Origin of the sequence: Kaistia terrae (assembly GCF_026344005.1) — a bacterium.
In the GTDB taxonomy this organism is placed as follows: Bacteria; Pseudomonadota; Alphaproteobacteria; order Rhizobiales; family Kaistiaceae; genus Kaistia; species Kaistia terrae.
The window spans coordinates 1-230,686 of the sequence record NZ_JAPKNH010000005.1 but is presented as its reverse complement, the minus strand read 5'-3'; the positions used below and the strand labels follow the sequence as shown (position 1 = coordinate 230,686).

Below are 230,686 nucleotides of genomic sequence, written 5' to 3'. Positions count from 1 at the left end.
CGGCAGCGGCGCATGCATCGCCTTGCGCGGACCGTCGAGCTTGATCGGCTTGCCATCGATGGCGACGGTGCCAGTGACGCCCTTGAGTACGCCGAACAAGGCGAGCAGCAATTCGCGCTGGCCCTGGCCGTCGAGACCGCCGAGACCGACGATTTCGCCCTTCTTCAAATTGAACGACACGTCCTGGATCTCGCGACCCCAGGCGAGATTGGCCGCCGCCAGCGCCACCGGCCTGTCAGCCGAGGGCTCCGGCTTGGGCGGATACTGGTGCGTCACCTCGCGGCCGATCATCATCTCGATGATGGCGTCGACGGAGCGCTCGCCCTTGGTAAAGGTCTCGATTTTGCGGCCGTTGCGGAAAACGGTCGCCGTATCGGCCAGCGCCTCGATTTCGCGCATGCGGTGCGACACGTAGAGAATGCCGACGCCGGACTTCTTCAGATCGCGAATGATGCCGTAGACGCGTTCGACATCGTCGGCGGTCAAGGCCGAGGTGGCCTCGTCGAGGATCAGGATGCGCGGATTGCGGCCGAGCGCCTTGGCGATCTCAACCATCTGGCGGCGCGACAGCGGCAGGTCGCGCACCAGTTCAAGCGGATGAACGTCCTCGCAGCCGACGCGCTTCAGCAGTGCTCTCGCGCGCTCGCGCTGGCCCTGGGCGTTGATCATGCCAAGCCACTTCGGCGGGTCGACGATGGACAGATTGTCGGCGACCGTCATCTCCGGCAGCAGCGACAATTCCTGGAATACGCAGACCACGCCGGCGCGCATCGCCTCGGTCGGGTTGCGAAAGCGGACCGGCCGCCCTTCGATGAGGACCTCGCCTTCGGTCGGGTCGGTAACGCCGGAGGCAATCTTGATCAGCGTCGACTTGCCCGCACCGTTCTCGCCCAAGACGGCCTGGATTTCGCCGGGATAGACGGAGAAATCGACCCCGGTCAGTGCGGCAACGCCGCCATAGCGCTTCGAGATCTGCTTGAGTTCGAGATAGGGCTTCCGGTCAAGCAAGGCAGACATCCACGCCAGAGAGAACACGCCGAGAGAAAACAAGACTGGCGGGCCCTGAGGCCCGCCAGTCGAGAGGGAAAGAGACCTACTTGTTGTCTTGGGTCTGACCCATGATTTCCTGGGCGGTGAAGTTGATGCCGCAATCCGGGAAGGCGTTGCCGACGAAGAAGTTGTCGGATTCCTTGGAGTAGAAGTTCACGCCATCCTTGAAGTCCGGATCGTGATCGATGGCGAGCGGCAGGGCGATCGACTGCGGCACGACATTGCCTTCGAGCGCCGCGATAGCGGTCTTGATGGCGACGGCGACCTGTGCCGGTCCGCTGCCGGCCGAAGTGCACTTCAGGCCATCGGCCGAATGCTCGGAGCAGAGCTTGCGGAAGCCGTTCTCCGTCTCGCCGCCGACCGGCACGAAGGCATGGCCCGCATCCATCAGCGCACGAACCGTACCGGTCGAGCCACCCTGGACGGTGACGCCGTCGAACTTCTTGTGCACGGCGACCGCGTCGGCGGTCACCTTCTGCGCCGTGCCATCGTCCCAGCGGCCGATGACTTCGACGGTCTCGAACTTCTTGCCGGACTTGCCGAGAACTTCCTGGACGCCGTCATGACGATCGCGATCAACCGAGGTGCCGGTCACGCCGCGCACTTCGAGGACCTTGCCGCCTTCGGGCAGGTGATCGACCAGCCACTGGCCCCAGAGTTCGCCGAGACCCTTCTGGTCGACGTTGACGTTGATCGCCTCGTCGGTGTCGAGCGTGTTGTCGAAGGCGACGAGCACGACGCCGGCAGCCTTGGCGCGCTTGATCACCGGCTTGAAGGAAGTCGGGTTCTGGGCGTTGACGACGATGGCGTCATAGCCGGAATTGATGAAGTTATCGACGGCGGCGATCTGCGCGGCGACGTCGTCACCGGTCGAGACGACCTTGAATTCCTTCAGCTTCGCCTTGACGTCGGGCTGCTCGGCATAGGCCTTGGCAGTCTGGATCATCTGGATGCGCCAGGTGTTGCCGATGAAGCCGTTGGCGAGCGCGATCCGGTACGGACCTTCCTTCTTCGGGAACTGGAAGAACTTGGTATCGGCCGTCCAGGGCTTGAAGCACTTGGCGTCCGCGCTCGGTCCCGCGACGATCTCGGGTCCAGCGGCGTGGGCCGCCGTTGCGAGGGCGCCCACGGCGATCGTCGTCGCCAAAATCTGCCGGATCATTTTCAGCATGTCGTATCCTCCCATTGATGTTCTTTTTGTCCGGATGATCGCCGACCGCGCAGAAGCGGCTCTTCCCGTCTTTCATCCGTCTTGACTGACCTGAATTCGAGTGGGGCTTGCCACCCCACATCTCAGATATGATTGGCACTTCTAGCGAGCCATCGTGCCCGATGCACGCAAAAATGGCGTTGCTGCAGTCTTATCATCCAGAACTTACTGGCACTCCCCCGAACCCAGCGCCTCCCGCTACGGCACCTTACAAGTTCCCCTTCGGGAGGTCTACCAAGGCGATGGGTCGTCGAGCCGGCGATTGTCCAATCTCCGAAGACAACCTTATTCCAACTTGTCGGTTGAGTTTCCGGCCAGGAAAGCCATTTTCCATGCCGAAGCACTCGTTTGGAGAAACCATCATGGATCTGAAGCTCAGCGGCTTCCACCATCTGACCGCGATCACGGCGGACGCTCCCGGCAACCTTGCCTTCTACACGAAGGTACTCGGCCTCCGGCTGGTGAAGAAGACTGTCAATCAGGACGATACCAGCGCCTATCACCTCTTCTATGGCGACGGCGCGGCGAGCCCCGGCTCCGACATCACCTTCTTCGACTGGCCGGTCGGCCCCGCCCGCCACGGGACGCATTCGATCGTCCGCACCGGCTTCCGGGTCAATGGCGACAGCCTCGGCTGGTGGCGCGATCATCTGCGCGCCCAGGGCGTCAAGGCCGGCGACGTGACGGATGTCGGCGGACGCCAGGGCCTGATCTTCGAGGATCCGGAAGGGCAGCGGCTGTCGCTGGTCGACAATGGCGCCTCGGCTGCTGGTCATCCCTGGGAGCGCAGTTCGGTTCCGGCCGAGCACCAGATCCTCGGCCTCGGCCCGATCTCGATCAGCGTTCGCGACCTCGCCCCGACCGAGCAGGTTTTGACCCGCGTCATGCACATGAAGAAGGTGCGCGATTATCCGCAGAGCGCCATCTCGTCCAACCAGGTGCATGTCTACCAGATGAGCGAAGGCGGCCCCGAGACCGAGCTTCACGTTCTGGTTGAGCCCGATGCTCCGACCGCGCGCGAGGGCGCGGGTGGCGTCCACCATGTCGCGTTCCGCACGCCGGACACCGACAGCTTGCGGCTCTGGGCCGAGCGGGTGCGCGATTTCCGCATCGGCTCGAGCGGCGAGGTCGAGCGCTACTACTTCCGCTCGCTGTATTTCCGCGAGCCGAACGGCATCCTGTTCGAGATCGCCACCGACGTTCCCGGCTTCACCGCCGACGAACCGCTGGAGACGCTCGGCGAACATCTGTCGCTGCCGCCGTTCCTGGAAGGACGTCGCCAGTCGATCGAAGACAATCTGAAGCCGCTCTAGAGCGTTTTCGAGTGTAGTGTGGTGCGGTTCGCGTGACGAAAACGCACCAAGCATGGAGCTGGAGCCTTGTGCCGTTTCGCAGATGGCAAAGGCTCTGGCGGCTGGAAGGGTACATCACGACCATGACCATCGACAGGACAAGGGGCTCCGGCCCCCATTCCGGCCAGCGCATCCTGAGCGCTGGCGCGCCGATCGAGGACGCACGCGCGGCCGTCATCACGTTGCACGGTCGCGGCGCGAGCGCGGACGACATCATCGGCCTGTCCGAACATCTCGGACAGGATGACGTCGCCTATTTCGCGCCGCAGGCAGCGGGCTCGGTCTGGTATCCGCAACGCTTCATGGAGCCGACGGCGCTGAACCAGCCCTATCTCGCCTCCGCGCTCAGCGTTGTGCACGATCTGGTGGACGACATCATCGCAGCGGGAATTCCGCGCGAGCAGATCGTGCTGCTCGGCTTCTCGCAGGGCGCCTGCCTGGCGCTGGAGGCGGTCGCCCGCAAGCCCGGCCGCTATGGCGGCGCGGTCGGCCTCAGCGGCGGGCTGATCGGCACCGACGACGAACTGTGGAATGGCGGGGACGATCTGGCCGGCACGCCGGTTCTGCTCGGCTGCGCCGAACTGGACGGGCACATCCCGCTGGCACGGGTCGAGGAAACCGCCGTCCTGTTCGAGACGGCCGGGGCGGCTGTCACGAAACGCATCTATCGCGGCTCGGCCCATGGCGTGAATGCCGATGAAATCGAGCTGACCACCGCGATGCTGGCCGCCCTATGACGCCACCAAACCAAGCCCTCTCCCGCGCGCTTGCTTGCGGGAGGGGGCTCTCTAAAAAGTCAGGCGATCTCCCTACGTGGGAGACAACCGAAAATCCTTGCTCTCCGGCAAGGTCTGGCCGCCATCGACGACAATCGTCGTGCCGGTGATGTAGGCGGATTCCTCCGACGCCAGGAACAGCGCCGCATTGGCGATATCCTCCGGCGTGCCGAGACGGCCGAGCGGGATCGAATCTTCCATACCCTTGATGAAGGCGGCGCTGCGGCCGGCCTTCATGCCTTCGGTCAAGATGTTGCCCGGCTCGATGCCATTGACGGTGATGCCGTAGCCGGCGAATTCCAGCGCCGCGGCCTTGATGAAGCCGTTGATGCCGGCCTTCGAGGCGGAGTAGTGGCCGTGGCCGGGGCTGGTCACGCGCGGCCCGGTGATCGACGAGGTGAAGATCATCCGGCCATAACCCTTGGCCTTCATCGCAGGCAGGGCGGCGCGCGCCACCAGATAGGTGCCGCGCAGATTGACGCCCATGACCGCGTCCCATTCATCCGGCTCGATATTCTCAATCAGCGTCCAGGGATAGATGCCGGCATTCTGCACGACGATGTCGATGCCGCCGAAATGCGTCACGACTTCCGCGACCGCGCGCTCCGCATCGGCCTTCTGCGAAATATCGGTGGCGATGAACCGAGCCTTGTCTGGTCCGCCGAGCGAGGCGGCGAAGGCGACGCCGGCCTCAACTTCGGTGTCGGCGATGACGACCCGCGCGCCCTCGGCCGCAAAGCGCTTCGCGATGCCGCCGCCAATGCCGCGGGCGCCGCCGACCACGAGCGCGGTGCGGCCGGCGAGACGTTGAGAGAGGGCGTTCATCAGGCGAGTCTCTTTCGGATGCTGAGCTTGAAGGTATCGAGCAGGACGGCCACGAGCACCATGCCACCCTGGATCAACTGGGTGAAATGCGCGGGCATCCCCATCAAATTGATGGCGGTCTGGATAGAGGCGAGCAAAAGCACGCCGGCATAGACGCCAGGCAGGCTGCCGACGCCGCCCTTCAGGCTGACGCCGCCGATCACGACCGCCGCGAAGGTCTGGAACAGCATGCCGACACCGAGATTGGCGGTGGCGCCCGAGGTGCGGATGGCGAGCAGCCAACCGGCGAGGCCGGCGATGGCGCCTGCCAGGACAAAGGTGGTCGCCGTCAGCCGGTCAACCTTGATGCCGGCGCGATAGGCGGCGGTCGGATTGCCGCCGATCATCAGCAGATGACGGCCAAACGGCGTGCGATTCAGGATGAAGGCGAAAACGAGCGTCGCGATGATCGCGACCCAGGCCATGAGGGGGATCTGCAGGAAACGCTGGATCGCAAGGAAGCGTAGTTCGGCTGGCAGCTCCTGCGCCGAGCGGCCGCCCGAAAGCGCGACGACCAGGCCACGCCCCCAGATGAAGGCGGCGAGGGTGACGATGAACGAGTTCATCTTCAGCTTGACGACGAAGAAGGCATTGCTGGCGCCGACCAGCGCGCCGACGCCGAGCGCGATCATCAGCGAGATCGGCACGACGAGCCACGCAGGCGTGAAGCCGAAGCCGAAACCGACGCCCGATTTGGCAAACAGGATGCCGACTACCATCGCCGCCAGCGCCATGACCGATTCGATCGACAGGTCCATGTAGCCGGCGATGATCAGCAGCGACAGGCCGATCGCCAGCGTGCCGACGAAGGTCGATTGCTCGACGATATTGGCGAAGATGCCGATCTGGAAATAGTTCGGGATCGTCAGCGAGAACAGCACCAGGACGGCGACGAGAATGAACCAGACGAGATGATCGAGGACAAACTCGATCGCAACTCGGCGATTGGACGAGAGCATGGGGCGGCTCCGGGTGTTGCGAGGGCAAGGGTCAACCGCGGCGCAGGCATCTGGCGCTGGCAGGACCGTCTTGGATGGCTCTCTCGCGCCGGCCGGCCAAGCTTTGGCGCGCGCGACGATTGAGAAATTGCCCCGGTCGACATGACCGGGGCAACCATTGGGTTCGAAGCCTACTCGACCGACTTAACCGGCGCTTCCGGGGTCTTCATGTTGCCCCAGAACTTCGGATCGTCGATGTTGGCCTTGGTGATGGCGGCACCCGGGATCTTGATATTCGGACCCCAGCTTTCGATCGTCACGACACCTTCGAGACCGAGCACGCCATAGGTGCCGGGCTTGATCTCCTGCTTGTTGACGACCTTGTCGGCGAACATCGCCAAGGCGGCTGCCTGAGCGAACAGCGGCTGCTCGACTTCAACCTGCTGCCAGCCCTTGCGGATCAGGTCGAGACCGACCGGAGCGCCATTCGACGAGACAAGCAGGACGTCGCCCGGCTTCTTGCCGGCCGCTTCGAGCGAAGCGACGGCGGCGACCGAGAGGTGCGCTGCATGGACAAAGATCAGGTCGATATCGGGATTGGCGAGAAGCTGATCGGCGACCACCGAACCGGCGTTCGAGGCTTCCCACTGCATGGCGGGCTTGGAAATGATGGTGACGTCCGGAAACGCCTTCATCTTCTCCTCAAAGCCCTTCTGGATGTCGAGCGTGTAGGGATCGCCCGGATCACCCATGACCTGCAGAACCTTGCCCTTCACGGCGCCGTTCTTTTCCTTGAGCAGGCGCTCGATTTCGGCCGCCGCGACATGACCGATCTCGACCGTGCCGGCGACCGAGGTCAGGTCGCTCTTGGTCGAGGTGATCTGGCGGTCGAACTGCATGACCGGGATGCCGGCGGCGCGCGCCGCTTCGATCTGCGGCTTCAGGGCGTTGAAATCGACGGCGGCGAGCACGATCGCCGACGGCTTCAGCGCGATGACGTCGTTCATCTGGCCCTGCTGGACGTCGGTCTTGTTGTCGGCATTGAGCGCGACGGTTTCGTAGCCGACATCCTTCATGAACTTGGTGATCGCCGTCACCGAACCGGTCTGGAATTCGTCCAGCAGGGTCGGCACGAGGTAATAGATCTTGCCCTTGTCCGCGGCCCAGGCGGCCGGGGTCAGGAAGGTTGCGGCACCGAGCACGACGGCCCCCGCCAAAACACCCATCAGTCGTTTCATGTTGCTGTTCCCTTCGCTCTTATCGTTCAGTCTGGAAGTGCGGCCGGGCCTTTTGGACGGCCCTATCCCGCTGGCTGGGCTTGACCTTTGCTCTGGTCGACGTTCCGCGCGCGGCCGCCCAATGCCTCGCCCGTAATCAGTTGCACGATCTCGTCCGGCGAGGTTTCCGCCGTGCGGACATCACCGGCCACCGTGCCTTGCCGGATCACGACCATGCGGTCGGCGACCTGGAAGGCTTGGCTCATGATGTGAGTGATGAAGACGACGCCGATGCCCTGGTCGGCAATGCGGCGGATCAGGTCGAGGCCACGTCGCGTCTGTTCGACGCCGAGCGCCGCGAACGGTTCGTCGAGCAACACCAGCTTGCCGCCCCAATGGACGAAGCGGTTCAGCTCGATCGCCTGGCGCTGGCCGCCGGAGAGATGCTCGACATTGGTGCGTAGCGACGGGATCTTGGTGCCGGCGGCGGCCATCGCCTTGGCGACGACTTCTTCCATCGCCTTTTCCTGCAACACCGGCACGCCAAAGTATTTCTTCACGATCTCCCGGCCCATGAAGAAATTCGCCACGACGTCGACATTCGTGCAGAGCGACAGGTCCTGGTAGACCGTCTCGATGCCGGCCGCCTTGCCGTCGGCGGGCGAGGTGAAGTGGCGCTCTTCGCCGTCATAGATCACCTTGCCGGAACTTGGCTCAAGACCGCCCGAAATGATCTTCACCAGCGTCGACTTGCCGGCGCCATTGTCGCCGAGCAGCGCCACGACTTCGCCGCGCGCCATTTCGAAGCTGATATCGCGAAGCGCCTGAATGGCGCCAAAGCTCCGCGTAATATGTTCGAGCCGCAGCAGCGGGGCTTCGGTGGTCATGCAGCTACCTCTTTCCTGGACGGGCCGGTCATGATCGGATCGCGCTCGGCCCGCTCCTCCTCGCCGGCGAAGAGGAGACCGAAACGGGGCGACAGGGCCCCTGAAATCGCCAGCGCCGCCGCGCCGCGCAGAACCGCATCCTGGCCGTCGCTGGAGAGGGTCAGGCGCGGCGTCGTGCGGCCGCTGCGCTCGGCCACCGAATGCATCAGTGGCTCGGTCGCGGCGAGCAGCCGTTCGAGCAACGCATCGGAGGCCAGGCCGCCAATCACGATCGTCTCGGGATCATAGAGATTTTCGATTGTGGCGATCGCCGAACGCAGCACGGGCGCCGCCTCATCGATCCACGCATCGACAACGCCGGCATGGTCGGTAAGCGCCGTCTCTATGGTGGCGTTCGGATCGACTGCCTTGAGCCGACGATCGAGCGCATCGCGCGAGACATAGCGCTCCAGGCAACCACGATTGCCGCACGGGCACGGATCGCCGCCGGGGACCAGCGGCAGATGGCCGATCTCGCCCGCATTGCCATGCGCGCCGCGCTGCACCGTTCCGTCCTGCACCGCCGCGCCGCCAAGGCCGACGCCGAAATAGATGTAATAGAAGCTCCGGAACTCGCGCCCGACGCCATAGAGCCGCTCGCCCAGCGCCACGGCGCCCAGTTCGGCGCCGGCGAAGACGGGCAGGACATGAGCCTCGGCCAGACGGTCGCGAACAGGAACACCCTTCCAGCCCTCAAGCGTGGTCGGCCCGACGAAACTCATTGAATCGACGTCGCTCGGACCGGGCATGGCGACGCCGATGCCCAGCATCCGCCCCTTCGGGCGCAGCGCCTGCATTTCGGCGATCAGGGCCTGGAAGACGGGAAAGGTAGCCTCGGGCGACACGCGCGCCATCGGATGATGCCGGGTGCCGACGATCTTGCCGGCCAGATTGACCAGCGCCGCCGAGACGCCGATCGGCGTCACATGCAGGCCGATGGCAAAGCCACCTTCGGGGTTGAGGGTCAGATTGGTGCGCGGCAGGCCCCTGCCCTTCGGCGCCTCGCGGACGCCCATGACGAAGCCCTGCAGTTCCAGTTCGCGGATGATCGTGGAGACGGTCTGGACGGTCAGTCCGACCTGCCGTGCGATGTCGCCGCGAGCAATGGGCGCTTCCAGCCGGATCGTCTCGAGGACAATCCGCCGGTTGTAGGGTCGACCAAACTCTTGGTTCGTGCCGCGCAGCGCCATCGTCGCTCCAGTCCTCGGTACCCCTACGTTAGGCCGCGCATTTATTAAGTCAAATGGATTTATGGAATAGCGCGACACGGACGAAGCGACGCGGCAAGGCCTGTGCACAAGCGGCCGAAAACAGCCGGAAAACCCTGTGCGCGAGCTGTGGAAAGCCGGTGCAAAAGCCCGGGATGTTCCTGTGGAGAGGCGGAGGAAAAGCCTGGGGATAGGCTTGGGAAAAGCCGAGGGGAACATTTGGGAAAAGCTTGGGACAGGCTGTGCGCAACCTGTGAACTGCGAGTGTCGCGACGGCAAAAAAATGCCCCGGCGCGCATCGTGTGCGGCGCCGGGGCGGACGTCTCGGTCGCGTTCTGAACGGATCAGTCGGCGAGTTCGATGAGGATGTCCTGCGCACCCTTCCAGAGGGTGAGCTTGCCGAGCGCGACGAGGTTTTCGCGGCCTTCGGTGATGGTCAGGAAATGGTTGCCCGAGAGCTGGCCGACCTTCGACGAGAAATCGACGCCGCCATAGGCGAGCAGGATTTCCGTCTCGCTGATGCCGCCGGGATAGAGAATGAACTCGCCGGGAGCCGGGTGGCTGGTGTTGTTCTCGTAGCCGAGGCCGAGATCGAGGTCGCCAAGCGGGATCCAGCAGCCTTCACCGCTCCAGCGAACGTGAATGAGCTTCTCGCGATACGGCAGCAGCGTCTTGAAGACAGCGCAGGTCTTCGGCGCCAGTTCTTCCTCGAACTTGCCGTAGAAGGTGAACGGGCCGGCGGTGATTTTCACTTTGGTCATTCGATCTCGTCTTTCTCGTTTCTCACTTTTCCAGTCGTCGACGGACGCCGCATCACCACCCTGCCGGGATGGATCGCTGCCTTCGCCGTGGATCCTGCCGGAACCAACAGCCATCCGCCGATTTCCGTGACCTCACACCTAGCACGAGGTCCGCCCTGAGCGCCTGCTCCAAGATTGGCTTCGGCAAGATGGCTTTCGCGACTTCGATTGGCGACGTTCTGTGCAACTAATTTCGACCTCCAGCCGAAAGGGGCTGGATCTCTCCACCAGCATCGGCTCCATTGCGCTGAAGCGTGTTGGACGCTAGGACGCCTGCTCGTAAGGATACCCATATTCCTTCTCGCGAAAATGGAACATTTAGAGTATCTCAACGAGATGTGCCGTAGCGTAATATCGATTGCCGCCATGGGAAAACCAACGAGTGCCCCTTGTTGGCTGCAACCCCATAAACCGACCGGATATGCGAATGCTGGGTGAGCCGAACACGGACGGCAAGATGTTTGACATCGCGCCCGTCTCGTTGTGGGAAGAAGACTATAGCGCACTGAAGAGCCTGTTCGATGAGTGGCGAGCGGCCGGTGTCTCCGACCTCGGCGCCTATCTGCGCGAAGATCTTTCGCGGGTAAAAATCTGCTCAAGCCGCCTGCGCGTGCTGAAGGTCAACCAGAAGACACTCTCCTTGCTGGAGGCCGCGAGTTTGGAAGAACTCGAGGCCAATCTCGGACGTGTATTCCGCGATGACATGCTGCATGCCCATGTCGACGAACTGGTGCAGCTCTGGAATGGCCATACGCAGTTTACCAGCCACACCGTCAACTACACGCTGAGCGGCAAGCGCCTCGACATCCAGCTCAAGGGCACGATCGTGCCCGGCTATGAGGCCAACTGGGAACGCGTCCTGGTGGCGATCGAGGATGTGACGGAACGCGAGACCGCGCGTCGCAGCCTCGCGACCAGCGAGGAATATGCGCGCGGACTATTTCACCATTCCCCCGTCTCGCTCTGGGTCGAGGATTTTTCCAGCGTCAAACGCCTGATCGACGAGATCCGCCAAAAGGGTATCCTCGATTTCCGCGTCTTCACCGATGTGCATCCGGAATTCGTCACGCGCTGCATGAGCGAAATCCGGGTGATCGACGTCAACCGTCATACGCTGCAGCTATTCAGCGCCCCGGATCTCCCCACGCTCCTGTTGAATCTCGGCGATGTTTTCCGGGACGGCATGAACCGACCGTTCCGGGAGCAGTTGATTGATCTGTGGGACGGCAAGCTGTTTCAGCAGCGCGAAGTGCTCAACTACACGCTCGACGGCCGGGAGTTGCATCTGCACCTGCAATTCTCCGTCCTGCCCGGCCATGAACACGACTGGTCACTCGTGCAGGTGGCGCTGACCGATATCACCGCCCGCAAGGCGGCCGAGGCCTATCTGGAGTTCCTCGGCAAGCATGATGTCCTGACCAAGCTCTACAACCGCTCCTTCTTCGTCGATGAACTGAACCGCCTGCGCCGCAACGGCCCGGCCCCGCTCTCGGTCATCGTCATCGACCTGAACGGCCTGAAGGCGGCCAACGATCAATGGGGCCACGCCGCAGGCGACGAGTTGCTGCGCCGAGCCGGCGAGGTGCTGGGCAAGCTGACGACGGTGCCGGCGCATGCGGCGAGAATCGGCGGCGATGAGTTCGCCATCCTCTTGCCCGGCGCCGACGAGATTGGCGCAGAAAAGACGATCGAAGACGTTCGTCGCCTCGTCGAGCTCAACAACCAGTTCTATTCCAGCACCAGCCTGAGCCTGTCGATCGGCGCTGCGACGGGCGCGCCGGGCGAACCCCTGGAAGAAGTCGTCAAGCGCGCCGACGCACGCATGTACGAGGAAAAGCATCGGCACTACGGGCTGACACCCTTGGAAAGACGCCGTGAAGTGGCCCTTCAGGAAGCTGGCCAGTAGTCGGCCCCGACGCGAGGGGACCGAGTCCGTTGTGGAAAGAAGACCGCATCGAGCTTTCCGACACAGCGTTGCAAAGATCTGTCCCTGTAGGATAGTGCAGGATGCGACGCTGCAACCGATGGATGGCGTGACGAGCGCCAGCAGGATCAGGAAAGCAAGATGACCCAATCTGGCCAGGACGTTCGAGACGGCAAAGTCGGCTACCAGGAGCGTGAAGCAGTCGCTGTCTTCGACAGCGAAGCAGCCCTCAACGCCGCCGTCGATGCGCTGATGCAATATGGCCTCCGCCAAGAAGACCTCAGCGTTCTGGCGCCTTCCGAAAAGCTGTCCTCGTCCAACCCGACGACAGCGCTGGAAGACAAGGACGATGCCGCCCGCGCCGCCTATGTCACGCAGGATTCGCGCACGGAAGGCCTGGCAGCGCTCACCGGCGGCCCGGCGCTGGTCACCGGCCTCGGCGCGGCGCTCGTCGCCGGCACGGTCGGACTGGCTCTGATCCCGACGCTGGCGGTCACCGTTGGCGGCGCCTTCGCGACCGGCTCGGTCGGTTTCGTGCTTTCGCGCATCTTCGGCCGCAAGCATGCCGAAGCCATCCGCCAGCAACTGGCCAATGGCGGCCTGCTGCTCTGGGTGCATGCGCCCGACAGCAAGGACGACGCAAAGATCCTCGAGATCCTGACCCAGAATGGCGGCCGCGACGCGCATGTCCACGTCGTCCACCGCAACTGGGGCGTCGACGAAGTTCCGTTCAGCACGGACCAGCCCGACCCGCTGTTGAAGCTCTGATTCCAGACAGAATGTCATGAACCGGCGGCGCGGCGTGCCGCCGGTTCATCACAGGGACCTGTCGGCAAGGGAAGCCGGCAGCCAGGCTGCCGGCCCTCTTCTTGCGATCGTTCAGGCGGCCAGCGCCGCGGCATTGTCGGCGGCATAGGTCGCGACCGAACGCGGCGCGGTGCCGGTCAGCGTCTCGACATCGCCGGTCGGCGCGGCCGTCCAGCCCTGACGGACCGGATAGAAGATCGAGGTCAGCATGCCGGCATAATCGGCCGGCACGCCGGCGCCTGTCAGGATGGCGATGAATGCGTCATCCTCGACCGGCTGGTAGGCGACCGGCTTGCCGACCACGCCGGCAAGAATCGTCGCCGCATCGGCGTAGCCGAGCGCCTCGGGGCCGGTGAGGTTGAAGGCGCGGCCGTCGAAACGGTCGGTCGTCAGCGCCGCAGCCGCGCTCGCCGCGATGTCGCGCACGTCGATGAAGCTCGACTTGCCGTCCGCCGCCGGCACCGCGATCACACCATGGTCGAGACCGGCCTTCCAGTAGGTGTGGAAATTGTCGGAGAACCAGTTCGGCCGCAGGATAACATAGGGAACGCCTGATTTCTCGATGGCGATCTCGACCTGGCGATAGGGAATGGAATCGTCGGCATCGACGCCGAACACGCTCTGGAACACGATCTTGACGCCACGCGAGACGGCGGCCTCGACCACCGGCAGCAGCAGTTCCGTTACCTGCACATGGCCGGCCGGCAGCATCAGATAGACGCGATTGACGCCGTCAAAGGCGGCGGCAAAGGTCGAGGGGTCGGCAATGTCGAACACGACGCCCTCGGCGCCTTCCACCGGCTTGCCGGAACGCGACGCGGCCTTGACCGCCTCGCCCTTCGCCACCAGCGCCTTGACCAGAGGCGCACCGACATTGCCGGTCGCGCCGAGCACGAGGATCTTGTTCGTCATCTCTTTATCCTAGTTTCGTTTGGAAACCTTGTTTCGATTTGCTACATACTGCCGATCGAGACGGGACAAAAGAGAGCACCTTTTGCTCACATGGTTTCCTTCGGGATACCGGAGGCCGGAGAGACACATGGAAACGACGACGCTGCAGCGCGCCTATGACGTCTATGAAGACCGCTGTCCGACCCGGCTGGTGCTGGACCGGATCGCCGACAAATGGGCGCTGCTGATCCTCGACCGGCTGCGCGGCGAACCGGTGCGCTTCAACCACATCCGGCGCGACATCAAGGGCATCTCTCAGAAGGTGCTATCGCAGACGCTGAAGAAGCTGGAGCGCGACGGGCTTGTCTCGCGCACCGTCTATCCGACGGTGCCGGTGACCGTCGAATACGCGCTGACGCCGCTGGGCCAGACCCTGACCGAAACCGTGGCGACACTGGCCCATTGGGCCGAGCGCAACATGGACGCCGTGCTGACGGCGCAGAAGACGTATGACGCGGCGGCGGAGTTGCGCTGACCGCCTTCTTGCCTTGAACCTCCCCCTTGAAGGAGGTCAAAAACGCCCTTCCCTCACCTCTCCCTGAGGGAGAGGTCGACGGCCCGAGGCCGGCGGGTGAGGGTTTAGGGACCCATCCGGAGAGGGCGTAAACCCTCACCCGGAGCTTCGCTCCGACCTCTCCCTCAGGGAGAGGTAAGAGAGCAACGCACCGCGAACCGGCTCAATCCCAGGCGAGCGCGCCGCCGTTCTGGTATTCGATGACGCGCGTCTCGAAGAAGTTCTTCTCCTTCTTCAGATCCATCGCCTCCGACATCCACGGGAACGGATTCTCCGTCTCCGGGAACACCGGCGCTAAACCAAGCTGGGCGCAACGGCGGTTGGCGATGAAGTGCATGTAGCTTGCGCAAAGCGCTGCATTCAGGCCGAGGAAGCCGCGCGGCATCGTGTCGAGGCTGTAGGCGGCCTCCAGTTCGGCCGCTTCGCGGATCATCGAGCGCAGCTCATCCTGGAACGAAGCCGTCCAGAGATGCGGGTTTTCCACCTTGATCTGGTTGATGACGTCGATGCCGAAGTTCAGGTGGATGCTCTCGTCGCGAAGAATGTACTGATACTGCTCGGCGATGCCGACCATCTTGTTGCGACGACCGAGCGACAGGATCTGCGCAAAGCCGGTGTAGAACCACATGCCCTCGAAGATGACGTAGAAGGCGACGAGATCGCGCAAAAACGACTGGTCGGTTTCGGGCGTACCGGTCTTGAAGTCGGGATCGTCGAGATGCTGGGTGTGCTTCAGCGCCCAGGCCGCCTTGTCGGTGATCGACGGCACTTCCCGGTACATGTTGAACAGCTCGCCCTCGTCGAGGCCGAGGCTTTCGACGATGTACTGGAAGGTGTGCGTGTGTACCGCCTCCTCGAACGCCTGGCGCAGCAGATACTGCCGGCATTCCGGATTGGTCAGGTGGCGATAGATCGCCAGCACGATGTTGTTGGCAACCAGAGACTCTGAGGCGGCAAAGAAGCCGAGATTGCGCTTGATGGCGCGGCGCTCGTCCTCGGTCAGCCCGTCCTTCGACTTCCAGAGCGCGATATCGGCCTGCATCGAGACCTCGGTCGGCATCCAGTGGTTGTTGCAGCCGGCGAGATACTTCTCCCAGGCCCAGCGATATTTGAGCGGCAACAGCTGGTTCACGTCGGCGCGGCAATTGATCATCGCCTTGTCGTCGACGGAGACGCGGCCGCCGGCCCGGTCGATCGAGCCGAGGCCGGTGGCGTCGGCGACCGGTAGATCATTGCCGACAGGGGCGAGCGGCGCGCCGGAAACGGCAGCGGACTTGGGTTCGGACCAATCGAGCATGGTCAACTCCTTTGAATTTTTGCTGCCCGGCACAAAGGCGCGCGGCGGGAGAATTCCTCACCTCTCCCTGAGGGAGAGCTCGACGCACGAAGTGCGGCGGGTGAGGGTTTAGGGAACCATACGGAGAGGCGGAAAAGCCCCTCACCCCAGCCCTCTCCCGCAAGCGGTAGAGGGGGCGGCCGAGCCTCTCCTCGGCGCCGGCCGAAAAGCCCTCGCCCGCTTGCGGGAGAGGGTTGGGTGAGGGTTGGGTGAGGGTCTTGTTTGCGTACCGCCCCTACTGGCAGGCTTCGCATTCCGGATCGTCGATGGAACAAGCCTGGCCCCAGGCTTCGCCGATCGGGATGTTGATCGGTTCCGGCGCCAGCTTCGCGGCCGGGATGACGATCGGCGCGGCGGCTGCCGGCGCGGTGGCCATCACGGCCGAGACCGCGTTCAACTTGCCGTCCGTTCCCTTCAGCGTCGACTTCTCGACATGGGTGGCCGAGCGCGAACGCAGGTAATAGGTCGTCTTCAGGCCGCGCTGCCAGGCCAGTCGATACAGCGTGTCCAGCTTCTTGCCCGAGGGATTGGCGATGTAGAGGTTGAGCGACTGCGCCTGGTCGATCCACTTCTGCCGCCGCGCCGCCGCCTCGATCAGCCAGGACGAGTCGATCTCGAAGGCGGTCGCATAGAGCGCCTTCAGGTCGTCCGGGATGCGGTCGATCGGGCCGATGCTGCCATCAAAGTACTTCAGGTCCGACACCATCACCTCGTCCCAGAGGCCACGCGCCTTCAGGTCGTGCACCAGCGCCGCGTTCACGACGGTGAAGTCGCCCGACATGTTCGATTTGACGAACAGGTTCTGGTAGGCCGGCTCGATCGACTGCGCGACGCCGCAGATGTTGGAGATCGTCGCCGTTGGCGCGATCGCCATGGTGTTGGAATTGCGCATCCCGACGGTCTTGACCCGCTCGCGCAGCGCTTCCCAGTCGAGCACCGTCGAGCGGTCGAGATCGAGGCCGCCACGGGCTTCGGCGAGGAGTTCGACCGAGTCGATCGGCAGAATGCCCTGCGACCAGAGCGAACCGTCAAAGCTCGGATAGCGGCCGCGCTCGGCGGCGAGATCGGTCGAGGCCGAGATGGTGTGGAAGGAGATCGCTTCCATGCTCTCGTCGGCGAAGCGCACGGCCGCGTCCGACGCATAGGGAATGCGCAAAGCCTGCAGCGCGTCCTGGAAGCCCATCAGGCCGAGGCCGACCGGACGGTGGCGCAAATTGGAGCGGCGCGCCTCGGGGATGGTGTAGAAATTGATGTCGATGACGTTGTCGAGCATCCGCATCGCCGTGCGGATGGTGCGGGCAAGCCGGTCGAGATCGAGGCCATCGGCGACGACGTGATGGGCCAGGTTGATCGAGCCGAGATTGCAGACGGCAACCTCGTCATTCGACGTATTCAGCGTGATCTCGGTGCAGAGATTCGACGAATGCACGACGCCGGCATGACGCTGCGGCGAGCGGATGTTGCAGGGATCCTTGAAGGTGATCCACGGATGTCCGGTCTCGAACAGCATGGTCAGCATGCGGCGCCAGAGATCGGTCGCCTTGACCTCCTTGTGAACGCGCAGTTCGCCGCGCTTGGCCTTCGCCTCATAGCCCTCATAGGCGATCTTGAAGGCGGGGCCGTAGAGATCGTGCAGATCCGGCGCCTCGTCGGGCGAGAACAGCGTCCACACACCATCCTCGGCGACGCGCTGCATGAACAGGTCCGGCACCCAGTTGGCCGTGTTCATGTCATGCGTGCGGCGGCGGTCGTCGCCGGTGTTCTTGCGCAGATCGAGGAATTCCTCGATATCGACATGCCAGGTCTCGAGATAGGCGCAGACGGCGCCCTTGCGCTTGCCGCCCTGGTTGACGGCGATCGCCGTATCGTTGGCGACCTTCAGGAATGGCACCACGCCCTGGCTCTCGCCATTCGTGCCCTTGATATGGGCGCCGAGGCCACGCACGCGCGACCAGTCATTGCCAAGTCCGCCGGAATACTTTGCCAGCAGCGCATTGTCCTTCACCGACTTGAAGATGCCTTCGAGATCGTCGGGAACGGTGGTCAGGAAGCAGGAGGAAAGCTGCGGCCGCAGCGTGCCGGAATTGAACAGCGTCGGCGTCGAGGCCATGAAGTCGAAGGACGAAAGTAGATTGTAGAACTCGATCGCCCGAGCCTCGCGATCGATCTCTCGCGTGGCGAGGCCCATGGCGACGCGCATGAAAAAGGCCTGCGGCAGCTCGATGCGGGTGCCGCGCGTCTGCAGGAAATAGCGGTCGTAGAGGGTCTGCAGGCCGAGGAACTGGAAGTTCAAATCCCGCTCCGGCTTCAACGCAGCGGCGAGCCGGGCGAGATCGTAGCGGCCCATTTCCGGGTCGATCAGCTCATGCTCGATGCCAACGCGGATGAAGGCCGGGAAATAGTCGGCATAGCGCTCGGCCATCTCGCTCTGGGTCGGCTGGACGGCGATGCCCTGCACGAAGGAGACAGCCTCGGCGCGCAGCATGTCGAGCAGCAGGCGGGCGCTGACAAAGGCGTAGTTCGGCTCGCTCTCGACCAGTGTGCGAGCGGCCATCACCGGCGCCAGCGCCAGTTCGGCCAGCGAGATGCCGTCATAGAGGTTGCGGCGCGTCTCGGAGAGGATGGCGGCCGCGTCGACATCCGCGAGGCCCGCACAGGCCTCGTCAACGACGAGTTGCAGCCGGCGCTCGTCGAGCGGACGCAGAACGCCGTCGACGCCGCGCACCTGCAGCGCCGGGGCGCTGACCGGGGCAACTGCTTCGGCCGTACGGCGCGCGCGCGAACGCTCCTCGCGATAAAGCACATAGGCGCGGGCAATCTTGTGGTGCTCGCCGCGCATCAGCGCCAGTTCGACCTGGTCCTGCACGTCCTCGATGTGGAGCGCGCGATCGGAGCCGACGCGGCGCGTCAGGGCGCTGACGATCTGGCCGGTCAGGTCGTCGACGATCTCGTGCACGCGGCGCGAGGCGGCGGCGCTGTTGCCCTCGACGGCGAGAAACGCCTTGGTCAGCGCGACGGCGATCTTGCCGGCGTCGAAGCCGGAGACCGTGCCATTGCGGCGGATGACGTGAAAGGCGGGCGTCGCGGCGGCGGCAGACGCCTTGGACGCTACAGGAGCCGGCGAAAGCGAAGGATGGGAGGCGACCGGCGCGCTACGGTCTTGATCAATCGTCTGTGTCATCGGCTTCAGCCCAAAATGTGTTGGGAGGCCGAGCGAAGCGAACAGAATCGGCGGCCCTCGAAAAAAGGCCGCACGAAACCAGCGCTCCACCGGGACACCCCGCCCGAGGATTCATTCATTCTGTCGAAGCAGGTTTCCTGGCTCACGGGTCGTCGCTCTGCCCACCTTCCCAGGACCTTGCGGTCCCAGTGGTCTCTCCGGACAGAAACTCGCCGTTCACAGTTGCGGGGGCAGCTCCGGCTTCGCCTTTTTGGGGCGTCCCGGCATTCCCTCTTAGCCCTGAGCCTTGCGACTCAGAAGAACCTCGACACGCAGATGTAGACGCCTATGCGCCGCTTCCGTCAACATCTTGACACAAAGACTCACAGCTCGTGGCTTCGACACAACAGCTTGTGTGTCCCTCACGACGCACTGGCGTACATGCCGGTCGTGCGGAACTCGGTCGGGCTGGTGCCGAAAAAGCGGCGAAACACCTTGGCGAAATAGTTCGAATCGTCGAAGCCGGACAGCACCGCCACCTCCTTGACCGACAGCACCTGCTGTCCCGCGAGCAGGCGCGCGGCGCGACGCATCCGCTCCTGCAGCACGAATTCGGCCGGCGGCATGCCCTCGCTGGCCGCGAACATCCGGGAAAAATGCGCCCGGCTGAAACCGGAGAATTCGGCGAGTTCAGCCACGGAGAGCGACTTGTCGAGATTGGCCAGGATGTGTTCGACGACGCGCTGGATGACGCCATTATCGGCGAGCGACGCGCCGTGCGAGCCGAACACGTCATCATAGAGCGCCATCGCCGCCTCATAGGCGACGGCCGAGGCGGCCCCCGGCGTCTCGCCGCCGCCGTCTATCAAGCGCAGGCTGCAATCGGCGAGATGATCGATCGTGTCGGGCCGCAGCCGCAAAATCGGTCCTGTCGCCTCCAGGATCTGACGATGGATGCGCAAGGCTTCCTGCCCGTTCATCGAGATCCAGAAAAACTCCCATGGGGTGCCCGGCTCGACCGAATAGCGGTGATTGTGGGGGACGATCACCAGCATCGTCTCGCCCGGTCCAACGCGATAGTCGCGCCGGTCATAGCGCAGGCTGCCGGAGCCGGAAACCGTATGCTGGAGCACGGTAAACGGCGTCTGGCCGCGCTTTCGTCCGTCCCAGCTGTAGCTCGCATCGGCACGCACCTCATAGCCGGTGCTGGTCGGCATGGTGTGCAGCCGGTGGCGGCCGCGAGGCAGCGATACGGTCTTCATGATGGGGGCACGCAGGGCCAGTTTATCGAGCATAAAATCACCCACGAAAGCACAAATTCTCTCTGGTTCGCGCCCGAACCTTACGCATACTAGCGTCGAGCCGAGTGAACGGGCGACTGAAAAAGAGCAGCTGGATGAGCCAATACCACCCAAGACTGCCAAAGCCCTGCCGAAATCGGGACAATTCCGTAGCTTTGCCAAGTGCCGAATCGAGCCGCGTTGCCAGGAAACGCGCCGCTGGCGCGACGACCGCCTCCGAGGAAAACCAGAAACGCCATGTCTAGTTTCAAGATTGCCATCATCGGCGCCGGCAGCGTCGGCTTCACCAAGAAGCTGGTCTCCGACATCCTGTCCGTGCCGGAACTGCGCGAGGTCGAATTCGCGCTGACCGACATCAGCGAGCACAACCTCACCATGGTCCGGCAGATCCTCGACCGCATGGTCGCGGAGAACAAGCTGCCGACGAAGATCACCGCGACGACCAACCGGCGCGAAGCGCTGACCGGTGCGCGCTATGTCATCAGCTGCGTCCGCGTCGGCGGCCTCGAGGCTTATGCCGACGACATTCGCATTCCTCTGAAATATGGCGTCGATCAGTGCGTCGGCGACACGATCTGCGCCGGCGGCATCCTGTATGGCCAGCGCAACATCCCGGTCATCCTCGACTTCTGCAAGGATATCCGCGAAGTCGCCGAGCCCGGCGCCCGCTTCCTGAACTATGCCAACCCGATGGCGATGAACACTTGGGCCGCGATCGAATATGGCGGGGTCGACACGATCGGCCTTTGCCACGGCGTGCAGCATGGCGGCGAGCAGATCGCCGAAGTGCTGGGCGCGACGGATGAGAGCGAGCTCGAATTCATCTGCTCCGGCATCAACCACCAGACCTGGTATGTCGACATCCGCTTCCGCGGCCGCAAGATCGGCAAGGACGAACTGGTCGCCGCCTTCGAGGCGCACCCTGTCTTCTCGCAGCAGGAAAAGGTCCGCATCGACGTCCTGAAGCGCTTCGGCTTCTATTCGACCGAGAGCAACGGCCATCTGTCGGAATACCTGCCCTGGTATCGGAAGCGGCCGGAAGAGATCAACCGCTGGATCGACATGTCGAACTGGATCCATGGCGAGACCGGCGGCTACCTCCGCCACTCGACCGAGACCCGCAACTGGTTCGAGACCGACTTCCCGAAATTCCTGGAAGACGCCGGCAAGCCGCTCGATCCGGCCAAGCGCTCGAACGAGCATGCCAGCCACATCATCGAGGCGCTGGAGACCGGACGCGTCTATCGCGGCCACTTCAACGTCAAGAATAATGGCCTGATCACCAATCTGCCGGAAGACGCCATCGTCGAGACGCCGGGCTTCATCGACCGCTTCGGCCTCAACATGGTCGCCGGCGTGACGCTGCCCGACGCCTGCGCCGCCACCTGCATGGCGTCGATCAATGTCCAGCGCATGGCGGTCAAGGCCGCCATTACCGGCGATCTCGACCTCTTGAAGCTCGCCGTGCTGCATGACCCGCTGGTCGGCGCGATCTGCTCGCCGGACGAGGTCTGGCAGATGGTCGACGAGATGGTCGTCGCCCAGGCGCGCTGGCTGCCGCAATACGCCCACGCCATCGACGGCGCGAAGGAGCGCCTTGCCAACAAGACCGTCGCCACGCGCGACTGGCAGGGCGCGGCGCGGCGCGAGGTTCGCGGCATCGAGACTGTCCGCGCCGAGCGGGCCAAGGAAAAGGCGGAAGCGGCAGAGTAGCCGCAGCCTGACAGCTGGATCCGGCGCGGCGGGAGGAGCCGCCGCGCCGGATCGGCAGACATCGACACGCTCTTGGGAAGGCGTCTCGGCGGATGCGGCTGTGGAATGCAAAGGGATGACAGGGTGCCGGCGCGTCGCGCCAGCGCCGTTCAAAGGGAGGAACTATGAACAAGTACGCATTGGCTCTGGGTGGAGCCAGCCTGCTCCTGAGTGTTTCCGTTCTGGCCGCGCAGGCCCAGACGAAGCCGCCAATCACGCCGCCTGAGCCGCCGAAATTCGACGCCCAGGGCAAGATCGACTATGTCGGCGTGGCCGACATTCTCGAATTCAAGGCACTGCCCGACTATCACGAGCCCGATTGGGTCACGAAGAACTTCGTCGCCAGCGGCAAGCTGCCCGCCGTCAAGGACCGTCTCCCCAAGGAGCCGATGGTCTACAAGCAGGGCAACATGGTCGACGGCCTCGGCGTCTATGGCGACACGATGCGCCACGTCATTGGCGGCCGGCCAGAGGGCTGGAACTATTCCGCCGGCCAGACGCAGGGCTGGGGCGGCATCGATATCGGCCTTTCCGAGTGCCTGACGCGTTCGGGCCCGCTGTTCCAGATCAAGGCGGATGAGCTGCAGCCGCTGCCGAACCTGGCCAAGAGCTGGGAATGGTCGGAAGACGGCCACACCCTGACCATGCACCTGATCGAAGGCGCAAAATGGTCGGACGGCCAGCCGTTCACCACCGCCGATGCGATGTTCTACTGGGACGACAACGTCAACGACCCGAACGTGACGCCGCTGAACGGCGCGGCGCCCGGTTCATTCGGTGAAGGCACCACCCTGAAGGCGGATGGCGACTACACGCTGATCTGGACCTTCAAGGACGCGTTCCCGAAGCAGTATCTCTACCAGATGGCCTATGGCACGTTCTGTCCGGGCCCGGCGCATATCCTGAAGCCGCAGCACCCGAAATACTCGAAGAACACCTATGAGCAGTACAAGAACGCCTTCCCGCCGGAATATCTGAACATTCCGGTGATGGGCGCCTGGGCGCCGGTCGAGTATCGCCCCGACGACATCATCGTCATGCGTCGCAATCCCTACTACTGGAAGGTCGACGAGGCCGGCAACCAACTGCCCTACCTGAACGAGCTGCACTACAAGCTCTCGACATGGGCCGACCGCGACGTCCAGGCCGTGGCCGGATCGGGCGATTTCGCCAACCTGGAACAGCCGGAAAGCTTCGTCGAGGCGCTGAAGCGCTCGGCCAGCGCCGATGCTCCGGCCCGACTGGAATTCGGCCCGCGCATCATCGGCTATTCGCTCTATCCGAACCTCTCGGCCAATGGCTGGGGCGAGCCGGACGAGCGCGGCCAGGCCGTGCGCGAACTGAACCGCAACGAGCATTTCCGCAAGGCGATCACCTCGGCGGTGGATCGCAAGCGGCTCGGCGAGTCGCTGGTCAAGGGTCCGTTCACGACCATCTATCCGGGCGGCATCTATTCCGGCACGACCTATTACGACAAGGATTCGACCGCCTACTATCCCTTCGACCTCGAAGGCGCCAAGGCTGAACTGGCGCTGGCCGGCCTGAAGGACACGGACGGCGACGGCATCGTCAACTTCCCGGCCGGAACGGCAGGCGGCAAGAATGTCGAGGTAACCCTCCTCGTCAATGCCGACTACCAGACCGACAAGAGCCTCGCCGACGGCGTCGTCTCGATGATGGAGCCGCTCGGCATCCGCGTCCTGCTCAACCAGGTCGAGGGCAAGCAGCGCGACGCACTGCAGCAGGGCGGCCAGTTCGACTGGATGATCTTCCGCAACCAGGAAGATCTGACCTCGGTCGTGCAGAAGACCGTCAACCTCGCGCCGATCGGCCCGAAGACCAGCTGGTTCCACCGTGCCGGCGAAGATGGACAGGTCGACCTGCTGCCGTTCGAGAAAGAACTTGTCGATGTCGTCAACAAGTTCATCGCATCTCCGGACGCTGCCGAGCAGAAGGAACTGATGAAGCAATTCCAGAAGCTCTACACCGATAATGTCTACGGCATCGGCCTGACCCAGTACCCCGGTGCGCTGATCATCAACAAGCGCTTCGCCAACATCCCGAAGGGCGTTCCGATCAACCTGTTCAACTGGGCTGAAGACAGCATCATCCGCGAGCGTGTGTTCGTGCCGGCCGACAAGCAGGGCAAGTACGAACTGTTCCCGGAAACGCTGCCCGGCGCGCCAGGCGACAAGGGTGGACCAGCCAAGGGCTGACCGGTCAGGGGCTGACGCCCCGATCCGTTCCATCGATCCGGACAAGGGGGCGGGCTGCCCGCCCCCTTGTTCCCCTCGGACCCAAACAGGGAGCTGTTGCCCCGATGTTGCGCTTCCTGATAATGCGGATTCTCTCGGCGATCCCGGTGCTGTTCATTCTCAGCGTCGTCACCTTCGCCATCATCCAGGCGCCGCCGGGCGACTATGGTGATTTCATCCGCGCCCAGCTCATGAACCAGGGCGGCGCGTCCGCCGTCGTCGCGGAGGCGCAGGCCGAGGCCTACCGCCAGGCGCATGGCCTAAACGACCCCGTGATCATCCAGTATCTGAACTGGATCTGGGGCATCATTTCCCGCTTCGATTTCGGCCACAGCTTCTTCTACAACAAGCCCGTCTCGACGGTGGTGGCCGAGCGCCTGCCGCGCACGCTGATGCTGGCGCTGGTCTGCCATATCCTGGCATCGGTCATCGGCATTACGTTCGGCATCATCGCCGCCACGCGCCAGTACAGCTGGATCGACTCGGTGCTTTCCTTCGTGTCGTTCCTCGGCATGACGGTGCCGCGCTTCTTGATCGCGATCATCATCGTCTACCTGCTGGCGTTCAAACTGAACGTGCAGGAAATCGGCAGCTTCTTCTCGCCGCAATATGGCGGCGCGCCCTGGTCGTGGGCCAAGTTCGTCGACCTGGTGAAGCATATCTGGCCGGTGGTCGCGATCGCGACTTTCGGCGGCCTCGCCTACAACATGCGCGTCATGCGCGGAAACCTGCTCGACACGCTCAACGCCCAGTATGTCGAGACGGCGCGGGCCAAGGGGCTGCCGGAATCCCAGGTGATCCTGCGCCATGCCGTGCCGAATGCCCTGCATCCGCTCATCATGTATCAGGGCGTCGTGCTGCCCTACATGCTGACCGGCGAGATCGAGGTGGCGATCGTCTTCGCGCTTGCCACCGTCGGCCCGGCCATTGTCGGCTCGATGGCGGTCGGCGACGTCTATGTCACCGCGACCTTCATGCTGGTGCTCGCGACAACCCTGATCATCGGCAACATCATCGCCGACATGCTGCTGGCGCTGCTCGATCCGCGCGTCCGGTTGGGCGGAGGCAATTCATGACCGACACCACAGAGACGACCATCTCCGTGCCGCCCGCCGCCTCGCCGGCCGTGCCCAACGCCCGCTTTGCCCAAGGCAATGAAGGCTATTTCGCCCTCGTCTGGCGCCGCTTCCGTCGCTCGGTCATGGGCATGATTGGCCTGATCATGGTTATCGGCCTGCTGCTGATGGCGCTGTTCGCGGATTTTGTCGCCCCCGTCGATCCGCGCGCCAACGGCATCGGCTTCGCGCCGCCCGACCACATCAGCTTCTTCGCGCCGGACGGCTCGTTCAGCCTGATTCCGCGCATCTATCCGATCGTCGAGACGGACGAGCTCGACCCGGTGACGTTCCAGCCGATGAACGGCCCGGACCTTCAAAATCCGCACATACTCAGCCTGTTCGTGCGCGGCTTCGACTACAAGATCCTCTGGTTGATCCCGTCCAACATCCATTTGTTCGGCTCGCGCGACGGCGCGCCGATCCACCTGCTCGGCACCGACAAGTTCGGCCGTGACATTCTTTCGCGCGGGATCGTCGGATCCAGGATCTCGCTCACCATCGCGCTGATCGTCGTGTTCATCACGACGACGGTCGGCACCACCATCGGCATCACGTCGGGCTATATGGGCGGCAAGATCGACGCCTGGGTGCAGCGCTTCGTCGAGCTCGTGCTGGCCTTCCCGCAATTACCGCTCTACCTGGCGCTGACTTCGCTGATCCCGATCACCGCGCCCTCCAATGTCTTCATCGCCTTCGTCATCGGCGTGATGGCAGCCCTTGGCTGGGCGCAGCTTTCGCGAGAGGTGCGCGGCAAGACCCTGGCGCTGGCGAGAATTGAGTATGTCCGCGCCGCCATGGCGATCGGCGCCGGCGACGGGCGGATCATCTTCCGCCACATCCTGCCCAACGTCATGAGCCACGTCATCGTCGGCGTGACGCTGGCGATCCCGACCATCGTGCTGCTGGAATCCTTCCTCGGTTTCCTCGGCTTCGCCGTCAAGCCGCCGCTGATTTCCTGGGGCCTGATGCTGCAGGATACCGGCGCCTTCTCGGTCATCGGCTCCTATCCGTGGATCCTCTCCCCCGTCGCCTTCGTGCTGATCACCGTCTTCGCGTTCAACGCGCTCGGCGACGGTCTGCGCGACGCGATCGACCCCTACTAGGCGGAATCAACATGGCAGAGCCCAGACACGAATTCGCCCCGCACGAGCGCTACGACCTGAACGCGCATGGTCGCGAACTGATCCTCGACGCCCGCAATGTCGCCGTCACCTTCAAGGTCGAGGGCGGCTCTGTCGAGGCGGTGCGCGACGTCTCCTTCCAGCTGCACAAGGGCGAGACCATCGCCATTGTCGGTGAATCCGGCTCCGGCAAGTCCGTGACCGCACGCACGATCATGGGGCTCCTGTCGAAGCGCGCCACCGTGGCCAAGGATTCGCGCATCACCTTCGAGGGCAAGAACGTGCTTGCCTTCAACCCCGTGCAAAGACGAAAGCTGCGCGGCAACCGCTTCTCCATGATCTTCCAGGAGCCGATGAGCTCGCTGAACCCGGTCTATACGATCGGCCAGCAGATCGCCGAGATGCTGCACATCCACAACCGCAAGATCTCCCGAGCCGACGCGCGCGCGAGGGTGCTCGAACTCTTGAAGGAAGTGCAGATCCCGGACCCGGAAGCGCGGATCAAGCAATATCCGCATCAGCTTTCCGGCGGCCAGCGCCAGCGCGTCATGATCGCCATGGCGCTCGCCAACCGTCCCGACATCCTGATCGCCGACGAGCCGACCACAGCGCTCGACGTCACCGTGCAGGCGCAGATCCTCAACCTGATCAAGGATCTGCAGAAGCGCTACGGCATGGCGGTGATCCTGATCACCCACGACCTGACCATCGTCCGGCAGTTCTCCGACTATGTCTATGTGATGCAGCATGGTGAGGTGAAGGAACACAACGTCACGGAGACGCTGTTCCAGAACCCGCGTCATAGCTATACGCGCCACCTGCTCGCCTCGGAGCCGAAGGGCGCCGCCAACCCGCTGCCGGAGGGCACACCCGTCATCCTGGAAGGCCGAAATGTTCGCGTCGCCTACACGCTGAAGCGCGGCGGCATGTTCAAGCCCGACTATTTCCAGCTGCTTGCCTGCGACAATCTCAGCCTCGAATTGCGCCGCCACGAAACCCTTGGCATCGTTGGTGAATCCGGTTCAGGCAAGACGACGTTCGGCCAGGCGCTGATCCGGCTGATCCAGCACTCGACCGGCGAGATCGTCTTTGACGGCGAGCCGATCCACGACAAGGACCGCAAGGCGATGCGGCCGCTGCGCTCGCGCATGCAGATCGTCTTCCAGGATCCGTTCTCGTCGCTCAATCCGCGCATGTCGATCGGCCAGATCATCGAGGAAGGCCTGATCGTCAACGACATCGGTTCCTCGCGCCAGGATCGGCTGGAGCGCGTCCGCCAGGCCCTGCGCGATTCCGGCATGCCCGACACCATCCTGTCGCGCTTCCCGCATGAATTCTCCGGCGGTCAGCGCCAGCGCATCGCGATCGCCCGCGCCATCGCGCTGGAGCCGGAATTCATCCTGCTCGACGAGCCGACCTCGGCGCTCGACCTCTCCGTGCAGGCGCAGATCATCGACCTGCTGCGCAAGCTGCAGGACGAGCGTGGCCTGTCCTACCTGTTCATCTCGCATGACTTGAAAGTGGTGCGGGCGCTCTGCCATCGCGTCATCGTCATGCAGCACGGCAAGATTGTCGAACAGGGCCCGGTCAGCGAGGTGCTGACCCGTCCGCAAAGCGAATACACCGCCCGCCTCGTCCGCGCGGCGTTCGAAATAGCCGCCTGAATATTCTGTTACCCCCGGAGCTTCTTCCATGACTGCCAATCCCAGGATCACTTTCATCGGCGCCGGCTCGACCGTGTTCATGAAGAACATTGTCGGCGACGTGCTGCAGCGCCCGGCGCTTTCGGGCGCCACCATCGCGCTGATGGACATCAACCCGCAGCGCCTCGAAGAAAGCGCCATCGTCGTCCGCAAGATCGCCTCGACCCTCGATGCGAAGGCGAAGGTCGAGACCTATACCGACCAGAAGAAGGCGCTCCAGGGTGCCGATTTCGTCGTCGTCGCTTTCCAGATCGGCGGCTACGACCCCTGCACGATCACCGATTTCGAGGTGCCGAAGCGCTACGGCCTGCGCCAGACCATCGCCGACACGCTCGGCGTCGGCGGAATTATGCGCGGGCTTCGGACCGTTCCGCATCTCTGGAAGATCTGCGACGACATTCTCGCCGTCTGCCCCAACGCGATCATGCTGCAATACGTCAACCCGATGGCGATCAACACCTGGGCGATCACGGCGAAATATCCGACGATCCGCCAGGTCGGCCTCTGCCATTCGGTGCAGGGTACGGCGATGGAACTGGCGCATGACCTCGACATTCCCTACGAGGAAATCCGCTATCGCGCCGCCGGCATCAACCACATGGCGTTCTATCTGAAATTCGAGCATCGCCAGAAGGACGGCTCCTATCGCGACCTCTACCCGGACCTCGTCCGCGGCTACCGCGAAGGCCGTGCGCCAAAACCCGGCTGGAACCCGCGCTGCCCCAACAAGGTGCGCTACGAGATGCTGACCCGGCTCGGCTATTTCGTCACCGAAAGCTCCGAGCACTTCGCCGAATACACGCCCTACTTCATCAAGGAAGGCCGTGAGGATCTGATCGAGAAGTTCGGCATTCCGCTCGACGAATATCCCAAGCGCTGCATCGAGCAGATCGCCCGCTGGAAGAGCCAGGCGGACGAGTATCGCAGCGCGGACCGGATCGAAGTCTCGCAGAGCAAGGAATACGCCTCCGAGATCATCAACTCGGTCTGGACCGGCGAACCCTCGGTGATCTACGGCAACGTCCGCAACAATGGCTGCATCACCTCGCTGCCGGCCGATTGCGCGGCAGAAGTGCCCTGCCTGGTCGATGCCTCCGGCATCCAGCCGACCTATATCGGCGAATTGCCGCCGCAGCTGACGGCGCTGATGCGCACCAACATCAACGTGCAGGAACTGACGGTGAAGGCGCTGCTGACCCAGAACCGCGAGCACATCTACCACGCCGCGATGATGGACCCGCACACCGCCGCCGAGTTGGATCTCGACCAGATCTGGCACCTCGTCGACGATTTGCTGGCCGCCCATGGCGAATGGCTGCCCGAATGGGCGCGCGGCGAAGCCAAGCAGCGCGTCGCCTGATCCGGCGGCATTGAACAAGGCGTGTCGTCTGCTCCCTCCCCGGCATACGGCACGAAGGCCCCGGCGTTTCCCCGCCGGGGCCCTTTTTTGTTTAGACTTCCGAACAGACCAACCCGCTCCGCCATCATCCTGAGGTGCTTCGCGTGAGCGAAGCCTCGAAGGAGGCTCCAGCGGAGCAAGGAGCGTTCGCTGGACCCTCCTTCGAGGCCCGGCTTTGCCGGGCACCTCAGGATGCTGGTCGAGTTTACGGATACGCAGTGAGGGTGCCCCCTACCGCCCCATGAACACGCGGCGGGAAATCTGGTCTTCCAGGCTCAGCCAGCGGCGCGAGACTTCGTCGTCGGCATGGCGCGATGCCTCGCGGGCCTCGCCCTTCAGCGCCTTGAGCCTCTCGACCGGCAGCTCGATATTCGCGTCCAGTTCCTCAGCGACGGCGACGAAGCGCTCGGCTGCTGCCACGCTACCGAACAGCGGCGCGGCGTCCTCGGCGATGAAGCGATCCCACTCGAGCGTCGGCTCGTAGCCGAAGCGGGCGAAGGCGAGATAGGAAAGCTCGACCGTCGCATGATAGGGCGAAGGCTCGCCCCAGACGGTCAGGCCCTGCATACCGACATCGGCGCAGAACTTGTTCATGTCAGCAAAGGTGCGGCCGTTGAAGGCATAGCGCTCGGTGCGACGGTCGCCGTTCCACTGGCAGGCGAACTGGCAGCGCAGCACGTTCGGCTGCGTCGGCAGTTTTTCCACATCGGCGCGCGTGAGTTCCTTCTGCAACCGGCCCCAGAAGGTGCGGTTGGTGGTGTGCTGGTAGATCGCGCCCTGCGGCATGTTGCGCTGCGCATCATGCGCGACCGGATCGAACAGATTGTCCCACTGCAGCTCGCTGTAGATCCAGGCGTCCGGCTTCTTCGCCTTCGCCGCGCGGTAGAGGCGCGGAAAGTTCTCGGCCATGTCGGTATGCGACCAGCTATCGCCATGATCATCGACGCGGCGGGCGGCCTCGGCCTCGTTGTTGCGACGGGCGACGCAGCGCGCGCAGCCGCAGACGCCATAGTCGCCGCTTTCGATGTTGACGCCGCCGATTTCAAACGTGTCGGCGAGCCAGGAGACCGCCTCCTCCATCCAGTCCATCGTCTCCGGCGCACTCGGGCAGGCGCTCATGGTGTAGTCGGAGCGGGGGAAATTGAGCGGGAAGTCGAGATCGGCGATCTGGAAGCCGACGCCCTTTTCCATGCTGGCGGCATGCTGCGGGTTTTTCTTCAGCCAGGTCGCGAGGTTATAGGGGTGATCGCCCTCCCAGTAGACGCCGCCATAGGAGCCGATGGCGATGCCCGGCACGATGCGCACGCCGCGCTCGGTCGCATAGCGGCAGAGCTCCTTCGCCGCCTCGATGCCACCATGCGAATTGCGCAGGAAGCCGTAGATGACGACGGAGGGGATGCGGTTGCGGCTGGCGAAATCGACGAGGCGCGTATAGTCGCCGAGGAAGCCCGCAGGCGGCTTGCCATAGGGATTGAAGACGCCGATTTCCTGATGGCCGACCTGCGACAATTCCCAGTTGGTCGAATGGTCCCAGGTCCAGAAGGTGCGATACGCCAGACCCGGCGCGACACGGCGTTCGCCGGTCGGGACAAGGATGCCGCCCCCCTCGACTTTGGCGCGAGAAATCAGCTCTTCCGCGCCATAGATGACGCCGGAGAACGGGCCGCCGGCGATCGTGATCTCGGCGTTCGAGCCATCCTTCGGCTTGACCGTCAGCGTGAAAGCGCCCTCGGCCTGCGACTTGTCCTCGACCAGACGGATGACCGGAAGTCCCGAAGTTGCCGCGGCGAGCGGCACGAATTCGAGCATCGGAAACGCCGCGCGAAGCCGCCGCGCCGCATGCACATGCCGTTCGCCATGCTCGAGCCCGACCCGTCCCGCGATCCGAACGTCACCCGTACCAACCATCCCGTCATCCTCCTCAAGGCGTGTTCGCGGCGCCGCCGCGTTGTTGACAGGATTACCCATCTAATATCAAATATCAACGTAGACTATCGTCAGTGATATTTTTTGGAATGCAGCTTCCGAAGTCTTTCGGCGGCAGTTGGGGGATGGAATGGCTGGCTTGAATGCAACGGGTTTGGAACTCGAACAGACCTGGCCGATGCCGAGCCATCCGCGACCGATCACCCTGATCGGCGCCGGCGACATCGTCACCAGCGCCCATTTGCCCGCCTATCGCAAGATCGGCCTGCCGGTCGCCGGCATCTTCGATCTCGACCAGGAAAAGGCCCGCGCCGTCGCCGCGCAGTTCGATATTCCGGTCGTGCATGAAAGCATGGCCGCCGCCATCGCCGCCCGCCCTGACGATACGGTGTTCGACCTCGCCTTGCCGCCGGTGGCTATCCTCGGCGCCGTCCAGCAATTGCCGGTCGGCAGCGTCGCCCTGATCCAGAAGCCGCTCGGCGCCAACCTCGCCGCCGCGCGCCAGATCCTCTCCGTGATCGACGCCAGAAAAATCACCGCGGCCACCAATTTCCAGCTCCGCTACACGCCCTCCATGCTGGCGATCCGCGACGCCGTCCGTCGCGGACTGCTCGGCGACATCGTCGAGCTGGAAGTGCGGCTTGCCATCTACATGCCGTGGGAGATGTGGTCGTTCATCCCGCATCTCGAAGCCGTCGAGATCCCGCTGCATTCGATCCATTATCTCGACTGGATCCGTTCGATCCTCGGCGAACCGGACAGCGTCTATGCCAAGGCGGTGCCGCATCCGCGCTATCCCGACCTCAAGGACGCCCGTTCGAGCATCATCCTCGACTACGGTCCGAAGGCGCGCTGCAACCTGTCGCTCAACCACACCTATAATTACGGCCCGAAGCACATCGACGCGACCATCCGGGTCGAGGGCACCAAGGGCTGCGCCCATCTCGACCTCGGCTATCTGCACGATTATCTGAAGCCCGTGCCGGAGAAGCTCGAAATCATCGTCGAGGGCGGCGAATGGACGGAAGTCCCGCTGGTTGGCGAGCGCGTTCCCGACGCCTTCGGCGCAGTGATGTCGAACCTGCAGCGCTTCGCCGCCGGCGAAGACAGCGTGCTCGACACCGACGTGCACGACTCGATCCGCACCATGGCGCTCGTCGACGCCTGCCTCGCTTCGAGCCGCCTCGGCGGCATTGTTCCCCAGGCGGTGTAGAGGCTCTGCCGCGGTTCTTCACCTCTCCCTGAGGAGCGGGCCACAATTCGAAGAACTCAACCATCATCCTGAGTGGCCTGCCCTAAGTCGAAGCACTCAACCATCATCCTGAGGTGCCCGGCAAAGCCGGGCCTCGAAGGAGGGTCCAGAGAACGCTTCGATCGTCGGACTTCCAATTTCGTTTGCAAGCCGGAATGCCCGGCTGGAGCCTCCTTCGGCTTCGCTGACGCGAAGCACCTCAGGATGAGGGCGGAGCGGGTTGATCCGCATGGAGGATCAGAAGCTGCGCTCTGACCTCTCCTTGTGAGGAAGTCGGCAAGCGGCCGGCGGCGGATATCTCTCAATCTTTTAAATGACTTGCCTCGCCGCCACCCGCGCGGCGTGGCGCTTCTGCGTGGCAGATCGCGCCATCGCACATCTGCGCTTTCTTATAGGAAATTACTATTTCAATAGAAAAACTGGTGTGCTAGCGTTGCCGCATGGCCGCACAAAAATCCCGCTTCAAGGGAGGCGGCCGTGGCGGGGTGACAGGGATGCTGACCGCTTCTATCGCGCCTTCTATCGACTGCCTCGCGGGAGCGATGGCGGCAGTGGAAGCGTGCCGCTCGGCGACCCGACTGACAGGCCAGATCGACCCCGATGGCGCAAAGCCGTCGGCACGATCGAGGTTCGATTCCAGAACAGCGCGCGACCAAACCAGACAGAGGGACCGACAATGAAGCCAACACCATTTGCGACCGGCAAGCGAAGCCGATCCGTCCGCACCATGCTCGCCGGCCTTGCCTTCGCCTCGATGACGGCCTTCGCCGGTCAGGCCGCGCAGGCGCAGGACGTCACGACGATCCGCGTGCTGAACTGGGAGCCGGGCGGCGCCGATTACTGGAAGGCGCTCGTCGCCGAGTTCGAGAAGCTCAACCCGACCATCAAGGTCGAGCTGGAGACCGTGCCGTTCGACCGCTATCCGGAAGTCCAGGGCCCCTACATCACGACCAAGAGCGGCCCCGACGTGATGGAAAACAACGCCGGCCTGGAGTTGTTTGACCGCCGCCGCGCCTATGAAGAGCTGCCGCCCGAAGTTCTGGAAGCCGGCAAGGACCTGATCACCTATAGCGGCGGCTGCCTGAACTTCGACACCACAAAGCCCTGCTACGGCCTGCCCTTCGGCTATCAGGGCAACGTCATGTACTACAACAAGAAGGTCCTGGCGGAAGCCGGCCTCGACGCCGCCAACCCGCCAAAGACCTGGGACGAGATGGGCGCGGCTTGCGAGAAGGTGAAGGCTGTCGGCAAGACCTGCCTCGCCATCGGCCTCTCCGGCGTCTTCCCGGCCTACTGGAACTTCCCCGAGATTGCGCGAAACTACCTGACCGAAGACGACATGCGCGCCATGCTCGCCGGCAAGATGCCCTGGACCGACCCGAAGATGGTCAACATCCTCAAGGGCCTCGCCTCGATCACGCAGGCGGGCTGGACCAATTCCAGCGCGCCCTCGATCACCATGCTGCCGGACGGCGCCGACATCTTCCAGAGCGGCAATGCCGCCTTTGCCGGCACGATCATCTCGGACGCGGCGAACTGGGCCGCCTTCGGCAAGATCCTCGGCGATGAAAACCTCGGCGCCATGCGCTGGCCGACCATCGTCGCCGACGCGCCGCTGGCCGGCAGCTTCTCCGGCATTGAGAGCTCGGTGTTCGGCGTGTCGTCCTGGAGCGAGAAGAAGGAAGCCGGCTTCGCTTTCGTCAAGTTCATCGCCGGCAAGGAAAACGCCGCCCTGCTGAGTTCGATTGCCGGTGGCATCTCGCTCAACAAGAATGTCGACCCGTCGATCCTGCCGAAGTCCGAGGCGCTCACCCAGATCCTCGAGATCATCAAGAAGCCGACGCTGCATGCCGGCGTTCTGCTCTCCGGCCAGGAAGCCGATGCGCTCGCGCGCGGCTGGCAGGAAGTCAGCCTCGGCCGCCTGTCGATCGAAGACTGGACCGGCCGCATGCAGAAGGCGCTCGAGCAGAGCCCGAGCAAGCGCCAGTAACAGATCGTTAACGGACCGCTAACACGAAAAGGGAGGACGGCGCGCTCCGCCGCCCTCCCCGTCTCTCCCTACAACAGGCAGGAATTTCGATGGCTGAACTGGCCAATCTGGCGTCGCGACCGAACCGGGCGGAGGTCGCAAGGCGACCCTTCATCCGCAGGGAGACGCTGATCGCGCTGCTGTTCGTGCTGCCCGGACTGGCGCTGGCGATCCTGTTCAAGCTGGTGCCGCTACTGCGCGGCATCTGGTTGAGCTTCCTGGAGACACGGGGCTTCGAGGATCCGACCTTCGCGGGCCTCGCCAACTACCGCACCATGCTGAGCGATCCCTCGGTGCATGACTCGTTCCGCAACGCGCTGATCGCCTTCGCGACGCTGCCGGTCTGGATCATCCTGCCGCTGGTGCTTGCCTTCCTGCTGTTCCAGAAGACGCCGGGCTGGAAGTTCTTTCGCGCCGCGTTCTTCCTGCCCTACATTATCGCGCCGATCGTCGTCGGCATCATGTTCCGCCAGATCCTGGCGCCGGACGGCCCGTTGAATGCGGTGCTGCGCGCCATCGGTCTGGCCCCGCTCGCCATCGAATGGCTGAACGGCCCGACCAGCGCCCTGCTGGCGCTGACCGCCGTAGCCCTGTGGAGCTTCTTCGGCCTCGGCGTGCTGACTTATCTCTCCGGCCTTTCGACCGTATCGGAAGAAGTGGTCGAGGCGGCCAAGTTGGACGGCGCCCGCTTCTGGCAATTGCTCGTCTACATCATCATGCCGCTGCTCAAATCGGTGATCGGTTATTGGGCTGTGCTGTGCACTTCCGGCATCCTGATCTGGATGTTCCCGCTGATCTACGCGCTCACCAAGGGCGGGCCGGGAACAGCGACGGTACTGCCTGAATTCCTTGTGTTTACAACGACGTTCCAGTTTCTCGATCGCGGCCTGGGCGCGGCCATCGGCATGGCGCTGTTCGTCTTCGTCGCCCTCGTTTCGGCCTTCGTTGTCCGCCGCATGTATATCGAAGGGAGCCAGCGCAAATGACCCGTCCGGCCTCCTCCCAGAAAGCGATTGTCTCCTCGATGCGCATCATGCTGACGCGATGGATCGTCACCGGCATCCTCGTCATACTCGCCGTGGTGACGCTCTATCCGCTGATCTTCACGGTGATCAACTCGATGAAGACGCGCGCCGCCTATTCGGCCGATCCGCTCGGCTTCTTCACCGATCTGACCTTCGACAACTACATCGAGACATTCCAGCGCATGCAGGTGCCGCGCCTGCTGCTGAACAGCCTGATCACGACGGCGGGCGGACTTGTCCTCTCCACCGTCGCGGCGTTGTTCATCGCCTACGCCGTCACCAAGCTGAAGATGCGCGGCGGCAACTATATCTTCCTGTTCATCATTGCGATGCTGGTGATCCCGAGCCAGGTGATCATCTATCCGCTTTACGAGACCATCCTCGATCTCGGCTTTGGCGGCACCTATCAGGGTTTGATCCTCGCCTATGCCGCCTTCGGCCTGCCGCTCGGCACCTATCTGCTGTCGGCCTATTTCCGCGCCATTCCCGACGAACTGATCGAGGCGGCACGGCTCGACGGCGCCGGCGACATCCGCATCCTGTTCTCGATCCTGCTGCCGATCTCGACGCCGGCCATCGCCGCCCTGTCGATCCTCAACTTCGTCTGGATGTGGAACGATTTGCTGCTGCCGCTGGTGATCATGGGCGGCTCCGACAAGAAGACGCTGATGGTCGGCGTCGCACTGCTTTCGGGCCAATACGACGTCTCGATCCCGTTGATCAGCGCCGGACTCATCATCGCCCTGGCGCCGGTCATCGTCGTCTACATGCTGTTCCAGCGCCAGATCCTGTCCGGCGCCATCGCGGGAGCCGTCCGATGAAACGCGATCCGAAACCGGGAGAGCCGGTGATGTTCCTCTACCGGCTGAAACCCGGCGCCGGCCCCGAATATGACCGCTGGCACGCGGAAGTCTGGCCGGAACTGCTGGCAGAAATCGAGGCGGCCGGCTTCGAGGACTATCAGATCTGGCGGCATGAGGAGATCGTCATTTCGCGCCTGCGCGGTCGCAACGGCTACCGCGCGGCGGAAGCGATCATGCAGGCGAGCGCGATCCAGAAGCGCTGGACCGCGACGCTGTCGCATCTGTTCGAAAGCTACGAGACATCAGATGGCGAGCCGCTCTGGCTCGAAGAAGTGTTTCGCCTTGCCGTGCGGCCCGATCGTGACGCGTGACAGTCTAGCCGCCGACAGGACCGCCGGTATTGGCGAGCGGAAAGCGCGGCTCGGCCAGATGGCCGCCGAACAGGGTGGTGATGTTGGCGGCTGCTTCGTACAGCACTCGCGCCGCGTCCTCCATCGGCACCTTCTCGGTCGCCGAGGCGAGGAACGGCATGGTCAGGACAGCCGGGGCATGGCCCTCTGCATCCAGGATCGGGAAGCTGATATCGGTGATGCCCTTCAGCGCCTCGCCGACGATCATCTCGTAACCGACCGAGCGCACGACCTCGACACGCTTCTTGAGCCAGTCGACCTCGCTTTTCGGCGCGGTCTGGCCGATTGCCTCGAACAGCCATTCCTGCATCGACGGCGACTGATAGGCGATCAGAAGACGGCCGGACGCCGTGCGGATCGCTGGGTTCTGGGTACCGACGCGCAGACGAAATCCGAGCGGCGCGGGACTGTCGACCTGGGCGACGACGCGGATCGATACGCCGTCAAGCACCGCCAGATGGAACGCCTGATAGGCTTCGATCGCCGCGCGATTGATGATCGGTCGCGCCACGTCAATCAGCCGGCGCATCGGCGGAAAGCGATACGAAAGATCATGCAGCTTGGTCGACAGAACCAGGCTTTCCTCGCCCGGCGGGCGCTGGATGTAGCCGCGCCGTTCCAGCGCGACGACAACGCGGTAGACCTCCTGCAGGGAACGGCCAAGCTGCTGCGCGATCTGGCTCGGCGTCACACCTTCGGAAAGGCTGGCGAGCAGTTCGAGCACGTCGAGGCCCTTTTCCAGGGCCGGGACGCTGTAGGTCGGCTTCGCCACCGCCCCGGCGGTTGCCTTGGAAGTCGCCGCTGCCTTGACCCCGCTCAATTTGGCAGGTTTCGCACCCTTGGCCGGCTTCACCACCTCGTCTGCGAGCAAAGCCGCCGAACCGACCAATTTCGTCGCGTCGGAAGTCTTCCCGCCGGATGGCCGCTTGGCAGTTGTCATGGCGCTTCTCCTTTGGTGCAGGTCATCGCCGGGCTTGCACCGACACGCAAGATGGATTCTGCGTCCAGCATGCCAGTCAACCGTATCACATATCAACTCTTGATATCATCAGTGATAGAAACTAGGCTTGCCGCTATCCGCCGAGCCAACCGTCTCCCCTCGCTCGCAATCCCTTCGTCGTCCCCGCACAGAGCAGAAAATGGGCCTGAAAGCTAAACAACTGGCACAATGCACCGTCGACTTCGACAAGGACGGCAAGCAGAGCGGCTATTTCAATCTGCCGCTCTCTGTCCATGACGACGCCTGGGGTGTGATCCGCGTACCGCTCGCCGTCATCAAGAACGGCGTCGGACCGACCGTCATTCTCGAGGGCGGCAATCACGGTGACGAATATGAAGGGCCGATCGCGCTCGGCGAACTGATCCGCGATCTCGACCCCGGTCAGGTCGCTGGCCGGCTGATCTTCATCCCGGCGATCAACCTGCCGGCAGTCCTGCAAGCGCGCCGCACCTCGCCGATCGACGACCTCAACATGAACCGGACCTTTCCGGGCGACGCCAACGGCACCGCGACCCAGCAGATCTCGGCCTTCGTCAACGACGCGCTGTTCCCGATGGGTGACGCTTTTCTCGACCTGCATTCCGGCGGTTCGTCGCTCGATTTGATGCCGAGTTCGGTGATCGAGCCCGTCGCAGATCCCGTCCAGCACGCCAAGAACGTCGCCGCCGTCACCGCCTTCGACGCACCGCTGATCGTCGTCATCGACAATCGCGGCGACCACCGCACGGCGACCGCCTCGGCCGCCCGCGCCGGGCTGACCGTGGTCGGCACGGAAATGGCGGGCGCTGGAACGGTCTCGATCGACGCGCTCAATATCTGCCGCCGCGGCGTCCGCAACGTGCTGTCGCATCTGGGCGTCCTGCCGCCGGAAATGGCAACGGCGCCGCGCCATGAACAGCGCCTGTTCGAACTGCCGGGCTCGGACGCCTTCGTGCTGGCCGATGATGACGGCGTGTTCGAGCCCTTCCACAAGAACGGCACGATGGTATCGCGCGGCCAGCCGGCCGGGCGCATTCACTTCCTGTCGCATCCCGACCGCAAGCCGGCGGAGCTCACTTACGCTGCCGACGGCATCCTCTATGGTCGTCGCCAGCCCGGCCGGGTCCGTCCCGGCAATTGCTGCCTCGTCGTCGCCTCGCCCTATGGTGGTTCACTGAAATGATCCAACTCGAAGACATCCAGGCCGCTGCCAAGCGGATCGCGCCCCATATTCGCCGGACGCCGAATATCCGTGCCGAGGCGCTTGCCGAGCCCGTGACCGAGGCGGACCTCTGGCTGAAGCTCGAATGCCTGCAGCCGACCGGCTCGTTCAAGGCGCGCGGCGCCACCAACAAGCTGCTGACCACGCGCAAGGAAGAACTGGCCGGCGGCGTCGTCACGGCTTCCGGCGGCAATCACGGCCTCGCCACGGCGCGCGCGGCGAAACTCGCCGGCGTCCCGGCGACGATCTTCGTGCCAAAGAGCATCACGCCGGCCAAGGTCGACAAGCTGAAGCGCTGGGGCGCGACGGTCGAGATCATCGGCGATATCTGGAACGAGACGAACCTGCACGCCCTCGCCTTCGCAAAGGAAAACGGCGCCGCCTATTTCCATCCCTTCGCCGACCCCGCCGTCATCGCCGGCCAGGGCACGACGGCGCTGGAACTGCTGGAAGAGATCCCGGACGTCGACACCGTGCTGGTGGCGATCGGCGGCGGCGGCCTGATCTCCGGCATGGGCGTCGCCATCAAGGCGCTGAAGCCGTCGGTCCGCATCATCGGTATCGAGCCGGAGGGTTCGCCGACACTGAAGGCATCGCTCGACGCCGGCCGCGTCGTCCGCCTGCCCTCGGTGACAAGCCGCGTCGCCACCATGTCCTGCGCCGAAACGGACCCGGGCGTGTTCGAACTGGTGCGCGATCATGTCGACGACATCGTGCTGGTCTCCGACGAAGCCATGCTCGATGCCAGCCGCTGGCTCTGGTTCGAGATGGGGATCGCCGCCGACCTCAGTGGCGCTGCGGCCATCGCGGCGCTGCGCGAGAAGGTGCTGACCTTCCCTGCCGGCCACAAGGTCGGCGCGCTGGTCTGCGGCGCCGGTCCCGACGCGCTGGTCTGACTACAGGCCCTTGAAACAGACGCTATCGCGCCCTCGCGCGGTAGCGCTTTGGCGCGTCGATTTATTTCGAGTCGAAGAATATCTGCGATCCGGTACCATGCCCTTGAGGAACAGGGACCAACCGGATCCGACGTGGCAACAACGTCGACGGTAGTCCCCCAAGAAGGAGGGGCTGCCATGGGTTTCGAGCGCAGGTTCGCGCCCGATTTCGAGGTGATCGTCTGTGCGCCGTCGGAATCGTTTCGATGGAATGTCCACGATTATCCGCATCATCTGGCCAAGTGGCACCATCATCCCGAATATGAGTTGCACCTGATCCAGTCGAGCAACGGCAAGATGATGATCGGCGACCATGTCGGCGACTTCCAGGCCGGATGTCTCGTCCTGACCGGACCGGATCTGCCGCATAACTGGGTCAGCGCCAGCCAGCCCGGCGAACAAATTCCCGATCGCGACATGCTGCTTCAGTTCAGCCCCGCCTTCGCCGAGAAGATCTCCCACCTCTGCCCGGAATTTGACGATATCGCGACCCTGTTTGCCGATGCCGCGCGCGGCGTCGAGTTCGGCGGCGAGACGGCGGAAGAAGGCCGCCGGCTTTTGCGCGAAATCGGCGGCGTGCATGGACCGCGCCGTCTGGTGCTGTTCCTCGACCTGATGACCCTGCTGGCGCAGACCCCGCGCGAACGAAAAATCCTGTCGCGGGCGGCCCCCAGCTTCGTCGCCCAGACGCGCTCCTCGGAAAAGCTCGAGATCGCGATCAGCCACATCCTGGAAAACTTTGCCGGCGAGATCCGACTGTCGAAGGTCGCCAGCCTCTGCGGCATGGAAACGAGCGCCTTCTCGCGCTTTTTCAAGAAGCAGAGCGGCCATACCTTCGCCCGCTACGTCAACTGCTCCCGCGTCCACGCCGCCTGCAACCTGCTGCGCCAGACGGAGAAGCCGATTACCGACATCTGCTTCGAAGTCGGCTTCAACAATGTTGCCAATTTCAACCGTCAGTTCGTGAAGATCTGCGGGCAATCGCCGTCGACCTATCGCCGCGATTCCCGCCGTATCGGCACCATAACGCGCTTCGAACAGATCATCGCGGCGACCGCCTGAAGCCGCCGGAAAGGAATACATCCCGCATCGGCCGGCCAACAAAATTGTACAGATGCGGCGGCAAACACGCGTAGTGACGCGGTCCGCGCTCTTCTACAGTTTGATCTGAAGTACGCGGTGGAACGGCCCGACTGTCGGTGCGTCCGAGGCTCGGAGCAGCCCCGCCAACTTCGAGAGGCTAAACATACGGCGCGCGCCATCGAGGAGTTGGCGCGTCTGAGGTTCGGTTCACGAGATGGGCGCGATGCCCATGCCTGCTTCGGAGGAGGCAGTTGAGTCCGGATCGCCGTCGACAATCCGAGGGAGGACGAGGAATGTCTGGTTTGAAGCGTATGATGCTCGGCGCGATTGCGGCGGGCCTGATGGCCGGCGTAGCGCCGGCAAAGGCGGACTTCTGGTCCGATGCCGGCAAGGATCTGGCCGGAGTGACGATCCGCGGCGTCTCCGAGAGCACGCCGCCGTCCAACTACGTCAAGGACGTGCTGGCGCCCGCCTTCACCAAGGCGACGGGCATCAATGTCGAGTTCGAGGCGACGTCCTGGGACCAGATGTACGACAAGGCGATCAAGGACATGGAGGCCAATACGGGCATCTATGACTTCGTCTATATCGAACAGGACGCCGTTTACGGTTATCTCGGCCGCGACTTTCTGGTCGACCTGACCAAATTCATCGCCGAGAACCCGAAGCTGAAGGCGCCCGATTACGATCCGGCCAACTTCACCACCTTCGCCAACTACTTCAAGGGCAAGGATGGCGACCTGTTCGGCGTACCGATGGAAGCCTTCATCAAGGTTTACCTGTACCGCAAGGACCTGTTCTCGGATCCGGAAGTCCTGGCCGCCTTCAAGGCCAAGTACAATCGCGACCTGGCGCCGGCCAAGACACACGCCGAATACACCGAGATCGCCGACTTCTTTACCCAGTGGGGCAAGGACAAGGGCATCGAGCTCTGGGGTTCGACGGTGCAGGCCAATACCGGACATCCGTCGTCCTGGTATGAATATGTCGAGAGCGTCGCGCCGACCTTCGGCGTCTACAACTGGGGCATCGACGCTTCCAACAACTACGCGGCCACCGTCGAGCATGGTGGCAAGATGAACAGCCCGGAAGCCAAGGCTGCGCTCCAGTTCTGGCTCGACCTTCTGAAGAACGCACCGCCGGAATCGACTGCATCGACCTGGGATGAGGTCGCCGCGACCTTCGGCGCCGGCCGCGCCGCACAGGGCCTGGTCTATGGCGAGAACGCCGCCTGGATCGCTACCGACGAAACCAAGTCGAAGGTTGTCGGCAAGGTTGGCGTTGCCCTGCCGCCGGTTGAAGCCGGTGTCATGGAAGCCGCCGAAGCCGGTACCGGCTATATCGGCTACTACGATGGCGGCGCCTTCGGCATCCCGCACTCGTCGAAGAACAAGGCAGCGGCAGCGCTGTTCCTGCAGTACATCGCCCAGCCTTCTGTCCAGGCCGATTGGGCCGTCGCCGGTTCCCGCATCACGCTCCAGGGAACCTATGACGATCCGAAGGTCGTGGCGCAGGATGCCAAGACGGACGGCTACTACACGCTGATGCGCGACCAGGGCAAGCTGTTCGCCGGCGCACCGCCCTATCCGTTCCACAACCAGCTTCGCGAGACGGTTGCCCCGATCTTCTATCAGGCGATCACGGGTGAACTCTCCGCCTCCGACGCGCTCGACCAGATGGCAACGGCCTCCGAAGCCGAACTGACCAAGCTCGGCTACCGCAAGTAAGACGGAACGACGGCGGACGGGATTCACGTGAAACCCGTCCGCCTCATCCGTTTTGCCGCTGCCATGCTGTTTCGACGCCGCCACCGCGCCGGCCGGAACGGCCCCGCCTCGCCGGGCCTACGCCACACCTAGATCCCGTGGCCACTGGAGAACCAGCTTCATGCGCTCCCAAACCGTCGGCTGGCTGTTTCTCGCCCCGACCCTCCTGATCCTGTTCGTCTTCGGCGTCTGGCCCTTCGTCTATGTGACGGTGATCAGCTTCTTCCATTGGAACAGCTTCGCCGCCGACCCGACGATGCGTTTTGCCGGCCTCGACAATTATCGCGAGCTGATGTTCGACAAGGGCTTCCTGATGGCCCTCTGGAACACGCTGAAATTCGGCGTCTTCGCCGTCGTGAGCCAGGTCATTCTGGGCTATCTGCTGGCGCAGCTGTTCATGAAGAACTTCCCGTTCAAGGGCTTCTTCCGGACGGTCCATACGCTGCCGCTGATGATCGCCCCCGTCGCCGTCGGCGCCACCTGGCGGCTGATGACGGTGCCCGGCCTGGGGCCCATCCCCTATTATCTCGACAAATGGTTCGGCTATGAATTCCTGATCAGCCGCTATGTCGGCCAGGCTTTCATGACCACCGTGATCATGGACATCTGGCATTGGACCCCGCTCGTCACGCTGACGCTGCTGGCGGCGCTGTCCTCGATGCCGAAGGAGCCGTTCGAGCAGGCGCAGATCGACGGCGCCAACCGCGTCCAGACCTTCTGGTACGTGACGCTGCCGATGCTGAAGCCGGCGATCCTGTCGGCCGTTTTCATCCGCCTGATGGACGCCATGCGCACCGTCGACGAGGTCTGGATGCTGACCGGCGGCGGCCCCGGCTCGGCCACCCGCTATATCGGCCTCTATATCTGGCGCGTCGTCTTTCCCAAGACGGATTACGGCTATGGCTCGGCCATGTCGCTGATCACGCTCTACCTCACCATCGTGATGTGCTGGCTGCTCTATGCCGGTCTCGTCGCGCGCCGCGATCTGAAGAGGCCAGAATGACCCGTCAACGCCCGCTTCTGTCGATCCTGTTCTGGACCGTCTCCAGCCTGGTGACGCTGTTCCCGATCTACTGGATGTTCATCGTCTCGGCGAAGAGCCGCGTCGAGCTGTTCGGCAAGCCGAACTTCATCATCACGACGTTCTTCTCCGAGAATTACATCAAGACGCTGACGGACCCGACCTTCCAGAAATACATGTTCAATTCGATCGTGGTCGCCACGTCGAACGCCTTCCTCGTGACGGTGCTGGCGCTGTTCGCCACCTATGCGCTGACGCGCTACAAGCTGCACGGCAAGGAGAACATCTTCTTCTGGACGATCACCAACCGCATGGCGCCGCCGGCGGCCTTCCTGCTGCCGCTGTTCCTGCTCTACACGCAGGTCTTCGTCGTCGGAGACTGGAAGCTGTTCGACACGCGCACCGGGCTGATCCTGCTCTATTGCGTGTTCAACCTGCCCTTCGCGATCTGGACGCTCCGGGGCGTTATCGACGCGATTCCGCACGAACTGGACGAGGCGGCCTATGTCGATGGCGCCAAGACCTGGCAGGTGATCTGGTACGTCATCCTGCCACTGGCGAAACCCGGCCTTGCCGTCACCGGCATTTTGACCTGGGTGTTCGCGTGGAACGAGTATCTGTTCGCCGCGACGCTGACGAGCGTGCATGCCCGCACCATCACCACGGGCCTCGCCGAATTCGTCACCGTTACCGGCACCAACTGGGGCCAGATGGCGGCGACCGCGATGCTGACCCTGATCCCGGCGATCGCCTTCCTGGCGCTGGTGCAGAAGCACATCGTCGCCGGCCTGACCTTCGGCGCCGTGAAGGGGTGAACGAGATGGCAAGCAACCTCACCGGCTCCCCTGGCAAGTCTGCAAACACCAACGGCGCGCTAAAGCGCGCCGTTCGCCCCGACGGCTTCCTGCCGATCGAAACCAACCTGTTCGACCGCATCTTCATCGCGGTCGTGCTGTTCGTCGCCATCCATTTGTTCTGGATGCGCTTCGTCGAACAGTCGTTGTCGATCTATGTCGCAACGGCGATCTCGATCGTGGTGGGCGTCATAATAATCAGGCGCGGCTAGCCATTCGACGGTACAAGCCAAACAAAAGGGGCCGCCCTCCGGCAGGAGAGCGGCCCCTTTTCGTTATCAAGACTGGTCCGATCACATGCCCATGACGTGCGGCAACCAGAGCACGGTCTGCGGCACGAAGGTGATGACCAGCAGCACGCAGAGCACGATGCCGACAATCGGCAAGCTGGCCCACAGCACTTCGCGCATCGGAACCTTGGCGATCGACTGGGTGATCAGCAGGTTGAGGCCGAGCGGCGGATGGATCAATCCGACCATCAGGTTCAGCACGATAACCAAGCCGAAATGGGTGGGATCAATGCCAAAGCTCGTCGCGGCCGGCAGGAAGATCGGCACCAGGATGATCGTCGCCGGCGTCGAATCGAGGAACATGCCTGCGACCAGGAAGATCACGTTGACGATCAGCAGAAATTCCCAAGGCGCGAGATCCGCGCCGTGCAGCAGCGCCTGGATATCGCGCGGGATACCGTGCACGACGACCAGATAGGCGATGAAGGACGAGACGGCGACGACCAGCATGATGTTCGCGGTCTGCAGCCCCGCCTCAGTGAGCATGCCGGGGAACAGGCGCCACTTGAATTCGCGGTGGATCACCCAGCCGACGAAGATCGCATAAAGCACCAGCACCGCGCCGAGTTCGGTCACGGTGAAGAGCCCGCCCTTGGCCCCGACGATCAGGAGGAGCGGCATGGAAAGCGCCCACGCGCTGCCTTTGAACTGCTTGCCGATCACGCCCCAGGGACGGCGGCCGCGCGCCGGAAGATTGTGCTTCTTGGCGTAGAAGATGACATAGGCGATCAACGCCGAGGCGATCATCAGGCCCGGAATATAGGCGCCGACGAACAACTTGGTGATCGAGACCTGGGCGATAACACCGTAGATGACAAGCGGAATGCTCGGCGGGATGATCGGGCCGATGACAGCGGCACCGGCGGTGAGCGCCGCCGCGAAACCGCCGGAATAGCCTTCTTTCCGCATCTCCGGGATGAGCAGCGCGCCGGAGGCAGATGCGTCCGCCACGGCCGAACCGGAGATACCGGCGAGGAAGACGTTGGTGCCGACATTGACGACGCCGGACGAGCCACGAATGCGGCCCAGCGCCGACGAGAACAGGTCGACGACGCGGGTGGTGATGCCGCCGCTGTTCATGACGGAAGCGGCGAGGATGAAGAACGGCACCGCCAGCAACGGGAAGGAATCGATGCCGTTGACCATCTTCTGCGCCAGGATGAAGCCCGGCATGCCCCAGATCGCGACGATGATCAGGGCCGAGACGCCGAGCGCGATGGCAATCGGCACCGCCAGCAGGGCGAGCGCCAAGAAGGTGACGGAGAGGACGCCGAGCATGATCATGATGCGGTGCTTTCGGTCGAGACGGCGTGGCCGGCAGTGGCGGCATCGGCCTGTGCCCGGAACGCGGCCTCGCGTTCTGCCGAGGCGCGCGGCGTCAGGATGCGCTCGATGATGAAGAACAGGCCGAGCCCGGCAAAGGCGACGATTGAGCCATAGAACCAAGCAAAGGGCAGCCCGGTCGCCGGCGCGATCTTCTGGCCGACGACGATCATCAGATGGCGCGCATAGATGATCAGCATGACGAGGAAGACGGCGGTGGCGAGGTCGATGACGATTCCGAGCCGCTTGAACAGATCGGCATTCAGCCGGTCATGCAGGAAGTCGATGACGATCAACTCGCGCCGGCTGATCAACAGGGCCGAGCCGAGGAAGGTCAGCCAGATGAATAGCAGCCGGCAGATTTCCGCCATGCCCGGCGTTGCTGCGCCGATGAAATAGCGTGAGAAGACCTGCACACAGACGAGAAGGACGATCGCGAGCAGCATCGCCCCGACCAGAAAAGTGAGCAACCGGCGCAACAGATTGCCGGTCTGGACGAGGATGCGCGTCATCGATACCCCCAGAGGAAAGAAGAGCCCGCCACGCGAGCGCGGCGGGCCGGGTGTTACTGGACTGCGCGGATCTTGGCGATGATCGGCTGCAGGGCCGGGTCATAGGTCGCCGTGGCGGCCTTGGCCATGAACGGCGCCAGGTCGGGCTTGTGGACAATGACGCCATCGGCGACCAGCGAAGCCAGCACGTCGGCCTGCGACTTGTTGGTGTAGTCGCGATACCAGTCGGCGCTGGCCTCGGCGGCCTTCGTGAAGGCCGTGCGCGTGCGCTCGTCCTGCGCCTGGTACCATTCCTCGCCGCACATGAAGCCCATCGTCTCGGCCATGTGGTTGGTCATGACGAGATGCTTGGCGACTTCGTAGAAGCGCTTGTCCTTGATCGCGACCAGCGGCTGCTCGACACCGTCGACGACGCCCTGCTGGATGGCCGTATAGACTTCCTCGAACGGAACGGTGGCCGGATTGGCGCCGAGCGCGCGGATCGACTCGATATAGGCCGGGATGCCGGGGGCGCGGATCTTGCGGCCCTGCAAATCGTCGAGGCTGTCGGCCGGCTTGGTCACCAGAAACTGGCGGAAGCCATGATAGGCCGGTCCGATGACGCGGAACCCGGCGTCCTTGGCGATCGACTCGATGATCTCCTGGCCGACAGGACCGCGCCAGATGCGGAAGAAGTGGTCTTCGTCGCGGTAGAGATAGGCGACGCCTTCGGCATTCGCCGCCGGATGGAACGAGCCAAGATCGCCGACGCTCTCATACATGCATTCGAGCACGCCGCCCTTCACCTGCTCGACCATCTCGTCGACGGTGCCGAGATGCGAACCCGGGAACAGCTCGATCGCAACGTCGCTGCCGAGATCGGCCTCGATCTTCTCCTTGAAGACCTGCATGGCCTTCGTGTCCGGGCTGTCGTCGGAGCCCGCGCCGCCGATGCGGATGGTGACGCCGGCCTGGGCCGAGACGGTGGTGATCGCTGCGACACAGACGGCAGCCAGAAGTCTCTTCAACATGCTGTATTCCCCTCAGTGGTTTTTCTTTTTCCGCCACGCCGCATTCGCGCACGCACCGGCCTGCTCGTCCGATCCAGCGCCGGTTCCTGTCGTCAGGCCAGGAAAACGATACTCGATTATTGATAGTCTGCAAGTCCGTCTCCTCGGCAGTCCCTTGCCCATTAACCGGGCAATCCCATCTGCCATCGAGAACGACGCTTCCGGCTCCGCGCGATCGGAAACCGCCCGCTCCGGTCAGGCAATCTCGCCGATCGTGTCGTCCAGCGCGTCGACCAGGATGTCGATCTCGGCCTCGCTGACGATGAAGGGCGGCGTGATCTGGATGTGGTCGCCGCCTTGGCCGAAATTGGCGCCCGGCACGCCACCGCCGATGATGACACCGCGATCCTTCATGCCGGAAACCAGTCGCGAGGTGAAACTCTTCTCGGCCGGGAACGGCGCCCGCGTCGCCCGGTCGGCAACGAATTCGACGCCGCCATAAAGGCCGCGACCGCGCACCTCGCCAATGCAGGGATGACGCTGCTGCAAGGCGTCGAGGCGGGCATGCAGGTATTTGCCGATCTCGCCGGCACGGGTGAACAGCCCCTCCTTCGACATGATCTCGAACACCTGCTGGCCGATGAAGCAGGAGGTCGGGTGGCCGCTATAGGTGAAGCCGTGCACGAAGCGCTTGCGGCTATCGCGGAAGAAGTTCGTGATCTTGTCGTTGATCAGGACGGCGCCGAGTGGCGCGTAACCGCTGCCGATCGCCTTGCCGCAGGTGATCATGTCGGGAACGACGTCCCAGTCCTGGATCGCGAACGGCCGACCGGTGCGGCCATAGCCTGCCAGCACTTCGTCGGCAACGAACAGGATGCCGTAGCGGTCGCAGATCTCGCGAATGCGCTTGTAGTAATCGGGACGCGGAACCAGGCCAGAAGCGGTGGTGCCGACGATGGTCTCGGCGAAGAAGGCGGAGACGGTTTCCGGGCCTTCGAGGTTGATCGCGCGCTCCAGTTCGTCGGCGCAATCCAGCGTGCAGCCGCCCTTGTCCTTGCAATAGGCGCAGCGATATTCGTAGGGCGGCGCGATGTGGATCACCGGCAGCATGTAGGGCGTGTAGGGCGCGCGCCAGCTGGTCCGGCCCGACAGCGACAGCGTCGCGATGGTGACGCCGTGATAGCTTTGCCAGCGCGAGATGATCTTCTGGCGCTGCGTGTCGCCGCGCTCGAGATGATACTGCCGCGCCAGCTTCAGCGCCGTCTCGTTGGCCTCGGAGCCGCCGGAGACGAAATAGACGGACTCGATCCCCTTCGGCGCGACCGAGAGGATCGATTTGCCGAATTCTTCCTGCCAGGGCGTGGTGAACTGGGCCGAATAGGCGAAGGTGACCTTGTCGCCCGCCGCGGCCAGCGCCTGGTAGATCTCGGTGCGGCCATGGCCGATGCCGACCACGCCGGCGCTGCCCATGCCGTCGAGATAGGCCTTGCCGTCCGCATCGTAGAGATAGACGCCTTCGCCACGAATGGCGGTCGGGAGCTCGGATGCATAATCCCGGGAAAATATCGACGACACCTGGCTCTCCTGCTGGGGCGTGCGCCGATCTTGCGGCGGCGTCTTGGACGGCTTGGTCTGTTGTCCCAAGTCGGCGCTCCGGACGGCGCGAAAGATCCAGCGAGTTTGGACCCGTGTCAATATCGATTATTGATAAAATGCCAGGCCCGAAAGACAGGAAGTTGCCCGTTCGGTGGGCAGGCCCGGATTGAGCAACCTATCGCGCTTAAGATGCGGGACGAAGGAACGCCCGGCCTAGTCGTGGTCAAAATATCGTTTATTGTTATTTTTCAACGCCTGATAGGCAGACCGATCCACGGGGAACTGGCTGGAGCGCATGAAGGCAAGGTACGGATCGAGGCCTGCGCGACGGGGCATGAACCCTGCAGCGGGGCGCGTGACGGGACGACCGATGGACGGACGCCGCCTTTGCGACTTCCCTTACCAGCGCCGTGCAGGAACAATCCGATGATGGGCCGCCAGACCAAGAAGCCCGTATCCGGCGATACGCATGCAAGCCTTGAGTCAGAAATTGGCGACGCGCTTCGGACCTCGATCCTGGATGGCGAACTGGCTCCAGGCGCACGCCTGATCGAACTGGAGCTGGCAACCCACTTCAATGTCAGCCAGGGAACCATTCGCGCAGCGCTGAAATTCTTGCAGGCCGAGGGACTGGTCGAGTATCGCCCACGTCGAGGCAATTTCGTCATCACGGTCGAAAAGGCCGATATCTACGAGATCTCGATGCTGCGAGACGCGCTGGAATCGCTCGGCGCGAGGCTGGCGGCCAAGCGGATCGACGACAAGGGCCGCAAGGCGCTGGAGTCGTTGCTGCAGGCGATGCGCACGGCGGCGCAGAACGGCAACCGGGCGCGGCTGACCGAGCTCGATTTTGACTTCCACCGCACGGTGATCGAGATCTCCGGCCATCGCCGGCTGATGGAGGTCTACAACCGGCTGGAAGGGCAGACGCGGATGTTCCTGCGGCTGACCGACAAGTTTTATCAGAACCCGCTCGACATCATCGAGTTGCACGAGCCGCTGGTGAACGCGATCTGCAATGGCGACGCGGAAGCCGCCTTCCAGCTTGCCAACCGCCACGCCGACGCCGACGCCGAGGACCTGATCGAAAGCATGCGCTGATCGCCGACAGGCGCGTCGCTTTCGGTAGCCGAAGACCGTTGCCAACTTCTTGAAATGAAAAGGACTTCGCACGGAGCGTACCTGGGCCGGCCAATGCGCTTGACCGGCCATTCCGCCTATGGGAGCGCTGGCCTGCGAGTCGCAAGTGACGCGCTAAAGCGGCAGGCTCCAGGAGGAATGCGCCATGACGAAAACACGCGTACCAGGTGGGCTCCCCTTGAAGCTTTCGGCGGGCGCGGCCCATGCCGACACATCTAGCAATCATTGTCGGCGTCATCACGGCGACAGGTGGACAAAACGCGCCGCGCTAAGCCAGCGCATCTCATTCGGCCGTAATCATGAAATCCGCATCAATGTTGACTTATGCGCCGGGGGCTGGTTTCACCTTTTGACCGAACAAACAAATTACAAAAAGCCACCAAGGGGGGCCACTTGATGAAATTCCTGACTGCCGCCGCGATCGCATCCCTCGCCTTCGTCCAGCCTGCCCTCGCGCGCGACGTGACCGTCGATGTCACGGCCATCGTCGAGCACCCGGCGCTTGACGCCGTCCGCGACGGCGTCAAGGACGCGCTCGGCGAAGCCGGCTTCAAGGTCGGCGAGAACCTGACGTTCAACTATGAATCCGCTCAGGGCAATCCCGGCACCGCCGCGCAGATCGCCCGCCAGTTCATCGGCAACGGCCCGGACATCATCGTTCCGATCTCGACGCCGTCGGCGCAGGCCGTGGTCTCCGCCACGCGCGACATCCCGATCGTATTCTCGGCTGTCACCGACCCGGTCGGCGCGCAGCTGGTCAAGCAGTTGCAGGCCCCGGGCGGCAACGTCACCGGCCTCTCCGACCTGTCGCCGGTTGCCGATCACGTCGCGCTGATCAAGGAAATCATCCCGTCGGTGAAGACCATCGGCGTGCTGTTCAACCCGGGCGAGACCAATTCGGTCACGCTGGTCGAACTGCTGAAGAAGTATGGCGCCGAGCAGGGCATCGCCGTCGTCGAGTCTGCCGCGACCCGCTCGTCGGAAGTCCAGAACGCCGCCCGCGCGCTCGCCGGCCGCGTCGACGCCATCTACGTGCCGACCGACAACACCATCGTTTCGGCGCTGGAATCGGCTGTCACGGTGGCGATCGAGAGCAAGCTGCCGCTCTTCACCGCCGATACCGACTCGGTCTCGCGCGGCGCCGTCGCGGCTCTCGGCTTCAACTATTATGACGTCGGCAAGCAGACCGGCGCCATCGTCGTCCGCATCCTGAACGGCGAGAAGCCGGGCGACATCGACATCAAGGTCGCCGCCGGCACCGATCTGGTGATCAACCCGGCCGCCGCCGAGAAGATCGGCCTGACGCTGCCGAAGTCGGTCGTCGATCGCGCCACCAAGGTGATCAAGTAATCGAAGGACGGCCCGGCCCAGAGCCGGGCCTTTCTTCACGGCGAGACGAACGATCGGCAAAAGCCAGCCGTCCGGACGTCTGCCGGAAACGACAAACAAGAGCCCGGCCCCGCGAAGAACAGGGCGGGCTTCATCGGAGAGGCCGCTTTCGTGAGCCAAATTGCCTTCCTCGGCGCGGTTGAACTCGGCCTCGTCTTCTCCTTCGTTGCGCTTGGCGTCTATCTCGCCTTCCGCATCCTCGACTTCCCGGATCTGACCGTCGACGGCTCGTTCCCGCTCGGCGCCGCGGTTGCCGCCGTGCTGATCATCGCCGGCTGGAACCCGTGGCTCGCTACCGCCGTCGCCATGGCGGCGGGTGCCGCCGCCGGCCTCGTCACCGCGACACTGAACGTCAAGTTCCGCATCCTGAACCTGCTCGCCTCGATCCTGACGATGATCGCGCTGTTCTCGGTCAATCTGCGCGTCATGGGCAAACCGAACGTAGCCCTGATCAACCAGGACACGATGCTGTCGCCGTTCTTCGGCCACGGCCTTTCCGAATTCTACGTCCGGCCGCTCTTCGTCGGCGTGCTGGTCGTCATCGCGGTATTCCTGGTCTGGCGCTTCCTCGCCAGCGATCTCGGCCTCGCCATGCGGGCGACCGGCGCCAATCCGCGCATGGCGCGGGCCCAGGGCGTCAAGACCAGCCTGCACATCTATCTCGGCATGGCGCTTTCCAACGCGCTCGTCGCGCTTGGCGGCTCGCTTTTCGCCCAGACCAACGGCTTCGCCGACGTGACCTCGGGCGTCGGCACCATCGTCGTCGGCCTCGCCGCCGTCATCATCGGCGAGACGCTGTTCCATTCGCGCCTGATCATCTGGGCGCTGATCGGCTGCGTCATCGGCTCGGTGCTCTACCGCATCGCCATCCAGCTGGCGCTTTCGAGTGACATCCTCGGCCTCAAGGCCTCGGACCTGAACCTCGTCACCGCCGTCCTCGTCGCAGGTGCGCTCATCCTGCCCCGCCTACGTCGCGGGAGGGCATCGGCATGATCGAGCTTTCCAATCTCTCCGTCGTCTTCGGACGCGGCACGCCGCTCGAAAAGCAGGCGCTCTCCGGCCTCGACCTCGCGATCGAGACGGGGTCTTTCGTCACCGTCATCGGCTCGAACGGTGCCGGCAAGTCGACCATGCTCGGCGTGCTGGCCGGCGACGTCATCCCGACCTCCGGCCGTGTCTCCATTGGTGGCCGCGATGTCACGCGCATCACTACCGCCGAGCGGGCGAAATACGTGGCACGCGTCTTCCAGGACCCGCTGACCGGCAGCTGCGGCGCGCTGACGATCCAGGAAAACCTGGCGCTCGCCGCCGCGCGCGGCAGCCGTCGCGGCTTCGGCCTCGCCATAGGCGGCAATCGTCGCGACGAATTCCGCTCGCGCGTCGCCGAACTGAAGCTCGGCCTCGAGAACCGGATGGACGATCGGATGGACCTGCTCTCCGGCGGCCAGCGTCAGGCGCTGTCGCTGGTGATGGCGACGCTGGCCGGCAGCGAGGTGCTGCTGCTCGACGAGCATACGGCGGCGCTCGATCCCGGCATGGCCGAGTTCGTGATGGAACTGACCCAGTCGCTAGTCGAGAAGCACAAGCTGACGACGCTGATGGTCACGCATTCAATGCGCCAGGCGCTCGATTACGGCACGCGCACGGTCATGCTGCATGGCGGCAAGGTCATCCTCGACGTGGTCGGCGACAACCGCAAGAACCTGACGATCGAGGATCTGATCGAGATGTTCCGCAAGGCCCGCGGCGGCCAGACCCTCGACGACGACGCGCTGCTGGTGAGCTGAGTCTGGCGAAACCGCAGCCACCCGCGCGGCGTCATCCTCGCGCAGGCGAGGACCCATTCAGCCGATTCCTGAGGAATTGCGAAGGACCATCCAACACCGCCCGAAAACTCCGCTGCATGGATAATCGGCTGCGCGAGGATGACGGCGGAGGTGGGGCGGCGGCCTCAGCGGGCCGCCCTGCTTTTGCCGGCTTCGCCGACGCAGCGCAGGCCGGTGGCGGCACCGATGCCCCAGAACAGCGAGCTGCAGTTCCGGCAGGTGCCGCAACCGCTCGGCGGGAGGGATACCGCGCTGTTCGTGGTGTGGGCCATGCCGAAAAAGTCTCCGTTCCGTTCAACGCGATTATCATCACGGGAACGGACAGGACTTCCAAGAAATGGAATTCCGGGCGTCGCACGATTCCGTAGAACAAGCGACGCCCGCAAGGCCCGAAACTGTTAAGCTGCCACCGCTTCGAACGTTTCGGGCGTGACCGGGCCGCCCGTCTCGATCGACTTATAGGCCGCCTCGACCAGCGCGAAGGTGTTGAGGTTGTCATGGCCGGACGTTGCCGGCGCGCTGTTGGCGTCGAGGCTGTCGAGCCAGTGGCGCTGGGTCGATACGACGCTATCCTGGATCAGCAGCCAAGGTTCGCCACCCCACGACAGCGGTTTTGGCGCGGCGATTTCGGTGAAGTTGCCATCCGGCGAGGTGACGACCAGCCGGCAATCTGCCTCGACCCGGATCGAGCCCTTGGTGCCTTCGAAATGGATCAGCGTCTGCGGGAACAGGTCGGGCGACTGGCGGCTGGCATAGCTGCATTCCGATACGCTGACGGCGCCATTGGCGTGGCGCATCATCACCGTCGCCTGGTCCTCGCCCTTGATGCCCTGCTTGATCGCCTGGTCGAGGCAATAGACCGTCGTGGCCTCGCCCATGAAGACGCGGGCCACATCCAGTACATGCACGCCGATATCGAGCAGCACGAAGCGCTCGACCTCGGCCAGATAGGGCTGGCCCTTATAGATGTCGTAGCCGGTGCGGAAGGCAAAGCGGCCCCAGGTCGGTTCGCCCAGCACGCCCGAACGGGCGATCTCGGCGGCGCGCAGCAGCGGCGCCTGGAAGCGGAAATTCTCATGCACCATCAGCGGCCGGCCGGCCCGGTCCATGGCCGAGACCAGCGCGCGGCAATCCTCCCAGTCGGGCGCCAGCGGCTTCTGCACGATCGCCGCCACGCCATGCCGGGCGCAGGCCTCGACCAGCGCCCGATGCGACGGCGCCGTCGTGACGATGTCGACGAAATCGGGCTTTTCCGTCGCCAGCATCTTTTCGAAATCGGTATAAAAGGCCGGCACGCCGAAATCGGCTGCCGCAGCCGCCGCCTTCTCGCCGTCGACATCGCAGACCGCCACGATTTTCGCGCGGTCGGCGAGTTCGCCCCAGGCATTCAGGTGATTGCGCGCGAAGAACCCGCACCCGACAAGGGCGCCCCTCCGAAGTGTCATCGTCTCTCTCCCTCGACTTGATCGGTCTGCGTCGGCGCGATCCGAAGATGCGCCGCGACCGGTCCCGTTGGCGCGTCGGACCGGCCCGCAGCTTCGCCTCAAGTCGAGCAGCCGGCCGCCCCAACGTCAAGCGGACGCGACCGAATTCCGGTAGAGAGATCCGGCCTCAGTCGCGAAAAAGATCGACCGAGAAGCGCTTCGAGATGCCGAGGCCGACGGTGTACTGGTTCTCGCTGCCGGCCGTCGCGACAATCGGTGAATCCTTGGCGTCGCCGACGAAACGATCGTAGCCGGCATCGGCGTTCAGGAACCAGTCCGGCTTGAACTCGTAGCGCGCTGATGCCTTGAGGCCGACCGAATAGATGCCGCCACCAGCATCATAGGCGGCGAGGTTGCCGCCGCTGGCGATGCTCTCGGCTTCAGAGACGTTGAAATAGGTGCTGGTGAAGCCGCTGGAGCCGAAATTGGCGCGCGGGCCCAGCTTCAGCTCGATCTGCTTGGTTGGCCGAACGATCCCATCGACGCCGAAGCTGCCGACGACGCCGCTGGCCTCGCCGAAGGCGCCGCGAACCTCGCCCAGCACTTCCGCGCCATAGACCTCGTCGAAGTTGAATTCGTAACCGGCCTTGACGCCCAGTTCATAAGTCGCGTCGAGTCCGCGCGTGCCGGCCAGGCCCGGCTCGTCGTTGGGGTCCCGCTCGCCGATGATGCGGAAGGACGGACCGAAGTTCAGCGCCGTCTTCGGGCCGCCGCCGAGTTCGAACACGCCCGGCAACCGGAAATACGACATCGAGACGATAGGATAGGGCGTGAACAGCAGGTCCTTCGAGCCGAGGAAGCTCGGTACAAACTTGCCGCCAGCGCCTAGCTCGATCACCAGGTCGACGTCGCCATAGGGCCGCTTCTCTGCGGCCTGAACGGAAAGGGTCGCGGCAAGGGTAAGGAACGAGGCAGCCAGCGTGCTGGCGGTCTGACGTCGCATCAAGGCAGGGTACTCCGGATCACTTACTCGGCGAAAAAAGGCCTGCTGGCCAGCGATCGCCGCCCGATGGGCTTGGTTAAGCACATATCACGAAAACTGCTGAACATTGCGTTACGAAGTGTCCGTCTCTGCACGATGCAACCGAAGGTCGGACGCCTTGCCGGAATGCGGACTTCCGTATCCAATGAGGTTCCCGCCGCAGATCGATTGGCCCAGCCATGCCTTCGACATCTCCGCCCTCCCCGCTTCATCGCATCGAGCAGGATTCGCTCGGCCCCGTCTCCGTCCCGGCCCACGCCTATTATGGCGCACAGACCGCCCGGGCGATGGAGAATTTCCGTATCTCCGGCACGCCGATCCGCCACTACCCGGAATTGATCCGCGCCCTGGCGACAGTCAAGCTGGCAGCCGCTCGCGCCAACCGGCATTTGGGCGATCTCCCGGATGAGAAATACGCGGCAATCGAGCAGGCCTGCCTGGAGATTCTGGACGGCAAGTTTGACGACCAGTTTCAACTCGACGTCTTTCAGGGCGGCGCCGGCACCTCGACCAACATGAACGCCAACGAGGTCATCGCCAATCGGGGCCTCGAGATCCTGGGCCACCCGCGCGGACATTACGGAGCGCTGCATCCCAACAACGACGTCAACCTCTCCCAGTCCACCAACGACGTCTATCCAACCGCGATCCGGCTGGCGTTGCTGATGAGCTATGGCAGCCTTTCCGCTGCGTTGGAGCAATTGGCGGCCGCCTTCGATGCGAAGGGGGCGGAATTCGCCCATATCCTCAAGCTCGGCCGCACGCAGATGCAGGACGCCGTGCCGATGACGCTGGGCCAGGAATTCCAGGCCTTCGCCGTCACGCTGCGCGAGGATGTACTGCGGCTGGAGGAAGCGTCGCGGCTGCTGCTGGAGGTCAATCTCGGCGGTACCGCTGTCGGCACCGGCATCACGGCCGACCCAGCCTATGCGGCGATCGTCGTGCAGGAGCTCGGCCGTCTGACCAACCGCCCCTTCGTCATGTCGCAGAACCTCATCGAGGCCTGCTGGGACACCGGCGCCTTTGTCTCTTTCTCCGCCACGCTGAAGCGCACGGCGGTAAAGCTTTCGAAGATTTCCAACGATCTGCGCCTGTTGTCGAGCGGTCCGCGCGGCGGCTTCGGCGAGATCAACCTGCCGCCACAGCAGCCGGGCTCCTCGATCATGCCCGGCAAGGTCAACCCGGTCATTCCCGAGGTGGTCAACCAGGTGGCGTTTCACGTGATCGGCGCCGACCTGACCGTGACGCTGGCGTCGGAAGCCGGCCAATTGCAGCTGAACGCCATGGAACCGGTGATCGTGTTCAGCCTGCTGCAGTCGCTGTCGCTGATGACCAACGCCATCCACACACTGACGGAAAAATGCGTCACCGGCATCACCGCCAACCCGGACACGTGCCGCAAGAACCTCGAGGCCAGCACAGCGCTCGCCACGGGGCTGGTGTCGCTGATCGGCTATGAGCGGGCCGCCCAGCTCGCCAAGGAGATTTTGGCGAGCGGCAAGACGTTGCGCGAGCTTCTGGTCGAAGATCCGCTCCTGTCCGAGGAGATGATCGACCAGGTGTTCGACCTCGACGCGCTGACGCGACCTTCGCGGCTTCGGCGGCGTCCACCTGTCACCAAGCCGTAGCCGAGCATTCCGTCAAGCCGGACGGACGATGCCCTTCTTGAGGATCAAATTGCCATATTGGCGGGTCTCGCCGGTCTGGACGATGGCATAACCGGCATTGGCGCGCTCATAGAAAGCGAAGCGCTCCAGCGAGTGAACCTTGTGCTCGGGCTCGTGCCTTTGAACGATCGCCTCGAACTCGTCGACGATCGGCTCGCGCTTGTCCGGATCGCCCACCACCTGCATCGAGATCGCGGCGACATCGTCATATTGATCCAGCGGCAGCAGCGACAGGATGGCGTCAAGTACCTGCGGCGCGGTGGCGGCATCGATGCGGATCAATTCCGGCCCAGCGCTAGTGCCCGGATAGTTGGCGTCGACGATGGTGATCTCGTCGCCATGGCCCATGGCGCGCAGCGTCCAGAGCAGATCCGGCGAGAGGATCGGCGAAAGTCCCTTGAGCATGTCTTGTCCTTCGATGAGATCAGTCTTGGCAATGGCTGCCGGTCTGAGGTGAGTGACCCGGCCCGCTCCAGACGATTGCGGCGTAGAAGCGGACCGGGCCTCGTCGCGATGTCCTAGAACGTCGCGCCGATCTGCCAGGGCACGAACTCGTTGTCGCCATAGCCGAGCAGTTCCGACTTGCTCTTGTCGCCGGAGGCAACTTCGAGGATCCGGTCAAAGATCTCCTGCCCCTTGGTCTCCAGAGACTTGCCGTCGAGCACGTCGCCGCCATTGATGTCCATGTCGTCGATCATCTTGGCGTAGATCTCGGAATTGGTGGCGATTTTGATCGAGGGCGTCGGCTTGCAGCCATAGGCCGAGCCGCGGCCGGTGGTGAAGCAGAGGATGTTGGCGCCGCCCGCCACCTGCCCCGTCGCCGAGACCGGGTCGTAGCCCGGCGTATCCATGAAGACAAAACCCTTCTCGGTCACCGGCTCGGCATAGCCATAGACGGCGGTGAGCGGCGAGGTGCCGCCCTTGGCAGCAGCACCCAGCGACTTCTCGAGAATGGTCGTCAAACCGCCCTGCTTGTTGCCGGGCGACGGATTGTTGTTCATCTCCATGAGGTTACGCTCGGCGTAATCCTCCCACCAATGGATGATGTTGACGAGCTTCTCGCCGACCTCGCGCGACACGGCGCGGCGGGTGAGCAGATGCTCGGCGCCATAGATCTCCGGCGTTTCCGAGAGGATCGCGGTGCCGCCATTGCGCACGAGAATATCGGCCGCGACGCCTAGCGCCGGGTTGGCGGTGATGCCGGAATAGCCGTCGGAGCCGCCACATTGCAGCGCCAGCATCAGTTCGCTCGCCGGCACCGTCTCGCGCTTCACGGCATTGACGATCGGCAGCATCGCCTTGACCGCCTCTACGCCGGCATCGACCGTCTTCCGCGTGCCGCCGACCTCCTGGATGGTCATGGTGCGGAACGTCTCGCTTTCCTCGACCTTGTAGGCATCCTTGAAGCGCGGGATCTGGAAGCCCTCGCAGCCGAGGCCGACCATCACCACACCGCCCATGTTCGGGTTTGTGGCATAGCCCCAGGTGGTGCGCTTCAGCGTGTCGAAGATGACGCCGCGATAGTCGATGACGCAGCCATTCGCCTGCTTGAGAGCGACGATGCCGTCAATGTTCGGATAGTCGTTGAGAATGCCGGAGCGCTCGATCTCGGTCGCGATGAAGCCGGCCACGGTCGTCGAGCAGTTCACCGAGGTGAGGATTCCGACATAGTTGCGCGTGCCGACCTTGCCATTGGCGCGCCGGAAGCCCTGGAATGTCGCCTGGAATTCCTTCGGCACGAACTGCGTCGGCACCACGCCCTCGCTGAAGGCGTAGTCACGCTCGAAGGCGCCATGTTCTTCACCGATGCCGCAATTATGCTCATGCACCCAGTCGCCGACCGGGATGTCGCTTTTGGCGAAGCCGATGATCTGGCCGAACTTGCGGATCGGTTCGCCCGAGGCAATCGGCCGGATTGCGAATTTGTGGCCGCGCGGCACGCGCCGGACGATGGTGACGCCCTGCGCCGTCGTTATGCCGACATCGAGATTGCCGAGCGCGACGGCGATGTTGTCTTCGCCATTGAGGAGAAGCGTGCGCGGCTGGGCCGGAATGGGGGCTGCCTCGTTCATGGTATCGATCCTATCGCGGCCACGTGGGCAGCCGCCGTTGCGCGGGTCTCAGGCTGAACGCCAGCCATCGCGGATGAGCGTGAAGCCGTCGCTGTAGACTTCGGTGGCGGCGGGGAAGAGGTCACGCCAGATTCGCGTCGCCGCCGCCAGCAGCGGCATCGACCGTCCGAACGCCTCGATGGTGATCCAGCCGTCATAGTCGGCCTGCTTCAACGCCTTGAAGGTACTGGCGAAATCGATATGCCCCTTGCCGGGCGTACCGCGATCGTTCTCCGAGACATGCACATGCGCCAGATGCGGCGCAATGGCGGCCACGGCGGCAATCGGATCCTTCTCTTCGATATTGGCGTGGAAGGTATCGTACATGCCAGCAACATTCGGGTGAGCGACCTCGGCGAGATAGCTCGCCAGATCGTGCATCGTGTTGACGAAATAGCATTCGAAGCGGTTGACCGCCTCCAGCACCAGCGTAATGCCCCTGGCGCGGGCCATGTCGCCGGCGTCGCGGTGAAAGGCGATGCCGCGTTGACGCTCTTCAGCGGTCGGCGCATCGCCGGAAAAGTGGCCAAGCGTCGAATGCAGGGGGCCGCCAACGACCTTGGCGCCAAGCGCTGCCGAGCAATCGAGGATCCACGCCATGTGGCGGCGCGCGGCTTCCTGCTGAGCTTCCTCGGCGCCGAGCGGATTCATCTCGGTCGCTGGGAACAGCGAAATCACGGTACGGTCGAGACCGAGCCGGTCAAGTTCGCGACCAAGCTCGGCGTAGTGATCCGGCGTACCTTCGAAGATCGGGATCTCGACGCCGTCATAGCCGCAACGTTTCAAATCCTCGAGGATCGGCCAGTGTCGCGGTTCGACATGCGCGGTCCAGAGCAGGAGATTGAAGCCGATCTTCATCGAGGTCTTCCTGGTTCTTGTCATGCAGGCCAACAGCGCGACGGTTCGCATCCGCGCCGTCGGAAGAGGCCGGTGGGCCAAGTCTGGTCCACCGGCCGCGACGATCAGTTGGTCGGCGGGACCGGCGGAGCCGCACCCTGCGGCAGCGGCTCTTCCAGCCACTTGCTGACCATCTCGGGCTTTGCGTCCCAGGGGGCGGCATCAGCCAGATTGTCCTTGGTGATCACCTGGCTCGGCGCGTAGTAGAACTGGCCCGGCTTGACCGAACCATCGATGACGCCGAGCAGCAGGCGCAGCGCATTGACCGAGGCAATCGAGGGCGGGTTGCTGCCGGTCAGGGTCATCTGGCCCTTCTCGATCAGTTCGACGCCATAGGGCGCGCCGTTATTGCCGCCGATCAGGATCTGGCCGGTCTTGCCGGCACGCTCGATGGCGATCGCGACACCCACGGCCATGTCGTCATTGGCGGCATAGATCGCCTTGACGTTCGGATGCGCCACGAGGATCTGCGAGGCCGCATCCATGGCCTTCTGGCGGTCCCAGTCGGCGGCGAGGTCGGCGACGCTGACGGCCTTGGAGCCGGACTTGGCGATGCCGTTCTTGAACGACTGCACGAAGGCTTCCGCGTCGCCGCGGCCGAGCTTGCCGGTGATGGTGGCGTATTCGCCCTCCGGCAGCAGCTTGCCGATCGCCTCGCCGACGGGCTCGCCGAACCGGTAGAGATCGACCTGCATGATGCCGGCCGAATCCGCCAGGATCGACTCGTCATAGCCATACTGGAAGAAGATCGGCACGCCGGCCTTCTTGGCCTGGGCGATGGCGGCCTTTTCCGACGACAGCGACACGGCGTAGATCAGGATGCCGTCGACGCCCTTGGTGATCGCGTCCTGGACGTTGGCAAGTTCCTGGGTCGGATCGTTATTGGCCGAATAGGTGATCAGCTTGACGCCGAGCTTGTCGGCGGCGGCCTGGGCCGCGTTCATGCCGAACTGGTAGTAAGGGTCCGGACCGCCGCGCATGAAGGCGATGGTCTTTTCCGCCGCCTGCGACAGGCTCGGCGCGATGACCGCCGCTCCCAGCGCCAGTACGGCGAGGGCTCTCCTCGTGATATTCATTGCTCGTCTCCTCCGTTGCAATGTCCCTGAAGCGGCGTGCCGGTTAGGCTTTTTTCTGCAGCAGGACCGCCGCCGTTATGATCAATCCCAGGACGGCGCTCTGGAAATTCGCACCGACGCCGAGAAGGTTCATGCTGTTGCTCACCAGCCCGAGCAGCAGGACGCCGCCCAGCGTGCCGATGACCGTTCCGCGTCCGCCGATCAGCGGCGTGCCGCCGATGACCACCGCCGCGATCGCGCGGAGCTCGTAGCCCGTGCCCATGCTGGGCAGGCCGGAATCGAGGACGCCGGTGAGGATGACGCCGGCGACGCCGACGAAAAGTCCGCTGAGCGCGTAGAGCGCGATCTTGATACGCCGGACCGGGATGCCGGAAAGCCGCGCCGCTTCTTCATTGCCGCCGATGGCGAAGGCATAGCGGCCGAGCGTCGTGAAGCGCAGGACCACGAACATGACGAGGATCGATGCGAACATGGCGTAGACCGGCCATGGCACGCCGAGGAAATCGCCAAGTCCGAACACGTCGAACAGCGCGCCGGTGCCGTTGATCGGGCTGCCGCCGGACATCAGGATGGCGACGCCTTGCAGGAAGGTCATCGTGCCGAGCGTGATGATGAAGGGCGTGGCGCGGTTGGTCGCGACCAGCATGCCGTTGATAGCGCCGATCACGCAACCGGCGACCACGCCGGCGAGAATGCCAAGCGCCACCGAACCGGTATGCATGATGGTGAGGGCCGTCGCGAGGCCGGCCACCGAAAGCGCCGCGCCGACCGACAGGTCCAGACCGCCGGCGATCAACAGAATGGTCTGGCCTGAGGCGACGATGCCAAGCGCCGAAACCTGGAACAGGATGTTCATCAGGTTGTTGACGGAAAGGAATCGCGGGTTGCCAATGGCCGTGACCACGACGATCAGCAGCAGTACGATCAGGAGCGTGTAACGGCCAAGATCCCGTCCTTGAAGACCGCCAAGCTTTCGGTTCGCCGGCTTGCCTGCCGTTGCGGTGGGAGAAGACATCAATTCACGCTCCGGGTGCTTTGGGTCTGGATGGCGGAGAGCAGTTGCTGCGGATCGAGCCGATCCGGCGACAACTCCTGCTCGATGCGGCCATCCCGAAGGACGAGGATTCGATCGGCCAGCGCGATCAGCTCTTCGAGGTCGGTCGACACGAAAACGATGGTCGCGCCCTTCGCGGCAAGGCCACGCAGATGGTCATGGATCTGGCGCTGGGATTCGACGTCGACGCCCTGCGTCGGCTCCTCGAGCACGAAGAGTTGGCCATCGGCGAAGATGGCGCGGCCGAGCAGTGCCTTGCGCTGGTTGCCACCGCTCAGGAACCGCACTTCGCGGCCTGGCGCGCGCGGATTGAGATCCAGCCGCTCCGACATCTCGGTCGCGACGTCGGTCTCCTTGGCGAGCTTCAGCCAGCCCAGATTCGAGAGCGATTTCAAGGCCGCGAGGGAGATGTTCTTGGCGATGGAAAGACTCATCACCAGGCCGCGACCACGCATGTCCTCGGGAATGAACAGCACGCCGCGAGCAATCGCCTCGCGGACGGCGCGCGGCGCATAGGGCTGGCCGCCCAGCGACATGCTGCCTGCCACGTGACGATGGTCGAGCCCACCAATGACGGCGGCGAGCGCGTTGGCGCCGCCACCGATCAACCCGGTGACGCCGACAATTTCGCCTTTGGTGACCGTGAGCGAAACATCGTCGAGACCGCCCGGGCTGGACACTGCGTCCATCACCAGGAAGGGTTCCGATTTGGGGCGCTCGCTTCGATGCGTCTCGACCGCGTCGAGCGTGCGGCCGACGATCATCGAGATTAGCCCGTCCTTGTCAGCGCTCCTGCCTTCGACCACGGCGACCTTGCGGCCGTTGCGGAGGATGGTGATACGGTCGGAGATCGCCAGCACCTCGTCGAGGTGATGCGAGACATAGACAACCGCCATGCCCTGCCTGGCGAGATCGCGGATCAGCCGAAACAGGAATTCGGCCTGCGCCTTGTTGAGCGCCGCCGTCGGCTCGTCAAGCAGCAGCACATGCGCCTTCTCGCGCACAGCCTTGGCGATGGCGACCTGCTGACGGTCGGCAATGTCGAGATCGCCGAGCCGCTGGTTGACCGGCAGATTGAGGCCGAGCCGGGCCAGAAGCTCGCTCGCCCGCGCCGCCATTGCCTTGTCGTCGAGAATGCCAAAACCTTTGCGGGGTTCGGCGCCGAGGAAGATATTGGCCGCGACCGAGAGATCCAGATGCAGTTCCGGATTCTGGTAGACGATGGCGATGCCAGCGGCGCGCCCTTCGGCCGGATTGAGCGCCTTGAACGCGGTGCCGCCGACAATGATCTGGCCGCTGTCGGGCGGTTGCGCGCCCGACAGGATCTTCATGAAGGTCGACTTGCCGGCGCCGTTCTTGCCGACCAGCCCATGGACCTCGCCCCGCGCAACCTCGAAGTCGACGTCATCAAGGGCGCGCTGACCAAGAAAGCTCTTGGTCACGCCCTGTACCTGGATTGCGAGCGGGGTATCGAGGGTCATTGCAGATCCGCCACTCAGCCCTGAACCGCTTCCCAGCGGCCCGACTTCGCCGAGGCCAGCACAGCGTCGGTGACGTAGTCGGTACGGAGCGCCTCGCGGAAAGTCGGCGCGGCCGGCGTGCCGGAAGCGAGACCGGCAAGAAAATCGGCGGCCTGATGGATGAAGGAATGCTCGTAGCCGATCTGCAGCCCGGGCACCCACCACTGGCTCATATAGGGGTGGTCACCATCGGTGATGTGGATCGAGCGCCAGCCGCGCAGATGCCCCTCGTCGCTGTAGTCGAAGTAGGACAGCCGGTGCAGGTCGTGCAGGTCCCAGGCGATGGAGCCCTTCTCGCCATTGATCTCCAGCGTATAGAGTGCCTTGTGGCCACGGGCGTAGCGGGTCGCCTCGAAGGTCGCGAGCGAGCCATTCTGGAAACGGGCAAGGAAGGCGCTGGCGTCGTCGATCTTGACCTCTTCGACCTTGCCGCTGACCGCATGCGCGCGCTGCTTGACGAAGGTTTCCGTCGCCGCCGTGACGCTGTCGATGCCGCCATTCAGCCAGAGCGCGGTATCGATGCAATGCGCCAGCAGATCGCCGGTGACGCCGCTGCCGGCGACGCTGGCATCGAGACGCCAGGTGCCCATGCCGCCCTGCGGCACGTCGGCCGAGATCGTCCAGTCCTGCAGGAACTTGGCGCGATAGTGGAAGATGCGGCCGAGCCGGCCCTCCTCGATCATCTGCTTGGCGAGCGTCACCGCCGGCACGCGGCGATAATTATACCAGACCATGTTGGCGACGCCGGCCGCCTCGACGGCCGCGACCATTTTCTCGGCCTCGGCGGCGTTGCGGCCGAGCGGCTTCTCGCACATCACCATCTTGCCGGCCTGGGCCGCCGCGATGGCGATCTCGGCATGGGTGTCGTTCGGGCTGGCGATATCGATCAGGTCGATATCTTTGCGCTCGATCAGCTTGCGCCAGTCGCTCTCGGAGCTTTCATAGCCCCAGTTCTCGGCGAAATCGGCGGCGCCCTTGGCGTTGCGCGTGGCGATCGCCTTCAGAACGGGCTCATACTCGCTGTTGAAGAACTGGCCAACCTGACGGAAGGCGTTGGAATGGGTGCGGCCCATGAAGCCGGCGCCGACCAGACCGATGTTCAGCTTTTTCTTGGTCATTTGGATGGATCCCTGAAACCGTTATTCGCGCCAGCCATGGGCGTCGCGCACCTTGATCATCGCGCCCAGAACGTCGTTCCAGGTCTGCTGCGCCGTCATCACGGAATTGGGGAACATGCAGCCGTCCCAGGCGATGTGGCGCATCTTCTTGGTGAGGTTGCCCGCGTCGTCGCGCAGCCAGTAGCCGGCATGCTTGGTGACATCGAGCTTGCCGTTCGGATCGGTGACCTGAACGTGGCGGCCAGTCTTCTCGTGGTCGCCGGAGCCGAAGACGGTGCCGTCGTTCTGGGCGACGTGGAAATCGTAGGTCCACGGACGCAGCGCGTCGGCGACCTTTTTGTAGGCCGCGTCGAGGACCGCGCGATCCTGCCAGTCATAGCCCTCGGGAAGCAGGCGGTCCTGCTCGGCGTTGTAGCCGAGCGTGAACAGCATCGAATGCGCCATGTCGGCCTGGTAGCCGACGATGCCGGGCATGCCGACCTCTTCGAGCAGGCGGACATTCTCGCGCCAGGACTGCATGCCGCCCCAGCAAATCTCGCCCTCGGCGACGAGGAACTCGCCGTGATCCTGCGCCGCCTTGCCGGCCTCGCGGAACGTTTCGGCGATGATCTTGGTGTTGCCGACGGGATCCTTGTCCCAATCGGCAACGCCCGTCGAGGAATCGATGCGGATGCCGCCGGTCGGGCGAATGCCGAATTCGCGCATCTGCTCACCAATCGCGGCAGCCTTGCGGACCTGCGAGACGAAACGCTTGCGATCGTCGGCCGAGCCCATGGCGGAACCGCCCCCGGCGCCACCCCAGATCGGCGCCACGAACGAGCCGACCTTGAGGCCGTAGCTAGCAATGTGGTCGACCATGCGCTTGACCTGATCGCGGTCGCTATCGATCGACAGATGCGGATCGGCAAGCCAGAGATCGATGCCGTCGAACTTCTGTCCGTCGACTTCCGCCTTGGAGGTCAGCTCCAACAGGGTATCCAGCGGGACGATCGGATCGCCGCCCTCCCCGCCCTTGCCGACGACGCCGGGCCACGCGGCGTTGTGCAGCTTCGGATAGTTGTTCGGATCCGCCATGGTGCTCTTCCTCCCTATCGGACTCGCCTTCTGTACGGCGACGGCCCTTCCTGCATGCCGGGGAAGCAACACACTCGCTGTACAGGCGCACTCCACCGCCGGCAGTCCCACCGGACTCCGTTCAGATTGCACCACATTGCGAGGGTCTCCTCCCCTGCGCGCCCCGGCCGCTACCTCTATTGACCGGAACGCAACGGCACTCTCTGTTATATTAGTGTAACGTGTCAAGCAGGCTTCAACGCCCGGTTGGGCACGCAGTCGAAGATTTAATTCTTGAATATTGTAGTATGGTTTTATCTGCCATATCGTTGATAACGATCAACTTCTTGCACGCTCAACCGGAAAGGCTCGGGGCTGCCGGCACGCACCACCCAAGGCGGCTCCGCTTGCGACGATGCACCAGACTAATATAACAGTAACGCAAGCTGGGTCGTTCGGCCGCGCAAGCGGCGCGGTCCGGCCTGATGCGCGGACCCGGCTCAGTCGAGCTGGCGCCGGCGATTTTGGTGGGAGGGTCTGAGCGGGTGGCCGAAGCGGCATTACTGCAATTGCAGCTGGTCAACCTCGACCGTAAGTCGCCCCTGCGCGACCAGATCTATCAGATCGTCCGCACGCTGATCATCATCGGTCAGTTACGGCCAGGCCAGTCCGTCAACGAGGTCGAGATTGCCGAGCAACTCGGTGTCTCGCGCACGCCGGTTCGCGAGGCGGTCAAGCGACTGAGCGATGAGGGGCTGATCAACGTCTATGCGCAGACGGGCACCTTCGTCGCGGCGATCTCGCGCGCCGCGCTGGAAGAGGCCTACATCATCCGCAACGCGCTCGAAGTCGAAAGTGTCCGCCGCGCCGCGACGCAGATCAGTGCGTTCCATCTCGAGCAGTTGGAAGACATTGTCGGCCAGCACCAGACGGCGATAGGCCGGAAGCGCTACACCGACGCCATCCGCCTCGACGACCAGTTCCATCGCTACATCGCCGAGATCAACAACCTCTCCATGCTCTGGCGCGCCGTGGATATCTCCAAGGCACAGATGGATCGCGGTCGCTACATGGCGCTGCCAAAGCCCGGATCTGGCGAGACAACCATCGCCCAGCATCAGGCTATCCTGGCGGCGCTTGCGGCGAAGGACGAGCAGCAGGCGATGGAAGCGATGCGGGTGCATCTCGACACCTCGCTGCGCAACACCCTCAGCCTGCTGGGCGACCTTCTCGATCCACCCGCCGCCTAGGTCGACGAAATCGAGTTTGCATCGAATGCGTCGCAAAGCGCTTCTGCGTCGCTGGGCCTATCCAGATCCCGCATGCCTTTCGGAACTGGATGTCCTAGGCTTGGCTAACCCAACCTCGCCTTGCCACCCCGAAAAGGAATTTCCATGACAGCGACCGTCTGGCGCGCCGATCCCCTCGTATGGGGAAGCGGGGCGCGCATGTTTGAAGTCTTCCTCGAGCCGACCTGCCCCTATTCCGTCAGGGCCTTCAACAAGCTCGACGAACTCCTGACGCTGGCTGGCGAGAACAACATCACCATCGCCATTCGCCTGCAATCGCAGCCCTGGCATTTATATTCGGGCGTGGTCGTTCGCTGCATCCTCGCGGCCTCGACACTTGAAGGCGGCAAGGAGACGGCCAAGAAGGTCATGGCCGCTGTCGCCGCGCATCGGGAGGCATTCGAGTTCACCCGTCATGCCGGCGGTCCGAACATGGATGTCACGCCCAACCAGCTCATCGAGCGCCTGGAAGGTTTCAGCGGCGTCCCGCTCAAGGAGGCTTTTGCCATTCCGGATCTCGACCGGGAGATCAAGTGGCATTGCAAATATGCGCGCCAGAACGGCATCCACGTCTCGCCGACATTCATGATCGACGGGCTTGTTCAGCCTGACCTGAGCAGCGGCGACGCGGTCGAGGCCTGGGCATCGCGCCTCTCGCCGGCCTGACGGCGGTTCTATTGATAGTCGGCCGATAGCCCTGCTTCGTCGCCACAGCCTCGCCGAAGAGGCGGACAACGAAGCCGCTCCGCTACCGGCCGGCGTTCAAGCTCGGAAAGCAACCGGTCAACGTACAGCTCGGCGCCTGGTACAGCGCCATTGCGCGAGAGCGCCCTACTCGCTTGCGAGCATGCCGCTGCTGGCTGTCAGTCTGGCGCGAACTGCAACTGAGACGCCCACACGTTGCGCTTGAGCGGGTTGTCATCGTCACCGACAGTGACCTTTCCGAAATGCATGTAATCCGGCGCAACTTCCCAGCCGCCCCATTGCCAACCGTGGTTCATGAAGATCCGGATGGCGCCTGAACTCTCGTTCAGCAGCCCGGATGCCGAGCGTGCGCGCTCGCCGTTCGAACCCTTGGGCCACCATCCTTTGGGATCGTGGTATGGGTTGGTCATCGGATTGACGTCGATGGCCAAGCCGTATGCATGCCAGCTGAATTCGTTCGGGTTGTCCTGTGCCGGCCGGCAATAGAAGCCGACCGTGTCGTTGCTGAGCGCATATTCCGCGACCGCGAAATCCTCGTAGGGTTGCATTCTCTCGATTGGAAATCGCGCCGCAAAGAGTTCCTGGAACGCCGCGGCGATCTCCTTGGCTACCCGGCGGTGAACGACGAGCAAGCCGTCATGGACGGCATTGTCATAGCCAAAGTGCTTGAGATGTATGGAGACGAGATCATCCAGCGGTACGGGGCAACCCTCATGCCAGGAGAGCCCGCTCATCTTCGCGCGCTGAGCGTCTGTGAGGACCTCAATGCGGGCTGTGAACGCAACCGACGGATCTGCCTCCGCCGCAGCGGGCAATGCCAGGCAAATCGCAACGAGCGAAAGCACACGCACGCTCATGGTCCGCAACCTCGGCGACGGATGATAAATCCACTCAAGCGCGCCAGACTTCGGGCATTTATTCTGCCTTCCGTGCGCGACATGCAAGGCTAACACTGGCCAACATGGATGGAAATACAAGCGCCCCCTGCGCCTGTCGCGGCGCGCCTGGGGGCATGGTGTTCAAAGATCGAGCAAAGAGCGCACTTAGCAAGAGGCCCCTGACCAAGCTCCTTTGCACCCAAAAAATTGCTAGCGACACGGCGTCTGACGGTAGTTCCGAGCGATCCGAGCTCGTTGGTGGCCAAGGCGGCCGAAGCGCCAGGCGCATCGCTACACTGGATTCACGCGATGGCGTGGCGCTGTTGTGCGCAAGCGCATCAGATTCTGCGATTCATTGAGGCGGTTCGAAGCCCATTACTTTCTCGCTCTTGTCGTGTTTCCTTGCGCCTAATGTGTTGGCGGTTGTCCTCGCGGCATCCTCCCGCATGACGGGCCCACCGTCCATTCCACAGATGGAGAAACAAGATGACTTCAGTTCGTATGAATAATGATCCCGTTGCAATCAACAGCCTGAACCCCGGCCCTAGCAGCCTTGCAATGGCCGCTGCGGCCAGGGCGATCAACGATATCGGCTATGATAACCTTCATCTCGATATCGATACGCTCAACGCAACCTGCTGGTGCTACATGGATCCAGTCGGCAAGCCCTCCTATACGCACGAGCTGATGCAGGACATCAGCCGGATGCAGACGGCCATCACCCAGACCTTCGCGAACCTGCCCGATCCGACCGCCAAGCCCTTCTCCTGGTTCGTCATGGCTTCCGCCGTACCCGGCATCTACAATCTGGGCGGCGATCTCGGCCATTTCGCGCAGCGCATTCGCAGTCGTGATCTGAAGGCCATGCGCCACTACGGCCATGTCGCCGTCGAGGCCATTCACCGCAATGCGGTGGCATTCGACGCGCCGGTCGTGACCATGGCGCTGGTGCAGGGCGATGCTCTGGGCGGTGGCTTCGAGCACGCTCTGTCGTTCGACCTGATCGTCGCCGAACGCAGCGCGAAGATGGGCCTGCCCGAAATCCTGTTCAACATGTTCCCCGGAATGGGCGCCTACAGCTTCTTGTCGCGGCGTATGTCGCGCGACAAGGCCGAAGCGCTGATCCTGTCGGGCCGTGTCCATACCGCCGAAGAACTGTATGAGATGGGTGTGGTGGATGTGCTGGCCGAGGACGGCCAGGGCCAGGCGGCCGTGCTCGACTACATTGCGCGTCACAACCGCAAGCACAACGCGCATCAGGCCCTCTACAAGGCTCGCCGGCGCGTCAACCCGGTTACCCTCGACGAACTCATCGACGTCGTCGACATCTGGGCGGAAGCGGCGCTGAACCTGACGGAAGCCGACCTTCGGAAGATGGACAGGCTCTGCTCGGCTCAGAACCGCCGCCTCGCAAACCTGCACACCAGCATGCCCGCGCTCGTGGCTGCCGAGTAGGTCCGATTGGCGATGCGCCCCCGGGCGCATCGCCAGCCGTCTTCGGTTACCCCAGACCAGCCTCGCGCGCCGAATAGACGCGCATGGCTTTCTGCGTCCGCCTCAGCTCCGCCCTGGCCAGCCGCGTGAATTCTTCGGCGCCAGCTTGCAGTTCTTCGCCGCGCAGCCCTCTCCAGGGCGCGCAAATGCTGCCGAGAGCGAGAGCGCCGATGTTTGCCGAGCTGCTCTGCAACGCATGGTCTTCACTGCGGAAGGACTCCAGGTCGCCGCGGGCAACACTTTTGACCAAGCTGTCGAGAATGATCTCGGCGTCGGCGAGATAATCCTCCATCAGTTCGCGCACGAATTCCGCGCTGCCGAGCCTCTGCAGTCTCTCCGTCGCCTTTTCGTCCAAGCTGGGAAGAGCTGTCGTACGAACCAGGGTGAGCCGCGGCGCTTCGCCAGGAACGAATTTGTCGGGCCCGTCACCAGCGATCCTGTCGATGGCAGCGAGCAGCGCGGCGGGTTCTACCGGCTTGATCAGGCAGTCATCCATGCCGGCCTCGCGCCAGCGATTGTCGTTCATGGCGGTGGCGTCGGCCGTCAGACCGACAATCGGAAGCCGGCGGTCGCCCGTGGCCATCATGCGGTAGAGCTTGGTGGCTTCGAGCCCGTCCGTGTCGGGCATGTTGAAGTCCATCAGCACGATGTCGAGCCGATCCGCCCTTTCCTCCAGCAGGTCGAGCGCCTGATCTCCCGTCTCCGCCAGCACGACGGAGTGACCCGCCGCCTCCAGGATACGGGAGAAGACGCGCTGGTTGATGCGATTGTCGTCCGCCAGCAGGATCCGGCGGGGCCGGCTCGGCCGAACCGGACGCGGTGTCGCGGGTTGGGCGAGCGATAGCGCAGGCGCGGCCAGCCGGCAGGCGATGGTCAAGGCGCCGCGCAGTTCCGCCTCCGTCGGGTGTTCCGAAAGCAGGCTGACGCAACGCTGCCGGATCGCGATACCAGGCAGCGTTGGGTCAGCCTGCGGCTGGATCACAACGACTTTCGACGAGGACCCGCTTGCGCCGGTGGACGCCAGCGGCAGGTTCTGGCTATCGGGATCGAACAGCAGGCGAACGGCGCTGGCGGCCTGCGAGGGGAACATGCGCGCCGGCCCAAGGCGCGGATCGGCGATCAGGGGCGTCACGCCGAGCGAGGAAAGTGTGCTCACCAGTCCCGCCAGCGGTGCGGGATCCCGGCAGACCAGCACGACACCGCGCTCGCGCCATGACTCGTCCGCCAATGGCTGTTCATCCAGCAGCGGCAAGGCGGCGATGTCGAAGCGGAAGGTACTGCCTTCACCCAGCACGCTTTCCACCGAGATCGAACCGCCCAGCAGTTCCACCAGTCGCCGCGCGATGGCCAGCCCAAGGCCGGTGCCGCCAAAGCGGTTCATGATGCTGGAATTGGCCTGGGTGAAGTCCTCGAAGATGCGCTCCTGGTCCTTCGGCGCGATGCCGATGCCGGTATCGGTGACCTCCATGATCAGACGAAGGCTGCCGTCCTCCTCCAGGTGGCCGTCGACCGCGATGCTCACGCCGCCCTCGCGCGTGAACTTCACGGCGTTGCCGACCAGATTGACCAGGATCTCGTGCAGGTGCTGCCGGCTGCCGAAGAGGTGCAGCGGCGTGCGCGGCGTGACGTAGATGCCGAAAGTCAGCCCCCGTTCGCGCACCTGGCTTTCGACCAGTCGGCGCGCATCGACGAGCAGCGCAAGCAGGTCGACCGCTCCGTTCGACACCGGCATGCGCCCCGCCTCGATACGGGAGAGGTCGAGAAGACTGTTGATCAGCGACTGGAGCGAGCGGGTCGCGACATCCACCGTCTCGACCATATCGCGCTGCTCGGCGCCGAGCGGCGTGCCGCGAAGCAGCCCCGTCATGCCGACGATAGCGGTAAGCGGCGTGCGCAGTTCGTGGCTGACACTCGCGAGGAACAGGCTCTTGGCCTGGCTGGCCTCCTCGGCGGCCTGGGTCGCCAGCGAGAGCTTGCGGATCAGCGTGCCGGCATAGGCGGGCAGGATGACGAGCCCTCCGAGCAATCCGACAGAGAGATGCCAGCGCTCGAACCAGAACGGCGTCGTCAGGACCACGACGCCGAAACAGACGGTCGCGACAGGGATGGCGATGGCGAGCGAGGTCAGGCCGAACCGGAAGCCGTTACCGAAGATGACCCAGAGGTAGATTGGGAAGAAAAGCGCGGCGACGCCACCGCCCAGATGCAATTGCCAGGAGAGAAAGCCGCAATCCATCAACAGCGCGAAGATGCGCCTGCCGCGCGAACTGCCCGGATACAGCAGGATATGTCCAAGCACGCCCAACGCCAGGAAGAAGTAAAGCGCCATCACGTCCAGGGAATAATCCATGGCATCGCTGCTGCGGTTTACGAGCAGCACGATGACGATGATGATGGCGAAGACGAGCCGGTTAAAGCTCATCTCGTGCTCGCTGTCAGGTCGGCCCCGCAATCGTGCAGCCATCCAGCGGAACGGTGCGGCCAACGCCTGGAGCACCCTAGCCGGCGCTCGCATGCTCATTCTCCGTCGAGCCCGGCGCGGGCCCGGAGTTTACGCTGACATACTGCATCATCCAGACGGCGAATGCATCGGCCGGGATCGGCCGGCTGAAATAGTACCCCTGCACCTCGTCACACCCCTCGAGGCGCAGAAGCGAAAGCTGGTGCTCTGCCTCGACACCTTCGGCGAGGACCTGGAGATGCAGGATATGGCCGAGGTCGATAATGGTCCGCACGATCGCCAGCGCGCTGGGATCGCTTCCCAAATCCTGCACGAAGGAACGATCGATCTTCAGCCGGTGCAGTGGGAAGCTGCGCAGATAGCTGAGCGAGGAATAGCCGGTACCGAAATCGTCCACCGACAGGGTGACGCCGAGCGACCGCAGCACATTCATCTGCTTGACGATCTGCTCGTCATGGCCGAGCAGAATGCCTTCCGTCAGTTCCAGCTCCAGCGAGGTTGGCCGCATGCCGCTGGCCCGCAGGGCATCCTTGACCAGGCTTTCCACGCCCTGACGCTTGAACTGGATGGGCGACATGTTGACCGCGACGCGCAGGTCGCCAAGGCCGGAGGCCTCCCAGGCCGCGCCCTGGCGGCAGGCCTCGTTCAGGACCCATTCGTTGATGGGCAGGATCAGGCCCGTCTCCTCTGCTAGTCCCAGGAAGGAGCCGGGGGCCAGCAGACCGCGCTGCGGGTGCTGCCAGCGCAATAGCGCCTCGACGCCGACGACCTTCTGGGTGCGCAGATCGATCTGCGGCTGGTAGTGGAGCACGAATTCCCGACGCGAAAGCGCGCCGCGCAGCTCGGTTTCGAGGTGCGCCGTCTGGGATGCGCGCGGGCGCATATCAGCCGCGAAGAAGCGCCATGTGCCGCCGCCCAGGGATTTGGCGAGATACATCGCCTGATCCGAATTCTTCAGCAGTTCGTCCGGGTCCGTCCCGTCGAGGGGGGCCAGGGTGACGCCGATGCTGGCGCCGATGTTGAGGGAAAGCGGACTGTTTTCTTCGCTATTGAGCAAATCGAGAATCGACTGGGCCAGACGACCGGCATCATCCGGCCCGTCGATGTCGGGCTGAAGAATGGCGAATTCGTCACCGCCAAGTCGCGCCACGGTGTGGTTGTCACCGACCAGTTCCGTCAGCGCTTCGGCGACACGCTGCAGCAGTTCGTCACCCCGGTGATGGCCGTGCGCATCATTGACGGCCTTGAAGCGGTCGAGATCGATGAAATGCAGGGCAAAATTCTGGTCGCCGCGCCGGCCGCGCGCCAGTTCGCGCCGCAAATGGTCGCGCAGCATCAGGCGGTTCGGCAGGCCGGTGAGCGGATCATGGTTGACGATATGAAGCAGGCGTCGCTCGGCGTGGCGCTGCTCGGTGATGTCGATCGATGTCGAGAGAACGCTCGCGATCTCTCCCATCCCATCATAGAGCGGAGCCTTGCTCGTCAGGTAGATCCGATGCTCGCCATTGGGTGCCCAGACATCCTCCTGGCGGGAAGAGATCGAGCGACCCGTCTTGAGCACCAGTTGGTCGAGCCGACGGCTGATATGAGCCCGCTCCTCGCCCAGAAGCGCCTCGATGGGCTGGCCGACCAGGTCCCCAGGTACCTTGCCGAAAAAGGCGGCCTGATGGGCGTTGACGAAGACGCAACGTCCATCGCGGTCGGTAGCATTGATCATGGCCGGGACCGTGTCGATGACCTGGGCCAGCGCCTCGCGGCTTTCCCGCAGCAGTTGCTCCTTGATGTTCAGGTTCGACTCCAGCTGGTCTGCCCGCTTGGCGATGAGCAGTTGCTGGGCCCGGAGCTTCAGGAGATTCTTGGCTCGCGCCAGGAATTCGACATGGTCCACCGGGCTGAGCAGGAAATCCGTCGCGCCAGCCTCGAGCGCGGTGACCCTAAACTCCTGATCACTATAAGCCGTGATGACGATGACCGGGACGTCCCAGTTGCGGGCATCCTCCCGGATGGCCGCAGCGAGAGCCGCGCCTGACATCGCGGGCATCTTGTAGTCGGTGATGATCAGATCAACCGTGTTCTCGGCCAGCCACTCAAGCGCCTTCCGAGGATTTCCGAACGTACGGATGTCCGGATCCGACTCCAGCTGCCTCGCCAGCTTCGAATAGATGCGCTGATTGGTCGAGCTGTCGTCGACAATGACTATCTTGGGCATCGGTGCTGGCGCCTTAGAAACACAGAAGGCCTCTTACGGTAGCATTGGCACGTGAACGTCAACAACCGCGCTGCACCAGAGTTGTTGGAAACGGCGGACGAGTGTGATCGATATCGACTTTATGTGTGTACGCCGACGTTTCGACAAGCGGTAGCCTGCCTTCTCGATCTAGTCGCTATTTATGCGCTGATAAATTGAACGAGACGCCCGACACCGGGCTATATCGAGGATTCTGGCACGATTCCGCGGCCAGGCCTTTCCACAGCTCGTATCTAAAGTTTCAGTTCGGCGAGCGCGCGAATGAAGGGTTCTGACGAGGCCTGGATGGGACCATCGAACGGCTTGGCCATGTCGAGGATCAGGAGGATCGCTCCGGCTAGCAACATGGATGCAACGACGAAGCTGGTCATCACGACCGCGTTCTTCGGGGCGCGATAGCCGAAGCTTGCCATCGTCATGCTGAGCCAAAGAACCAGCGACACGACCAATGGAAAGGGGACGGAGCCTTCCGTTCGATCGACGAGTCCCCAACGGGAGCGCAACAGCGTGTTGACCTGCGCCTTCGCCTGCTCGCGCCCCGATATCATCTCCGGGTCGCTCGGCCGGAGCGCCGCCAGCTTAACGCCGATGTCGCGAAGTGTCGCCTCCGCAGACTTGTTTTCGGCGGGCAATGCGGGCCTCTCGACACCGCGTGAACCCACGATAACCGTGACATAGCTTAGGAGTTCGGCCCGGGCCGGATCGCCGTCGGGACCAAGGCCGCGCAAGGCTCTGTCGAGCAGGATGATTTCGGTCGCGTAGGCATGGACCGCCTTGTCGACCTCCGCGAAATTGCTGCTTGCTGAACTGACCATGAGGCCAAGCACCAGCGAACTCAGCATGACGAAGATGTTGGCGACGAGCCGGACCGTGTCGAGGGTCTTGTCATCGCGATGGTGCGCCGGCAGGCGGTCATAAACCAAGAGGGTGCCCAGCGATGCGGCGCTGAGGCAAAGAAAGGTCAGGAGCGCCACCGTTGTCTCATAGGACAGCCCGAACGCAGCCTGCACGTGTGCCTCCCCGGCAGTCGTTTTCCGCGTGAGCCTAGCAGTCGCGCAACCGCGGCGGAAGCGCTCCTTCACCTAGGGGCAACATGGATATGAACGGCCGGCCGCGACGCTTTCCTCGCACTCCGGGCGGCGCCCTCGCGGCACCGCCCATTGGCTCGACGTCGATCAAAGCGGCTTATGCGTGGGCTTTCCGCATGAGTTCGCGTAGCAAGACCGGATTGTCGGAGACCAGCCAACGCGGCGCGCGCGCGATCCAGTGGCGCATCAGGTCCGGATCATTGATGGTCCAGACCGAAACCCTGTCCAGCCCACGCACGCGGACGATTGTGTCGAATTCGGCTTCGAACAACTCATGGTGGATCCCGATCACGTCGACCAGGTCATCGACCTCGGTCATGAAGGCCTCAAGCCCGCCCTGGCGCTCGGCCCAGACCCGATCGACCGAGATAAGTCGCATGAATTCCGGCGCCAGATCACGAACGTCGCGCACCACCTGGATGTCGAAGCTGTGCAGACAGGAGCGATCCACCAAGCCGTAGGCGCGCAGCATTTCCGCCGCCTTGGCGACGATCCCCGGATAGGGACGGCCTTCGCCATCCGATTTCAACTCGACATAGAGCTGGGTGTTCGGGTGATCCCTGAAAATCTCAAGCACGTCCTCGAAAATCGGCACGCCTTCATCGATCAAAGCGCCATCCGGACCCTTCAGCCGTATCGCCTTGCGGCTCTCGGATGTGAGGGAACGGACCGGCCCTGTTCCCGTGGTCGTGCGATCGAGCGTGGCATCGTGGATGACCACCAGTTCACCCGCGTCGGTCAGATGAAGGTCGAACTCGATCGCCTCAAAATCGTGCTTGAGGGTCTCGCGAAAGCCCAGGCAGGAGTTTTCCGCCCAGAGATTGCGCGCGCCGCGATGGGCCATGATTTCAGACATATCGTTCGACTTTCAGTTCGGATCGGGTTGGGAATTAACGGATGGTCGGATCGAGCCGGTCACGCAGCCAATCGCCCAGAAGCGAGATGGACAGCGTCGTCATCACGATCACGAGCGAGGGGGCGAGCATGATCCAGGGCGCCCGGGTCAAGTATTCCCGGCCAAACCCCACCATGTTGCCAAGCGAGGATTCGGGCGGTTGCACGCCAAGGCCCAGGAAGCTGAGGCCGGATTCCATCAGGATAACTTCCGGGAAAGTCAGCGTCATGGAGACGATCAGGGTCGAGGCGACGTTGGGCAGGATATGACGGAGGTAAACGCGGGACGGCTTGGCGCCTAGCTGGACCACGGCACTCGCATAGCCCTGGGCGGAGGCCGAAATCGCCAGCCCCCGGGCAATGCGGGCGTAGCGCTCCCAGCCGTAAAAGCCCATCAGGCAGACCAGCAGCACCATCGAGGACCCGAAGAAGGCCAAGACCGCCAGCGACATGATCATGAATGGCAGGGCGGCCTGAAAGTCCGCCATGGCCACCACGACATGCTCGACCCAGCCGCGAAACTGCGCCGCCAGAAATCCAAGTGCGGTGCCGAAGACCGCGGAGAGTATCGTCGCCCCGAACGCGATGACCAGCGAGACGCGGATCGACTGGATCAATCGCGACAGCACATCGCGGCCAAGTTCGTCCGTACCGAGCCAATAGCCCGGCGTGCCCATCGGGGCCAAGCGATGCGCCAAGTTCATCTGGCTGATCGGATAGGGGCGGATGACGTCAGCAAAGACCGCCACGAACACGATGATCAACAGCCAGACGATGGCGACAGCGATCAGGAACGGGACCTTCAGTCGCAAGCGGGTGAAGATCCCAGGTTTGGGCGCGGCGATTGCGAGGGACATGGAAAGCTTCTCTCAGTGAGCAGCGCGCTTGGAGCGCAGGCGCGGGTCCAGCAGGCCATAGGCGACATCGACCAGAAGATTGGCGATGACCATCGACGCGGCGATGACCAGCAGCAGCGCCTGCACCACAGCCAGATCCCGGTTGGCGACGGAAATCACGATCAGGCGCCCCACTCCGGGCCAGGCGAAGATGCTTTCGACCACCACCGCGCCGGCGATCAGAGCGCCGACCATGAAGCCCACCAAGGTGACGATCGGCACGGCGGCATTGGGCAAAGCATGTTTCCAGACGACGTCGCGCCATGGCAGGCCCTTCGACATCGCCGTGCGGATATAAGGCTGGCCCAGCACCTCGATCATGGCCGAACGGGAAAACCGCGCCAGAATGCCGATCCCCCCAATAGACAGGGTGATGATGGGCAGGACCGCATGCCAATAGGTGTCTTGCCCTCCCGATGGCAGCCAGGTCAGGCTGACCGCGAAGATCAGCACCAGGACCAGTCCCAGCACAAACGAGGGAATGGTGAAGCCGAAGATCGACAGCATGATCACACCCCGGTCCGCCAGGCTGCCCCGGTGGAGCGCCGCATAGACGCCGGCAGGGATACCGATGCCGAGCTTCAGGATCAGCGCCGGAATCGTCAGGGCAAGGGTTGCCGGCACGCGTTCGAGCACGAGGTTGATGGCAGGCGTCTGACTGCGCATCGAGACGCCGAAGTCGAGCCGCATGATCTGGGTCAGATAGGCAAGGTACTGCTTCCAGATCGGATCATTGAGCCCCCAGCGTTCACGAAAGGCTATGACCGCGTCGAGGGGCGCGTCGGGGCCCAGCAGAACCTGGGCCGGATCGCCTGAAAGCCGCAGAACGATAAAAGCGAAGGTCATCACCATCATGATGGTGAGAAAGGCCCGCGCCAGCTTGGCAAGAATGAACTTCGGCATGTTGCGGACCTCAGGCGGCCTGAGCGCCGGTGGCGCGCAGTTTCAGGCACGCAGTCAAACGACCGCGATTGAGTTCAAGGACGGGCACTTCGAGCGCGCAGGCGCGATCGGCTGCGCCGCAGCGCGGATGGAAAGCACAGCCCGTCGGCCGGGCGGCGGGGTTCGGTGGCTCTCCCTGCAGGATGACGCGATGGGAAAGACCCGTTCCGGCCTTTGGAATCGAAGACACCAACGCCTGGGTATAGGGATGGCGCGGATCGGAGAAGATCACGTCCGAGGGACCCTCCTCGACGATACGACCGAGGTACATCACGGCGACCCGATCGCAGATATTGCGCACGACCTTGAGATCATGGCTGATGAAAACCATGGTCAGGTCCGATTGCTCCTGCAGATCGCGCAGCAGGTTCACCACCTGCGCCTGGATCGAAACATCCAGGGCCGAGACCGGCTCGTCACAGACGATAAAGCGCGGGCTGCTGGCAAGCGCGCGAGCGATCACGACGCGTTGCCGCTGACCGCCCGACAATTCGTGTGGATAGCGCCCGGCCTGATCGGGACGCAGGCCGACGCGAGCCATGAGTCCAGCCACCTTGGCCATCGCTTCCGCGCCCTTGGCAAGGCCATGGATGATGAACGGTTCGCCGATCTGATCGGCGATGGTCATGCGCCGATCCAGGGCGGCCAGCGGGTCCTGGAAGATCAACTGCATCTGCGCCCGCAGCGAACGCCATGCCGCGGAATAGGGGGCAGGAAGCGGCTGACCCTGCCAAAGCACCTGGCCGTCATGCGGACGCTCAAGGCCCAGGAGCATTCGACCCAGCGTGGACTTGCCGGAGCCGGATTCACCGACGATGCCGAGGATTTCGCCCCGGTTCACCTGAAGGTCCACGCCATCGACCGCCCGTACCGAGGTGGCTCGGCCGAACAGGCCACGGCTCGTGTCATATTGTTGAACAAGGCCCCGAGCCTCCAGCAGCAAGGCGGTCATGCCGGGATCCCTTGCGGGCTGGTCATGAGTGGGACCGCCCATGCAACGGGATGAAAGCAGGCGAGCAGGCCGCCTTCGCGTCCTGCCTGCGGCTCTGGCGATCGGGTGTGGCACCGCGTGTCGGCCGAGCCACAGCGCGGCGCGAAAGCGCAGCCCTGAGGCAGGGCCCTGGGGTCGGGCACCGTGCCATGAATGGGCTTGAGCCGCCCCCGGTCGCCATCGATCTCCGGAATCGCATCGAAGAGTCCGCGCGTATAGGGATGGCGGGGCGCCGAAAACAACGCGGCCGTATCGTTCATTTCCACGATCCTGCCGGCATACATCACGGCTGCCCGGTCGCAGACCGCCGACACGGCCCCCAGATCGTGGCTGATCAGAACCATCGCCATGCCGGTCTCGGCACGTATTTGCGACAGCAGGTCGAGAATCTGCGCCTGAATCGTCGCATCAAGCGCCGTAGTGGGTTCATCCGCGATCAACAGATCGGGCTCCCCCGCCAAGGCCATCGCAATCATGACCCGCTGACACTGACCGCCTGAAAACTCATGCGGATAGAGGTCGATCCGCGTCGCGGCCGAGGGAATGCCCACGAGATCCATCAATCGGATCGCCTCGGCCTTTGCCGCCTGCCCCTTCAAGCCACGGTGCAGGGTCAGGCTTTCCATGATCTGCCGGCCGACGCGATGGACCGGGTTCAACGAGGACGATGGATCCTGAAAGATCATCGCGATCCGTTTGCCGCGCACGCGCTCCACCTGCGTGCGACTGGCGCCGATAAGTTCCTCGCCATCAATCTTGACCGAGCCGCCGACGCGCGCCTTGCCCGGCAAAAGCCCGAGGGCGGCAAGCCACGTAACCGACTTGCCACATCCGCTTTCGCCCACAAGGCCCAGCGCCTCGCCTCGGCCGATCTCGAGATCGATGCCATGCAGCACCTGGGTGCCGTCGAAGGCCACAGTCAGCCCTTGGATGGAGATAAAGGACATCTGGCCCACCTGACGCTCAACACAGGAAAGAAGCAGGGAGGGCAATTGCCCACCCTGCCAAAGGAGGCTCGATCAGAGCTTCCAGTTCGAAGGCCGGAAATCCATGGCGAACGCCGGAGCGGCCTTCCACTTCAGTTCCGACTTCACGCCGGTGAAGACTGCGTTCTGGTGCAGAACCGTGTAGGCGGGATCTTCGCGCTCGCAGATTTCCAGCATGCGGGCGAATGCCTTCTTGCGGACGGCGCGGTCGGTCGAGGTCTCCATCACGGCGGCCAACTGGTTGACCTCCGCATTGGACCAGTCGCGCTTCTGCTGGGCTTCGCCGTTCGGCCCGAACTGTACCACCAGCGGCGTGATCGGGTCGTTGATGGTATTGGAGGCCGACCAGTCCCGGACGCCCTTGGTGCCTTCGGGATCGTGGATCTGACCCCAGTTTTCCTTCATCTGGATTTCGACGTTCAACCCGGTCTGCTTCCACATCTCGACCAGGATCTGCGCCGAAGGCGTCTGGTTGGTGTAGTAGTTATTCAGCAGGCGATAGGGGATCACGTCGCCCTTGTAGCCGGCCTGCTTCAGCAGATCGCGGGCCAGTTCGGGATTGTATTCAGGCACCGACCAGCCTTCGACGAACATATCGGCCGTTCGAAAGCTCTCGAACTGCAGGCCGGCCGGAACGACCGTCTGGCCGCCCCAAAGCGCATCAACGATCGCCTGGCGGTCAATCGAATGGGTCATAGCGCGGCGCACCAGCGGATCGCGCAGGACTTCATTCTGGGTGTTGAAGGTCGTGATCCGGTGGTTCCAGATCGTCGAGGACTGGACTTCCAGGCCCGGGGCCGCCTGCACGGCAGCGATCTGGTCCGGCGGCAAGTCGCAGGCGAAGTCGTATTCGCCCGAGAGCAGACCGTTCACCCGGCCAGCGACTTCCGGAACCTCGACAAAGCGGATGCGCTCCAGCGGGGGCCGACCGCCCCAGTATTCGTCAAAGGCAACGAGGGTGAGCGAGACGTCCGGACGGAATTCCTCGACCCGATAGGCGCCGGTGGTGACTGGCTTCGCGGCCCAGATGGCGTAGGTGGCAGCCTCGTCCCAGGCGCGCTTGGAGGTGATCTGCGATCCGAAGGCATAGAGGCGGCCCTCCAACGTCACGTCCGGCGTCGCGTTGTGGAAACGGACGGTATATTTGTCGACAGCTTCCACGCCGCGCAGCGCAGGCCAAAGGCGGCGCGCGACGCCGGGAACGACAGCCGGCAGTTCCTTGGCAGTCTGGGGCTTGAAGTTTTCCTCGTAGAGGGTCGTGCCATTCGACGGCTTCGTGCCGGCGAAGACACGCTCGTCCGAGAAGGAGAAAACCACATCCTCGGCGGTCATCTCGTCGCCATTGTGGAATTTCACGCCCGGACGCAGCTTGAGCTCAATCGTCTTGTCGTCGATACGCTTCCATTCCGTAGCGAGGCCGGGCACCGGGCCCTGATTGCCCATCCAGTCGCGTTCGATCAGACCTTCCCACAGATTCGGGAAGAACACGCGTTCACCGACGTTCGACTGCTCGTTCCAGATATCGAGCGTACCGTTATTGGTTATCTTCTGAACCGCGATGGTAATCGAGCGACGTGCGCCCTGGGCCATCAGGCTTCGGGGCAATACAAGGGCTCCGGCGGCAGCGCCGAAAAGGCCTAGAGATTGGCGGCGAGTGATGAGCATAGGTATCTCTCGATTGGACAATTTAGCGACGTCCAGCGGACATCTGCCGCTCCTATGCTCAAATTATGTATCAGTCTTACGAACCTCTCGTGAAGGACTTGTGACTATAGGATCCCAGAAGAAAGCATTCCGTCGGGTGACCGTGCCGCCTCTTGCTGGCTGAGTTGCCGATCGACGTTGCCGATGCCGAATGGCCGCATGCTGCCTTTTATGGCTTGGAGCGAAAATCTCGCGGTGGGCCGCCACTCGCTTTTCGAAAGGCACGCGCGAAGTTGGCGGGAGAAGAATATCCCATCTCCGCCGAGACACGGGTGATCGATCCATTGGTGTGACGTAGCAGTTCAATCGCGCGCTGATACCGCATTGCGTTCGCCAGGCTGCGAAAATCGGCGCCAAGCCGATTCAGCTCGCGTTGCAGGGTTCGCACGCTCGTGTCCATCGATTGGGCCGCGCTATCGATGGAGACGCTGCCGGCGAGGACCTGAGCACGAATCTGCTCCAGGACCACGTCGAGCAAATCTCGCGGCGCCCCACCCTGCCGATCTCGCTCCACATCCTCGATGGTGACAATCGGCGAAGGCACGTGTCTCAATCCAACGGACAAGTATCGGCGTTCCGCGACAATGGCCACCGCCGAAGCGTTGAAATGGACCGGGCAGTCGAAGACATCTTCCAGAAGGGCAGCCTGGCGCGGCTTGCCGATATCGAGTTCGATCCGCAGCGGCCTCCAGTCAACGGGCAGGTAGGCCCTGAAGATGCTCAACAGTACACCGGCCGCGGCGGTGGCGATCATCTCGTAGCCCTCGCGCCCCGCCAAGGCGAAGCGGTAGCTGTAGCGCGCTTCGTCGCCCACGATATCCACCCCCATCCTGTCAGCCGTGCTGTGAAAACGCAGGGCCGCGATGGCGCGCCCGATCGATTCGCCGAGCGTGTCGGCGCCGACCACATAGCGCCCAAAACTGCCGTAATTGGCGGCGTTCATCTGGGGTGCCATCAGGACCCCGAGATTTCGTTCGCCCGCAGCCCGTGCCGCTGCATTGACGAAGCCGAGAACGGCCGCGTGGGGGATGAAACAATTCCGGCCTTCGACCAGTTCGAGATCGAAGCCGGCGGCGCGATTGGCATGCAATAGCGCCTTCGCCCCGACTTCCCGACGCACGAAGTCCGGCATGCCGTGCAGGATGTGACTGGAGATAACCGGGATCTCGGCCATGCCCGCTATTTCCCTAAAAAGCGCGACGGTGGCGCAAAATGAGTGGTCTCGAAGTCGGCATGCCGCTTTTTAGTAGACGTGCGCCAAGCCAAGGAGATGCTCCTTGGCTGCCGGCACAACTTCGAATATTGCCGGGGGGCGTTTCGACCGTGACTGTGATGACGATGTTCATGCTAGTCAATCGCCGCCTTGGACGGATTCAAGCAAAATCCACCCTGTCCTCTACGGATGCCGCTGAGTTCCCAGGGGGCGATACAATATTTGGATTCGTCGGGAAATGCAGATCGATGCAAATCGATCAGTTTTTATTCGCGTTGGCGTTGATCGCGGCTTTGTCGCGGCCCGGCATAGCCTTCGCCGAAGACAAATCGACCAGCACTGAGGAACTTGCTAAGGCGGCTCAAAATCCAGTTGCCGACATGATAAGCTTACCGTTCCAGTTCAACACGAACTTCGGCTACGGTCCCTACAAGGAGACACAGGAAGTCATCAATATACAGCCGGTTGTGCCGATTAGTCTCTCGCCGGACTGGAATTTGATAACCAGGACGATCGTCCCCGTACTTTCCCAGCCGCAACTCTATCCGGATAGCAACCGAACCTTCGGCCTCGGCGACACGACAATCAGCGCATTTCTTTCGCCCGCTCACTCCGGCAAGTTTATCTGGGGCGTTGGCCCGGCCGTCCTGCTGCCGACCGCGACCGACGACGACCTTGGATCGGGAAAGTGGGGCGCAGGCCCGTCAGCCGTCGGTCTCATCATGGATGGGCCGTGGGTCTACGGCGCCCTGGTGAATAATATCTGGTCGTTTGCCGGCGATACGAGCCGGAAGGATGTCAACCAGATGACGCTGCAGCCGTTCCTCAACTACAACTTCAAGGAAGGTTGGTATGCTTCGTCGTCCCCGCTCGTCACGGCGAACTGGATGGCAGAGGATGACAATCGCTGGACTTTGCCGGTCGGCGGGTCTTTTGGCCGTGTCTTTCGAGTCGGCAAGCAACCCATCAATGCGCAGCTCGGCGCTTACTACAATGTCATCGCGCCAGACGATGTTGGGCCGCAATGGCAGATCCGCGCGCAGCTGCAGTTCCTGTTTCCCAAAAAGTGAGTGCGCATCAGGCTGCGATCGCTGAACTGGCTCTCGCGGCGCTTTTCACTCAGCAAGTTGAATTCGAGCGTTTCAACTCGACATAGATAGTAGAAGGCAATTTCCGTGCTAAAGATGCTTAAGTTATCGCTCGTTTCGGCGGGGGTTGCAGCTGTGCTGGCCATGCCATTGCTCTTGAGCACACCGGCTCAGGCCTACCGGTCTGGCGGTGCAGCCTGTGGACCCCGAGGCTGCGCGGCAGCCGGCTGCGGCCCGCGCGGATGCGCAGCCGGTGCGGTCAGGCCGGGCTATGGCGTCCCGGGATACCGCCCGCGCGGTGTCGTCGTGGTGAACCCGCATCGCTATTGGCGGCCCGGAGGCGCGGTTGCCGCAGGGGCGGCCATGGGATTCATCGCGGGCGCCACAGCCGTTGCGATCGCCGGCACCCCGCCCAAGCCTGGATACTGCTGGTACTACACGACGCCCAACCGGACGAGCGGTTTTTGGGACGTCTGCCCGCGATAGCTTCCATCGGACCTACGAAAGACGGCGATAAAGGATCAAGCCCATGCAACGCTATCTGAGATTGGCCGGCGCCACGTTGGTCGCTGCTCTTGCTTTGCCCACCACCGCTGTTCTGGCGCAGGTGGCGCCCGAGACCGTCCGGAGTCTCGGCGCTCCCGAAACGGCGCAGACGCGGGCCGGCACTCTGGAGTTCAAGGACGGCGCCCCGACCGCCGAAACGGCCAGCAAGATCTACGACACGCTCGATTTCACCCGGGCGCTCAATGTCTACAACAACAGTTTTCGCGGCGCCTCGGCCCTGGCGATCGTCAAAGGTTTCGAGGGCATCGGAGCCAAGCCCGGCGATGTCGTCATTTTTTCCGAGCTGATGGACTCGAACTCGCTGTTCCTGACGGCCAATGCCGATACGGTTTACTATCTCACCGGTCTCGATTTGAGTAAGGGCCCGGTGGTAATCGAGCAGCCGTCGAACGCCGTCGGCACGATCAACGACATGTGGTTCTCGTGGATCGTCGACATCGGTGGCCCCGGTCCCGATCGCGGGCTTGGCGGCAAGTATCTGATCGTCGGGCCCGATTATGACGGCCCGCTGCCAGAGGGCGGCTATTTCGTCGCCCATTCGAAGACGAACTTCGCTCTCTATGCGGCACGCGCCTATCTCGTCGACAATGATCCCAAGCCGGCGGTTGAGAACGTCAAGAAGAACCTGAAGGTCTACCCCTATCAGCCGGGCTCGTTCGGGACGAGCCTTGCCCAGGCTCTCGAAGGCAAGGTACGCCTCGCCGGGGAGCCCAAGATCCCCGAAATGAAGTTCATTGAGGGTAGCGGGAAGTCCTTCAATACAATCCCGCCAAGCGACTACGGCTTCTTCGAGTTGCTCAACGAGAACGTCCAGAGCGAACCCGCCACCAGCTATGATGTTGAACTGGCGGGCCAGTTCGCCGCTATCGGCATCGTGCACGGCAAGAAGTTCGCGCCCGACGAACGGATGAAGAAGATCCTGTCGGAGGCGGCGCTGGTCGGCCAGGCGACCGGCCGTGCGCTCAACTGGCGCTACGCCATGCAGCACCCGGATTGGGCCTATTACGAAGGCTCGCAATGGGGCAGCATGCTGTGGGAAGGCGGCGCGTATTTCGAAACCCCGCCGCCGATCTTCAAGGACGGCAAGTTTGAGCCGCTGCCCCCGACCGGCGCGCGGACGCTCGATTCCCGCATAGCCTTCTACTACGGCTACACGCTCGACTCGCCGGGCATGATCATGCGCATTCCCGGCGTCGGCTCGCAGTACCTGATGAGCTTCCTCGATCCCGAGGGCACTCCCTTCGATGGCGCCAAGACCTACAAGGTGACGCTGCCCAAGGGCATTCCTGCCGAGGCATTCTGGTCCCTCACACTCTATGACAACCAGACGCGCTCGATGCTGCAGACGCCGCAAAAATATCCGCGCGCCGGTAGCCAGAGCTATCCTTCGCCCGCCGCGGAGGCCGCCGACGATGGATCGACCACCGTCTATTTCGGCCCCACCCAACCGGAAGGCGTGGCGCGCGGCAACTGGATCCAGACCAATCCCGACAAGGGCTGGTTCACACTCCTGCGCCTCTACAGCCCGTTGCCGTCGTTCTTCGACAAGAGCTGGCGGCTTAGCGAAATAGTCGAAGTGAAATAACCTTCATGTCGGCCTTCGTAACAGAACGAAGGCCGACATTGTCGGAGCATCAATCGCTATAGACGGAGGCAATATGAAGATCATTTGGGTTATTATCGCCTGCGCTTCGATTTTGTCGGCCTGCCAGAGTAGCCAGTCCTCCTCGGGTGGGCTGTCGAGTTGCAAGTCGATTGGCGCAGGTGGGACAACGGATGTGATCTGTCCCTGAGCCGTCTGGCTCCAACGACGCCCTGACTTCAGCGGACACTGCAAGAGCTGCATGGACCGATTGCTTCAGCTTGCCTGAACAATCGCTGGCCGAGCTTTGTCAGCGCTTCAGGGATGGCCCCATGACACGGGAAGAATGCATGGCGGGTTGGAGTTCGGTCCCGCGGGCAGGCACGACGCAAGTTGCGGTATAGGCCGCCTTGCGACGCCAGACGGGCAAGCGAGCTTCCCGGAACATTTCAGACCAGCTTGCCACGGCCGAGACGGTGATGTCCGCGCTAGACCGGGGCCGGACAGGACTTGCGCGGAACGACGGCAGGATTGGCTCGGCCTCGTTGGCCGTACCTGAAAGCACGGCGTTCGCACAGACGAGCAGACTAGACGGGTGAGGCGGCCGCTATCGCTTCGATTCAAGACCCAAGGAGAACGAGGATGCTACGAAACCTCTTGTCGACAGCGGCGATCCTATGCGCCATCGCCACCGCGCCGGCAGCGCTGGCCCAGGACGCCATTCAGAGCCCGGCCCAGAAGACGATCGGCGGCAGTTCCAAGACCCAGATCGAACCCGCCCTCATCGTCATGAACGCCGCGGGTGCAAAACTTGACGGCAACAAGCTGAGCCTCACGGGCGCCGCGGCCAACTCGATCATCTTCGCCGACCGCCCGGTGCGCGCCGCCGGCCATGCGCTGACCGCGCACCTTCTCGAAGAATGGGCGGAGGGATCCGGCAGCTTCGCCAAGGACCCGCCAAACGCCACGGTTTCAGTGTTCGACAAGGACGGCTCAAGCGTCAAGGACGCCGTGGTTACCCTGATGTCGCCCAAGGCAGACGGCGCCAACATCGTCTTCGACGTCGCCGTGCTCGAGGGTGACCTTGGCAATGCGGACGGCCCGGCATCGGTATTCATCGACATCATCGGCATGCCGCTGTCACCGCTCTCCTTCGCCGGTGCAGCGCGGCGAACGGCCTATCGCGGCGCCTTCTACGCAGGGGCCGCGGCGGGTGCTGCGTATCGCTATCCGCCGGCCTACGCGCCCTACCCGGCTTACCCGGTCTATCCGCCCTACTACCCGCCCTATCGGCCTTACTAGGCGGGCCGGCGGGTGCCTGCACGACGAAACCAAGTCAACCTCGGAGCCCCTGCAATGATCCGAACCGTCCTGCTTGCCGGCGCCATCCTGGTGTCCGGCGGTTCTGCCGCCTTCGCCCAGAGCGCGACGCCACTTGCCGCCTATGCCGACGAAAATGGCTTCCTGGACGTCCAGGCCCTGACCTGCGCCCAGCTTGCCGGAACATATCAGCAGGACGCAGACGCGCTCACCGCCTGGTATAGCGGCTGGTACAACGGGCTTGCCCGGAAGCACTACTATGACATCAAGAAGGGCAAGCAGGTGGAACACGAGGTCATCGTCTACTGCAAAGCCAATCTCGACAAAAAGATCATCGATGCGATCGCCGTCGTCTTCAAGGACGAACGCGCCAAGCTCGGCATCGAGCTGAAATAGCCCTTGCGGAGGGGGCCGTCGACCAAGTCGGCACCCTCCGGTTCAGGAAAAGTCTTTTCCGGGTCAAACGAATGATGATGGTAGACGTGCCGACATTGTCGCAACTGTCTCAGGTTATGCTGCATGCCACCGCCCCGGCTTTTTTGCTCGGTGCGACGGGTTCCTTCGTCGGCCTGCTAGTCGCCCGCCTCAACGTGATCATCGAGCGCAGCCGCTCCATTCACGGCATCCGCGATCCCGACGATGACCGCTCGCCGCTCAAGACCGACATTCCGCGATTGAAGGTCCGCGCCAAGCTGCTGCAACGCTCGATATCGCTCGCCATCGCAAGCGCCATCAGCACCACGCTGCTGATCGTGTGGAGTTTTATCGCGGCCTTTTTCAACCGCGATCATGAGGTTGGCGCCGCATTGCTGTTCGTGGCGGCCCTGGTTTTCTTCGTCGCCGCGCTGGTCGGGCTGGCGCGCGAGGTTTCGATCGGCCTGGTCGAACTCGACCATCTACCCTAGCTCGACACGCCTCGCCGCATGGCCCTGCGCCTTCGGCAGCAGCGGCTCCAGTGCCAGCGTATCGAAAGCGACGGAGACGTCGACGCGGACTGAGCCGCCGGTCTCCCGCCCTCGGCCAGTCCAGCCGCGAGATCAACTTTGATACCGTCGACGGTGTCACCGGAAGGGGACATATCGCTGCGATGGCGCTATAAAATTGGTCCTACCAAATTGGATTGACAATTCCGGTCGACCACATCAATCTCCAGCCCAATGCGATCGACCAATCGATTGCGAGTGGGAGGAGGAACCTGTGACAAGTCGAGCCAAGCTTTGCGCATTCGCTGCCATGTCCGCATTCTTGACGGTGGCGCCTGCCGCCGCGCAGGAACTGTCGGTGGAGGTAATGCATCCATGGACATCCGGCGGTGAATCGGCCGCGGCCGGCGTCTTCGCCTCGCAGTTCCAGAAGGCGGGCGGCGTCTGGGTCGACCGCGCTATTGCCGGCAACGACGCGCTGATGGCCGCTGCCATGAACCGTATCGTCGGCGGCAACCCGCCCTCCGCCTCGCATTTCAATACCGGCAAACCATTCGAGGAGCTCGTCGACGCCGGCCTGCTTCGTGATGTCGATGTCGTGGCAAGCAAGGAAGGTTGGGCCGCCGTCATTCCGCCGACCTTCCTCGACGCAGTGACCCGCGACGGCAAGATCATGGCGGTGCCGATCAACCTGCAGACCGAGAACTGGATCTGGTATTCGACCGAAGTCTTCGACAAGTCCGGCATCGGCAAGCCTCCCGAGAGCTGGGGCGACTTCCTCGCCGCCGCGGACAAGATCAAGGCAGCCGGTTACATTCCGCTCGCTCTGGGCGGCGGTTCCTGGGCTGAGCGCTTCGTGTTTCAGAAGGTGCTGGTCAGCGTCGCCGGTCCTGAGCTTTACCTGAAGATCCTCAGGGATCGCGATGTCGCGGCATTGCAGGATCCAAAGGTCCAGGAAGCGTTCGAAGTGTTCGGCAAGCTGCGCGGCTATGTCGATCCCGGCAGCTCCAGCCGCAAATGGAATGACGCCACCAATCTCGTCATCACCAACAAGGCCGGCTTCCAGATCATGGGCGACTGGGCCAAGGGCGAATTTGCCGCCGCGGGTCTGACGCCGGGCAAGGAATATGGCTGCACCCTGTTCCCGGGCCAGGAAGTCTCGATCATGAGCGGCGACGTCTTCGTCATGCCGAAGCTCAAGGACGAGAAGGCGACGGAGGCGCAGACCCTGCTCGCCAGCGTGCTTTTCGCCCCGGACACCCAGCTTCAGTTCAACATGAAGAAGGGCTCCAACCCGATCCGTCAGGACATCGATGTCTCGGCGACGGATGTGTGCGCCCAGCATGCGGCCGAAGTGCTGAAGGTCACGGCCAACCAGGTTCCCAATCCGCAGTTCCTGATGTCGAACGACGCGCTCGGCGCCGTCCGCGACGTCATCACTGCCTATTGGAACAACCCGGCGATGACGGCTGCGGAAATGACGACGGCGCTCGCGAAGGTCCTCGAGACAGTCGAGTAGTCGGCGCCTACCGCATCTTGCAGAGCCGACGCACGCCGGCTCTGCCCCATCCGTCGACATCAAGGAATTGCCCATCGTGAAGCCGCAACGGCTCTCGAGCCATGCACCGTCCTTCGTCGCCATGTTGCCGACGACGGTGTTCGTGCTCGTCATCTATCTCGGCTGCATCGCCTGGACGATCTTCATCTCGTTCACCTCGTCCAAGGTGCTGCCCAACACCCGGTTCGTGGGGCTCGCGCAATACCGTCGCCTGCTCGGGACGGAACGCTGGGCCGTCTCCGTCGAAAACGTCCTGATCTACGGCGCGAGCTATATCCTTGGCTGCCTCGTCCTCGGCTTCCTGCTGGCCGTCTTCATCGACCAGAGGGTGCGCTTCGAGAACACGCTCCGGACGATCTACCTGTTTCCCTATGCGCTTTCCTTCATCGTCACCGGCGCGGTCTGGCAGTGGCTGTTCAACCCGCAGCTCGGCATCGAGCAGGCCGTGCGGGATCTCGGCTGGGACAGCTTCGCCTTCGGCATGCTGGCGCGGCCCGAGACAGCCATCTTCGCGCTGGTCATCGCCGCGATCTGGCAGGGCGCCGGCCTCGTCATGGTCATGCTGCTGGCCGGGCTTCGCAGCGTCGATTCCGAAATCCTGAAGGCTGCCCGCGTCGACGGCGTCCCGATCTGGCGCGCCTATGTCAGCATCGTGCTGCCGGAGCTGAAACCGATGATCGTCACCTCCGTCGTCCTGCTGGCGATCGCCGTGGGAGGCGCTGACCTTGGCCGATCGGGTCGCGGTGATGAAGGACGGGATCATCCAGCAACTGGATGCGCCGGACCGGGTCTATTCGACTCCCGCCAATCGCTTCGTTGCCGGCTTCCTCGGTTCGCCCGGCATGAATTTCGTCGAGGGTCGCATTGCGCACCGGGCCGGCCGGACGACGTTCCAAAGCGACACGATCGAGATCGACATCGACGGTTATGCCTTCGCGGCGGCGCCCGAGAATGACCGGCCGGCGACGCTCGGCGTCCGGCCCGAGCATGTCCGGCTCGGTGACGAGGCGGCCGGCGAGCCGTTCCAGGCCGAGGCCCGCATCGAGCTGGTCGAGCCGATGGGCGCCGACACGCTGGTCTGGACCTCGCTCGACGGCAAACCGCTCTCCATCCGCATCAGCTCCGAGCGCCCGATGGCGCGGACGGGCTTCCTTCCCATCGGCCTCTCGCCGGCACGCCTGTCCCTGTTCGACGGCGCGACCGGTCAGCGGCTCTAGAATAACCCCCGGGGGACATCATGAAGATCGTCGACGTCAAGGCTCAGGCACTCTCGGTTCCCGTCGAAGACGGCATCGTCTTCGGCATCGGCAAGGTGCTGCGCCGCGACACGGTTCTGGTTCGCATCGAGACAGAGGATGGCATTGTCGGTTATGGCGAGTCGCATCATGGTCGCGCCGCCGGCTCGATCGCCCATGTCGTCAACAGCCTGCTGCGTTACTTCCTGATCGGCGAGGATGCGACCGACGTCGTCGGCATCTGGCAGCGCATCTACACGATGCAGTTGCGCAGCCACGGCCTCGGCGCCGCGACCTCGATCGCCATGAGCGGTATCGACCAGGCGCTCTGGGATATCCGCGGCAAGGCGGTCGGCTGGCCGCTCTACAAGCTGCTCGGCGGGTCCGCCCGCAAGATCAAGGCCTATGCCGGCGGCGTCTCGCTCGGCTGGAGCGAGCCGGCCTCGCTCTGCGAGGAAGTCGCCCAGGCGCTTGAAGGCAACTACAAGGCGGTCAAGCTGCGGGGCGGCGATACGCCCGCCCGCGACATCGCGCGCGTCGCCGCTGTGCGGAAAGCCTTTGGCGACGATCTCACCATCATGGTCGACGCCAACACCAATTACACGGTCGCCGACGTGCTGAAGGTATTGCCGGCCTTCGAGGAACTCGGCGTAGAATGGCTGGAAGAGCCTTTCGCCCCGCATGATCACCGCAGCTACGCCACCGCTGATCGCAGCAACGTGCCGCTCGCGGCAGGCGAAAACCACTATACCCGCTTCGAGTTCCATCGCCTGATCGAGGATGGCCATGTGGGCATCCTGCAGCCCGACCTCTCCAAGGCGGGCGGCATCACCGAGGTGCTGCGGATCGCGGCACTCGGCTCCGCCTGGAAGTTGCCGATCTGTCCGCACACGGCGACGACTGGCCTTAACATGGCAGTAACCATCCACGTCCTCGCCTCGATCGACAATGCCGGCTATTTCGAGGGCGACATCTCGGAAGCCAACCTGTTCCGAGACGAGCTCGTCTCGACGCCCTACACGGTCGCCACCGACGGGACCGTCTCCCCGCTGGAGCGGCCAGGCATCGGCGTCGACGTTGACGAAGACTTCGCACGCGCTCATCCGTTCATTGACGGACTCGCCTATGCCGAGACGCCGGCACAGGGCGCACGCTAGGGCCTTTCACCGTTTCATCGAAACGGCGCAACGCTCTACCTCTTGGATGGATCGCGTTTTCTTCACGCGTACCGCACACACTTCGCTCGAAAACGCTCTAATCATGCGGGCTGGATCGACGAACAGGAGAATGGGACAAAAGTGTTGGATGGCGAAAACCAGGTTCTGAAAACGGTGAGCGACCTCGTGTCGTTCATCCGCCAGCGCGGCTATGAACCGGGCGAGCGGTTGCCATCGGAGCGCGATCTCACCAATCGCTTCTCCGTCGGCCGCGGCGTCATCCGCGAGGCCCTGACCTTTCTCGAGGCAAGCCGCTACATCGAACGGCGGCGCAATTCCGGCATCTATCTTTCCGGCGTCGCCGACCAGGTCAGCCTCGAGGCGCTCGTCCTCTACTCCAAGCTCAATATACCGCTCGACCGGCGCACGATTGTCGAATGCATGGAGGTTCGCAAGATCCTCGAGGTGCAAGCGATGCAGCTAGCCTGCGAACGACGGACGGACGCCGATCTCGCCGCGCTGAAGCTCATCCTCGCCAATTCGCAGGCGGCGATCGACGCTGGAATTTCCATCGCCGATCTGGACCTCGAATTCCACATGGCAATCTTCCGCGCCGGCCAGAACGACGTTTTCGTCCGCGTGGTGACGCCGTTCTACCTGATGTCGCGCCAGCGCCGGGACGCGTTCTTCGCCGATCCCCGGCATGGCGTCGATTCCCAAAGCCACCACGCGATCATGGTGCAGGCGATCGAGGATCGCGATGTCACCAAGGCGATCGCGCTCATGAACTCGCATATCGGCCGCGTCGAGGACCACTACCTGACGACACTGCCGGATGACGAGAGGTCCATTCAATAACAACAGCCGTCGAGGCAAGCGAAGACTTGCCCGGCTCAGCCATGAGGGACGCCGTGACGAACGATCATCTGCCGAAAGCCGAATACGCCAAGAACATGCGGCTGATCGGCTATTCCGATCAGGGCGGCCGCCCGGATGGCGTCCAGATCATGGTCAACAAGGGCCATGCCTTCATCGGCCACATGTTCTCGCAGGGCTTTTCCGTCATCGACGTGCGCGATCCGCGCAACCCGAAGCCGGTTGCCTATGTGCCGAGCCCGCCCAATACTTGGACCCTGCACCTGCAGGCGCATGACGACCTGCTGCTCGTCGTCAACGCCAAGGACCTCTATCGCGACGCGGTCCTGATGGACGAGCGCAAGTATTATGTCGGCTCCATGAGTGACAAGCTCGGCCTTCAGGCGGAACAAAGCTACAGCGCCGGCTTCCGGGTCTACGACATCAAGAACCCTGCCGCGCCGCGCGAGATCGGCTTCATGCCGGTGGAAGGCGTCGGCGTGCATCGGATCTGGTATGTCGGCGGCCGCTGGGCCTACATGTCAGCGATGTTGGACGGTTTCTCCGACTTCATCTTCCTGATCGTCGACATGGCCGACCCGACCCAGCCGAAGATCGCCGGCAAGTATTGGCTGCCGGGCATGAACATCGCCGCCGGCGAAAAGCCGGACTGGGACGACAAGGCGCTGCGCTATTCCTGCCATCACGGTCTCGTCTCCGGCGACACGGCCTATGTCACCTGGCGCGATGGCGGTGTGACACTGCTCGACATCCAGGACAAAACGGCGCCCAAGCTGATCGCCCACCGCAACTGGTGCCCGCCCTATGGCGGCGGCACCCATAATGCTCTGCCGCTGGTCGATCGCGACCTGCTGGTCGTGCTGGACGAGGCCGTGCTGACGGATTGCGCCGACGGCATCAAGCACATCTGGCTGTTCGATATCCGCGAGCCGTCAAACCCGATCTCGATCTCAACAATGCCGACGCCGTCCGAGATCGACTACGTCAAGAAGGGCGGCCATTTCGGGCCGCATAATCTGCACGAGAACCGCCCCGGCGGCTTCGTTTCGTCGGAGCTGATCTTCGCCACCTACAACAATGCCGGCGTCCGCGCCTTCGACATCCGCGATCCATACCGCCCCGTCGAGGTCGGCGCTTTCGTGCCGGCGGCGCCGACACGAATTCTCGACCATCGCCCCGGCATCCCGCCGATCCTCCATGCCAATGACGTCTATGTCGATGCCAACGGCATCCTCTACCTGACCGACATGAATGCGGGTCTGTCGATCATCGAGATGACAGGCTGAGGGACTGAGATTTTGGCGCGGCACGCGCTCCCGGCGGGATCGTCTTTGCCTCGGCGAAGACCATCAGCGCCTGTCAAAGAAAATGGCCCCGACCGGCAGGCGGTCGGGGCCATCTCAATTGTGTGTCAGCTCGGTCTTACTTGCCGCCCCACTGCTCGGGATAGCCGGGCAGTTCCTGACAGCCGCAGAGGCTGTAGTGCAGGGCCGGCATCCGCTCGTCGATGTAGCTCGCCAGCGTCTCCTGGGTGATCGCCGGCTGCGGCAGGTTCCATTCCGGGCCGGGAACCGGCTTGCCGTCGAGGATGTCGAGCGCGGCGATGATCGGCGTGCGCCACTGGTAGGTCGGATAGGACGGCGCGATGGCGACCAGGTTCTCCTTCTGCCACTTGCGCAGGAAGTCCTGCTGGTCCTCGCCGCTGATCACCGGATAGGGCAGACCGGCGTCCTCGAAGGCTTCGAGTGCCGCCGTCGCCGTGTCGCCGGCATCCATCCAGACCGCGTCGATCTTCACGCCGCGGTTGATGTAATCCTCGACAACCGACTTGGTCTTGGCGCGATCGCTGCTGGTGAACTCCGAGCCGATCACGTTGATGCCGGCTTCGTCGAAGATCGACTTGGCGGCCGAATAACGGGTCTCGAGAACGTCGACGCCGGGAACGATGCGGATCGCCAGGACATTGGCGCCCTTCGGCAGCTTGCTGGCGATGAATTCCGCCGAGGTAATGCCGAAGCCATAACCGCCGACCGGATGGATATAGGTGACGGGGCACTTGGTATTGACGCCACGGTCGAAGACGATGACCGGCAGCTTCTCGCAGGCGGCCTCGACCGCCGGCGTCAGCGCCGCCGTCGTCGTCGGCGAAACGATCAGCACGTCGCACTTGCCGCCATCGAGCAGCGACTGGATGTCGGAGATCTGCTTGTCGTCCTTGCCCTCGGCGTCGAGGATGACCAGTTCCTGGATCCGATCCTTCTGCAGGGCGGCCTCGCCCTTCATGTTGTTGAGGCCGACCACGCGCCAGGGATTGAAGACGCCGGCGTTCGAGAAGCAGATCGTGTGCGGTCCGTCCTTCTTGAACTTCGCGGTGTCGATCATCGCGCCGCCGAGATGCTGCTCCCAGGGCTTGCCCTCAGGGCCCTCGGCCTTGGTCGACAGCAGCTCCCGCTGCTTCTTGAACTCAGCCGGGTCGTTGAATTCCTGGGCATAGGCAGCGGTCGAAAACGCGACCGCCAGCGTTGCCGCCAAAATCGATCTGAATTGCATCCCTGGTCTCCTCTCCATTGACGAAATTATTGTTGAATTGCCGCCTTGGCGGACAATCAGGTTGAGCGGCGATGGCGCAGGACACTCGCCCCCACGGCCGCAATCAGGATGACGCCTTGCAGGCTGTCCCGCAGGGCCTGCGGCAGCCCGAGCAGGTTGAGCAGCGTGAAAAGCGCGAACAGGCTGAGCGCACCGAACAGCGCGCCGACGACGGTGCCGCGACCACCGAGCAACAGCGCGCCGCCGATCACGCAGGCAGCGATTGCCTGCAATTCGAGGCCGCGCCCTGCATTGACGGAAACACCGGAAAACCCACCGATCAGGATGCCGGCGGTGACGGCCGAAAGCGCCGAGATGACGAAGGCCGAAATGCGGGTCGGCTTGACCGGAACGCCCGCCAACTCGGCGGCGCGCGGATTGTCGCCGACCGCGAGCAGCCGCTTGCCATAGGCCGTGGCGTGCAGCCCCCACCAGGCCAGCAGGGTGACGACCACCAGGATAAGGACGGCGATCGGCAGGCTGCCGACCAGCGGGACATCCTTCAGCACCAGCCGCCCCAGATTGCGGAAATTGTCCGGCAGATCGCCACGCGGCGCGCCGCCCGACCAGGCCAGCGCCAAGCCATTGACGAGCAGCATCGTGCCGAGCGTCGCGATGATCGACGGCACCTTCAGGAACGAGACGATGAAGCCGTTGGCCAGCCCGACAGCCAGCCCCATCGCATAGAGACTGGCAATGACGACCCAGGTCATTTCCGGATCACCGCCGATCAGCATCGAGGCGGCGAGAACGACCAGCGTAACGACGGCCCCCATCGACAGATCGAAGCCGCCCGACAGGATGACGTAGAGCTGTCCGCTGGCGAGGATGATCAGCGGCGCTGCCCGGCGCAGAAAATTCATGAACAGCGCCGCGTCGAGATAATTCGGCTGCAGGACCACGATCGCCGCATAGAGCACGACGAAGATCACCAGCGCGAAGTTGATGTTTCGGAGCGAGAGGCGCCGCGTCGCGCGCGCCGTGTCGGAAATGGCGGTCATGCGACGTGTCCCTTGTTGCGAACCGCGTAGACAGCGACTGCCGCGATGACGATCGCGCCGCGCAGGACCTGCTTGAGGAAGGCATCGACGCCGAACATGTTGAAGCTGGCATCAAGGCTGGCGAAGAGCAGCACGCCGGCGATGGTCCCAATTACGCCGCCCTTGCCGCCCGAAAGCGCGGTGCCGCCGATGACGACGATGGCGATGGATTCGAGATCGTAGATGCCGTCCCGGCCGATCCATGGCGTGCCAGATTGCAGCCGGGCGGCCAGATAGAGGCCAGCCACACAGGCGCCCAAGCTGGCGATGATGTGGGCTGCCAGCACAAAGCGCTCGACACGAAGTCCGGCGAGCTTCGCGCCATCCGGATTGCCGCCGACGGCATAGAGGTGGGCACCGAACCGTGTCTTTGCCAACACGAACCAGGCGACGAGCGCCAGTACCGCCAGCAGCAGCACCGGTAGGGGCACGCCGAAAAGCCCCTGATAGGCCAAGGCCTGATACTCGGGCGCGACGCGTCCGCCGAGATAGGTGAAGCCGGCCGACAGCACGCCTTGCAGGATCAGCCCGGTCGACAACGTCGCGATCAGCGGATTGATGCCCCAATAGGCGACCAGGCCGCCATTGATCGCGCCGACGCAAAGCGCAAGCGCGAGGCACGCCGCGATCGCCGGAACGATCATGCCGGGATCGCCCTGCATCAGATAGGAGGCCAGCACGGCGACCGTGCTGATCAGCGCGGCGACGGAAAGGTCGATCGAGCCGACGAGGATCGCGAAGGTCTGGCCGAGGCCGACAAGCCCGAGCGCGACCGTCCTCTGCAGCAGGCCCGTCAGGCCGGCAAAGGATATCTGGTTGGTCTGGCCGGTAATGACAGCGGCGGTCACGTAGATGATGGCGGCAAGCGCGATCACGACGACCGGCACCGGCACATCGCGAAAACCTCGCCTCGCCCTGCCGGCGGGAAGGATGTCGATGCTCATGACGCCATCTCCCGCCCGGTCGCAGCGGCGGCGACGCCGAGCGCCAATTGCATGACCGCGCCTTCTTCGGCGCCGGCCGGCAGCTCACCGGCGATGCGGCCCTGATGCATGACGACGATACGGTCGCTGACGCCGACGATTTCCGGCAGGTCGGACGAGATCATGACGATGGCGCGGCCCTCATTCGCCAGCGCGCGCATCGTCTGGTAGATCGCGGCCTTGGCGGCGACGTCGATGCCGCGCGTCGGTTCGACGAAGACGAAGACGAAGACGCGTGGATTACGCATCAGCCAGCGGGCGATGATCGCCTTCTGCTGGTTGCCGCCGGAGAGTGTCGAAATCTCCTGGCCGAAATCACCGGCGCGGACATCCATGTGCCGTAGGCTCTGATCCACCTTCTGCCGCGACCGGGCTCCGCCATTTGGCGAAGAGAGCGCGGGCGCCATGGCCTGCAAGGTCAGCAGCGCGTTGTCGCGAACCGACTGACGCGGCGCGATTCCCTCTCGCTTGCGATCGCCGGGCAGATAGCCAATTCCGGCTGCCGCCGCCTGACGGGGCGAATGGAGCGACACTGGCTGGCCTGAAATCCGCACCTCGCCGGCTGCAAGCGGCGAGTCGCCGAACAAGGCTCTTGCCAGCGCGCCCTTGCCCGAGTCCTCGAGCCCGGCGACGCCGACGATCTCCCCGGCGCGGGCCGAGAAGTTGATGTCGCGCAGATACCGGCTCTGGCCGCCGCTAATCTCCAACACCGGCGAGCCCGGCTCGGTCGCGCCGCGCGCCGGATAGAAATCCTGCAACTCGCGACCGACCATGGCGGTCACGATGGCATTGATCGTCACATCCCGGCGATCGCGGGTCCAAATGTGACGGCCGTCCTTGAGCACGGTCACCCGATCGGCAATCGCCATCACTTCGGGCATGCGGTGCGAGATGTAGATGATCGCCACGCCTTCAGTCTTCATGCGCCCGACCAGCTTGAGCAGGGAGTGGGCATCATGATCGTCGAGAGCCGCTGTCGGCTCGTCCATCACCAGCACCTTGGCATTCACCAGCATCGCCTTGGCGATCTCGACCAGTTGCTGCTCGGCGATCGAGAGATCGGCGACCAGGGCGCTTGTCGAGATCGAGGATCCGAGCCGATCCAGCAGCGAGCGCGCGCGTTCGTCCATCTGGCGCCGGTCGAGCAGGCCCCATCGCGTCGGTTCCATGCCGGTAAAGATGTTTTCCGCTACCGTTCGGAACGGCAGCAGGCTCAGTTCCTGATGCACGATCGAGATACCGGCGGCGCGCGCCTCGGCCGGATGCTGGAAACGGACGGGCTCGCCATCGAGGAGAACCTCGCCTGTATCGGGGCGATAGCTGCCGCCGAGAACCTTCATCAGGGTCGATTTTCCGGCGCCGTTCTCGCCGCAGATCACATGGACCTCGCCGGCGCGGCAGTCGAAATCGACCGCGTCCAGAGCCTTGACGGTGCCGAAGGCCTTGCCGATGCCGCGCATTTCGAGAACGGCGGTCATGCAACCACCGTGCCTGCCGCCAGCCGCTCGCCCGCCGCCTGCCATTCGCGCCGGATCATGCCGATGCTGTCCAAGAACAGGCGGTCCCGATCCTCGAACAGATCGCGCCAGACACGCGTCGCGCCGGCAAGCTCGGGAACGGAACGACCAAACGCCTCGACGGTCAGCCAGCCATCATAGCGGCAGCGCCGGAGCGCATCGAAATGGGCTGGGAACGGCACGTGCCCGGTTCCCGGCACGCCGCGGTCGTTCTCCGAAATATGGTAGTGATTGATCTCGCGGTGGTAAACTTCGTAGGTCGCGACCGGGTGCTTTTCCTCGATGTTGGCGTGGAACGTATCGAACATGTAGCCGTAGTTGGGATGGTCCACCCGCCGGTAGATGGCGGAGGCCTCAGCCATCGTCGACATGACGTAGCATTCGAATCGATTGACGGCTTCGGCCGAGATCCGGACGCCCGCCGGTGCAGCGTATTCCGCCAGGGACCGCATTGCCTCGACGCACCAGGCCAGTTCGTCCGACGTCGGAGCGAGGCCGGTAAAGTGACCGACTGGCGAATGGACCGGGCCGGCAATGATCTCGCCACCCATCGCATGGGTGCAATCGACGAGCCAGCTGTGATGGTCGCGGGCGCGGGCCCGCACCGCAGGGTCGGAACTGATCGGATTGGCCTGCGGCGGAACGGTGCCCGCAGTCGCCACAGATAGGCCGATGTCGCGCAGCAACGCACCCAGTGCCGCATAGCGTTGGACGTCCCCAGTGAAGACCGGCACTTCGACGCCGTCATAGCCCAGCGCCTTGAGGCGTTCGAGCACCGGCGCATGGTCAGCCGTGATCTCGGCGCCGAGAACAAGAAGATTGAACGCGACCTTCAACGCCGGCCACTCCCAGATACGCGCATTGCAACGACCTCCCAGTCAACGAATCGACGTTGCCACATCGCCGGAATCGTGGCTTGCAACAATCAACATTGGTAAATAGCTTAAAACCGTCTTGGCTTTGGGAGGGGACCTTGAACACACAAATCGGCGCCAATATCGATCCGAAGCCCAGGCTCACGGTGTTCCGCCAGCCGAACTCGCTGATGTATTCGGACAATTGCCGGGACCTTCAGATCGCGGCCGGCCAGGGCGAGGTGGAGCTGCGCGCCTGGACGCGCGGAAGCTATCCCGGAACATCGCTGGGCGAGCGACTGCCGGGCATCTGTACCACCGGCTACTGGGACGCGAAGTTCCAGCAGACCTGGGGACTGAAGCGCCATTGCAACGAGGGCTTCAAGATCGCGTTTCTGTCACGCGGAAGCCTTCGGCTGGTCGTGGACGAAACGGAACACTTGCTTCGGCAGGGCCAGTTCATCGTCATCCGCCCCTGGCAGTTGCACTCGATCGGTGATCCGGTCGTGGGTCCCAGCCGCCTGTTGTGGCTCATTCTCGACGGCGGACTGCGGCGACCGAACGAAAGCTGGAGTTGGCCCGAGTGGATGGTGTTCTCCGAAGACGAGGCCAGGACGCTCGGCAAAATCCTGACCCAGAACGAACAGCCCGTCTGGGACGGCAACAGCGAGCTTGGCAGTGCATTCGAAGCCATCGCGCCGATCCTCGCCAACCGGACGCCGGAGACCGGCGAAACACGGCTCAAGGTGGCGATCAATACGGTCATGCTCGCGTTGATCGACCGCATGATGGAACAGGCGCCGGCGCTCGACCCCAATTTGTCGACTGCCCGGCACACCGTTGCGATCTTCCTCCGTCGCCTGCCCGCACGCGCCGAGGAAGGCTGGACGCTGGAGGGAATGGCCGAGGAATGCGGGCTCTCGCGGACGCGGTTCGCCGACTACTGCAAATTGCTGACCAATATGAGCCCGCTGCAATACCTCCAGCATCTGCGGCTCGAACGGGCGACCGTCATGCTGCAGGGCGCCAAGCGCCCCAGCATCACCGACATCGCGATGGCCTGCGGCTTCAACTCCAGCCAGTATTTTTCCTACGCGTTTCGCAAGCGCTACGGCTACGCGCCAAGAGCAATCGCGGCTCAAAGGTAGGGCTTAGATCAAAGGCGAACCGAGTTCGTGCCGCAGAAACAAACAGATCTCCGGCACGAACCTACGCCGGAGATCTGAGCGGCGCGTAGCCGCATCGAGTGTGACAAGCGCCCTTGCGCTGGACTTAGCCCAGCGCCGCCTGCTCCCGGCAAATCCGATCTACCAGGGCGTCGAACTCGCCTTTGGGAGGGCGTTGCGTTGCCAGGCGTTGCTTGAGGTGTGCGATCGGCTCGGCCAGAATTTCGTCGAGGCTCTCGGCGCAGCTGAAGTCACCGACCACGCTCTTGATCTTGGAATTATCGAAGATCGCCGTCCAAGCCTTGTCGCCGGTCAGCGGGCCGATCCACTCCGGGTTGTAGCGGACCAGCGTATCGGTCGGGACATGCACGATCCTGGCTTCAACGCCAAGCAGACGAGCAATGGCCTTCTGGATATCGTCCCAGATATGGGCGCGGTCATTGGTGATGTGAAAAACGTCATTCAGCGCGGCCTTGTTGCCGAACAGCCCGACAAACGGCACGGCGAAATCGACCGATCGGGTCAGCGTCCAGGGCGTATGGCCATCTCCGGCGACAATGGTGGGCTCGCCGTCCAGCATGCGGCGCGCCATGATATCGCTGTCGCCCATCATGATCGGCAGGCCGGTGCGAACCGTATGGCTGGGTCGCACAATGGTCCAATTCAGTCCCTGGGAATCCTCCAGCAGCTTTTCGCAGGCGATTTTGGCCTGGCTATAGGGCCAGAAAGGATTGATCGCCGGCGTGTTCTCGGTGATCACATAATGGCGCGCCGGCTTTTCATAAACGGAAGCCGAAGAGATGAAGATGTATTGCCCGCAGTGGCCGGTGAATATTTCGATGTCCCGCGCCACCTGATCGGGCGTGAAGGCAATGAACTGACATACGACGTCAAAGTTCTCCTTGGCCAGATCGGCATACTCTGCGCCCGCCAGATCGCCGACGATGGACGTGACGCCTGAGGGCAGCGCGTTCTCCCGCTTGCCGCGATTGAAGACGCTGACATCGTGCCCCTGCGCGACGGCGCGCTCGACGCATGGAAAGGAAATCTGGCCGGTACCGCCGATGAAGAGAATGCTCAGTGCCATCTGAAAAACCTTTGCCGGATACGGAGACTCACTGCTTTCGCTCGGAAGACACTGGCATGGCTTGCAACCTCGCGCCAACGGACCCTGATCCGGGCAGTCCGGCAGCATCGACGCCGATCGAGTTCCCCTGCTCCATCGCTTCCGCGCCGCGTTGCTCGAGCGCGAGACGTCTCTCAGGCGAGCTCTCTGGCTAGCGCGGGCGCTGCCCATCGCCGCAGAATGTTCGATGCGGCACCTTGCGCTAGGTAAGCCTACCAAGGAAACTGCCTGACTTGGCAGCCATACGATTTAGTCGACAATGGATTCTCGGGGAGCGTGAGAGAGCTTTGACCCATGTGAAACGTCATTCTGCGCAAGGTCGACGGGAACAAAGCCCATGGAATTGAGCCGGGGGATTGCTACCGCATCCATTCATGGCCTCTCCACCTCATCCGATATCAGGATCGAGGGCGCCTCCCCGTTGCAGGGTGAAAGCTTCTTAGCCAAACCATTGGGCGCCGAAAAAATCGACGTCGCTCTTCTTCCGATCCGGCTGTTGGCTCCATGACATCGATGTTGGCAATGCGGCGACCCATGAATCTGTCCCGGCGCGCCTTGCTGGGCGGCGCCTTGGCTGCCATCGCCGCGCCGCGCGCGTTCGCAGAGCCGCTGAGCGATCTCTCCCGCATCTATCGCGACCAGCCGCTGCGGATCGCCATGCCGCGCTTCGCGTCGCCTCCCTTCTTCGAGGCCTCGGGGGCGGATAACGCAGGCATCGACGTCACCCTCAGCCAGGCGATCGCCCGCATGCTGGAGGTTAATGTCACCTTTGACCGGCAGCCGGGAACCTTCGACGAGGCCGTCGATCTGATCGCCGCCGGCGCCGCCGATCTGGCGATATGCAAACTCAGCCGCACCGTGCGCCGCGGGCGCCTGATCCGCTACTCACGCCCTTACGCGGTGTTCAATCACGGCCTCATCGCCAATCGCACAAGGCTGGCGCGGATGGCCGGCAGCCAGCCGATCGAGCAGGTCATACGCGATTTCAGCGGCGTGCTGGGCGTCATCGGCCATTCGGCCTTCGCCGAGTTTGCCAGCACGAGCTTCCCCAAGGCCAGCATCCGCGAGTTCGCCGACTGGACGTCGATGATCGACGCGGTTCGTGCCGAAGAGATCGACATGGCCTATCGGGACGATTTCGAGATCAAGAAGCTGCTCGTCGATGATCCCTCTCTTACCGTCGTCGCGCGTTCGATCACTTTGAACGACAAGACGGACACGCTGGCGATCGGCATTCGGCCGGACGCCACGCACCTGGCCGCTTTCGTCGATCTGTTCCTCGACATTTCGCAGGGCGGCGCCGTCCTGAAGACCGATGAAATCATCGCGCAGTATCGCGCCAGCAAGGGGGTTTGACGCGTGTCAACGGACGAGATCCTCCCCGCGCCGGCGCCACGTTTCAATACCTTCACCTTGCTCAAGCGCGTCCTGCGTTCGCCGTTCACCACGCTGGTGCTGATCGCGGCCGGAATCGTCTGCGGCATCCATGCGCCGGCGATCGCCCATGCGCTGGCGCCCGTCGCCAAGGTCTATCTCAACCTGCTGACGATGGTCGTTCTGCCACTGCTGGTCTCGTCGGTGATCTTCTCGATCACCTCGATGGTGCAGAATCCCCAATCGGTGCGATACCTGCCACGCATCGCGCTTGCGGTCGTGATCGTTTCGGTCCTCGGTGTCGCCTTGAGCGGCACCCTGTCGTTGCTCATGCAACCCGGCCAGATCGACGATCCGCAGACGCGCATCGGGCTCGGCATGTTCATCAATTCCCAAGGCGCCGTGTCGACCGACTTGCAACTATCCCTGGCAGCACCGCAGGAGGTCAGCCAGAATTCCGGTCCGCTGGGTATCCTCCTCCATCTCGTGCCCAGCAACGTTTTCGGCGCGCTGGCCAAGGGCGAAACGATCCAGGTACTGCTGTTCTGCCTGCTCTTCGGCCTGGCCGTCGGCCAGGTTCCGCAAAAATCCGCCGCCAGCCTGGCTCAGGGCCTCGACGCGATCTACCGCGCCTGCATCATCCTGACCAACTGGTTCGTCTGGGGCCTGCCGATCGCCACCTTCATCCTGATCGCCGAGCAGACCGCACAGGTCGGGCCGGAGCCGTTGACCCTTATGGGCGGCTTTCTGGTCGTGATGGGCCTTTCGACGCTGGTCGTCATGATCGCGGCGGTCATGATCGTCGCAGTCCGCTCCCGCCGAGGATATTGGTCCACCATCAAGGCGTTCCAGCCGCTGCTGATGGTGGTGATCACCACGCGTTCGACCATTGCCTCTATACCGTGGATCATCAATCTCCTGGTGGAACGGATGAAGTTCAACCAGGTCATCGTCGAACTGCTGGCCCCGCTGCAGGCGGCGCTACTGCGCACCGGAGCGATCTTCCTTTATGTCGGCGGCGTGATCTTCATCGCGCAGCTCTACGGACGCACGCTCTCGTTCAGCGACCTCGCGCTGATCGGCGTGTCCTCGGCGCTGCTGGCACTCACCACAACCGGCATGGCCGGTCTGGTGATCCTTTCGCAGATGTCGGTCGTGTGCGGCTACCTGCAGCTGCCGTTCGAAGCCGCTTTCGTGCTGTTCGTCGCTGTCGATGCGGTTTCGGACACCTTCATGACCCTTGCCAGCGTTTCGACCGTGACAGCCGTCACCGCGGCCATCGCGCCGCATTCGCGGGAGATCGCCGAGGCCGAAACGATACCCGCCGGGATTCCGCCCGCGCAGGTGGCGACGGCATGACGGCCAGCCGGCTCGGCCTTCGTCTGGGCATCATCGGCGGACTTGGGCCACTGGCCTCCGCCGACTTTTACCGCAAGCTCACGGAGTTGACGCCGGCACGCACGGACACCGATCATCTTCCGCTTGTTTTGCTCAGCCTGCCCCAGCTTCCGGACCGCACCGAAGCCATCCTCAACGGTTCCGATGCGGTGCTGGACGCACTGATGGACGCGGTCTCGACCCTGGACAAGCTTGGCGTCGAGCGCATCGCGATCCCCTGCAATACGGCGCATCACTGGTTCGACGCGCTCAGCCGCGCGACGCGAGCGAAAATCGTCCATATCGTCGACAGCGTCGTCGAAGAGATGGCGCAGTTCCCCGGCGCTCGCCGCGTCACGCTTCTGGCGACCCGCGGAACGCTTGCTTCCGGCTTCTATCAGAATGCGCTGCTGGCGGCTGACCATGAAATTTACGCGCCACGCCGGCAGGACTTCCAGAACCTGGTCGACGCGGCCATCCGCGACGTCAAGTCGGGAGCGCTGGCCGATGCCGCGACCGCGCTCAACTCGGCCCTCGCGCGGTGCCGGGAGGAGAGCGTCGACGTGACGATCCTGGCATGCACGGAACTCTCCGCCATCTCGCATCGGATCGACACCGACCCATCGGGGATCGTCGACAGCAACACCGCCCTGGCCAGGACCTGCCTTCGACAACTGGGACTTCTCACAAAACCCGATCGTGCCAGAGAAGCACGGACGGCCGCCCGCTCGACGGGTTAAGTCCCGCCGCGAGCCTCTTCGCGGCGGTGGCTAGGGAGGCCTTCATGGACGGGGTGTCAAGGCAGGCGCAGGCGACGCCAGGCCCGACATAGTGTGACCCTGCATCGGATCGTCCTTGTTGATCTGGTTCTGCGCGATCGCCAGGCCCGCGCTGATGGCGAGGGCTCCTGCGATGAAGATCGGGGTGAGCTTGTTGATGATTGTCGCTCCTGTTCAGTTCGCGACGGCCGGATAGCCGGCTTCATCGAGAACCTGTTGCAGGGCCGCCGTGGTCGCGGTCGTCTCGACCTTGACCACGCGTGCGGCGGGATTGGTCTCGACCCTGGCATCGGGATCGACCGACTGGATCGCCTTGGTGACGGATCTGGCGCAGCCGCCGCAGGTCATGTTCTCGATTTTGAGTTCCACGACAATTCTCCTTGGTTTGGGTCTCATGTCGCTCAAGGTGGGGTTTCCAACCATGGGAAGGTCAAGTGTCGCAGAAGACGAATTTTTGCCCTTGACCTTCCCATGGCTGGAAGCCCCATTTTCAGTCCGAACTTGAATTTCGGAACGATAAAGGAGGCGGCAATGAATGCCCCCGCTCGAGCAACAGGCCTGCCTGGAACGATATCGCTACCCATCGAGGGTATGACCTGCGCGTCCTGCGTCGGTCGTATCGAAAGGGCCCTGAAGGCAGTGCCAGGCGTTGAGTCCGTATCGGTCAACCTGGCCACGGAACGCGCGAGCATCACAGCCCAATCGGCCGTCACCCGCGCGAAGCTTGTCGAGGTCATCGAAAGCACCGGTTATTCCGTGCCGGCCCAAGCTGCTGGTTCGTCTGGCCCCACGGAGCTATCGATCGAGGGCATGACCTGCGCATCCTGCGTCGGCCGCGTCGAGCGCGCGCTGAAGGCTGTTCCCGGCGTGACGGAGGCGGTCGTCAATCTCGCGACAGAGCGCGCCACGATCCGCGGAACCGCCGATGCGGCAACCCTGATCGCGGCGATCGAAGACGCCAGCTACGAGGCAAAACTGATCGGCGCGGCCGTCAGCCATGATGGTATCGACGAGAACGCCGAGCGAGCCGAGAAGAAGGAAGCCGAGCGCCGCGAACTGACCCGCGACTTCACCATCGCGGCGGTCCTCACCGCGCCGATCTTCCTTATCGAAATGGGATCGCACCTTATTCCGGGCGTGCATGGCCTCATCGAATCGACGATCGGCATGCAATGGAGCTGGTACATCCAGTTCGCCCTGACAACGCTGGTGCTCTTCGTTCCGGGCATTCGGTTCTATGAAAAGGGGCTCCCGGCGCTTTGGCGTCTTGCCCCGGACATGAACTCGCTCGTGGCTGTCGGTTCGCTTGCTGCCTATGGGTATTCGCTGGTCGCAACCTTCGCACCCGGCTTCCTGCCGCCAGGAACGATCAACGTCTATTTCGAAGCCGCCGCGGTCATCGTGACGCTGATTCTGCTCGGCCGTCTGCTCGAGGCCCGCGCCAAGGGCCGGACATCGGAAGCGATCAAGCGTCTGGCCGGCCTTCAGGCCAAGACAGCGCGCGTCCAAAGGGACGGCAAGACCGTCGATCTGCCGATCGCCTCGGTCGTTTCCGGCGATATCGTCGAGGTTCGTCCCGGCGAACGCCTGCCCGTCGATGGCGAGGTGGTCGAAGGTTCAAGCTATGTGGACGAGTCGATGATCACCGGCGAGCCGATCCCGGTTTCCAAGTCGGTGGGGAGCGAGGTCGTCGGTGGCACGGTCAACCAGAAAGGTGCGTTCGCGTTCCGCGCCACGGCGGTCGGCGGCAATACGGTCCTTTCGCAGATCATCCGCATGGTTGAAGAGGCGCAGGGCTCCAAGCTGCCGATCCAGGCGCTGGTCGACAAGATCACCATGTGGTTCGTCCCGGCCGTGTTCGCCGTCGCGGCGCTGACCTTTGCGGCCTGGCTCGCTTTCGGGCCGTCGCCCGCGCTCACCTTCGCGCTGGTCAATGCCGTCGCCGTCCTGATCATCGCCTGCCCGTGCGCGATGGGGCTGGCGACGCCGACCTCCATCATGGTGGGTACCGGCCGTGGCGCCGAGCTCGGCGTGCTCTTCCGCAAGGGTGAAGCGCTCCAGCTGCTGAAAGACGCCAAGGTGGTCGCTCTCGACAAGACGGGCACGCTGACCGAGGGCAAGCCGGCCCTGACCGACCTGGAACTGGCCGCTGGCTTCGACCGGTCGAATGTCCTGGGGCTTGTCGCCGCTGTCGAGGCCAGGTCGGAACACCCGATTGCCGGCGCGATCGTGGAAGCCGCCATCGGGGAAGGCATTGCATTGCCAACCGTGTCGGACTTCGAATCGGTGACGGGCTTCGGCGTCAGGGCCAAAGTGGACGGCAAGCACGTCGAGATCGGCGCGGACCGCTACATGCTCGAACTCGGCCATGACGTGGCAGCGTTCGCTCAGTTCGCCGAGCGTCTGGGCAATGAGGGCAAGTCGCCCCTCTATGCCGCAATCGACGGCAAGCTCGCGGCAATCATCGCCGTGGCCGACCCGATCAAGGACACCACGGCCGCGGCAATCAAGGCCCTGCACGATCTCGGCCTCAAGGTCGCGATGATCACCGGCGACAATGCCCGCACGGCCAAGGCGATAGCGGCTCGGCTGGGGATCGACGAAGTGGTGGCGGAAGTCCTGCCGGACGGCAAGGTCGACGCGGTTCGTCGCCTCCGGGCCAAGTACGGCAAGGTCGCCTTCGTCGGCGACGGCATCAACGACGCCCCGGCCCTGGCCGAGGCGGATGTGGGTCTCGCCATCGGCACCGGTACGGACATCGCCATCGAGGCGGCGGACGTGGTCCTGATGTCGGGCAGCCTGCAGGGCGTGCCGAATGCGATCGCCTTGTCGAAGGCGACGATCGGCAACATCCGGCAGAACCTGTTCTGGGCGTTTGCCTACAACACGGCTCTGATCCCGGTCGCGGCGGGCCTGCTCTATCCGGCCTACGGCATCCTGCTGTCGCCTGTCTTCGCCGCGGGCGCCATGGCCCTGTCGAGCGTGTTCGTGCTCGGCAATGCACTGCGGTTGCGCACGTTCAAGGTGGCGAACTGACAAACGGCGGCGGCCGACCCTATATCCAGGTCGGCTGCCGCGCCATTTTTTGGGAGACTACGGATGAACATAGGACAGGCATCGAAAGCATCGGGCGTTTCGGCCAAGATGATTCGCTACTACGAGCAGACTGGTCTCATTCCGGCTGCGGACCGAAAGCCTTCTGGCTACCGCGATTATTCGGACACCGAAGTCCACATGCTGCGCTTCATTCGCCGCGCGCGCGATCTCGGCTTTTCGGTTGCCGAGATCAGCGATCTTCTGGGCCTATGGCGTGACGACAGCCGGCAGAGCGCCGAGGTCAAGCGCTTGGCGCAGGGCCACATCGACGAACTGCAAAAGAAGATCAAAGGTCTTCAGGACATGGCCAATACGCTGACAACGCTGGTCAACGCCTGCCACGGCGACCACCGCCCCCATTGCCCAATCCTGCAAAGGCTCGAAACGGATCTGGTCGATGAGGATCTTTCGATCCACTCCCGTCCCGGCGCAATCGTACGCCCGCTGCAATGAGGGAAGGAAGTCCGACCCTATTCGGTGGTCCGGTTCAAATCCAATCCATGGCCCGGAGTGGCGGACGCGCGCGGCGCAAAGGTTGAACAGCGCGCGGCCATGGCCATCGGACCGAACTTACAGACCGTTCTTTTCGCGCCACTGCGCGTAGTCAGCCTGGGCCTTTTCGCTGGTTGGCGGGTAGAGGCCGATAATGCGCGCACCATCCTCGACCTGTTCGAGCACGAAAGCCTCGAACTGCTCCATGCCGGTGCATTCGTTCGCGATCTCATCGGCCAGATGGGCTGGAATAACCATCACGCCATCGCCGTCACCAACCAGAACATCGCCGGGGAACACCGCCGCGTCACCGCAGGCGATCGGGACATTGATGTCCAGCGCCTCGTGAAGCGTCAGGTTGGTTGGCGCGCTGGGGCGCTGGTGATAGGCCGGCATGTCGAGCTTGCCGATCCCCTCCGCATCGCGAAAACCGCCATCCGTCACGACGCCGGCGCAGCCGCGCTTTGCCAGCCGCGTGATCAGGATCGAACCGGCGGAAGCGGCACGCGCATCCTTGCGGCTGTCCATCACCAGCACGTGGCCGGGAGGACAGGTCTCCATCGCCACGCGCTGCGGGTGGTCGGCGTTGCGGAAGACCTCCATCGGGTTGCGATCTTCGCGCGCCGGAATGTAGCGCAGCGTGAAAGCCTGGCCGACCATGTTCTGGCCCTTCCAGCTGACGGGGGTGACGCCCTGGATGAACTGGTTGCGCAGGCCGCGCTTGAACAAGGCGCTGGCAACGGAAGCGGTCGAAACCTTCGACAGCTTGGCACGCGTCTCGTCGGATAGGATGTAGTCGCTCATCTCTTTCACTGTCTCTTGCTCGCGCTAATAAATAACCGGCTCGTCCACAGGGCGTCCGTGTTCAGTGCGAAGGAAGTCGAAGTCGCAACCCTTGTCGGCCTGCTCGATATGCTTGGAGAACATCAGGCCATAGCCGCGTTCGTAATGAGGCGTGGGCGCAACCCAGTCCTCGCGACGCTGGGCAAGCTCCTCGTCGCTGACAAGCATCTGAAGTCTGCGCGCCGGGATGTCGAGTTCTACCAGGTCCCCGGTTTTCAACAGGGCGAGCGGGCCGCCGACAAAGGATTCGGGCGCGATATGCAGGACGCAGGCCCCGAACGACGTGCCGGACATGCGCGCGTCCGAGAGGCGGACCATGTCGCGCAGGCCAAGCTTGAGCAGCGCCTTCGGCATCGGGATCATGCCCCATTCGGGCATGCCCGGACCACCCTGCGGCCCTGCATTGCGAAGCACCAGCACTGTGTCGGGCGTCATCGGGTAGTCCGGATCGTCGATGATCTTCTTGATTTCCGGATAGCTGTCGGCGACCAGCGCCGGGCCTACATGCTTGTGAAACTTGGGGTCGCATGCGGCAGGCTTGATGACCGCTCCATCCGGACAGAGATTGCCCTTGAGCACGGCAAGCGAGCCCTCGTGATAGACCGGGTTGGAAAGCGGCCGGATCACATCGTCGTTGAATATCTTCACGTCCTCGAGGCCCTCGACCAGCGGCCTGCCGGTCACCGTGATGGCCGACGGATCCAGCTTGTCGCCGAGTTGCTTCATCAGCGCGCGAATGCCGCCTGCGTAGAAGAAATCTTCCATCAGATACTGCGTGCCGGACGGCCGGATGTTGGCGAGCACGGGCGTGGTGCGGCCGATCCGGTCGAGGTCGTCCAGTTCGAGCGGAATGCCGGCACGACGCGCCATTGCGATCAGATGGATGATCGCGTTGGTCGAGCAGCCGGTCGCCATGGCGACGGTGACGGCGTTCTCGACGGCGACCGGCGTGATGATCTTTTCCGGCGTCAGGTCTTCCCACACCATCTCGACGGCGCGCCTGCCGCACTGGGTGGACATGCGCTGGTGGTTGGCGTCGGCCGCGGGGATCGACGACGCGCCCGGCAACGACAGGCCCATCGCCTCAGCGATCGCGGTCATCGTGCTGGCCGTGCCCATGGTCATGCAATGGCCGTAGGAACGGGCGATGCCCGCTTCCATGCCCATCCATTCTTCCTTGGTGATGGTGCCGGCGCGCCGCTCGTCCCAGTATTTGAACATATCCGTGCCGGAGCCGAGATACTTGCCGGCATAGTTGCCGCGCAGCATGGGCCCGGCCGGCAGGAAGACGAATGGCAGGCCCATGGAGATCGCGCCCATGATGAGCGCCGGGGTGGTCTTGTCGCAGCCGCCCATCAGCACCGCGCCATCGACCGGATGCGAGCGCAGAAGTTCCTCGGTCTCCATCGCCAGCATGTTGCGGTAGAGCATGGTGGTCGGCTTGACCCAGCTTTCCGAGAGCGACATGGCGGGCAGTTCGACCGGGAAGCCGCCTGCCTGAAGGATGCCCCGCTTCACCCACTCCACGCGATCCTTGAAATGGGCATGACAAGGCTGTGCGTCCGACCACGTGTTGATGATGGCAATGACCGGCTTTTCTTCCCAGTCGGCGGGATCATAGCCCATCTGCATCGTGCGTGAGCGGTGTCCCGATGACCGCTGGTCGTCCGGCGCGAACCAGCGCGAGGAGCGGAGTTGGTCATAGGTTTTGCGGGTCATCTTCTCTGCCTCGTACAGGTGGATAGGGCATGGCGCGGATGGTCATTGTACCGGCCAGCCTGTCGCCGGGCGCGAGCCGATGCATGGCGTTCGCGCCGCCGAGTTGGGGACGGTTGATCGCGTCGGGAGCGTGGCTCACCGGTTCGGCGCAAAGGACGGCGCGGTCGTCGGGGACAAAGACATGGAGATGGCGGAACGCGCCGTCGGCCGTGATCTCGATGGCAATGTCGTCTTCCGGGCGCGCGAGCCGTGCGCGATGCGGTTCCCAGCCGTCCATAAAGCCGTCGAACCAAGGGAAAGCGCCAAGGGGTGCGGGTGTGTCGGCATCGAAAGCGGGTTCGGCGCGGGATGGCATGGACGGCAGGCCGCGCGCATCCCGCCCCATCACGCCGCGCGAGGCAAAGGTCAGCGTCGTGCGCGGGGACTTGGGGAACCACGGGTGAAGGCCGATGCCGAACGGCATGGCGCGCGAGCCATCATTGCGCACGAAAAGCGAAATGTTGAGCCCCTCCTCGGAAAGGCCGATCTCCTGCCGGGCGTGATAGCGATACGGGTTATCCGCGCGCTCGAAATCCTGTTCGAGGATCAGCGTGGCAACGTCCTGCGCTGTCACGCGCCACGGGTTGTCGCGCCCGAAACCATGGATCGCCATCGCCTCGGCGGGATGATTGACCGGCAGCGCGTAATCGCGCCCTTCGAAGCTGAAACGACCGTCCGCGATGCGGTTGGCGAACGGGACCATCGCGAAGCATCCGGCCTTTAAGCGAGACAGCGTTTCGGTCATCGGCTCCAGAATGGCGACATTCGCACCGGCTGGCGAGCGCCACTCGGCTGACAGAATGGCCCCGCCCTGCGCGGGGTCCACCACAGCGTTGTAATTGCCAGCTTTCAGCGCGACCGTCATGGCTAAGCATCGCCCCGCGTATAGTCATGTGCGGTGAAGCTGCCACCCTGAAAACGCCGCGCCACGGGATCGCCCTGGTCCGGCAGCGGCGCGAAATGCTCGGCATCGTCCTGCGGGACATAGCCGATGCGCGCGGCGTCATCGTCGCCCCACCACGATTGCCGGTTGGCCGAAACGCCCCACACGATTGCATGGCCTGTGGCTTTGGTCTCCAGCGCCGCGACGATGAGGCGTTCGAAATCGTCATGCGACAGCCATGTCGACAGGTGACGCGCTTCGGTCGGCTGCGGAAGGCAGGAGCCGATGCGCATATGAACACTTTCCAGCCCATGCTTGTCGAACATCATGCGGGCGAGCAATTCGCCATAGGCTTTCGAGAGACCATAATAGCCGTCGGGTCGCATCGGGTCGCGGACCGACAGTTTTTCGCCCCGCTCGTAAAAGCCGATGGCGTGATTGGAGCTGGCAAAGACGATGCGCTGGCGATCCTGTCGCGCTGCCTCGAACAGATGCGTAAGGCCAAGGATGTTGGCGTCGATGACGGATCGAAAGGGCTTTTCGACGCTAATACCGCCCAAATGGATAATCTGGTGGGTGCCCTGCACCAAATCATGGACAGCGGCTTCATCCAGCAGATCCACCGGCACGAATTCCGCGCCTTCCGGCAGCGGGTCGGGAAAGGCCACGATGTCGGATAGGCGCAGCGCGTAGCCCTTTCGCGCGAGACGCGAGGCCAGCATTCGGCCCAGCGTGCCGGAAGCGCCGGTGAGAAGGACGGGACGCGTCATCTCATCGACCCTTTACAGGCGCGCCTGTCAGGGGCAGGTCGCCCACCAGCAATGTGGCGGATCGGCCCCATCACGATACCCGAGTCGTGTGGCGGATCACGTCGGGATGCTTGAGCACGAAGTCGGACAACTCCAGGCCGAGGCCGGCGCCCTCGAAGGGATAGATTTCGCCGTTCTCGATGCGCGGCATCACCGTGACCAGATCGCGATACCACGAGGTGTAATAGGCGCGGACGGACTCCTGATAGATCGCATTGGGCAGGTTGAGCGACAAGTGGATAGAAGCCGCGAAGACCACGGGCCCCGTGCAGTCATGCGGCGCTACCGGGCGCTGGAATGTCTCCGCCATCGTGGCGATCTTCTTCGCCTCCGACAGGCCGCCGCACCAAGACACGTCGAGCATCACATAATCCGTGGCATCCGCCTTGAGCACGTCGAGGAACTGAGAACGCGTCGCCAGCGTCTCGCTGGCGCAGACCGGAATGCCGGCCTGGCGGGCATAGATCGCCAGCGACTGCGGGTTGACCATCTTGATCGGGTCTTCGGCCCAGAAAGGGTTGAACTGGCGCAACGCCCGCGCAATCGACAAGGCCGATGTCAGGTCCCACATCGAGTGTAGCTCGACCATGACTTCCATCTTGTCGCCGACGGCGTCGCGGATCTGGCGGAACGGCACCAGCGCCTTGTCGAGATCGGTCGTGTGGATGAAATTGCCGCCATTCGCCACGGCGAACGGATCGAACGGCCAGATCTTCATCGCCGTGATGCCTTCGGACAGAAGGCTTTCGGCAAGAGCGCCGGCATCCTTGTGGAAGGCCATTTGGTCTTCGTATGGTCCTTCCTTGGCATCGTCGCCATCGCCGATGTAACGCCGCGCGCCGCTCTTGTTGTAGGTGTAGCCGGCGCAGGTGTTGTAGGTGCGGATCGACGGCCGCGACAGGCCGCCGAGAAGCTGGTGGATCGGTTGGTTCACAGCCTTGCCGAAGATGTCCCACAGCGCGACGTCGATGGCCGATGCCGCGCGGATTTCGACACCCGACGAGCGGAAGCCGACATAGGGCGACAGGAGCAGGCTGGAGATGCGGTCGATCTCCAGCGGGTTCTTGCCGATGAGCTGCGGCGCGATATCGCTGTGGATGTAGGCAGCCACCGCGTTGGCGCCGCGGAAAGTTTCGCCCAGCCCGACAATGCCTTCATCGGTATGCACCAGCACCCAGAGGATGTTGTTGAGGTGTGGCAACTGGATGGTTTCGATGGCTTCGATCTTCATGGACTTTTCCAGGGCATTGCAGGGAGGGGCGGCCTAAGCCGCCCCTGTGACGGCATCAGTGGGTCGATGCCTCTGACCGGCCGCGAGCGACGATCTGCGTCGGGTTCACGAAGCGGAGCGCGATCAGCAGCCAGACCAGCGAGGTCACCATGTAGATCACCGCCATCGCGTCGATGGACTGCACCGATCGGACGCCTGCGGCGAAGACGGAGTAGTAGAGCGCGACAACAAGGGTCTGGCTGGTTGGGCCTGCGGTGAGGAAGGTGAGCTCGAACATCGCGACGGTGCGAACCAGAACCAGCAGCATCGAGGCAAGCATGCCGGGCAGCAGCATGGGCAGCAGCACGTGACGGAAAAGCTGGAACGTCCCGGCGCCGAAAACGCGCGCCGCTGCCTCCACCTTTGGGTCGATCTGCTCGATGAACGGGATCATGACCAGGATCACGAAGGGTACGGTCGGCACGAGATTGGCCAGCACCACGCCCCAGAACGTACCGCCGACGCCGGCCATGTAGAGCACGGTGGCGAGCGGAATGCCGAAGGTGATCGGCGGAACGAGCAGCGGCAGAAGGAAGATCAGCAGGACAAGCTTCTTGCCGGGAAAGTTGCGCCGCGCCATCGCATAGGCCGCCGTCACCCCCAGAAGACCCGACAGGATCACGACCGTAAAGACGATCTGGAAGGTAACCAGCAGCACATGATCGAGCTGGAACTCGGCCCAGGCGGCTGCATACCAGCGGATCGTGAAGGCATCCGGCAACCATGTGCGCAGCCAGCGCGTGCCGAAGGAAGAGACCACCACGGCCGCGATGACGGCGATGACGTTGAGGACGAAAAGGCCGGTGACGGCCCAGACGACCATGATCCAGAGTCTGGAAAGCAGAGATGTATCGCGAACCATGTGTCAGCCTTTCCCGCCGGCGGTCGAGCCGCGATAGAACATTGAGCGCACGCCAAGGAGACCGGCCACCACGACGAGCTGAACCGCGGCCATGATCATGGCAATCGCCGAAGCCTTGGAGGCGTTGTATTCCTCGAATGCCGCTTGCGCGGCGGCGATGGAAATGACCCGTGTCGGCCCGGAAGGCGCCCCGAGCAGCACCGCGGATGGGAACACCGAGAAGGCCTGCACGAAGGTGAGACACGCAGCGACCACAAGGCCGGGAATCAGAAGCGGCAACATCACATAGCGGAAGCGCTGCCAGCTATTGGCGCCGTGCGTCGCCGCGGCGCGCTCAAGCGCCGGATCGATGCCGCTGATGTAGGAGAGCGTCAGCAGGAAGGTGAACGGGAACACCGTGATGATCAGCGAGACGAAGACGCCCCAATAGTTGTTCGTCAGCCGGAGCGGGCTGTCTATGAGACCGATGGTGATCAGCGTCCGGTTGAACCAGCCCTGTGCGCCCAGATAGTTCAGCAGGCCCTCCGCCACGAGGACCGTGCCGAGCGTGATGGGCAAGACGAGAAGGGTAGTGAGCAGCCTCTGGCGCTGGAGCAGGCGCACACGCAGGGCAATCGGAACCGCCAGCACGCCGCTGATGAGCGTCACCGGAACGGCGAGCCAGAGCGTCGCACCGATCGTGTTGTAGAGATATGGATCCGAGAAGAACTGGCGATAGTTGGCGAACGCGTCGCCTTCGATCGGATTGAACGACAGCACCAGTCCGTAAAGGAAGGGGTAGACGAAGACACCGAGCACAAACAGAAATGCCGGCAGGATCAGCAGTGTGACGCCGTCGATGCCCTGGTTCGCAAGCCGCTGGCGCAGGCTTGGCCGGTCCGGGGCCACGTCCTCGCGTTGGCGTGTGTGGATCGCCTGAACGGTCATGCTGCCCCCGCTTTCGCAAACACCAGCGCGCGTAGAGCGTCAATTTCCAGGCTGATGCGGCTGCCGAGTTCGACATTGCGAGGGCCGTGGAAGACGAGTTCCATGCCTGTATCGGTGCGGGCGGTGCCGACATGCTCGCGGCCGCGATATTCGATCGTCTCGACGACCGCCTGGATGGCGTTTCCGCCGGAAGCCCCCTCGACAACGTCGTCGCCACGGGCGGCGAGAACGGCTTCGTCGCCGGGCTTCAGGGCGTCCATGGCACGGCCGGTGAGTTCCCGTCCCTCGGTCGAGATCGTGGCAACGCCGTTCGCCACGCGGACCACTTTGCCGACGACCTTGTTGCGGAAGCCCATGAACTCGGCCACGTCGAGATAGAGCGGGCTTTCGTAAAGCTCGTGCGGCGTGCCGACCTGCCGAATGGATCCATCGCGCAAGACCACGATGCGGTCGGCGAGCGACAGCGCCTCGTCCTGATCGTGCGTGACATAGATGGTGGTCGCGCCAAGCTGGTTGTGGATGCGGCGGATCTCGGCGCGCATTTCCAGACGCAGCTTTGCGTCGAGGTTGGACAGCGGCTCATCCATGAGCACCAGCGGCGGCTCGATGACGATGGCGCGGGCAATGGCCACCCGCTGCTGCTGACCACCGGAAAGCTGGCCCGGAAGCTTGTCGGCCTGGCCCTGAAGACGAACGAGCGCGAGGGCCGCCTGGGCTCGGGTTTCGATTTCGGCGCGCGGCAGACCGCGCATTTTCAGGCCAAAGCCGACATTCTGCAGCACGGTCATATGCGGGAATAGCGCGTAGTTCTGAAACACCATGCCGAAGCCGCGATCTTCCGGCTTGAGCTGGTCGATGCGCTTGTCGTCGATGTAGATGCCGCCGCCGGTGGTGCCGAGCAGGCCGGCGATGCAGTTGAGCGCGGTCGACTTGCCGCAACCCGACGGGCCGAGCAGCGCGACGAACTCGCCTTTACCGATCACAAGCTCGATCTGGTTCAGCGCAGTGAAGCTCCCGAAAGCCCGGCTTACGCGGTCGAGACGCAGTTCTTTAAAGGATATAGAGGCGAGCGACATGCCGTTCTTCCGTCTGAAACTTAGGTGCAGGGAGTCGCTGCCGCAGACCACTGGGTCCGCGGCAGCGACAACGAAGGACTCCGCGGATCAACCGGCGGCGACTTCCTCGTCCCAGCGACGGAACGCCACCACGAGGGCTTTCGGCTCAAGCGGCAGCTCGATCGGATTGTTGGCGATCCAATCCGCGTATTCCGGACGGCCGAACTCGGCAATGATGTCCTGGCTCGCCTGAGGCGCCATGGTCAGCGGAACGTCCTTGACCGCCGGGCCGGGATAGAAATAGCCGGCGTCATACGAGTAGGCCTGCTGTTCCGGCTGAAGCGCGAACTTGATGAATTCAAGCAGCACGGCGACCTTTTCTTCCGAAACACCCTTCGGGATCGCGAAATAGTGCGCGTCGCAAACCCAGTGGAAGCCATCCAGCTTGCCGACAGCCGCTTCCTTCGGCACGACGCCGAGGGCGCGCGGATTAATGTCCCAACCGGTGGTCGTGACGGTCATGTCACGCGTGCCTTCGCCGAATTCCTTCATCAGCGCGCCGGTGCCTGCCGGGTAGTATTCGATCTGCTTGTGCAGTTCCTTCAGGTACGCCCAGGTCTTGTCCCAGCCCTTGGCCGGGTCCTTGGGATCGGAGTCGCCAAGCAGATAAGGCAGGCCCATCAGGAACGTACGGCCGGGGCCGGAGTTCGCGGGACGTGCGTAGATGAACTTGTTCGGGTTCTGGCGCGCCCAGTCCAGCAGTTCCTGGGCCGTCTTCGGCACGTTCGGCACGCGCTCCGGCATGTATTCGAGCAACGGGCCCGATGGATAATAGGAGACGACGACGCCCTTGCCCTGCCCCTGTTCCTGCATGCGCCATGCCGGGTCCAGATAGATGTCCTGCAATTTGGGCAGGCCGTTTTCAGGCAGCGCGATGATGTCGGTCCAGATGTCTTCAGCCAGACCGGCAGACAGTGCGTCCGGGCCGATGATGACCATGTCGATATCGACACGATTGGCGCGCTGCTGGGCGCGGATCTTGCCCGGAAGCTCCGGCGACGGGGCCTTGTTAAAGGTAAAGCGCGATACGAGATTGCCGTTCTTCGCCGCGAAATTGTCGAAGATGGGCTGCGTCAGGGCGAGATTGCCGGCAGCGTCGATGACGTTGAGAGCGACCGGTGATGTCGGAAGCTTTCCCTGTGCAAACGCGCCGCGAGGCATGATGAGACCGGCGCCTGCCGCCATGCCCGCTCCGGCCATGAAGCGGCGACGTGAAACCTTATTGAACATGACTTGCTCCTCCCAGTGGTTGTCATGAACGCCACGCGCCTCCTCCCTGAGCCGCGTGACGCAACCCGTCAGGCCAGTACGGCCTCCTTCCAGCTTTCCAGAATGCCGCCGAGCGCCTGGCGATCGGCTTCCTCGAGTTCCGGCAGGCCAGGCAAGCGAACCGCCCCGACCTCTGCGCCGCGAAGGCGCAATGCCTCCTTCACGACGGTGACGTTTGCGCCGTTGCGATGCTTGGTGCGCATGTTCTCGAACGGCGCGATGAGATCCGTGTAGTCGCGCGCCTTTGCATAATCGCCCGCCTCAAGCGCGCGCCACACCGCCAACGAGAGTTCCGGCGCGACATTGACGAGGCCTGAGGTGAAACCCTTTCCGCCCAGCGCGTAGAACGGCAGCGCCCAGCTTTCAGCGAGACCGCAGATCCAGGTCGCGTCCGTACCCTTGGTGGCGCGTACGCATTCCGCGAAAAGCATGGTGTTGGTGGACGCAAACTTGACGCCCGCGACAGCCGGATGGCTTGCAAGACGCACCATTTCATCCAGCGGGATAAGGTCCGAGCGGACATAGGCAACGAGGGGAAGATCGACCGCCTCCGCAATGGCGATGAAGTAGTCGACCTGCGAGTGCGGTGCTGCGAACGGATCGAGCGGATGGTGGATCATCACGCCGTCGACGCCCGCTGCTTTGCCGGCCTTTGCCACCGTGATCGCCTCGCGTACCGAGCGACCGGCTCCGGCCGTCACCACAGTGCGACCATCGACGGCTGCGACTGCGATTGCCTGCAGGCGGATAACCTCGTCCGTGGTCATGCTGTAGAATTCGCCGGTATTGCCTCCCGTCACGATATTGTGGACGCCGGCAGCGGCGATGTCGGACACGATACGGCCCGTAAGCTTCGGCTCGATCTCTCCGCGATCGTCATAAGCGGTGACGTGCACGCCCGATATGCCGTGCAAGACGCGGCGGTAATCCTCAAATTTCATTGTGCTTTTCCCCGTAAGCCAATCAAAAGACCAGCTCGATATGCGTTTTTCCCGCATCCACGATGTGCTGGCGCATCAGCCGTTCGGCCTCATCCTCGTTGCGCGCAACAATGGCTTCCATGATGGCTTCATGCTCGTGAAACGAAACCCGGCGAACCTCTTCGCGCGATAGAACCGTGACACGGGCGGCGTGATCATATGTCCGCTGCGCGTTCTGAAGCCGGCGTAGATAATCGCAGCCCGATGCTTCGTGAATCCCGTCATGGAACTCTTCGTTCAGCGCGATGAGCTGCTCGACGTTTCCAGATTCCAGCACGACGCGCATCTTCTCGACCACCGCCCGCAGCCGGGCGAATGCCGCCTCCGGCGCATGCTTGGCGGCCTGCCGCGCGATGATGCTTTCGAGGGCTGCCCGGGCCAGCGTCATTTCCTCCGCCTGCCGGGCGGAAAAAGTCACGTAGCTGCCGCGGCGAGGCTCTGTTCGAACGAGACCTTCGGCCTCGAGCTGGCGCAACGCTTCTTTCAAAGGGCTGGTGCTGGTTCCGAGATCAGCGGCGAGCTGACGCTCGTTCATCTTCGTCCCCGTCTTCAGACGACCGGAGATGATGGCCTGGCGGAGTTCGTCATGGATATGCTCGCGCAGGCTGCGCATGCGGATCGGTTCGAGAACACGCTCGCTGCGCTGCTCTCCATCATCCGCGACGTGACCGTCCATTCCATCTCCTCCCGAGGCTGGTCAGGATTTGTAACCTCTGAAATCTGATACGTCAAATCGTGATGTATCAGATTTCAAGAACGGTTCAGGAACGGCAGATCAAGCAGGCGCTTGGCGTGGCCATCGCTGCGAACGGGCGGCGGGAAGAGATCGGGCAGCGCAATATCGGCAGGCCAGCGATAGCCGGGCATGCGGTCTCGGCCGAATGGCTTGAATGTGCAGGCGACTGCCGACGCCATGCTCAGCGCATTGGCCTCGTCAAGATCGCGCCGTTGCCGGTCTCGCTATTTTACGGACCGGATTGAGGCAAGTGGCTGGCTGACGAGCACGGCGGCGATGATCACGACGCCCTTGATGCCCATCTGCGTGTACTGATCGATGCCGTTCAGATTGAGCCCGTTGTCGAGCAGCGCGATGATCAGGACGCCAATCAGCGTCCTTTGCACGCCACCAATGCCTCCGGCAAGCGAGGTGCCGCCGATGACGATGGCGCCCAGGCTGTTGAGCAGCAGGTCGCTTCCCAGCGTCGGCCCGGCCGCGCTCAGTCGCGCCGCCGCAAGCGATCCGGCAATGCCGGCAAGGGCGCCCGAAAGGATGAATGCATAGATCTTGTAACGACGGACCGGCACGCCCGCGATGCGGGCGACGCTCTCGCCAGCGCCGATCGTGAAGACATAGCGGCCAAAACGGGTCTGCATCGCCACGACCACCAGGACGGCCCAAAGCACCAACGCGATCAGCGCGATATTCGGCAGGCGCGGGATCCACTGGCCGATTGCCAGCGTCTCGAAGGCGGCTGAATCATAGGCGATGGCGCGACCATCCAGCAGTCGTAGCGCCAGCCCGCTGAAGATCGACATTGTGCCGAGCGTGACGACAAAGGACGGGATGCGGCCAAAGGCGAAGACCAGTCCGTTGACCAGGCCGAGGATGCCACCGAGGCCGAAGCCAACCAGCACCGCACCAGCGCCGATCGGCACGGCATTCAGGGTCAGGACGGATGCTGCGCCCGTCAGCAGCACGACCGCGCCGATAGACAGATCGATGCTGCCCATGACGACGATAAAGCTGGCGCCGAGGCAGGCGATCAGCAGCGTGCTCGCCTGGCCGGCAATGGCGGTGAAGTTGCGCGGCGTCAGGAAAGCATCGGAGGTGAGCCCGAAGACCACGATCAGAAGCAGCACCACGCCCACCGGCAATAGCGAGCGCCAGCGGGCCAGCAAGGAGGCTCGCGCGGCGCCGGATCGCGACGCATCGGGCGCATTGGCGAGCGTAGACATGATCAGGAAACCCTCTGCGAGGCGGATAGGGAAGAGGCCTGCGAACCGAGCATCAGGGCGACCAGCGCTTCCTCGGTCGGCTTCGTTTCGGCTGCGGCGTCGAGAGCCGCGACCTGCCGGCGATCGCGCAGAATGAAAATCCGGTCGGAAAGCCCGATCAGTTCGGCGAGATCGTCGGTGATCACAAGAATGGCGACACCGGCCGCCGCCAATCGCCGCAAAATGGCATAAATCTCCTCGCGCGCGCCGGCATCGACACCCCGCGTCGGATTGTCGAGAACGAGGAGTTTCGGCTGGCGCGCCGCCCAGCGGGCGATCACCACTTTCTGCTGATTGCCGCCGGAAAGCGTCTCAACCGCCCGCGCCGGGCCATCGGCGCGGATGCGCAGATCCTGGATGGCGCGCGTGGCGAGCGACGATTCCGCCTGCTTGCGCCAGAACCCGGCCCGCGTCGTCAATCGATCGCCGCTGGCGAGTCCGACATTCCAGGCGATCGATAGCGCCGGGATCACGCCCTCTGTCAGACGCTCCGCCGGGACATAGCCGACGCCGAGCGCCACCATGCTTTCGGGGCGGATCGAGGCGACGGGATCACCGTCAATGCGGATCGTGCCACTAGCCGGCGTCACCAGCCCTGCAACGGCACGACCAAGGCGAGTCTTTCCCGAATTCAACAAGCCGCCAATGCCGACGATCTCGCCGGGCTGCACGCTGAACGAAATGTCCTCGAAGGCACCCGCCAGGGACAGGCCCTCGGCCGCGAGCACCGGACGTGACGACACACCGGACGCGTCGACCGGGATCGGGCCTTGCTGCTGGCTGTAATAATCGACGCCGCGCGCGCGACCGACCATCAGGCGGTGCAACTGGTCCTCGTCCACCTCGGCCGGAAGACGGGACGCGACCAGCCTGCCGTCCTTCAGCACGTGAATGCTGTCGCTGATGGCCAAGACTTCGGTCAGCCGATGCGAGACGAACAGGATGGTTGCATGATGGCGAAGCCGGCGTACGAGGCGGAAGAATGCCGCCTCCTCTTCGCGCGCCAAAGCGGCGGTCGGCTCGTCGAGCAGCACGACAGGATCGGAGATTCCGAGCACGAGGCTCGGAAACAGGCAGGCGCGCGCGATTTCGAGGCTCTGTCGAACCGAGAAATCATAGCTGCCCGTCTCGCCTGTGACATCGACATCGAGTTCGGCGGCGTCGACGATGCGCCTTGCCGTGGCGATCATCGCGCCATGGCGGCGGAAGCCACCTCGCTCGAAGGCTCGCTCATGGCCGAGCAGAAGGTTCTCGTAAACCGGCAGCGCCGGGATCAGCGCCTGCTCCTGGAACACCCGCGAAACGCCTTGTTCCAGGGCATGGCGATAGGAACGCGGAGCATAGTCTTTTTCCCGCAGCCGGAGCGAACCGCGAGCCGGTTGCAGCAGGCCGGACAGGATGTTGAACAGGGTCGATTTCCCCGCGCCATTCTCGCCGACAATGCCCGCAATCGTGCCGCGCGGCACGGCGAACGAAATGGAATCCAGCACCCGCGTCGGCCCGAAATCATGCGTCAGTCCCAGCACTTCGATCGCGGGTGCGGAATTTTCGGGAACACCAAAAACGCCACCCGCGAGGGCGGATGGCGTTGTCTGGGCTGTCTTGAAAACGTCGAGCGTCACGATTTGACGTTCGGCGATGGACCGTCGAACTTGATCTTGTAGTGAGCGGCGTAGTCGGCGCGAACCGCCTCGGCTTCGCCATTGGTCCAGATCGCGGCGTAGCGTTCCGGCGCCTTCCAGTTGGCGGGCTTCGGAATGCCGGCCCATTCGGACTCGATGTCGATCGGGAAGATTTCCGCCTGCGGATCCCAGTCGTTTGGATGCTTGACCTTCGAGAGGCGCGCATAGTCGAACGGCGCGACACCATTATTGTCGACATAGCGCGCAATATAGCCGTCGACATTGTCCTTGGTCGTCGTCACCGAGCGCCAGTAAAGCAAGCGCTCGGCATCCTTGGGCTGATAGCCGTTCAGAACGTCATAGATGCGCGCCGTGAGCAGGCCGCCGAGATAGGCCGGCACATTGGCGCTGGTGGCGACGATCTTGCCCGAGCGGATGGCCCGAACGCCGGCATCGGTGCCGTCCGCGCCGCCGACGAAGACATCCTCGCCGGGCTTGCGGCCCGCCTCGTTCAAGGCTGCCAGAACGCCAGCCGCGACATCGTCGTTCTGGCCAATGACGCCGACCAGGTCGGGATGGCGCGACAGCAGGTCCTGCGTCGCCTTCTGCGAATCCTCGCGGTTCCACTTGCCGGGCAATTCGCCGACCAGTTCGATCGTCGGAAACGCCTTCAACGCGGCGTCGCGACCGCGCGAGCGGATCAGATCGGTCGAGTTGCCCTCGATGCCTGTGACGCCGACGACCTTGCCGCCACCGAACTTGGCGACAATCGCCTTGGCGACCTCGGTGGTGACAGCGCCATGGGCGGAAAGCTCCTCCGGCACGGCATAAAGCGTCCAGTAGTCGCCGGCGTCGAAAGGCGTGAACCAAGGCAGCGTGCCCCACGTGTTGGTCAGCCAGATCTTGTCGCGGTTGGCGGTCTCGGCGATGCGCTTGATCGCGCTCCCGTCGACAGCGTGCAAGATGATGCCGTTGGTGCCGGCCGCTGCCTGCTGTTCGAACTGGTTCAATTGCCGCAATGGATCCAACTCGCCATCGAACGACGCGTGCGAAAGCCCGAGCGCTTCGGCTGCCGCCACCGCGCCGACATCCGCACCGACCGAATATTCAAGCCGGCGCGTGATCTGCAGATGGGCCAGCTTGCCGCTCGTCGAGGCAAGCGCGACGTTGGGAAAGCCAAGGGCGCCGGCAGCGGTCGTTGCAATCGCGGCGGCCGAGGCAAAGGCGAGGAATTCGCGTCGCGACACGCCATGCGTATCGAGTTTGCCCATATGGCGATCGACGACCTTGCGGTTGGTGAAATCCGGGAACTTGCTTGGATCGATGCGTCTCATGGTGGAACTCGCGGGGGTTCGAAAGGGAGAGGACACGGAATCGCAGGCATGGCGGATCGATCGCCCAAGCGGGGCGTCGGCGCAGGCGAACCGGACGAAGGAGTTAGCGGGCGAAGAACTTCGCGTCGGGGATCACGCCGAGCGAAATGAAGATGCGGTTGGTGTGGTTGAACCAGGCGCTGGTTTCGACTGCTTCCACAATATCGGCGTCGTCGAGGCCGACGGCGCGCAGCGCCTCGAAATCAGCGGCTTCAATGGATTTCGGCTCGCGTGTTACCTTGAGCGCGAAGGCAGCGATGGCGTGCTCGCGGTCCGAGAGCGGCGCTAGGTGGTGATCGAGCGCAATCCGCCGCGCCCGGGCGTGGTCATCGATCAGGTCGCCGAGCGCGATGGTGTGATGGATCTCGCAGAGTCCGCAGCCATTCTCGGCCGAGACGATGACGGCGATCAATTCCCGCTCCTGCAGAGGCAATCGCGCTGTCTTGGCCGACGTGAAAAGGCTGCCGAAATAGCTGGCGAAGCGCCGTGCCGTATCCGGATTGACCGAAAGAGCTCGAATCCAATTCTCGCCGTGATTGGATTCGTTCAACTTAACGACGTCGCTTGGAAGGTCCATTACGTATATATTCTCAAGTCTGGAAATTTTTTTTTCATTAACGGGTTCGATCAGCGCAGATTTGGTCACACCTAATCTCCATCACGATGACATTCAAATGATTTATATTCCAATATCTAAGTTCATTATCGATCGAACCAACAGGAACTTTTGCCCAATTTTCAAATTCTCAAGGAAACATTCGTACTTCCGTTGCGCCCGCTGACGCCATATGCGGCGCGTTGCGACACCACCGCCCTGCGCGAGTTCGCTTCGTCACGTCGGGCTAATGCGCCGAGGGCGAGCGGGCGCCCTTCGACATCGCGGCGTTGCTTCCTCGGAGTTACAGAGCCGTCATTCATCGCTGCCGAGATGAACGATCGCTCTCAGCACGCGCTCCGGATCCAGCGCGTCAACCGCATGGGCGGTATCGATCCAGCGCACGCGGCGCCCCTTGTCGAGCAACAGCACGACCGGCATCGGCAAATTGTAACTTCCCTCGCCGTTCCAGATGTTGAGGCGCAGGCCATGATCCCGGACGATGCGCCGCAGCGGAACGGGCAGCTTGAAGCCACAGCCGAGCGAGCGCGTGAACCGACAGGCCTGATCGACAGCCACGGCGAAGCTCAAACCATTCCGATCCGATGTCTGACGCGCGAAGTGCGGTAGCTCGGGGGTCACGGCGACAAGTCTGACCGATGCGGCTTCGAACCTCGCCACCTCTGCCTGGAACGTCCGCAGCGCGATATTCGAGGCCCCCTCCCACCCGCCAGGATAGAAGATGAGGACGGCCCTTCGCCCCTGACAATGGGCATCGAGATCGATTGGCAGATCGTCCACCGAGTCGAGGAATGGCAGGTCCACGACCGTTCCTCGCGGCAACCAGCGTAGTGGCTCGAAGTCCTGCGATCGATCGGCAACGAAGGCGGCATAGGCGTGCTGGGCGACAACCTGATCGCCAGAGACGGTCGCCTGGTTGCTGCGAGGCTTCTCAGCATTGGGTTTGGCATGCATGGCGCAATCAGATCGTGATGAAAGGTGGTTGTCGAGGCAGCTTCCCTGGCAGAAAGCGAATTGAACGCGACATTTTTCTAATCGAACCGCTACTTCGCTCGATCTGTACTTTGCGAGTTTCCAGCGTGGGCAGCATATTCACTCACCTGTTGTACTTTCGAAGGCGAACGCGTTTGACGGATCATGACTGAGCTTTCAATCGTCGGAATCGCCGGAAATGTTACGAGACCCTCGCGGACTGCGGTGCTGGTCGGCGAGATTTTGAAGGTTCTCGAAGCGAGAACTGGCGCCAACACCCGGCTCATCGAGCTCGTCGACGCAGCGCCACTTGTCTTCGCCGCCCTGACACCGGATCGCCTCCAGGGCGAGGCCAAGGAACTGGTCCGCCTGATCGAGCGCGCTGACGTGCTCGTCGTCGGCACGCCAGTCTATCGCGCCGCCTATACCGGGGCGCTCAAGCATCTTCTGGACCTCGTGCACCACCACGCGCTGACCGGCGTTCCTGTTATATTGACCGCGACCGGTGGTACGCCGATGCATGCTCTTGTCATCGAGCACCACCTGCGGCCCCTGTTCGGCTTCTTCAAGGCGATGACCGTCCCGACAACGATATTCGCCGTCGAGAGCGATTTCAGCGACTACCGCATCGTCAACCCCATGATCACGGATCGCGTGGAGCAAGTGGCATCGGAAGCCGTCGGCGCGCTGCGCGCGCGATCCCTCCTCTCCTTCGATTCGTTCTCGAGCGCCGGACGCCTGCCCCTCGCTGTCGGATGACAGGCGCAACGCAGGCCAAACCTGAAGGATGGTTCAATGACGCGAGGCAATCCGCGGCTTTCGTCCGCCGCCGAGCCGATGCGTTTCGCCTACTGGGTGCCGGCGGTCAGCACAGGCTATCTGGCAAGCCGCATCGAACAGCGCTTCGGTTGGGACCTCGACTATAACGTCGAACTGGCGGAGATCGCGGAGGCTGCGGGTTTCGAATACGGCCTGACGGCGACCCGTTTCGTCTCGACGTTCCTCGACGAAGGTCAGCACGAGGCGGTAGCGCTGTCGCAGTTCATCCTGGCGCGGACCCGGCGGATCAAGATCATTTCGGCGGTGTTGACGGGCCTCTGGCATCCAGCCGTGATGGCCAAGATCGGCGCGACATCCGACGTGCTGTCCGGTGGCCGGTTCGCGATCAACATTGTGAGCGGTTGGGACAAGGCGCAGTTCGCCGCGATGGGCCAACCTTGGCTCGATCACGACGAGCGCTATCGCCGTTCCGAGGAATTCATCGAGATTCTCAAGGGCTGCTGGACGGGCGAGCCCTTCACGCACCATGGCGACCATTTTCAGATCGACGGTTTCCAGATGCGCCCGAAGCCACTCCAGGCGCCGCATCCGCCCATCTTCCAAGGCGGCTCCTCCACCGCGGCCCGGCGCATGGCCGGTCGGCATTCGGACTGGTACCTCACCAATGGCGGTTCGCCCGCCGATATCGCGCCACAGATCGCGGAGGTGCAGGCCCATGCCGCGGCGGCGGACCGCACCGTCCGTTTTGGCGTGAACGCCTTCGCCATTGCGCATGAGCGCCGCGAACAGGCGCTGGCGACCTATGACGAGATCATCCGCCTGGCCGATTGGGACGCAGTCCAGCGCTTCGCCGATGCGACGCGTGAAGCGGGGCGCAACACCAGCGATGGCGTGGGCAACTGGGCGAAGTCCAGCCTTGCCGACTTCGTGCAGGGCAATGACGGTTTCAAGACCGGCCTGATTGGCACACCTGAACACATCGCGCGACGCATCATGGCGCTGAAGCAGGTCGGCGTCGGCCTGATCCTGCTCGGTTTTCTGCACTTCAAGGAAGACATCGAGTTCTTCGGTCGCCGGGTCATCCCGCTGGTACGCGCGCTCGAAGGCGAGCAACCGCTCGTGGAGACCGAGCCCCCTGCCCCTGAGCAGGCCAAGGCCTGACTGATCCCATTGTTGCTGCGCTGCAATAAATTGGCTGCTGGATCGCCGGATTGCCGAATTTATTGTAGCTGAATCGCTATTGTTGGAAACCGCGCCCTTCAAACAGGAAAGGAAAGCTGGAAGCCTAGATGCACAAAAATGCATGAGGGCACCATGAGCGCAAAGATTGTCGGTGTATCGGGCAGCTTGTCCGAGAATTCGAAGACGAGACGATTGGTGTCGAACATCGTCGATCGGGTGTCTTCCAAGACGAGACTTGAATCCGAATTCATCGATATTATCGATCTGACGCCGGATATTGCGCTCGCCCGACGCCGCGATGGATTACCCCATCACCTCGACCGCGCATTGGCGGCTGTCGAGCAGGCCGACCTGCTTGTGGTGGGGTCGCCGGTCTACAAGGGATCCTATTCCGGCCTGTTCAAGCTCTTCTTCGACCTGATCGACGTCAAGGCGTTGGTGCGCAAGCCTATTGCGATCACCGCGACCGGTGGCGGCGATCGTCACGCGCTGGTCGTCGAACATCAGCTGCGGCCGTTGTTTGGCTTCTTCAACGCCTCGACCTTGCCGACGTCCTTCTATGCCAGCGATCGCGATCTGGTTGACGGAGAATTGCGGGATCCCGTCCTGATCCAGCGCCTCGACGCCCTGGTTGAGGAATCGATCCACGTTCTCGAGCGGCGGCTGGTTCACGCCTGAAGGCAACGCCCGCCCGCTTCCCCGCCCCGATCGCCTGGAGACGAACCATGTCCGTCAATTCCCCCGCAGCAGATGCCGGCACGCTCAACGCCAGCGGCGTCGATCTTCCATCGCGCCTCGGTCCAAGGCTGAAGTCGTTCGCCTATGCCGCCTTCGAGCGGTCGGCCGCCATCATCATCTTCCTGCTGCTGTGGGAGTTCGCGCCCCGTCTCGGCCTCATCAACCGGACGTTCCTGCCGCCCTTCTCCGAGGTCGTGGTGGCGGGATATCAGTTCGCGGCGAGCGGCGATCTCTGGCCGCATGTCTGGGTCAGCGTGCTGCGGGCGCTCGGCGGCTTCGGGCTCGGCGTGGTCACGGCGGTTCCGCTCGGCATCCTGCTGGGCTGGTATAAGGGCGTGGACCGCTTTCTCAACCCGCTGCTGCAACTGCTGCGTCAAACCAATCCGGTCTCGCTATTCCCCGTCTTCATCCTGTTTTTCGGCATCGGCTATCTGACCAAGGTGGCGATCATCTACTGGGTAGTGGTCTGGCCGATCCTGCTCGGCACCATTAGCGGCATCCGCTATGTCGATCCGGCCTTGGTCAAATACGCCCGCTCGGTCGGGCTCAATGACCGGCAATTGTTCGTGCGGGTCGTCATTCCCTCGTCGATCCCGTCGCTGATAACCGGCATGCGCCTGGCGGTGACCTATTCGTTCCTGATGCTGGTCGTCTCCGAGATGGTCGGCGCCAATAGCGGGCTCGGCTATCTGGTCGTCAACTCGCAATATCTGATGAGTATCCACCTGCTCTATGTCGGCGTGATCATCCTGGCGTTGCTTGGAATTCTCGCCAATTACGCCCTCGTCCGGCTCGAGCAGTGGCTGACCTCCTGGAAGGTCGACGTCAACGCCTGAGGGCCGCGCCCCGCTCTCCACGACATCCTGAACCGCGTCTGCCGACGGGACCTCGTTCCCGTCGACGGCAGAGCCTTGCCAACGCTTCCCCGACAACAACGGCACAACTGAAAGGTCGATCATGATTGCAAACTTCCCCCGAACGGGGCCTCTCCTCCGCGTCGCTCGTGGCGCCGCCGCGGCCATCGCACTGGCTGGCATCCTCGCTGGTTCGCTGCCGGCGACAGCGGAGGAGCTGACGGAAATCAAGCTGATCTCCTCCCCCACCCTGCCCTGGACGGTCGGTTGGGAACTGCTCGCCATCGCCGAGCAGAAGGGCTTCTTCAAGGAGGAAGGCCTGAAGCCGGTCTGGGTGCCGCTACCGCCCGAGCAGTACACCACCGCGATCGACGCCGGCATCACCGACTTCGCCGCCTATGCCGACTATGCCTATTTCATCAACGTCAAGGACAAGGGCCTCGACGTGAAGGAGGTCGCGGCGACCTCGCTGCTGATCGACCCCGCCATCGGTGGCGACGGCCTTTTCGTGCCCGAGAACAGCCCGATCAAGTCCGCCGAGGATCTCAAGGGCAAGACGATCGGCATGACCAACCTCTCGTGGTCGAGCGCCTGGTTCACACTCGACTATCTGGGCTCCAAGGGCATCACCAAGGATGACGTGACCTATCTCGCCGTGCCGCCGGGACAGCAGGAGCAACTGCTGCTGCGCGGCGACATCGACGCGCTCTATGCCTTCGGTCCGCTCGATGCGCAGCTGAAGAAAAAGGGAGGCTACCGCCAGTTGTTCAAACTGTCCGATCTCTCCGGCCGGCGCATCGTCCGCGGAGGGACCATGGCCAAGACGGACTTCATCGAAAAGAACCCCGACATCGTCCGCAAATATGTCGCCGCCGTCGCCAAGGCTGCTGACTGGGCCAATGCAAACCCGGCCGAGGCCGTGCAGGTCCAGATCGACCTCGGCCATGTCGATCCCGAGCTGGCTCCGTGGATCTACACCAATGACGGCAAGGGCGACTACTCGGTGCTGCGCTGGGCTGAGCATGCCTTGCAGAACGAAGAGGACATCCAGTTCTGGCTGAGCCTCGACGAGCGCCAGGGCATCGTCCCGGCCGGCAAGCACAAGGTCGCAGATCTCTACACCAACGAGTTCAACCCGCACGCGAAACCGACCAACTGAGGTCGCGCGACGCCGGCTCGGGCCGGCGTCGCTCTCTTCGCAGGAACCCAGCCGGGAGGCCGCCATGAGCAGCACGATTACCTTTGAGAATGTCAGCAAGGACTTCGCCATCCAGAAGCGATATCGTGCGGATGGCGTCTCCTCCGTCTTCACGGCGCTGTCGGACATCAATCTCTCCATCAAGTCCCGCGAATTCTTCGTGCTCGTCGGGCCCAGCGGCTCGGGAAAATCGACCCTGCTCGATCTCGCCGCCGGGCTGTCGAAGCCGACAAGCGGCCGCATCCTGATCGACGGCAAGCCCGTGACCGGCCCGGCGCTCGATCGCGGCGTCGTGTTTCAGCAATACGCGCTGTTCCCCTGGAAGACGGCGCTCGGCAATGTCGAATTCGGGCTCGAGGCCAAGGGCATCCCGAAGAAGCAGCGCGGGCCGATCGCGCGCGATTTCCTCAACCTCGTCGGCCTCTCAGGCTTCGAGGATCGTCACCCGCATGAGCTTTCCGGCGGCATGAAGCAGCGGGTCGCCATCGCCCGCGCTCTCGCCTACGACCCGGGCGTCCTGCTCATGGACGAGCCCTTCGCCGCCCTCGACGCGCAGACCCGCGAGACATTGCAGGATGAACTGCTGCGGATCTGGGAAGTGTCCGGCAAGACCATCGTCTTCATCACCCATGGAATCGAGGAAGCCGTCTATCTCGGGCAGCGCGTCGCCGTGCTGACCTCGCGGCCTGGCCGCGTCAAGGCGATCGTTGACATCCCGCTCGAAGCGCGCCGCGACGGCGACATTCGCTCGGCCCCCGAATTCGCTGAATTGCGTCACCGCGTCTGGTCGCTCCTGCACGAGGAAGTGCAGCGCGCGGAACGCCTCGAATTCGAGGACAGCCTCGGCCGCCCCGTCGGCAAGGCCGCCGGCTGAGCCCCACCCGCTTCAACAGACGCAGGACATCATGACCAAGCAACTTCATCTCGCAGGCTTTCTCTGGGCGTCCCAACTGACCCACAGCCATGCCGCCTGGCGCCATCCGCGCTCGGACAAGGGCTTCCTGACGCCGGAATATTACCAGCACCTCGCCCGTGTCGCCGAAAGCGGGCGGTTCGATTTCGTCTTCTTCGCGGACCTGCTCGCGATACCTGGCCGCTACGGCAACGATATCCGCGAACCGCTGCGGCGCGGCGTCCAGGCCGTCGCCACCCTCGATCCGGCCTATGTCGTCGCCATCATGGCCGCGGCTACCGAGCATCTGGGTCTTGGCCTCACGCGTTCGGCCACCTACTACCATCCCTTCGATGTCGCCCGGACCTTTGCAACGCTCGATCATCTTTCGCGCGGCCGCGTCGCCTGGAACATCGTCACCTCGCTCAGCCAGGCTGAGGCGCAGAACTTCGGCTTCGACGAACACCTCGATCACAATCTGCGCTACGAGCGCGCCGAGGAATTTGTCGAGGCGGCTTTCAAGCTCTGGGGCAGTTGGGATCACGACGCCCTCGTCCAGGACAAGGAAAGCGGCGTGTTCGCCGATCCCGACAAGGTGCGGGCAATCCATCATTCCGGCGAATGGTTCAAGACGCGAGGCCCGCTCAATGTGCCTCACTCGCCAGCCAGTCGGCCGGCCATCATGCAGGCGGGCGCCTCGGCCCGGGGAAGGGATTTCGCCGCCCGCTGGGCCGAGATCATCTTCGAGATCGACCCGACGCCGGAAGGCCGGCGCGCATATTATGCGGACATCAAGCAGCGGGCCGCCAAGTTTGGCCGCAACCCCGACGACATCAAGATCTTCCCGTCCTTCATCCCCTTCGTCGGGGAGACCGAGGCGATCGCGCGCGAAAAGCAGGCGTTCCACAACGAACTGGCAGACCCGGTCTCGGGACTGATCACGCTTTCGGCCCATACCGACCACGACTTCTCGCAGTACGAGCTGGACGAGCCGGTGAGCGATCTCGTGGTTCCGGGTTGCCAGGGCATCTTCGACGTGGCTCGCCGACTGAGCGCCAACGACAAGCTGACGCTGCGCGATATCGGCCGTCTTTATGCGCAAGGCGTGCTGCTGCCGCATATCGTCGGCACACCGAAGCAGATCGCCGACGAGATCGAGGCCAGCTTCGCCAATAGCGAGGCGGACGGATACATCATTTCCGCTGCTTACTCGCCCGGCGCCTTCGAGGAGTTCGTCACGCTGGTCGTGCCGGAACTGCAGCGCCGCGGTCTGTTCCGCAAGGAATATTCCGGCAAGACATTGCGCGACCATCTCGGCCTCGGACCCGCAAGCCTCGATCCGGCTCCCCGCTTTCAGGAGGCTGCGGAATGAGCCTGAGGCTCGCCGCATCCACGGACAATTCTGACGGCGACGCGACAGTCCCAGCCAGCAAGTCCGCGCCCCTCCTGATCGAGGCAACCCGCCTGGGCAAAGTCCTGGCGGCCGGAGCTTCGGCCCGCGACCTTGAACGTCGGCTGCCTCACGAGGAGGTGGCGGCGTTGAAGGCTTCCGGCCTCCTCGCGGCGCGCATTCCCGTCAAGCATGGCGGCCCGGGGCTCGACTGGCTCGACACCAGCCGCATTGTCCTGGCGCTATCGCGCGGCGATCCGAACATCGCGCAATCGATCCAGCCGCATTTGACGATCCTCGAACAGGTCGCCGCCGATGGTAGCGATCTCTTGCAACATCGGATCTTCACCTCGGTACTGGCAGGGAAACTCATAGCCAACGCCGCGGCGGAGCGCGGCGGCGCCTTCTATGGCGACATCGCCACACGATTGACGGCGGACCCGAAGGGCGGCTTCCGTCTCGACGGCCGCAAATACTACAGCACCGGCAGCCTGTTCGCCGACACGCTCTATGTCACCGCGCTCAACGAGGCCGGCAAGGTCGTTGCCGTGCTCTTTCCCCGCGATCGCGAGGGCGTCACGATCCTCGACGACTGGAACGGGCTGGGCCAGCGCACCAGCGCCAGCGGCACGGTGGAACTCGCCGCCGTTCGCGTGAGCGAGGACGAGATCATCCGACCGCCCTCCCCGACCGAGCGACGCTGGCATGTGCAGGCGGCGGCCCAGCTTATCCATGTCGCCATCGATAGCGGCATCGCCCTCGCCGCCCTCGACGATGCCATCCATCTCGCACGAAACCGGGGACGGACGCTGCGCGAGTCTGGTGTCGAGCGGGCTGTCGACGATCCTTATGTCCTGCAGACGATCGGCGAGCTTTCGGCTGCGGCCAGCGGCGCCGTGGCCATCCTGGAGCGCAGCGCCGGCTTCGTCGATCGCGCGGCCCGCGCCTTCTTCACCGGAACGGCGACCGGAGCCGATTTCGTCGCCGCCTCCATTGCCGTCGCCGAGGCCAAGATCGTCTCCACCGAGGCGGCGCTGCGCAATGGCGAAAAGCTCTTCCTCGTCGCCAACGCCTCCGGGACGGACCGCGCACTCAATCTCGACCGGCACTGGCGCAATGCCCGCACCCACACGACGCACGATCCCATTGCCTACAAATTCAAGTTCATTGGCGACTTTCTGCTCAACGGCCGGGCTCCGCCGTCGAGCGTCAAGATCTAGCAAGACGAGAAGCGAGGAATATCCTGATGACGAAGCGGCTCATCTTCAACGGCTTCTCGATGAATGTGGTCTCCCACATCTATCACGGTCTGTGGCGCCACCCCGAAAGCCGGCAGGTCGATTTCAATTCGCTGGACTATTGGGTCGATCTGGTTCGCACCTTCGAGCGCGGCAAGTTCGACAATTTCTTCCTGGCCGACGTGCTGGGCGTGGATCCGATCTACAAGGGCAGCTGGGACACCTATATCCGCGAGGCGGTACAGATCCCGGTCAATGATTCGTCGACGCTGGTTGGAGCGTTGATCCATGCCACCGAGCGGATCGGCCTCACCTTCACGTCCTCGATCCTGCAGGATCATCCATTCAGCTTTGCCCGCCGTGCTTCGACGCTGGATCATCTGAGCAAGGGCCGGATCGGCTGGAACATCGTCACCAGCGTCAGCCACAATGCCGCGCAGAATTTCGGCTTCGACCGCATCGTGCCGCATGAAGAGCGCTATGCCTGGGCGGCGGAGTATGTCGACATCGTCTACAAGCTCTGGGAGGGATCCTGGGATGACGATGCGGTGCGTGCCGACCGGGTGGCCAATATCTACGCCGACCCTTCGAAGATCCACCGCATCCACCACGAGAGCGCCCGCTACAAGGTACTGGGCCCGCATCTGACGGAACCGTCCGCCCAGCGCACTCCTGTCCTCTTCCAGGCCGGATCATCCCGGGCAGGCCGCGCCTTCGCCGCGCTGAATGCCGAAGGCACCTTCATCGTCAGCCTCAACCCCCAGGCAGCCCGGAAGCTGGTCGACAACGTGAACCAGCAGGTCGTCGCGGCGGGGCGGAAGGCGGGAGACCTCAAATACATCCAGGGCCTGTCCTTCGTCGTCGGCAGCACCGACGAGGAAGCGCAGCGAAAGGCGCGCGAACTCGACGAATATGCAAGCATCGATGGGTTGCTCGCTCATATCAGCCGAGACCTCGGCATCGATCTCGGCCTGCTCGATCCCGACCGCCCCGTGGACGAGCTCGAGATCGAAGGGGTGCAAGGCTACATCCGCAATTTTGAAGAGGCCAACCCCGGCCGCCGAGCCCTCGTGCGCGATCTGGGCCACGCGCTAGCCTACAACACCCGCATTGTCGGATCGCCCGAAACGATTGCCGACGCCCTGACCGAATGGCGCGACGCGGGCATAGACGGCGTCAACCTGATCTACCAGACCGCGCCGGCAACCTTTGTCGACTTCGTCGACCACGTCACGCCGCTGCTGCAGGCACGTGGCCTGGCGCAGCGCGACTATGCTCCCGGAACGCTGCGCGAGCGGCTTTTCCCCGGCAGCGGGCCGCGTCTCAACGACCGCCACCCCGCCGCCCGCTTCCGTGGCGCCTTTTCCGGCAACGACACGCGGGCCGACCTCGCCCTTGCCGAAACCTGATCCCTGTCATCCCGGAGTTTCCCGTGCCCCATCCTGTGCCTGAAACCATCTCGCCCTTCTGGTTCCTGCCGACGCCCGGCGACAGCCGCTATCTCGGCACCTCGGAAGGCGCGCGGCCGGTCGATCTCGGCTACCTCAAGCAGCTGGCGATCGCTTCCGACACGCTGGGCTATGAGGGAGTGCTGATCCCGACGGGAATGAGCTGCGAGGACAGCTGGATCGTCGCCTCGATGCTCGCGCCCTTCACCGAGCGTTTGCGTTTCCTGGTCGCCGTGCGGCCGGGCCTGATCGCGCCGACGCTCGCCGCCCGCATGACGGCGACACTGGACCGGCTCTCCGGCGGGCGGCTTCTGGTCAATGTCGTCACCGGCGGCGATCCGGTCGAGAGCCGCGGCGACGGCGTGCATCTCGATCACGCCGAGCGCTACGCGATCACCGAGGAATTCCTCACCATCTACAAGGCCGTGCTTTCGGGCGAGACCGTTCGTTTCAAGGGCGAACACTTCGACATCGACGGCGCCCAGCTCCTGTTCCCGCCGCACCAGAAGCCGCATCCTCCGCTCTTCTTCGGCGGCTCCTCCGACGCCGCCATCGACGTCGCATCGCGCACGATCGACAAATACCTGACCTGGGGCGAGCCCCCGGCACAGGTGGCCGAGAAGATCGGCCGCGTCCGGGCGCGCGCCGAGGCGGAGGGGCGACAGGTGACCTTCGGCATCCGCCTGCACGTCATCGTGCGTGAAACCACGGCCGAGGCCTGGGCGGCGGCGGACAAGCTGATCAGCCGCCTGGATGAAGAGACCATCGCCAAGGCGCAGCAGGTGTTCGCCCGGATGGATTCGGTCGGCCAGGCCCGCATGGCGGCGCTGCATGGCGGCAAGCGCGACAAGCTCGAGGTCTCGCCAAATCTCTGGGCCGGGCTCGGGCTGGTGCGCGGGGGCGCCGCGACGGCGCTGGTCGGCGATCCGGCGACGGTGGCGGAGCGCATCGACGAGTACAGGCGCCTCGGCGTCGACACGTTCATTCTCTCCGGCTACCCGCATCTTGAGGAAGCGTATCGCTTTGCCGAGCTCGTCTTCCCACGGCTTCCGATCGCGCCGCATCTGGGATGCAACCGCGAGGCTCCCGGCGAGACCGTCGCCAACGTGTTGAGCGCCCCGGCCCATCGGTCCAGCGCCGCCAGCTGAGCCGGCGTACCATCCCGCAGAGAAACACCGATGACCCAACGTACGCTTCATCTCGGACTCAATGTGCTTTCCGACGGCATGCACCCGGCTGCGTGGCAGGCGCCCGAGGCCGATCCGCTGGGCTTCGTGAAGCCACAGCAATGGAACCATCTCGCGAAAGTGGCAGAGCGCGGCACGCTCGATGCGATCTTTCTCGCCGATATCCCCGGCGTGTCGCTCCAGGGTAGCGCGCCGCTCGCCGGTCCGCCGCTGTCGCTCGATCCGATCGTCCTGCTGTCGACCCTCGCTTCGCAGACGACCCATCTCGGACTGGTCGCCACGGTCTCGACGGCTTTCGAGGAACCTTACAATGTCGCCCGGCGCATCGCTTCCCTCGATCATCTGAGCGGCGGTCGCGCGGCCTGGAACGTCGTCACCACGGCGGATTCGACGGTGGCGGCGAATTTCAGTGCGCAGCCGCATCTTCCGCGAGAAGAGCGCTACGCCAAGGCGGAGGAATTCGTCGACGTCGTGCGCGCCCTCTGGGACAGCTGGGACGATGGCGCCGTGATCGGCGACAAGGCGACGGGACATTTCACGCGGCCGGGATCGGTCCGCAAGATCCTGCATCGGGGCCGGCACTACAGTGTCGATGGACCGCTCAATGTGCCGCGTTCGCCGCAGGGCCATCCGGTCATCGTCCAGGCTGGCGGCTCCCCGGCGGGACTGGAGCTGGCAGCGCGCAACGCCGACATGGTCTTCGCGGCGCTGGGGACGCTGGAGGACGCGCTCGACTTCACCAAGGATCTGCGCCGACGCACCGAGGCGCATGGCCGTCCGGCAGATGCCGTCCGGGTCCTCCCGGGCCTCTCCTTCGTCCTCGGGGGCACGGAAGCCGAGGCGAAGGAGCGCAACGACGCCTTGAACGCCCTGGCCGGCGACCGCCGGCGGCATTGGCTGGCTTCTCAGATCGGCGTGGATGCGGAAGAGCTCGCCTGGGACAGGCCGCTCCCCGACTGGCTGCTGACAACGACGCAGCTGTCGCCCGCCTCGCAAGGCGCCCGCGAAATCGTGCTGAAACTCGCCCGGCGCGATCGGCTGACGGTCCGGCAAATCCTCGACCGCATCCTGACCTGGCACCGCCTCTTCATCGGAACTCCCGAGCAACTGGCCGATACGATCGGCGAGTGGTTCGAGGCCGGCGCGGTCGATGGCTTCAACCTGATGCCCGACGTCGAGCCGTCAGGCATCGAGACCTTCGTTGATCACGTCGTTCCGATCCTCCGCCGACGCGGCCAGTTCCGGCGCGAATACAAGGGTACGACGCTGCGCGACCATCTCGGCCTCGAACGCCCCGCCCATCGCTTCCCAGATCGCGCTTCGGAGGTAGCATAGTGCCGCAGAGTTCTTGCTAGCTGGACGCGCCTCCGCATAGCCTAGTAAGGGTCCGTTCGTGTTTGTTCGGGGGCGTATGCCTTGGGGGGCCATCTTGAGAAGTTTGTTTGTCGTCGCGGCTGCGCTCATGCTGTCTGGATGTGTATCCAGCCCGCTTGAAGATGCGTTGGCTACTCAACGCGCACCGTCAAAAGAAATTCGGCGCGTGATCGTGCATGACGCGAAGGATTATCTGATTGATCCATATTCGGTTCGCGACGCTGCGATTTCGAGTGTCATGGATGCGCCGGGAGGTCAGGTGCAGTTTGTTTGCGTGAAGGCAAACGCAAAGAACGCCACGGGCGGTTACGCCGGGAGCAAGACAGTTTCGATCCGGCTGGTGGGGAAATATCCTGTCGGCATGAATCCGAACGCTTCCGCGTGTGCCGAGCCACTTCTGCGCTGGTATCCCTTTCCGGAACTTGAAGGCCTCAAGACCCCCTGATGCAAAGGGGCAGTTGAACGAACCTCTCGTCGCCATGGTCAGGCAGACGCAGGGGCGAGGACTGCACCAGCACTTTTCTTGACGTAGCGTCATATGAAAACTCTCGCACCTCGTGATAGCTTAAAAGGGCATCAGGAGGTGCCACATGTGCAAGGACTGCCTCGGAATAGACCCGCAGCGTCGCAAGATCCTCGGAGCGAGCATCGCTCTCGCCGGTTTGGCTTTATTCGGCAATGCTTTACTTCCCGATACGGTGCAAGCCCAACCGGCGCGTGCCGCAGAGACTCCGGACGAGGCGTTGAAACTGCTGACCGAAGGCAATGACCGTTACGTTTCGAATAATGCGCGCGAGCGCGACTTCAGCGTGAACCGGGTCAATACTGCCGCTGGGCAAGCGCCCTTCGCCTCGGTCCTCGGATGCTCGGATTCGCGCGTCGCCCCCGAACTCGCCTTCGATCAACGGCCGGGCGATCTCTTCGTCGTCCGGGTCGCGGGCAACTTCGTCACAGACGAGGGATTGGGCAGCCTGGAGTTTGGTTCGGCCGTCCTTGGAGCGAAGCTCATCCTGGTGCTCGGTCATTCCCGATGCGGCGCGGTCACGGCCACGATCGAGGCGCTGCAAAAAGGCAATCAGCTTCCAGGGCATATAGCAGGCCTCGCAAGCGCCATGAAGCCTGGCATCGAAGCCACGGTTGACAAGGGAGGCGCGGACCTGGTCGCGGCCGCGACGATCGCGAATGTCCGCTACAATGTCAGCCAGCTTGAAAAGACGAGTCCGATCCTGGCGGACCTGATTGCGAAACAGCAGCTGCGAGTTGTCGGCGGGGTCTACGACCTTGCTACCGGCAAGGTTACGCTGGTGTAGTCACTTCCGAGTATTCCGGTCTCCGCAATTGACGAACGGGGCGCTTGCGAGTCGGCGAGCCTGCCTTTGCTCGCAGCAACGCCATGCTGTCAAATCGCCTCGGTCCGCGGCGACGATGTGTAAGGTAGCGCTCAGACACTCGCCCTACGCGCGAATTCCGAACTTGCCAGGACGGGGCCGGAGGGATGCCAAGCGCGATATCCGGCAAGAGCGGCGTGGTGTGGCAGCGATACTTTGCAGTTCACCTGACCTCTGTGCTTCACTTGAGGCGTTTCGACATCACTTCACAGCGGGAACTGAAATAGTGAGCAGCGTCAACAATAGTCCCTATCACATCGCCCTCAACGAGCTTGGAACCGTCTTCAGTCGACTGGATGACGCCAAGGTTGACGAGGTCATCGACGCCATCGCAAAGGCCAAGAGCACGGTCGTATTCGGCGGAGGTCGCGAGCGCCTGCAGATCATGGGTTTCGCCATGCGCCTTTACCACATGGGTGTGCCGGTCGCCGTGGAGGGGGACATGACGACGCCGCCAGTCGGACCTGGCGACGTATTCCTGGTCACAGTCGGACCCGGAGAAATCTCGACGGCTCTCGCGCTGATTGGCGTGGCGCGCAGCGCCGGTGCCAAGGTGGTGGTCATTACCGCGCAGCCGAACGGCAAGGCGCCGAGCATGGCCGACCTGGTTCTTCACTTGCCCGCTCAGACCATGGCCGATGATCAGGGGGCTGCGCGCAGCTCGATCCTGCCAATGGGCTCGCTCTATGAAGGCGCGCTGTTCGTTCTTTTCGAGGTCATGATCCTGAAGTTGCGCGAGCGGATCCAGACGACGCCGGAGGCGATGCGAGCCCGGCACACCAATCTGGAATAGGCAGAGAAAGCCGGCACACATTCCCGATTCGGAGACCCCATCTCTTCCGAGTGTGAAGGGCGGGCTGAAGAATACCCGGCAGCTCGGTGCGGACATCATTCGCACCGAGCTGCGCGAAGCAGCCCCCGATTGCGCGACGACAAGGCCGAAGTGCCTCGGTCGCGTTTCAAGCTGTATGGCGGCCAATGTCATGCGCCAGGATGACAAGGCGGGGCCGGGACGCATGCGATGATGCCTCAGGTAAATCGAACCTGGAGGCTCCGATGGACGTGTCCAGTCTTGTCGCCGTGCATATGCCCAGGGAACGTCGTCCCACCAAGATGAGCTCGTCGGACGAGGACAGATACTACCGCGATCAGATCATGCGGCCACGCCCGAGCGTTCGCATGTTCGGGTCGATCGCCGCAAGCATCTGCGTGATCCTGCTGCTGGTCAGCGTGGCTCAGCTGTGAGGCGCCGTCATGCCCTGAAATCAGCGTGCTATGCTGCGCAAGCCTTTGCCATGGGGAACCGCCAGATGGACGAGCGCGAGGCTGAGAGGACGGCTGTTCTGGCGGTGATCCGCGCCGAAACCGAAGCTTGGCTGCAGCGCGATTTCGAGGCGCTGGCGAGCCATTGGTTGCAGTCGCCACAGACCCGCCGGATGGAATACTTCGCCTCGCTCGGCGTCCGGGTCGACGAAGGCTGGGACCCGATCGCTGCGCGGCTCAGGAAGATCGTGGAAAGGTTCCCCGACAAGCAGGCTTTTGCGGGGCGCGTGCACTGGGAGAAGGTCAATGTGGTCATCGACGGCAACGTGGCCTGGGTGACCTTCGATCAGATCGGCAGCGACACCGGCGAGGATCGCAAGCGCCAGCTCCGGATTCTGCACCGGATCGACGGCGTCTGGAAGATTGCCTGCATGGTGATGATGGAGGGCGACATCGAGGCGGCCGACTGCCCGCTGATCGAGGTCGACGAGCATGCGCGGATCCTTTGGACCAATCGGATGGCGCGCGAGCGAATGCCGGGCCATCCAGGGCTGGTCGTTGCCGCCGGTCGCCTGCGCGCTCGGCGTAGCGAACACGACGTCGCATTGCGCGACGCGGTTCGCTTCGCCCATATCGAGCTTCAAAGCCAGCGACCGCTAGTCGTCGCGCCGAAACAGGCATGGGCGGTGACGCTCGGCGAGGACGCGACTGGCGTTCCTCTCTACTGCTGGGTTCTGCTCGAAGACGGCAAGGCGCTGATCTCCTTTGACGATGCCCAGACGGTCGAACGACGGATCGCCGGCGCGCGGGAGGTCTTCGGTCTCTCGCCGGCACAGACACGACTTGCTCGTTTGATCATCAATGGCGAGGACGTCGCAGCCGCGGCCAAGCGGCTCGGGGTGAGCGTCAACACGGTGCGAACCCAGTTGCAGCGCATCTTCGACAAGACCGGCGTGCACAGCCAATCCGCCTTGGTCCGCGCGCTGTTGAGTGTTGAAGCACCGACCAAATAGGACGCCGCGCCGTGCTCATCGGGGGCGCGCAGGCAAATAGGTGGTGCAGTACGCTGCACGGAGCCATCCAGGACACCACAGCCCCCGGTCATGGCCCTCGCGAATTGCGTCGAGCCGAGCCAACACCAAAAGCCACCGACCGATGGGGCAAGAGGATAAAAGGCCAGGCGGCCGGTCCGCTCGCCAGGTGGAAGTTCTCGACGAACGGCCTCGCTTTGTCCGCGTCTCCATGGATGAGCGTCATCCAGAATGCTGGCGCCAACCCGTTCGCGGGCCGGCGCCAGAGAACGAAGCGCGTTGGCAACCACATCAAAATCGGCGCTGTCAGAAGCGCGCAGCTAGAAAAACCCGACAGGGCAGCCGTTCGTTCGCGGCGACGGCCGATAAGGCAAACGGCTCATGCTGGTCGCACGCGCGGAACATACTTCTCACGCTTGAGAAAACGGCCTTCACCCGGTGTACCGACATAGTCGCGGTCCTCGACGATGACCTTGCCGCGCAGCACCACCGTCTTCGGCATGCCCTTGACGCTCTTCCCCTCATAGGTCGAGTAGTCCATGGCGTTGTGCATGGCCGACTGGGTGATCGTCATCGACGCTTCCGGATCCCAGATGACGATGTCGGCGTCGGAGCCAACCGCGATCGTGCCTTTCTGCGGGAACATGCCGAACACCTGCGCCGGCCGGGTGGCGACCAGGTCGACGAACTGGGTCAGCGAGATCCGGCCCTGATTGACGCCCTGATAGACCATCATCAGCCGCTCCTCGACGCCGGGCGCGCCGTTCGGGATCAGGCGAAAATCGTGCAGGCCTTCATCCTTGTGGCCCTTGTAGAGCCAGGAACAGTGATCGGACGACACCGTCTCGAACACGCGATTGGCGAGCGCGTTCCAGAGGATCTCCTGGTCCTTGACCTCGCGTGGCGGCGGCGTGAACACGAATTTCGCGCCTTCGAAGCCCGGCCGGTCGAGATCATCCTTGGTCAGATAGAGATATTGCGTGCAGGTCTCGGCCAGCGCATCGACGCCGCGCGCCTTGGCGCGCATCAGTTCGTCCAGCGACTCCTCGCAGGTCATGTGCACGATGTAGATCGAGGTGCCGACGATCTCGGCCATCGCGATGGCGCGGGCGGTCGCCTCGGCCTCGACGCGCGGCGGGCGGCTCAGTGCATGATATTTGGGCGAGGTCTTGCCCTCGGCGATGAACTTGTCGCGCAGATAATCGGCCGCGTCGCCGTTCTCGGCATGCACCATGACCAGCGCGCCGGAGTGCTTGGCCTGCTCCAGCGTCTTCAGCAACGTCACGTCGTCGATCATGTTCATGCCGCGATAGGCCATGAACACCTTGAACGAGGGGATGCCGCGCTCGGGCAGCGTCAGCAACTCTTCGAACACGCCGTCATTCATGTCGAGGACGATGACATGATAGCCATAGTCGATCGCCGCCTTGCCTTCGGCGCGCGCATCCCATTTGGCGATCGCCTCGGCCAGCGTGCCGCCGCGGTCCTGGGCGCAGAAATCGACGATTGTCGTGGTGCCGCCGCAGGCCGCCGCGATGGTGCCGGAGCCGAAATCATCGGCCGATTTCGTTTCCATGTTGTTGGAATCGATATGGGTGTGCACGTCGACGCCGCCCGGCATGACATAGCAACCGGCCGCATCGATGACGCGTGCAGCCTCGCCGAGGTCCCCGCCGATCTGAACGATCTTGCCGTCCTTGACGCCGAGATCGGCTCGCGAGATGCCACCGGCGGTGACGATCGTTCCGTTTTTGACGATGAGATCCATCGACAGTCTCCAGATTGGTTTCAGGGGGGCGGCGGCCGCCCGCGTGCGGGGTTGAATGCAGGGATCGTTCCACACCGAAGCGCCGGCAGCAGGCGGATAGACGCAGGTCTTGCACGGCTGGGATCGCGGAGGGTCATTGCGGGACCACATCCAATCCTCCACCATTCCGGCCTCGGCGGACAAAGATGATTCCGGTCCTGGCGACTCCCACGTCACGGCCCGGCGGCTTGACAGGTTCAGTTGATTTTTCTACTAAGAGAACCAAGTTCTCTAAATGAGATTGATCGATCTCGAAACGTCGGTCAAGAATATTTGCGGCTCGACCGAGCCCGCCGGCATGGGCCAGCGGCTCGCGGCGGGCGCCGTGCCGGTGAAGGAACCCGCAGTGCCGAAGACACCCAAGCCCGCCGCGCCTGACAAGGCGGCCAAGTCAGACACGGTAAAGCCAAGCGGCGCCCTGGCGGCGGATGCGACGCCCGTCGTCTCTCCCTCGCCCTACACGACCTCGCTGCAGCAGGACGGTTCGCGCTGGCTGCTCACCGCGCAGGACGACGCGCCGCCGCGACGGCCGGCGCCCGGCCTGGTGCCGGCGGTGGAAAACGCCATCGCCATCATCAACTACATCAACCACACGCCGCCCCACCTCGCCTCGCTGACCGAACTGGCGACGACGCTCGGCATCACCAAGAGCCACTGCCACTCGATCCTGAAGACGCTGGTGCATTTCGGCTGGCTGCGCCTCGACAGCCGCGCAAAGCTCTACGAACTGAATTCCGGCCTGTTCGCCAGCGCGTCGTCGCTACTGGGCGCGCCGATCCTCGACCGGATCCGGCATGAACTGGGCAGCCTGGTGCAGCGCATCGGCTTTCCCGCCGTGCTGGCGCAGCCCCAGGCCGACGATTCCTTCGTCGTCGTCGACAAATTCAACAGCTTCCAGGCGATGGAAGTGTCCTATCCGATTGGCCATCACCTGCCGCGCGACGCACCGGCCAACATGCGCGCCTACCTTGCCTGGAAGTCGCCGGCCGAGATCGACCAGTGGCTGGAGAGCTGGCAGCCGCGCCGCTACACCAGCACCACGCTGATGAGCGCTGACCTGCTGAAGGCCGAGATCGCCGCCACCCGCAAGCGCGGCTATGCCCGCAGCATCGGCGAACTGACCGAAGGCCTGATGGCGCTCGGCATGCCGATCTTCGACCGCTATGGCGAAGTCGCCTATGTCTTCACCTGCTCGGGGCTGCTGTCGACCGTGGCACCGATCGAAGAGGCACTCGCCCGCGAGATCATCAACACCTCGATCGCCATCAACCGCGCCGTTCTCGGCCGCATGCCGGCCGACTTTCCCAGCCTGTAGCCGCAGATTTCCGTGCTGTCGTGCGAGCTACCCAGCGAAGCCATGCCTTCGCCGGGAGCGGACCGCCATGGCCGCGCCAACCCCTGCGTCGCCATTTCCTGAGCATGGCTGCATCAATTTTCCGCAAAACGCAGTCGACGGATTTCGCCTGATTGACAAGCGAGAAAGGCTCGATTTAACTGCATGTACTGTATGCGATACAGAATTCTACATAAAGAACATCGCATAGGGAAATCCACTGACCAGTAGGGCGTCGGCCGCAACGGCCGGCATACGGAGGTTCAACACATGATGGAAGCTACCCGTCGTAGGCTGCTGAAGGGCGCTGGCGCGCTCGCCGTGGCCGGAGTGATGGCAACCGCGGTCGGCCTTGGCGCCACGGGCGCGGCATTCGCCGAAGGCAAGACCCTGAAGATCGGCCAGCTTGGCGTGATGAGCGGCGCCGAGGCCTCCTGGGGCCTGGTCAACAAATACGCCGCGCAGGCAACCGCCGAGATGTGGAACGCCAAGGGTGGCGTCGACATTGGCGGCGAGAAGTACAAGATCGAGATCGTCTCGGTCGACGACCGCAACGATCCCAAGCTGACCGTTTCAGGCGCCGAGCGCCTGATGGGCCAGGAAGGCATCCGCTATGTCATCGGCTCCAACACCGATGTCACCGCGACCAGCATCCGGCCGATCGCCGAGAAGTACAACGCGATGTACTTCCCCTATGCCTCCAGCCGCAGCCTCTATACCAAGCCGGCTGAGAACGCCGTGATGGGCATGGTCGCGAGCTATCAGGTCGCCCCGGCGATCCTCAAGCTGCTCAAGGCCGAGCGTGGCGTGCAGAAGGTCGCCTTCGTCGCCCGCAACGACAGCGATGGTCTCTCCAACCGCGACGACGCGGTCAAGGCCGCCAAGGATCTCGGCCTCGACGTGGTCAGCGCCACCGCCACCTACGAGGCGAACGCCACAGACTTCTTCCCGGTTATGTCGAACGTCGTCGGCACCGCGCCGGACCTGATCTTCCTGCCGGCTTCCGCCCCGTCCAACACGCCACTGCTGATGCGCGCCGCCCGCGAGCTCGGCTATGCCGGCTTGTTCGCCAGCGATTCCGGCCAGGACATCAAGGTGATCAACGAGATGGCCGGCGACGCCGGCAATGGTCTCGTCTCGATCGGCGGCGCCTCGGCCGACGCGATCCGCAGCGAATACATGGACGACTTCATCAAGGCCTACACCAAGGTCGCCGGCGAGTGGAACGACGAAGCCGGCACCAAGGTCTATGCGCTGGAAGTGATCCTCGCGACGCTGCAGGCAACCGGCCCCTCCGCCATCGAGGACACCAATGTCTTCAAGGCGGCGATCCCCGGCTTCTCGATGAAGAACCCCTTCCTCAAGGAAGACAGCAAGCTGACCTTCACCGGTGAGGCGGATTACGGCCAGAAGCGCCAGATCGGCGTGCCGCTGGTTCTGACCGAGACCAAGGACGGCCAGTTCACGACGCTTGCCATCGGCCAGGTCGACTGATCCATCCCTGACGACATCTTCCCAGCGCGCTCGATCGAGGAAACGCCATGGAACAAATCCTGGTCAACGGGGCCATTCTTTCGGCGAACTATGCGCTGATCGCGCTGGGTATCACGCTGATCTTCGGCATCATGAACGTCCTAAACTTTGCCCATGGGCAGATGTTCATGATCGGCGGTCTGATCGTCTACACCGTCTGCGTCGTCTTCAAGCTGCCTTATGCGGTCGGCCTGCTGGCGGCGGCGGTGATAGTCGGGCTGATCGGCATGCTGCTGGAGCGCACCCTGTTCCAGCGCGTGATGCGGATCTCCAGCCGCGAGGAAAACACCATGCTCCTCGCGGTCGGCACCGCCCTGCTGCTGGAAAACATCGCGCTCTATGTCTTCGGCGAGAAGCAGCGCGGCATCCCGCCGATGGTCTCCGGCGTCTACCGGCTCGGCAGCGCCTTCCTGCCCGCCAACCGGCTGCTCGTCTTCGCCATCTCGCTGGCGCTGATCGCCGCCGTGCTGCTCTTCGTCAACTTCACCCGCCAGGGCCGGGCGATGCGGGCGCTGGCGCAGGACCGCACGGCGACGATGCTGATGGGCGTCGACGTCAACCGCATCAGCATGCTCGGCTTCGGCCTCGGCGCGGCGCTGGCCGGCATTGCCGGTGGCCTGCTGATCTCGGTCTCGGGCGTCAATGCCGGCATCGGCACGGCGATCTCGACCAAGGCCTTCATCATGATCATGATCGGCGGCGCCGGCGTGATCGGCGGCGCCCTGCTTGGCGCCGTGGCGCTGGGGTTCGCCGAGGCGATCGGCTACGCGCTGTTCCCAGGCTCCGTCACCTATCTGCTGATCTTCACGGCGCTGATCCTGTTCCTGCTGATCCGGCCGCAGGGGATCATGGGCAAGCCATGGGGCTAGGCGCGCCTCAGGGGTGTTTCCGCCCTTCTCCTCTTCGTCTCCCCTTTCTTTCGATCGAGCTGCAAGGACGCATCCATGGCGACCTCCACTGAAGCGGCGGGCATGATCGGGGCCACGTCCCCCGGCAGCCGCAGGGCGCTGATCGCGATCCTGCCGCTCGCGATCCTGCTCTATGCCGTCGTCCCGTTCATCCTGCGCGGCCAGCCCTACTGGCTGAACGTGATGACCAACGCTGCCATCCTTTCCTTCGGCAGCCTCGGCGTCTGGGTCACCTTCGCCATCGGCCGGGTCAACATCGCCCAGGGCGCCTTCGCGCTGCTCGGCGGCTACACTACGGCGATCCTGTCGACGGTGTTCGGCCTGTCCTTCTGGCTCTGCCTGCCGCTGTCGGGCGTGGTTGCAGCCCTCGTCGGCACGCTGATCGGTTGGCCGCTGCTGCGGCTGCGCGGCATCTATTTCGCCATGGTGACGCTGAGCCTGACCGAGGCGATGCGGCTGCTGTTCCTCAACACGGTGACGCTGCATGACGGCGGCGGCGTGCTCAACATCCCGCGCCCGGCCGGCATCGACACGCCGCTCGATTTCTACCTCTTCGCCGCGACCCTGCTTCTCGTCGGCTACCTCGCCGTCTGGCGCCTCGCCGGCAGCCGGATCGGCTGGGTATTCCGCTCGATGCGGCAGAACGAGGAACTCGCCATGTCGATCGGCATCAACGTCGCGCGCTACCGCGTCTTCGCCTTCGCCTTTTGTTCGGCGATGGGCGGCATGGCCGGCGCCTGCTTCGCCAGCCTGCAGCAGAACATCTATCCGGCGACCTATACGGTGACGGATTCGATCAACTTCATGCTCTATTGCTTCCTGGGCGGGCTCGACTTCGTGCTCGGACCGATCGTCGGCACCTTCGGCCTGATCATCGCCTTCGAACTGCTGCGTTCGATCCAGGAATACCAGGCGCTGCTCTATGGCGCGCTGATGATCCTCGTCATGCTGTTCCTGCCGAACGGCGTGCTCAGCCTGCCTTCGATCATCAGGCGGTTCTGGAGGTCGGGCCGATGAGCTTCCTCAAGGTTGAAGGCCTGACCAAGCGGTTTGGCGGACTGGTCGCGGTCAATGGCGTCTCCTTTGACGTCAATCAGGGCGAGATCCTCTCGGTGATCGGCCCGAACGGCGCCGGCAAGTCGACGCTGTTCAAGCTGATCGGCTCCTTCATGACGCCGAGCGCCGGGCGGGTGCTGCTCGACGGCGCGGTGATCAGCGGGCTCAGCCCGCACAAGGTCGCGCGCACCGGTGTCGTGCGCACCTTCCAGGAAACCACGGTGTTCAAGGAGATGACGGCGCTGCAGAACGTCGTCGTCGCGCACCAGCTCGGCCATTCCGCCGGTCCGCTCGGCGCCTTCTTCGCCAGCCCCGCCGCCCGCGCCGACGATCGGCGCTCGCAGGAGAACGCCGAGGAAATCCTCGGCTATCTCGGCCTCGGCCATGTCCGCGATGAGCTAGCCCGCAACCTGCCGCATGGCTATCTGCGCACGCTCGGCATCGCCATCGCCATGGCGGCCAGCCCGCGCATCCTGCTGCTCGACGAGCCCTTCGCCGGCATGAACCCCGAGGAAACCAACCGCGCCGTCGACATGGTCGAGGGCATCCGCCGCCGCGGCATCACCGTCCTGCTGGTCGAGCACGACATGCGCGCCGTCATGCGGATCAGCGACCGCATCGTCGTCATCAGCTTCGGCTCGAAGATTGCAGAGGGAACGCCAGCGGAGATCCGGGACAACCCAACCGTCATCGAGGCCTATCTCGGCCAGGACGACGAGACGATCGGACACTGAGATGGCGGGCACCAGCATGCGTTACTTCGAGGCCCGCGGCCTGACCGTCAACTATGACAGGGTCCGCGCCATCGCCGACGTCAATCTCGCCTTCGACGAGGGCCAGGTTGCCTCCCTGATCGGCGCCAATGGCGCGGGAAAGAGCACGACGCTGCGCGCCATCACCGGCCTCGTGCCGCTCGCCGGCGGCGAGGTCTGGTTCGACGGCGCACGCATCGACCAGCTTCCAGCGCCGCGCCGGGTCGAGATCGGCGTCGCCATGGTGCCGGAAGGTCGGCGCGTGTTTCCGCAGATGAGCGTGCGCGACAATCTGCTGATGGGCGCCTATGCCCGCAAGGATCGCGGCGCCATCGCCAGCGACCTCGAGCGCATCTTGGTCCGTTTCCCGCGCCTGAAGGAAAGGCTGCGCCAGGGCGCCGGCACGCTTTCGGGCGGCGAGCAGGAAATGCTGGTCATCGGCCGTGCGCTGATGTCGAAGCCGCGCCTGCTGCTGCTCGACGAACCCTCGCTCGGCCTCGCGCCGCTGGTGGTGCGCGACATCGCCCGCCTGATCATCGAGGTCAATCGCGACGAAGGCATGAGCATCGTGCTGGTCGAGCAGAACTCGCGCATGGCGCTCCGGGTCAGCCAGTACGGCTACGTGCTGGAGACCGGACGCGTCGCGCTGGAGGGGCCGTCCGACAATCTTCTGAACGACCCAAAGGTCAAGGAACTCTACCTCGGCGGCTAGTCCGCCTCCCCCATTGAAGGATCGAGGATTTACGACATGAGCAGGAAGATGATTCTCGCCGTTGGCCAGCAGGGACCGATCCAGCGCGCCGACACGCGCGTGCAGGTCGTGGCGCGGCTGATCGAGATGCTGAAGGAAGCGAAGGCGCGCAATGCCGACTTCATCGTCTTCCCGGAACTGGCGCTGACCACGTTCTTTCCGCGCTGGTATTTCACCGACGAGGCCGAGCTCGATTTCTTCTACGAGACCGAGATGCCGGGCCCTGCAACCCGGCCGCTGTTCGAGAAGGCGAAGGAACTCGGCATCGGCTTCAGCATCGGCTTCGCCGAGCTGATCGTCGACGGCCCGACAAAGCGCCGCTTCAACACCTCGCTCGCCATCGACAAGTCGGGCAAGATCGCCGGAAAGTATCGCAAGATCCACCTGCCCGGCCACAAGGAATATGAGGCCTACCGGCCGTTCCAGCATCTCGAGAAGCGCTATTTCGAAAGCGGCGACCTCGGCTTCAATGTGAATGACGTCGATGCCGCCAAGCTCGGCATGTTCATCTGCAACGACCGCCGCTGGCCGGAGACCTGGCGCGTCATGGGCCTGATGGGCGCCGAGATCATCTGCGGCGGCTACAACACTCCGCTGCACAACCCGCCCGTGCCGCAGCACGACCAGCTGAGCTCGTTCCACCATCTGCTGTCGATGCAGGCCGGCGCCTACCAGAACGGCGCCTGGGCCGCCGCCGCGGGCAAGGTGGGCATCGAGGAAGGCTGCATGCTGCTCGGCCATTCCTGCATCGTGGCGCCGACCGGCGAACTGGTGGCGCTCACCAACACGCTGGAAGACGAGGTGATCACGGCCGCCGTCGACCTCGATCGCTGCCGCGAGATCCGCGAAAACATCTTCAACTTCGCGCTGCATCGCGAGCCGAAGAACTATTCGATCATCACGGAAGTGCAGGATCGGTAATGCGCATTGTCGTGCTCGGCGCCGGGGTGATCGGCGTGACGACGGCCTGGTATCTGGCCGAGGCCGGCCACCAGGTCACGGTGATCGAGAAGAACACCTCGGCCGGGCACGGCACCAGCTACGCCAATGCGGCGCAGATCTCCCCGGCGCTGTCTTCGCCATGGGCCTTTCCGGGCCTCATCGGCAAGGCGGCGTCGTGGGTCTTCGCCAAGCATGCGCCGCTTGTCGTCAGCCGCATGCCGGATGCCGCCATGAGCCAGTTTCTCTGGCGGATGTGGCGCGCGTCCAGCCTCGACCAGTACATCGCCTCGAAGCGCAACATGGTCCGGCTCGCCGAATATTCGCGCGATTGCAGCGATGCGCTGCGAGACGAGATCGCGATTGAATACTCTGGGCGCCAGAAGGGGCTGGTCGTCACGTTCCGCGACGCGGCGCAGGCAGAGGGCTACCGGCGCGACCTCGCCGTGCTCGACGAACTGGGCGTGCCGCATCGAAGCCTCGGCCGCGACGAGCTGCTGGCGCTAGAACCCAATATCGACCCCGCGCGCAGCGGCGTCATCGGCGGCGTGCTGCTCGAAACCGACCAGAGCGGCGACTGCTTCCAGTTCACGCAGGCGCTGGCAAAAGCCTGCGCGGCGCGCGGCGTCGCCTTCCTCTATGGCCGCGCGGCGGAAAAGCTCGTGATCGAGCGGGACAGGGTGATCGGCGTCGTCGCCGGGGCAGAGACGATCGAGACGGATGCCGTCATCGTCGCCCTCGGAATCTGGTCGAAGGGCCTGCTGGAACCGCACGGCATCCAGGTGCCGATCTATCCGGTGAAGGGCTATTCGCTGACGATCAAGGTGGATTCAGACGCCATTGGGCCGATCAGCACCATCACCGATGAATCGATGAAGGTCGGCCTCACCAACCTGAAAGACCGCATCCGCGTCGGCGGCACGGCGGAACTCGCCGGCTATGATTTCTCCAGGCCGGAAAAGCGCTATGCCGGCCTGATCGCCTCGCTCAAGGGCTTGTTTCCGCGCGTGCCCGACGCGGCAATCGCCTCGGCCGAGCGCTGGTCCGGGCTGCGCCCTGTCACGCCGGACGGCCCCCCGCGCATCGGCGCCTGTCGCTATTCCAACCTCTATCTGAACAGCGGCCACGGCACGCTGGGCTGGACCATGGCCTGCGGCTCCGGCAAGGCGCTCGCCGACCAGATCTCCGGCAAGCGCTCCGACGTCGATCTCACCCCCTTTGCGCCCCATTGACCCAACTCCGAGGCACCGCGATGAAGATCAAGGTCATCAACCCGAACACCACCTGGACCATGACCGACAAGATCGGCGAGGCGGCGCGCGCCGTCGCGGCGCCCGGCACCGAGATCGTCGCAGTTTCGCCCGCCATGGGCCCCGTCTCGATCGAGGGATTCTATGACGAGGCGTTTGCCGCCATCGGCGTCATCGACGAGGTTCGCAAGGGCGAGGCAGAAGGCTGCGACGGCTACGTCATCGCCTGCTTCGGCGATCCGGGCCTCGCCGCGGCGCGCGAAGTCGCCCGCGGACCCGTCATCGGCATCGCGGAAGCCGCGATGCATGCCGCCAGCCTGATCGGCAACGGCTTCACCATCGTCTCGATGCTGGAGCGGACGCGGGCAACGATGGAACATCTCGTCCACGCCTACGGCATGAGCCACAAGTGTCGCAACATCCGCATGACTGACCTGCCGGTGCTGGAACTGGAAGAAGAAGGCTCCAACGCCCGCGCCATCATCGTCGAGGAATGCCGGCGGGCGCTGGCCGAGGACCATTCCGACAGCGTGCTGCTCGGCTGCGGCGGCATGTCGGACCTGATGGCGCATATCACGAAGGAGATCGGCGCGCCGGCGATCGACGGCGTCTCGGCGGGCGTCAAGCTGGTCGAGGCGCTGGTGTCGCTCGGCCTCGGCACGTCGAAGCGGCAGGCCTACGCCTACCCGGTCGAGAAGGTCTATACCGGCAGCTTCAGCCAGTATTCCGTTCCCGCCAGGAAGGCCTGAGCCGATGCGGGCGATCATTCTCGACCGTCCAAGCGAGGACTTCGACGCGCTCCGGGTCGGCGAGATGCCGAAGCCGGAAGCGGGACCGGGCGAGGTCCTGGTCGCCGTCGCCTATTGCGGCTGCAACTTCGCCGACACGATGATGCGGAAGGGGATCTATCCCCATCCCAAGGGCTATCCCCTCGTCGCGGGTTCGGAGCTGTCGGGCGTCGTCGCAGCGGTCGGCCCCGGTGTCGACGGCTTCGCGGTCGGCGACCGGGTGGCCGGCTTCGTCGAGAACGCCGCGAGCTTCGCCGATTATTGCGTCGCGCCCGTCGAGCGGCTGGTGATCGTTCCGGCCGCCATCGACCTGAAGGTCGCCGCCGCTTTCTTCGTCCAGTCCCTGACCGCCTGGCACCTGTTGCACAATGTCTCGAAGGTCCAGTCCGGCGATACCGTGCTGGTCCATGCGATCGGCGGCGGCGTCGGCCTCTATTTGACCCAACTGGCCGCCATGGCCGGCGCGACTGTGCTTGGAACGGTTGGCACCGCCGGCAAGGAGCAGCGCGCGCTCGACTATGGCGCGTGCTTCGTCGTCAACCGCGGCGAGACCGATTTCGTCAAGGCGATCCTCGCCTTCACCGGCGGCAAGCCCGTCGACAAGCTGTATGATTCCACCGGTGGCAGCATCCTCGATCGCAGCTTCGGGCTGATGCGCGGGCTCGGCCATGTCGTCAGCTATGGCGAGGCGGAAGCGAAGCCCTTCGACAATCTCTGGGGGCAGCTGGTGTTGCGGTCGCTGACCTTCACCCGTTTCCATCTCGGCCATGTCGACTTCGCCTCGCCGATCTGGCAACGCGGCGTCGAGACGGTGTTCGGCGGCGTCGCCAACGGCACGATCCAAGTCCCGATCGAGCAGGTATTCGCCTTCGAGGACGCCGCCGCGATGTACCAACGGCTCGAATCCCGCCAGGTCGCCGGCAAACTCGTGCTCGCCGTCGACCCGACGCTCTGAGACGCGGCCAACCGCCCCGCAAGAACAGAAAATCCAGAGGGAAACACCATGGAACTCGACCGCAGGACGAAGGGCATCCCGGGCCTGAGCGACACCTTCGACAGCGCCGACATCGCCGGCAAGGGCTGGAACGTGCTGCGGCAGGACATGCCGCTGCCGCTGGCGCTGCTGCGCGAGACGACGCTCGATGGCAACGCCGCCTGGATGCGCGCCTTCTGCGAGAATTCCGGCGTGTCGCTAGCCCCGCATGGCAAGACGACGATGTGCCCGCAGCTGTTCCAGCGCCAGATCGCCGACGGGGCCTGGGCGATCACGCTCTCGACCGCGCATCAGGTGCAGGTGGCGCGCGAGAACGGCATCAACCGCATCCTCGTCGCCAACCAGCTGGTCGACCCGGCCTTCATCGACTATGTCGCCGACCAGTTGGCGACCGATGCCGGCTTCGATTTCCTCTGCCTCGTCGATTCAATCGCGGGCGTCGAGATCCTCGATGCACGCGCAAAACAGCGCCTAGGCGCGCGCCGGCTGGGCGTGCTGGTCGAGATCGGCGCGGCCGGCGGCCGCACCGGCGTTCGTTCGACGCAAGAAGCCTTCGCCGTCGCCCGCGCCGTGAAGGCGTCGAGCGTGCTCGAACTGCGCGGCATCGAGGGCTTCGAGGGATCGGTGCCGGGCGCCACGTCGACGAATATCGGCCCGGTCGAGCGCTTCCTCGACGCCATCCGCGAAAGCGTGCTCGCCGCCGACGCCGAAGGCCTGTTCACCGGTGACGAGATCGTGCTTTCGGCCGGCGGCTCCTCCTATTTCGACCTCGTCATCGACCGCCTCGCCGGTATCGAACTGTCGAAGCCGGTTCGGCTGGTGCTGCGCAGCGGCTGCTACATCGCGCATGACGACATCCTCTACACCGATCATTTCGCGCATATCCGAAAGCGCTCGGAGCGGGCCAGTCACACGCATGGCAGGCTGGCGCCGGCAATCGAGGTGTTCGCCTATGTGCAGTCGATCCCGGAAGCCGGCCTCGCTTTGCTGACCGCGGGCAAGCGCGACCTTTCCTACGACGCGCACCTGCCTGTGCCGCGCAAGCATTTCCGCCCCGGCCGCGACACCGCTCCGGCTGAGCTGGCGGCGGGTTACAAGATCGAGGCGCTGAACGACCAGCACGCCTACATGCGCTTCCCGGAAGGCGCGGATCTCCGCATCGGCGACATCATCGGCCTCGGCATCTCCCACCCCTGCACGACCTTCGACAAATGGGACGTGCTCTACGGTGTCGATGACGACTACAACGTCGTCACCGCCTACAAGACCTTCTTCTGATAAGCGCGCCGACTTAGCCGATCAGGTGGTCGCAGCCTCAAGAAAGGATTCAGAAACACACATCGCCCAATGGGAAATAGCCCTGAAGGACTATGCGGCGCCACTCCGGTCACTGCTGGTCAACCAGATCATGGGTCGACGACGTCGAGGAGGTATTGAACCCGATCTGGAGCGAAAAGCGCGGGAATGCGATGCGACTCCGCGGCCGCAGGGCGGCATTGGCCCATTCGATCGGCGATCAGGTGGAGCAGGCCTACCGACGTAGCGATGCACTTGAACGGTGCCGCGGGCTTATGGACGCCTGGGCGCGGCTCTGAGGGGCGGCGAAGGTAGCCAATTGAAGGCACGGCCCGGATAGGCTTCAACCGCCCACACGTACGAGAACCTTGGTATTCCTGTACAATCCTTGGCTGGCCACTGAGGGGTAGAAGCGGAAGTGCCAAGCGAAATATCGCTCGTTGCTCCCCTTAAACACCCAACACGGTGTCGCCATGCGCATCTTCCTGATCTGCCTCACGCTCTCAACAAGCCTTGGAGGTCTCGCTGGCTGCACGAGTGATCCCAACTCTCCGGCCATTCAGGCGTTGAACAATCCGCCCAATGCCTGCGGACCGGGTGGAACGCGTGACATCAACGCCTGCTGATCGTCGATAAACTGAATCCGAGCACGCAATTACGTGCTTGCGTTCAGGCAAGAACAAACTGGACGACCGGTCAGGCTCAGTTTCGAGAAGCATTCTTGAATGCCGCGGCCGGCATCCTTCAGCACACGCCAGTTCGGTACATCGCTCACGAAGACTTTGCGCAGCACTGGCGCTCGGCGCAGATGTTACCATTGCGTCAGTCGATCAGCACCTTGATCATGGCGACGACCGCTTCCGCCCCGAGAACCGTCGACCGCCTGGAGAAACCTCCCTCTTGGACAGATTCATTGCAGCCGCAACGCATCCATCTTCCAACGCAACGCACGTTTAGCAGCCTGGCGTGAAACTAAGGCCACCCCGCGCTCGGTCCGGATCATGAGCGGCAGGTCCACCAGGCGTGGCTCGAAATGCAACTCCTTCGTCGCGCCGTCGCGGATCGAATCGTTCAGGCCATAGCGACTCATGTGGCCGCCATTGACCGAGGCGATCGCCTACATCGTCTCGGCACGGATCCGCTTGAAGGGAGTCGACCGAGGTCGCGGCCCAGGCTGACACGATCGCAGGGCTGCTCCGTCGACTGAAGAGTTCCCTGCGCTTCCGCCTCACGAACACCTCGTCGCGCACTCAACGCCTCAACGTCAGCTTGACAGAACTACTTGCATTGCTAAGATCAAAATAATGAAACATGAGTTTACCAGATGAATTCAATAACGGATGGGGATCGATATTCGATCCGGGCCGTCGATCGGGCGATCGACGTGATCCAGTGCCTGGCGGAGCGCGAGGAAGCGTTGACCGCCGATGACATCACGGCCGCCACCGGCTTGCCCAAGAGCACCGTGTTCCGTGTTCTGGCGACGCTGGTCGGGCGCGGTTTTCTGGAGCGTGATAACGATCGCCAGACATTCAGCTTCGGTACGCTGGCGCTGCTGGTCGGAATGCGCGCACTGGGCAATCTCGACGTCCAGCGGGTCGCGCGGCCCTTTATCGAACAATTGACCGATGCAACCGGCGAGACGGCCCACCTCTCGGTGCTGAATGAGCAGTCGGCGCTCTGCATCGACAAGATCGACAGCAAGCGCTCGGTGCGGATGTCGTCGTTTGTCGGCTTCCGTGATCCGCTGCATTGTAGCGGCGTCGGCAAAACGCTGCTCGCCTTCCAGGACGATGCTGTGCGCGAGGGACTGATCGCCAGGATCGGCTTCGAAAAGCACACCGAACGCACCATCACCGAGCCCGAGGCGCTGCGCGCCCATCTGCGCGAGATCGTGGCGCAGGGCTACGCGGTGGATCGCGAGGAAATCGAGGAAGGCCTTTCCTGCGTGGCCGCGCCGATCCGGGATCATACAGGCAAGGTCATCGCCGCGATCAGCAATTCGGGGCCGACCTATCGCCTCGACGACGCGGCCATCCGCGATCTCATCGCGATAGTTCTCGCTCACGCCAACCGCATTTCGACCGCGCTTGGATATCTCCCCAGGAGACCTGCCCCATGATCATAGACGTCCATACCCACACGCCGCAGTTCCGCGAGCATGTTCCCGCCGACAAGCTGGTGATGAACACGACCTGGCGGCCCGATAGGGCCGTGGCGGCAAACTACAGCTGGAACGACTACATGGCGGCCATGGGGCCGGTGGACAGATCCATCGTCTTCGGCATCGCCTGGGAACCCGGCGAGCGCGTCGGCGGCACCAATGGCGTTGGCGATGCCGGCGATGTGGCCGATGGCGTCAACAATTCAACGGCCGCCTTCGTACGGGCCTTTCCTGAACGGCTGATCGGCTTCATGGCCGTGCATCCGCATGACCGCAAGGCCATGGACGAGATGGAGCGCAGCCGCGTCGACCTCGGCCTGCGCGGCGTGAAGCTTGGCGCCAACTACCAGATCTTCGATCCGCTCGAGAGCCGGGCGCTGGCGATCTACCAGTATGCCGAAAAGCACGGCTTGCCGGTGCTGTTCCACATCGGCACCTCGGCGGTGCGGATGGCGCCGATGGTCTCGGCGCATCCGCTCGTCGTCGACGAGATCGCCATGCGCTACCCGGATCTCAAGATCATCATGGCGCATATGGGCCATCCCTGGACGGTCGACAGCGTCGTGGTGGCGCGCAAGCATCCCAATGTCTTCACCGACATCTCAGGCCTGTTCTACCGCCCCTATACTTTCTACGAGGCGATGATCAAGGCGACCGAGTGGAACATCCTCGACAAGGTCCTGTTCGGGTCGGATTTCCCCATCGCAACCCCGGCTGAGACCATTGCTGGCCTGCGCAACATCAATGCCATCCTCGAGGGAACCAGCCTGCCGCGCGTTCCTATCGACCGGATCGAGCAGATCATCCATCGGGATAGCCTGTCGCTGCTCGGTCTGAGCTGAAACCACGGGATCAGACACTTCCATGAACTTCCAGAAATCCGCCGAGACCTATGAGCGCGCGACCCGGGTGATCCCGGGCGGGGTCAATTCCGCCACGCGGCGCCTGGCGCGCCCGATGGCATGGGAATGGGCCGAAGGCGCCTATATTCGTGACGTCGACGGCAATACGTTCCTCGATTACCACGCTGCCTTCGGGCCGATTGTGCTTGGCCACAAGCATCCGGGCGTCACCGCCGCCGTCGCCGAAGCGATCGAGGGCCTCGACATGGTCGGCATCGGCGTCACCGAGCGCGAGATCCTGCTGGCCGAGAAAGTGGTCGAGCACGTCCCCTCCGCCGAGATGGCGCTGACCTTCTCGACCGGTTCAGAAGCCACCTATATGGCGGTCCGCCTGGCGCGGGGCGTCACCGGCCGTACCAAACTGATCAAGTTTCAGGGCACGTTCCACGGCTGGCACGACTACCTGCTGATGAACATCATCACGCCTGCAGAAAAGATCGGCCAGAAGGACCCGGGCTGCGCCGGCCAGTTGGCCGATGCCGTCGAGAACACGCTGATCTGCCGCTTCAACGACCTCGACTCCGTCGAGCAGGCGATTGCGGCCAATCCCGGCGAGATCGCCGCGATTTTCCTTGAGGCTATTCCGCACAATATCGGCTGCGTGCTGCCGACCCAGGCCTTTGTCGAAGGACTGCGCCAGCTCTGCGACGTGCATGGCATCATCCTGGTGTTCGACGAAGTTATCACCGGCTTCCGCCATGGCTTGGGCGGCTACCAGGCCAAGCTCGGCGTCACGCCCGACATCACGACCATGGCCAAGGCGATCGCCAATGGCTACCCGTGCGCCGTGATCGCCGGTCGTCGCGACCTGATGATGCAGTTCTCCACTGCGCCCGGCGGCAAGGTGTTTGTCGGCGGCACCTATAACGGTCACCCGGTCGGCTCGGCCGCGGCGCTGGCCACCATCGCCGCCATGGAAGACGGATCGGTACACAAGCACCTGTTCGCGCTCGGCGATCATGCCCGCAACGGCATCCAGTCCATTGCCGATCGGCTCGGCATCCAGATGACGGTCGGCGGCTACGGCTCGGTGTTCACGCCTTATTTCATGGACGGCCCGATCGACCGCTACGAAGACCTCCTGCGAAACGACAACGCCAAGGACGTGGCGTTCCGCTCGGCCATGGTCGACCAGGGCATCTTCATGCTGCCGATGGCGCTCAAGCGCAATCACATCAGCGCGGCCCATACCATCGACGAGGTCGAGCGCACGCTCGATGTCGCCGAAACCGTCCTCAAGACATTGCGCTAGAGCCGGAAATTGAGGGAGGGGGTACAATTGCAACACGCTGAAACCACACAGGGCAGGCCATTTCTGGAAGCCCGCAACATCGGCAAGCGCTATGGCGGTCTGCACGCCGTGCGCGATGTCAATCTGTCGATTTATCCCGGGGAGGTGATCGGCATCGTCGGTGACAATGGCGCCGGCAAGTCAACCTTCATCAAGATGCTGGCCGGCGACCATGAACCGACCTCGGGTGAATTGCTGATCGAGGGTAGGCCCGTTCGCTTTTCCAATCCGCGCGATGCCAAGCAGGCGCAGATCGAGACCATCTACCAGGACCTTGCCCTGTGCGAGAACCTGTCCGTGATGGACAACATCTTCCTGGGACATGAGCTGACCCGCAATCCGGTGCTGCGTCTGTTGCAGCGCAACAAGATGCACATAGAATCACGCGTGCTGCTCGATGATCTCGGCATAGGCATCCCGTCGACGCATGAGCTGGTAGTCAATCTGTCGGGCGGCCAGCGCCAGGCAACGGCGCTGGCGCGCGTCGCCAAGGCCGGGGCGAAGCTGATCATCCTCGACGAGCCGAGCGCTGCACTCGGCGTGCGCGAAACCAGGGCCTTGCTCGACCTGATCCTGCGCTTTCGCAGCCAGGGCAAGTCCATCCTCGTGATCAGCCACGAGATGCGCGACGTCTTCGAGATCACCGACCGCATCGCGATCTTCAAGCGCGGCGAGCTGATCGCCATCAAGCGCACCAAGGAGACGACTCCCGACGAGATCGTCTCGCTCATCATCCGCGGCCGCCAGTAAGTCAGGATCTGCAATGACCCAATCCGTCACCCAGCCTGACCGCAACGCGGGCGGCTTCAACCTGTTCGGCTTCGCGCGCAGTCAAGAAGGCGTGGTCGTCTTCCTGCTGGTCGCGCTGATGATCGTCGTCGCGGTGTTCAGCGCCGCCTCGCCGTATTTCTTCGACGTGCGCAACGGCATGAATATCGGCCGTGCCATCTCGATCATTGGCATCGCCTCGGCCTTCACAACCCTGCTGATGATCGCCGGCGGGCTCGACCTGTCGATCGGCGCGGTGATGAACGCCGCCGGCGTGGTCGCCGCCATGGTGCTTACCCAGACCAATCTCGGCGTCGGCGGGGCAATCGTTGCCGCCGTCGCCGTCGGCGCGTTGGTCGGCTGGGTCAACGGCATGTTCATTGCCAAGCTCGGCATCAATCCGTTGATCATGACGATCGCCATGCAGTTCGTGGTGCGGGGCCTGACGCTCGGCTTTTCGGCCTCGGCCTCCAAGGTCATCGTCGATCCGACGTTCCTGGCGATCGGGCAGAGCTATTTCCACATCGGACCGCTGGCCATCCCGGCACCGTTGCTGTGGATGCTGCTGACGATGCTGGTGCTGTGGTTCGTGCTGCGTTTCACGCTGTTCGGCAAGTATGTCTACGCCGTCGGCGGCAAGGCCTCGGCATGCCGTCGGGCCGGCATCAACGTCAATGTCATCACCATCCAGCTGTACATGCTGAGCGGCATCGGCGCGGCGCTGGCCGGCGTGGTGCTGGCGGCGATCCAGGGCGCCGGCATCCCCTATGGCGCCGGCAGCGAGCTCAGCGTCATTTCCGCCGTCATTCTCGGCGGCGTCAGCCTCGCCGGTGGCATCGGGCTCATCGAGGGCACGCTCGTCGCCGTGCTGCTGGTCGGTGTGCTCAAGAACGGCATGACGCTGATGGGGATCAGTTCGGTCTTCCAGATGGTGGCCGAGGGCTTGGTGCTAGTCGGTGCCGTGACACTCGATCGCCTCAAGAGAAGGCTCTGAAGAAACCGGAAGTCGCGAACAAGAAACGCCGGCACCCCGTCGATGGTGCCGGCGCCAAAAAAACAACAATCGACACATCAACCAGAGAGGATGACATGTACAAAGCAGCAGGACTGGCGGCCGCGCTGGCCGTTTCCCTTCTCGGCGTCGCGCCCATCGGCGCGGCGATCGCCCAGGACGCAGCGGCGAACCCGACGCTGACTCAGGATCCCGGCAATCCGAGCCAGGCCCGTCACTGGGTCACGTATGACGCCGGCGCCGGCGCTTACCGGGTCGATCCCAGCGCTTCCGGCGATACCATCGGCTGGAGCGCCGCCAAGGCCGCCAAGGCCGCGGACGGCGCGCTGATCTGCTTCACGGCGGAAAGCGAAGAGTTCGACTGGGATGTGGTGCTGGTGAACCCGAGCATGCGACGGGCTGCCGAGGCCGCCGGTGTCGAGCTGTTGCTGCTCAACAACCAGTATCCGAGCACGACCAAGCCGATCGAGAACGCCGATATCTGTGTGCAGCGCGGCGCCGATCTCGTCGTCTCGTTCAACGTGTTCTCGGAAATCGCCCCGGCGATCATGACCAAGTACAACGAGGCAAAGATCCCGGTCATCGCCATGGACGTGGCGCATCCGGGCTCGGTGTTCTACGGCGCCGACAATTGCAAGACCGGTGCACTGGCTGCCCAGTTCGCCCTGCAATGGGCCAAGGACAAGAACTGGCCGCTTGACCAGCTGCAGGTCGTGGCTGGTGTCGACCCCGCTGTCGGCGGCGCGCCGAACTGCCGCAATACGGGCTTTGTCGACGCCATCAAGGCGGCTGTGCCGCAGCTGCCCGCCTCGAACTACTATGATGTCGACATGCGTACGGGCGAGCTCGGCCCGGTCGCCGGCGCCATCGCCGCGACCACCGATTGGCTGACCGCCCATCCGGATGCCAAATACATCATCGCCACCTCGATCAATGACGACCGCGCCTATGGCATCGCCCAGGCGATGAAGCAGGCCGGCCGCGGCGATGCGGCTGTCGACGGAATCGTCGTCGGCAAGAATGCCGAGAAGGTTGCGCTCGACGCCGTGCGTGCCGGCGACACGCCGCTGGTCGGCACCGTTTCCTTCTTCGGCAACAAGTATGGCGACGACGTCATTCCGCTGGCGCTCGACATCCTGGCCGGCAAGCCGGTGCCAAGCATCGTCAGCGTCGCCCATGAGGTGATCAGCAAGGCCAATATCGACACCCACTATCCGCAGTAGTCGGTCGCCTTCCAATCCGTCGTAACGGGCGCGGCGCCGGCCGCGCCCGAAACCGCCAAGGGAAACGCATGAGCACGCCCGTCAAGATCACCGCCGTTCACGTCTATCCGCTCGCCATCGCCGGCGATGCCAGCAACGATTTTCCCGTGGCTTGCCCGATGTCGATCTATCCGGAATACCGGCCGAGCCGGCCGCTCTGGCGCGACAATTTCGGCGCCATGCTGGTCCGCATCGAGACGGATGCCGGTGTCGAAGGCATCGGCTACACCTCGATGGGCAGCCTGGTCTGCGCCGTCACCATCAAGCTGCACCTGGCCCGGCTGCTGATCGGCCAGGATCCGACGCGGGTGGAGCGCCTCAACGACATCCTGGTTCGCTCCACCTACCATCAGGGGCGAGACGGCTTCCTGATGCATGCCATCAGCGCCCTCGATCTGGCGCTGTGGGATATCAAGGGCAAGCTGGCCGAGAGCTCGGTCTGCAACCTTCTCGGCGGCCCGGTGCAGGAAAGCCTGCCCTGCTACATGACCGGCTATGACGCCGACAAGGTGATCCGCGGCGGCTTCACCGGCCTCAAGATTCCGCTGAAGTATGGCCCGGCCAGCGGCCGCGACGGGCTGAGGACCAATGTCGACGACGTCGCGGCCTTGCGTGAAAAACTCGGGCCGGACCGGGACATCATGCTCGATTGCTGGATGGGCCTCGACGTGCCCTACACGCTCGAGCTGGCGCGGGCGCTGGAGCCCTACCGGGTGCGCTGGATCGAGGAACCCTTGCTCGCCGGCGACATCGAGGGCTACAGGCAGCTTCGTTCGAAATGGACCTCGGACACGCTGATCGCCTGCGGCGAGCACGAGACGCTGGTGCGCGGCGCCGAACCGTTCATGCGCGACCGACTGATTGATGTGTGGCAGGCCGACGTGACCTGGGCCGGCGGCATCACCGAGATGCAGAAGATCGCTGGCCTCGCCATTGCCGCCGGGATCAAGATCATCCCGCACTATGGCTATACGCCCTGGGCGGCGCACTTCATCCTCGCCTGCCAGGCCAGCCCGGCCATCGAGTGGTACGACCTGACCGGCGACCTCGTAGGCGATGAACCCCTGTTCACCTCCGACATGGTGCTCAAGAACGGCCGCCTGTCGCCCGGGACGGCGCCTGGCTTCGGCATCGAGGTCAACTGGGACATGGTCGAGGCCAATCTCGATCGCCGGCTGGCGTTCGCCGAGGCATGATCCCGGACGCACAGAGCCTGGGCCGGGTCCGCTTCGACTTCAGCGGCCGCGTCGTGCTGGTAACCGGCGTGGCCTCGTCCACCGGCATTGGCCGCGCCATCCTGCGCGGCTTCGCGGCGGCGGGCGCGACCCTGGCCGGAACCGATATCGATGCGGACGGGCTGCGAGCCTTGGAAGCGGAGTTCCCCGACGGGCTTTTCGCCCGGGTCGATTCCCGCAATGCCTCCGAGATCCATGATTTCGTCGCCGCCGTCTGCGCGCGCTTCGGCGGCGTCGACATTCTCGTCAACAATGCCGGCGTGGCCCCGTTCGCGCCGATCCTCGATCTCAGCGAAGCGGATTGGGACCGCACCTTCGATACCAATGTGCGCGGATATTTCCTGTTTGCCCAGGCCTTCGGCCGCCAGCGCGTGCAGCGCCGGACCGGTGGCGCCATCGTCAATGTCGCCTCGATCAGCGTGCACGTCTCGGGCGAGAACAAGGTCCATTATTGCGCCAGCAAGGCCGCCGTCGGCAGCCTAACCAAGGGCCTGGCGCTGGAATTCTCGCGCCATGGCATCCGCGTCAACAGCGTTGAGCCGGGCACCATCGACACCCGCATCGTCGCCGACCAACCCGGCATCCAGCGCCTGGTCGAGGCGGCGCGCGACAATCCGCATCTGCCGATCAACCGGCTAGGCCAGGGCGACGATCTTGTCGGCGCCACGCTGTTCCTCTGCAGCGACGCTGCCAGCTACATCACCGGTAGCGCGATCCTGGTCGACGGCGGCGATCTCGCCGGCAGCCTGTCGGCCGCACCTCAGGGCAATGAAATATGACCACTTCGCAATACCAGATCGAAGTCGTCACCGTTGGTCGCATGGATGAGGTTCCCACCCCGTCAATCTTCCGATTGGAAGGCAATGGCCACTACGAGCCGTTCTGCTACACGATCTGCATCCTGCGCCAGGGCGAACGCACGATCCTGATCAATACCGGTTTCCCCGAGGACGTCACGGCGATCGCCAAGGCCTGGCGCGACGAGGACGAGCGGCTCGATTTCATCCGCACCGAGGAAATGCGGCTGCCCGCCATCTTGGCGGCGCGCGGAATCGACCCCGACAGTGTCGAGGCGGTGTTCCTGACCCCGATCGGCCCCTACAATACCGGCAATATCTCGCTGTTCCGAAACGCCCGCATTTTCATCTCCAGGCGCGGCTGGGCCTATCAGATGGGTCTCGACGACGGCTTGCCGCGCGCGCAACGCAATATCGCCATTCCCGATGCCGAACTGGCCCATCTGGTCACCGAGGGTTTCGAGCGGCTGACGCTGCTCGACGACGAAGCGGCGCCGCTGCCGGGCATTCGCACCTTCCATGTCGGCGTGCATCATCCAGGCTCGATTGCCATTGCCATCGAGACGGCGAGCGGCACCGCCGTCTTCTCGGATGCCTTCTTCAAGTTCGGCAATATCGAGGCGATGAAACCGATCGGCTATTGCCAGGACTTGCGCGAATGCCTGCGCAGCTACAAGCGTATCGCCGCGGAGGCAGACCTCCTGATCCCCATGTACGACCCTGACCTCTTCCTTCGCTATCCCGGCGGGGTGGTGGGCTGACACCGTCCTAGCTATCGGCCCCGCAGCCGCGCATGCCTTCTGAAAAGTTCCTTCATTGGCCAAGCTGGCGGCAGGAGGCGACGATGGGTATTTCACAGCTGGTTGGCAGGTTGGAGCCAAGCGAGGCCAAGCCTTGGCGGACATGGGCTATCGGCTTCTTCTTGGATCGCGAACTGCGCAAGCGGGATCGCGCGCTCTTTGATTTGGCAATCGACAGTAAGTTGCGAGGATGTGATCTTTTAGAGATCAAAATCGGGATGCCTATGGCGGCTTTGGCAATCCGGACCCACTCGATGGCAGCTTGCCGGATTTTTGGTTCGAATTTGCGACGCCGGTCAAACGACGGCACTGCCATGGGCTTGATTGATCGTTTTCGCGGGGCGCCGAGAACCACATTGGCCCCTTCGGATGCGAATGGCCCCGCGAGGGCGGACTGGTGGATATCGCCAAAAGATTTGAATTTCGGGAAGTAGGGTGCGGCGAGAGACGCCGCAGCGGGGCGTTTTCTGGTGCGGAGCCAGTAACCTGCCCAAAGGTGGGGCTTGGCAATCCACTGATGGCAAAAGTGGTGATCTGCCATGAGTTGGTTCGGGCGATGTAGCTCCACACCGATCGTCCGGATTGGGGCCGATATCTGAGGTTCAGCAATTAGAACGAAACGACCAGGAGCCGGCCATACCGCAATAGTCCGCGATGCGCCAAATGTCGGTCGTTGAACCGACGGCGTACCAGGAGACCGTAATTGTGCGACGGCCGTCAATTCGTTGCAGCTTTATCTTGGGCTGTCGGTTATGGGATTCTGTACCGTTTTCTACAGGAGACCCAACCCATTGAGCGTGGCATTCGCCAAGGAAGAAAGTGCCGAGGCAGCATCGGAAACCATTCTGCCGGCTCGCCCGATCTCCGATCGGATCAACCTGGTCACGGAGGCTGGCCTCCAGATGCTGCATGATGAATTGGGCCGCGCCCGGCAGGCTCTTGAGGCCGCTAACGCGCTGGAAGACGTCAACGAGAGGCGACGGCAGTCGGCGGTTCCTGCGCGAGATATGCGCTACTATGCCGAGCGCGTCCATACGGCTCGGGTTACGCCGTCGCCCACGTCTAGCGACGTGGTCGCTTTCGGTCACATCGTTACCTTCGAGCGTGACGATGGCCGCACGCAGACCTTCCGCATTGTCGGCGAGGACGAGGCTAACCCGTCTCAAGCCTCCATATCGCATAGTTCTCCGGTTGCCATCGCCCTGATCGGCAAAGCTGTTGGCGACGTTGTCCAGCTCGGGCAGCGCGAACTCGAGATCCTGTCCATTTCTTAGTTGGACATCGGGATAGGACGCACGCCTGGGTTGCGGGCATATTCTGTGAACTCGTCACACTCAACCGGCACGTATCCGCGATGCTACGATACGGGGGCGATCGGTTTCGCCGATGCGGTTGCTAGATTCTGGCGCCCATACGTTTCCGATTGTTCAGTTTCCGAACGCGGTCAACCGTCGGCAGGCGATAGACCGGTTTTGATGCCCGGACAACGCGTGTCCCTGCCCGGGCATCGCGGCTCAGCCTGTTTTGACGACCTGAACCTTTGAGGCTGTCATCTTTCCGGTCGTGGTCGAACAGGCGACGTTGACCTCCTCGCCAGCCTTCAGCGTTTCGGCCTCGACGCCTTCCAAAAGGACGAGGTTTTGCCGTCGAAAGCGTGATCGAATCCGTCTTCGGATCATCGGACTTGATCGTTCCCTGTGCGGCGGCGGCTGGACCGATCCGTCCCGCCGAGACGAGAATTGCACCGAGTAGCATGCGTTGAGGAATCCGCTCTATCCGTCACGTATGGATTTATATACGTCCAAAAATATACATAAGTATGTTGACTTAAGGCCAAATGCGGACATTTATTTGCCATCCGGCGACGGAGGGGCCCTTGCCCTCGCCTCGTCCGGAGCGTGATCAGGACAGGCCAGTTCGGCCCTCCGCAGGACGAGCTTGGTGCATGGTGGCTGACGTCTATCTACTAGGTCTGGATTTCGGCACGGAGTCGGCGCGCGGCGTTCGCATCAATGCGACGACCGGCGAGCAGGAAGCGAGCCACACCCACGCCTATCGGCACGGCGTGATGACGTCGGCCCTGCCCGACGGCACGGTGCTGCCGCCGGCCTACGCGCTGCAGGACGCCGCCGACTACATCGAAGCCGCCGAGGCCGTGCTGACGGCAATCGGCAAGGGTTTCGACGTCGCTGGCATAGGCCTCGGCTTCACCGCCAGCACGCCGCTGCCCGCCCGCGCCGACGGCACACCGCTTTCCGCCCTGCATCCGAGCGAGCCGCATGCGTTTGTAAAGCTCTGGAAACATGCGGCGGCGCAGCCTTATGCCGACATCTTCAACGCGCGCGGTGGCGCCTACCTCAAGAATTTCGGCGGCCGCCTGTCCGGGGAATGGATGCTGGCCAAGGCGGCCCAGATCGAAGCCGAGGCGCCCGCGATCTGGAAGCAGGCCGACCGCTTCATCGAGGCCGGCGACTGGCTGGTCTGGCAATTGACCGGCATCGAGGCGCGCAGCCTCGACTTCGCAGCTTACAAGGCGCAGTTCTCGAACAACGAAGGCTATCCGAGCCATACCGTCGCCGGACTTGCCGAACGCCTCTCGCTGCCGCTGCCGGTCGGCACGGCCGCCGGCCTGCTGGCGCCGGAATGGCAGGAGCGGACCGGAATTCGCGGCGACGCGGTCGTCGCCGTTGCCGTCATCGACTCGCATGTCGTGCTGCCGGCCGTGGACGGCATCGCCGCCGGCACGCTGGTCGGCGCACTCGGCACCTCGGCCGCCTATCTGCTGCTCGGCGACAAGGCACGCGATCTTCCCGCCGGTATCGAGGGCGTCGCCGATGGCGCAGTGCTGCCCGATCTCGCCTGCTACGAGGCGGGACAGGCCGGTTTCGGCGATATCCTCGCCTGGTACATCCGCAATTTTCCGCGCGCCGAGACGGAAGCCGAGAGCTTCCGCCTCTATGGCGATAGCGCCGCGACGCTCGCCCCCGGCCAGAGCCGCCTGATGGCGCTCGACTGGTGGAGCGGCAACCGGGTTCCGTTCGCCGATTCAAGCCTCAGCGGGCTGCTGATCGGGCTCAATCTCTCGACCAGTTCGACGCAGATCTACCGCGCTTTGCTCGAAGCACTCTGCTACGGCGCCCGCTCGATCTTCGATCATCTCGAAGCCGGTGATCTGCCGATCGACCGGGTGATCCTGACCAGCGGCCTGTCGCGGCGCAATCCGCTGCTGCTGCAGATCATGGCGGATGTGCTCGGACGCGAGATCGAGGTTCCCGACATCGCCAACCCGACCGCCGTCGGCGCCGCCATCCATGGCGCGGTCGCAGCCGGGGTCGTCACCGATTTCGCTACCGGGGCGACGCGTTTCGGCGCCCGCCGGTTCGACCGCTTCCGGCCGGATCCAGCCGCGGTCGAGACCTATGCGGCCCTCTATCAGCAATACCGCCAGCTCGCCGCCGACGACCAGCTTCGCCGGTCGATGCGCGCGCTCGGGTCGGCGGGCGGCTTTCCGAACGGCTCGTCGGAACCGCCGCGATATGCGAGCCACCCCGCAAGCCCGGAGCGGGAGGTTGACCAGGCACATCCGTAACAATCGACAATAAACCCGGTGGAGGAGACCAGGACTATGTTGAAGATTACCAGCCGGACCCTACGGTCCATGGCCATGCCCGCAACGCTCGCGCTGACCGCCACGATGGCGCTGTCGGCAGGCGCACATGCGCAAGACAAGACGTTCCTGATCGGCATCGTTGAACAGCAACTGGCGAACCCGTTCTTCGCCAAGCTGCAGCAGGCAGGCGTCGACGCGGCCAAGAAGCATGGCCTCGAGACCATGACGGCGGAATCGAGCGTCGCCGGCGATTCCGCGACCCAGGTCGCCGCGATCGAGAACATGATCAACCGCGGCGTGAAGGGCATCGTGCTCGATCCCGCCAACGCCTCGGCGCTGGTCAAGATCGTGCAGAAGGCCCGCGACGCCGGCATCATCGTCGTGACGACCAACACCTCGCTGGAGCCCGCCACCGCCGCCGACGCCTCCTATGAGACCGACAATCTCGCCGCCGGCGAACTGATCGGCAAATGGGCGAAGGCCCGGCTCGGCAGCACGCCGGCCCGCATCGCCATGCTCGACTACGATCTCTCCGACAAGACCGCCAAGGCGCGTCATGACGGCTTCCTGAACGGCTTCGGCATCGCCGAGGGCGCTCCGGAGATCGCCGGCACCGCGCTGACGCAGGCCAATGTCGAGACCGGTCAGTCGTCGATGGAAAACCTGCTCTCGGCCCATCCCGACATCAACGCCGTCTACACGATCAACGAGCCGGCGGCGCAGGGCGCCTTCCTCGCCATCAAGCGGGCGAAGAAGGATATCGCGCTGACCTCGATCGACGGCAGTTGCTCGGGTGTTCGCAGCGTCGCCGACGGCACGATCGGCGCGACCGTTATGCAGTTCCCGACCAATATGGGCACCCTCGCCGTCGAGGCGATCGTCACCGCTGTCAATGGCGGCGCGAAGCCGAGCGGCATCAACAATTCAGGCACGATCCTGATCACCGACAATCCGGTGGACGGTATCGAATCCAAGGACTCCAAGTGGGGCCTGGAAAACTGCTGGGGAGAGTAGAGATGCAAACGTCTGACCGGGTTCGCACCGATACCGGGCAGGCAAAGATCGACGCGGAGCCGGCAGGGTCACCCCCTGCCGGTCTCTTCGCCGGATTGCGCCGCGCCGCCACGGGACTGTTCGCCTATCCGGTCACCGGACCGCTGGTGGCGCTGATCCTGATCCTCATCGTCTTCTCGGTCACCACCTCGACCTTCCTGAACGCGGGCAATCTTTCGCTCATCTTCCAGCAATCCGTCGTCGTCGGCACGCTGGCGCTGGGGCAGACGCTGATCATCCTCGTTTCCGGCATCGACCTCGCCAATGGCGCCATCATGGTGCTGGGCATGGTGGTCGCGGGCAGTATCGCTGCCAATGGCGATCCGATGCTCGGCATGCTGGTCGGCCTCGCCGTCTGCATCGTCGCGGCCTCGATCAACGGCCTGATCATCACACGCTTCCGCCTTCCGCCCTTTATCGCGACGCTCGGCCTGTTCACGATCCTGACGGCCGCCGCTCGGCTCTACACCCAGTCGCGCAGCTACCCGATCAACTCCGATTTCATGACCATTCTCGGCGAAGGCCCGTCCTTCGGTCTGGTCACCATCACGTATGGCAGCATGCTGTGGATCGCGCTGACGCTGGTCCTCGCCTATGCGCTGAACCAGACCGCCTGGGGCGTCCGCGTCTATGCGATCGGCAATTCGCCTGCCGCCGCCCGTCTCAACGGCGTCAACGTCAACGGCGTCATCTTCAGCGTCTATGCGCTGGCCGGCGTCTTCTACGCCTTCGCCGGCTGGCAGGCGCTCGGCCGGACGCCGATTGCCGACCCAAGCGGCTACCAGATCGCCAATCTCGACAGCATCACGGCCGTAGTCATCGGCGGCACCAGTCTGTTCGGCGGACGCGGCGGCGTGGCCGGAACCTTCATCGGCGCCCTCATCGTCGTCGTGCTGAAGAACGGACTGACGCAGGCCGGCATCGACTCGCTCTACCAGCAGATCGCCACCGGCTTCCTCGTCATCCTCGCCGTCGGCGCCGACCAGTATCTGGGCCGGGGACAGCGCGCATGAACACCCAACCGACCACCCCGCTCGCCATGCAGGCCACGGGCCTCACCAAGCGCTATGGCCATGTCGTCGCCCTCGACGGCGCCGATTTCGAACTGGCGAAAGGCGAGATCCTCGCCGTCGTTGGCGACAATGGCGCCGGAAAATCGAGCCTGATCAAGGTGCTGACCGGAGCGACGATCCCCGATTCCGGCACGGTGTTCGTCGACGGCGCCGAGGTCCACTTCAAGAACCCACTCAGCGCACGCCTCGCGGGGATCGAGACCGTCTACCAGGAGCTGGCCGTCGCAACCCAGCTCAACATCGCGCAGAACCTGTTCCTCGGCCGCGAGCTGCGCAAGCCCGGCCTGCGCGGGCAGATCTTCCGCCAGCTCGACAAGTCGCGCATGCGCCAGCAGGCGGCCGACCACATGAAAAACCTCGGCATCCGCATCCAGTCGATCAACCAGAAGGTCGAGACGCTCTCGGGCGGCCAGCGCCAGGCGGTCGCCGTGGCCCGGGCTGCGGCCTGGGGCAAGCGCGTCGTCATCCTCGATGAACCGACGGCCGCGCTCGGCGTGCGCGAAACCAACCAGGTGCTGAACCTGATCACCCGCGTGCGCGACCAGGGCCTCTCCGTCGTCCTGATCAGCCACTCGATGCCGGACGTCTTCCAGATCGCCGATCGCATCCATATCCACCGGCTCGGCCGCCGCGCCGTTGTCGTCAGCCCGAAGACGACCTCGATGAGCGACGTCGTCGCCGTCATGACCGGCGCACTGCCCGCCGATGCCGTCCAGTCGAGCCTGATCGCAACCCAGCCGCCGCTTCCGTCGGCCAGCCACTAGTTCACCGAAGAGAGAGTCATACCCATGTCGATCCTGGACAAGTTCTCGATGCGGGGCAAAGTCTCCGTCGTCACCGGCGGCAATCGCGGCATCGGCAAGGCGATCGCCGTCGGCCTCGCCGAGGCCGGCTCGTCGATCGTCATAGCGGCCCGCGACGAGGCCAAGAGCGAGGAGACGCTGACCGAACTGACGAAGCTCGGCGTGCCGGCCATCGCGGTGAAAACCGACGTCGCCAACCGCGACGACCTCGAGGCCATGGTCGAGACGGTGGCCAAGGAACTCGGCCCGATCGACGTGCTGGTCAACAATGCCGGCATCGGCTTCCACGCCAATGCGCTGACGCTTAGCGACGAGGAATGGCAGCGCCTGTTCTCGATCAATCTTGACGCGGTCTGGAAGGCGAGCCAGGTCGTCGGCAACCAAATGGTCAAGCGCGGCTCCGGCTCGATCATCAATATCGGCTCGATCTCGGGCCTGATCATCAACCGTCCGCAATGGCATTCGCCCTACGGCATCTCCAAAGCCGCGGTGCATCATCTGACCAAGTCGCTGGCGGCCGAATGGGCGCAGTCGGGCGTGCGCGTCAACGCGATCGCGCCGGGCTATGTGAAGACCGAGATCGCCAGCACCGAATATGAGGACTACCGGCACTACTGGCGCGACGAGGTGCCGATGCAGCGTTACGCGACGCCGGAAGAGATCGCGCCGATCGCGCTGCTGCTGGCGAGCGAGGCGTCGTCTTTCGTGACAGGATCGGTGTTCGTCGTCGACGGCGGCTACACTCTCTGGTAGCCGAAGTTTCGGTTGCCTTGTCCCGGTGCGCAGGCTGGATCGAGCGGTGCGCGCCGGGGTCGAGAGATCGGCTCACGAAGGGAAAGCATGGAAATCGCGCAGGACCATCTGGACAAGCCCGATATCGGGGCGGCGGCCAGCGCCGGATCGCTCCTGTCCCTGATCGCTACAGGCCGCGCCCAGTCGCGTTCCGAGTTGATCGACCGGACCGGCCTGTCGCGTACCACCGTCACCCAGCGCCTCAACGCCCTGATTGCACTCGGGCTCGTCGACGAAGCGGCCAAGACTTTGCCGAGCGGCGGTCGCCCGACGAAGATGCTCCAGCTCAACACGGGCTTCGGCGTCATCCTTGCCGCCGATATCGGCGAAAGCATCCTGCGCACTGCCGTCACCTCGCTCGAACCGTCGATCCTGGCGGAATCGACTTGCACCATCGACCTGCGCGGTGGACCGCTGCCTGTCCTGGAGCGGGTCGCCAGTCAGTTTCGAGCCCTGCTCGAACGCATCGGGAGACCGCCCGAGGATCTGCTCGGCGCAGGCCTCTGCCTGCCCGCTCCCGTCGATTTCAAGGCGGGCCGCGTCTTCGGCCCGTCGATCCTGACTGGATGGGACAATTTCGACATCCGCTCCTGGCTCGGCACGGAACTCGGCGCTCCCGTCATCGTCGAGAACGACGTGAACCTGATGACGCTGTCGGAATCGCGCCGCTTCTGGCCGGATGTCGAGCAACTGCTCTACATCAAGGCCGGTACGGGCATCGGCAGCGGCATCATTGCCGATGGCAGGCTTTATCGCGGTGCGCAGGGCGCCGCCGGCGACATCGGCCACATCCAGCTGAATTCGGATAATCCGCCGCTCTGCCGCTGCGGCAAACTTGGCTGCGTCGAGGCGCGCGCCGCCGGCTGGGCGCTGGCGCGCGATCTTCGCGCCAAGGGTTTTGAAGCGCAGAACGCGCGCGATATAGTGGCCCTGGTGCAGGACAATCAGCCCGAAGCAATCCGCTGCGTTCGCGAGGCCGGGCGCGTGCTGGGCGAGGTGACGGCCGACGTCGTCAGTGTCCTCAATCCGAGCCTGATCGTCATCGGCGGAACGCTCTCCGGGGTCGAGGACCATCTTCTTGCCGGGGTACGCCAGCTCGTGCTCGAACGCTCCCTGCCGCTCGCCACCCGCGAATTGCGCATCGTCCGGGCCAAGTCGGACGGCAGCGCCGGCATCCTCGGCGCGGCGCAACTGGCGATCGATACGATCCTGCACCCGGACGCGATCGAGAGCGTCATCGTCAAGCACGCAAGGATCGCCGCACGATAGACAAGCGGAGTAAAAGGCCGGCGAGTGGCCGGCCCCCATGAGGTGGTCCAGGGTAATGCCTTAGCACGTCGCCGGCATCATCACCGAGTGTCAGGGCGAGCAATCCGACGCGTCAAACCCCACCCAAATCCTCGGGAGTCATAAAGACCAGCTGGAGTGTTCATGGTGGCCGAGCACAATAGGTTGTTCGCCCGAAGTGGTCGGACGTCTGTCCCTTTGCCGATCAGCCGCCTTGCCTCGGCAATATTCAATCGCTACAGCCATTCGGAGGGATGGAGTGCTGGAATGAAGCCCTCGACGCTGCTGGAAGTCGCTCAACGCGCAGGTGTATCGACGGCGACCGTGGCCCGGGTGCTGAAAGCCAAGGGCTATGTCTCGGACGTCGCCCGCAGCCGGGTCGAGGCCGCCATCAAGGCGACGGGATACCGGCCCAACGCGGTGGCGCGCGGACTTCGCCAGCAGCGAAGCTTTACAGTCGGCCACATGCTGACCGCCATCACGGCCAATCCCTTCTTCGTCAATGTCGCGCACTGGGCCGAGGAAGAAGCGCTGGCCGAAGGCTACAAGACCTTCCTGTTCAACCATAATGGCAGCGCCGAACGCGAACGCCTCGGCGTCGAGCGCTTCATCGAGCGTCGCGTCGATGCCGTGCTTTTCACCAACGCGATCGATCGCCACAATGTCCAGTTGCTGACGGAAGCCGCCATTCCGGTCATCCAGCTGGAGCGCGCGGCAACGATCGAGGCGCCGTCGATCCGGGTCGACAATCTCTCCGGCGCGCTGGAAGCCATCGCCCATCTCGTCCAGTTCGGCCACCGGCGCATCGCCTTCATCGGCGGCGATCCGGACCTGATCAACCGCGGCGACCGGCACTTCACCAGCGTCGAGGAAGAGCGCCTCGCCGGCTACCGCGAGGGCCTGCGCCAGGCCAGCATCCCCATCGACGAAAACCTGATCCGGCTCGGGCGCTATTACCATATCGAGGATGGCGGTTCCGGCATCGAAGGCTATCGTCATGTGAAGGCGCTGCTGGCGCTGCCCGAACGCCCGACGGCGATCTTTGCCACCTGCGATATCCTCGCCGCCGGCGCCCTGCAGGGCATCTATGAGGAAGGCCTCCGCGTGCCGCAGGACCTGTCGATCATCGGCTTCGACGACACGCTGGCGGCAAACCTGGCGCCGCAACTGACCACCGTGGCACAGCCGATGGAAGATCTCGGGCGGCTCGGATTTCGCACTGCACTCGACGCGATCGAAGGCAGAACCGTTGCGATGACCACCGTTTTGCCGACCCGGCTGGTCGTGCGCCGGTCGGCTGGTGCCGCACCGCACCTAAAGTCCCTCTCTGACGGCAATTGACAAAACCGCGCCTGATGTTAACGATTTGACGATGTGTTATCGATGACACATGCGGTATCGAGATAAATTCGTTGCCGACAAACCCGCATAAGACGGGCTCGAAAGACAAGAGGAAACGCCGGCCACCGTTCGAAGGACGGGAGAGCCATGATTCGGGAGGGTTACCATGCGCATCACCGCACTATTGGCCGCGACCACCATCGCAGCCGGCTTCTTCACCGCCCCCGCACTGGCGGAAACGACCGTCAATTTCTGGCAGTTCTCGACCCGCGACGCGGATATCGCCGCCTGGAACGGCGCCATCGCCTCGTTCGAGAAGGCCAATCCCGACATCAAGATCAACATGGAGATCGTGCCCTGGTCCGAGCAGCAGCAGCGCCTCGTCAGCGCGCTCTCGGCCGGCGGCCTGCCGGATGTCTCCATGCTCGGCAACAATGTCGTGGCGCAGTTCCAGTCGGCCGGTGCGCTCGCCCCGCTCGACGAATACTTTGCCGCCTATGACAAGGAGCACGGCACCAACGTTGCCGCGGACGTCTGGCCTGGCGACAAGGGCTATTACAACCTTGCGGGCAAGTGGTGGGCGTCGCCGGTCAATGTCGAGACGCGCGCGCTCTACTACCGCAAGGACCTGTTCAAGGATGCTGGTCTCGATCCGGAGAAGCCGCCGCAGACCTGGGCGGATTTCGCGACCGACGCGACCAAGCTGACCAAGGACGGCACCTATGGCGCGGCGCTCTCGATGAGCCTCGACTATTTCACCGTGCAGAACTTCATGAGCGCCTATCTCGGTTATGGCGCCCGCATGATCGGCGACGACGGAAAGTGCGGCTTCGACACGCCGGAGTTCAAGTCGGCGCTCGATACCTATGTCAGCGTCTACAAGAACAAGGCGACCCATCCCGACGCCCCGAGCATGAGCGGCGACACGTTCCGCAAGGGCTTCCGCGATGGCAAGTTCGCCATGATCCTGTCGGATGCCGGCCTCTACAAGGACCTGCAGAACGACAAGGCCGCCTTCCTCGACCAGGTGGCGATCGCCAAGGTGCCGGCAGGCCCGAAGAACCGCTCCGGCTTCCTCGGCGGCTGGCCTCTGGTGCTCTGGGATGCGTCCGAGAACAAGGAAGCCGCTGCCAAGTGGATCCTCTATGCGACCCATGGCGACGCCCTGAAGACGCTCGCGACCGAAGGCGGCTTCATCCCCGGCAGCGTCTCGCTGGCGAAGGGCGAGCCGTGGACGGCGTTCCCCTATCCGCTGTTCGTCGAGCAGCTGCAGGACGCCCGCGCCTATCAGTATCCGAGCGAGGCGATCCCGCAGATGGGACAGCTTGAGGTCGACACGATCCAGAAGGCGGTGCAGGCCGTCGCCCTTGGCCAGCAGACGACCGACCAGGCGACGGCGCAGCTCTGCACCACCATCAACGAAGTCCTGGCTCGCTAGGCCTTCGAGCAGAGCATGGACATGGCAGCACGCCAGGAAACCGTCACCGTGGCCAGGGCGGCGTCTCGCTCTCCTGGCCGCTCCCTCCTGCCGGATCGCTGGCTGCCCTATGGCATGATCGGCCCGGCCGTCTTCGTGGCCTTCGCCATCGCCATCGTTCCGCTCTGCTACGCTTTCTGGCTGTCGCTGCAGGAATGGTACATGCTGCGGCAGCCCCAGCCCAAATGGGGCGGCCTGATCAACTACCGCGCGCTGCTGCAGGACACCCAGCTCTGGGCATCCTTCGGGCGGACCTGGATCTGGACGCTCGGCACCGTCTTCGTCGAGCTCCTGCTCGCCATGCCGATCGCGCTGCTTCTCAACCGCGAAACCGCAATCGCCCGCACGGCCTCGGCGCTGATCCTGCTGCCCTGGGTGACGCCCTTCATCGTGCTCGGCTTCGGCTGGCGCTTCCTGCTCGACAGCGATGTCGGCCCCATCCATTCCTTCCTGCACCTGATCGGCATCGCCGGCGACAGCTCCGTCCTGAACGATCCTGTCCTGGCCTTCGCGACGATCATCTTCATCTCCGGCTGGAAGGGCACGCCCTTCCTGGTGATCGCGCTTCTCGCCGCGCTGAAATCCATCCCGGATGAACTTTACGAGGCAGCCGAAGTCGATGGCGCCGGCGCCTGGTCGCGCTTCTGGCATATCACCGTGCCCTCGATCCAGAACACCGTCGTCACCGTCGGCCTGGTGCTCGGCATCCTCGCCTTCTACTCGTTCGACCTGCCCTGGATCATGACCAAGGGCGGCCCCCAGGATGCGACCACGATCGTCGGCATCGCCATGTACAAGGCGGTCTTCCTCGACCTGCGACCCGCCTACGCCGCCGCGATCAGCATCGTCATGCTCGTCCTGCTGTTCGCAGCCTCGATGTTCGCGCTCCGCGCCCGGAGGATCGACTGATGCGCCGCACCTCACCGCTCCGCGAAGCCGGCCTCGATGCGGTCACGCTCGTCGTGCTGTTCCTGCTGCTGGTTCCGATCCTGTGGGTGTTCGTCGCCTCCGTCCGGCCGGAGACGGACATCACCGGCGGCGGGCTTTGGCCGCAGCGTCTCACCTTCGTGCATTACGAGGCGATCCTCGCCAAGAAGCCGTTCCTGATCGCGCTCAAGAACAGCCTGATCGTCGGCATCGTCGTCGCGATCATCACCACGGCTCTGGCCTTGCCGGCAGCCTATGCATTGAGCCGCTTCCGCTTTCACGGCCGCGATTTCTTCGGCCTGCTGATCCTCGGCACGCAGATGCTGCCGAGCCTTGCCGTGCTGGTGCCGCTGGTCGTCATCGTGCGCCAGCTCGGCCTCACCAACACGCTGACGGCGCTGATCTTCACCCATCTGGCGCTCGGCATGCCGATCGCCGTCTGGATGCTCAAGGGCTATATCGACGCCATCCCGAAGGAGCTCGAGGAAGCCGCGATGATCGACGGCTGCTCGCGGGTCGGCGCGCTGACGCGCATCGTCATCCCGCTGATCCGGCCCGCCATCATCGCGGTCGGCACCTTCGCCTTCGTCCTTTCCTGGGGCGAATACCTGATGGCGCTGGCGCTGATCTCGAAGGCCGACGTCAAGACGCTGCCGCTCGCCCTGCAGGGGCTGTTCGATCCCTATTCCTTCTCCTGGGGCCAGGTCATGGCCGGCGGCACGATCATCGCCCTGCCGGCCATCCTGCTCTTCCTGATCTTCCGCAAGCAATTGGTCGGCGGCCTCCTAGCCGGCGGCGTGAAAGGATAATGCCATGGGCGCCATGACGCGTTCGCTCTACTTCAACGGCCCCCGCAGCCTGACGATCGAGGATGAACCACTGCGGGCGGCCGGTCCCGAGGACGTCGTCATCGAGGCGCTCGTCTCCGGCATCAGCGCTGGCACCGAACTGAACGTGTTTCGCGGCCTCGCTCCGCAATGGCGCCAGCACATGGATCCGAAGACGCGGCTGTTCCTCGACGGCGGTGCCGACTGGAACTGGCCGGCGCGCTATGGCTACGCCATGGTCGGCCGGATCGCCGAGGCCGGGGCCGCGACCACGGGCGTCAAGGTCGGCGACCTCGTCTACGCCTACGCGCCGCATGGCCGCCACGCCGTGCTGAATGCCAAGGCGGTGATCCCGCTGGGCGATCTCGACGACGCGGAACTCGGCGTCTTCTTCTCCAACCTCAACACCGCCTATAACGGCGTGCTCGACGCCAACCTTCCGCTCGGCGCCGACGTCGTCGTGTCCGGCCTCGGCGTCATCGGCCAGATCGTCACCCGCCTTCTGAAGCGGGGCGGTGCCCGCACCATCATTGGCGTCGACGGCATCGACCTGCGGCGCGATCTCGCCCTGAAGGGCGGCGCCGATCATGTCCTGCACCCGGGCGAGGACAAGGTGGCGGAACGGGTGCGCGAACTGACAGAGGGCCGCGGCGCCGACGCCGTCATCGAAGTCTCCGGCGCCGCCCCTGCCCTCAACGAGGCAATCCGCACGGTCGGCTTCAATGGCCTGGTCGTCGCCATGTCCTGGTATGGCGGCACGTTCGAGAGCCTGAGCCTCTCCGGCGAGTTCCACCACAACCGGCCGCGCATCGTCTCGTCGCAGGTCGGGTCGGTCAACCCGTTCCTCGGCCCGCTATGGTCAGTGCCGCGCCGGGCGCAGATTGCGCGCGAGTTCCTGACCGCCTATTCCGCCGATCTCAAGGGCTTCGTCACCCATCGCGTCCCCCTGCAGGATGCCGCGCGCGGCTACCAGTTGCTGGACCAGGGCTCGCCCGAGGTCATGCAGGTTCTCATCGACTATCGCTCCTGATCCCGAAGGACCCGACTTCGCCATGCAGTATTCCGCCTGTCTCGAATGGCTCTTCGCCGCCGAAGCGCCCGATTTCGCCGACCGTATCCGCCTCGCCAGGAAGGCGGGCCTGTCCGCCGTGGAATTCTGGCTCTTCGGCAACAAGGACATCGACGCCATTGAGGCGGCGCTGAAGGAGACCGGCCTGCCGGTCGCCGGATTCTGCGCGGAACCGATGGTGCCGCTGACCGACCCGGCCCAGCACGAGGCGTTCCTCGCCGGCCTGCCCGGCTCGATCGCCGTTGCCAAGCGCCTCGGCGCCAAGGTGCTGATCGTCCAGGCGGGCTCGGACCTGCCGGGCCGCACCCGCGAGGAGCAGCGCAAGGCACTGGTCGAGGCGCTGAAGAAGGCGGCCGATATCCTCAAGGGAACCGGCATTGTGTTGGCCGTCGAGCCGCTTAACACGCTCGTCGACCATGTCGGCTATTTCCTGCCTTCGACCAAGGAAGGGCTCGACATCATCGACGAGGTCGGCCGGCCCGAGATCAAGATCCTCTACGACATCTATCATTCGGCCGTCATGGACGAGGACATCGCCGAGGTGCTTGCCGGTCGCGTGGACCGCATCGCGCATGCGCATCTCGCCGATGCGCCGGGCCGCCACGAGCCCGGCACCGGCAAGCTCGACTGGCAGGCGCGTGTCGCCTGGCTGGAGGCGAATGGCTACAAGGGCCTGGTCGGCCTCGAATACAAACCGACCCGCGATACGGTCGAAAGCCTCGCTGCCGTACTCGCCTGATCGGCGACACCCTCCATACGGCACCGCCGCTTCGTGATCCAAGATGTTCGAGCTGCCCCGGAACAGGGCAGCTCGAAGCATGGACTATGGCTGCGCTCGACTCGCGATACCGGCAGCACGATCCCCGCTACTTGCCAGCGAGTGCCCCGCCAATTCCACCGATACTGAAGAAGCGGTTGAGCAGGGCGAAGATCAGCACCGGCGGCGTCAGCATCACCACCGCGCAGGCCATCACCGGTCCCCAGTCGGTCTGGTTCTGCTGGAAGAAGGTCTGGAGGCCGATCGGCAGCGTGAAGCGGTCGTCGGAGCGCAGGAATACCAGCGCGACCAGATAGTCGTTCCAGGCGAGCAGGAAGGCGTAGATCGCCGTCGAAAGCACGCCGGGCAGCGAGTTCCGGAGCACGATGCGGACGAAGCCGCCAAAGACGGAACAGCCGTCGATCCAGGCCGCCTCCTCAAGCGTCACCGGGATCGTGTCGAAATAAGCCGACATCATCCAGCAGGCGACGGCAACCGAGGAAGCGACATAGATGATCGCCACGCCACTGAGCGAATCCACCAGTCCCACCGAGGCGAACATGATGAAGAGCGGGATGACGAACACGACGACCGGGAAGCTCTGCAGCACGAAGATGAAGAGCGAATAGGCCGAGACGGCGCCGCCCCGCCCGCGCGACAGCACATATCCGGCGGGGGCGGCGACGATGACCGAGATGATGGTCGCCAAAGTCGAGACCATGGCGCTGTTCTTCAACCAGAGCAGGATATCCGTCTCGGCAAAGATATAGACGAAAGTCTCCAGTGTCGGCCCGGTGATGTCGGTGTAGAGGCGCGGGCGCAGCGCCAGCCAGAAGACGACAAGGATCGGCCCGAGCATGACCAGCGTGACGATGGCCGTCGCCAGCGTGCGACCCATCCCTGCCCGTCTCGGATCCAGCGCCAGCTTGCGCGGTCGCGTCGCAGTGGTGCTCATTGCATGTTCGCCTTGCGCATCTGACGCAGCAGGATGACCGACATCGTCACCAGGGCAGCCGTCATCAGGAACGAGATTGCGACGCCGAACCCGGGCCGGAAATCCTGAAAGACGGAGCGATAGGCGAGAACGATCAGCGAGGTGGTCGAATTGACGGGGCCGCCGCCGGTCAGAAGGTAAATGGTGGCGAAATCGTTCACCGAGAACATCGCCATCAGGATCCAGCTGATATAGGTCGAACGCGCGGTCATCGGCAGGACAATGTAGCGAAGCCGCTGCCGCGCATTGGCGCCGTCGACACGTGCCGCCTCGTTGATGTTCGGTTCGATGCCCTCCAGCGCCGCCGACATCATCATCATCATGAACGGATAGCTGATCCAGATCTTGAATATGCAGACCGTGATCATCGCCATGGTCGGATCGGCGAGGAACATCACCCGTCCGAAGCCGAGATCGGCGGCGAGCATCGGCAGCAGGCTGCCAGGCGTGGCGGTCAGCCAGTTCCAGCTCATGGACGAGACGACGATCGGCACGATCCAAGGCAGGAGCAGCAATATCTTGAACAGGTTCTTGCCGGCAAAGTCGGGCTTCAGCATCAGGGCCAGCGCAAAGCCGATGATCCACGATCCGAAGACGCCGCACAGACTGAAGATGACCGTGAACCTTGCCGACCGCCAGAATAGCGGATCCGTCAACGCGTCCTGGAAATTGGCGAAACCGACGAAATTGCCCAGGCCGAGCAGGTCGCCGTCATGGACCGCCTGGATGCCGGCATAGATGACCGGATAGGCGTTGACGACCACCATGAGCACGATCGCCGGCAGGGCCAGTCCGGTCATGGTCAGCGAACGGCCTAGGTCAGGCCGTCGGCGCCCCGCGATCGCGGGGCGCCCTTCCTGGCGGTTTGCAAGGGTTCCGGTCACCTGCACGCTATTTCACGATCTTCTCGAGGGCGGCCTGGAGGGTCTCGAGGATCTGCTTCGATCCCGTCTTGCCCTCGATGATCTGCTGAATGAAGGCCGCTCCGGCGCCGCCGCCGTCAACGGCATTGAGCGCACCGAATGGATGCGGCGCCTGCGCGCCGATCGTCTTGCCGATCGGCTGCCACTCGGCAATCGATTTCTGCAGATTGGCGTTCTGCTTGAGGATCGGCAGATCGGCGATGCTCTTGCGAACCGGCACGTCGGTAGCGACGCCCTTCTCCCAGAAGACCTTCATGTTATCGAGATACCAGCCGAGGAAAGCTTCGGACGAAGCCTGCGACGCCGTCGTTTTGAACATCATCAGCGGGTTGATGTAGTAGACCGTGCCGGTATCGCCGCGTGGCGACTTGATCGGGCTGATCACCGCCAGATCCGACTGCTGCTCGGTCGGGAAGTTCTTGTCCAGGCCAGTCTGGCCAAAGCCCATGCCGATGCGGCCCGACAGCCAGTCGCGCGTCACGTTGTCGGACGTATAGCTCGCCGCATAGGGATCGATGATGCCCTTCCGGACGAGTTCGTTCAGGAAGTCGAGCGTCTCGATATTGCGGTCGTTGACGCAGTCGAGCGTGCCATCCTTGGCGAACAGCCCGCCGCCATTGTTGATGAGCAGCGCCGAGACGGTGTGCTGCCCGTCCGTCGTGGTGCTGCCACCCGCCAGGCCCAGCCCGACCACGTCGATCTTCTTCAGCGCTTCACCGACCTTGATGAAGCTTTGCCAGTCGGTCGGCGCCTCGACGCCGGCTTTCTCGAGCAACGACTTGCGCACCCAGACGACGCGAAGATCCATCGACCACGGCATGGCCGCATAGCCGAGATCCGTCTTCATCGCTTCGAGAACGCCGGGCAGGAAATCATTCGTGCCGGCCTTGTCGATGCTGGCGATCAGATCGTCAGCCGGCGCGATGACGCCCTTCTCGATGAAATAGAACGGCAGGAAGGCAGCGCCGGACGAGACCGCAGGCGTCGTGCGCGAGGCGGCAGCCGAGGTGAAGGTCTGGTACCAGTTGGCCCAGGGAACCGATTGGTAGCGGACGCCGAGATTGTCACCAGCGGGCTGGTAGCCGCCGACCAGTTCCTTCGCAGCGGCGGTGTAGCCGGCGCCCGTTCCCCAGACCATGTCCCAGAACTTGATCTCTTCGGCGGCGAATGCGGCGGGCTGGCCGAACGTCGCGGCGGCTGCAGCCGCGGCCGACGTGCCGAGAAAGCCGCGCCGCGTCATCTTCAGGCGGCTCGCTGTGGTGTCGTTCATTTGGTTTCCTCCCGTTATTGAACGATTCATGCTGCCTTGGCCGCGACCGCCCGAACCTAGTCCGGGAAGGCCGCGATGATGTCGGCGAAGAGCTTCAGGTCTTCTGCCGAATCCTCGAGCGTCGTGTCGACCGGCGCGCCGGTCGTGATCGCGTCATGGAAGTGGAGCCACTCGCTGGTATAGGGATCGCGATAGCTCGGCCGCTCCACGGCGACCGAAAGGTCGTCGCCCTTCGTCGAGGTCACCGTGAGCAGCGTCGGCAGGTGGCGAATGAACGGTGTGTCGTAATCGATCCTCACCCGCTCGGCACCGGTGAACACCTCGATGAAGGCATCGAACCGACCGACCTGATCAAGGCCCATCTCGAACGTCGCCATGAAGGTTCCGTAGTCGAGGATCGCCGTGACATAGCGGCCACCGCTCTTCTTGCCGGCCCCGATCACCCGCTTCGGCGCACCGATCAATCCGCGCAGGGCCGAGAGATCATGGCTGCCGAGGCCGCAAAGGAGCCGATAGGCGGAGATGGCGTCCGGCGGCACCGTGCCAAGTGCAGCCTGGATCTGTGCGCTCGCGCGCTGCTGGCGCTCCGCGACCAAAGCTGGCGCAATGTCGTCGCCCGTCTCGATCACCGAGGTCTGGTCGATGAAATAGGCGTTGGGGCCGATGATGTCTCGGACAGACACATGCAGGATCGAGGGCGCCGCGGCGAGACGCTCGCGCATGGCCGTGAAGGCGCCGGCATAGCGGCGCATATAGCCGACAAACGCAATCTTTCCGGCGGCATCGCGCGCCGCGATCACGCGGTCAAGGTCCTCGAGCGACAGGCAGACGGGCTTCTCGATCAGCACATGCGCGCCGGCCGCCAGCGCGTCGATGGCGCAATCAGCGTGGTACTCGTCCGAGTTGATGACGGCGACGATATCGAGCTTCTCACCCGCGAGCATGGCCTTGTGGTCGGTGTAGCGCCCCGGAACCTGGAAGGCGTCGGCGACACGATGTGTCAGCTTCGCCGACACGTCGCACACCGCCACGACCTCGAATTTATCCTTCAGCCCGGCAAGGACCGGCAGGTGCACGACCTGGCCGACCGTCCCAAGCCCGATCAAACCAACCTTCAGCTTTTCCACGTTCGCTATCCGATTCATTGATGGTTATGCGGGCTCGGAAGTCCCGAGCCCGGATCTGGTTTCCGGCTTCGTGCGTCCGGCCTATTTCGTCATGGCGACGAGATAGGCGTGGCTCCGCGCCGCAAAGCCGGCCGGATCGCCCGGATTGTCATGCTCGACGGTCATGATGTTGGCGCCATTTTCCCGCGCGACGGCGAAGAGGTGCGGCCAGTCGAGGATGCCGGCGCCGACATCCGTCCAGCCGTCGTCGATCTCGATGCCTGCCGGCGCCTGGTCCTTCACATGCGCCGACGTCAGGATGGCGCTGTATCGGCCCAGCCATTCGACCGGGTCGACGCCGCCACGCGCAAGCCAGGCGATGTCCGCCTGCCAGGAAAGCGGTGATCCCTCCGCTCCGGCGAAGAAGCTCTCGAGCGCCCGGCGCCCATCGTCCAGAACCTGCAGTTCCCAATGATGATTATGGTAGCCGAGGCCGATCGACTGGCCCCTCAGCGTCTCGGCGATGCGACCGAGTTCCTCGCCCGCCTTCGACCAACTGGCGGCAGTCGTGCCCCGCTCCTCGGGCGGATAGGCCGGCATGTAGAGCTGGCTGATGCCGACCTCGTGCGCTGCATCGATGATGCGCGGCAGGTCGGACCGGAGATCGCCGATGCCGATATGGCCCGTCGGGGCGATGAGGCCCCGGCTGTCCAGCGCCGCCTTGAGACCCTTCGGATCCGCGAGTTGGCTGCCGATCGTCTCGACGAGACGAAAGCCGGCTGCATCAGCCGCGTCGAGCTGGCTCTCGACCGAGCCGAGATTGCGCAGCGAATAGAGCTGGATCGACAGAATGGGAGTGATGTCCATGGGTCTCATGTCCGTGCAGGGGGATGCGATTGGCGCGCCGCCGACTCGTCCGGCAGACGCGGGGTGGTTGGCGAACCGGGCGCAACAAAACCTGTCGCGCCGGCATCGCGTGCTGGCGTGTTCATACTTGTCCTCCGGGACCCGGGCGGCTCCTCCCCCCAAGCAGCGCTCTCTCGTCCCCGACCGGAAGCGGTGAGCGCAATCGAATGCGCAATTGGTAACACGCAATCGATTGCGCGCAATACGCAATCGATTGTGCGGGGCAGCAATTCGTGTCACAGCCTGCTGGAGACCTTGGCAGCCGGCGCCTTCCCGGCCAGCTTGGCTTTCATGATACTTTGCCGATTGGGCAATCGCGGCCCTCGCCGCGATGCTTCCGGGGACGATTGGGAATTGGCTGGCGACATGTCCAGAAAGTCTGGAAAAGACACCACTCCGGTGCGGGAGGCCTCACGCCTGCGACCGCCGACGATGGCCGATATCGCACGGCTCGCCGGCGTATCGGCGTCGACGGTCAGTCGTTCGCTTGCCGGCCTGCCCCCCATCAGCGAGGAAACCCGCATTCGGGTCGAGCGGGCTGCCCAGCAGGCCGGCTACAAGATCAACCGGCATGCCCGCTCGCTACGCCTGCAGCGCAGCGCCATCCTGCTGGTGCTGATCCCCGATCTTGCCAACCAGAACTATTCCGACCTGCTGAAGAACCTCGACAAGGTTGCTTTCGAACTCGGCTACGGGCTGATGATCGGCCACACCGGAACCGACCTGGAACGGCCGGATCGATTGGCCGACGAGCTCTTTACGGGCGGGATTGACGGTATCCTGCTGACATCGAGCTATTGTCCGAGCCGGATCCGCGACCGTCTGGAAAATGGGGAGCGGCTCCCCGTGGTGCGGACTCTCAGTCCGACCGAGATCCATAGCGGCATTGCCTCTGTCCAGATCGATGAGACCACCGCCGCTGCCGAGGTAGTCCGCCATCTGATCGCCAATGGCCACCGGCGCATCGCACACCTGGAAGGCCCGCCGATCGAGCTGGTATCCCGACTGCGTCGCGAGGGCTGGCAGCGTGCCATGGCCGAGGCCGGCCTTCCGGCGGAACCGGGGTTGCTGCACCCGGGCGGCTTCCGGCTGGAAGATGGCCGCGAGGTTGCCCGCAGCCTGCTGGCCGCCGGTCCGCTGCCGGACGCCATCTTCTGCGCCAATGACGAATCCGCCTACGGCCTGATGACGGAACTGAAGAGTGCGGGAATTCGCATCCCGCAGGACATCGCCGTCGCCGGGTTCGACGATCTCACCTTCTCCGAGGTCTTTGATCCTCCGCTGACGACTGTCCGGCTACCGCGTCGTGAAATGGCCGAGGTCTCGGTCCTCTACCTCAAGCGCCTGATCGAAGAGGGTGCCGAGATCGAGCAAAAACTCGTCTCGCATCAATTGATCGTCCGGCGCAGTTCGGGACCGCTCGAGCGCTAGTGGTGCCACCTCCCCGGTTCGGCGACCTCGAGGTGAGTTCGCGTCCGGTTTGGCCGACTCGGGCATGACATCGAGGAACGCCGCATAGATGGGGCCGCCCTGCACAGCTGGCGCGGTCACCCATCCGGCGTAAACTGCACGGATCTGCGAGCGTTTCGTCCTGTTTCCTCAGCTGTTCCAGCAGGCGGCAAGGTGGCCGGGCGCCTTTGCGGCCAGCGGCGGCACGGCCTCGCGGCAGATCTTCGTGGCGAGCGGGCAGCGTGGCGCGAAGCGGCAGCCATGGTCTTCATCGCCCGGTCTTCCGAATTCGCCCCGGATCGTCGGCCGCCGTTCGCCGCGCCGTGCCGGGTCCGGTATGGGGACCGCGTCCAGAAGGGCGCGCGTATACGGGTGCTGCGGCGAGCCGTAGATCGCATCACGCGGGCCGATCTCCGCGACGCGGCCGGCATAGACGACGGCGATGCGGTGCGAGACATGGCGCACAATGGCAAGGTCGTGCGCGATGAACAGATAGGCGACGCCGAGTTCCTGCTGCAGATCACGGAACAGATTGATGATCTGGGCCCGGATCGAGACGTCGAGCGCCGAGACGGGTTCGTCGGCGACGATGAAATCCGGCTCGACCGCGAGCGCTCGCGCGATGCCGATGCGCTGGCGCTGGCCGCCCGAAAACGAGCCGGGATGGCGTGATGCCGTGTCGCTCGGCAAGCCGACGAGGTTCAGCAATTGCGCCACGCGAGCCTCGGCCTCCTTTCCGCGCGCTATGCCATGCACCAGCAGCGGCTCGGCGATTATGTCGGCGACGCGCATGCGCGGATTGAGGCTGGCATAGGGATCCTGCAACACCGGCTGGATGTGCCGCCGAAGCCGCCGCATGGCTGCGCCGGAAAGCTTGCTGATGTCGCGGCCGTCAAAGGAGATGTTGCCGGTGGCCAGCGGCGCACGTCCGAGCAGCGCCTTGCCGATCGTGCTCTTGCCCGATCCGCTTTCGCCGACGACTCCCAGCGTCTCGCCCCGCCCGATTTGAAAACTGACGCCATCGATAGCTCGGAAGGGCGGCGGCTTGCGGTGCCAGAAGGCCGCGCGTTGCACATCATAGGCGACGGACACATCGGTGAACTCGACCAGTCGTTTCGCCGGATCAGCCTGCTTGGCCATTTCACTCTCCGGCATGAACGCGGGCCTCCTGCCCGTGGGCGACGGGAGGGGCGAGCGGGTGCCAGCAGGCAACGCCGCGGCCGCTGCCGAGATCCGTGGTTAACGGATCGTGAATGCAGTCTTCCTGTGCGCGAGGGCAGCGCGTGCGGAACGCGCACCCTTCGGGCAGGTCGGAAGGGTCTGGCGGGCTGCCCTCGATCGCTTCCAGCCGCCCGGCGCTGTCGTCGAGGCGCGGCATCGAGCGCAGCAGGCCGGCCGTATAGGGATGGGCCGGTGCGGCGAAAAGTTCCTGCACAGGCGCTGTCTCGACGATCCGGCCTGCATACATCACGGCGACACGGTCGCAGAGTTCGGCGACAAGGCCCATGTCGTGGGTCACCAGCACGACGGATAGGTGAAGCCGGTCGCGCAATTCGGCCAGCAGGTCGACGATCTGCGCCTGGATGGTGACGTCGAGCGCCGTTGTCGGTTCGTCGGCAATCAGCAGCGCCGGTTCGGCCGCGAGTGCCATGGCGATCATGATGCGCTGGCGCATGCCGCCCGAAAACTGATGCGGCAGGTAATGCAGCCGCCCCTCGGGATTGGTGATCCCGACAAGCCGGAGCAACTCGCTGGCGCGGGCCGACGCGGCTGCAGCCTTCAGCCCCTTGTGGCGCCTCAACACTTCGGTGATCTGGACGCCAACGGTCAGCAGCGGGTTGAGCGATGTCATGGCGTCCTGGAACACCATGGCGATCTCCCGCCCGGCGACGGCGGCGCGCGGGCCATGCCGGGTACCGGACAGAGGTTCGCCGTTCCAGCGCATCGCGCCGCGCTCGATGGCGCCGGGAGCCTCGATCAGCCCCATCACGGCCTGCATGGTGACGCTCTTGCCGGAGCCGCTCTCACCGACGATGCCGAGCGTTTCGCCCGGTTCAACATGCAGCGAAACACCGCGCACGGCCTCGAAGACGCCACGCCGTGTCGTGAAGGAAACGACGAGATCCTCGATCTCCAGGAGTGGTGGCGGGGTCATCGCCGCTTGCTTCCGGATCGCCGGGCAACGGTCCTTGCGAAGCGCTTTTCGCGTTCCTGCGGATCGGTCGTCACGCGCGCCCAGGCGGCCAGCACATTGGCGGAAAGAATGGTGAGGGCGATCGCGAGCCCGGGGAAGGTGACGAGCCACCAGGCGCCAAACACGTGGTCCTTGCCAAGCGCGATATCGAGCCCCCAGGAGGTCGCCGGTGGCTGGATGCCCATGCCGAGAAAGGAGAGAGCGGCCTCGGCGAGCACGACGCGCGCGAATTCGAGGATCAGCAGCGTCGAGAGCGGCGCGGCGATGTTGGGCAGGATGTGGCGCAGGATGATGCGCGGCATCGAGCAGCCGACCAGTTCCGCCGCCTCGACATATCCTTCGTGACGGGCCGAAACGACGATCCCGCGCGTCATTCGCGCATAGACCATCCAGCCGCTGATCGAGAGGATGATCACCACCGTGACAGGCGACGAGCCGAGCACGGTCAGGACCGTCAGCGCGAGCAGCAGGTCAGGGAAGGAGAGCTGCGTGTCGACGATGCGCATCAGGATCGTGTCGGTACGGCCACCGACATAGGCAGCGATAAGCCCCATGGCGATGCCGAACGTGCTGGCAATGGCGCAGACGGTAAGGCTGATACTGAGCGAGGTGCGCGCGCCATACATGATCCGCGACAGCACGTCCCGGCCGAGATTGTCGGTGCCCAGCACATGCGACCAGCTTCCGCCGGCGAGCCAGGCCGGCGGATCCAGCCGGGCCCGAAGCGCCTGCGCCGCCGGGTCATGCGGGACGATCAGCGGGACCAGGATGGCAACGAACACGATCAGTAGCAGGAAGCCGGTGGCGAGCACGGCCGGTCGGTCGCCGAGCAGTTCGGACAGGAGGCCCGCCGGCTTCCTGCGTCGAGCGGCAGGGCGCGACGCCGAGGGGCTATTGGCGGTGAGGCTCATCGGATGCCCACTCGCGGATCGATCGCCTTATGGATGATGTCCAAAGCGAGGTTGATGCCGACCGCGAGGATCGCGACCGTAAACACGACGGCCTGCAGCAGCACGAGATCCTGCCGCTCGATTGCCTGCACCACGGTCAGCCCCAGCCCTGGCCAGGCGAAGATTGTTTCGACGACGACGACATTGCCGGCGAGCGCCCCGATCACCTCCCAGCCTGACAGGGTCAGGATCGGCACGGCGGCATTGCGCAGCGCGTGGGTGCCGACCACCCGCAGGCCGCTCAGGCCTTTCGATCGCGCTACCTTCACATATTGCCGATTGAGTTCGTCCATCATCGCCGTGCGCACGACCATGATTAGCCGGGCCAGCGAGGGGAGAGCCAGCGTGAGGGCCGGCAGTACGATGTGGAGCGGCGAGCGGGCGCCTGAAGTCGGCAGCCAGCCGAGCTTCACGCCGAAAAGGATGATCAGCAGCAGGCCGAGCCAGAATTGCGGAATCGAAAGGCCGGCGAGACTGACGACCACCGTCGTCCGGTCGACGACGCCGTCGGGGCGAAGCGCCGCGATGATACCAAGCGGGATCGACAACAGGATCGCGGCGCCGATGCCGACAGCCGTCAGCAGCGCGGTCATCGGCAGGCGCTGCAACACGATGTCCATGGCGGGGCGGCGCTGCCAGAGACTATCGCCGAAATCAAAGGTCGCGACGCCGCGCACGAACTGAACGAACTGCTGCAACATCGGAAGGTCGAGGCCAAGCTGATGGCGCATCAGCGCTCGCTGCTCCAGCGTCGCCTCGACGGGTAGCATCAACTGGACCGGATCGCCGATCACGCGCGTAACGAAGAACACGATTGTCGTCACGCCGAGCACGACGATAACGCCGTGCCAGAGCCTCTGGAGGATGAAGTTGGTCAAGCGTTTTGCCTGCCATCCACGCTGCGCGGGCGACCATGAGAGCGCGAGCCGGCTGCCGAAGCTGTGCAGGCGTGCTTGAGCAAGTGCGGGCCCCATCCACGCGTATCCCGGGTATCGTTATTGCGGGCAAGGCCAACGAGATCCGCCAAAACGCGCTCCTTTGCTGCTACAGCATCATATATTCCGCATAGTCTCCAACTGTCTTGCTGATCTATCCTCATTTAACTACGGTTCTTAGAATGAAGTTTCGATTTTCGTCGAAATAATGGAAACGTTATTTCGGTAATATATTTCACAAGCTCGTCAAATATTAGCATGGAATCACATTACTCTTGGTGAGAGAGATGGGCAGAATTTGCCTCCGCATTCTCTCTTGCCGAGGTGGCTATGATGACCTTGCTTCCCGATTTCCGATCTGCGCTCAGGCGCTCCGTCTTCGCGTCGGTTTCTGCCCTCGCGCTTTTCGTGGGCGGCGCCGCTTCCGCGACCGAGGTGGTCGTTGCCATCGGCGCCGAGCCGACGACGCTTGACCCGCAGGCCCAGGACGACGGTCCCGAGCGGATCGTCAACGACAACATCTACGAGACGCTCTATGTGCGCGATGCGACCGGCACGCTGTCACCCGGCCTTGCCGCCGAGTTGCCGAAGCAGATCGATCCCCTGACCTGGGAAATTGTGCTCAGGGATGGCATCAACTTTCACAATGGCGAACCGCTCGACGCCAAGGCCGTCGCGCTCAGCCTGAACCGGATTGTCGACCCGGCGCTCAAATCCGGCCAGTTCTCCTACGTGTCGACGATCAAGGAAGCGGTTGCCGTGGACGCGCGCACGGTGCGCGTTACCACGGAGAAGCCGGATCCGGCGCTTACCGCGCGGCTCTACTGGCTGAAGATCGTTCCGGCCTCCTATGCGTCTGACCCGAATTTTGCCGCCCATCCGATCGGCACCGGCCCCTACAAATTCGTGCGCTGGGATCGCGGCGAGGAAGTCGTGCTCCAGGCCAATCCCGATTACTGGGGCAACGCTGCCAAGGTTGACGACGTCACGTTCCGTTTCATCCCCGATGCCAGCACGCGCCTCGCAGGCCTGCTTTCGGGCGAACTGGACCTGATCACCAACGTCGCGCCCGAATTCACGGCGCAGCTGCCCAAGGTCGCCAAAATCGAGGGGCTCGAACTGCCCTACGTGCTGATCAATGCACGGCCGGGGGCGCCGACTTCGGATGTGCGTGTCCGTCAGGCGCTGCTGTATGCGGTCAACCGCGAGGAACTGGCCGAAGGACTGTTCGAGGGTAACGCCAAGGCCGCGACAGGCCAGCTTGCCGTCCCGGCGGCTTTCGGCTTCGACGAGAGCATCAAGGCCTATCCCTACGATCCCGAAAAGGCCAAGGCGCTGCTGAAGGAAGCCGGGGCTGAAGGCGCGGTGATCGAGTTTGTCGGACCGGGCGGTCGCTTCCTGAAGGATCGCGATACGGTCGAGGCCGTTGCGGCCTATTGGACTGCGGTCGGGCTCAAGGTCAATGTTCGCATCCCGGAATGGAGCGACTATCTGAAGACGATCTTCAATCCCGAGGCTCGTCCGGACGTCTACTATTCCTCGAGCGCCAACGAGCTGTTCGACGTGGATCGTGCGATCACCGCCTATTACCATCCCGTAAGCCCCGGCGCTTCGAATGCCGACAAGGAGCTTGGCGAGTGGATCGACGCCGCGCGCTTCGAAACCGATGTCGAAAAGCGCAAGGCGCTCTATGCAAAAGTTCTGCAGCGTTCGCGCGACGAGGCTTATGTGAATTCGCTGCTGAACGTGCAGGATATTTACGGTCTCAGCAAACGCGTCGAGTGGACGCCGCGCGTTGACGGCAAGGTTTTCGTCAAGGACATCACCGTGTCGGAAGGCACGGAGTAGGCCGGCCGCATCATCCTCTGTAGAGACCTGAATCGGAAGCCGGACCACGGGCGTGGTCCGGCTTCTCATCGTTGGAGACGAATTTGACGGAAGCCATGGAACGATCGGTCATTGTCACAGGCGCAGCGAGCGGCATAGGCGCCGCGCTGGCGGTGAAGCTCGCGGCGCCCGGAACGGCCTTGCTGCTGCACACGAGAGCCAATTCGGCAGGTCTCGCATCCGTTGCCGCGGCCGCCGAGGCGCGCGGTTCGGTCGTCGAGCAGGTGCTTGGCGATCTCGCGGATCCGGCGGTCCCGCGCGAGATCGTTGCCCGCGGGCGCGCACGATTTGGCCGGATCGACCAGATCGTCAGCAATGCCGGTCAGGCGAAACGGTCGCAATTCGGCGAGTTTGGCGCGGAGGATCTTGCCGCCGCCTTTGCCAGCATGCCGGTCGCCTTTCTCCATCTCGTCGATGCGGCGCTCGGCGACCTGGAGACATCGAGCTGGGGCCGTGTCGTCACGGTCAGCTCTTTCATCACGCATGTCTTCGGTACCGCCGGGCTGCTGTTTCCGGCCACAGCGGCGGCGAAGGCAGCGCTTGAATCCCTGTCGAAAAGCCTCGCTGTCCAGCTCGCCCCCTTCGGCACGACTGTCAACATCGTCGTGCCCGGCTTTACGCGCAAGGACGCGACGGGGCACTCGGCAGTATCCTCCAGCAATCGCGATACGGCCGTTTCGCTGACCCCGACCGGACGCCTGTCAGACCCCGCCGATATCGCCGCCGCGATCGCCTTTCTGCTGTCGCGCGAGGCAAGACAGGTTACGGGCGAGTTGCTCCACGTCGATGGCGGCCTTCGACTGCCCTAGACTAGGTACAGTTTCCAAGAAGACTGTTCCGTTTCACGCGAACGTTCATCGGGGCACTCCGGTCAAGGCGGGTAGTTCTAAACCCAAACCTCAAATCCGGGCCCGGATGAGAAAGGCCTTCATAGCCTCGAAAGCTATGGCTAACCTCTCCGCTGTTCTTGCTGAACGGCGGCCACATGGTCGACGTGCGTACTCGCTCGACGTTATGACCTCGGAATTCCATCACTCCCTCGTCGGGTATGCGCTCCAAGCCTTGTTTTCCTCGTCAACGCAGCACATTTCGCGCCGTAGTTGGGTTAGGACCTTCCAGACCAAATGCGGATTGAAGTAAGGCACCCCAGCAGCGGCGCAGGAATCCTTGAAAAGGTCCCGTATCGGGGTTGTTGACGCCCAGGGCAGGCTGCAGCCTGCCTAGCTTGCCGTAGAGGCGATTGCCGAGGGCATATTTGAAAAGTGTGGCTCCTCGGCCGTACCGCCGGCGGACGTCCGAGCATCAAGCCACCCGAGAAGGATTGCCTCGTACCGTTCTCCAACCGGGAAAGTTCCGCGTGCCAGAGCGGTGCGTCGCCAGAGATGGAAAGCCGAAAGCCACGTTCGATGGCGATCACTAGCATCAGAAGTTCGCCACGAGACCCCATCTCAGTGAAAGCTAAGCCAAAGTGCCTAGGTCGTAGCCCTTACAGGGCCCCCGATCCCGGCCAATGCAAAAAGCCACTCTGCGCATTTCGCCAGCGGCTAAAACCCAACAATATCAATAATTTAAATGGCAGAGAGGGGAGACTTCGCCCCACTTGAACCTAACCACATGATTTCAATAGCTTAACTCTGACCTACCAACTACCCGCGTAGCTGTTATGTGTAGCACTCCTTTGCCCAGCTCAGCGCTTTGGTCAATCGTCCGGGACGCCAAATGTTGCTGGTCTGAGCTAACTCTTGGCTGCTTGGGCCACAGCGTGGCGTGCAACCCGTTGCAAGTTACTGCATGATTTTGACATTCGAGGACAAAGCGGCGGCCCATCGCGGACAGTTCCCCACTTACAAATCAAGTGCAGCTCCATTTACCCTGAGCCATTCTTTCCGCTCCCGGTATAGCGGCAACACCTTGTCGACTTCGTTCCAGAAAGCGTCCGAATGATCACGGTGTCGTAGGTGACAAAGTTCGTGCACTACAAGGTAGTCAATGACAGTCTGCGGAGCCATCATGGCCTTCCAATGAAAGTTCAACGTGCCGCCTTCACCGCATGAAGCCCAGTGGTAACCGAGTTCCTTGACGGCAATCCCACCAGGCTCCACGCCGACCAACGGCGCAAGGTTATGAACGCGCTCCGTGAATATCGGGAACCCTTTCGCAATATAGAAATCCCGGAAGGCCTTGCGTGCGGCAGGCTCCCCTTCTGTGGCCACAAAGGCTTCGGACAACTCCCAGCGTCCGTTCTTGAGACGCAACGGAACGTCTGCGTCGGCAACGAACTTCAATCGATAGGATCGCCCCAGATAGGCGAAGCCCTGACCTTGGACCAAAGGCCGAAGCCTGCGGCTGGAATTCAGGTCTTCCCATTCAGCAAGAGAGCGATGCACCCAAAGCGCGCGATCAGCGACGGCTTCGCGCACCTCTTCGTCGTCAAACCCGTCGGGCGCGCGAACGATAACTTCGCCCGAACGCTCGATGACGATGTCCGCCGTTTTCCGCGCGCTGCGGATCAGCGTGAACTCGATATCCTGGGCACGCATCTTCATGACGGGAGCAACTCCACGTGTCGCTTTTCGGCGAGGCGAGTCAATTCCACCGCTATACGTCGGTGCTGATCCTGAACGGCGCTGATGCCAGAGACTATCAGCTCCGTATCAATACTCGCTCTGAGCCGACGAACCTGGTCCGGCTTGCGCCAGAAATCAATGATCGTGATTGATTCACGGATGACCCCGACCAGCCGGGTAGAGAGCGCGTCCAGCATGGCGGCATCCTCGACCGAGAGCGTGGCGCCGTCACCAATCAGATCAAGGAGGTTGTCACGAAATACGAGCACTTCGGGGGCGTGCTCGGTTATCGCTTCCCCGCGACCCGCCCTGATTTCCGATCGCAGTTCTTCATAGCGCTCGGCCAATGACTTCCAGTCTTCGCCATGCTTGGCGATGAGCGTGTCAAGCTTCTCACTCATCCGTTTGAAGAAGGCCGGGTCTTCGTCAAAATGGATGGTGCAATGTTTGCGGATGGCGTGCTCCATCTCGCTCGCCTTTGCCCGGACACTTCCCTGCGCATGACCCGTTACCTGCGCTACAAAATCCGGGTCCAGCAGTTCGACCGGGGGAATTTGAGGGTCGACGCCGAGCTCTATGAGATGCTTATTGATGAGCGCGGCGACTTTTTTGCCAACGCCCGCGAAATCAATGGAATCGTCCTTAAAACGCTCTTTGGTCATGCGCATCAGATAGCCTAGCCGCCTCGCCGGTCCGCGATACCGCTGTGCGGCAGCACCCGGCAGGATGAGGTCGAGGCTCATCAGGAATTTCTTCAGATACACCTCGAAGTCCGCTCGCGCCTTGATAGGTTCAAGCGCGTCCACGGCCTTGTGGACGACGCGAACCTCCTCGTCCGTGTTGCCGAGCGTGCCGGTCAGGAACGCCTCAATATCGTGGACAGCCAGCCCCTGGAAATGCTGGAGCAGCCGACGATAGCGTTCTTCAAGAATGGGCAGTTCGGAGGTAAGGTTCTTCAGCCCGGCCTGAAGGTCGGCAAGGTCCTCTCTGGCGTAGATTTTCAGCGCGTCAGTGAGGTGATTGGCGAGGCCGATGTAGTCGACGATGAAGCCGCGCTGCTTGCCCTGCGTCACCCGATTCACGCGAGCAATGGCCTGAAGCAGGTTGTGCTCTCGCAATCGCTTATCGATGTACATGACCTGCTCGATCGGGGCATCGAAGCCTGTCAGCAGCATGTCACACACGACAAGGAAGGCGATACCAGTGTTGGCCTTTTCGTGGTCGTCTAGATTAAATGGCTTGCAGAAATTCTCGACCGTATTCCAGTCCCGCGCCTCCTTGCGGGCGGCGGTGATTTCGGCGAGCTCATTGGTCGCGTCCGACGACACCACCACCACCACTTTGAGGAAGGCGATCCGGCGGATCAGATCCGCGTCCGGATCCGACTTTGCACGCTCGGCGTCCAGCCGCGCCTGCAGCGCCTCGCGCAAGGCGCGTTGGTACCGAACGGCGGCGAGCTTGGAATGGCAGACGACCTGGGCCTTGAACCCGTTGGGCAGGATGTTGTCGATGTAGTGGCCGACCAGATCGCGGGCGATCGCAGCGATCCGGCTTTCCGCTTCCAGGATATCGCCCGTAACACCATACTTTTTCTTGATGGCGAGCAGGTCTTCGGCAGAGCGCTCCGCGAAGAGATCCTCGAACGCGGTGTCGAACTCAGCCTTGTCGCGCAGGGCGGTGTTGGCGGTGCGGCCCTCGTAAAGGATTTGCAGGGTCGCCCCGTCCGCCACGGCGTCCATCAGCTTGTAGGTATCAATATACGCGCCGAACCGCTTCACGGTCTGCTTACCGCCGTGGCGCTCGGTGATCAGCGGCGTGCCAGTGAAGGCGACGCGGGCGGCGTTGGGGAACGCCTCGAACAAATTGTCGCCCATGTCGCTGCCCTGCGTCCTATGGGCTTCGTCCACCATGATCAGAATACGCGGGCTATCGTTGACGACGCCAAAGCTCTCTGCGCTGGGCGGCGGGGCATAGCGTCCCAGCTTATCGCGCAAGCTGTCAGGTAGGTCGTCCTTCGTCTCGACGAACTTATGGACCATCACCATGTTCACATCAGAAGCCGGAGAGGAAAGCACGTCGCGCACAGCGGCTCGGCTGCCGACCAGATTGATCTTCCCCCCGATCAGCTTGGCCGTGCCGGCCAATTGGTCCTCCAAGTCGGCGCGGTCCACCACCATCAAAATCTTCATGTCATTGAGGTCGCGGCTAGCGCGAAGCATCCGGCCGACGAAGACCATGGTCAGCGATTTGCCCGAACCCTGAGTGTGCCAGACGACACCGCTGCGCTCCATGGGCGTCTCGCCGTCGCGCAGACGCTGCGCGATCCGGCGGGCGGCGCGGTGCTGCTGATAGCGGGCGAGTACCTTCACCCGCTTGCCGTTCGGCAGGTCCATGAACACCGAACAGGTGCGCAGCATGTCGAGTAGGCAATGCGGGTTGAGCAGGCCCTGGACTAGTTCCTCCTGCGCACGGACGGCACCCAGCGGCGGGGTGATCTCGGCATATGCTCCCGGCCAGATGTTGCGCCAGCCGTAGAAATGCTCGGGGGCGGAACTGATCGTGCCGAACTCCGCCGCCTCGCCGCAGGTCCGGATCACCGCGAGGTTGGGATAGAACAGCTTCGGCTCGCCTTCACGCAGGCCGGCCCGTGCGGTCTCCGGGCGCGCGTCGCGATAGCGCTGCAACTGCACGAAGGATTCATGCATCGGATTGGCGGTATTGGCGTCGCCAATCTTGGCCTCGATCACCACCAGTGGCAGTCCGTTCACGAACAGCACAACGTCGGGGATGATGAAGCCTTTGACGCAGCCCGGCGTGTCGACGCGAAACTGATTGATAGCGTGGAAGCTGTTGCGCTCGGGATTGGCAAAATCGATCAGGCGGACGGTGGGGTCCTTCTCGCTAGTTAGCTCGTTACGATCCACCTGCGCCTTGAGCAGTAGCGCCTGCACCGCCTCGTTGGCGTCTAGCAGGCCCTTGCCCGGCTGCCGGAAGATATCGTCGACCAGCCCCGCCAGTTGCCGTTCGGTCAACCATTCGCGACCATCGGGCTGGCGATTGAGCGCGCGAACGCTGTCGCGGAACACCTGCGGTAGGATTAGGTCGCGAAAGCTTGATCGTAGCGAGGCCGCCGGGTCCTGCGGGATCATCTGGCAACCCTGGTCGATCACCAACCAGCCCAACCCGGCAAGCTGGGTCAGCAGTGGCTTTTCGACGTGGGCGTATTCGCTCATGCGGCCGCACTTTCGAGCAGCGGCGCGACCGAGATTTTGCCGGTGAGCAGATCCTGCATTAGGCCGCTTTTCTGTAGGCGGAGCTTTAGAAACTCCTCTTTTGAAGATCTTATTTGGGAGGCAATCTTTCCAGCCACCTCTATAAACTGACCCTGTTCGTCAGGCGAAGGCCACGCGAATTTTAGGGAGTTCAACACTGCAGCATTGGCCACGTCACGTCCGCCGGTATTGATCGACCTGCGGATTTGGGCTCGTAGGACGACATCGAAGGCCAATTGAAGGTACAAATAGCGCGGGTTAACTCTTGTTGCATTGAGCCGGATACGCATCAGATTTGAAGACATGATCCATCCTGAATTTTCAGGCTCTATCACCACTGAGCGGCCAACATCCGCAACTCGCGAGAATACTACATCACCTGGAGCGAGTTGATACGCCTCCAGGCGCGTTGCGGTTTCCTCGGAAACATAGAGAAGTTCTTCATGCTCTAGAATTCCCTCGCCGAGCGAGCCGATAGTAATTACAGGCCGCCCCCGCGCGACCCAATGCTCGATCTTCAACGACGAGCCGAAAGGCCCTGTTTTCAAGTGCCCTCCGTTTGTTGGGCCCTTGTCCTTGAGGACTGAAACTTCCCATCCCTTGGGCAGCCAGCCGAGTTCGGTCTGGTGGTAGAGGTCAGGAACCTCCTCGCGGGGCCGTCGGAGCTGGCCATGTTCGTCAACGCCGCGCGTAAACAAGTCCTGCATCAACCCTGCGCGCACCCGCTCCTGCTTGGCAATCAACGCCTCCGTCGCCTCGATCTGGGAGTCGATACCGCGCAGCACACGGACTATGGTTGTCTGACTCTCCATATCCTGCAAGAGCAGGCTCGATTTCGCGAGCCAATCGCGACTTATGCTGGGAACGCCTGTCGCTTCGTTCAGCGATTCGAGATCGAACTGGCACAATTGATAGTACAGCCATTGGGCATCGACATCCCGCTTCGGGATGGCCGCATATGTTGTGTCAGAAGCCCAGAATGGCCCCTCGGAAAAGTGCGGGCGGGATAGCGAACCTTTACGTGGAATGATGACAGCAGGACCGGAGAAAAGACTTTTCGACGCCTTACCATAAACGCCACCCGTTCCGTAAACAGGAACGTCCCCCTCTTCGACAACAACGCCGGCTGGGGATTTGCCGTAATAAATGTCTGCGAAAGACGATAAGGCTTCAAGCATAACCCAAAACCTTGAGATAGCGGTCCAACTCGGCGGTGGCATCGCTGCGCCGCTTCTCAATAGTGCGCACCGTAACCGCATACTTGTCGTGCAAGTTTTCGATCGCTGCCGCCACCGCCCGCCGCTCGGCATCGAGATAGGCGCGGTAAGTAGCTACCAGCGTGTTGCGGAAGCGGGTGAGGATCTGGCTGCGCGCGGCCTCCGGCGTAATCTTCTCGCGGGCGGCCGCGACCAATTCCTCTCGCCTCTTCTCCGCCGCACGGAGTTCCGCTTTCAGCGCCTTAGCCTCGTCCTCCAGCGCCTTATGCCGAGCGAGCCGGTGTGTGGCATGCGCCAACTCCTGTATGATCGCCTGGCCCTTCTCTGCAAGGGCAAGAACTGGCGCGGCAAACTGTAAAGCTGGACCGGCCTTCTTGACAGCCGAGGCCAACCGCCACACCGCCCCAAAATCAGGATCGCCCAGCTTGCCGAGCTTCGCCGCACCCTTTGGCAGGCCCAATTCAGCAATCAGGTCGGGCGCAACACCCTGCGCCGCCTTCATCAGCTTCTTCAACTCTGCCCCCTGCGCCTTGACGAGTTCCTTGAGCCGCTTGACCTCTGCCGAGGCAAGGACACCGCAGTTCTCCTCGTCCTCATAGCTTTCCTCATCTGCGGTCGCGAAAAGGGCCTGCACCTCGTCGAGGCGGGCACGCTTGGTGACTAGTTCCGCGACCAGGTCCGGAAACTCGCTTTGCAGGATTTCGTCGTCGGGAATCAGCTCCGCACCCCAACCGCTTGCCGCTACCGATTTCAGATCAGTCTTCAGGCTATCCACATAGCGCGCCATGCTCCCGCGCATCTGGAAAGGGTTGAGTAGCGTTTGCCCTGCAAAGGCCGCATCGATATCCACCACCAGCGCACGGCGCAGCGCATAGACGTTGCCTCCGCGGCCGCCCGCCGCCGCGTCTGCCGGGGCGAGTTGAGTGATGGCGGGTTCGTTCGACTGCCACCACTCCGTTAGCCTGTTCATGAATTCCAGATGCGCGCGCCCTACGCCGGAATGCGCCTTCACCAGTTCAACGATGTCGCGTCGCGTGGTGATGATAGAGTCAAAATCGCAATAGACCGCATCACCGATGCGCGGCGCGAAGCAAGCCTCGCGCAGGCCCTCATAGTTCCGCCAGAAGCGTTCCAGCCCATTAACTTCCGCCACCGGCACGCCGCCATGGATGTGCGCTCTCACGTCCTGCGGCTCGGGTGGTGGAGCGTTATCAACATAACGGCGGATGTTGCAGTTGAACTCTTCCGCCTCGATCTCGTCTATTGGTACGACGCGAGCGTAACCGGGTACGTCGTGTCTCTGGCGGTAGACGTCAACGATCTTCGCCATGTCCTCGGGCCGTAGGAAGTTCTGAGCCTTGCCTTCGCGGTATTCGCGGTCGGCATTAATGAACAGGACATCCTTGCGCTCCGCAGCGTTCTCTTTATTCATCACCAAAATGCAGGCGGGAATGCCCGTGCCATAGAACAGGCTTGGCGGCAAACCGATGACCGCGTCGAGCCAGCCCTGCTTTATGAAATGTTCGCGCGCGTCCTTTTCTTCGCCGCCGCGAAACAGCACACCATGCGGCATGACCGTTGCCATGCGGCCGTCGCTTTTCAACACCGCCAGCATGTGCTGGACAAACATAAGGTCCGCCTTCTTGCCCTTTTCCGGCATCCATTTCACGAACCGACCTTTGAACTCCATGTCCTTGGCGCTGTAGTTTTGGCTAAAGGGCGGATTGGCGAGCACCCGGTCGAAGCGGGTCAGCTCGCCGTCGTCGGCCCGGTGCTGCGGCTTGGCCAACGTATCTTCCTGCCGGATATCCGCCGATTGGATATCGTGCAGGATCATGTTCATCCGGCAGATCGACCAGGTCGTGCCCTGTGACTCCTGCCCGGCGAGTGAGAGGTTGTCCGGGTCGCCGCCATTGTCGCGTATGTAATCGCGCGATTGGATCAGCATACCGCCTGAGCCCACTGTCGGATCATAGATGCTCATGCCCGGCTTCGGACTGACGATCTCGACCATCGTGCGCACGACATCGGCGGGGGTGTAGAACTCGCCTGCCTTTTTGCCGGCTGAATCGGCAAAGTATTTGATCAAATATTCGTAGGCGGCGCCGAGCAAATCGGGGAACTCGAAGTTCTCGTCGCGTAGGGGGATTTTCTCGAACACCTGGATGAAATCGACCAGCGTGTCGTCGCTGAGCGTACGCTGTCCGATCTTGCGGTTGAAATTGATGTGTTCGAGCACATCCTCAAGCTGGTCCTTGTTGTTCCGCTCAAGCTCGCCAAGCGCAGAATTGAGTCCGTTGCCGACATCCTCTTTCAAATGGCGGATGGTTTCCCAGCGCGATTCAGTCGGTACGTAGAAGGTGTACTGGTCTCGACTTTCCAGCAGAACCGCGAGCCGTTCACCACCGAGACCACGAGCACACAGATTGGCCGTGAGCTTTTCACGCTGCTGGTCGAACAGGTCGCTGCACCGCTTCAGAAACAGGACGCCGAAAATATACTCCTTGTACTCGGAGGCATCCATGTTGCCACGGAGCTCGTCGCACGCCTTGAAAAGGAGACCGGTGAGTTGAGAGAGGGTGAGCTTAGCCATGCCGGCAATTGACACAAACCATGCGCCACTGTCGACTGGCGGACGGCAAACAAGGACTCCTTTTTTACCGGGAGCTCCGCCTCATGCTTCTGCCTTCCGGGGCGGCATACTCACACGGTTCGAACCTGATCGGCCAGCTTCGCCAGCGTGTTCTCATCCCTGATCGCGGCGAAAACTACTGCAACGCGTTGCACGGATCGGCGGCCCGTCTGCTGCTCGCAGTTGGTTGATCCACGCAACACACTTCGAGGTGCGCCTTGAACCGTGCCCGCGACGGTCATGGGCAATGATGCGAAAACCCTGCGAGCCGAAGAACAGCATCTGCGGCGCCTAAGCGTCGCCGGCCAGCGGCCAGCCATGCGAGAACAGGATGGGCTGACCCTTGCCCCAGTCCTTGTAGGCGATCGATGTGCCGTCTTTGACCTGAAATGTGCTCATGGTTCCTCTCCGTTTTGCATCTGAAGGAACCTGCCGCCTGTCGGCTGAATGACGCTCGCAGCATCGGACGGAACCCGCCTCGGAACGACTCTACCTGGGGGTGCCAAAATCATACTTCGGTATAGGCCGCAGAAAACCGTTGGTTTGGTGAGTGGGAACTTGAGATTTGCGAACGTGCCGAGCGCACAGATGATCGATTAATGTCGGGCTCCCACGCCACAACGTCTGCTTTCAAGCAACGGGAATGATCACGTGAATGGCTGATATGCGTGAACCCGCCCGGCAGCTTGGGGGCCGGAAGCGGACTGACCGATTTTGGCTGCCGCCGTGCATTAGGCCGCCGTTCTGCAACCGATCCCGTCCGTCATACACGCTCAAATTTCGCACCCCTGAAAGCGGTCCTACGCTGGCTCATGCGAAGTCGGCGCGGCGCGCCTGCGCAAGCTCGTCCCACATGCCTCGGAGCCAGCAATCGTGATCCCGATTTTGCTGGCGTTTAAGGATTGCTGCGGGAACCTTTTAGCGTCGCGATAATTGAGGTCGATTATGTGGGGGTGTGATTTGACAAAACAGAATATTGGCGGGCGTTCCGTCGCTTCCACAGGCGTGCAGGGCTTGGATGATATCCTTGTAGGCGGCCTCACACGCGAGCGTATTTATCTCGTGGAAGGCACACCAGGAACGGGAAAAACGACCCTCGGGCTTGGCTTCTTGTTGTCTGGCGCGCGTGAGCGGGAGCCCGGACTGTACATCACCCTGGCCGAAACGAAGGTCGAACTCGTCGCGGTGGCGGAAAGCCACGGCTGGTCTCTCGACGACATTCACCTGGTCGAGATGGTGCCGGCCGACGGCCTCGGAGAGGATCAAGAGCAGACCTTGCTTCATCCGAGTGAGGTGGAACTTGGCGAGACCGTGCGCGACATCATGGCCAAGGTCGAGCAGTTCAAGCCAGCCCGCGTCGTCATCGACAGCCTGTCCGAACTACGGCTGCTGGCTCAAACGCCTGTACGCTACCGCCGCCAGATTCTGGCGCTGAAGCACTTTTTTGCTTTGCGCCAGTGCACGGTGCTTCTTCTCGACGACAGAAGCGCCAGCGGCAGCGACCTCCAGTTGCAGAGCATTGCACACGGCGTCATCATGCTGGAGCAGACTCTGTCTGGTTTCGGCGCCCAGCGGCGCCGCCTTCATATCGTGAAGATGCGGGGCATCCGCTTCCGCGGCGGATACCATGACTTCGAGATCGAGCCGGGTGGCTTGTGTGTTTATCCCCGGCTGGTCGCGGCCGAACATGGCAGTATCTACGATGACACACCCGTATCCACGGGCTCTGATCATCTCGACAGTCTGCTGGGTGGCGGCCTGGTTCCAGGAACCGCGACGCTGCTGTCGGGACCAGCAGGTGTGGGCAAGACCACGGCAACTGTCCAGACAATGGTTTCCGGCCTGAAGCGCGGCGACAAGGCTTCGTACTTCCTTTTTGACGAACGGCTGCCGACGCTGCTCAAGCGCTCGAAGTCGCTTGGCATGGATGTGGCGCCGTTCATCGAGGCGGGCACGCTGGATCTGAGGGCGATTGATCCAGCCGAGCTGTCACCGGGAGAGTTCGTCGGTGCGGTTCGCGACGCTGTCGAGACGTTCGGAGCCAAGATCGTCGTGATCGATAGCTTGAATGCGTATCTTCAGTCGATGCCGAACGAGCAATTCCTTGTTCTTCAGATGCACGAGTTGCTGAGCTATCTTGGTCAGAAGGGGATCGTCACCATCCTGATCCTTGGACTGCATGGCGTCACCGGGGATATCAGGTCCGATGTCGATCTCAGCTATCTTGCGGACACGGTGCTGCAACTGCGTTACTTCGAAGCGCATGGCGAGGTGCGGCAGGCGATCTCTGTCATCAAGACTCGTACCGCTCGACATGAGCGGACCATCCGCGAGTTTCAGATCACCGAGCAAGGCTTGTCTGTAGGCGAAACGTTGCGCGACTTCCAAGGCGTATTGACCGGGGTCCCAACCTTTTCGGGCTCGCTATCAGAGCTTTTGGAGACTGGGGGGGCAGCGACAGATTCAGCCGACGTGCAGTGATGAACCGCGTACTCATTTTAGCGCCTCGGGGTCGCGATGCGGAGGTTGCTGCCAAGCTGTTTGGCGCTAACGAGATCAACTCCGTCGTGTGCCGCGACATCGCAGACCTGGTTGAAGCGATAGAGGTTGATGCTGCGACGGTCGTACTCACCGAAGAAGTGCTTATAGGGAGCGATGCTGATCGACTGGCTGACTGGATCGCAGCCCAGCCGGCCTGGTCCGATTTGCCGATCATTGTTCTGGCAAACGGAAACCGAGCGCCGCGAAGCCAACGCGCGTTGCAGCGACTCCAGGGGTTGGGCAACACGGTTCTGCTGGAACGTCCGCTCCACGCCGAGGCGATCCTTGGCGCGGTCAGGTCAGCACTCAAGGCGCGCTCCCGCCAGTATCAGGTGCGTGACGTCGTTGCCAAGCTTATCGAGAGCGAGCGTGAGCTCAGGTTCACGCTCAAGGCTGGTAAGCTCGGATCTTGGACGCTCGACCTGACAAATGGCAAATTGACCACGTCCGAGACGTGTCGCGCCAATTTCGGTCGCGATAGGGACGCGTCATTCACCTACCAGGAACTCCGCGATGCCGTACATCCGGACGACCGGGCTCGAATGGCAGCAGCGGTGGATTCTAGCGTCGCCAAAGGCGGAGACTACGACATCGAGTACCGCGTCATCACGCCTGCAGGCGGATTGCGTTGGGTGCTGATAAGGGCCCAGCCCGTCTACGCCATGGATGGGACGCCGCTGCAAATGGCGGGGGTCTCGCTCGATATCACCGACCGCAAGCTCGAAGATGCGCGCAAAGAGTGCCTCGTCGAATTCGCTGAAGGAATCCGGGATCTCCAGGACCCCGGCGAAATGGCCTACGTGGCGGCCGAAATCCTTGGCCGTGCGCTGGGGGCTAGTCGGGTTGGCTATGCTACGATCGATCCCGACGCCGAGACGCTTCATGTCGACAGGGACTGGACTGCGGTCGGCGTTGAGTCGCTAGCCGGCGTGCTTCAGCTTCGCGACTACGGCTCATTCATCGATAGCCTGAAACGAAACGAGTTCATCGCCATTTCCGACGTGCGCGAGGACGATCGCACCGCCGCCGCCGCTGAGGCGTTGGAGAGCCGTAGCGCCCGCGCGTTCGTCAACATGCCAGTGATTGAGCAAGGCCAACTGCGCGCCGTACTCTTCATTAATCACGCCCACGTACGCGACTGGACGCCAGAGGACCTTGCCCTCGTCAAGGAGGTTGGCGAACGCACTCGCACCGCGGTTGAACGAACTCGGGTCGACGCTGCTTTGAGCGAGAGCGAGCGCCGCTACCGCACGCTGTTCGAGAACGTGAACTCGGGTTTCTGTGTTTTCGATATGGTGTTCGACGGGGACGATCACCCGATCGATTACGTTTTTGTGGAAGTGAACCCAGCGTTCGAGGCGCAGACCGGCCTGAGCGATACCATCGGGCGGCGGATCAGCGAGCTTGCTCCGGGTCATGAACAGCGTTGGTACGATCTCTATGGCGAGGTTGCCCTGACGGGTACGCCGCTGCGCGTCGAAGAGGAAGCCCGGGCGCTGGAGCGTTGGTACGAGGTCTATGCCTACAGGGTCGGCGCGCCAGAGCAACGCCGGGTGGCGGCGCTGTTCAACGACGTTTCGGAGCGCAAGCGTGCCGAGGCACGTATCCGCGAGTTGAATGAATCACTGGAGCAGCGCGTCGCCGAGCGAACGGCAGAACGCGACCGGCTCTGGACCCTTTCCGAAGACTTGCTGGCGCGTGCCAACTACGGAGGCATGATGACGGCCGTAAGTCCTGCGTGGCAGCGCATGCTCGGCTGGTCGGAAACGGAGCTGCTGGCTGGCCCCTACACTTCGTTCATGCACCCGGACGACATGGAGCCGACTCTGGCAGGTCTCGCTCACATGGGTGAAACGGGTCAGTCCACGCGCTTCGAAAATCGGATCGCCACTAAAGATGGTGGCTGGAAGTCGATCGAGTGGACTGTCGCCCCAGAACCAGACGGGTTGAATTTCATCGCGGTCGGACGAGATCGCAGCGATGTAAAGGCGCGTGAGGCCGAGCTCCAAGCTGCGCAAGACCAGCTGCGCCAAAGTCAAAAGATGGAAGCTATGGGCAGCCTCACGGGCGGCGTTGCGCATGACTTCAACAACTTGCTCACTCCCATCGTCGGAGCGCTCGATCTACTCCAGCGACGCAGCATAGGTGGCGAGCGTGAGCAGCGGCTGATAGCCGGTGCGGCCCAGTCAGCCGAGCGCGCCAAGACGCTGGTTCAAAGGTTGCTGGCCTTCGCGCGACGGCAGCCGCTCCAAGCGACTGCCGTTGACGTCGCCAAGCTGGTAACGGGCATGGCAGATCTGGTTGCCAGCACGACGGGGCCACAGATAAGGGTGTCCGTAGACGTCCCCCCGGATCTGCCTGCGGCTAGAGCGGACCCCAATCAGCTTGAGATGGCACTTCTCAATCTCAGCGTAAACGCGCGCGATGCGATGCCGAGTGGCGGAACGCTGAGGATCACGGCCACGACGGCGACGGTTAGGGCGGGGGAGGATGCGGGGCTCAATGCAGGAGCCTACATAAGGCTGTCCGTGGCCGACAGCGGCGTCGGCATGGATGAAGGAACGCTTGCCAGGGCCGTTGAGCCGTTTTTCTCGACCAAAGGCGTCGGCAAAGGGACAGGCTTGGGCCTCTCGATGGTTCACGGTCTCGCATCCCAACTCGGTGGCCTGTTGAGAATTCAGAGCCGCCCGGGGCTTGGAACCAATATTGAGCTATGGCTCCCCCAGAGCACTGACACATCAGAGATTTCTGAAACGCCACGACAAGTCACACCGTCGCCGGGGATACGCGGTACGGCGCTGCTTGTTGACGACGAAGAATTGGTACGATTGAGTACCGCCGACATGCTCTCGGAGCTCGGCTACACGGTGGTAGAAGCGGCGTCCGCAGAAGAAGCGCTCAAGCTCGTTCGCAATGGTCTCAAGCCCGACTTGCTGCTGACAGACCACCTGATGCCAGGCATGAGCGGAACGGATTTGGCTCGCGCGCTTCGGGGCCGTTGGGGCGGGCTCCCTGTCATTGTGGCGTCTGGTTACGCCGAAAGCGAAGGTATTGCGCCGGATCTTCCCCGCTTGACGAAGCCCTTTCGCAACGACGAACTGGAAAGCAGCCTCGCTGCGCTTTCCCGATCTGACTAGCTCTGTACCCGACCTGTCAGGATGGCCAAGACATTGCTGACATCGTCAAGGGTGTAGGGTTTTGACAGGTTGAGCTGTGATTTATGCTGGTCCGGAAAGCTGTCCCTTCCCGTCCCACTCATGAATGCGAACGGTATATGACGAGCGGTCAGAAGATCCGCGACTGGATAGGATACTTCCGTCCCAAGATTGACGTCCAATAGCGCAACGTCAAATTGCTGCGACTTCACGGCTTCAAGCGCCTCATCGAGGCGCGTAATCGGTCCAACTGGCTCAAAGTTCAGATCCAGTAAAAACTCCTCCAACATCATGGCAATAAGAAATTCGTCTTCGATGATTAGAACGCGCAATGTCGCAGTCACCGCGTGACCTGCACAGATGACGAAATTGAGCGGGCGGACACCTGAGATTCTTCCGCGTGTGGCTGGCTAAGCGGGTTTACTGTAACGATCGGGCTTGTCATCGTGCCTATTCTGATTTGGCGCCTCAGTGATTATCAACCAGCTGATTTCCGTATTGGAAACTTGCTAGAATAGCCGAAATAATTAAGGCAATTTAGCGTTGATCTGGGCACATTCTTTATCGGCATCGCCCACTCGCGGCAAGATGTCAAGATGATCAGCCGCGACCTCGCGGCAATGGAGCTGGTTCTTATGGCCACTACTCATAGTTGCTGCCCTGATCGCCATCGTCTGGTTGCTCATCCCGGTCCATTCCAATGATGCCGGATGCGCCTGCTTGATACGCAGTCCGCTTTCTAGGCGCTAATTGCCGAAAGCGTTGAGTCAATTCCCCACCCCGAATCCGACGATGCGTGGCGACAGGATCCGACCCCATTTAGTCATCTCGAAAAGGGGCGTTCGAGCGCTTTACTGGCTGGGTGTGGTGATGATACCTGGCGGTCTCCGTCGGAGAACACCTAATGATCAATACACCCACTACTGCGCAGCACATTCCCGCCTTGCAGCTGCTGGTGGCTGAAACTGGCATGTTTCCGCCCGAAATGGTTCCTGAGCTGCTCGCGGGCTTTTTGGCGGATGAGGGCGGTCAGTATTGGCTTAGCTGCTTCGTGGATAATGAACTGGCTGGATTTTGTTATGCGGTAGAAGAGACGCTCGCGGATGGCAGTTGGAACATGATTGCCATCGGCGTCAGCAAGGCGATGCAGGGCAAGGGCATGGGGTTGTCGCTCGTTCAGGATTTGGAAACCCACCTGATCCAGCAGGGAGCGCGTATTCTGGTCGCCGACACGTCCGGCCTTCCGGACTTCGCGCCTGCTCGCGCCTTCTATGCTAAAGCCGGATATCAGAGCGTGGGGCGCATCCCTGACTTCTGGGCGGCTGGCGACGATAAGGTTGTGTTCTGGAAATCGTTGCGCGACTGACCAGAGAGTTCCGCGCAAGGCGCGCAGCATGACCACAAACCTGGCGTCGCATCCCTCGATGGGAACAAGTACGCAGGTGGAACAGTATCCGCCATCGCCCGTCGTTTAACCTGGCGTTGCTACGGCGGCCATCCCGCGCCGGATTGCGTCGGCGATCAGAGCGCGCGCCCAGATCCGCCACCAATCGAACGACCGCCCGCCGGCGCAGGATCGAGACTGCGATCAAGCTTGCGCAGGCGAATGCATTGTCCGTGACAGCGCGCGGCCACGGCTACGTGCCGTGGTCCCGCTGCGCGCCGCGATAGTACGAGACCATGGCGGCTGCCGGTATCGGCCAGGCGGCCTTCATTCCGAAGAAGTAGACACCGCTCGCGCCATCTATCGCGTAGTCCGGTGGAATGAACCGATCGAAGAACCTGACCCAAGCAAAGGCAAGCTTGGCCAGTTTGCCTGCCGTTCGCGACCGAAAGATTCCCCGCGCCAAGTAGTCGACGGACCACATAAACTGCAAGGCAGGACCGCCGTTTGCACCCGATTCAATAAGCTCGAAGTTCCGAAAGAGGTAGCGATGGCCGCTTTCCGTGAAGCGGGTAAAATCGTAGGCCCCCTCGTGGACCTGCTGCATGAAGGGCGTCTCGGCGTAGACGAGGCCGTCGGCCTTCAGGATACGCCAGATCTCGGCCACGACCTCTGACGGCTGCAGAACATGCTCCAGCACCGCCTGGACGACGACGGCATCGAAGAATTCGTCTGGCAGCGGCATCTGATGGGCGTCGGCGATGAACTGGATCTTGTCGGAATTGTAGATGTCGAAGGCGTAGATCTCGATATCGCGCGCGCTGTAGAGCGGCTCCATACCTTGACCGACGCTGCCACCGCCGACAACCAGCAGACGCACGGGCTTCGGCCGGCGATCAAGATGCCCGAGCAGCGTCGAGACGTTGTTGCGCGTGGTCTGTTTGGCAGGAGACAAGATTCGTTTTACAAGGCGCGCTGCGCCGCGATACTCCGGCCGTGTGACTGGGCTGCTGGCCGCGCTCGCAACGGTTCGCTGTCGGTCGAGGATGGATCGTTCGAAATCGACCAAAACCGGCACCGTACCGGCGTCGGTAAATGTCAGAGCATCCTGCTCACTCGGACAAGAAGCGCAGATAAACCCTCCTGGGACTCGCGTCAGGACCCCATGATGTCGGGGACATCTCAATGCTTTGAGGCATTGATGCAGTGGCACAAGCATAGCGACACCGGACATTGCGCACTTGGTACATAGCGCATGAAGACATGATGCCATGTCAGGCTTTTGCCTAGCCAACGCGACCGCACGGTCTCCCATCAAATCGAAATTGGTGCGGACGGCCTACCTGATTGCAAAATCGGATCGCGTGTCGTTCGGCGTTGGTCCAACGGCTTGTCGGGAAGACCGGAGGCGGCTCTCCTGCCGAGAGCCGTCCTTTCCACAAGCAGCATTGACCGTGGTTGAGGGCAATCGCGTCATGGGACGACCTGCCGATATCGCATCCGCGGTGCGCACCTTACGAAAGCGTATGTTGAGCGTCTGACCTCGCAGAGCTATCGGGAGCCAGTCCCACCATGCTGCAGAGGAATATTGCGGATGCACCGAATCTGGGCAAGGAGGCGAGCGCTCCTGTTTGCTATCGGAATCTCAGCCTGTGTAGCGGGTGGATTCTTTGCGCATCAGTTCATCACCAACAACTTCCACACAGTCGTGGCAGGCGAACTCTATCGCTCGGCGCAGCCATCGCCGACCGACCTGGCCCGCTACAAAGCTGATTTCGGCGTCGCAACCATCCTCAATCTGCGGGGCGCCAACCCCGGAAAACCTTGGTACGATGATGAGATCACTGCCGCGAGGAAGCTCGGCGTCACGGTCATAGACATACCTCTCTCCGCCTCGCGTGAGCTTTCGCCAAACGAAGTCACGGAGGTGATTGCGGCGATGAAGTCGGCGCAAAAGCCTCTGCTTATCCACTGCAAGTCGGGGGCGGATCGGAGCGGTCTGGCGTCAGCGCTTTACTTGGCCAGCATCGCCCGGGTGGGCGAAGAACAGGCGGAAGGACAGCTCTCGATGCGGTATGGTCACGTATCGGTGCCATACTTTCCGGCCTATGCGATGGACGAGACATTCGAGACCGCGGAACCGATGATGGGCTTTCACGACTCCTAATCGTACGTCCTCACCTTTGGCCAAACCCGCGAACCTGACGGAAGATGGGCGATGAAACTGCTCGTGATCGAGGACGATGCCCGGACGTCGGACTATCTGGTCAAGGGTTTCACAGAAGCCGGCCATGTCTGCGATGCTGTAGCGCAGGGCTTGGATGCGCTGACCCTTGCGGCGCATGAACCCTACGATGTGCTCATTATCGACCGAATGCTGCCCGGGCTCGACGGCCTGTCGCTGCTGAAGGCCATTCGCGCTGCCGGTGTGAAGTCACCCGCCATATTCCTCACTGCGATTGGTGGGGTTGATGACCGCGTGGAAGGACTTGAGGCAGGTGCGGACGACTATCTTGTCAAACCGTTCGCCTTCTCCGAATTGATGGCGCGGGTCAACGCGCTGCTGCGACGGCCACCGGTTCAGGAGCACAAGACCGTGCTGCGAACGGCGGATCTCGAACTCGACCTCATCAAGCGGACCGCTACCCGATCTGGACAGCGGATCGATCTGCAGCCGCGCGAATTCACGCTGCTGGAAGTGCTGATGCGCAACGAGGGACGCGTCGTAACGCGCACGATGCTCCTGGAGAGGGTCTGGGACTTCCATTTCGATCCGAAGACCAGCGTGGTGGAAACGCATATCAGCCGGTTGCGCGCCAAGATCGACAAGCCCTTCGACGTGCCGTTGCTGCAGACGATCCGAAACATCGGCTACAGCATCCATGCGCCGCGCTAGGCTGCTCCGCAGCACACCATTCCGACTGGCCGTCATCTTCTCCGCCCTGTTTCTCGTTGCCTTCGTCGTCGCTAGCGTCATCACGGTTCAGGCGGTGCGGCGCAATCTGGTAGCCAAGCTCGACCAGGATGTCGGCGGCACCTATGCCGTGGTGGCTGCCTCTTATGGCGACAACGACGTCGAGGATCTGATTGGCCTAGTGCAGAACCATGTCGCGGTGGCGGGGGCTGCCGATCAGATTTTCCTTCTTACCGGCAGGGATGGAGTCCGCCTCGTCGGCAATATCGCGCAAAGCGCAGTGCCGCTCGGCTGGTCGACGGCGTCGGCGGGTGATCTCGGCCTCAAAGGCGACGCGCGATACCGCCTGCTCGCTGGCGACATCGGCAGCGACTACCGCCTCGTCGTCGGCAAGAGCTATGACGAGATCGAATCCGTCGGCGCCATCACGGCCGCCACCTTCATGTGGGCGACCCTGATCGTGCTGCTCGCCGCCGTGGCAGGCGGCTGGATCCTGGCGTTGCGCCTGCGAAGGCGGATGGATGCGATCGCCGGCACAATGGCTCGGATCTCCGAGGGAGCGCTGGACGCCCGTATTCCGCTGCTTGGCAATGGCGATGACATCGACGTGCTCTCCATCCGGATCAACGCGACGCTCGACCGGCTATCCGGCCTGTTCGAGGGCATGAAGCAAGTCACGGCCGACATCGCGCATGATCTGAAGACGCCGCTGAACCGGCTCAAGCTGACGATCCGGACGGCACTCGGTAAACACGACGCGGGAGAGCCGGTCGCGGCGGAGCTCGAAGAGGCCGATGCCGAGAGCGACCGGATCAATGCCACCTTTGATGCCCTGCTGCGCATCGCCCAGATAGAGGCCGGCGCACGCAAGGCCCGTTTTGCACCGGTCCAACTTGGCGATGTCGCGGCGGCTATCGCCGAGGCCTATGTCGACGTGGCCGACGAAAGCGGCCGCACGTTGCATTTCGAGGCTGGCGACAGCGCGTCCCTCATATCCGGCGACCTGCAGTTGCTGCTGCAGATGTGCGCCAATCTGATCGAGAACGCCATGATCCACGGCCCGTCCGGGACCCGCATCGGCCTTCGCGTGGCATCGACGGCAGCCGTGACGACACTATGCGTCACCGATGACGGGCCGGGCATTCCCGAAGGGGAGCGGACCAACGTACTGCGCCGACTGTACCGCCTGGAGAAGAGCCGGACGACACCTGGCTCCGGCCTGGGGCTCAGCATGGTGAAGGCGGTCGCCGACCTGCATGGCGCCAAGCTCGTGCTCTCCGACAACGAGCCTGGCCTTTGCGTCACCATTGAGTTCCCGAACCTGCGGCCGAACCGGACAGCCTGATTTCGCTTTCATACCGATCCGTATGAAGCCCGACAGGTGAGGGTATGGGCGCACGGCTATCCCGATTGGGTGGGAGCAGACAACCGTCGGAAGACTCCCCGAAACGTCGGCCTCACCGGCCGGGTGAAAGGGTTCCAGCCATGACCAAGTTCCATGAGATCCGGCCCCGCAGCGCAGCTAGTGCGTCGCTCTCGCGCCACTACGCGAGCCTGGCAATAGCCGCCATCGTGTTTGGCGCAGCGCTGCTCGCCGCGCCGCTCACTGCCAGCGCGGCGGCCGCGGTGCCTTGCGAGGACATGCTGGCGCAGCTTCGCGCGGCCAAGGCTGGCGTCGCCCTGTCGGCGGCCGACCAGGCCAAGCTGGACGGGTTCGAGGCGAAAGGCATCGAGCGCTGCAATGCCGACGACGACAAGCGCGCCGATGATTTCTTCAAGCAAGCCATGGCGCTGCTGGGCAAATAGCGGCCGCGGATTGCCACGCCCCAAAACAAGGATTTCAATCATGTCCTTCTCATCGCAGGACGCGTTGCAAGGTCAGCGCGCCAACCGCGTTCCCGATGTCACGCTCGACTTTTGGCTGATCAAGCTGATGGCCGTCACCATGGGCGAGACAGCGGCCGACTACCTGGCTGTCAACATGGGGCTGGGCCTGACCGCGACGTCGCTGCTGATGGCGACGATCCTGGTCGTGGCCCTCGTCGCGCAGTTCGCCCAGAAGCGCTATGTACCCTGGGCCTATTGGCTCGCCGTCGTCCTGATCAGCATTGTCGGCACGCTGGTGACGGACAATTTGACCGATAATTTCGGCGTGCCGCTGACAACCTCTACCCTTCTGTTCAGCGGCCTGCTGCTCGCCACCTTCGGCTTCTGGTATGCCTCGGAGCGCACGCTGTCGATCCACGCCGTCTTCACGATGAGACGCGAGGTGTTTTACTGGCTGGCGATCCTGTTCACCTTTGCTCTCGGGACGGCGGCGGGCGATCTGGTGGCCGAGCATTTCGAGCTTGGATATCTGACGACAGGGCTGATCTTCGCCGGCGTAATTGCCGTCATCGCGCTGGCCTAATACATCCTCAACATGGACAGCGTGCTGGCCTTCTGGCTCGCCTATATCCTGACCCGCCCGCTCGGCGCTTCATTTGGTGATCTGCTGTCGCAGCCGCTCGAATATGGCGGGCTGGGTCTGGGCACGATCCTGACCAGCGCGATTTTCCTGCTCTGCATCTTCGGCCTCGTCGCGTTCATGACGGTGAAGCAGGATGACAGCAGCCAGGCGGCCCTGGTTGAACGGAGCGACTAGAGTCGAAAACACCCTGGATGTGGGCGAACGGCCGGTTGCAGGAGCAGCCGGCCGTTGCCGTTTGTTGCGGAGCGGGTCTTTCGAAGGGGCGACAAGGCGAGCCGTTGCAACCGATCTGCCTTGAACCTGTCGGATCTGTAAGCTGCTCGTCAGGTCGCGGCCAGTTTGGCGGCGGACAATCTCCAATGGGAAGCAACTGCTTTCCCAGACCGGAGACGATCATGAAGAACAACCAGAATCCGCGCCTTCGGTCAGGACGTATTTCTGGCGACTCGCGACTGAGGGCAAAAGTGGTGACCGGCCACGAGTAGGTTCGGGCGAAGTAGCCCCGCATCGATCGTCCGAATTGGGGCCGGAAGCGGACTGGCCGGTTTGGGCTGCCGCTGCGCAGCAAGCCGCCGTTCTGCAGCCGGCCCCATTTCGGTCATTGGCAGAGTTCCCGCGAACACCCAATAGCTGCCGCTTGAGTGAGGCAGTCGGCCATGCTTGGACGTATGGCATTGTACTTGCGGGTATGTCTTGGCGTGCTTGCGGGTATGTATTGGCGGACTCTGACCGGCGCGCTCTTGCTTAGCGTTCGACCAGCTCGTCGAAGTGCTCAACCACGAAGCTGAGGTGGTCTTTCATCGCCGCGATGGCGTTTGGCACATCGGCATCTGCAATGGCATCGATTATAGCGCGGTGCTGTTCAATCAGAGTCGGGACGTGATGCGCCTTAAGGGAAAGCTTGCGAGCGCGATCCATATGGATCTTGATATCGGCGATCACATGCCAGACGGCAGCCCGCCCGGCTGCCTTGGCGATGTCGCGATGCATTTCCTCGTCGAGGCGAAACAGGGTGTCGAAGTCGCCCCGCTCGGCGGCGCGTTGCTGGCTCGACAGGTTAAAACGCAGCTCGTGCAGCTGCTCTTCTGACCTGAGTCTGGCCGCATCGGCAACCAGCGCGCATTCGAGGGCCGACCGCGCATATTGAGCGTCCATAACCAGGTCGCGCTTGATCGGGGAGACGAAGGTTCCCTGCTGCGGGCGGACATCGACTAGTCCTTCGCTTTCGAGACGCTTCAAGGCCTCGCGAATTGGGGTGCGGCTGATCTCGAACTCGGTCGCAAGGCGCGTCTCTGAGATCGCATCCCCAGGCGCATAGGTGAGGTCGAGGATCCGCGCCCTTATCACCGCGTAGCATTGGTCCGCCGCAGGTTCACGGGTCGTTCGCCGAGCGAAGGCCATGCATCAGTTCTCCTTTTTCTCACCCTGCCAGTGTGTCGCGAAAAAATCCACCAGCTTGTTCATTAATGCACTTGGATACTAGTGAACATTATCATATAGGTGGCGTCAGAACGGAGGACCAAATGGACTTTGCGGGTAAGAGCGCGTTTGTGATGGGTGGAACGACCGGGATTGGTCGGGCTACGGCCGAACTTTTTGTCGAGCGCGGTGCGCGTGTGACCGTCTTCGGTGCGTCTGGCTCGGCCGACGGCGCGGATCCTGAGTTGGACGCCTTGCCGGATGGCATGCTTGCTCTGGTCGGCGACGGGTCGATTGCTGCCGAAGTGGACGGCGCGATCAAGCGCGCCGCTGAGCATGGCGGCGGCCTCGATATTCTCGTCTGCTCGGCCGCGATCCATCCCTACGGGGACGCCGTAGATACCGACCCGTCGGTCTGGGCGCGGGTGATGGCGGTCAATATCGGGAGCGCCTATCTCACCGCCCATTTCGGAGTGCCCCATCTGCGCCGCCGCGGTGGTGGTTCGATCATCAACGTGGCTTCCAATCAAGGTAGCGCCAACAGTGCGGGCCTCTCGGCTTATGCCACCAGCAAGGGCGCCCTTTTAGCCTTTACCCGGACCTTGGCCGTCGATTTCGGCAAGGATGGCATTCGCGCAAATACCGTCAGTCCCGGGCCGATCGACACGCCGCTCCTGCGCGTGGCTGCCCGCAAGCTCAAGGACGGGCGGTCGCTCGAGGAAATCTATGACGATTGGGGAAAAAATCTGCCGATCTGCCGCATCGGCAGGGCGCGGGAAATGGCGGAGGTGATCGCTTTCCTCGCCAGCGATCGCGCCAGCTACGTCACCGGCGCTGACTATGTGGCCGATGGCGGTCTGCTCGCTGCGCTGGGCTTCTGAAAGGTTCGATCATGCCTCCATATCCCGACTTCCGCTCGAATGCTTTCCTGCTCGATCAGATCGAGCGCGCCATGGGTTTTTTCTACCCTGCCAATTTCGACAGCCAGGGCGGCTTTTTCAATGAGCTGGATAACGAGGGCAAGGTCGTCGATCTGGCGCCGCGCTCGCTGGTCCATACCTGTCGCACGCTCTTTAACCACGCTACGGCCTATAGGCTGTTCGGTCGGGCCGAGAACCGGCGTGCCGCCCGGCATGCGCTGGATTTCCTGACCGGAGTTCACCGGCTGCCGGCGACCAAGGGCTATCTGTTCGAGCTCGATTTCAACGATGGCGTAGTGACGCCCAAGGGCACGGACAATATCACCTATGGCATGAGCTTTGTGGTGCTGGCCTATGCCACTGCGCTTAAGGCCGGGTTCGTCGAGGCTGGCGCCTGGCTCGACGAGGCCTTCGACACCATGGAGCGGCATCTCTACGAGCCCGCCTATGGCCTTTACGCCGATCAAGCCAGTGCCGATTGGTCCGAGATCCGGTCCTATCGCGGGCAGAACGGCAATATGCATGCCTGCGAGGCCATGCTTGTCGCCTACGAGGCAACCGGAGAAGCGCGATATCTCGACCGCGCGGAAACGCTGGCGGCAGCCATGACGCTCCGGCAGGCGAAAATGAGCCCGATCGGCCAGCTCTGGGAACATTACAAGACCGACTGGAGCTTTGATCCCCACTACAATTTCAACGACCACAGCGACGGCTATCGTCCCTGGGGCTACCTGACCGGTCACCAGACCGAATGGGCCAAGCTGCTGCTGATCCTTGATGGGTATCTCTCCCGACCGTGGCATGTCGAACGCGCGCGTGAGCTGTTCGACGAGGGCGTGGCCTGTGCCTGGGACGAAGCGCGTGGGGGTCTTGCCTATTCCTATGGCCACGACAAGGCCAACTATGACGATAGCAAGCAGCAATGGGTCCATGCCGAAAGCCTTGGCGCGGCAGCGCATCTGGCGGCGGCGACCGGCGAGCAGGCCTATTGGGACTGGTACGACCGCATCTGGCGCTACGCTTATGACCATCTGGTCGATCACGAGCACGGCGGCTGGTTCCGCGCGCTCGATGTCAACAGCAAGGTCACGACGGACCGTCGCGGCGCGCCGGAGCCCGATTATCACAACATTGGCGCCTGCGCCGAAATCCTCGTCGTTCTCGAAAGGATTGGCGCATGAAGATCACCAAAATCACGCCCTATATTGCCTATAACGGCATTTCCGACTTGGTTTTCGTCAAGGTCGAAACCGATGAGCCGGGGCTGTTCGGTTGGGGCGAGTGTTCCCTGCCGGCCAAGCCCAACGGCGTCGCCGGCGCAGTACGCGATCTTGAGCCGCTGATCCTGGGTGCCGATCCGGAACGGACCGAGTGGGCCTGGCAGCGCATGTACCGGCATGCTTATTGGCGCGGCGGACCGATCCAGACGTCTGCCCTGTCCGGGATCGACGTGGCGCTCTGGGACATTCGCGGCAAGTTGGCCGGCAAGAGCGTTGCCGCTCTGCTCGGTGGCCCCGTCCGTGACAAGGTGAAGGCCTACGCCAATCTGGGACTGTCGCTATCGCCCGAAGAATTCAGGGATCGCGTCGCGGTAGCCGTCGATATGGGATTCAAGGCGGTCAAGATTTATCCCTTGCCCGCCGTCGCGATGACCGAGGGCCTAGCGTCCATTCGCCAAATCGTTGCCTGCTGCGAGGCCGTGCGGGACGAACTGGGCGATGAGCTCGACTATGCCATCGACATGCATGGTCGCCCCAGCGCCTCGCTGTCGATCATCATAGAAGACGCCGTAAGGCACACCAGCCCGATGTGGATCGAGGAGCCGGTGCCGGCCGAGTCCAATGAGGCGCTGGAGCGACTTGCGCAGCACAGCAAGACACCCATTGCGGTTGGCGAGCGCATGTTCACCCGCTGGGCGTTCCGCGAAGTGCTGGAAAACGAATGGGCGGGCATCATCCAGCCAGACGTTTCCAACGCAGGCGGCATAAGCGAGCTGGTTCGTATCGCGGCGCTTGCCGAGATGTATGGCGTCACCTTTGCGCCACACAATCCCAATGGTCCGGTACAGGCGGCAGCGAGCCTCAATCTTGCTGCCTATGCGCAGAACTTCTCGCTGCTCGAAACGCGCCACACCAATCTGGAATGGACAAGCAACCTCTCGAGCTATGTGCCGCGGGTGGACGCCGAGGGTTTCCTCGCCATGCCGCAGGGGCCGGGACTGGGCGTCGAGATCAACGAAGACTTCCTCAAGAGCCAGACAGAAGGCGAGTGGGTGCCGGAATCCTTCCGGGCCGACGGAAGCATCGCGGATTGGTGAGACCAAAGATGGAAACAGCTCACATGACATCCCCCGGCGAAAAGGCGCCTCTCCTCGAGGCGCGTGAGGTCTGGAAGCGGTTCGGCACCATTGAGGCGCTGCGTGGCGCCAACTTCACCCTGGGTCACGGCGAGATCGTCGCGCTGATGGGCGACAACGGCGCTGGCAAGTCGACCCTGGTCAAGACGCTGTGCGGCCTGCACGCGCCCAGCGAGGGCGACATCCTGTTCGAAGGCAAGCCGGTGCAGTTCGCCTCGCCGCGTGACGCGCAGGCAGTCGGCATGGAAACGGTTTACCAGGACCTCGCCATGGCGCCTGAGCTCGATGCCGCCGCCAACATGTTCCTTGGCCGCGAAATCCTCAGGGACGGCTTGCTGGGCCGTATGGGGTTTCTCGACAAGCCCAAGATGCGTGCCCGGACGGTCGATGCGCTGACGACGATGAAGGTGGCGCTGAAGAGCGTCGATGCGCCGATCTCGACGCTTTCTGGCGGTCAACGCCAGTCGATCGCCGTGGTCCGGGCAGTGACCTGGGCCGACAAGATCGTCGTCATGGACGAGCCGACCGCCGCGCTTGGCGTGGCGCAGAGTGCTGCCGTTCTGGATCTCGTGCGTCGGATCAAGGAATCCGGTCGGTCGGTGATCCTGATCAGCCACAACGTGCCCGATGTGCTCGCCGTGGCCGATCGCGTCGAAGTGCTGCGGCATGGTCGCCGCACGGCCCGCCTGAGCCGGGAAGAAATGTCCATGGAAAAGATAGTCGCCGCCATTACCGGTGCATTTGCCAATGAGGCTGCGAAATGACCCTGACGCCAAGCAATACCGCAAAACGCGGTCCCGATCTGTCCGCGCTCTGGATGGGGCCGGGTCGTATCGTCATCGTTCTGGCTCTGATCGTGGTCGTCTTCGCCGTGATGCGGCCGGAGACCTTCATGAGTTTCGCCAATATCCGTAATATCGGCATGGCAGGTGCAATCCTTCTGGTCATGGCGGTCGGCGCGACCTTCGTTCTCGTGACCGCCGGCGTCGATCTTTCTGTTGGCGCGGTCCTGGTCTTTTCCGGGGTCATAGCCGCTAAGGTGATGGGCGCGATAGGCGGACAGGGCTGGGACGTGGCCCTGGTCGGCCTCATCGCAGCCATCGTAGCCGGCACGGCCTGGGGCCTGCTAAACGGCGTGCTTGTCGCCAAGGCCAAAGTGCCGGCGCTGGTGGTTACGCTGGGCACCATGGGCGCCGCCCAGGGCCTGAGCTGGATCATTGCCGGGGAAGACCTGCGCGACGTTCCCTATGTGCTGGGTGACAATGTCGGCGTCGGCTCGGTCGGCGGCGTGCCGGTCCTTGTCATCATCGCCGCCGTCATCACCGTGATCGGCGGCATCTTGCTGACAGCGACCCGCTTTGGGCGCCACACATTGGCTATCGGCTCCAATCCGCTCGCGGCCAAGGAGATGGGCATCAATGTCGACTGGCATCTGATCAAGGTCTATGGCCTTGCCGGCATGCTGGCGGGTATCGCGGGCATCCTGTCCCTGGCCCGCTATGGCTCGACCACGATCGGCGGCCACGCGACGGATAATCTTCAGGTCATTGCTGCCGTCGTAATCGGCGGAACCAGCCTCTTTGGCGGCCGCGGCAGCGTCTTCACCACGGCGGTCGGCGTGCTGATACCGGCGACGCTGGCGAGCGGGCTGATCATGGTTGGCCTCAACACATTCTGGCGTGACGTGATGGTCGGCATCGTCCTAGTCGCGGCCGTCTATCTCGATCAAGCGGGCCGCCGTCTGACGCGATAGCGAAATCGCAGCGTCCGTGGCGCGCCTTCGGATGCTGCGCTTGAAACAGGCGCGATACTTCAGTGGGAGAGAGACCATGAACAAGACCCGTGTGCTGTCGACCGTGGCGGCAATCGCCGTTACCGTAGGCTTGGGCACGCCTGCCTTCGCGCAGGATAGTTTCGACATTGCCTTCATTCCGGGTGTAGGCGGCGACGCCTATTACGGCTCGGTGCAGTGCGGCATCGAAAAGGCCGCCGCCGAAAATGGCGCGACCGTCCAGACCCAGGCGCCGTCGGCTTTCAATCCGGCCGCCCAGATCCCGATCCTTGAGACCATGATCGCCCAGAAGCCTGACGCGATCATCATCGCGCCGACCGACAGCCAAGCGCTGTTCGCCCCGCTCAAGGTGGCCGTCGACCAGGGCATCAAGGTAGTCCTGGTTGATACCACGCTGGAAGATCCGTCCATCGCCGTGTCCCAGGTATCTTCGGACAATGTGGCGTCTGGCCGCGTCGCCGCCCAGACGCTTGCCGAACTCCTCGGCGATCGCAAGGGCTCGGTGCTGACCGTCAACCTCAGTGCCGGCGTGACGACTACCGACGATCGTGAACGCGGTTTCGCCGGAGGCATCAGGGAAGCCGGATTCAATTATCTGGGCCAGGAGTTCTCGGACAACAGCGTTCAGAAAGCAGACCAGATCGTTTCGGCTGCGCTGCTCGCCAATAGCGACCTGGCAGGCGTCTTCTCGACAGCTGCCTTCAACACGGAAGGCGCGGTTGCGGCCATCCGGGCCGCCGGTCGGTCCGAGGATGTCGTCGTGGTCGGCTTCAATGCCAACCCACCGGGCATCGAGCAGCTGAAACGCGGCCAGGTCGCTGCACAGGTCGTCCTCAAGCCCTATGACTCGGGCTATCAGGCCGGTCTGCAGGCCATCGCCTCGCTGCGCGGCGAAAAAACGACGCCGGTCATCCGCACCGGTGCGACCGTAGCGACCAAGGATAACCTGACCGATCCCCAGGTCAGCCGCTACGTCTACAGCTTCACCTGTCCCTGATACGCCAGATCGGTCGCGCCCCGTCCTGACGGCGGCGCGGCCAATATTTTGCGAGGCCCGCCCATCCATGAGCGATATAGTTCAAAGCGTCATATCGAGCGGCAACCTCCTGGGCGAGGTGCCGGTTTGGGACGTCCGCGAACAGGCACTCTACTGGGTCGATATCGATCGGGCCCTGCTGCAACGCTTCATTCCGGCCAGCGGCGAGGTCCGTACATGGGCGATGCCGGAACGTCTGTCCGGTTTTGCGCTCAGGGCAGATGCGCCCGGCATCATTGGCGCTTTCGAGAGCGGCATCGGTTTTTGCAATCCGGACACGGGCGAAATCGACTGGATCGCGCGGGAAGGGCTGCTGCGCGCGGGCACGATCTTCAACGAAGGAAAAGTGGACCGGGCAGGACGGTTCTGGGCCGGGTCGAAAGACGAAAGTCTCACCCACTCCACGGCGTCGCTCTACAGGATCGATACAGACCTGTCGGTGACCCGCATGGCCGACGGTATTGGCATCGCCAATTTCTTCGCCTGGTCGCTCGACAACAGCCGCTTCTGGCTCGCGGACTCGCTGGTCAAGCAGGTCTTTGCGTTCGACTACGAACACGCCACCGGCAATATCCTTAACCGCTCCGTCTTCAAGGACTTCGCCGATGGGCAGACGCCCGATGGCGGGACGATCGACGCCGAAGGTTTCCTCTGGATCGCCATGTGGGGCAATTGGAAGATTGTTCGTCTCGCGGCGGACGGCTCCGTCGACCGCGAAATTGCGATGCCGGTCAGCCAGCCGACCAGTTGCATGTTCGGCGGCCCAGATCTCAGGACGCTCTATGTCACCTCGGCCCGTTGGGGCCTGTCGCCAAGAACTGGCCGCGCAGCCGCTAGCGGGGAATGTCTTTGCAGTCGATGCTGGCGTGGCGGGCGTCGCGGAGCCGAGGTTTGGCGCATGACCGTGCTATCTCGGCCAGACTGGATTGCCGTGGACTGGGGTACATCCAATCTGCGCGTATGGGCGATGCACGCCGATTCAGCGCCAAGCTTGCTGTCACATTCAAACCTGGGCATGGGCCGGCTTGCATCGGACGAGTTCGTCACCGTGCTGGACGATTGCTGCGCGTCCATTCCGGACTTGGCGGGGATAGAGGTCATGGTGTGCGGCATGGCCGGCGCCCGACAAGGCAGGTTGGAAGCGCCTTACCTGAAGCTCCGCTCGATCTGCGAGCTTTGGCGGCCGCGTCTGTCAGCCCGCCGGCCACCACATCGGGTTTGCAGCCGCCGAGGCCGTGGCCAGGCGCCACCCAGGACTGTGCGACCCGGGCCGAGAACGCAGTCAGCGCCTTTCGGCGCGATTTACATCCCGCCCCAACTGAGACGCGCTGAACCGACTTAAGGAGACAAGCATGAAGATTACTGCGCTCAAGACCTTCATCGTTCCGCCGCGCTGGCTCTTCCTCAAGATCGAGACCGATGAGGGCCTCTATGGCTGGGGCGAGCCGGTTGTGGAAGGCCGTGCTCACACGGTGGAGGCGGCCGTGCATGAACTGGCCGATTTCCTTGTCGGCCAGGACCCATCCCGCATCGAGGACCTCTGGCAAGTCATGTATCGGGGGGCCTTCTATCGCGGGGGTCCGATCATGATGAGCGCCATTGCCGGCGTCGACCAGGCCCTATGGGACATCAAGGGCCGTGCGGCCAACCTGCCGGTGCACCAGATGCTGGGTGGTCCGTGCCGCGACAAGATACGCGTCTATTCCTGGATTGGCGGTGACCGGCCCGCCGTGGTTGCCAAGGCAGCGAAGGAGGCGGTCGATTTGGGCTTCACCGCGCTGAAGATGAATGGCGCCGAGGAAATGCAGATCGTCGACAGTTATGCCAAGATCGATGCAATTGCCGAAAATATCGGTGCGGTGCGCGATGCCATCGGCTCGCATGTCGGGCTGGCCGTCGACTTTCATGGTCGCGTACACCGGCCCATGGCCAAGGCGCTGATCCGCGAGCTCGAACAGTTCCGCCTGATGTTCATCGAGGAGCCGCTGCTCTCTGAACATATCGACGCCATCGGAGAAGTGGCCAAGGGCTCGTCCACCCCCATTGCTCTGGGCGAGCGGCTCTATTCGCGCTGGGACTTCCGCCAGGTGCTAGAAAGCCGTGTGGTCGATATCATTCAACCCGATCTCAGCCATGCCGGCGGCATCACCGAAGTGCGCAAGATCGCGGCCATGGCCGAGGCCTACGACGTGGCGCTGGCGCCTCATTGCCCGCTTGGCCCGATCGCATTGGCCGCGTGCCTCCAGGTCGATGCCGTCAGCCACAACGCCTTTATCCAGGAGCAGTCGCTCGGCATCCACTACAATGGTACCGGCCGCGACCTGCTCGACTACTTGGTCGATCCCCATGTCTTCGCCTATGCCGATGGCATGGTGGCTATCCCAAACGGTCCCGGCCTTGGTGTCGAGGTCAATGAAGAGGCTGTCATCGAGGCAGCCAAAGTCGGCCATCGCTGGCGCAATCCGCTTTGGCGCCATGCCGATGGAAGCGTAGCGGAATGGTGACCAGCGCCCTGACCGCAGCGCGACCCCATTTCAGACATTCTGGCCGCTATCGTGATAAGTTATATACCGTCGCATTTTCAGGAAATGCACGATTAATCAATCCTAAAATGGGCTCGCCAGATTCCAATCCAGACTATCATGTTACGGGAATTGGCGCCGCGCGGAGCCTTTCTCCCGAGCGGCTCATCTGACATTAACAGTGCACTTCTGCCCCTCCTTGCCGCAACCTCAGCCTCCAGCCAACGCCGCCCGCAGGCGGCCCGCGAGGGCATCGTTAGCCGGGTCGGTGACAAAGAATGCCTGGTGTGCCCCGTCTCGATAGAGACCAGCATCGCGTGCCTTCTTCATCGCCGGCGATGCGGCGAAGGCTCGCCATGCGTCTTCGTTGGCGAACCGGATGACTGCGCCATAGTTGACCTGGTCCCGCTGAGGTCCGCCCAGCAATCTGTCAGGTGCAACCACCTGGTCCCCTGCCGCATCCACCAGCGCGGAAAAGGCTTCGGTGTCCGGGGACCCGCTAAAACGGGCAACATAGAAGATGGCGTCGCCGAAGGGCCAGACCTGGTCTTCGGGCCGGTCAGGTACTGGCGGTGAGGTCGGCCGGTCATCGTCGCGGCGGAAGCGTTCCGTCCGGTCGCTGTTGATCTTGATTATGCGCTCCGCCTCGGCGGGCTCATAGCTTGGAAAGATGTCAAACGACGCGCCCCGTGAGATAGCCTTCAAGTGTCGGCCTGGCGGTCGGCGGCCATGTGGATCGGGTCATAGAAATAGTTGCGCCAGCCCTGCTCGCTGTCGAAGGTGGTAATCTGCGCGTATTCGAAGCCATCTGCTACGGACACGTCCCGGCCCCTGGAGTCCGGAACCGACCCAACAGTGGCCTTTGGGGGGGACGCTTCCTTTCGTCCGTCACAGCGCTGCGCTACGCTAGACTGATGCCCCTGGATATGCCCAATCGGAAGAACCCTATCATGAGAGATAAGCCAGGCCTCGATCGTCGCGATTTCATGATCTCATCCACCCTCGCGACCATCGGTGGCGCTGCGACGTCGGTTGCTCTCTCGTCCGATCATGCTGCGGCACAAACCGCAACGGCTGAACGGTCGGGAGGAACGGTCTACACCGGCGAACAAATCCAGGGAAAGAGAGTCGTCAGCGCGCTCGACGTGAACGATCTGGAGGCCGGACAGAAGCACCTTTTGTATTTTCAGGGTGTGGAGACGCCCACCGGGCAGCACTGGTATGTGTCTGTGACGGTTGCCAGGGGGGCGAATCCTGGAAAGCGCGTCGTGTTGACAAGCGGTGTGCATGGTGACGAGATGAGTTCCATTCATACGGTTCAGACCGTAATGAACCAGCTTGATCCAGCGCAGATGTCGGGCACGGTGATGGCGGTAACCGACATATCCCGCCCGGCCCTGGAAGGCATACAGCGCCGGTGGCCGAATCAAGGCAGAGGCATAGATCTGATCGACATGAACCGGGAATGGCCTGGGAACGAGAACGGCCCGACCGCGCCGAGCCGCCATGCCGGGATGCTTTTCAACCGGCTGCTGCGGCCCAACGCCGACGTCGCGATCGATTTCCATACCGGGACAACTGGGCTAGAGGTCACCGCGTTCAACATCGGCGATACAGCTAGGCCCGAGGTCAAGGAGATGCTGGACCTCTATCCCGTCGGCCAGATCCTCGACATGCCGAAAGAAGCCAATATTGCTCTGCGCCCGGGGAAACATCTAAGCCGCGCCCGTCGCCGGGCCGGCGTGGACAAGGTCCGATCGGAACTGAAGATCCCTGAAAGGCGGGCCTGCGCAGCCCCGGGCCAGCACCGGCCCACACAGAAACGGCCCGCCCAGCTCAAGCCCGCCCGAGGGCGCGATGATGAGGCGGCCCTGAATGCCGACATCATCGAGTTGGCCAGGACCTACGGCCGCTACGGCTACCGGCGGGTCACGGCTTTGCTGCGTCATGTCGGCTCGCCAGTGAACGCCAAGCGGGTCCAGCGATCTGGCGACAGGAGGGGCTGAAGGCCCCACACAAGCAACCAAAGCGCGGCCGATTATGGCTGAATGACGGCTCGTGCCTGCATGTGCGCGCCGAGCGGCTAAACCACGTCTGGTCCTACGACCTCATCGAGGATCGGACCCATGATGGACGGAAATCCCCATTCTATGTCTGATGGCGGAGTTCACCCACGGGGCCTTGTCACCCACGAGGCCTTGCCATCAGGGTGACACGTAAGCTCAATTCCACCGACGTGCTGGAAACCCTGGCCGATCTGATGATCCTGCGCGGCCCGCCGGCCTATGTTCCCACAGTCGCTCCGCAGTCTAGCCCACTCGTTGATCGAGTTGGCGCGCCAGATCGGCCCCTGCGCGTCAGGGTTTGAACCGGACCGGCGCGGTGATGGTCTTTTTGACGCCGGGCGGTGGTGGCGGCACGGGGGAGGCCCGGCGCAGGAGGGACAACACTTCCTGGTCCAG

The 230,686-nt window shown here is 63.3% G+C and carries 202 protein-coding genes, 4 pseudogenes and 1 riboswitch (1 of these 207 cut by a window edge); of the genes and pseudogenes, 123 read left to right on the top strand and 83 right to left on the bottom strand.

Annotated elements, in window-relative coordinates:
* Together OSH12_RS16135 and OSH12_RS16130 are read right to left on the bottom strand one after the other, a co-directional pair.
* Positions 1-1,017 carry the 5' portion of a sugar ABC transporter ATP-binding protein gene (locus OSH12_RS16135; RefSeq protein WP_266344615.1) on the bottom strand. Its footprint begins 519 nt before the window's first position, so the window shows 1,017 of its 1,536 coding nt (coding positions 1-1,017); the start codon lies at positions 1,015-1,017; the stop codon falls past the left edge of the window.
* 76 nt (positions 1,018-1,093) lie between these two features.
* Positions 1,094-2,221 (bottom strand): sugar ABC transporter substrate-binding protein, encoded by a 1,128-nt coding sequence (locus tag OSH12_RS16130; RefSeq protein WP_380225351.1) that lies wholly within the window; start codon positions 2,219-2,221, stop codon positions 1,094-1,096.
* Between the two features lie 401 nt (positions 2,222-2,622).
* Between OSH12_RS16130 and OSH12_RS16125 the strand changes: the two genes are divergently transcribed.
* The gene (locus OSH12_RS16125; protein ID WP_266344614.1) at positions 2,623-3,573 is read left to right on the top strand and encodes a ring-cleaving dioxygenase; all 951 of its coding nucleotides are present in this window, start codon (positions 2,623-2,625) and stop codon (positions 3,571-3,573) included.
* 122 nt (positions 3,574-3,695) lie between these two features.
* Positions 3,696-4,349, top strand: coding sequence for an alpha/beta hydrolase (locus OSH12_RS16120; RefSeq protein WP_266344613.1), 654 nt, complete (start codon positions 3,696-3,698; stop codon positions 4,347-4,349).
* A 72-nt stretch (positions 4,350-4,421) separates the two neighbouring features.
* Here OSH12_RS16120 and OSH12_RS16115 read toward each other — a convergent pair whose 3' ends face one another.
* From OSH12_RS16115 to OSH12_RS16090, 6 genes are all read right to left on the bottom strand, one after another.
* A complete protein-coding gene (locus OSH12_RS16115; protein WP_266344612.1) occupies positions 4,422-5,213 on the bottom strand; it encodes an SDR family oxidoreductase in 792 nt (263 codons plus the stop codon).
* Positions 5,213-6,211 carry an ABC transporter permease gene (locus tag OSH12_RS16110; protein ID WP_266344611.1) on the bottom strand — a complete coding sequence of 333 codons (999 nt, stop codon included), beginning with the start codon at positions 6,209-6,211 and terminating at the stop codon, positions 5,213-5,215. The genes OSH12_RS16115 and OSH12_RS16110 overlap by 1 nt, the downstream gene beginning before the upstream one ends.
* A gap of 170 nt (positions 6,212-6,381) precedes the next feature.
* On the bottom strand, positions 6,382-7,428 hold the full coding sequence (locus OSH12_RS16105; RefSeq protein WP_266344610.1) for a sugar ABC transporter substrate-binding protein: 1,047 nt from the start codon (positions 7,426-7,428) through the stop codon (positions 6,382-6,384).
* 62 nt (positions 7,429-7,490) lie between these two features.
* Entirely contained in the window at positions 7,491-8,294 is an 804-nt protein-coding gene (locus tag OSH12_RS16100) for an ATP-binding cassette domain-containing protein (RefSeq protein ID WP_266344609.1), read from the bottom strand.
* Positions 8,291-9,523, bottom strand: coding sequence for an ROK family transcriptional regulator (locus tag OSH12_RS16095; RefSeq protein WP_266344608.1), 1,233 nt, complete (start codon positions 9,521-9,523; stop codon positions 8,291-8,293). Before OSH12_RS16095 ends, OSH12_RS16100 begins: the two co-directional genes overlap by 4 nt.
* A 362-nt stretch (positions 9,524-9,885) precedes the next feature.
* Positions 9,886-10,302 (bottom strand): DUF3830 family protein, encoded by a 417-nt coding sequence (locus tag OSH12_RS16090; RefSeq protein ID WP_266344607.1) that lies wholly within the window; start codon positions 10,300-10,302, stop codon positions 9,886-9,888.
* 466 nt (positions 10,303-10,768) lie between these two features.
* Between OSH12_RS16090 and OSH12_RS16085 the strand changes: the two genes are divergently transcribed.
* Together OSH12_RS16085 and OSH12_RS16080 are read left to right on the top strand one after the other, a co-directional pair.
* Positions 10,769-12,247: a sensor domain-containing diguanylate cyclase gene (locus OSH12_RS16085; RefSeq protein ID WP_266344606.1), complete on the top strand. Its 1,479-nt coding sequence runs from the start codon at positions 10,769-10,771 to the stop codon at positions 12,245-12,247.
* 159 nt (positions 12,248-12,406) lie between these two features.
* Positions 12,407-13,033 carry a hypothetical protein gene (locus tag OSH12_RS16080; protein ID WP_266344605.1) on the top strand — a complete coding sequence of 209 codons (627 nt, stop codon included), beginning with the start codon at positions 12,407-12,409 and terminating at the stop codon, positions 13,031-13,033.
* 111 nt (positions 13,034-13,144) lie between these two features.
* Here the strand turns inward: OSH12_RS16080 and OSH12_RS16075 are convergent, their stop codons facing one another.
* Positions 13,145-13,984, bottom strand: a complete 840-nt coding sequence (locus OSH12_RS16075; RefSeq protein ID WP_266344604.1) for an SDR family oxidoreductase — start codon at positions 13,982-13,984, stop codon at positions 13,145-13,147.
* Between the two features lie 127 nt (positions 13,985-14,111).
* Between OSH12_RS16075 and OSH12_RS16070 the strand changes: the two genes are divergently transcribed.
* Positions 14,112-14,498, top strand: a complete 387-nt coding sequence (locus OSH12_RS16070) for a winged helix-turn-helix transcriptional regulator (RefSeq protein WP_266344603.1) — start codon at positions 14,112-14,114, stop codon at positions 14,496-14,498.
* 202 nt (positions 14,499-14,700) lie between these two features.
* Here OSH12_RS16070 and OSH12_RS16065 read toward each other — a convergent pair whose 3' ends face one another.
* The 3 genes from OSH12_RS16065 to OSH12_RS16055 form a co-directional block, all read right to left on the bottom strand.
* On the bottom strand, positions 14,701-15,834 hold the full coding sequence (locus OSH12_RS16065) for a ribonucleotide-diphosphate reductase subunit beta (protein ID WP_266344602.1): 1,134 nt from the start codon (positions 15,832-15,834) through the stop codon (positions 14,701-14,703).
* A 274-nt stretch (positions 15,835-16,108) separates the two neighbouring features.
* Positions 16,109-19,054: a ribonucleoside-diphosphate reductase subunit alpha gene (locus tag OSH12_RS16060; protein ID WP_266344601.1), complete on the bottom strand. Its 2,946-nt coding sequence runs from the start codon at positions 19,052-19,054 to the stop codon at positions 16,109-16,111.
* A 110-nt stretch (positions 19,055-19,164) separates the two neighbouring features.
* A riboswitch (cobalamin riboswitch) is annotated at positions 19,165-19,376 on the bottom strand.
* A gap of 79 nt (positions 19,377-19,455) precedes the next feature.
* Positions 19,456-20,328, bottom strand: coding sequence for an AraC family transcriptional regulator (locus OSH12_RS16055; protein ID WP_380225359.1), 873 nt, complete (start codon positions 20,326-20,328; stop codon positions 19,456-19,458).
* Positions 20,329-20,571: 243 nt separating this feature from the next.
* Here OSH12_RS16055 and melA (OSH12_RS16050) point away from each other — a divergent pair, with 243 nt between their 5' ends.
* The 6 genes from melA (OSH12_RS16050) to melA (OSH12_RS16025) all read left to right on the top strand — a co-directional run bounded on the left by melA (OSH12_RS16050) (position 20,572) and on the right by melA (OSH12_RS16025) (position 29,643).
* Entirely contained in the window at positions 20,572-22,047 is a 1,476-nt protein-coding gene (melA, locus tag OSH12_RS16050) for an alpha-glucosidase/alpha-galactosidase (RefSeq protein ID WP_266344599.1), read from the top strand.
* Between the two features lie 164 nt (positions 22,048-22,211).
* A complete protein-coding gene (locus OSH12_RS16045; protein WP_266344598.1) occupies positions 22,212-24,302 on the top strand; it encodes an ABC transporter substrate-binding protein in 2,091 nt (696 codons plus the stop codon).
* 104 nt (positions 24,303-24,406) lie between these two features.
* Positions 24,407-25,417: an ABC transporter permease gene (locus tag OSH12_RS16040; protein WP_266344597.1), complete on the top strand. Its 1,011-nt coding sequence runs from the start codon at positions 24,407-24,409 to the stop codon at positions 25,415-25,417.
* Positions 25,414-26,562, top strand: a complete 1,149-nt coding sequence (locus OSH12_RS16035; protein ID WP_266344596.1) for an ABC transporter permease — start codon at positions 25,414-25,416, stop codon at positions 26,560-26,562. Before OSH12_RS16040 ends, OSH12_RS16035 begins: the two co-directional genes overlap by 4 nt.
* Positions 26,563-26,573: 11 nt before the next feature.
* Positions 26,574-28,244 carry an ABC transporter ATP-binding protein gene (locus OSH12_RS16030; RefSeq protein ID WP_266344595.1) on the top strand — a complete coding sequence of 557 codons (1,671 nt, stop codon included), beginning with the start codon at positions 26,574-26,576 and terminating at the stop codon, positions 28,242-28,244.
* Between the two features lie 28 nt (positions 28,245-28,272).
* Positions 28,273-29,643: an alpha-glucosidase/alpha-galactosidase gene (melA, locus tag OSH12_RS16025; RefSeq protein ID WP_266344594.1), complete on the top strand. Its 1,371-nt coding sequence runs from the start codon at positions 28,273-28,275 to the stop codon at positions 29,641-29,643.
* Positions 29,644-29,913: 270 nt separating this feature from the next.
* Here the strand turns inward: melA (OSH12_RS16025) and OSH12_RS16020 are convergent, their stop codons facing one another.
* On the bottom strand, positions 29,914-31,590 hold the full coding sequence (locus OSH12_RS16020; RefSeq protein ID WP_266344593.1) for a hypothetical protein: 1,677 nt from the start codon (positions 31,588-31,590) through the stop codon (positions 29,914-29,916).
* A gap of 148 nt (positions 31,591-31,738) precedes the next feature.
* Between OSH12_RS16020 and OSH12_RS16015 the strand changes: the two genes are divergently transcribed.
* The 5 genes from OSH12_RS16015 (at position 31,739) to OSH12_RS15995 (ending at position 37,088) form a co-directional block, all read left to right on the top strand.
* Positions 31,739-32,821 carry a Gfo/Idh/MocA family protein gene (locus tag OSH12_RS16015; protein WP_266344592.1) on the top strand — a complete coding sequence of 361 codons (1,083 nt, stop codon included), beginning with the start codon at positions 31,739-31,741 and terminating at the stop codon, positions 32,819-32,821.
* A 715-nt stretch (positions 32,822-33,536) separates the two neighbouring features.
* Positions 33,537-34,850, top strand: a complete 1,314-nt coding sequence (locus OSH12_RS16010; RefSeq protein ID WP_266344591.1) for an ABC transporter substrate-binding protein — start codon at positions 33,537-33,539, stop codon at positions 34,848-34,850.
* 89 nt (positions 34,851-34,939) lie between these two features.
* Entirely contained in the window at positions 34,940-35,875 is a 936-nt protein-coding gene (locus OSH12_RS16005; protein WP_266344590.1) for a carbohydrate ABC transporter permease, read from the top strand.
* Positions 35,872-36,735 carry a carbohydrate ABC transporter permease gene (locus tag OSH12_RS16000; RefSeq protein ID WP_266344589.1) on the top strand — a complete coding sequence of 288 codons (864 nt, stop codon included), beginning with the start codon at positions 35,872-35,874 and terminating at the stop codon, positions 36,733-36,735. The genes OSH12_RS16005 and OSH12_RS16000 overlap by 4 nt, the downstream gene beginning before the upstream one ends.
* The gene (locus tag OSH12_RS15995; protein ID WP_266344588.1) at positions 36,732-37,088 is read left to right on the top strand and encodes an L-rhamnose mutarotase; all 357 of its coding nucleotides are present in this window, start codon (positions 36,732-36,734) and stop codon (positions 37,086-37,088) included. Before OSH12_RS16000 ends, OSH12_RS15995 begins: the two co-directional genes overlap by 4 nt.
* A 4-nt stretch (positions 37,089-37,092) precedes the next feature.
* Here OSH12_RS15995 and OSH12_RS15990 read toward each other — a convergent pair whose 3' ends face one another.
* Positions 37,093-38,067, bottom strand: coding sequence for an IclR family transcriptional regulator (locus OSH12_RS15990; RefSeq protein WP_266344587.1), 975 nt, complete (start codon positions 38,065-38,067; stop codon positions 37,093-37,095).
* Positions 38,068-38,266: 199 nt separating this feature from the next.
* Between OSH12_RS15990 and OSH12_RS15985 the strand changes: the two genes are divergently transcribed.
* From OSH12_RS15985 to OSH12_RS15955, 7 genes are all read left to right on the top strand, one after another.
* Positions 38,267-39,289, top strand: coding sequence for a succinylglutamate desuccinylase/aspartoacylase family protein (locus OSH12_RS15985; protein ID WP_266344586.1), 1,023 nt, complete (start codon positions 38,267-38,269; stop codon positions 39,287-39,289).
* Positions 39,286-40,224, top strand: coding sequence for a threonine ammonia-lyase (locus tag OSH12_RS15980; RefSeq protein WP_266344585.1), 939 nt, complete (start codon positions 39,286-39,288; stop codon positions 40,222-40,224). The genes OSH12_RS15985 and OSH12_RS15980 overlap by 4 nt, the downstream gene beginning before the upstream one ends.
* A 177-nt stretch (positions 40,225-40,401) precedes the next feature.
* Positions 40,402-41,325 carry an AraC family transcriptional regulator gene (locus OSH12_RS15975; protein WP_266344584.1) on the top strand — a complete coding sequence of 308 codons (924 nt, stop codon included), beginning with the start codon at positions 40,402-40,404 and terminating at the stop codon, positions 41,323-41,325.
* 314 nt (positions 41,326-41,639) lie between these two features.
* The gene (locus tag OSH12_RS15970) at positions 41,640-43,073 is read left to right on the top strand and encodes an extracellular solute-binding protein (RefSeq protein ID WP_266344582.1); all 1,434 of its coding nucleotides are present in this window, start codon (positions 41,640-41,642) and stop codon (positions 43,071-43,073) included.
* A 160-nt stretch (positions 43,074-43,233) separates the two neighbouring features.
* The gene (locus tag OSH12_RS15965; RefSeq protein ID WP_266344580.1) at positions 43,234-44,115 is read left to right on the top strand and encodes a carbohydrate ABC transporter permease; all 882 of its coding nucleotides are present in this window, start codon (positions 43,234-43,236) and stop codon (positions 44,113-44,115) included.
* Complete coding sequence (locus OSH12_RS15960; protein WP_266344579.1) at positions 44,112-44,948, top strand: carbohydrate ABC transporter permease; 837 nt, start codon at positions 44,112-44,114, stop codon at positions 44,946-44,948. The genes OSH12_RS15965 and OSH12_RS15960 overlap by 4 nt, the downstream gene beginning before the upstream one ends.
* A 5-nt stretch (positions 44,949-44,953) precedes the next feature.
* Complete coding sequence (locus OSH12_RS15955; RefSeq protein ID WP_266344578.1) at positions 44,954-45,199, top strand: DUF2160 family membrane protein; 246 nt, start codon at positions 44,954-44,956, stop codon at positions 45,197-45,199.
* 81 nt (positions 45,200-45,280) lie between these two features.
* Here OSH12_RS15955 and OSH12_RS15950 read toward each other — a convergent pair whose 3' ends face one another.
* The 4 genes from OSH12_RS15950 to OSH12_RS15935 all read right to left on the bottom strand — a co-directional run bounded on the left by OSH12_RS15950 (position 45,281) and on the right by OSH12_RS15935 (position 49,745).
* Positions 45,281-46,561, bottom strand: coding sequence for a TRAP transporter large permease (locus OSH12_RS15950; RefSeq protein WP_266344577.1), 1,281 nt, complete (start codon positions 46,559-46,561; stop codon positions 45,281-45,283).
* Entirely contained in the window at positions 46,558-47,112 is a 555-nt protein-coding gene (locus OSH12_RS15945) for a TRAP transporter small permease (protein ID WP_266344576.1), read from the bottom strand. Before OSH12_RS15945 ends, OSH12_RS15950 begins: the two co-directional genes overlap by 4 nt.
* A gap of 53 nt (positions 47,113-47,165) precedes the next feature.
* Entirely contained in the window at positions 47,166-48,122 is a 957-nt protein-coding gene (locus OSH12_RS15940) for a TRAP transporter substrate-binding protein (RefSeq protein ID WP_266344575.1), read from the bottom strand.
* Between the two features lie 234 nt (positions 48,123-48,356).
* Positions 48,357-49,745 carry an aminotransferase family protein gene (locus tag OSH12_RS15935; protein WP_266344574.1) on the bottom strand — a complete coding sequence of 463 codons (1,389 nt, stop codon included), beginning with the start codon at positions 49,743-49,745 and terminating at the stop codon, positions 48,357-48,359.
* Positions 49,746-50,123: 378 nt separating this feature from the next.
* Between OSH12_RS15935 and OSH12_RS15930 the strand changes: the two genes are divergently transcribed.
* The 5 genes from OSH12_RS15930 to OSH12_RS15910 all read left to right on the top strand — a co-directional run bounded on the left by OSH12_RS15930 (position 50,124) and on the right by OSH12_RS15910 (position 54,420).
* Complete coding sequence (locus OSH12_RS15930) at positions 50,124-50,798, top strand: GntR family transcriptional regulator (RefSeq protein WP_266344573.1); 675 nt, start codon at positions 50,124-50,126, stop codon at positions 50,796-50,798.
* 435 nt (positions 50,799-51,233) lie between these two features.
* Complete coding sequence (locus tag OSH12_RS15925) at positions 51,234-52,187, top strand: ABC transporter substrate-binding protein (protein WP_266344572.1); 954 nt, start codon at positions 51,234-51,236, stop codon at positions 52,185-52,187.
* Positions 52,188-52,337: 150 nt separating this feature from the next.
* Complete coding sequence (locus OSH12_RS15920; protein ID WP_266344571.1) at positions 52,338-53,219, top strand: ABC transporter permease; 882 nt, start codon at positions 52,338-52,340, stop codon at positions 53,217-53,219.
* Positions 53,216-54,013 (top strand): ABC transporter ATP-binding protein, encoded by a 798-nt coding sequence (locus OSH12_RS15915; RefSeq protein ID WP_266344570.1) that lies wholly within the window; start codon positions 53,216-53,218, stop codon positions 54,011-54,013. Before OSH12_RS15920 ends, OSH12_RS15915 begins: the two co-directional genes overlap by 4 nt.
* Before the next feature lie 116 nt (positions 54,014-54,129).
* The gene (locus tag OSH12_RS15910; RefSeq protein WP_266344569.1) at positions 54,130-54,420 is read left to right on the top strand and encodes a hypothetical protein; all 291 of its coding nucleotides are present in this window, start codon (positions 54,130-54,132) and stop codon (positions 54,418-54,420) included.
* 30 nt (positions 54,421-54,450) lie between these two features.
* Here the strand turns inward: OSH12_RS15910 and OSH12_RS15905 are convergent, their stop codons facing one another.
* Together OSH12_RS15905 and OSH12_RS15900 are read right to left on the bottom strand one after the other, a co-directional pair.
* Positions 54,451-55,497, bottom strand: a complete 1,047-nt coding sequence (locus OSH12_RS15905) for a Gfo/Idh/MocA family protein (RefSeq protein ID WP_266344568.1) — start codon at positions 55,495-55,497, stop codon at positions 54,451-54,453.
* A 166-nt stretch (positions 55,498-55,663) separates the two neighbouring features.
* Positions 55,664-56,479 (bottom strand): MipA/OmpV family protein, encoded by an 816-nt coding sequence (locus OSH12_RS15900; RefSeq protein WP_266344567.1) that lies wholly within the window; start codon positions 56,477-56,479, stop codon positions 55,664-55,666.
* A gap of 218 nt (positions 56,480-56,697) precedes the next feature.
* Here OSH12_RS15900 and OSH12_RS15895 point away from each other — a divergent pair, with 218 nt between their 5' ends.
* Positions 56,698-58,146, top strand: coding sequence for an aspartate ammonia-lyase (locus OSH12_RS15895; RefSeq protein WP_266344566.1), 1,449 nt, complete (start codon positions 56,698-56,700; stop codon positions 58,144-58,146).
* A 12-nt stretch (positions 58,147-58,158) separates the two neighbouring features.
* Here the strand turns inward: OSH12_RS15895 and OSH12_RS15890 are convergent, their stop codons facing one another.
* The 8 genes from OSH12_RS15890 to OSH12_RS15855 form a co-directional block, all read right to left on the bottom strand.
* Positions 58,159-58,590 carry an RbsD/FucU family protein gene (locus OSH12_RS15890; RefSeq protein ID WP_266344565.1) on the bottom strand — a complete coding sequence of 144 codons (432 nt, stop codon included), beginning with the start codon at positions 58,588-58,590 and terminating at the stop codon, positions 58,159-58,161.
* Positions 58,591-58,703: 113 nt separating this feature from the next.
* On the bottom strand, positions 58,704-60,257 hold the full coding sequence (locus OSH12_RS15885) for a UxaA family hydrolase (protein ID WP_266344564.1): 1,554 nt from the start codon (positions 60,255-60,257) through the stop codon (positions 58,704-58,706).
* A 48-nt stretch (positions 60,258-60,305) separates the two neighbouring features.
* A complete protein-coding gene (locus tag OSH12_RS15880; protein WP_266344563.1) occupies positions 60,306-61,154 on the bottom strand; it encodes a sugar phosphate isomerase/epimerase family protein in 849 nt (282 codons plus the stop codon).
* Positions 61,155-61,258: 104 nt separating this feature from the next.
* A complete protein-coding gene (locus OSH12_RS15875; RefSeq protein ID WP_266344562.1) occupies positions 61,259-62,269 on the bottom strand; it encodes a sugar ABC transporter substrate-binding protein in 1,011 nt (336 codons plus the stop codon).
* A 43-nt stretch (positions 62,270-62,312) separates the two neighbouring features.
* On the bottom strand, positions 62,313-63,284 hold the full coding sequence (locus tag OSH12_RS15870; RefSeq protein WP_266344561.1) for an ABC transporter permease: 972 nt from the start codon (positions 63,282-63,284) through the stop codon (positions 62,313-62,315).
* The gene (locus tag OSH12_RS15865; protein ID WP_266344560.1) at positions 63,284-64,804 is read right to left on the bottom strand and encodes a sugar ABC transporter ATP-binding protein; all 1,521 of its coding nucleotides are present in this window, start codon (positions 64,802-64,804) and stop codon (positions 63,284-63,286) included. Before OSH12_RS15865 ends, OSH12_RS15870 begins: the two co-directional genes overlap by 1 nt.
* Before the next feature lie 14 nt (positions 64,805-64,818).
* Complete coding sequence (locus tag OSH12_RS15860) at positions 64,819-65,961, bottom strand: Gfo/Idh/MocA family protein (RefSeq protein WP_266344559.1); 1,143 nt, start codon at positions 65,959-65,961, stop codon at positions 64,819-64,821.
* Positions 65,962-65,982: 21 nt separating this feature from the next.
* On the bottom strand, positions 65,983-67,035 hold the full coding sequence (locus OSH12_RS15855) for a sugar phosphate isomerase/epimerase family protein (RefSeq protein WP_266344558.1): 1,053 nt from the start codon (positions 67,033-67,035) through the stop codon (positions 65,983-65,985).
* A gap of 542 nt (positions 67,036-67,577) precedes the next feature.
* Here OSH12_RS15855 and OSH12_RS15850 point away from each other — a divergent pair.
* Together OSH12_RS15850 and OSH12_RS15845 are read left to right on the top strand one after the other, a co-directional pair.
* Positions 67,578-68,264 carry a GntR family transcriptional regulator gene (locus OSH12_RS15850; RefSeq protein WP_380225454.1) on the top strand — a complete coding sequence of 229 codons (687 nt, stop codon included), beginning with the start codon at positions 67,578-67,580 and terminating at the stop codon, positions 68,262-68,264.
* A gap of 144 nt (positions 68,265-68,408) precedes the next feature.
* Positions 68,409-68,969, top strand: coding sequence for a DsbA family protein (locus OSH12_RS15845; protein WP_266344556.1), 561 nt, complete (start codon positions 68,409-68,411; stop codon positions 68,967-68,969).
* 197 nt (positions 68,970-69,166) lie between these two features.
* On the opposite strand, the gene OSH12_RS15840 is transcribed toward OSH12_RS15845, so the two are convergent.
* Entirely contained in the window at positions 69,167-69,865 is a 699-nt protein-coding gene (locus OSH12_RS15840; RefSeq protein WP_266344555.1) for a M15 family metallopeptidase, read from the bottom strand.
* A 507-nt stretch (positions 69,866-70,372) separates the two neighbouring features.
* Between OSH12_RS15840 and OSH12_RS15835 the strand changes: the two genes are divergently transcribed.
* Complete coding sequence (locus OSH12_RS15835) at positions 70,373-71,341, top strand: crotonase/enoyl-CoA hydratase family protein (RefSeq protein ID WP_266344554.1); 969 nt, start codon at positions 70,373-70,375, stop codon at positions 71,339-71,341.
* 46 nt (positions 71,342-71,387) lie between these two features.
* On the opposite strand, the gene OSH12_RS15830 is transcribed toward OSH12_RS15835, so the two are convergent.
* The 10 genes from OSH12_RS15830 to OSH12_RS15785 form a co-directional block, all read right to left on the bottom strand.
* The gene (locus OSH12_RS15830; RefSeq protein WP_266344553.1) at positions 71,388-73,895 is read right to left on the bottom strand and encodes a sensor histidine kinase; all 2,508 of its coding nucleotides are present in this window, start codon (positions 73,893-73,895) and stop codon (positions 71,388-71,390) included.
* On the bottom strand, positions 73,879-76,050 hold the full coding sequence (locus tag OSH12_RS15825; protein ID WP_266344552.1) for an EAL domain-containing response regulator: 2,172 nt from the start codon (positions 76,048-76,050) through the stop codon (positions 73,879-73,881). The genes OSH12_RS15830 and OSH12_RS15825 overlap by 17 nt, the downstream gene beginning before the upstream one ends.
* A gap of 272 nt (positions 76,051-76,322) precedes the next feature.
* Positions 76,323-77,171, bottom strand: a complete 849-nt coding sequence (locus OSH12_RS15820; RefSeq protein ID WP_266344551.1) for a bestrophin-like domain — start codon at positions 77,169-77,171, stop codon at positions 76,323-76,325.
* A 103-nt stretch (positions 77,172-77,274) separates the two neighbouring features.
* Positions 77,275-78,033, bottom strand: a complete 759-nt coding sequence (locus OSH12_RS15815) for a glycerophosphodiester phosphodiesterase family protein (RefSeq protein ID WP_266344550.1) — start codon at positions 78,031-78,033, stop codon at positions 77,275-77,277.
* A 34-nt stretch (positions 78,034-78,067) separates the two neighbouring features.
* Positions 78,068-78,928, bottom strand: coding sequence for an ABC transporter permease (locus OSH12_RS15810; protein WP_266344549.1), 861 nt, complete (start codon positions 78,926-78,928; stop codon positions 78,068-78,070).
* 12 nt (positions 78,929-78,940) lie between these two features.
* On the bottom strand, positions 78,941-79,870 hold the full coding sequence (locus OSH12_RS15805; RefSeq protein ID WP_266344548.1) for an ABC transporter permease: 930 nt from the start codon (positions 79,868-79,870) through the stop codon (positions 78,941-78,943).
* Between the two features lie 10 nt (positions 79,871-79,880).
* The gene (locus tag OSH12_RS15800; protein ID WP_266344547.1) at positions 79,881-80,861 is read right to left on the bottom strand and encodes an ABC transporter ATP-binding protein; all 981 of its coding nucleotides are present in this window, start codon (positions 80,859-80,861) and stop codon (positions 79,881-79,883) included.
* Positions 80,858-81,847, bottom strand: a complete 990-nt coding sequence (locus tag OSH12_RS15795; RefSeq protein WP_266344546.1) for an ABC transporter ATP-binding protein — start codon at positions 81,845-81,847, stop codon at positions 80,858-80,860. Before OSH12_RS15795 ends, OSH12_RS15800 begins: the two co-directional genes overlap by 4 nt.
* A gap of 72 nt (positions 81,848-81,919) precedes the next feature.
* On the bottom strand, positions 81,920-83,551 hold the full coding sequence (locus OSH12_RS15790; RefSeq protein WP_266344545.1) for an ABC transporter substrate-binding protein: 1,632 nt from the start codon (positions 83,549-83,551) through the stop codon (positions 81,920-81,922).
* Between the two features lie 208 nt (positions 83,552-83,759).
* Positions 83,760-84,764, bottom strand: coding sequence for an AraC family transcriptional regulator (locus OSH12_RS15785; protein ID WP_266344544.1), 1,005 nt, complete (start codon positions 84,762-84,764; stop codon positions 83,760-83,762).
* A 38-nt stretch (positions 84,765-84,802) separates the two neighbouring features.
* Here OSH12_RS15785 and OSH12_RS15780 point away from each other — a divergent pair, with 38 nt between their 5' ends.
* The 12 genes from OSH12_RS15780 (at position 84,803) to OSH12_RS15720 (ending at position 96,395) form a co-directional block, all read left to right on the top strand.
* Complete coding sequence (locus tag OSH12_RS15780; RefSeq protein ID WP_266344543.1) at positions 84,803-85,873, top strand: hypothetical protein; 1,071 nt, start codon at positions 84,803-84,805, stop codon at positions 85,871-85,873.
* A 162-nt stretch (positions 85,874-86,035) separates the two neighbouring features.
* A complete protein-coding gene (locus tag OSH12_RS15775) occupies positions 86,036-86,377 on the top strand; it encodes a hypothetical protein (RefSeq protein WP_380225456.1) in 342 nt (113 codons plus the stop codon).
* A gap of 43 nt (positions 86,378-86,420) precedes the next feature.
* Positions 86,421-88,043 (top strand): DUF1254 domain-containing protein, encoded by a 1,623-nt coding sequence (locus OSH12_RS15770; RefSeq protein WP_266344542.1) that lies wholly within the window; start codon positions 86,421-86,423, stop codon positions 88,041-88,043.
* A gap of 639 nt (positions 88,044-88,682) precedes the next feature.
* On the top strand, positions 88,683-89,342 hold the full coding sequence (locus tag OSH12_RS15765) for a hypothetical protein (RefSeq protein WP_266344541.1): 660 nt from the start codon (positions 88,683-88,685) through the stop codon (positions 89,340-89,342).
* A gap of 54 nt (positions 89,343-89,396) precedes the next feature.
* Positions 89,397-89,756 (top strand): HdeA/HdeB family chaperone, encoded by a 360-nt coding sequence (locus tag OSH12_RS15760; RefSeq protein ID WP_266344540.1) that lies wholly within the window; start codon positions 89,397-89,399, stop codon positions 89,754-89,756.
* A gap of 71 nt (positions 89,757-89,827) precedes the next feature.
* Positions 89,828-90,265, top strand: a complete 438-nt coding sequence (locus OSH12_RS15755; protein WP_266344539.1) for a DUF2721 domain-containing protein — start codon at positions 89,828-89,830, stop codon at positions 90,263-90,265.
* Positions 90,266-90,593: 328 nt separating this feature from the next.
* Positions 90,594-91,802, top strand: coding sequence for an ABC transporter substrate-binding protein (locus OSH12_RS15750; RefSeq protein ID WP_266344538.1), 1,209 nt, complete (start codon positions 90,594-90,596; stop codon positions 91,800-91,802).
* Positions 91,803-91,878: 76 nt separating this feature from the next.
* Positions 91,879-92,796 (top strand): carbohydrate ABC transporter permease, encoded by a 918-nt coding sequence (locus OSH12_RS15745; RefSeq protein WP_323180666.1) that lies wholly within the window; start codon positions 91,879-91,881, stop codon positions 92,794-92,796.
* Positions 92,684-93,058 (top strand): TOBE domain-containing protein, encoded by a 375-nt coding sequence (locus OSH12_RS15735; protein WP_266344537.1) that lies wholly within the window; start codon positions 92,684-92,686, stop codon positions 93,056-93,058. The genes OSH12_RS15745 and OSH12_RS15735 overlap by 113 nt, the downstream gene beginning before the upstream one ends.
* Before the next feature lie 20 nt (positions 93,059-93,078).
* On the top strand, positions 93,079-94,233 hold the full coding sequence (locus OSH12_RS15730; protein WP_266344536.1) for a mandelate racemase/muconate lactonizing enzyme family protein: 1,155 nt from the start codon (positions 93,079-93,081) through the stop codon (positions 94,231-94,233).
* A gap of 141 nt (positions 94,234-94,374) precedes the next feature.
* Complete coding sequence (locus tag OSH12_RS15725) at positions 94,375-95,091, top strand: FadR/GntR family transcriptional regulator (protein WP_266344535.1); 717 nt, start codon at positions 94,375-94,377, stop codon at positions 95,089-95,091.
* Between the two features lie 53 nt (positions 95,092-95,144).
* On the top strand, positions 95,145-96,395 hold the full coding sequence (locus tag OSH12_RS15720) for an LVIVD repeat-containing protein (protein ID WP_266344534.1): 1,251 nt from the start codon (positions 95,145-95,147) through the stop codon (positions 96,393-96,395).
* 136 nt (positions 96,396-96,531) lie between these two features.
* On the opposite strand, the gene OSH12_RS15715 is transcribed toward OSH12_RS15720, so the two are convergent.
* Genes OSH12_RS15715 through OSH12_RS15695 form a run of 5 tightly spaced genes read right to left on the bottom strand, consistent with a single transcriptional unit; the run spans position 96,532 to position 102,074 of the window.
* Entirely contained in the window at positions 96,532-97,659 is a 1,128-nt protein-coding gene (locus OSH12_RS15715) for a substrate-binding domain-containing protein (RefSeq protein WP_266344533.1), read from the bottom strand.
* Between the two features lie 56 nt (positions 97,660-97,715).
* Positions 97,716-98,699: an ABC transporter permease gene (locus OSH12_RS15710; RefSeq protein WP_266344532.1), complete on the bottom strand. Its 984-nt coding sequence runs from the start codon at positions 98,697-98,699 to the stop codon at positions 97,716-97,718.
* Complete coding sequence (locus OSH12_RS15705) at positions 98,696-99,682, bottom strand: ABC transporter permease (protein WP_266344531.1); 987 nt, start codon at positions 99,680-99,682, stop codon at positions 98,696-98,698. The genes OSH12_RS15710 and OSH12_RS15705 overlap by 4 nt, the downstream gene beginning before the upstream one ends.
* Complete coding sequence (locus OSH12_RS15700) at positions 99,679-101,199, bottom strand: sugar ABC transporter ATP-binding protein (protein ID WP_266344530.1); 1,521 nt, start codon at positions 101,197-101,199, stop codon at positions 99,679-99,681. Before OSH12_RS15700 ends, OSH12_RS15705 begins: the two co-directional genes overlap by 4 nt.
* Positions 101,196-102,074 (bottom strand): sugar phosphate isomerase/epimerase family protein, encoded by an 879-nt coding sequence (locus OSH12_RS15695; RefSeq protein WP_266344529.1) that lies wholly within the window; start codon positions 102,072-102,074, stop codon positions 101,196-101,198. Before OSH12_RS15695 ends, OSH12_RS15700 begins: the two co-directional genes overlap by 4 nt.
* 137 nt (positions 102,075-102,211) lie before the next feature.
* Between OSH12_RS15695 and OSH12_RS15690 the strand changes: the two genes are divergently transcribed.
* Positions 102,212-103,240: a helix-turn-helix transcriptional regulator gene (locus tag OSH12_RS15690; protein WP_266344528.1), complete on the top strand. Its 1,029-nt coding sequence runs from the start codon at positions 102,212-102,214 to the stop codon at positions 103,238-103,240.
* Between the two features lie 124 nt (positions 103,241-103,364).
* Here the strand turns inward: OSH12_RS15690 and OSH12_RS15685 are convergent, their stop codons facing one another.
* Positions 103,365-104,345 (bottom strand): SDR family oxidoreductase, encoded by a 981-nt coding sequence (locus tag OSH12_RS15685; protein WP_266344753.1) that lies wholly within the window; start codon positions 104,343-104,345, stop codon positions 103,365-103,367.
* A 376-nt stretch (positions 104,346-104,721) separates the two neighbouring features.
* Here OSH12_RS15685 and OSH12_RS15680 point away from each other — a divergent pair, with 376 nt between their 5' ends.
* From OSH12_RS15680 to cuyB, 4 genes are read left to right on the top strand one after another with little or no spacing between them, the layout of a single operon-like run.
* Positions 104,722-104,892: a hypothetical protein gene (locus OSH12_RS15680; RefSeq protein WP_266344527.1), complete on the top strand. Its 171-nt coding sequence runs from the start codon at positions 104,722-104,724 to the stop codon at positions 104,890-104,892.
* 26 nt (positions 104,893-104,918) lie between these two features.
* Positions 104,919-105,740, top strand: a complete 822-nt coding sequence (locus tag OSH12_RS15675; RefSeq protein ID WP_266344526.1) for a substrate-binding periplasmic protein — start codon at positions 104,919-104,921, stop codon at positions 105,738-105,740.
* Between the two features lie 3 nt (positions 105,741-105,743).
* Positions 105,744-107,117, top strand: coding sequence for a dicarboxylate/amino acid:cation symporter (locus tag OSH12_RS15670; protein WP_266344525.1), 1,374 nt, complete (start codon positions 105,744-105,746; stop codon positions 107,115-107,117).
* Positions 107,114-107,875, top strand: a complete 762-nt coding sequence (gene cuyB / locus OSH12_RS15665) for a cysteate racemase (RefSeq protein ID WP_266344524.1) — start codon at positions 107,114-107,116, stop codon at positions 107,873-107,875. The genes OSH12_RS15670 and cuyB overlap by 4 nt, the downstream gene beginning before the upstream one ends.
* Positions 107,876-108,088: 213 nt before the next feature.
* Here cuyB and OSH12_RS15660 read toward each other — a convergent pair whose 3' ends face one another.
* Entirely contained in the window at positions 108,089-108,283 is a 195-nt protein-coding gene (locus OSH12_RS15660; RefSeq protein ID WP_266344523.1) for a heavy-metal-associated domain-containing protein, read from the bottom strand.
* A 162-nt stretch (positions 108,284-108,445) separates the two neighbouring features.
* On the opposite strand from OSH12_RS15660, the gene OSH12_RS15655 reads away from it, so the two are divergent.
* Entirely contained in the window at positions 108,446-110,950 is a 2,505-nt protein-coding gene (locus OSH12_RS15655) for a heavy metal translocating P-type ATPase (RefSeq protein WP_266344522.1), read from the top strand.
* A gap of 63 nt (positions 110,951-111,013) precedes the next feature.
* Positions 111,014-111,463: a Cu(I)-responsive transcriptional regulator gene (gene cueR / locus OSH12_RS15650; protein ID WP_266344521.1), complete on the top strand. Its 450-nt coding sequence runs from the start codon at positions 111,014-111,016 to the stop codon at positions 111,461-111,463.
* Between the two features lie 117 nt (positions 111,464-111,580).
* On the opposite strand, the gene OSH12_RS15645 is transcribed toward cueR, so the two are convergent.
* From OSH12_RS15645 to OSH12_RS15595, 11 genes are all read right to left on the bottom strand, one after another.
* On the bottom strand, positions 111,581-112,306 hold the full coding sequence (locus OSH12_RS15645; protein WP_266344520.1) for a ribonuclease activity regulator RraA: 726 nt from the start codon (positions 112,304-112,306) through the stop codon (positions 111,581-111,583).
* Between the two features lie 24 nt (positions 112,307-112,330).
* Positions 112,331-114,064, bottom strand: a complete 1,734-nt coding sequence (gene araD / locus OSH12_RS15640) for an L-arabinonate dehydratase (protein ID WP_266344519.1) — start codon at positions 114,062-114,064, stop codon at positions 112,331-112,333.
* On the bottom strand, positions 114,045-114,968 hold the full coding sequence (locus OSH12_RS15635; RefSeq protein WP_266344518.1) for an aldose 1-epimerase: 924 nt from the start codon (positions 114,966-114,968) through the stop codon (positions 114,045-114,047). Before OSH12_RS15635 ends, araD begins: the two co-directional genes overlap by 20 nt.
* A 2-nt stretch (positions 114,969-114,970) precedes the next feature.
* Positions 114,971-115,756, bottom strand: a complete 786-nt coding sequence (locus OSH12_RS15630; RefSeq protein ID WP_266344517.1) for an NAD-dependent epimerase/dehydratase family protein — start codon at positions 115,754-115,756, stop codon at positions 114,971-114,973.
* A gap of 70 nt (positions 115,757-115,826) precedes the next feature.
* Positions 115,827-117,026, bottom strand: coding sequence for a mandelate racemase/muconate lactonizing enzyme family protein (locus tag OSH12_RS15625; protein WP_266344516.1), 1,200 nt, complete (start codon positions 117,024-117,026; stop codon positions 115,827-115,829).
* Positions 117,027-117,081: 55 nt separating this feature from the next.
* On the bottom strand, positions 117,082-117,927 hold the full coding sequence (locus OSH12_RS15620; protein ID WP_266344515.1) for an ABC transporter permease: 846 nt from the start codon (positions 117,925-117,927) through the stop codon (positions 117,082-117,084).
* Between the two features lie 3 nt (positions 117,928-117,930).
* Entirely contained in the window at positions 117,931-118,854 is a 924-nt protein-coding gene (locus tag OSH12_RS15615; RefSeq protein ID WP_266344514.1) for an ABC transporter permease, read from the bottom strand.
* Entirely contained in the window at positions 118,851-119,930 is a 1,080-nt protein-coding gene (locus OSH12_RS15610; RefSeq protein WP_266344513.1) for an ABC transporter ATP-binding protein, read from the bottom strand. Before OSH12_RS15610 ends, OSH12_RS15615 begins: the two co-directional genes overlap by 4 nt.
* Before the next feature lie 87 nt (positions 119,931-120,017).
* On the bottom strand, positions 120,018-121,199 hold the full coding sequence (locus tag OSH12_RS15605) for an ABC transporter substrate-binding protein (protein ID WP_266344512.1): 1,182 nt from the start codon (positions 121,197-121,199) through the stop codon (positions 120,018-120,020).
* Between the two features lie 68 nt (positions 121,200-121,267).
* Positions 121,268-122,179 carry a dihydrodipicolinate synthase family protein gene (locus OSH12_RS15600; protein WP_266344511.1) on the bottom strand — a complete coding sequence of 304 codons (912 nt, stop codon included), beginning with the start codon at positions 122,177-122,179 and terminating at the stop codon, positions 121,268-121,270.
* A 22-nt stretch (positions 122,180-122,201) separates the two neighbouring features.
* Positions 122,202-122,894 (bottom strand): GntR family transcriptional regulator, encoded by a 693-nt coding sequence (locus OSH12_RS15595; protein ID WP_266344510.1) that lies wholly within the window; start codon positions 122,892-122,894, stop codon positions 122,202-122,204.
* A gap of 59 nt (positions 122,895-122,953) precedes the next feature.
* Here OSH12_RS15595 and OSH12_RS15590 point away from each other — a divergent pair, with 59 nt between their 5' ends.
* A complete protein-coding gene (locus tag OSH12_RS15590; RefSeq protein WP_266344509.1) occupies positions 122,954-123,199 on the top strand; it encodes a hypothetical protein in 246 nt (81 codons plus the stop codon).
* On the opposite strand, the gene OSH12_RS15585 is transcribed toward OSH12_RS15590, so the two are convergent.
* The 5 genes from OSH12_RS15585 to OSH12_RS15565 all read right to left on the bottom strand — a co-directional run bounded on the left by OSH12_RS15585 (position 123,179) and on the right by OSH12_RS15565 (position 128,628).
* On the bottom strand, positions 123,179-124,174 hold the full coding sequence (locus tag OSH12_RS15585) for an ABC transporter permease (protein ID WP_266344508.1): 996 nt from the start codon (positions 124,172-124,174) through the stop codon (positions 123,179-123,181). The two genes, OSH12_RS15590 and OSH12_RS15585, sit on opposite strands and share 21 nt — an antisense overlap.
* Positions 124,175-124,176: 2 nt before the next feature.
* Complete coding sequence (locus OSH12_RS15580) at positions 124,177-125,835, bottom strand: sugar ABC transporter ATP-binding protein (RefSeq protein ID WP_266344507.1); 1,659 nt, start codon at positions 125,833-125,835, stop codon at positions 124,177-124,179.
* Positions 125,832-127,169, bottom strand: a complete 1,338-nt coding sequence (locus OSH12_RS15575; RefSeq protein ID WP_266344506.1) for a sugar ABC transporter substrate-binding protein — start codon at positions 127,167-127,169, stop codon at positions 125,832-125,834. The genes OSH12_RS15580 and OSH12_RS15575 overlap by 4 nt, the downstream gene beginning before the upstream one ends.
* 103 nt (positions 127,170-127,272) lie before the next feature.
* A complete protein-coding gene (locus OSH12_RS15570) occupies positions 127,273-127,785 on the bottom strand; it encodes a peroxidase-related enzyme (protein ID WP_266344505.1) in 513 nt (170 codons plus the stop codon).
* 333 nt (positions 127,786-128,118) lie between these two features.
* Positions 128,119-128,628, bottom strand: a complete 510-nt coding sequence (locus OSH12_RS15565; protein ID WP_266344504.1) for a redoxin domain-containing protein — start codon at positions 128,626-128,628, stop codon at positions 128,119-128,121.
* A 333-nt stretch (positions 128,629-128,961) separates the two neighbouring features.
* Between OSH12_RS15565 and msuE (OSH12_RS15560) the strand changes: the two genes are divergently transcribed.
* The 16 genes from msuE (OSH12_RS15560) to OSH12_RS15485 all read left to right on the top strand — a co-directional run bounded on the left by msuE (OSH12_RS15560) (position 128,962) and on the right by OSH12_RS15485 (position 144,741).
* Complete coding sequence (gene msuE, locus OSH12_RS15560; RefSeq protein WP_266344503.1) at positions 128,962-129,555, top strand: FMN reductase; 594 nt, start codon at positions 128,962-128,964, stop codon at positions 129,553-129,555.
* 36 nt (positions 129,556-129,591) lie between these two features.
* A complete protein-coding gene (gene sfnG / locus OSH12_RS15555) occupies positions 129,592-130,737 on the top strand; it encodes a dimethylsulfone monooxygenase SfnG (protein WP_266344502.1) in 1,146 nt (381 codons plus the stop codon).
* 153 nt (positions 130,738-130,890) lie between these two features.
* Positions 130,891-131,436 (top strand): FMN reductase, encoded by a 546-nt coding sequence (gene msuE / locus OSH12_RS15550; protein WP_266344501.1) that lies wholly within the window; start codon positions 130,891-130,893, stop codon positions 131,434-131,436.
* Between the two features lie 47 nt (positions 131,437-131,483).
* Complete coding sequence (locus tag OSH12_RS15545; protein ID WP_266344500.1) at positions 131,484-132,332, top strand: ABC transporter permease; 849 nt, start codon at positions 131,484-131,486, stop codon at positions 132,330-132,332.
* 121 nt (positions 132,333-132,453) lie between these two features.
* Positions 132,454-133,509, top strand: a complete 1,056-nt coding sequence (locus OSH12_RS15540) for an ABC transporter substrate-binding protein (protein WP_266344499.1) — start codon at positions 132,454-132,456, stop codon at positions 133,507-133,509.
* A gap of 64 nt (positions 133,510-133,573) precedes the next feature.
* On the top strand, positions 133,574-134,422 hold the full coding sequence (locus OSH12_RS15535; protein ID WP_266344498.1) for an ABC transporter ATP-binding protein: 849 nt from the start codon (positions 133,574-133,576) through the stop codon (positions 134,420-134,422).
* Positions 134,423-134,453: 31 nt separating this feature from the next.
* Positions 134,454-135,812, top strand: coding sequence for an LLM class flavin-dependent oxidoreductase (locus OSH12_RS15530; protein WP_266344497.1), 1,359 nt, complete (start codon positions 134,454-134,456; stop codon positions 135,810-135,812).
* A complete protein-coding gene (locus OSH12_RS15525) occupies positions 135,809-137,050 on the top strand; it encodes an acyl-CoA dehydrogenase family protein (protein ID WP_266344496.1) in 1,242 nt (413 codons plus the stop codon). Before OSH12_RS15530 ends, OSH12_RS15525 begins: the two co-directional genes overlap by 4 nt.
* 26 nt (positions 137,051-137,076) lie before the next feature.
* Positions 137,077-138,477: an LLM class flavin-dependent oxidoreductase gene (locus tag OSH12_RS15520; protein WP_266344495.1), complete on the top strand. Its 1,401-nt coding sequence runs from the start codon at positions 137,077-137,079 to the stop codon at positions 138,475-138,477.
* Between the two features lie 23 nt (positions 138,478-138,500).
* On the top strand, positions 138,501-139,664 hold the full coding sequence (gene ssuD, locus OSH12_RS15515) for an FMNH2-dependent alkanesulfonate monooxygenase (RefSeq protein WP_266344494.1): 1,164 nt from the start codon (positions 138,501-138,503) through the stop codon (positions 139,662-139,664).
* A gap of 30 nt (positions 139,665-139,694) precedes the next feature.
* Complete coding sequence (locus OSH12_RS15510; protein ID WP_266344493.1) at positions 139,695-141,038, top strand: LLM class flavin-dependent oxidoreductase; 1,344 nt, start codon at positions 139,695-139,697, stop codon at positions 141,036-141,038.
* Between the two features lie 94 nt (positions 141,039-141,132).
* On the top strand, positions 141,133-141,522 hold the full coding sequence (locus OSH12_RS15505) for a hypothetical protein (protein WP_266344492.1): 390 nt from the start codon (positions 141,133-141,135) through the stop codon (positions 141,520-141,522).
* A gap of 145 nt (positions 141,523-141,667) precedes the next feature.
* Entirely contained in the window at positions 141,668-142,387 is a 720-nt protein-coding gene (locus OSH12_RS15500) for a carbonic anhydrase (RefSeq protein WP_266344491.1), read from the top strand.
* A gap of 304 nt (positions 142,388-142,691) precedes the next feature.
* Positions 142,692-143,258, top strand: a complete 567-nt coding sequence (locus OSH12_RS15495) for an SIS domain-containing protein (protein ID WP_266344490.1) — start codon at positions 142,692-142,694, stop codon at positions 143,256-143,258.
* 263 nt (positions 143,259-143,521) lie between these two features.
* Positions 143,522-143,710 (top strand): hypothetical protein, encoded by a 189-nt coding sequence (locus OSH12_RS15490; protein WP_266344489.1) that lies wholly within the window; start codon positions 143,522-143,524, stop codon positions 143,708-143,710.
* A 65-nt stretch (positions 143,711-143,775) separates the two neighbouring features.
* Positions 143,776-144,741: a helix-turn-helix domain-containing protein gene (locus tag OSH12_RS15485; protein ID WP_266344488.1), complete on the top strand. Its 966-nt coding sequence runs from the start codon at positions 143,776-143,778 to the stop codon at positions 144,739-144,741.
* 397 nt (positions 144,742-145,138) lie between these two features.
* Here the strand turns inward: OSH12_RS15485 and hydA are convergent, their stop codons facing one another.
* On the bottom strand, positions 145,139-146,527 hold the full coding sequence (gene hydA / locus OSH12_RS15480; protein ID WP_266344487.1) for a dihydropyrimidinase: 1,389 nt from the start codon (positions 146,525-146,527) through the stop codon (positions 145,139-145,141).
* Between the two features lie 274 nt (positions 146,528-146,801).
* Here hydA and OSH12_RS15475 point away from each other — a divergent pair, with 274 nt between their 5' ends.
* The 11 genes from OSH12_RS15475 to OSH12_RS15425 all read left to right on the top strand — a co-directional run bounded on the left by OSH12_RS15475 (position 146,802) and on the right by OSH12_RS15425 (position 158,148).
* Positions 146,802-147,881 carry an IclR family transcriptional regulator gene (locus OSH12_RS15475; protein WP_266344486.1) on the top strand — a complete coding sequence of 360 codons (1,080 nt, stop codon included), beginning with the start codon at positions 146,802-146,804 and terminating at the stop codon, positions 147,879-147,881.
* Positions 147,882-148,169: 288 nt separating this feature from the next.
* On the top strand, positions 148,170-149,393 hold the full coding sequence (locus OSH12_RS15470; RefSeq protein WP_266344485.1) for an ABC transporter substrate-binding protein: 1,224 nt from the start codon (positions 148,170-148,172) through the stop codon (positions 149,391-149,393).
* A gap of 47 nt (positions 149,394-149,440) precedes the next feature.
* Positions 149,441-150,301: a branched-chain amino acid ABC transporter permease gene (locus tag OSH12_RS15465; protein WP_266344484.1), complete on the top strand. Its 861-nt coding sequence runs from the start codon at positions 149,441-149,443 to the stop codon at positions 150,299-150,301.
* A 75-nt stretch (positions 150,302-150,376) separates the two neighbouring features.
* On the top strand, positions 150,377-151,357 hold the full coding sequence (locus OSH12_RS15460; RefSeq protein ID WP_266344483.1) for a branched-chain amino acid ABC transporter permease: 981 nt from the start codon (positions 150,377-150,379) through the stop codon (positions 151,355-151,357).
* Positions 151,354-152,130 (top strand): ABC transporter ATP-binding protein, encoded by a 777-nt coding sequence (locus tag OSH12_RS15455; protein WP_266344482.1) that lies wholly within the window; start codon positions 151,354-151,356, stop codon positions 152,128-152,130. The genes OSH12_RS15460 and OSH12_RS15455 overlap by 4 nt, the downstream gene beginning before the upstream one ends.
* Before the next feature lies 1 nt (position 152,131).
* The gene (locus tag OSH12_RS15450) at positions 152,132-152,860 is read left to right on the top strand and encodes an ABC transporter ATP-binding protein (protein WP_266344481.1); all 729 of its coding nucleotides are present in this window, start codon (positions 152,132-152,134) and stop codon (positions 152,858-152,860) included.
* A 36-nt stretch (positions 152,861-152,896) separates the two neighbouring features.
* Entirely contained in the window at positions 152,897-153,820 is a 924-nt protein-coding gene (locus tag OSH12_RS15445; protein WP_266344480.1) for an N-carbamoyl-D-amino-acid hydrolase, read from the top strand.
* Positions 153,730-155,070: a D-amino acid dehydrogenase gene (locus tag OSH12_RS15440; RefSeq protein WP_323180675.1), complete on the top strand. Its 1,341-nt coding sequence runs from the start codon at positions 153,730-153,732 to the stop codon at positions 155,068-155,070. The genes OSH12_RS15445 and OSH12_RS15440 overlap by 91 nt, the downstream gene beginning before the upstream one ends.
* Before the next feature lie 20 nt (positions 155,071-155,090).
* Positions 155,091-155,837 (top strand): aspartate/glutamate racemase family protein, encoded by a 747-nt coding sequence (locus OSH12_RS15435; protein ID WP_266344478.1) that lies wholly within the window; start codon positions 155,091-155,093, stop codon positions 155,835-155,837.
* 4 nt (positions 155,838-155,841) lie between these two features.
* Positions 155,842-156,831 carry a quinone oxidoreductase family protein gene (locus OSH12_RS15430; protein WP_266344477.1) on the top strand — a complete coding sequence of 330 codons (990 nt, stop codon included), beginning with the start codon at positions 155,842-155,844 and terminating at the stop codon, positions 156,829-156,831.
* Between the two features lie 48 nt (positions 156,832-156,879).
* On the top strand, positions 156,880-158,148 hold the full coding sequence (locus OSH12_RS15425) for an amino acid deaminase (RefSeq protein WP_266344476.1): 1,269 nt from the start codon (positions 156,880-156,882) through the stop codon (positions 158,146-158,148).
* 928 nt (positions 158,149-159,076) lie between these two features.
* Here the strand turns inward: OSH12_RS15425 and OSH12_RS15420 are convergent.
* Positions 159,077-159,256: a hypothetical protein gene (locus tag OSH12_RS15420; RefSeq protein ID WP_266344475.1), complete on the bottom strand. Its 180-nt coding sequence runs from the start codon at positions 159,254-159,256 to the stop codon at positions 159,077-159,079.
* 234 nt (positions 159,257-159,490) lie between these two features.
* On the opposite strand from OSH12_RS15420, the gene OSH12_RS15415 reads away from it, so the two are divergent.
* From OSH12_RS15415 to OSH12_RS15305, 23 genes are all read left to right on the top strand, one after another.
* Positions 159,491-160,288: an IclR family transcriptional regulator gene (locus OSH12_RS15415; protein WP_266344474.1), complete on the top strand. Its 798-nt coding sequence runs from the start codon at positions 159,491-159,493 to the stop codon at positions 160,286-160,288.
* Positions 160,285-161,172, top strand: coding sequence for an amidohydrolase family protein (locus OSH12_RS15410; protein WP_266344472.1), 888 nt, complete (start codon positions 160,285-160,287; stop codon positions 161,170-161,172). Before OSH12_RS15415 ends, OSH12_RS15410 begins: the two co-directional genes overlap by 4 nt.
* A gap of 22 nt (positions 161,173-161,194) precedes the next feature.
* Positions 161,195-162,484: an aspartate aminotransferase family protein gene (locus OSH12_RS15405; RefSeq protein ID WP_266344471.1), complete on the top strand. Its 1,290-nt coding sequence runs from the start codon at positions 161,195-161,197 to the stop codon at positions 162,482-162,484.
* Positions 162,485-162,511: 27 nt separating this feature from the next.
* The gene (locus OSH12_RS15400) at positions 162,512-163,273 is read left to right on the top strand and encodes an ATP-binding cassette domain-containing protein (RefSeq protein WP_266344470.1); all 762 of its coding nucleotides are present in this window, start codon (positions 162,512-162,514) and stop codon (positions 163,271-163,273) included.
* A 13-nt stretch (positions 163,274-163,286) separates the two neighbouring features.
* Positions 163,287-164,285 carry an ABC transporter permease gene (locus tag OSH12_RS15395; RefSeq protein ID WP_266344469.1) on the top strand — a complete coding sequence of 333 codons (999 nt, stop codon included), beginning with the start codon at positions 163,287-163,289 and terminating at the stop codon, positions 164,283-164,285.
* A gap of 95 nt (positions 164,286-164,380) precedes the next feature.
* On the top strand, positions 164,381-165,526 hold the full coding sequence (locus OSH12_RS15390) for a sugar ABC transporter substrate-binding protein (RefSeq protein ID WP_266344468.1): 1,146 nt from the start codon (positions 164,381-164,383) through the stop codon (positions 165,524-165,526).
* A 68-nt stretch (positions 165,527-165,594) separates the two neighbouring features.
* Positions 165,595-166,761, top strand: coding sequence for an enolase C-terminal domain-like protein (locus OSH12_RS15385; protein WP_266344467.1), 1,167 nt, complete (start codon positions 165,595-165,597; stop codon positions 166,759-166,761).
* Positions 166,758-167,579 carry an SDR family NAD(P)-dependent oxidoreductase gene (locus tag OSH12_RS15380; protein ID WP_266344466.1) on the top strand — a complete coding sequence of 274 codons (822 nt, stop codon included), beginning with the start codon at positions 166,758-166,760 and terminating at the stop codon, positions 167,577-167,579. Before OSH12_RS15385 ends, OSH12_RS15380 begins: the two co-directional genes overlap by 4 nt.
* Entirely contained in the window at positions 167,576-168,358 is a 783-nt protein-coding gene (locus tag OSH12_RS15375) for an MBL fold metallo-hydrolase (RefSeq protein WP_266344464.1), read from the top strand. Before OSH12_RS15380 ends, OSH12_RS15375 begins: the two co-directional genes overlap by 4 nt.
* Before the next feature lie 83 nt (positions 168,359-168,441).
* Positions 168,442-168,831, top strand: a complete 390-nt coding sequence (locus OSH12_RS15370; RefSeq protein ID WP_266344463.1) for a hypothetical protein — start codon at positions 168,442-168,444, stop codon at positions 168,829-168,831.
* A 357-nt stretch (positions 168,832-169,188) separates the two neighbouring features.
* Positions 169,189-169,671, top strand: coding sequence for a transcription elongation factor GreA (greA, locus tag OSH12_RS15365; protein WP_266344752.1), 483 nt, complete (start codon positions 169,189-169,191; stop codon positions 169,669-169,671).
* Positions 169,672-170,342: 671 nt separating this feature from the next.
* On the top strand, positions 170,343-171,986 hold the full coding sequence (locus OSH12_RS15360) for a ribulokinase (RefSeq protein WP_266344462.1): 1,644 nt from the start codon (positions 170,343-170,345) through the stop codon (positions 171,984-171,986).
* A gap of 36 nt (positions 171,987-172,022) precedes the next feature.
* Positions 172,023-173,021: a substrate-binding domain-containing protein gene (locus tag OSH12_RS15355; protein ID WP_266344461.1), complete on the top strand. Its 999-nt coding sequence runs from the start codon at positions 172,023-172,025 to the stop codon at positions 173,019-173,021.
* 2 nt (positions 173,022-173,023) lie between these two features.
* Complete coding sequence (locus OSH12_RS15350) at positions 173,024-174,073, top strand: ABC transporter permease (protein ID WP_266344460.1); 1,050 nt, start codon at positions 173,024-173,026, stop codon at positions 174,071-174,073.
* A complete protein-coding gene (locus tag OSH12_RS15345) occupies positions 174,070-174,897 on the top strand; it encodes an ATP-binding cassette domain-containing protein (protein ID WP_266344459.1) in 828 nt (275 codons plus the stop codon). Before OSH12_RS15350 ends, OSH12_RS15345 begins: the two co-directional genes overlap by 4 nt.
* Before the next feature lie 24 nt (positions 174,898-174,921).
* Positions 174,922-175,689, top strand: coding sequence for an SDR family NAD(P)-dependent oxidoreductase (locus OSH12_RS15340; protein WP_266344458.1), 768 nt, complete (start codon positions 174,922-174,924; stop codon positions 175,687-175,689).
* Positions 175,690-175,776: 87 nt separating this feature from the next.
* Positions 175,777-176,997 carry an ROK family transcriptional regulator gene (locus OSH12_RS15335; RefSeq protein ID WP_266344457.1) on the top strand — a complete coding sequence of 407 codons (1,221 nt, stop codon included), beginning with the start codon at positions 175,777-175,779 and terminating at the stop codon, positions 176,995-176,997.
* 285 nt (positions 176,998-177,282) lie between these two features.
* Positions 177,283-178,356 (top strand): LacI family DNA-binding transcriptional regulator, encoded by a 1,074-nt coding sequence (locus OSH12_RS15330; RefSeq protein ID WP_266344456.1) that lies wholly within the window; start codon positions 177,283-177,285, stop codon positions 178,354-178,356.
* Between the two features lie 166 nt (positions 178,357-178,522).
* Positions 178,523-179,794, top strand: a complete 1,272-nt coding sequence (locus OSH12_RS15325) for an ABC transporter substrate-binding protein (protein ID WP_266344455.1) — start codon at positions 178,523-178,525, stop codon at positions 179,792-179,794.
* Between the two features lie 15 nt (positions 179,795-179,809).
* Complete coding sequence (locus tag OSH12_RS15320; protein WP_266344454.1) at positions 179,810-180,742, top strand: carbohydrate ABC transporter permease; 933 nt, start codon at positions 179,810-179,812, stop codon at positions 180,740-180,742.
* The gene (locus OSH12_RS15315; protein ID WP_266344453.1) at positions 180,742-181,569 is read left to right on the top strand and encodes a carbohydrate ABC transporter permease; all 828 of its coding nucleotides are present in this window, start codon (positions 180,742-180,744) and stop codon (positions 181,567-181,569) included. The genes OSH12_RS15320 and OSH12_RS15315 overlap by 1 nt, the downstream gene beginning before the upstream one ends.
* Before the next feature lie 4 nt (positions 181,570-181,573).
* Positions 181,574-182,617, top strand: a complete 1,044-nt coding sequence (locus OSH12_RS15310) for a zinc-dependent alcohol dehydrogenase (RefSeq protein ID WP_266344452.1) — start codon at positions 181,574-181,576, stop codon at positions 182,615-182,617.
* Positions 182,618-182,639: 22 nt separating this feature from the next.
* Complete coding sequence (locus OSH12_RS15305) at positions 182,640-183,395, top strand: hydroxypyruvate isomerase family protein (protein WP_266344451.1); 756 nt, start codon at positions 182,640-182,642, stop codon at positions 183,393-183,395.
* A 127-nt stretch (positions 183,396-183,522) separates the two neighbouring features.
* On the opposite strand, the gene OSH12_RS15300 is transcribed toward OSH12_RS15305, so the two are convergent.
* The 5 genes from OSH12_RS15300 to OSH12_RS15280 form a co-directional block, all read right to left on the bottom strand.
* Positions 183,523-184,368 (bottom strand): carbohydrate ABC transporter permease, encoded by an 846-nt coding sequence (locus OSH12_RS15300; protein WP_266344450.1) that lies wholly within the window; start codon positions 184,366-184,368, stop codon positions 183,523-183,525.
* Entirely contained in the window at positions 184,365-185,207 is an 843-nt protein-coding gene (locus OSH12_RS15295; protein ID WP_266344449.1) for a carbohydrate ABC transporter permease, read from the bottom strand. The genes OSH12_RS15300 and OSH12_RS15295 overlap by 4 nt, the downstream gene beginning before the upstream one ends.
* Positions 185,208-185,298: 91 nt before the next feature.
* Positions 185,299-186,600 (bottom strand): ABC transporter substrate-binding protein, encoded by a 1,302-nt coding sequence (locus OSH12_RS15290; protein ID WP_266344448.1) that lies wholly within the window; start codon positions 186,598-186,600, stop codon positions 185,299-185,301.
* Between the two features lie 56 nt (positions 186,601-186,656).
* Positions 186,657-187,727, bottom strand: a complete 1,071-nt coding sequence (locus OSH12_RS15285) for a Gfo/Idh/MocA family protein (protein WP_266344447.1) — start codon at positions 187,725-187,727, stop codon at positions 186,657-186,659.
* Positions 187,728-187,808: 81 nt separating this feature from the next.
* The gene (locus OSH12_RS15280; RefSeq protein ID WP_266344446.1) at positions 187,809-188,573 is read right to left on the bottom strand and encodes a sugar phosphate isomerase/epimerase family protein; all 765 of its coding nucleotides are present in this window, start codon (positions 188,571-188,573) and stop codon (positions 187,809-187,811) included.
* Between the two features lie 471 nt (positions 188,574-189,044).
* Here OSH12_RS15280 and OSH12_RS15275 point away from each other — a divergent pair, with 471 nt between their 5' ends.
* Positions 189,045-190,043: a LacI family DNA-binding transcriptional regulator gene (locus tag OSH12_RS15275; protein ID WP_266344445.1), complete on the top strand. Its 999-nt coding sequence runs from the start codon at positions 189,045-189,047 to the stop codon at positions 190,041-190,043.
* Between the two features lie 168 nt (positions 190,044-190,211).
* On the opposite strand, the gene OSH12_RS15270 is transcribed toward OSH12_RS15275, so the two are convergent.
* Genes OSH12_RS15270 through OSH12_RS15255 form a run of 4 tightly spaced genes read right to left on the bottom strand, consistent with a single transcriptional unit; the run spans position 190,212 to position 194,083 of the window.
* The gene (locus OSH12_RS15270) at positions 190,212-191,201 is read right to left on the bottom strand and encodes an ABC transporter ATP-binding protein (protein WP_266344444.1); all 990 of its coding nucleotides are present in this window, start codon (positions 191,199-191,201) and stop codon (positions 190,212-190,214) included.
* A 1-nt stretch (position 191,202) separates the two neighbouring features.
* A complete protein-coding gene (locus OSH12_RS15265) occupies positions 191,203-192,216 on the bottom strand; it encodes an ABC transporter ATP-binding protein (protein WP_266344443.1) in 1,014 nt (337 codons plus the stop codon).
* Positions 192,213-193,166, bottom strand: a complete 954-nt coding sequence (locus OSH12_RS15260) for an ABC transporter permease (RefSeq protein ID WP_266344442.1) — start codon at positions 193,164-193,166, stop codon at positions 192,213-192,215. Before OSH12_RS15260 ends, OSH12_RS15265 begins: the two co-directional genes overlap by 4 nt.
* A complete protein-coding gene (locus OSH12_RS15255) occupies positions 193,163-194,083 on the bottom strand; it encodes an ABC transporter permease (protein ID WP_266344441.1) in 921 nt (306 codons plus the stop codon). The genes OSH12_RS15260 and OSH12_RS15255 overlap by 4 nt, the downstream gene beginning before the upstream one ends.
* Before the next feature lie 387 nt (positions 194,084-194,470).
* Here OSH12_RS15255 and OSH12_RS15250 point away from each other — a divergent pair, with 387 nt between their 5' ends.
* Complete coding sequence (locus tag OSH12_RS15250) at positions 194,471-195,988, top strand: ABC transporter substrate-binding protein (protein ID WP_266344440.1); 1,518 nt, start codon at positions 194,471-194,473, stop codon at positions 195,986-195,988.
* Between the two features lie 95 nt (positions 195,989-196,083).
* Positions 196,084-196,836: an SDR family NAD(P)-dependent oxidoreductase gene (locus tag OSH12_RS15245; RefSeq protein ID WP_380225460.1), complete on the top strand. Its 753-nt coding sequence runs from the start codon at positions 196,084-196,086 to the stop codon at positions 196,834-196,836.
* Between the two features lie 1,035 nt (positions 196,837-197,871).
* On the opposite strand, the gene OSH12_RS15240 is transcribed toward OSH12_RS15245, so the two are convergent.
* The 5 genes and pseudogenes from OSH12_RS15240 to OSH12_RS15220 form a co-directional block, all read right to left on the bottom strand.
* Positions 197,872-198,573, bottom strand: a complete 702-nt coding sequence (locus tag OSH12_RS15240) for a M48 family metallopeptidase (RefSeq protein WP_266344438.1) — start codon at positions 198,571-198,573, stop codon at positions 197,872-197,874.
* The gene (locus OSH12_RS15235) at positions 198,570-201,827 is read right to left on the bottom strand and encodes a type I restriction endonuclease subunit R (RefSeq protein ID WP_266344437.1); all 3,258 of its coding nucleotides are present in this window, start codon (positions 201,825-201,827) and stop codon (positions 198,570-198,572) included. The genes OSH12_RS15240 and OSH12_RS15235 overlap by 4 nt, the downstream gene beginning before the upstream one ends.
* Complete coding sequence (locus OSH12_RS15230) at positions 201,824-203,044, bottom strand: restriction endonuclease subunit S (protein ID WP_266344436.1); 1,221 nt, start codon at positions 203,042-203,044, stop codon at positions 201,824-201,826. Before OSH12_RS15230 ends, OSH12_RS15235 begins: the two co-directional genes overlap by 4 nt.
* The gene (locus OSH12_RS15225) at positions 203,037-205,676 is read right to left on the bottom strand and encodes an HsdM family class I SAM-dependent methyltransferase (RefSeq protein ID WP_266344435.1); all 2,640 of its coding nucleotides are present in this window, start codon (positions 205,674-205,676) and stop codon (positions 203,037-203,039) included. The genes OSH12_RS15230 and OSH12_RS15225 overlap by 8 nt, the downstream gene beginning before the upstream one ends.
* Before the next feature lie 261 nt (positions 205,677-205,937).
* Positions 205,938-206,114: pseudogene (locus tag OSH12_RS15220) on the bottom strand (alpha/beta fold hydrolase); the annotation flags it as partial.
* Positions 206,115-206,660: 546 nt separating this feature from the next.
* Between OSH12_RS15220 and OSH12_RS15215 the strand changes: the two are divergent.
* Together OSH12_RS15215 and OSH12_RS15210 are read left to right on the top strand one after the other, a co-directional pair.
* The gene (locus tag OSH12_RS15215; RefSeq protein ID WP_380225439.1) at positions 206,661-208,196 is read left to right on the top strand and encodes an ATPase domain-containing protein; all 1,536 of its coding nucleotides are present in this window, start codon (positions 206,661-206,663) and stop codon (positions 208,194-208,196) included.
* Positions 208,196-211,393, top strand: a complete 3,198-nt coding sequence (locus tag OSH12_RS15210; RefSeq protein ID WP_266344433.1) for a PAS domain-containing protein — start codon at positions 208,196-208,198, stop codon at positions 211,391-211,393. Before OSH12_RS15215 ends, OSH12_RS15210 begins: the two co-directional genes overlap by 1 nt.
* On the opposite strand, the gene OSH12_RS15205 is transcribed toward OSH12_RS15210, so the two are convergent.
* A complete protein-coding gene (locus tag OSH12_RS15205) occupies positions 211,390-211,755 on the bottom strand; it encodes a response regulator (protein WP_266344432.1) in 366 nt (121 codons plus the stop codon). The two genes, OSH12_RS15210 and OSH12_RS15205, sit on opposite strands and share 4 nt — an antisense overlap.
* 560 nt (positions 211,756-212,315) lie before the next feature.
* On the opposite strand from OSH12_RS15205, the gene OSH12_RS15200 reads away from it, so the two are divergent.
* Positions 212,316-212,777 carry a GNAT family N-acetyltransferase gene (locus tag OSH12_RS15200; RefSeq protein ID WP_266344431.1) on the top strand — a complete coding sequence of 154 codons (462 nt, stop codon included), beginning with the start codon at positions 212,316-212,318 and terminating at the stop codon, positions 212,775-212,777.
* A gap of 271 nt (positions 212,778-213,048) precedes the next feature.
* Here the strand turns inward: OSH12_RS15200 and OSH12_RS15195 are convergent, their stop codons facing one another.
* Positions 213,049-213,864, bottom strand: coding sequence for a class I SAM-dependent methyltransferase (locus OSH12_RS15195; RefSeq protein WP_266344430.1), 816 nt, complete (start codon positions 213,862-213,864; stop codon positions 213,049-213,051).
* A gap of 525 nt (positions 213,865-214,389) precedes the next feature.
* Here OSH12_RS15195 and OSH12_RS15190 point away from each other — a divergent pair.
* The 5 genes and pseudogenes from OSH12_RS15190 (at position 214,390) to OSH12_RS15170 (ending at position 218,353) form a co-directional block, all read left to right on the top strand.
* Positions 214,390-214,962 (top strand): dual specificity protein phosphatase family protein, encoded by a 573-nt coding sequence (locus OSH12_RS15190; protein WP_266344429.1) that lies wholly within the window; start codon positions 214,390-214,392, stop codon positions 214,960-214,962.
* Positions 214,963-215,013: 51 nt separating this feature from the next.
* Positions 215,014-215,691 (top strand): winged helix-turn-helix domain-containing protein, encoded by a 678-nt coding sequence (locus OSH12_RS15185; RefSeq protein ID WP_266344428.1) that lies wholly within the window; start codon positions 215,014-215,016, stop codon positions 215,689-215,691.
* A complete protein-coding gene (locus OSH12_RS15180; RefSeq protein ID WP_266344427.1) occupies positions 215,678-217,054 on the top strand; it encodes a sensor histidine kinase in 1,377 nt (458 codons plus the stop codon). The genes OSH12_RS15185 and OSH12_RS15180 overlap by 14 nt, the downstream gene beginning before the upstream one ends.
* A 140-nt stretch (positions 217,055-217,194) precedes the next feature.
* Positions 217,195-217,515: a hypothetical protein gene (locus OSH12_RS15175; RefSeq protein WP_266344426.1), complete on the top strand. Its 321-nt coding sequence runs from the start codon at positions 217,195-217,197 to the stop codon at positions 217,513-217,515.
* Positions 217,516-217,555: 40 nt separating this feature from the next.
* A pseudogene (locus tag OSH12_RS15170) lies at positions 217,556-218,353 on the top strand (COG4705 family protein).
* A 570-nt stretch (positions 218,354-218,923) separates the two neighbouring features.
* Here OSH12_RS15170 and OSH12_RS15165 read toward each other — a convergent pair.
* Positions 218,924-219,580 carry a GntR family transcriptional regulator gene (locus tag OSH12_RS15165; protein WP_266344425.1) on the bottom strand — a complete coding sequence of 219 codons (657 nt, stop codon included), beginning with the start codon at positions 219,578-219,580 and terminating at the stop codon, positions 218,924-218,926.
* Positions 219,581-219,645: 65 nt separating this feature from the next.
* Between OSH12_RS15165 and OSH12_RS15160 the strand changes: the two genes are divergently transcribed.
* The 8 genes from OSH12_RS15160 (at position 219,646) to dgoD (OSH12_RS15125) (ending at position 228,206) form a co-directional block, all read left to right on the top strand.
* Positions 219,646-220,479 carry an SDR family NAD(P)-dependent oxidoreductase gene (locus OSH12_RS15160; RefSeq protein WP_323180663.1) on the top strand — a complete coding sequence of 278 codons (834 nt, stop codon included), beginning with the start codon at positions 219,646-219,648 and terminating at the stop codon, positions 220,477-220,479.
* Between the two features lie 11 nt (positions 220,480-220,490).
* Positions 220,491-221,699, top strand: coding sequence for an AGE family epimerase/isomerase (locus tag OSH12_RS15155; protein ID WP_266344424.1), 1,209 nt, complete (start codon positions 220,491-220,493; stop codon positions 221,697-221,699).
* Positions 221,696-222,835, top strand: a complete 1,140-nt coding sequence (dgoD, locus tag OSH12_RS15150; protein WP_266344423.1) for a galactonate dehydratase — start codon at positions 221,696-221,698, stop codon at positions 222,833-222,835. The genes OSH12_RS15155 and dgoD (OSH12_RS15150) overlap by 4 nt, the downstream gene beginning before the upstream one ends.
* A 23-nt stretch (positions 222,836-222,858) precedes the next feature.
* On the top strand, positions 222,859-223,638 hold the full coding sequence (locus tag OSH12_RS15145; RefSeq protein ID WP_266344422.1) for an ATP-binding cassette domain-containing protein: 780 nt from the start codon (positions 222,859-222,861) through the stop codon (positions 223,636-223,638).
* A complete protein-coding gene (locus tag OSH12_RS15140) occupies positions 223,635-224,627 on the top strand; it encodes an ABC transporter permease (protein WP_266344421.1) in 993 nt (330 codons plus the stop codon). The genes OSH12_RS15145 and OSH12_RS15140 overlap by 4 nt, the downstream gene beginning before the upstream one ends.
* Positions 224,628-224,703: 76 nt before the next feature.
* A complete protein-coding gene (locus tag OSH12_RS15135; RefSeq protein WP_266344420.1) occupies positions 224,704-225,663 on the top strand; it encodes an ABC transporter substrate-binding protein in 960 nt (319 codons plus the stop codon).
* A 67-nt stretch (positions 225,664-225,730) separates the two neighbouring features.
* The gene (locus OSH12_RS15130; protein WP_266344419.1) at positions 225,731-227,044 is read left to right on the top strand and encodes an SMP-30/gluconolactonase/LRE family protein; all 1,314 of its coding nucleotides are present in this window, start codon (positions 225,731-225,733) and stop codon (positions 227,042-227,044) included.
* A gap of 10 nt (positions 227,045-227,054) precedes the next feature.
* The gene (gene dgoD, locus OSH12_RS15125) at positions 227,055-228,206 is read left to right on the top strand and encodes a galactonate dehydratase (protein ID WP_266344418.1); all 1,152 of its coding nucleotides are present in this window, start codon (positions 227,055-227,057) and stop codon (positions 228,204-228,206) included.
* A gap of 228 nt (positions 228,207-228,434) precedes the next feature.
* Here dgoD (OSH12_RS15125) and OSH12_RS15120 read toward each other — a convergent pair whose 3' ends face one another.
* Positions 228,435-228,929, bottom strand: coding sequence for a hypothetical protein (locus tag OSH12_RS15120; RefSeq protein WP_266344417.1), 495 nt, complete (start codon positions 228,927-228,929; stop codon positions 228,435-228,437).
* Positions 228,930-229,138: 209 nt separating this feature from the next.
* Between OSH12_RS15120 and OSH12_RS15115 the strand changes: the two are divergent.
* Both OSH12_RS15115 and OSH12_RS15110 read left to right on the top strand, forming a co-directional pair.
* Positions 229,139-229,855: pseudogene (locus OSH12_RS15115) on the top strand (peptidase M14); the annotation flags it as partial.
* A gap of 75 nt (positions 229,856-229,930) precedes the next feature.
* Positions 229,931-230,514 (top strand): annotated as a pseudogene (locus OSH12_RS15110) (IS3 family transposase); the annotation flags it as partial.
* Positions 230,515-230,581: 67 nt separating this feature from the next.
* Here OSH12_RS15110 and OSH12_RS15105 read toward each other — a convergent pair.
* Positions 230,582-230,674: a hypothetical protein gene (locus OSH12_RS15105; RefSeq protein ID WP_407660763.1), complete on the bottom strand. Its 93-nt coding sequence runs from the start codon at positions 230,672-230,674 to the stop codon at positions 230,582-230,584.
* Positions 230,675-230,686 lie beyond the last annotated feature (12 nt).

Coding starts and splice junctions, on each gene's coding strand:
- araD (WP_266344519.1), bottom strand. CDS start 114,064: ATGACCCGCAAAACCTATGACCAACTCCGCTCCTCGCGCTGGTTCGCG.
- OSH12_RS15810 (WP_266344549.1), bottom strand. CDS start 78,928: ATGTCCCTCGCAATCGCCGCGCCCAAACCTGGGATCTTCACCCGCTTG.
- OSH12_RS15705 (WP_266344531.1), bottom strand. CDS start 99,682: ATGAGCATCGACATCCTTCCCGCCGGCAGGGCGAGGCGAGGTTTTCGC.
- OSH12_RS16105 (WP_266344610.1), bottom strand. CDS start 7,428: ATGAAACGACTGATGGGTGTTTTGGCGGGGGCCGTCGTGCTCGGTGCC.
- OSH12_RS15250 (WP_266344440.1), top strand. CDS start 194,471: ATGATGACCTTGCTTCCCGATTTCCGATCTGCGCTCAGGCGCTCCGTC.
- msuE (WP_266344501.1), top strand. CDS start 130,891: ATGAGCGCAAAGATTGTCGGTGTATCGGGCAGCTTGTCCGAGAATTCG.
- OSH12_RS15420 (WP_266344475.1), bottom strand. CDS start 159,256: ATGAGTCGCTATGGCCTGAACGATTCGATCCGCGACGGCGCGACGAAG.
- OSH12_RS15630 (WP_266344517.1), bottom strand. CDS start 115,756: ATGACGCGTCCCGTCCTTCTCACCGGCGCTTCCGGCACGCTGGGCCGA.
- OSH12_RS15575 (WP_266344506.1), bottom strand. CDS start 127,169: ATGAGACGCATCGATCCAAGCAAGTTCCCGGATTTCACCAACCGCAAG.
- OSH12_RS15520 (WP_266344495.1), top strand. CDS start 137,077: ATGACGAAGCGGCTCATCTTCAACGGCTTCTCGATGAATGTGGTCTCC.
- OSH12_RS16060 (WP_266344601.1), bottom strand. CDS start 19,054: ATGACACAGACGATTGATCAAGACCGTAGCGCGCCGGTCGCCTCCCAT.
- OSH12_RS15985 (WP_266344586.1), top strand. CDS start 38,267: ATGGGCCTGAAAGCTAAACAACTGGCACAATGCACCGTCGACTTCGAC.
- OSH12_RS15655 (WP_266344522.1), top strand. CDS start 108,446: ATGAATGCCCCCGCTCGAGCAACAGGCCTGCCTGGAACGATATCGCTA.
- OSH12_RS15760 (WP_266344540.1), top strand. CDS start 89,397: ATGATCCGAACCGTCCTGCTTGCCGGCGCCATCCTGGTGTCCGGCGGT.
- OSH12_RS16085 (WP_266344606.1), top strand. CDS start 10,769: ATGCTGGGTGAGCCGAACACGGACGGCAAGATGTTTGACATCGCGCCC.
- OSH12_RS15240 (WP_266344438.1), bottom strand. CDS start 198,573: ATGAAGATGCGTGCCCAGGATATCGAGTTCACGCTGATCCGCAGCGCG.
- OSH12_RS15675 (WP_266344526.1), top strand. CDS start 104,919: ATGAATCTGTCCCGGCGCGCCTTGCTGGGCGGCGCCTTGGCTGCCATC.
- OSH12_RS15245 (WP_380225460.1), top strand. CDS start 196,084: ATGGAACGATCGGTCATTGTCACAGGCGCAGCGAGCGGCATAGGCGCC.
- cuyB (WP_266344524.1), top strand. CDS start 107,114: ATGACGGCCAGCCGGCTCGGCCTTCGTCTGGGCATCATCGGCGGACTT.
- OSH12_RS16130 (WP_380225351.1), bottom strand. CDS start 2,221: ATGCTGAAAATGATCCGGCAGATTTTGGCGACGACGATCGCCGTGGGC.
- OSH12_RS16030 (WP_266344595.1), top strand. CDS start 26,574: ATGGCAGAGCCCAGACACGAATTCGCCCCGCACGAGCGCTACGACCTG.
- OSH12_RS15215 (WP_380225439.1), top strand. CDS start 206,661: ATGTGGGGGTGTGATTTGACAAAACAGAATATTGGCGGGCGTTCCGTC.
- OSH12_RS15755 (WP_266344539.1), top strand. CDS start 89,828: ATGATGATGGTAGACGTGCCGACATTGTCGCAACTGTCTCAGGTTATG.
- OSH12_RS15380 (WP_266344466.1), top strand. CDS start 166,758: ATGATCCCGGACGCACAGAGCCTGGGCCGGGTCCGCTTCGACTTCAGC.
- OSH12_RS15525 (WP_266344496.1), top strand. CDS start 135,809: ATGAGCCTGAGGCTCGCCGCATCCACGGACAATTCTGACGGCGACGCG.
- OSH12_RS15890 (WP_266344565.1), bottom strand. CDS start 58,590: ATGCTCAAGGGACTTTCGCCGATCCTCTCGCCGGATCTGCTCTGGACG.
- OSH12_RS15635 (WP_266344518.1), bottom strand. CDS start 114,968: ATGACGGTCGCGCTGAAAGCTGGCAATTACAACGCTGTGGTGGACCCC.
- OSH12_RS15375 (WP_266344464.1), top strand. CDS start 167,576: ATGACCACTTCGCAATACCAGATCGAAGTCGTCACCGTTGGTCGCATG.
- OSH12_RS15990 (WP_266344587.1), bottom strand. CDS start 38,067: ATGACAACTGCCAAGCGGCCATCCGGCGGGAAGACTTCCGACGCGACG.
- OSH12_RS15450 (WP_266344481.1), top strand. CDS start 152,132: ATGGCGGGCACCAGCATGCGTTACTTCGAGGCCCGCGGCCTGACCGTC.
- OSH12_RS16120 (WP_266344613.1), top strand. CDS start 3,696: ATGACCATCGACAGGACAAGGGGCTCCGGCCCCCATTCCGGCCAGCGC.
- OSH12_RS15605 (WP_266344512.1), bottom strand. CDS start 121,199: ATGTTCAATAAGGTTTCACGTCGCCGCTTCATGGCCGGAGCGGGCATG.
- OSH12_RS16010 (WP_266344591.1), top strand. CDS start 33,537: ATGAAGCCAACACCATTTGCGACCGGCAAGCGAAGCCGATCCGTCCGC.
- OSH12_RS15905 (WP_266344568.1), bottom strand. CDS start 55,497: ATGACACTTCGGAGGGGCGCCCTTGTCGGGTGCGGGTTCTTCGCGCGC.
- OSH12_RS15710 (WP_266344532.1), bottom strand. CDS start 98,699: ATGACCGCCATTTCCGACACGGCGCGCGCGACGCGGCGCCTCTCGCTC.
- OSH12_RS15970 (WP_266344582.1), top strand. CDS start 41,640: ATGTCTGGTTTGAAGCGTATGATGCTCGGCGCGATTGCGGCGGGCCTG.
- OSH12_RS15845 (WP_266344556.1), top strand. CDS start 68,409: ATGACAGCGACCGTCTGGCGCGCCGATCCCCTCGTATGGGGAAGCGGG.
- OSH12_RS15370 (WP_266344463.1), top strand. CDS start 168,442: ATGGGTATTTCACAGCTGGTTGGCAGGTTGGAGCCAAGCGAGGCCAAG.
- OSH12_RS15230 (WP_266344436.1), bottom strand. CDS start 203,044: ATGCTTGAAGCCTTATCGTCTTTCGCAGACATTTATTACGGCAAATCC.
- msuE (WP_266344503.1), top strand. CDS start 128,962: ATGACTGAGCTTTCAATCGTCGGAATCGCCGGAAATGTTACGAGACCC.
- OSH12_RS15270 (WP_266344444.1), bottom strand. CDS start 191,201: ATGGCCAAGCAGGCTGATCCGGCGAAACGACTGGTCGAGTTCACCGAT.
- OSH12_RS15385 (WP_266344467.1), top strand. CDS start 165,595: ATGAGCACGCCCGTCAAGATCACCGCCGTTCACGTCTATCCGCTCGCC.
- OSH12_RS16040 (WP_266344597.1), top strand. CDS start 24,407: ATGTTGCGCTTCCTGATAATGCGGATTCTCTCGGCGATCCCGGTGCTG.
- melA (WP_266344599.1), top strand. CDS start 20,572: ATGTCTAGTTTCAAGATTGCCATCATCGGCGCCGGCAGCGTCGGCTTC.
- OSH12_RS15960 (WP_266344579.1), top strand. CDS start 44,112: ATGACCCGTCAACGCCCGCTTCTGTCGATCCTGTTCTGGACCGTCTCC.
- OSH12_RS15975 (WP_266344584.1), top strand. CDS start 40,402: ATGGGTTTCGAGCGCAGGTTCGCGCCCGATTTCGAGGTGATCGTCTGT.
- OSH12_RS15200 (WP_266344431.1), top strand. CDS start 212,316: ATGATCAATACACCCACTACTGCGCAGCACATTCCCGCCTTGCAGCTG.
- OSH12_RS15455 (WP_266344482.1), top strand. CDS start 151,354: ATGAGCTTCCTCAAGGTTGAAGGCCTGACCAAGCGGTTTGGCGGACTG.
- OSH12_RS15800 (WP_266344547.1), bottom strand. CDS start 80,861: ATGACCGCCTTGCTGCTGGAGGCTCGGGGCCTTGTTCAACAATATGAC.
- OSH12_RS15965 (WP_266344580.1), top strand. CDS start 43,234: ATGCGCTCCCAAACCGTCGGCTGGCTGTTTCTCGCCCCGACCCTCCTG.
- OSH12_RS16095 (WP_266344608.1), bottom strand. CDS start 9,523: ATGGCGCTGCGCGGCACGAACCAAGAGTTTGGTCGACCCTACAACCGG.
- OSH12_RS15350 (WP_266344460.1), top strand. CDS start 173,024: ATGCAAACGTCTGACCGGGTTCGCACCGATACCGGGCAGGCAAAGATC.
- OSH12_RS15790 (WP_266344545.1), bottom strand. CDS start 83,551: ATGCTCATCACTCGCCGCCAATCTCTAGGCCTTTTCGGCGCTGCCGCC.
- OSH12_RS15545 (WP_266344500.1), top strand. CDS start 131,484: ATGTCCGTCAATTCCCCCGCAGCAGATGCCGGCACGCTCAACGCCAGC.
- sfnG (WP_266344502.1), top strand. CDS start 129,592: ATGACGCGAGGCAATCCGCGGCTTTCGTCCGCCGCCGAGCCGATGCGT.
- OSH12_RS15735 (WP_266344537.1), top strand. CDS start 92,684: ATGAATTTCGTCGAGGGTCGCATTGCGCACCGGGCCGGCCGGACGACG.
- OSH12_RS15295 (WP_266344449.1), bottom strand. CDS start 185,207: ATGACCGGACTGGCCCTGCCGGCGATCGTGCTCATGGTGGTCGTCAAC.
- OSH12_RS15750 (WP_266344538.1), top strand. CDS start 90,594: ATGTCCGCATTCTTGACGGTGGCGCCTGCCGCCGCGCAGGAACTGTCG.
- OSH12_RS15425 (WP_266344476.1), top strand. CDS start 156,880: ATGGAACTCGACCGCAGGACGAAGGGCATCCCGGGCCTGAGCGACACC.
- OSH12_RS15535 (WP_266344498.1), top strand. CDS start 133,574: ATGAGCAGCACGATTACCTTTGAGAATGTCAGCAAGGACTTCGCCATC.
- OSH12_RS15870 (WP_266344561.1), bottom strand. CDS start 63,284: ATGTCTTCTCCCACCGCAACGGCAGGCAAGCCGGCGAACCGAAAGCTT.
- OSH12_RS15145 (WP_266344422.1), top strand. CDS start 222,859: ATGACATCCCCCGGCGAAAAGGCGCCTCTCCTCGAGGCGCGTGAGGTC.
- OSH12_RS15390 (WP_266344468.1), top strand. CDS start 164,381: ATGTACAAAGCAGCAGGACTGGCGGCCGCGCTGGCCGTTTCCCTTCTC.
- OSH12_RS15210 (WP_266344433.1), top strand. CDS start 208,196: ATGAACCGCGTACTCATTTTAGCGCCTCGGGGTCGCGATGCGGAGGTT.
- OSH12_RS15540 (WP_266344499.1), top strand. CDS start 132,454: ATGATTGCAAACTTCCCCCGAACGGGGCCTCTCCTCCGCGTCGCTCGT.
- OSH12_RS15490 (WP_266344489.1), top strand. CDS start 143,522: ATGGACGTGTCCAGTCTTGTCGCCGTGCATATGCCCAGGGAACGTCGT.
- OSH12_RS15335 (WP_266344457.1), top strand. CDS start 175,777: ATGGAAATCGCGCAGGACCATCTGGACAAGCCCGATATCGGGGCGGCG.
- OSH12_RS15265 (WP_266344443.1), bottom strand. CDS start 192,216: ATGACCCCGCCACCACTCCTGGAGATCGAGGATCTCGTCGTTTCCTTC.
- OSH12_RS15955 (WP_266344578.1), top strand. CDS start 44,954: ATGGCAAGCAACCTCACCGGCTCCCCTGGCAAGTCTGCAAACACCAAC.
- OSH12_RS15620 (WP_266344515.1), bottom strand. CDS start 117,927: ATGGTTCGCGATACATCTCTGCTTTCCAGACTCTGGATCATGGTCGTC.
- OSH12_RS16080 (WP_266344605.1), top strand. CDS start 12,407: ATGACCCAATCTGGCCAGGACGTTCGAGACGGCAAAGTCGGCTACCAG.
- OSH12_RS15840 (WP_266344555.1), bottom strand. CDS start 69,865: ATGAGCGTGCGTGTGCTTTCGCTCGTTGCGATTTGCCTGGCATTGCCC.
- OSH12_RS15610 (WP_266344513.1), bottom strand. CDS start 119,930: ATGTCGCTCGCCTCTATATCCTTTAAAGAACTGCGTCTCGACCGCGTA.
- OSH12_RS15865 (WP_266344560.1), bottom strand. CDS start 64,804: ATGACCCTCGATACCCCGCTCGCAATCCAGGTACAGGGCGTGACCAAG.
- OSH12_RS15855 (WP_266344558.1), bottom strand. CDS start 67,035: ATGGCGGATCCGAACAACTATCCGAAGCTGCACAACGCCGCGTGGCCC.
- OSH12_RS15595 (WP_266344510.1), bottom strand. CDS start 122,894: ATGGACGGTCACGTCGCGGATGATGGAGAGCAGCGCAGCGAGCGTGTT.
- OSH12_RS15320 (WP_266344454.1), top strand. CDS start 179,810: ATGGACATGGCAGCACGCCAGGAAACCGTCACCGTGGCCAGGGCGGCG.
- OSH12_RS15235 (WP_266344437.1), bottom strand. CDS start 201,827: ATGAGCGAATACGCCCACGTCGAAAAGCCACTGCTGACCCAGCTTGCC.
- OSH12_RS15225 (WP_266344435.1), bottom strand. CDS start 205,676: ATGGCTAAGCTCACCCTCTCTCAACTCACCGGTCTCCTTTTCAAGGCG.
- OSH12_RS15625 (WP_266344516.1), bottom strand. CDS start 117,026: ATGAAGATCGAAGCCATCGAAACCATCCAGTTGCCACACCTCAACAAC.
- OSH12_RS15130 (WP_266344419.1), top strand. CDS start 225,731: ATGAGCGATATAGTTCAAAGCGTCATATCGAGCGGCAACCTCCTGGGC.
- OSH12_RS15275 (WP_266344445.1), top strand. CDS start 189,045: ATGGCCGATATCGCACGGCTCGCCGGCGTATCGGCGTCGACGGTCAGT.
- OSH12_RS16110 (WP_266344611.1), bottom strand. CDS start 6,211: ATGCTCTCGTCCAATCGCCGAGTTGCGATCGAGTTTGTCCTCGATCAT.
- OSH12_RS15310 (WP_266344452.1), top strand. CDS start 181,574: ATGGGCGCCATGACGCGTTCGCTCTACTTCAACGGCCCCCGCAGCCTG.
- OSH12_RS15570 (WP_266344505.1), bottom strand. CDS start 127,785: ATGGACCTTCCAAGCGACGTCGTTAAGTTGAACGAATCCAATCACGGC.
- OSH12_RS15165 (WP_266344425.1), bottom strand. CDS start 219,580: ATGGCCTTCGCTCGGCGAACGACCCGTGAACCTGCGGCGGACCAATGC.
- OSH12_RS15770 (WP_266344542.1), top strand. CDS start 86,421: ATGCAACGCTATCTGAGATTGGCCGGCGCCACGTTGGTCGCTGCTCTT.
- OSH12_RS16065 (WP_266344602.1), bottom strand. CDS start 15,834: ATGCTCGATTGGTCCGAACCCAAGTCCGCTGCCGTTTCCGGCGCGCCG.
- OSH12_RS15700 (WP_266344530.1), bottom strand. CDS start 101,199: ATGACCGCCGTTCTCGAAATGCGCGGCATCGGCAAGGCCTTCGGCACC.
- OSH12_RS15470 (WP_266344485.1), top strand. CDS start 148,170: ATGATGGAAGCTACCCGTCGTAGGCTGCTGAAGGGCGCTGGCGCGCTC.
- OSH12_RS15995 (WP_266344588.1), top strand. CDS start 36,732: ATGAAACGCGATCCGAAACCGGGAGAGCCGGTGATGTTCCTCTACCGG.
- OSH12_RS15155 (WP_266344424.1), top strand. CDS start 220,491: ATGCCTCCATATCCCGACTTCCGCTCGAATGCTTTCCTGCTCGATCAG.
- OSH12_RS15475 (WP_266344486.1), top strand. CDS start 146,802: ATGAGATTGATCGATCTCGAAACGTCGGTCAAGAATATTTGCGGCTCG.
- OSH12_RS16090 (WP_266344607.1), bottom strand. CDS start 10,302: ATGACCAAAGTGAAAATCACCGCCGGCCCGTTCACCTTCTACGGCAAG.
- OSH12_RS15885 (WP_266344564.1), bottom strand. CDS start 60,257: ATGAACGAGGCAGCCCCCATTCCGGCCCAGCCGCGCACGCTTCTCCTC.
- OSH12_RS16075 (WP_266344604.1), bottom strand. CDS start 13,984: ATGACGAACAAGATCCTCGTGCTCGGCGCGACCGGCAATGTCGGTGCG.
- OSH12_RS15300 (WP_266344450.1), bottom strand. CDS start 184,368: ATGAGCACCACTGCGACGCGACCGCGCAAGCTGGCGCTGGATCCGAGA.
- OSH12_RS16045 (WP_266344598.1), top strand. CDS start 22,212: ATGAACAAGTACGCATTGGCTCTGGGTGGAGCCAGCCTGCTCCTGAGT.
- OSH12_RS16115 (WP_266344612.1), bottom strand. CDS start 5,213: ATGAACGCCCTCTCTCAACGTCTCGCCGGCCGCACCGCGCTCGTGGTC.
- OSH12_RS15465 (WP_266344484.1), top strand. CDS start 149,441: ATGGAACAAATCCTGGTCAACGGGGCCATTCTTTCGGCGAACTATGCG.
- OSH12_RS15795 (WP_266344546.1), bottom strand. CDS start 81,847: ATGTCCTTTATCTCCATCCAAGGGCTGACTGTGGCCTTCGACGGCACC.
- hydA (WP_266344487.1), bottom strand. CDS start 146,527: ATGGATCTCATCGTCAAAAACGGAACGATCGTCACCGCCGGTGGCATC.
- OSH12_RS15875 (WP_266344562.1), bottom strand. CDS start 62,269: ATGAATATCACGAGGAGAGCCCTCGCCGTACTGGCGCTGGGAGCGGCG.
- OSH12_RS15930 (WP_266344573.1), top strand. CDS start 50,124: ATGATGGGCCGCCAGACCAAGAAGCCCGTATCCGGCGATACGCATGCA.
- OSH12_RS15395 (WP_266344469.1), top strand. CDS start 163,287: ATGACCCAATCCGTCACCCAGCCTGACCGCAACGCGGGCGGCTTCAAC.
- OSH12_RS15305 (WP_266344451.1), top strand. CDS start 182,640: ATGCAGTATTCCGCCTGTCTCGAATGGCTCTTCGCCGCCGAAGCGCCC.
- OSH12_RS15530 (WP_266344497.1), top strand. CDS start 134,454: ATGACCAAGCAACTTCATCTCGCAGGCTTTCTCTGGGCGTCCCAACTG.
- OSH12_RS15775 (WP_380225456.1), top strand. CDS start 86,036: ATGCCATTGCTCTTGAGCACACCGGCTCAGGCCTACCGGTCTGGCGGT.
- OSH12_RS15600 (WP_266344511.1), bottom strand. CDS start 122,179: ATGAAATTTGAGGATTACCGCCGCGTCTTGCACGGCATATCGGGCGTG.
- OSH12_RS15430 (WP_266344477.1), top strand. CDS start 155,842: ATGCGGGCGATCATTCTCGACCGTCCAAGCGAGGACTTCGACGCGCTC.
- OSH12_RS15785 (WP_266344544.1), bottom strand. CDS start 84,764: ATGGCCGAGATCCCGGTTATCTCCAGTCACATCCTGCACGGCATGCCG.
- OSH12_RS15615 (WP_266344514.1), bottom strand. CDS start 118,854: ATGACCGTTCAGGCGATCCACACACGCCAACGCGAGGACGTGGCCCCG.
- OSH12_RS15410 (WP_266344472.1), top strand. CDS start 160,285: ATGATCATAGACGTCCATACCCACACGCCGCAGTTCCGCGAGCATGTT.
- OSH12_RS16055 (WP_380225359.1), bottom strand. CDS start 20,328: ATGCTCGATAAACTGGCCCTGCGTGCCCCCATCATGAAGACCGTATCG.
- OSH12_RS15940 (WP_266344575.1), bottom strand. CDS start 48,122: ATGTTGAAGAGACTTCTGGCTGCCGTCTGTGTCGCAGCGATCACCACC.
- OSH12_RS15485 (WP_266344488.1), top strand. CDS start 143,776: ATGGACGAGCGCGAGGCTGAGAGGACGGCTGTTCTGGCGGTGATCCGC.
- OSH12_RS15585 (WP_266344508.1), bottom strand. CDS start 124,174: ATGTCTACGCTCGCCAATGCGCCCGATGCGTCGCGATCCGGCGCCGCG.
- dgoD (WP_266344418.1), top strand. CDS start 227,055: ATGAAGATTACTGCGCTCAAGACCTTCATCGTTCCGCCGCGCTGGCTC.
- OSH12_RS15805 (WP_266344548.1), bottom strand. CDS start 79,870: ATGCCGAAGTTCATTCTTGCCAAGCTGGCGCGGGCCTTTCTCACCATC.
- OSH12_RS15910 (WP_266344569.1), top strand. CDS start 54,130: ATGGATAATCGGCTGCGCGAGGATGACGGCGGAGGTGGGGCGGCGGCC.
- OSH12_RS15160 (WP_323180663.1), top strand. CDS start 219,646: ATGCACTTGGATACTAGTGAACATTATCATATAGGTGGCGTCAGAACG.
- OSH12_RS15360 (WP_266344462.1), top strand. CDS start 170,343: ATGGTGGCTGACGTCTATCTACTAGGTCTGGATTTCGGCACGGAGTCG.
- OSH12_RS15880 (WP_266344563.1), bottom strand. CDS start 61,154: ATGAAGATCGGCTTCAATCTCCTGCTCTGGACCGCGCATGTCGAACCG.
- OSH12_RS15175 (WP_266344426.1), top strand. CDS start 217,195: ATGACCAAGTTCCATGAGATCCGGCCCCGCAGCGCAGCTAGTGCGTCG.
- OSH12_RS15500 (WP_266344491.1), top strand. CDS start 141,668: ATGTGCAAGGACTGCCTCGGAATAGACCCGCAGCGTCGCAAGATCCTC.
- dgoD (WP_266344423.1), top strand. CDS start 221,696: ATGAAGATCACCAAAATCACGCCCTATATTGCCTATAACGGCATTTCC.
- OSH12_RS15680 (WP_266344527.1), top strand. CDS start 104,722: ATGGAATTGAGCCGGGGGATTGCTACCGCATCCATTCATGGCCTCTCC.
- OSH12_RS16015 (WP_266344592.1), top strand. CDS start 31,739: ATGGCTGGCTTGAATGCAACGGGTTTGGAACTCGAACAGACCTGGCCG.
- OSH12_RS15860 (WP_266344559.1), bottom strand. CDS start 65,961: ATGACCAAGAAAAAGCTGAACATCGGTCTGGTCGGCGCCGGCTTCATG.
- OSH12_RS15780 (WP_266344543.1), top strand. CDS start 84,803: ATGAGTGGTCTCGAAGTCGGCATGCCGCTTTTTAGTAGACGTGCGCCA.
- OSH12_RS15925 (WP_266344572.1), top strand. CDS start 51,234: ATGAAATTCCTGACTGCCGCCGCGATCGCATCCCTCGCCTTCGTCCAG.
- OSH12_RS15815 (WP_266344550.1), bottom strand. CDS start 78,033: ATGTCTGAAATCATGGCCCATCGCGGCGCGCGCAATCTCTGGGCGGAA.
- OSH12_RS16100 (WP_266344609.1), bottom strand. CDS start 8,294: ATGACCACCGAAGCCCCGCTGCTGCGGCTCGAACATATTACGCGGAGC.
- OSH12_RS15185 (WP_266344428.1), top strand. CDS start 215,014: ATGAAACTGCTCGTGATCGAGGACGATGCCCGGACGTCGGACTATCTG.
- OSH12_RS16035 (WP_266344596.1), top strand. CDS start 25,414: ATGACCGACACCACAGAGACGACCATCTCCGTGCCGCCCGCCGCCTCG.
- cueR (WP_266344521.1), top strand. CDS start 111,014: ATGAACATAGGACAGGCATCGAAAGCATCGGGCGTTTCGGCCAAGATG.
- OSH12_RS15315 (WP_266344453.1), top strand. CDS start 180,742: ATGCGCCGCACCTCACCGCTCCGCGAAGCCGGCCTCGATGCGGTCACG.
- OSH12_RS15765 (WP_266344541.1), top strand. CDS start 88,683: ATGCTACGAAACCTCTTGTCGACAGCGGCGATCCTATGCGCCATCGCC.
- OSH12_RS15435 (WP_266344478.1), top strand. CDS start 155,091: ATGAAGATCAAGGTCATCAACCCGAACACCACCTGGACCATGACCGAC.
- OSH12_RS15290 (WP_266344448.1), bottom strand. CDS start 186,600: ATGAACGACACCACAGCGAGCCGCCTGAAGATGACGCGGCGCGGCTTT.
- OSH12_RS15140 (WP_266344421.1), top strand. CDS start 223,635: ATGACCCTGACGCCAAGCAATACCGCAAAACGCGGTCCCGATCTGTCC.
- OSH12_RS15830 (WP_266344553.1), bottom strand. CDS start 73,895: ATGCGAGCGCCGGCTAGGGTGCTCCAGGCGTTGGCCGCACCGTTCCGC.
- OSH12_RS15190 (WP_266344429.1), top strand. CDS start 214,390: ATGCACCGAATCTGGGCAAGGAGGCGAGCGCTCCTGTTTGCTATCGGA.
- OSH12_RS15895 (WP_266344566.1), top strand. CDS start 56,698: ATGCCTTCGACATCTCCGCCCTCCCCGCTTCATCGCATCGAGCAGGAT.
- melA (WP_266344594.1), top strand. CDS start 28,273: ATGACTGCCAATCCCAGGATCACTTTCATCGGCGCCGGCTCGACCGTG.
- OSH12_RS15900 (WP_266344567.1), bottom strand. CDS start 56,479: ATGCGACGTCAGACCGCCAGCACGCTGGCTGCCTCGTTCCTTACCCTT.
- OSH12_RS15340 (WP_266344458.1), top strand. CDS start 174,922: ATGTCGATCCTGGACAAGTTCTCGATGCGGGGCAAAGTCTCCGTCGTC.
- OSH12_RS15460 (WP_266344483.1), top strand. CDS start 150,377: ATGGCGACCTCCACTGAAGCGGCGGGCATGATCGGGGCCACGTCCCCC.
- OSH12_RS15730 (WP_266344536.1), top strand. CDS start 93,079: ATGAAGATCGTCGACGTCAAGGCTCAGGCACTCTCGGTTCCCGTCGAA.
- OSH12_RS15980 (WP_266344585.1), top strand. CDS start 39,286: ATGATCCAACTCGAAGACATCCAGGCCGCTGCCAAGCGGATCGCGCCC.
- OSH12_RS15825 (WP_266344552.1), bottom strand. CDS start 76,050: ATGCCCAAGATAGTCATTGTCGACGACAGCTCGACCAATCAGCGCATC.
- OSH12_RS15445 (WP_266344480.1), top strand. CDS start 152,897: ATGAGCAGGAAGATGATTCTCGCCGTTGGCCAGCAGGGACCGATCCAG.
- OSH12_RS15325 (WP_266344455.1), top strand. CDS start 178,523: ATGCGCATCACCGCACTATTGGCCGCGACCACCATCGCAGCCGGCTTC.
- OSH12_RS15915 (WP_266344570.1), top strand. CDS start 53,216: ATGATCGAGCTTTCCAATCTCTCCGTCGTCTTCGGACGCGGCACGCCG.
- OSH12_RS15645 (WP_266344520.1), bottom strand. CDS start 112,306: ATGAGCGACTACATCCTATCCGACGAGACGCGTGCCAAGCTGTCGAAG.
- OSH12_RS15685 (WP_266344753.1), bottom strand. CDS start 104,345: ATGGCACTGAGCATTCTCTTCATCGGCGGTACCGGCCAGATTTCCTTT.
- OSH12_RS15330 (WP_266344456.1), top strand. CDS start 177,283: ATGAAGCCCTCGACGCTGCTGGAAGTCGCTCAACGCGCAGGTGTATCG.
- OSH12_RS16005 (WP_266344590.1), top strand. CDS start 34,940: ATGGCTGAACTGGCCAATCTGGCGTCGCGACCGAACCGGGCGGAGGTC.
- OSH12_RS15355 (WP_266344461.1), top strand. CDS start 172,023: ATGTTGAAGATTACCAGCCGGACCCTACGGTCCATGGCCATGCCCGCA.
- OSH12_RS15950 (WP_266344577.1), bottom strand. CDS start 46,561: ATGATCATGCTCGGCGTCCTCTCCGTCACCTTCTTGGCGCTCGCCCTG.
- OSH12_RS15405 (WP_266344471.1), top strand. CDS start 161,195: ATGAACTTCCAGAAATCCGCCGAGACCTATGAGCGCGCGACCCGGGTG.
- OSH12_RS15260 (WP_266344442.1), bottom strand. CDS start 193,166: ATGAGCCTCACCGCCAATAGCCCCTCGGCGTCGCGCCCTGCCGCTCGA.
- OSH12_RS16125 (WP_266344614.1), top strand. CDS start 2,623: ATGGATCTGAAGCTCAGCGGCTTCCACCATCTGACCGCGATCACGGCG.
- OSH12_RS15345 (WP_266344459.1), top strand. CDS start 174,070: ATGAACACCCAACCGACCACCCCGCTCGCCATGCAGGCCACGGGCCTC.
- OSH12_RS15945 (WP_266344576.1), bottom strand. CDS start 47,112: ATGACGCGCATCCTCGTCCAGACCGGCAATCTGTTGCGCCGGTTGCTC.
- OSH12_RS16000 (WP_266344589.1), top strand. CDS start 35,872: ATGACCCGTCCGGCCTCCTCCCAGAAAGCGATTGTCTCCTCGATGCGC.
- OSH12_RS16020 (WP_266344593.1), bottom strand. CDS start 31,590: ATGGTTGGTACGGGTGACGTTCGGATCGCGGGACGGGTCGGGCTCGAG.
- OSH12_RS16070 (WP_266344603.1), top strand. CDS start 14,112: ATGGAAACGACGACGCTGCAGCGCGCCTATGACGTCTATGAAGACCGC.
- OSH12_RS15280 (WP_266344446.1), bottom strand. CDS start 188,573: ATGGACATCACTCCCATTCTGTCGATCCAGCTCTATTCGCTGCGCAAT.
- OSH12_RS15835 (WP_266344554.1), top strand. CDS start 70,373: ATGACTTCAGTTCGTATGAATAATGATCCCGTTGCAATCAACAGCCTG.
- OSH12_RS15415 (WP_266344474.1), top strand. CDS start 159,491: ATGAATTCAATAACGGATGGGGATCGATATTCGATCCGGGCCGTCGAT.
- OSH12_RS15135 (WP_266344420.1), top strand. CDS start 224,704: ATGAACAAGACCCGTGTGCTGTCGACCGTGGCGGCAATCGCCGTTACC.
- OSH12_RS15715 (WP_266344533.1), bottom strand. CDS start 97,659: ATGCAATTCAGATCGATTTTGGCGGCAACGCTGGCGGTCGCGTTTTCG.
- OSH12_RS15180 (WP_266344427.1), top strand. CDS start 215,678: ATGCGCCGCGCTAGGCTGCTCCGCAGCACACCATTCCGACTGGCCGTC.
- OSH12_RS15510 (WP_266344493.1), top strand. CDS start 139,695: ATGACCCAACGTACGCTTCATCTCGGACTCAATGTGCTTTCCGACGGC.